The 230,686-nt window shown below is 50.1% G+C and carries 230 protein-coding genes, 3 tRNA genes and 2 pseudogenes (2 of these 235 only partly in view); 123 read left to right on the top strand and 112 right to left on the bottom strand.

What is annotated here, in order from left to right; translation table 11 throughout:
* Nucleotides 1-1,514, bottom strand: the 5' portion of a protein-coding gene (gene cdhA, locus tca_RS08200) for a CO dehydrogenase/acetyl-CoA synthase complex subunit alpha (RefSeq protein ID WP_394339333.1). The gene continues 829 nt to the left of window position 1, outside the view; the window shows 1,514 of its 2,343 coding nt (coding positions 1-1,514); it begins with the start codon at nt 1,512-1,514; the stop codon falls past the left edge of the window.
* Nucleotides 1,515-1,839: 325 nt separating this feature from the next.
* Here cdhA and cbiM point away from each other — a divergent pair, with 325 nt between their 5' ends.
* The 4 genes from cbiM to tca_RS08180 are packed head-to-tail and all read left to right on the top strand — an operon-like array spanning nt 1,840 to nt 4,566.
* Complete coding sequence (gene cbiM, locus tca_RS08195) at nt 1,840-2,493, top strand: cobalt transporter CbiM (protein ID WP_286708820.1); 654 nt, start codon at nt 1,840-1,842, stop codon at nt 2,491-2,493.
* A complete protein-coding gene (locus tca_RS08190; protein ID WP_286708819.1) occupies nt 2,490-2,807 on the top strand; it encodes a PDGLE domain-containing protein in 318 nt (105 codons plus the stop codon). The genes cbiM and tca_RS08190 overlap by 4 nt, the downstream gene beginning before the upstream one ends.
* A gap of 33 nt (nt 2,808-2,840) precedes the next feature.
* Nucleotides 2,841-3,626, top strand: a complete 786-nt coding sequence (cbiQ, locus tag tca_RS08185; protein ID WP_286708818.1) for a cobalt ECF transporter T component CbiQ — start codon at nt 2,841-2,843, stop codon at nt 3,624-3,626.
* Between the two features lie 4 nt (nt 3,627-3,630).
* Complete coding sequence (locus tca_RS08180) at nt 3,631-4,566, top strand: ATP-binding cassette domain-containing protein (RefSeq protein WP_286708817.1); 936 nt, start codon at nt 3,631-3,633, stop codon at nt 4,564-4,566.
* Between the two features lie 68 nt (nt 4,567-4,634).
* On the opposite strand, the gene tca_RS08175 is transcribed toward tca_RS08180, so the two are convergent.
* A complete protein-coding gene (locus tag tca_RS08175) occupies nt 4,635-5,792 on the bottom strand; it encodes a type II secretion system F family protein (RefSeq protein ID WP_286708816.1) in 1,158 nt (385 codons plus the stop codon).
* Nucleotides 5,725-7,296 (bottom strand): CpaF family protein, encoded by a 1,572-nt coding sequence (locus tag tca_RS08170; RefSeq protein WP_286708815.1) that lies wholly within the window; start codon nt 7,294-7,296, stop codon nt 5,725-5,727. Before tca_RS08170 ends, tca_RS08175 begins: the two co-directional genes overlap by 68 nt.
* Nucleotides 7,297-7,337: 41 nt before the next feature.
* On the opposite strand from tca_RS08170, the gene tca_RS08165 reads away from it, so the two are divergent.
* Nucleotides 7,338-8,252: a class I SAM-dependent methyltransferase gene (locus tca_RS08165; RefSeq protein WP_231855288.1), complete on the top strand. Its 915-nt coding sequence runs from the start codon at nt 7,338-7,340 to the stop codon at nt 8,250-8,252.
* A 17-nt stretch (nt 8,253-8,269) separates the two neighbouring features.
* Here tca_RS08165 and tca_RS08160 read toward each other — a convergent pair whose 3' ends face one another.
* Genes tca_RS08160 through pth2 form a run of 5 tightly spaced genes read right to left on the bottom strand, consistent with a single transcriptional unit; the run spans nt 8,270 to nt 11,068 of the window.
* A complete protein-coding gene (locus tca_RS08160; RefSeq protein ID WP_286708814.1) occupies nt 8,270-9,517 on the bottom strand; it encodes a tripartite tricarboxylate transporter permease in 1,248 nt (415 codons plus the stop codon).
* Between the two features lie 40 nt (nt 9,518-9,557).
* Complete coding sequence (locus tca_RS08155; RefSeq protein ID WP_010877307.1) at nt 9,558-9,827, bottom strand: elongation factor 1-beta; 270 nt, start codon at nt 9,825-9,827, stop codon at nt 9,558-9,560.
* A gap of 51 nt (nt 9,828-9,878) precedes the next feature.
* Entirely contained in the window at nt 9,879-10,040 is a 162-nt protein-coding gene (locus tca_RS08150) for a zinc finger domain-containing protein (RefSeq protein WP_010877306.1), read from the bottom strand.
* On the bottom strand, nt 10,041-10,691 hold the full coding sequence (locus tca_RS08145) for a delta 1-pyrroline-5-carboxylate synthetase (RefSeq protein WP_048176233.1): 651 nt from the start codon (nt 10,689-10,691) through the stop codon (nt 10,041-10,043). It abuts the gene before it with no gap.
* A 38-nt stretch (nt 10,692-10,729) separates the two neighbouring features.
* Nucleotides 10,730-11,068 (bottom strand): aminoacyl-tRNA hydrolase, encoded by a 339-nt coding sequence (gene pth2 / locus tca_RS08140; protein WP_048176232.1) that lies wholly within the window; start codon nt 11,066-11,068, stop codon nt 10,730-10,732.
* Nucleotides 11,069-11,320: 252 nt separating this feature from the next.
* On the opposite strand from pth2, the gene hmtA2 reads away from it, so the two are divergent.
* Both hmtA2 and tca_RS08130 read left to right on the top strand, forming a co-directional pair.
* Nucleotides 11,321-11,527, top strand: a complete 207-nt coding sequence (gene hmtA2 / locus tca_RS08135; protein WP_048176230.1) for a histone HmtA2 — start codon at nt 11,321-11,323, stop codon at nt 11,525-11,527.
* 151 nt (nt 11,528-11,678) lie between these two features.
* Nucleotides 11,679-13,454, top strand: coding sequence for a ribosome biogenesis/translation initiation ATPase RLI (locus tca_RS08130; protein ID WP_286708813.1), 1,776 nt, complete (start codon nt 11,679-11,681; stop codon nt 13,452-13,454).
* Nucleotides 13,455-13,676: 222 nt separating this feature from the next.
* On the opposite strand, the gene tca_RS08125 is transcribed toward tca_RS08130, so the two are convergent.
* The 3 genes from tca_RS08125 to tca_RS08115 all read right to left on the bottom strand — a co-directional run bounded on the left by tca_RS08125 (nt 13,677) and on the right by tca_RS08115 (nt 16,365).
* Nucleotides 13,677-14,834, bottom strand: a complete 1,158-nt coding sequence (locus tag tca_RS08125; RefSeq protein ID WP_048176227.1) for a pyridoxal phosphate-dependent aminotransferase — start codon at nt 14,832-14,834, stop codon at nt 13,677-13,679.
* Nucleotides 14,835-15,040: 206 nt separating this feature from the next.
* Nucleotides 15,041-15,745: a DNA repair and recombination protein RadB gene (gene radB, locus tca_RS08120; RefSeq protein ID WP_286708812.1), complete on the bottom strand. Its 705-nt coding sequence runs from the start codon at nt 15,743-15,745 to the stop codon at nt 15,041-15,043.
* Complete coding sequence (locus tca_RS08115) at nt 15,742-16,365, bottom strand: L-threonylcarbamoyladenylate synthase (RefSeq protein ID WP_286708811.1); 624 nt, start codon at nt 16,363-16,365, stop codon at nt 15,742-15,744. Before tca_RS08115 ends, radB begins: the two co-directional genes overlap by 4 nt.
* Nucleotides 16,366-16,499: 134 nt before the next feature.
* On the opposite strand from tca_RS08115, the gene pgsA reads away from it, so the two are divergent.
* From pgsA to tca_RS08095, 4 genes are read left to right on the top strand one after another with little or no spacing between them, the layout of a single operon-like run.
* Nucleotides 16,500-17,066 (top strand): archaetidylinositol phosphate synthase, encoded by a 567-nt coding sequence (pgsA, locus tag tca_RS08110; RefSeq protein ID WP_286708810.1) that lies wholly within the window; start codon nt 16,500-16,502, stop codon nt 17,064-17,066.
* Between the two features lie 15 nt (nt 17,067-17,081).
* Nucleotides 17,082-17,315: a DUF357 domain-containing protein gene (locus tag tca_RS08105; protein ID WP_286708809.1), complete on the top strand. Its 234-nt coding sequence runs from the start codon at nt 17,082-17,084 to the stop codon at nt 17,313-17,315.
* 9 nt (nt 17,316-17,324) lie between these two features.
* Nucleotides 17,325-17,978 (top strand): TIGR00153 family protein, encoded by a 654-nt coding sequence (locus tca_RS08100; protein WP_286708808.1) that lies wholly within the window; start codon nt 17,325-17,327, stop codon nt 17,976-17,978.
* Complete coding sequence (locus tca_RS08095) at nt 17,978-18,607, top strand: DUF434 domain-containing protein (protein ID WP_286708807.1); 630 nt, start codon at nt 17,978-17,980, stop codon at nt 18,605-18,607. The genes tca_RS08100 and tca_RS08095 overlap by 1 nt, the downstream gene beginning before the upstream one ends.
* Nucleotides 18,608-18,656: 49 nt before the next feature.
* Here tca_RS08095 and fbp read toward each other — a convergent pair whose 3' ends face one another.
* The 12 genes from fbp to tca_RS08035 form a co-directional block, all read right to left on the bottom strand.
* Nucleotides 18,657-19,754, bottom strand: a complete 1,098-nt coding sequence (gene fbp, locus tca_RS08090) for a fructose-1,6-bisphosphate aldolase/phosphatase (protein ID WP_010877293.1) — start codon at nt 19,752-19,754, stop codon at nt 18,657-18,659.
* Between the two features lie 100 nt (nt 19,755-19,854).
* On the bottom strand, nt 19,855-21,024 hold the full coding sequence (gene thiI, locus tca_RS08085) for a tRNA uracil 4-sulfurtransferase ThiI (protein ID WP_286708806.1): 1,170 nt from the start codon (nt 21,022-21,024) through the stop codon (nt 19,855-19,857).
* A gap of 39 nt (nt 21,025-21,063) precedes the next feature.
* Nucleotides 21,064-22,359 carry a methanogenesis marker 16 metalloprotein gene (locus tca_RS08080; protein WP_084126303.1) on the bottom strand — a complete coding sequence of 432 codons (1,296 nt, stop codon included), beginning with the start codon at nt 22,357-22,359 and terminating at the stop codon, nt 21,064-21,066.
* A complete protein-coding gene (gene alaS, locus tca_RS08075; protein ID WP_048176215.1) occupies nt 22,359-25,055 on the bottom strand; it encodes an alanine--tRNA ligase in 2,697 nt (898 codons plus the stop codon). The genes tca_RS08080 and alaS overlap by 1 nt, the downstream gene beginning before the upstream one ends.
* Nucleotides 25,056-25,144: 89 nt before the next feature.
* Nucleotides 25,145-25,453, bottom strand: a complete 309-nt coding sequence (gene rpl12p, locus tca_RS08070; RefSeq protein WP_048176214.1) for a 50S ribosomal protein P1 — start codon at nt 25,451-25,453, stop codon at nt 25,145-25,147.
* A gap of 52 nt (nt 25,454-25,505) precedes the next feature.
* Complete coding sequence (locus tca_RS08065) at nt 25,506-26,516, bottom strand: 50S ribosomal protein L10 (protein WP_010877288.1); 1,011 nt, start codon at nt 26,514-26,516, stop codon at nt 25,506-25,508.
* A complete protein-coding gene (locus tag tca_RS08060) occupies nt 26,517-27,155 on the bottom strand; it encodes a 50S ribosomal protein L1 (RefSeq protein ID WP_048061119.1) in 639 nt (212 codons plus the stop codon). It abuts the gene before it with no gap.
* A gap of 77 nt (nt 27,156-27,232) precedes the next feature.
* Nucleotides 27,233-27,715, bottom strand: a complete 483-nt coding sequence (locus tag tca_RS08055; protein WP_010877286.1) for a 50S ribosomal protein L11 — start codon at nt 27,713-27,715, stop codon at nt 27,233-27,235.
* Complete coding sequence (locus tca_RS08050) at nt 27,715-28,194, bottom strand: transcription elongation factor Spt5 (protein WP_048061118.1); 480 nt, start codon at nt 28,192-28,194, stop codon at nt 27,715-27,717. Before tca_RS08050 ends, tca_RS08055 begins: the two co-directional genes overlap by 1 nt.
* Nucleotides 28,195-28,250: 56 nt before the next feature.
* Entirely contained in the window at nt 28,251-28,430 is a 180-nt protein-coding gene (locus tca_RS08045; RefSeq protein ID WP_010877284.1) for a protein translocase SEC61 complex subunit gamma, read from the bottom strand.
* 120 nt (nt 28,431-28,550) lie between these two features.
* Nucleotides 28,551-29,696 carry a cell division protein FtsZ gene (gene ftsZ, locus tca_RS08040; protein ID WP_048176210.1) on the bottom strand — a complete coding sequence of 382 codons (1,146 nt, stop codon included), beginning with the start codon at nt 29,694-29,696 and terminating at the stop codon, nt 28,551-28,553.
* 235 nt (nt 29,697-29,931) lie between these two features.
* Complete coding sequence (locus tca_RS08035; protein ID WP_048176208.1) at nt 29,932-30,492, bottom strand: pyruvate kinase alpha/beta domain-containing protein; 561 nt, start codon at nt 30,490-30,492, stop codon at nt 29,932-29,934.
* Between the two features lie 152 nt (nt 30,493-30,644).
* On the opposite strand from tca_RS08035, the gene comA reads away from it, so the two are divergent.
* The 12 genes from comA to tca_RS07975 all read left to right on the top strand — a co-directional run bounded on the left by comA (nt 30,645) and on the right by tca_RS07975 (nt 39,546).
* Nucleotides 30,645-31,421 (top strand): phosphosulfolactate synthase, encoded by a 777-nt coding sequence (gene comA, locus tca_RS08030; RefSeq protein WP_048176206.1) that lies wholly within the window; start codon nt 30,645-30,647, stop codon nt 31,419-31,421.
* Nucleotides 31,421-32,206 carry an ATP-binding cassette domain-containing protein gene (locus tag tca_RS08025; protein ID WP_010877280.1) on the top strand — a complete coding sequence of 262 codons (786 nt, stop codon included), beginning with the start codon at nt 31,421-31,423 and terminating at the stop codon, nt 32,204-32,206. Before comA ends, tca_RS08025 begins: the two co-directional genes overlap by 1 nt.
* Nucleotides 32,207-32,256: 50 nt before the next feature.
* A complete protein-coding gene (locus tca_RS08020; protein ID WP_173402640.1) occupies nt 32,257-32,958 on the top strand; it encodes a GTP-binding protein in 702 nt (233 codons plus the stop codon).
* A 16-nt stretch (nt 32,959-32,974) separates the two neighbouring features.
* Complete coding sequence (locus tca_RS08015) at nt 32,975-33,652, top strand: (Fe-S)-binding protein (protein WP_010877278.1); 678 nt, start codon at nt 32,975-32,977, stop codon at nt 33,650-33,652.
* A 2-nt stretch (nt 33,653-33,654) separates the two neighbouring features.
* The gene (locus tca_RS08010; RefSeq protein ID WP_084126341.1) at nt 33,655-34,488 is read left to right on the top strand and encodes a coenzyme F420-0:L-glutamate ligase; all 834 of its coding nucleotides are present in this window, start codon (nt 33,655-33,657) and stop codon (nt 34,486-34,488) included.
* A 151-nt stretch (nt 34,489-34,639) separates the two neighbouring features.
* Nucleotides 34,640-35,152, top strand: a complete 513-nt coding sequence (gene tfe / locus tca_RS08005) for a transcription factor E (RefSeq protein ID WP_286708805.1) — start codon at nt 34,640-34,642, stop codon at nt 35,150-35,152.
* 107 nt (nt 35,153-35,259) lie between these two features.
* Nucleotides 35,260-35,742: a TIGR00295 family protein gene (locus tca_RS08000; RefSeq protein ID WP_048176202.1), complete on the top strand. Its 483-nt coding sequence runs from the start codon at nt 35,260-35,262 to the stop codon at nt 35,740-35,742.
* 168 nt (nt 35,743-35,910) lie between these two features.
* Nucleotides 35,911-37,353, top strand: coding sequence for a glutamate synthase-related protein (locus tag tca_RS07995; protein WP_286709249.1), 1,443 nt, complete (start codon nt 35,911-35,913; stop codon nt 37,351-37,353).
* 115 nt (nt 37,354-37,468) lie between these two features.
* On the top strand, nt 37,469-38,380 hold the full coding sequence (locus tca_RS07990) for a DUF5591 domain-containing protein (protein ID WP_048176199.1): 912 nt from the start codon (nt 37,469-37,471) through the stop codon (nt 38,378-38,380).
* Nucleotides 38,381-38,515: 135 nt separating this feature from the next.
* On the top strand, nt 38,516-38,809 hold the full coding sequence (locus tca_RS07985) for a metal-sulfur cluster assembly factor (protein ID WP_048176688.1): 294 nt from the start codon (nt 38,516-38,518) through the stop codon (nt 38,807-38,809).
* A 12-nt stretch (nt 38,810-38,821) separates the two neighbouring features.
* On the top strand, nt 38,822-39,391 hold the full coding sequence (locus tag tca_RS07980; RefSeq protein ID WP_048176198.1) for an adenylate kinase: 570 nt from the start codon (nt 38,822-38,824) through the stop codon (nt 39,389-39,391).
* 81 nt (nt 39,392-39,472) lie between these two features.
* Nucleotides 39,473-39,546, top strand: a tRNA-Ile gene (locus tca_RS07975).
* 30 nt (nt 39,547-39,576) lie between these two features.
* Here tca_RS07975 and trpD read toward each other — a convergent pair.
* The 7 genes from trpD to trpE all read right to left on the bottom strand — a co-directional run bounded on the left by trpD (nt 39,577) and on the right by trpE (nt 46,184).
* Nucleotides 39,577-40,635, bottom strand: coding sequence for an anthranilate phosphoribosyltransferase (gene trpD / locus tca_RS07970; protein ID WP_048176196.1), 1,059 nt, complete (start codon nt 40,633-40,635; stop codon nt 39,577-39,579).
* On the bottom strand, nt 40,632-41,426 hold the full coding sequence (gene trpA / locus tca_RS07965) for a tryptophan synthase subunit alpha (RefSeq protein ID WP_084126339.1): 795 nt from the start codon (nt 41,424-41,426) through the stop codon (nt 40,632-40,634). The genes trpD and trpA overlap by 4 nt, the downstream gene beginning before the upstream one ends.
* A gap of 64 nt (nt 41,427-41,490) precedes the next feature.
* Nucleotides 41,491-42,669: a tryptophan synthase subunit beta gene (gene trpB, locus tca_RS07960; protein ID WP_048176194.1), complete on the bottom strand. Its 1,179-nt coding sequence runs from the start codon at nt 42,667-42,669 to the stop codon at nt 41,491-41,493.
* Entirely contained in the window at nt 42,666-43,400 is a 735-nt protein-coding gene (locus tag tca_RS07955; protein WP_231855286.1) for a phosphoribosylanthranilate isomerase, read from the bottom strand. The genes trpB and tca_RS07955 overlap by 4 nt, the downstream gene beginning before the upstream one ends.
* Nucleotides 43,375-44,193 (bottom strand): indole-3-glycerol-phosphate synthase, encoded by an 819-nt coding sequence (locus tca_RS07950; protein WP_048176190.1) that lies wholly within the window; start codon nt 44,191-44,193, stop codon nt 43,375-43,377. Before tca_RS07950 ends, tca_RS07955 begins: the two co-directional genes overlap by 26 nt.
* A 4-nt stretch (nt 44,194-44,197) precedes the next feature.
* The gene (locus tca_RS07945; RefSeq protein WP_048176188.1) at nt 44,198-44,788 is read right to left on the bottom strand and encodes an aminodeoxychorismate/anthranilate synthase component II; all 591 of its coding nucleotides are present in this window, start codon (nt 44,786-44,788) and stop codon (nt 44,198-44,200) included.
* Nucleotides 44,766-46,184, bottom strand: coding sequence for an anthranilate synthase component I (trpE, locus tag tca_RS07940; protein WP_048176186.1), 1,419 nt, complete (start codon nt 46,182-46,184; stop codon nt 44,766-44,768). The genes tca_RS07945 and trpE overlap by 23 nt, the downstream gene beginning before the upstream one ends.
* Before the next feature lie 102 nt (nt 46,185-46,286).
* Between trpE and tca_RS07935 the strand changes: the two genes are divergently transcribed.
* The 6 genes from tca_RS07935 (at nt 46,287) to tca_RS07910 (ending at nt 49,749) form a co-directional block, all read left to right on the top strand.
* Nucleotides 46,287-46,790, top strand: coding sequence for an ACT domain-containing protein (locus tca_RS07935; protein ID WP_048176185.1), 504 nt, complete (start codon nt 46,287-46,289; stop codon nt 46,788-46,790).
* Nucleotides 46,791-47,079: 289 nt separating this feature from the next.
* The gene (locus tca_RS07930) at nt 47,080-47,715 is read left to right on the top strand and encodes a C39 family peptidase (RefSeq protein WP_231855285.1); all 636 of its coding nucleotides are present in this window, start codon (nt 47,080-47,082) and stop codon (nt 47,713-47,715) included.
* A gap of 263 nt (nt 47,716-47,978) precedes the next feature.
* Nucleotides 47,979-48,365 (top strand): hypothetical protein, encoded by a 387-nt coding sequence (locus tca_RS07925; protein WP_048176182.1) that lies wholly within the window; start codon nt 47,979-47,981, stop codon nt 48,363-48,365.
* A gap of 32 nt (nt 48,366-48,397) precedes the next feature.
* Nucleotides 48,398-48,727, top strand: a complete 330-nt coding sequence (locus tag tca_RS07920) for a hypothetical protein (protein WP_231855383.1) — start codon at nt 48,398-48,400, stop codon at nt 48,725-48,727.
* Nucleotides 48,724-48,915, top strand: a complete 192-nt coding sequence (locus tca_RS07915; RefSeq protein ID WP_231855284.1) for a cysteine peptidase family C39 domain-containing protein — start codon at nt 48,724-48,726, stop codon at nt 48,913-48,915. The genes tca_RS07920 and tca_RS07915 overlap by 4 nt, the downstream gene beginning before the upstream one ends.
* A gap of 414 nt (nt 48,916-49,329) precedes the next feature.
* A complete protein-coding gene (locus tca_RS07910; RefSeq protein ID WP_048176174.1) occupies nt 49,330-49,749 on the top strand; it encodes a hypothetical protein in 420 nt (139 codons plus the stop codon).
* Between the two features lie 329 nt (nt 49,750-50,078).
* Here tca_RS07910 and tca_RS07905 read toward each other — a convergent pair whose 3' ends face one another.
* Nucleotides 50,079-50,327 (bottom strand): HypC/HybG/HupF family hydrogenase formation chaperone, encoded by a 249-nt coding sequence (locus tag tca_RS07905; protein WP_269899307.1) that lies wholly within the window; start codon nt 50,325-50,327, stop codon nt 50,079-50,081.
* A 122-nt stretch (nt 50,328-50,449) separates the two neighbouring features.
* Between tca_RS07905 and tca_RS07900 the strand changes: the two genes are divergently transcribed.
* Entirely contained in the window at nt 50,450-51,733 is a 1,284-nt protein-coding gene (locus tca_RS07900; protein WP_048176172.1) for an NAD(P)/FAD-dependent oxidoreductase, read from the top strand.
* Nucleotides 51,734-51,756: 23 nt separating this feature from the next.
* On the opposite strand, the gene tca_RS07895 is transcribed toward tca_RS07900, so the two are convergent.
* Nucleotides 51,757-52,803 (bottom strand): glycosyltransferase, encoded by a 1,047-nt coding sequence (locus tag tca_RS07895; protein WP_048176170.1) that lies wholly within the window; start codon nt 52,801-52,803, stop codon nt 51,757-51,759.
* Between the two features lie 101 nt (nt 52,804-52,904).
* Between tca_RS07895 and tca_RS07890 the strand changes: the two genes are divergently transcribed.
* On the top strand, nt 52,905-54,581 hold the full coding sequence (locus tag tca_RS07890; protein ID WP_048176168.1) for an AarF/ABC1/UbiB kinase family protein: 1,677 nt from the start codon (nt 52,905-52,907) through the stop codon (nt 54,579-54,581).
* Between the two features lie 8 nt (nt 54,582-54,589).
* On the opposite strand, the gene tca_RS07885 is transcribed toward tca_RS07890, so the two are convergent.
* Genes tca_RS07885 through tca_RS07875 form a run of 3 tightly spaced genes read right to left on the bottom strand, consistent with a single transcriptional unit; the run spans nt 54,590 to nt 57,738 of the window.
* Entirely contained in the window at nt 54,590-55,501 is a 912-nt protein-coding gene (locus tca_RS07885) for a hypothetical protein (protein WP_231855283.1), read from the bottom strand.
* Between the two features lie 6 nt (nt 55,502-55,507).
* A complete protein-coding gene (locus tca_RS07880) occupies nt 55,508-56,659 on the bottom strand; it encodes a radical SAM protein (RefSeq protein WP_048176166.1) in 1,152 nt (383 codons plus the stop codon).
* A 17-nt stretch (nt 56,660-56,676) separates the two neighbouring features.
* Nucleotides 56,677-57,738: an mRNA surveillance protein pelota gene (locus tca_RS07875; protein ID WP_048176164.1), complete on the bottom strand. Its 1,062-nt coding sequence runs from the start codon at nt 57,736-57,738 to the stop codon at nt 56,677-56,679.
* Between the two features lie 101 nt (nt 57,739-57,839).
* Between tca_RS07875 and tca_RS07870 the strand changes: the two genes are divergently transcribed.
* From tca_RS07870 to tca_RS07845, 6 genes are all read left to right on the top strand, one after another.
* On the top strand, nt 57,840-58,205 hold the full coding sequence (locus tag tca_RS07870; protein WP_231855282.1) for a hypothetical protein: 366 nt from the start codon (nt 57,840-57,842) through the stop codon (nt 58,203-58,205).
* Nucleotides 58,206-58,217: 12 nt separating this feature from the next.
* Complete coding sequence (locus tca_RS07865) at nt 58,218-59,546, top strand: prephenate dehydrogenase (RefSeq protein ID WP_048176160.1); 1,329 nt, start codon at nt 58,218-58,220, stop codon at nt 59,544-59,546.
* 191 nt (nt 59,547-59,737) lie between these two features.
* Nucleotides 59,738-61,927 (top strand): CDC48 family AAA ATPase, encoded by a 2,190-nt coding sequence (locus tca_RS07860; RefSeq protein ID WP_286708804.1) that lies wholly within the window; start codon nt 59,738-59,740, stop codon nt 61,925-61,927.
* A 544-nt stretch (nt 61,928-62,471) separates the two neighbouring features.
* A complete protein-coding gene (ahcY, locus tag tca_RS07855) occupies nt 62,472-63,725 on the top strand; it encodes an adenosylhomocysteinase (protein WP_048176158.1) in 1,254 nt (417 codons plus the stop codon).
* A gap of 11 nt (nt 63,726-63,736) precedes the next feature.
* Nucleotides 63,737-64,360 (top strand): DUF2119 domain-containing protein, encoded by a 624-nt coding sequence (locus tca_RS07850; protein WP_333473161.1) that lies wholly within the window; start codon nt 63,737-63,739, stop codon nt 64,358-64,360.
* A gap of 150 nt (nt 64,361-64,510) precedes the next feature.
* Complete coding sequence (locus tca_RS07845) at nt 64,511-66,439, top strand: IGHMBP2 family helicase (RefSeq protein ID WP_048176155.1); 1,929 nt, start codon at nt 64,511-64,513, stop codon at nt 66,437-66,439.
* A gap of 12 nt (nt 66,440-66,451) precedes the next feature.
* Here tca_RS07845 and fen read toward each other — a convergent pair whose 3' ends face one another.
* From fen to tca_RS07815, 6 genes are all read right to left on the bottom strand, one after another.
* Nucleotides 66,452-67,438: a flap endonuclease-1 gene (gene fen / locus tca_RS07840; protein ID WP_048176154.1), complete on the bottom strand. Its 987-nt coding sequence runs from the start codon at nt 67,436-67,438 to the stop codon at nt 66,452-66,454.
* Between the two features lie 19 nt (nt 67,439-67,457).
* Nucleotides 67,458-67,997 (bottom strand): chorismate pyruvate-lyase family protein, encoded by a 540-nt coding sequence (locus tag tca_RS07835; protein ID WP_048176153.1) that lies wholly within the window; start codon nt 67,995-67,997, stop codon nt 67,458-67,460.
* The gene (hacA, locus tag tca_RS07830; RefSeq protein ID WP_048176151.1) at nt 67,987-69,264 is read right to left on the bottom strand and encodes a homoaconitase large subunit; all 1,278 of its coding nucleotides are present in this window, start codon (nt 69,262-69,264) and stop codon (nt 67,987-67,989) included. Before hacA ends, tca_RS07835 begins: the two co-directional genes overlap by 11 nt.
* Nucleotides 69,265-69,273: 9 nt before the next feature.
* Nucleotides 69,274-70,449: a homocitrate synthase family protein gene (locus tca_RS07825; RefSeq protein ID WP_010877238.1), complete on the bottom strand. Its 1,176-nt coding sequence runs from the start codon at nt 70,447-70,449 to the stop codon at nt 69,274-69,276.
* 190 nt (nt 70,450-70,639) lie between these two features.
* Entirely contained in the window at nt 70,640-71,173 is a 534-nt protein-coding gene (cyaB, locus tag tca_RS07820) for a class IV adenylate cyclase (RefSeq protein ID WP_048176149.1), read from the bottom strand.
* 90 nt (nt 71,174-71,263) lie between these two features.
* Nucleotides 71,264-71,647 (bottom strand): hypothetical protein, encoded by a 384-nt coding sequence (locus tca_RS07815; protein ID WP_286708803.1) that lies wholly within the window; start codon nt 71,645-71,647, stop codon nt 71,264-71,266.
* Nucleotides 71,648-71,867: 220 nt separating this feature from the next.
* Here tca_RS07815 and tca_RS07810 point away from each other — a divergent pair, with 220 nt between their 5' ends.
* The 5 genes from tca_RS07810 to tca_RS07790 all read left to right on the top strand — a co-directional run bounded on the left by tca_RS07810 (nt 71,868) and on the right by tca_RS07790 (nt 79,103).
* A complete protein-coding gene (locus tca_RS07810; protein WP_010877235.1) occupies nt 71,868-72,413 on the top strand; it encodes a TATA-box-binding protein in 546 nt (181 codons plus the stop codon).
* An 11-nt stretch (nt 72,414-72,424) separates the two neighbouring features.
* A complete protein-coding gene (gene serB, locus tca_RS07805; RefSeq protein ID WP_048176146.1) occupies nt 72,425-73,900 on the top strand; it encodes a phosphoserine phosphatase SerB in 1,476 nt (491 codons plus the stop codon).
* Nucleotides 73,901-73,941: 41 nt separating this feature from the next.
* On the top strand, nt 73,942-74,169 hold the full coding sequence (locus tag tca_RS07800; RefSeq protein WP_286708802.1) for a hypothetical protein: 228 nt from the start codon (nt 73,942-73,944) through the stop codon (nt 74,167-74,169).
* Nucleotides 74,170-74,186: 17 nt separating this feature from the next.
* A complete protein-coding gene (topA, locus tag tca_RS07795) occupies nt 74,187-76,322 on the top strand; it encodes a DNA topoisomerase I (RefSeq protein WP_286708801.1) in 2,136 nt (711 codons plus the stop codon).
* Nucleotides 76,323-76,565: 243 nt separating this feature from the next.
* Nucleotides 76,566-79,103: a dolichyl-diphosphooligosaccharide--protein glycosyltransferase subunit STT3 gene (locus tag tca_RS07790; protein WP_048176143.1), complete on the top strand. Its 2,538-nt coding sequence runs from the start codon at nt 76,566-76,568 to the stop codon at nt 79,101-79,103.
* A 129-nt stretch (nt 79,104-79,232) separates the two neighbouring features.
* On the opposite strand, the gene tca_RS07785 is transcribed toward tca_RS07790, so the two are convergent.
* Nucleotides 79,233-79,610: a CBS domain-containing protein gene (locus tca_RS07785; RefSeq protein ID WP_048176142.1), complete on the bottom strand. Its 378-nt coding sequence runs from the start codon at nt 79,608-79,610 to the stop codon at nt 79,233-79,235.
* Between the two features lie 131 nt (nt 79,611-79,741).
* On the opposite strand from tca_RS07785, the gene tca_RS07780 reads away from it, so the two are divergent.
* The 15 genes from tca_RS07780 to tca_RS07710 all read left to right on the top strand — a co-directional run bounded on the left by tca_RS07780 (nt 79,742) and on the right by tca_RS07710 (nt 88,613).
* A complete protein-coding gene (locus tca_RS07780) occupies nt 79,742-80,836 on the top strand; it encodes a GTP-binding protein (RefSeq protein ID WP_048061317.1) in 1,095 nt (364 codons plus the stop codon).
* A gap of 33 nt (nt 80,837-80,869) precedes the next feature.
* Nucleotides 80,870-81,646: a sulfide-dependent adenosine diphosphate thiazole synthase gene (locus tca_RS07775; RefSeq protein WP_048061316.1), complete on the top strand. Its 777-nt coding sequence runs from the start codon at nt 80,870-80,872 to the stop codon at nt 81,644-81,646.
* Nucleotides 81,647-81,753: 107 nt separating this feature from the next.
* On the top strand, nt 81,754-82,269 hold the full coding sequence (locus tca_RS07770) for an adenylate kinase family protein (protein ID WP_286708800.1): 516 nt from the start codon (nt 81,754-81,756) through the stop codon (nt 82,267-82,269).
* Nucleotides 82,270-82,387: 118 nt separating this feature from the next.
* A complete protein-coding gene (gene rnp4 / locus tca_RS07765) occupies nt 82,388-82,810 on the top strand; it encodes a ribonuclease P protein component 4 (protein ID WP_115892623.1) in 423 nt (140 codons plus the stop codon).
* On the top strand, nt 82,752-82,985 hold the full coding sequence (locus tca_RS07760) for a YhbY family RNA-binding protein (RefSeq protein ID WP_286708799.1): 234 nt from the start codon (nt 82,752-82,754) through the stop codon (nt 82,983-82,985). Before rnp4 ends, tca_RS07760 begins: the two co-directional genes overlap by 59 nt.
* A gap of 10 nt (nt 82,986-82,995) precedes the next feature.
* Entirely contained in the window at nt 82,996-83,433 is a 438-nt protein-coding gene (locus tca_RS07755; RefSeq protein ID WP_010877224.1) for a 30S ribosomal protein S19e, read from the top strand.
* 34 nt (nt 83,434-83,467) lie between these two features.
* Complete coding sequence (locus tag tca_RS07750; RefSeq protein ID WP_010877223.1) at nt 83,468-83,803, top strand: DNA-binding protein; 336 nt, start codon at nt 83,468-83,470, stop codon at nt 83,801-83,803.
* A 9-nt stretch (nt 83,804-83,812) separates the two neighbouring features.
* The gene (locus tca_RS07745; protein ID WP_048176135.1) at nt 83,813-84,418 is read left to right on the top strand and encodes a hypothetical protein; all 606 of its coding nucleotides are present in this window, start codon (nt 83,813-83,815) and stop codon (nt 84,416-84,418) included.
* Nucleotides 84,415-84,570, top strand: coding sequence for a 50S ribosomal protein L39e (locus tca_RS07740; RefSeq protein WP_010877221.1), 156 nt, complete (start codon nt 84,415-84,417; stop codon nt 84,568-84,570). Before tca_RS07745 ends, tca_RS07740 begins: the two co-directional genes overlap by 4 nt.
* Before the next feature lie 11 nt (nt 84,571-84,581).
* Nucleotides 84,582-84,827, top strand: coding sequence for a 50S ribosomal protein L31e (locus tca_RS07735; RefSeq protein ID WP_010877220.1), 246 nt, complete (start codon nt 84,582-84,584; stop codon nt 84,825-84,827).
* Between the two features lie 14 nt (nt 84,828-84,841).
* A complete protein-coding gene (locus tag tca_RS07730; RefSeq protein ID WP_010877219.1) occupies nt 84,842-85,510 on the top strand; it encodes a translation initiation factor IF-6 in 669 nt (222 codons plus the stop codon).
* 2 nt (nt 85,511-85,512) lie between these two features.
* Nucleotides 85,513-85,743 (top strand): 50S ribosomal protein L18Ae, encoded by a 231-nt coding sequence (gene rpl18a, locus tca_RS07725; protein ID WP_048176133.1) that lies wholly within the window; start codon nt 85,513-85,515, stop codon nt 85,741-85,743.
* A 4-nt stretch (nt 85,744-85,747) separates the two neighbouring features.
* Nucleotides 85,748-86,173: a prefoldin subunit alpha gene (pfdA, locus tag tca_RS07720; RefSeq protein ID WP_286708798.1), complete on the top strand. Its 426-nt coding sequence runs from the start codon at nt 85,748-85,750 to the stop codon at nt 86,171-86,173.
* Nucleotides 86,174-87,250: a signal recognition particle-docking protein FtsY gene (gene ftsY / locus tca_RS07715; RefSeq protein WP_286708797.1), complete on the top strand. Its 1,077-nt coding sequence runs from the start codon at nt 86,174-86,176 to the stop codon at nt 87,248-87,250.
* An 88-nt stretch (nt 87,251-87,338) separates the two neighbouring features.
* Complete coding sequence (locus tag tca_RS07710; protein WP_286708796.1) at nt 87,339-88,613, top strand: GAF domain-containing protein; 1,275 nt, start codon at nt 87,339-87,341, stop codon at nt 88,611-88,613.
* Nucleotides 88,614-88,760: 147 nt separating this feature from the next.
* On the opposite strand, the gene dmpI is transcribed toward tca_RS07710, so the two are convergent.
* Nucleotides 88,761-88,946, bottom strand: coding sequence for a 4-oxalocrotonate tautomerase DmpI (dmpI, locus tag tca_RS07705; protein WP_048176126.1), 186 nt, complete (start codon nt 88,944-88,946; stop codon nt 88,761-88,763).
* A gap of 90 nt (nt 88,947-89,036) precedes the next feature.
* Between dmpI and tca_RS07700 the strand changes: the two genes are divergently transcribed.
* Nucleotides 89,037-89,486, top strand: a complete 450-nt coding sequence (locus tag tca_RS07700) for a deoxyuridine 5'-triphosphate nucleotidohydrolase (RefSeq protein WP_048061315.1) — start codon at nt 89,037-89,039, stop codon at nt 89,484-89,486.
* 519 nt (nt 89,487-90,005) lie between these two features.
* On the opposite strand, the gene acs is transcribed toward tca_RS07700, so the two are convergent.
* Nucleotides 90,006-91,967, bottom strand: a complete 1,962-nt coding sequence (acs, locus tag tca_RS07695) for an acetate--CoA ligase (protein ID WP_048176124.1) — start codon at nt 91,965-91,967, stop codon at nt 90,006-90,008.
* Nucleotides 91,968-92,036: 69 nt separating this feature from the next.
* Between acs and tca_RS07690 the strand changes: the two genes are divergently transcribed.
* Nucleotides 92,037-93,611 (top strand): thiamine pyrophosphate-binding protein, encoded by a 1,575-nt coding sequence (locus tca_RS07690; protein WP_286708795.1) that lies wholly within the window; start codon nt 92,037-92,039, stop codon nt 93,609-93,611.
* Between the two features lie 215 nt (nt 93,612-93,826).
* On the opposite strand, the gene tca_RS07685 is transcribed toward tca_RS07690, so the two are convergent.
* Complete coding sequence (locus tca_RS07685; protein WP_048176684.1) at nt 93,827-94,984, bottom strand: alanine--glyoxylate aminotransferase family protein; 1,158 nt, start codon at nt 94,982-94,984, stop codon at nt 93,827-93,829.
* A gap of 252 nt (nt 94,985-95,236) precedes the next feature.
* Between tca_RS07685 and tca_RS07680 the strand changes: the two genes are divergently transcribed.
* Both tca_RS07680 and cdc6-2 read left to right on the top strand, forming a co-directional pair.
* A complete protein-coding gene (locus tag tca_RS07680) occupies nt 95,237-95,935 on the top strand; it encodes a 6-hydroxymethylpterin diphosphokinase MptE-like protein (RefSeq protein WP_048176120.1) in 699 nt (232 codons plus the stop codon).
* A gap of 26 nt (nt 95,936-95,961) precedes the next feature.
* Nucleotides 95,962-97,101, top strand: coding sequence for an ORC1-type DNA replication protein Cdc6-2 (gene cdc6-2, locus tca_RS07675; RefSeq protein ID WP_048176118.1), 1,140 nt, complete (start codon nt 95,962-95,964; stop codon nt 97,099-97,101).
* 1 nt (nt 97,102) lies between these two features.
* Here cdc6-2 and tca_RS07670 read toward each other — a convergent pair whose 3' ends face one another.
* Nucleotides 97,103-97,270 carry a hypothetical protein gene (locus tag tca_RS07670; RefSeq protein ID WP_158296338.1) on the bottom strand — a complete coding sequence of 56 codons (168 nt, stop codon included), beginning with the start codon at nt 97,268-97,270 and terminating at the stop codon, nt 97,103-97,105.
* 176 nt (nt 97,271-97,446) lie between these two features.
* On the opposite strand from tca_RS07670, the gene tca_RS07665 reads away from it, so the two are divergent.
* The 14 genes from tca_RS07665 (at nt 97,447) to tca_RS07600 (ending at nt 109,935) form a co-directional block, all read left to right on the top strand.
* Nucleotides 97,447-97,869: an archease gene (locus tca_RS07665; protein ID WP_048176116.1), complete on the top strand. Its 423-nt coding sequence runs from the start codon at nt 97,447-97,449 to the stop codon at nt 97,867-97,869.
* A gap of 32 nt (nt 97,870-97,901) precedes the next feature.
* Nucleotides 97,902-99,350 carry an RNA-splicing ligase RtcB gene (locus tca_RS07660; RefSeq protein WP_048176115.1) on the top strand — a complete coding sequence of 483 codons (1,449 nt, stop codon included), beginning with the start codon at nt 97,902-97,904 and terminating at the stop codon, nt 99,348-99,350.
* Nucleotides 99,351-99,363: 13 nt separating this feature from the next.
* The gene (gene mtnP / locus tca_RS07655; RefSeq protein WP_048176112.1) at nt 99,364-100,206 is read left to right on the top strand and encodes an S-methyl-5'-thioadenosine phosphorylase; all 843 of its coding nucleotides are present in this window, start codon (nt 99,364-99,366) and stop codon (nt 100,204-100,206) included.
* Nucleotides 100,145-100,717: a flavodoxin family protein gene (locus tca_RS07650; protein WP_197538709.1), complete on the top strand. Its 573-nt coding sequence runs from the start codon at nt 100,145-100,147 to the stop codon at nt 100,715-100,717. Before mtnP ends, tca_RS07650 begins: the two co-directional genes overlap by 62 nt.
* Nucleotide 100,718: 1 nt before the next feature.
* Nucleotides 100,719-101,045 carry a NifB/NifX family molybdenum-iron cluster-binding protein gene (locus tca_RS07645; RefSeq protein ID WP_048176682.1) on the top strand — a complete coding sequence of 109 codons (327 nt, stop codon included), beginning with the start codon at nt 100,719-100,721 and terminating at the stop codon, nt 101,043-101,045.
* A gap of 229 nt (nt 101,046-101,274) precedes the next feature.
* The gene (locus tag tca_RS07640; RefSeq protein ID WP_010877201.1) at nt 101,275-101,862 is read left to right on the top strand and encodes a 30S ribosomal protein S3ae; all 588 of its coding nucleotides are present in this window, start codon (nt 101,275-101,277) and stop codon (nt 101,860-101,862) included.
* A 21-nt stretch (nt 101,863-101,883) separates the two neighbouring features.
* Nucleotides 101,884-102,567 carry a TIGR00297 family protein gene (locus tca_RS07635; protein WP_048176111.1) on the top strand — a complete coding sequence of 228 codons (684 nt, stop codon included), beginning with the start codon at nt 101,884-101,886 and terminating at the stop codon, nt 102,565-102,567.
* Between the two features lie 30 nt (nt 102,568-102,597).
* Nucleotides 102,598-103,827: a 2,3-bisphosphoglycerate-independent phosphoglycerate mutase gene (locus tca_RS07630; protein ID WP_048176109.1), complete on the top strand. Its 1,230-nt coding sequence runs from the start codon at nt 102,598-102,600 to the stop codon at nt 103,825-103,827.
* Nucleotide 103,828: 1 nt separating this feature from the next.
* Nucleotides 103,829-105,178, top strand: coding sequence for a phosphoglucosamine mutase (gene glmM / locus tca_RS07625; RefSeq protein WP_048176106.1), 1,350 nt, complete (start codon nt 103,829-103,831; stop codon nt 105,176-105,178).
* 4 nt (nt 105,179-105,182) lie between these two features.
* The gene (gene glmU, locus tca_RS07620; protein ID WP_048176105.1) at nt 105,183-106,454 is read left to right on the top strand and encodes a bifunctional sugar-1-phosphate nucleotidylyltransferase/acetyltransferase; all 1,272 of its coding nucleotides are present in this window, start codon (nt 105,183-105,185) and stop codon (nt 106,452-106,454) included.
* 4 nt (nt 106,455-106,458) lie between these two features.
* The gene (locus tag tca_RS07615; RefSeq protein ID WP_048176104.1) at nt 106,459-106,914 is read left to right on the top strand and encodes a gamma carbonic anhydrase family protein; all 456 of its coding nucleotides are present in this window, start codon (nt 106,459-106,461) and stop codon (nt 106,912-106,914) included.
* 52 nt (nt 106,915-106,966) lie between these two features.
* The gene (gene hisC / locus tca_RS07610; RefSeq protein WP_286708794.1) at nt 106,967-108,067 is read left to right on the top strand and encodes a histidinol-phosphate transaminase; all 1,101 of its coding nucleotides are present in this window, start codon (nt 106,967-106,969) and stop codon (nt 108,065-108,067) included.
* A gap of 5 nt (nt 108,068-108,072) precedes the next feature.
* Complete coding sequence (locus tag tca_RS07605; RefSeq protein ID WP_286708793.1) at nt 108,073-108,765, top strand: anaerobic ribonucleoside-triphosphate reductase activating protein; 693 nt, start codon at nt 108,073-108,075, stop codon at nt 108,763-108,765.
* 39 nt (nt 108,766-108,804) lie between these two features.
* On the top strand, nt 108,805-109,935 hold the full coding sequence (locus tag tca_RS07600) for a tetratricopeptide repeat protein (protein ID WP_084126287.1): 1,131 nt from the start codon (nt 108,805-108,807) through the stop codon (nt 109,933-109,935).
* A 4-nt stretch (nt 109,936-109,939) separates the two neighbouring features.
* Here tca_RS07600 and glmM (tca_RS07595) read toward each other — a convergent pair whose 3' ends face one another.
* Both glmM (tca_RS07595) and tca_RS07590 read right to left on the bottom strand, forming a co-directional pair.
* The gene (gene glmM / locus tca_RS07595) at nt 109,940-111,307 is read right to left on the bottom strand and encodes a phosphoglucosamine mutase (protein ID WP_048176099.1); all 1,368 of its coding nucleotides are present in this window, start codon (nt 111,305-111,307) and stop codon (nt 109,940-109,942) included.
* Between the two features lie 111 nt (nt 111,308-111,418).
* Entirely contained in the window at nt 111,419-112,816 is a 1,398-nt protein-coding gene (locus tca_RS07590) for a hypothetical protein (protein ID WP_286708792.1), read from the bottom strand.
* Between the two features lie 60 nt (nt 112,817-112,876).
* On the opposite strand from tca_RS07590, the gene tca_RS07585 reads away from it, so the two are divergent.
* On the top strand, nt 112,877-113,392 hold the full coding sequence (locus tca_RS07585) for a carbonic anhydrase (protein ID WP_286708791.1): 516 nt from the start codon (nt 112,877-112,879) through the stop codon (nt 113,390-113,392).
* Here tca_RS07585 and tca_RS07580 read toward each other — a convergent pair.
* From tca_RS07580 to thiC (tca_RS07555), 6 genes are all read right to left on the bottom strand, one after another.
* Nucleotides 113,389-113,802, bottom strand: coding sequence for an exodeoxyribonuclease VII large subunit (locus tag tca_RS07580; RefSeq protein ID WP_286708790.1), 414 nt, complete (start codon nt 113,800-113,802; stop codon nt 113,389-113,391). The two genes, tca_RS07585 and tca_RS07580, sit on opposite strands and share 4 nt — an antisense overlap.
* 32 nt (nt 113,803-113,834) lie before the next feature.
* Complete coding sequence (locus tca_RS07575; protein WP_286709248.1) at nt 113,835-115,514, bottom strand: ATP-dependent DNA ligase; 1,680 nt, start codon at nt 115,512-115,514, stop codon at nt 113,835-113,837.
* A 66-nt stretch (nt 115,515-115,580) separates the two neighbouring features.
* Nucleotides 115,581-116,363 carry a winged helix-turn-helix domain-containing protein gene (locus tag tca_RS07570; protein ID WP_286708789.1) on the bottom strand — a complete coding sequence of 261 codons (783 nt, stop codon included), beginning with the start codon at nt 116,361-116,363 and terminating at the stop codon, nt 115,581-115,583.
* Between the two features lie 14 nt (nt 116,364-116,377).
* A complete protein-coding gene (locus tca_RS07565) occupies nt 116,378-116,833 on the bottom strand; it encodes a ferredoxin-thioredoxin reductase catalytic domain-containing protein (RefSeq protein ID WP_286708788.1) in 456 nt (151 codons plus the stop codon).
* 8 nt (nt 116,834-116,841) lie between these two features.
* A complete protein-coding gene (locus tag tca_RS07560) occupies nt 116,842-117,120 on the bottom strand; it encodes a glutaredoxin family protein (protein ID WP_286708787.1) in 279 nt (92 codons plus the stop codon).
* 72 nt (nt 117,121-117,192) lie between these two features.
* Nucleotides 117,193-118,467, bottom strand: a complete 1,275-nt coding sequence (gene thiC / locus tca_RS07555) for a phosphomethylpyrimidine synthase (RefSeq protein WP_286708786.1) — start codon at nt 118,465-118,467, stop codon at nt 117,193-117,195.
* A 47-nt stretch (nt 118,468-118,514) separates the two neighbouring features.
* Between thiC (tca_RS07555) and tca_RS07550 the strand changes: the two genes are divergently transcribed.
* Nucleotides 118,515-118,892 (top strand): CBS domain-containing protein, encoded by a 378-nt coding sequence (locus tag tca_RS07550; protein ID WP_286708785.1) that lies wholly within the window; start codon nt 118,515-118,517, stop codon nt 118,890-118,892.
* 2 nt (nt 118,893-118,894) lie between these two features.
* Here tca_RS07550 and tca_RS07545 read toward each other — a convergent pair whose 3' ends face one another.
* Entirely contained in the window at nt 118,895-119,716 is an 822-nt protein-coding gene (locus tag tca_RS07545; RefSeq protein WP_286708784.1) for a methanogenesis marker 8 protein, read from the bottom strand.
* 18 nt (nt 119,717-119,734) lie between these two features.
* Nucleotides 119,735-120,724 (bottom strand): hypothetical protein, encoded by a 990-nt coding sequence (locus tca_RS07540; protein WP_286708783.1) that lies wholly within the window; start codon nt 120,722-120,724, stop codon nt 119,735-119,737.
* Nucleotides 120,725-120,837: 113 nt separating this feature from the next.
* Here tca_RS07540 and tca_RS07535 point away from each other — a divergent pair.
* From tca_RS07535 to tca_RS07515, 5 genes are all read left to right on the top strand, one after another.
* Nucleotides 120,838-120,946: transfer RNA gene (locus tag tca_RS07535), tRNA-Met, on the top strand.
* 355 nt (nt 120,947-121,301) lie between these two features.
* Entirely contained in the window at nt 121,302-122,057 is a 756-nt protein-coding gene (locus tca_RS07530) for a HesA/MoeB/ThiF family protein (RefSeq protein ID WP_286708782.1), read from the top strand.
* A 74-nt stretch (nt 122,058-122,131) separates the two neighbouring features.
* Nucleotides 122,132-123,460, top strand: a complete 1,329-nt coding sequence (gene glnA, locus tca_RS07525; protein WP_286708781.1) for a type I glutamate--ammonia ligase — start codon at nt 122,132-122,134, stop codon at nt 123,458-123,460.
* A 73-nt stretch (nt 123,461-123,533) separates the two neighbouring features.
* Nucleotides 123,534-125,216 (top strand): DUF128 domain-containing protein, encoded by a 1,683-nt coding sequence (locus tca_RS07520; RefSeq protein WP_286708780.1) that lies wholly within the window; start codon nt 123,534-123,536, stop codon nt 125,214-125,216.
* Between the two features lie 45 nt (nt 125,217-125,261).
* Nucleotides 125,262-125,546 carry a DUF2097 domain-containing protein gene (locus tca_RS07515; RefSeq protein WP_286709247.1) on the top strand — a complete coding sequence of 95 codons (285 nt, stop codon included), beginning with the start codon at nt 125,262-125,264 and terminating at the stop codon, nt 125,544-125,546.
* Between the two features lie 33 nt (nt 125,547-125,579).
* On the opposite strand, the gene tca_RS07510 is transcribed toward tca_RS07515, so the two are convergent.
* The 16 genes from tca_RS07510 to fdhF form a co-directional block, all read right to left on the bottom strand.
* Nucleotides 125,580-127,580, bottom strand: coding sequence for a molybdopterin-dependent oxidoreductase (locus tca_RS07510; RefSeq protein WP_286708779.1), 2,001 nt, complete (start codon nt 127,578-127,580; stop codon nt 125,580-125,582).
* Nucleotides 127,581-127,814: 234 nt separating this feature from the next.
* Entirely contained in the window at nt 127,815-129,161 is a 1,347-nt protein-coding gene (locus tag tca_RS07505; RefSeq protein WP_286708778.1) for a nitrogenase component 1, read from the bottom strand.
* Complete coding sequence (gene nifE / locus tca_RS07500) at nt 129,154-130,590, bottom strand: nitrogenase iron-molybdenum cofactor biosynthesis protein NifE (protein ID WP_286708777.1); 1,437 nt, start codon at nt 130,588-130,590, stop codon at nt 129,154-129,156. The genes tca_RS07505 and nifE overlap by 8 nt, the downstream gene beginning before the upstream one ends.
* The gene (locus tca_RS07495; protein ID WP_286708776.1) at nt 130,559-131,938 is read right to left on the bottom strand and encodes a nitrogenase component 1; all 1,380 of its coding nucleotides are present in this window, start codon (nt 131,936-131,938) and stop codon (nt 130,559-130,561) included. Before tca_RS07495 ends, nifE begins: the two co-directional genes overlap by 32 nt.
* Nucleotides 131,939-133,348, bottom strand: a complete 1,410-nt coding sequence (locus tca_RS07490) for a nitrogenase subunit alpha (RefSeq protein ID WP_286708775.1) — start codon at nt 133,346-133,348, stop codon at nt 131,939-131,941.
* A 36-nt stretch (nt 133,349-133,384) separates the two neighbouring features.
* A complete protein-coding gene (locus tag tca_RS07485; RefSeq protein WP_010877171.1) occupies nt 133,385-133,753 on the bottom strand; it encodes a P-II family nitrogen regulator in 369 nt (122 codons plus the stop codon).
* An 8-nt stretch (nt 133,754-133,761) separates the two neighbouring features.
* Nucleotides 133,762-134,079, bottom strand: a complete 318-nt coding sequence (locus tca_RS07480; protein WP_048061089.1) for a P-II family nitrogen regulator — start codon at nt 134,077-134,079, stop codon at nt 133,762-133,764.
* Between the two features lie 9 nt (nt 134,080-134,088).
* Complete coding sequence (gene nifH / locus tca_RS07475) at nt 134,089-134,916, bottom strand: nitrogenase iron protein (protein WP_048061088.1); 828 nt, start codon at nt 134,914-134,916, stop codon at nt 134,089-134,091.
* A gap of 193 nt (nt 134,917-135,109) precedes the next feature.
* Nucleotides 135,110-136,411, bottom strand: coding sequence for a formylmethanofuran dehydrogenase subunit B (locus tag tca_RS07470; RefSeq protein ID WP_286709246.1), 1,302 nt, complete (start codon nt 136,409-136,411; stop codon nt 135,110-135,112).
* Nucleotides 136,412-136,429: 18 nt separating this feature from the next.
* Entirely contained in the window at nt 136,430-137,242 is an 813-nt protein-coding gene (gene fwdC / locus tca_RS07465) for a tungsten-dependent formylmethanofuran dehydrogenase subunit FwdC (RefSeq protein ID WP_269899285.1), read from the bottom strand.
* Complete coding sequence (gene fwdA / locus tca_RS07460; RefSeq protein WP_269899284.1) at nt 137,239-138,948, bottom strand: tungsten-dependent formylmethanofuran dehydrogenase subunit FwdA; 1,710 nt, start codon at nt 138,946-138,948, stop codon at nt 137,239-137,241. The genes fwdC and fwdA overlap by 4 nt, the downstream gene beginning before the upstream one ends.
* 20 nt (nt 138,949-138,968) lie before the next feature.
* The gene (gene fwdD, locus tca_RS07455) at nt 138,969-139,361 is read right to left on the bottom strand and encodes a tungsten-dependent formylmethanofuran dehydrogenase subunit FwdD (protein WP_010877165.1); all 393 of its coding nucleotides are present in this window, start codon (nt 139,359-139,361) and stop codon (nt 138,969-138,971) included.
* Nucleotides 139,358-139,606 carry a 4Fe-4S binding protein gene (locus tag tca_RS07450; protein WP_010877164.1) on the bottom strand — a complete coding sequence of 83 codons (249 nt, stop codon included), beginning with the start codon at nt 139,604-139,606 and terminating at the stop codon, nt 139,358-139,360. The genes fwdD and tca_RS07450 overlap by 4 nt, the downstream gene beginning before the upstream one ends.
* A 14-nt stretch (nt 139,607-139,620) precedes the next feature.
* Nucleotides 139,621-140,670, bottom strand: a complete 1,050-nt coding sequence (gene fwdF / locus tca_RS07445; RefSeq protein ID WP_269899283.1) for a tungsten-dependent formylmethanofuran dehydrogenase subunit FwdF — start codon at nt 140,668-140,670, stop codon at nt 139,621-139,623.
* Nucleotides 140,648-141,124 (bottom strand): 4Fe-4S binding protein, encoded by a 477-nt coding sequence (locus tca_RS07440; protein ID WP_269899282.1) that lies wholly within the window; start codon nt 141,122-141,124, stop codon nt 140,648-140,650. The genes fwdF and tca_RS07440 overlap by 23 nt, the downstream gene beginning before the upstream one ends.
* Before the next feature lie 97 nt (nt 141,125-141,221).
* Complete coding sequence (gene fdhF, locus tca_RS07435) at nt 141,222-143,876, bottom strand: formate dehydrogenase subunit alpha (RefSeq protein ID WP_286708774.1); 2,655 nt, start codon at nt 143,874-143,876, stop codon at nt 141,222-141,224.
* Between the two features lie 82 nt (nt 143,877-143,958).
* Here fdhF and mobB point away from each other — a divergent pair, with 82 nt between their 5' ends.
* Together mobB and moaA are read left to right on the top strand one after the other, a co-directional pair.
* The gene (gene mobB, locus tca_RS07430; RefSeq protein WP_286708773.1) at nt 143,959-144,633 is read left to right on the top strand and encodes a molybdopterin-guanine dinucleotide biosynthesis protein B; all 675 of its coding nucleotides are present in this window, start codon (nt 143,959-143,961) and stop codon (nt 144,631-144,633) included.
* A gap of 74 nt (nt 144,634-144,707) precedes the next feature.
* A complete protein-coding gene (gene moaA, locus tca_RS07425; protein WP_286708772.1) occupies nt 144,708-145,625 on the top strand; it encodes a GTP 3',8-cyclase MoaA in 918 nt (305 codons plus the stop codon).
* Nucleotides 145,626-145,731: 106 nt separating this feature from the next.
* Here moaA and tca_RS07420 read toward each other — a convergent pair whose 3' ends face one another.
* Together tca_RS07420 and nuoE are read right to left on the bottom strand one after the other, a co-directional pair.
* Nucleotides 145,732-147,609, bottom strand: coding sequence for an NADH-quinone oxidoreductase subunit NuoF (locus tag tca_RS07420; protein WP_286708771.1), 1,878 nt, complete (start codon nt 147,607-147,609; stop codon nt 145,732-145,734).
* Between the two features lie 10 nt (nt 147,610-147,619).
* Nucleotides 147,620-148,069 (bottom strand): NADH-quinone oxidoreductase subunit NuoE, encoded by a 450-nt coding sequence (gene nuoE / locus tca_RS07415; RefSeq protein ID WP_269899279.1) that lies wholly within the window; start codon nt 148,067-148,069, stop codon nt 147,620-147,622.
* 117 nt (nt 148,070-148,186) lie between these two features.
* On the opposite strand from nuoE, the gene fdhD reads away from it, so the two are divergent.
* Entirely contained in the window at nt 148,187-148,933 is a 747-nt protein-coding gene (gene fdhD, locus tca_RS07410; protein ID WP_286708770.1) for a formate dehydrogenase accessory sulfurtransferase FdhD, read from the top strand.
* Between the two features lie 169 nt (nt 148,934-149,102).
* Here the strand turns inward: fdhD and hxlB are convergent, their stop codons facing one another.
* Complete coding sequence (hxlB, locus tag tca_RS07405; protein ID WP_269899277.1) at nt 149,103-149,687, bottom strand: 6-phospho-3-hexuloisomerase; 585 nt, start codon at nt 149,685-149,687, stop codon at nt 149,103-149,105.
* A 264-nt stretch (nt 149,688-149,951) separates the two neighbouring features.
* Between hxlB and tca_RS07400 the strand changes: the two genes are divergently transcribed.
* The 6 genes from tca_RS07400 (at nt 149,952) to tca_RS07375 (ending at nt 156,777) form a co-directional block, all read left to right on the top strand.
* Nucleotides 149,952-150,806: a LysR family transcriptional regulator gene (locus tag tca_RS07400; RefSeq protein WP_269899276.1), complete on the top strand. Its 855-nt coding sequence runs from the start codon at nt 149,952-149,954 to the stop codon at nt 150,804-150,806.
* A gap of 219 nt (nt 150,807-151,025) precedes the next feature.
* Complete coding sequence (locus tca_RS07395; RefSeq protein WP_269899275.1) at nt 151,026-151,955, top strand: carbohydrate kinase family protein; 930 nt, start codon at nt 151,026-151,028, stop codon at nt 151,953-151,955.
* A gap of 229 nt (nt 151,956-152,184) precedes the next feature.
* Complete coding sequence (thiC, locus tag tca_RS07390) at nt 152,185-153,486, top strand: phosphomethylpyrimidine synthase (protein ID WP_010877152.1); 1,302 nt, start codon at nt 152,185-152,187, stop codon at nt 153,484-153,486.
* A 97-nt stretch (nt 153,487-153,583) separates the two neighbouring features.
* Nucleotides 153,584-155,158, top strand: coding sequence for a lysine--tRNA ligase (gene lysS / locus tca_RS07385; protein WP_269899274.1), 1,575 nt, complete (start codon nt 153,584-153,586; stop codon nt 155,156-155,158).
* 1 nt (nt 155,159) lies between these two features.
* Nucleotides 155,160-155,669: a UGSC family (seleno)protein gene (locus tca_RS07380; protein WP_269899273.1), complete on the top strand. Its 510-nt coding sequence runs from the start codon at nt 155,160-155,162 to the stop codon at nt 155,667-155,669.
* Nucleotides 155,670-155,673: 4 nt separating this feature from the next.
* Nucleotides 155,674-156,777 (top strand): hypothetical protein, encoded by a 1,104-nt coding sequence (locus tca_RS07375; protein WP_286708769.1) that lies wholly within the window; start codon nt 155,674-155,676, stop codon nt 156,775-156,777.
* A 176-nt stretch (nt 156,778-156,953) separates the two neighbouring features.
* Here tca_RS07375 and nrdD read toward each other — a convergent pair whose 3' ends face one another.
* From nrdD to tca_RS07355, 4 genes are all read right to left on the bottom strand, one after another.
* On the bottom strand, nt 156,954-159,239 hold the full coding sequence (gene nrdD, locus tca_RS07370) for an anaerobic ribonucleoside-triphosphate reductase (protein WP_286709245.1): 2,286 nt from the start codon (nt 159,237-159,239) through the stop codon (nt 156,954-156,956).
* Between the two features lie 280 nt (nt 159,240-159,519).
* Entirely contained in the window at nt 159,520-160,422 is a 903-nt protein-coding gene (locus tca_RS07365; protein ID WP_048176054.1) for a hypothetical protein, read from the bottom strand.
* A gap of 94 nt (nt 160,423-160,516) precedes the next feature.
* Nucleotides 160,517-161,866, bottom strand: coding sequence for an adenylosuccinate lyase (gene purB, locus tca_RS07360; protein ID WP_048176052.1), 1,350 nt, complete (start codon nt 161,864-161,866; stop codon nt 160,517-160,519).
* Nucleotides 161,867-161,881: 15 nt separating this feature from the next.
* On the bottom strand, nt 161,882-162,040 hold the full coding sequence (locus tag tca_RS07355; RefSeq protein WP_013294958.1) for a preprotein translocase subunit Sec61beta: 159 nt from the start codon (nt 162,038-162,040) through the stop codon (nt 161,882-161,884).
* 148 nt (nt 162,041-162,188) lie between these two features.
* On the opposite strand from tca_RS07355, the gene polC reads away from it, so the two are divergent.
* Nucleotides 162,189-165,464 carry a DNA polymerase II large subunit gene (polC, locus tag tca_RS07350; protein WP_048176670.1) on the top strand — a complete coding sequence of 1,092 codons (3,276 nt, stop codon included), beginning with the start codon at nt 162,189-162,191 and terminating at the stop codon, nt 165,462-165,464.
* A 24-nt stretch (nt 165,465-165,488) separates the two neighbouring features.
* On the opposite strand, the gene tca_RS07345 is transcribed toward polC, so the two are convergent.
* Together tca_RS07345 and tca_RS07340 are read right to left on the bottom strand one after the other, a co-directional pair.
* Nucleotides 165,489-167,861 carry a heavy metal translocating P-type ATPase gene (locus tca_RS07345; protein WP_115892648.1) on the bottom strand — a complete coding sequence of 791 codons (2,373 nt, stop codon included), beginning with the start codon at nt 167,859-167,861 and terminating at the stop codon, nt 165,489-165,491.
* Nucleotides 167,862-167,904: 43 nt separating this feature from the next.
* Nucleotides 167,905-169,116 carry an amidohydrolase family protein gene (locus tag tca_RS07340; RefSeq protein WP_231855280.1) on the bottom strand — a complete coding sequence of 404 codons (1,212 nt, stop codon included), beginning with the start codon at nt 169,114-169,116 and terminating at the stop codon, nt 167,905-167,907.
* A 95-nt stretch (nt 169,117-169,211) separates the two neighbouring features.
* On the opposite strand from tca_RS07340, the pseudogene tca_RS07335 reads away from it, so the two are divergent.
* A pseudogene (locus tca_RS07335) lies at nt 169,212-169,376 on the top strand (class III signal peptide-containing protein); the annotation flags it as partial.
* 204 nt (nt 169,377-169,580) lie between these two features.
* Here tca_RS07335 and tca_RS07330 read toward each other — a convergent pair.
* Nucleotides 169,581-170,033 (bottom strand): hypothetical protein, encoded by a 453-nt coding sequence (locus tag tca_RS07330; protein WP_147299769.1) that lies wholly within the window; start codon nt 170,031-170,033, stop codon nt 169,581-169,583.
* 260 nt (nt 170,034-170,293) lie between these two features.
* Between tca_RS07330 and tca_RS07325 the strand changes: the two genes are divergently transcribed.
* Nucleotides 170,294-170,641: a DUF5518 domain-containing protein gene (locus tag tca_RS07325; RefSeq protein WP_115892650.1), complete on the top strand. Its 348-nt coding sequence runs from the start codon at nt 170,294-170,296 to the stop codon at nt 170,639-170,641.
* Here tca_RS07325 and tca_RS07320 read toward each other — a convergent pair.
* The 9 genes from tca_RS07320 to cfbD form a co-directional block, all read right to left on the bottom strand.
* Nucleotides 170,638-171,033 carry a DUF126 domain-containing protein gene (locus tag tca_RS07320; protein WP_048176049.1) on the bottom strand — a complete coding sequence of 132 codons (396 nt, stop codon included), beginning with the start codon at nt 171,031-171,033 and terminating at the stop codon, nt 170,638-170,640. The genes tca_RS07325 and tca_RS07320 overlap by 4 nt on opposite strands.
* An 85-nt stretch (nt 171,034-171,118) precedes the next feature.
* Nucleotides 171,119-172,366, bottom strand: coding sequence for a tRNA pseudouridine(13) synthase TruD (truD, locus tag tca_RS07315; protein ID WP_048176048.1), 1,248 nt, complete (start codon nt 172,364-172,366; stop codon nt 171,119-171,121).
* Between the two features lie 153 nt (nt 172,367-172,519).
* The gene (ftsA, locus tag tca_RS07310; RefSeq protein WP_084126285.1) at nt 172,520-173,881 is read right to left on the bottom strand and encodes a coenzyme F390 synthetase; all 1,362 of its coding nucleotides are present in this window, start codon (nt 173,879-173,881) and stop codon (nt 172,520-172,522) included.
* Between the two features lie 215 nt (nt 173,882-174,096).
* A tRNA-Arg gene (locus tca_RS07305) sits at nt 174,097-174,168 on the bottom strand.
* Between the two features lie 71 nt (nt 174,169-174,239).
* Nucleotides 174,240-174,623, bottom strand: coding sequence for a hypothetical protein (locus tag tca_RS07300; RefSeq protein ID WP_048176045.1), 384 nt, complete (start codon nt 174,621-174,623; stop codon nt 174,240-174,242).
* Between the two features lie 34 nt (nt 174,624-174,657).
* Entirely contained in the window at nt 174,658-176,016 is a 1,359-nt protein-coding gene (locus tca_RS07295) for an AIR synthase-related protein (RefSeq protein ID WP_048176043.1), read from the bottom strand.
* Between the two features lie 22 nt (nt 176,017-176,038).
* Nucleotides 176,039-176,635, bottom strand: a complete 597-nt coding sequence (gene hisH, locus tca_RS07290; protein ID WP_048176042.1) for an imidazole glycerol phosphate synthase subunit HisH — start codon at nt 176,633-176,635, stop codon at nt 176,039-176,041.
* Nucleotides 176,636-176,641: 6 nt separating this feature from the next.
* Complete coding sequence (locus tca_RS07285) at nt 176,642-177,646, bottom strand: sugar phosphate nucleotidyltransferase (RefSeq protein ID WP_048176040.1); 1,005 nt, start codon at nt 177,644-177,646, stop codon at nt 176,642-176,644.
* Nucleotides 177,646-178,725, bottom strand: coding sequence for a Ni-sirohydrochlorin a,c-diamide reductive cyclase catalytic subunit (gene cfbD, locus tca_RS07280; protein WP_269899270.1), 1,080 nt, complete (start codon nt 178,723-178,725; stop codon nt 177,646-177,648). Before cfbD ends, tca_RS07285 begins: the two co-directional genes overlap by 1 nt.
* A 181-nt stretch (nt 178,726-178,906) precedes the next feature.
* Here cfbD and sfsA point away from each other — a divergent pair, with 181 nt between their 5' ends.
* Complete coding sequence (gene sfsA / locus tca_RS07275) at nt 178,907-179,629, top strand: DNA/RNA nuclease SfsA (RefSeq protein ID WP_048176037.1); 723 nt, start codon at nt 178,907-178,909, stop codon at nt 179,627-179,629.
* 13 nt (nt 179,630-179,642) lie between these two features.
* Here sfsA and mthK read toward each other — a convergent pair whose 3' ends face one another.
* On the bottom strand, nt 179,643-180,653 hold the full coding sequence (gene mthK / locus tca_RS07270) for a calcium-gated potassium channel MthK (RefSeq protein ID WP_048176036.1): 1,011 nt from the start codon (nt 180,651-180,653) through the stop codon (nt 179,643-179,645).
* Nucleotides 180,654-180,755: 102 nt separating this feature from the next.
* The gene (locus tag tca_RS07265) at nt 180,756-181,031 is read right to left on the bottom strand and encodes a hypothetical protein (RefSeq protein ID WP_144245656.1); all 276 of its coding nucleotides are present in this window, start codon (nt 181,029-181,031) and stop codon (nt 180,756-180,758) included.
* Between the two features lie 125 nt (nt 181,032-181,156).
* Between tca_RS07265 and tca_RS07260 the strand changes: the two genes are divergently transcribed.
* The gene (locus tca_RS07260) at nt 181,157-181,543 is read left to right on the top strand and encodes a hypothetical protein (RefSeq protein ID WP_048176032.1); all 387 of its coding nucleotides are present in this window, start codon (nt 181,157-181,159) and stop codon (nt 181,541-181,543) included.
* Here tca_RS07260 and tca_RS07255 read toward each other — a convergent pair.
* From tca_RS07255 to tca_RS07240, 4 genes are all read right to left on the bottom strand, one after another.
* Nucleotides 181,516-181,818: a hypothetical protein gene (locus tca_RS07255; protein ID WP_048176031.1), complete on the bottom strand. Its 303-nt coding sequence runs from the start codon at nt 181,816-181,818 to the stop codon at nt 181,516-181,518. The two genes, tca_RS07260 and tca_RS07255, sit on opposite strands and share 28 nt — an antisense overlap.
* A 5-nt stretch (nt 181,819-181,823) precedes the next feature.
* Nucleotides 181,824-184,292: a cation-transporting P-type ATPase gene (locus tca_RS07250; protein WP_269899269.1), complete on the bottom strand. Its 2,469-nt coding sequence runs from the start codon at nt 184,290-184,292 to the stop codon at nt 181,824-181,826.
* A complete protein-coding gene (locus tag tca_RS07245; RefSeq protein ID WP_144245654.1) occupies nt 184,292-184,543 on the bottom strand; it encodes a cation-transporting P-type ATPase in 252 nt (83 codons plus the stop codon). The genes tca_RS07250 and tca_RS07245 overlap by 1 nt, the downstream gene beginning before the upstream one ends.
* Before the next feature lie 161 nt (nt 184,544-184,704).
* Nucleotides 184,705-185,895: a redox-regulated ATPase YchF gene (locus tca_RS07240; RefSeq protein WP_269899268.1), complete on the bottom strand. Its 1,191-nt coding sequence runs from the start codon at nt 185,893-185,895 to the stop codon at nt 184,705-184,707.
* Between the two features lie 137 nt (nt 185,896-186,032).
* Between tca_RS07240 and tca_RS07235 the strand changes: the two genes are divergently transcribed.
* Nucleotides 186,033-186,656: a cobalt-precorrin-7 (C(5))-methyltransferase gene (locus tca_RS07235; RefSeq protein WP_269899267.1), complete on the top strand. Its 624-nt coding sequence runs from the start codon at nt 186,033-186,035 to the stop codon at nt 186,654-186,656.
* A gap of 311 nt (nt 186,657-186,967) precedes the next feature.
* A complete protein-coding gene (locus tag tca_RS07230; RefSeq protein WP_286708768.1) occupies nt 186,968-191,194 on the top strand; it encodes an SBBP repeat-containing protein in 4,227 nt (1,408 codons plus the stop codon).
* Between the two features lie 141 nt (nt 191,195-191,335).
* Here the strand turns inward: tca_RS07230 and tca_RS07225 are convergent, their stop codons facing one another.
* Both tca_RS07225 and tca_RS07220 read right to left on the bottom strand, forming a co-directional pair.
* A complete protein-coding gene (locus tca_RS07225; protein ID WP_048061073.1) occupies nt 191,336-192,361 on the bottom strand; it encodes a H(2)-dependent methylenetetrahydromethanopterin dehydrogenase-related protein in 1,026 nt (341 codons plus the stop codon).
* Between the two features lie 325 nt (nt 192,362-192,686).
* Complete coding sequence (locus tca_RS07220) at nt 192,687-193,661, bottom strand: TRC40/GET3/ArsA family transport-energizing ATPase (RefSeq protein WP_010877121.1); 975 nt, start codon at nt 193,659-193,661, stop codon at nt 192,687-192,689.
* 133 nt (nt 193,662-193,794) lie between these two features.
* Between tca_RS07220 and tca_RS07215 the strand changes: the two genes are divergently transcribed.
* The 3 genes from tca_RS07215 to leuS are packed head-to-tail and all read left to right on the top strand — an operon-like array spanning nt 193,795 to nt 197,727.
* Nucleotides 193,795-194,595 carry an NAD+ synthase gene (locus tca_RS07215; RefSeq protein ID WP_048061072.1) on the top strand — a complete coding sequence of 267 codons (801 nt, stop codon included), beginning with the start codon at nt 193,795-193,797 and terminating at the stop codon, nt 194,593-194,595.
* Nucleotides 194,583-194,900, top strand: coding sequence for a divalent-cation tolerance protein CutA (cutA, locus tag tca_RS07210; protein ID WP_010877119.1), 318 nt, complete (start codon nt 194,583-194,585; stop codon nt 194,898-194,900). Before tca_RS07215 ends, cutA begins: the two co-directional genes overlap by 13 nt.
* Nucleotides 194,881-197,727, top strand: a complete 2,847-nt coding sequence (gene leuS, locus tca_RS07205) for a leucine--tRNA ligase (protein WP_048061305.1) — start codon at nt 194,881-194,883, stop codon at nt 197,725-197,727. Before cutA ends, leuS begins: the two co-directional genes overlap by 20 nt.
* 166 nt (nt 197,728-197,893) lie before the next feature.
* Here leuS and tca_RS07200 read toward each other — a convergent pair whose 3' ends face one another.
* Nucleotides 197,894-198,667, bottom strand: coding sequence for a fumarylacetoacetate hydrolase family protein (locus tag tca_RS07200; protein ID WP_048176023.1), 774 nt, complete (start codon nt 198,665-198,667; stop codon nt 197,894-197,896).
* Between the two features lie 11 nt (nt 198,668-198,678).
* A complete protein-coding gene (gene hisG, locus tca_RS07195; protein ID WP_048176022.1) occupies nt 198,679-199,542 on the bottom strand; it encodes an ATP phosphoribosyltransferase in 864 nt (287 codons plus the stop codon).
* Between the two features lie 190 nt (nt 199,543-199,732).
* Between hisG and tca_RS07190 the strand changes: the two genes are divergently transcribed.
* The 3 genes from tca_RS07190 to tca_RS07180 are packed head-to-tail and all read left to right on the top strand — an operon-like array spanning nt 199,733 to nt 201,707.
* Nucleotides 199,733-201,016: an amidohydrolase family protein gene (locus tca_RS07190; RefSeq protein WP_286708767.1), complete on the top strand. Its 1,284-nt coding sequence runs from the start codon at nt 199,733-199,735 to the stop codon at nt 201,014-201,016.
* Entirely contained in the window at nt 201,013-201,357 is a 345-nt protein-coding gene (locus tca_RS07185) for an HAD hydrolase-like protein (RefSeq protein ID WP_010877114.1), read from the top strand. The genes tca_RS07190 and tca_RS07185 overlap by 4 nt, the downstream gene beginning before the upstream one ends.
* Before the next feature lie 14 nt (nt 201,358-201,371).
* Entirely contained in the window at nt 201,372-201,707 is a 336-nt protein-coding gene (locus tca_RS07180) for a hypothetical protein (RefSeq protein WP_010877113.1), read from the top strand.
* Nucleotides 201,708-201,730: 23 nt separating this feature from the next.
* Here the strand turns inward: tca_RS07180 and tfrA are convergent, their stop codons facing one another.
* Nucleotides 201,731-203,389 (bottom strand): fumarate reductase (CoM/CoB) subunit TfrA, encoded by a 1,659-nt coding sequence (gene tfrA, locus tca_RS07175; RefSeq protein WP_048061070.1) that lies wholly within the window; start codon nt 203,387-203,389, stop codon nt 201,731-201,733.
* Between the two features lie 207 nt (nt 203,390-203,596).
* Here tfrA and sepS point away from each other — a divergent pair, with 207 nt between their 5' ends.
* The 4 genes from sepS to tca_RS07155 all read left to right on the top strand — a co-directional run bounded on the left by sepS (nt 203,597) and on the right by tca_RS07155 (nt 207,100).
* Nucleotides 203,597-205,195 carry an O-phosphoserine--tRNA ligase gene (sepS, locus tag tca_RS07170; RefSeq protein ID WP_010877111.1) on the top strand — a complete coding sequence of 533 codons (1,599 nt, stop codon included), beginning with the start codon at nt 203,597-203,599 and terminating at the stop codon, nt 205,193-205,195.
* A gap of 22 nt (nt 205,196-205,217) precedes the next feature.
* Nucleotides 205,218-205,586 (top strand): DUF120 domain-containing protein, encoded by a 369-nt coding sequence (locus tca_RS07165; RefSeq protein WP_010877110.1) that lies wholly within the window; start codon nt 205,218-205,220, stop codon nt 205,584-205,586.
* Between the two features lie 84 nt (nt 205,587-205,670).
* On the top strand, nt 205,671-206,360 hold the full coding sequence (ribB, locus tag tca_RS07160; RefSeq protein ID WP_010877109.1) for a 3,4-dihydroxy-2-butanone-4-phosphate synthase: 690 nt from the start codon (nt 205,671-205,673) through the stop codon (nt 206,358-206,360).
* An 11-nt stretch (nt 206,361-206,371) separates the two neighbouring features.
* A complete protein-coding gene (locus tca_RS07155; RefSeq protein WP_269899259.1) occupies nt 206,372-207,100 on the top strand; it encodes an ATPase domain-containing protein in 729 nt (242 codons plus the stop codon).
* Between the two features lie 74 nt (nt 207,101-207,174).
* Here tca_RS07155 and tca_RS07150 read toward each other — a convergent pair whose 3' ends face one another.
* Nucleotides 207,175-208,638, bottom strand: coding sequence for an AAA family ATPase (locus tag tca_RS07150; RefSeq protein WP_048061066.1), 1,464 nt, complete (start codon nt 208,636-208,638; stop codon nt 207,175-207,177).
* 13 nt (nt 208,639-208,651) lie between these two features.
* On the bottom strand, nt 208,652-210,007 hold the full coding sequence (gatA, locus tag tca_RS07145) for an Asp-tRNA(Asn)/Glu-tRNA(Gln) amidotransferase subunit GatA (protein ID WP_269889668.1): 1,356 nt from the start codon (nt 210,005-210,007) through the stop codon (nt 208,652-208,654).
* Nucleotides 210,008-210,237: 230 nt separating this feature from the next.
* Here gatA and ala point away from each other — a divergent pair, with 230 nt between their 5' ends.
* From ala to tca_RS07115, 6 genes are all read left to right on the top strand, one after another.
* Entirely contained in the window at nt 210,238-211,230 is a 993-nt protein-coding gene (gene ala, locus tca_RS07140) for an alanine dehydrogenase (protein WP_048061064.1), read from the top strand.
* An 89-nt stretch (nt 211,231-211,319) separates the two neighbouring features.
* Complete coding sequence (locus tca_RS07135) at nt 211,320-211,484, top strand: hypothetical protein (RefSeq protein WP_162828725.1); 165 nt, start codon at nt 211,320-211,322, stop codon at nt 211,482-211,484.
* Nucleotides 211,485-211,496: 12 nt separating this feature from the next.
* The gene (locus tca_RS07130) at nt 211,497-212,123 is read left to right on the top strand and encodes a LysE family translocator (protein ID WP_010877104.1); all 627 of its coding nucleotides are present in this window, start codon (nt 211,497-211,499) and stop codon (nt 212,121-212,123) included.
* A 78-nt stretch (nt 212,124-212,201) separates the two neighbouring features.
* Complete coding sequence (locus tag tca_RS07125; RefSeq protein ID WP_010877103.1) at nt 212,202-212,993, top strand: HAD family hydrolase; 792 nt, start codon at nt 212,202-212,204, stop codon at nt 212,991-212,993.
* Between the two features lie 27 nt (nt 212,994-213,020).
* Nucleotides 213,021-214,445: a bifunctional UDP-sugar hydrolase/5'-nucleotidase gene (locus tca_RS07120; RefSeq protein WP_286708766.1), complete on the top strand. Its 1,425-nt coding sequence runs from the start codon at nt 213,021-213,023 to the stop codon at nt 214,443-214,445.
* A 13-nt stretch (nt 214,446-214,458) separates the two neighbouring features.
* On the top strand, nt 214,459-214,800 hold the full coding sequence (locus tca_RS07115) for a DsrE family protein (protein ID WP_010877101.1): 342 nt from the start codon (nt 214,459-214,461) through the stop codon (nt 214,798-214,800).
* Between the two features lie 52 nt (nt 214,801-214,852).
* Here tca_RS07115 and tca_RS07110 read toward each other — a convergent pair whose 3' ends face one another.
* Both tca_RS07110 and tca_RS07105 read right to left on the bottom strand, forming a co-directional pair.
* A complete protein-coding gene (locus tca_RS07110; RefSeq protein ID WP_143485785.1) occupies nt 214,853-215,410 on the bottom strand; it encodes a TMEM175 family protein in 558 nt (185 codons plus the stop codon).
* Between the two features lie 10 nt (nt 215,411-215,420).
* Nucleotides 215,421-216,170 carry a sugar phosphate isomerase/epimerase gene (locus tag tca_RS07105; RefSeq protein ID WP_048176008.1) on the bottom strand — a complete coding sequence of 250 codons (750 nt, stop codon included), beginning with the start codon at nt 216,168-216,170 and terminating at the stop codon, nt 215,421-215,423.
* 250 nt (nt 216,171-216,420) lie between these two features.
* Between tca_RS07105 and tca_RS07100 the strand changes: the two genes are divergently transcribed.
* The 5 genes from tca_RS07100 to tca_RS07080 are packed head-to-tail and all read left to right on the top strand — an operon-like array spanning nt 216,421 to nt 221,268.
* Nucleotides 216,421-216,846: a PadR family transcriptional regulator gene (locus tca_RS07100; protein ID WP_143485784.1), complete on the top strand. Its 426-nt coding sequence runs from the start codon at nt 216,421-216,423 to the stop codon at nt 216,844-216,846.
* Nucleotides 216,843-217,895 (top strand): DrrA-related ABC transporter ATP-binding protein, encoded by a 1,053-nt coding sequence (locus tca_RS07095; protein WP_286708765.1) that lies wholly within the window; start codon nt 216,843-216,845, stop codon nt 217,893-217,895. The genes tca_RS07100 and tca_RS07095 overlap by 4 nt, the downstream gene beginning before the upstream one ends.
* Before the next feature lie 5 nt (nt 217,896-217,900).
* Nucleotides 217,901-219,052, top strand: coding sequence for an ABC transporter permease (locus tca_RS07090; protein ID WP_010877096.1), 1,152 nt, complete (start codon nt 217,901-217,903; stop codon nt 219,050-219,052).
* A gap of 27 nt (nt 219,053-219,079) precedes the next feature.
* A complete protein-coding gene (locus tca_RS07085) occupies nt 219,080-220,291 on the top strand; it encodes a PQQ-binding-like beta-propeller repeat protein (RefSeq protein WP_231855279.1) in 1,212 nt (403 codons plus the stop codon).
* Nucleotides 220,292-220,326: 35 nt separating this feature from the next.
* The gene (locus tag tca_RS07080) at nt 220,327-221,268 is read left to right on the top strand and encodes a pyridoxamine 5'-phosphate oxidase family protein (RefSeq protein ID WP_010877094.1); all 942 of its coding nucleotides are present in this window, start codon (nt 220,327-220,329) and stop codon (nt 221,266-221,268) included.
* A 109-nt stretch (nt 221,269-221,377) separates the two neighbouring features.
* On the opposite strand, the gene albA is transcribed toward tca_RS07080, so the two are convergent.
* The 6 genes from albA to tca_RS07050 all read right to left on the bottom strand — a co-directional run bounded on the left by albA (nt 221,378) and on the right by tca_RS07050 (nt 227,268).
* Nucleotides 221,378-221,653: a DNA-binding protein Alba gene (albA, locus tag tca_RS07075; RefSeq protein ID WP_013294904.1), complete on the bottom strand. Its 276-nt coding sequence runs from the start codon at nt 221,651-221,653 to the stop codon at nt 221,378-221,380.
* A 79-nt stretch (nt 221,654-221,732) separates the two neighbouring features.
* Complete coding sequence (locus tca_RS07070) at nt 221,733-222,941, bottom strand: nitrogenase component 1 (protein WP_010877092.1); 1,209 nt, start codon at nt 222,939-222,941, stop codon at nt 221,733-221,735.
* A gap of 8 nt (nt 222,942-222,949) precedes the next feature.
* On the bottom strand, nt 222,950-224,467 hold the full coding sequence (locus tag tca_RS07065) for a 2-isopropylmalate synthase (RefSeq protein ID WP_010877091.1): 1,518 nt from the start codon (nt 224,465-224,467) through the stop codon (nt 222,950-222,952).
* 142 nt (nt 224,468-224,609) lie between these two features.
* On the bottom strand, nt 224,610-225,401 hold the full coding sequence (locus tag tca_RS07060; protein ID WP_010877090.1) for a DUF63 family protein: 792 nt from the start codon (nt 225,399-225,401) through the stop codon (nt 224,610-224,612).
* 144 nt (nt 225,402-225,545) lie between these two features.
* Complete coding sequence (locus tca_RS07055; RefSeq protein ID WP_173402637.1) at nt 225,546-226,208, bottom strand: PHP domain-containing protein; 663 nt, start codon at nt 226,206-226,208, stop codon at nt 225,546-225,548.
* 43 nt (nt 226,209-226,251) lie between these two features.
* Nucleotides 226,252-227,268 carry a DUF1786 domain-containing protein gene (locus tag tca_RS07050; RefSeq protein WP_048176007.1) on the bottom strand — a complete coding sequence of 339 codons (1,017 nt, stop codon included), beginning with the start codon at nt 227,266-227,268 and terminating at the stop codon, nt 226,252-226,254.
* Between the two features lie 148 nt (nt 227,269-227,416).
* Here tca_RS07050 and tca_RS07045 point away from each other — a divergent pair.
* From tca_RS07045 to tca_RS07030, 4 genes and pseudogenes are all read left to right on the top strand, one after another.
* A pseudogene (locus tca_RS07045) lies at nt 227,417-228,705 on the top strand (TrpB-like pyridoxal phosphate-dependent enzyme).
* A 137-nt stretch (nt 228,706-228,842) separates the two neighbouring features.
* The gene (locus tca_RS07040; RefSeq protein WP_048176004.1) at nt 228,843-229,127 is read left to right on the top strand and encodes a hypothetical protein; all 285 of its coding nucleotides are present in this window, start codon (nt 228,843-228,845) and stop codon (nt 229,125-229,127) included.
* Nucleotides 229,128-229,137: 10 nt separating this feature from the next.
* Nucleotides 229,138-230,358 (top strand): bifunctional 5,6,7,8-tetrahydromethanopterin hydro-lyase/3-hexulose-6-phosphate synthase, encoded by a 1,221-nt coding sequence (locus tag tca_RS07035; RefSeq protein ID WP_010877084.1) that lies wholly within the window; start codon nt 229,138-229,140, stop codon nt 230,356-230,358.
* A 16-nt stretch (nt 230,359-230,374) separates the two neighbouring features.
* A protein-coding gene (locus tca_RS07030) for a flavodoxin family protein (RefSeq protein WP_048176002.1) crosses the window boundary here: on the top strand, nt 230,375-230,686 show its 5' portion. Its footprint extends 273 nt past the window's final position; only the first 312 of its 585 coding nucleotides appear in the window; its start codon is at nt 230,375-230,377; its stop codon lies beyond the right edge, outside the window.

The raw sequence follows: 230,686 nt of genomic DNA, 5'->3' as shown, positions 1-230,686 counted from the left end.
AGGACGATGGGTGCTCCGACCCTCCTTATCTCAACGTCCTGAGCCGGTCCCCTTCCAGCCCTTATCCTGTATTTTTCGTCCTTGACCCGTCTCTCACCTGCCTTTGTAACCATGGATACTATGGGTATGTTCCTTTCACATTCCTGTTCGCAGCGTCCGCAGGTGTAGCAGAGCTCCTCGATGGCCATCTCCTCAAGTTTGCTGAGGTCACCCTCAGCTGCCTTCTTCACGGCGTCCATGACCGGGAGACTGTTGGGGCAGACCCTCTGGCACCATCCACAGTCTGTGCACTCTGATGCCAGCTCGATTATCTCATCAATATCTGGCAGCTTTTTGAGGGATTTTCTGATGGGTGCAAGTTTCATCGCAGTCTTAACAGCCACCTCACCCACCTTTTCAGGGTCCAGTATCAGGGCACCCTCTATGTTACCGTTTATCAGATCATTCACGACTTTATCCGGGTCCTCATCGGTCATGTCAGGGAGTCCAAGGCACATCTTATCTGTTGTGGCGATGACCGCTGACCTGTTCTTGAGGGCCTCCTCCAGTACATCTGTCCTGACGCACTGTTCGTCAACCACTATCACATCTGCAACGCCACTTCTTATGAAGCGTAGCTGTTTTGATAGTGGACCTACAACCTTTGCTGCCTCATTGTACCTGGTCACATCTATTGCTGCACAGCAGATTCCGCAGACCTCAACCTGGTCCTCCATCTCATTCTCATCAAGGTAGTCAACTATGTCTGCGCCTGGCAGCACGTTGTGGCCTATGCAGAGAACAACCGGTTTCTCTGTATCTATGGTCCCGAATCCAAGTTCAACTAGGGGTGCGTCTTCGTCACCCTTTGGAAGGTCCAGGGCCACTATCTGGGCCAGGTCTGCAACTTCCCTTGTAAGGTCATCCATGAGGCCCGCATGGAATGCCTTTGATTCAAAGTCCTTGCTGTCCCCCTCCTGTCCCGTGTGACAGGCTGAAAGGAGGTGGGACATTTGTTCCTCAGCGTATTCCATCACCTCCCTCAGGTCTCCGAGTGTGGCGGGTCTCTTACCCATCACCGTCCGTGTTATTGGTGCCTCTATATCCACGTTGCTGCCGAGGTCTATCTTATAATCCTCTCCAAGCCTCTCTATGAGGTGGTCCACCAGGTGCCTTGCGTGTCCTGCATGGGCGGCTGTTCCTATCAGGCAGGCCAGCAGCACCGTCCTTGCCTGCTGTGTGGCTGCGTCTATACCACATGCTCCCTTCTTCCCGAGAAGTTCACATTTACCGTAGGTGCAGAGACAGCACATGTCACAGAATGGTGCATAGAATGGTTCGTACCTTTCAAGCAGTTTCATGTCCCATGATCTCAGGTCAGTCACGTGGGGACGGGGTTTCGGGCCCTTAACCTCTTCCTCAGGAGGCTTTTCCTCAGTTATTATTTCTCCTATAGATATCTGGATGTTCCTGGCATCCCAGAAATCCCCTTTAAGGTCTTTGGCTTTTTTTGATTCAGGTGCCACATCTATCACCAGTATTACTAAATCCCAATTGACAATTATTAATGATTTATAATGATGTTTTTCATTTTATGAAATCTATATATAAACTTTGTGCATTGTCGCTGAACACATAAAGAGAGAGGCCTTTTTAATAAATTGGGGGGATGTGCCAGGTGGAAGGATGATTATTACTTTATACACCCTGAGATCCCGACAATGATCATCCCTCCGCTCAGGGTGTGATATTACCACAATATAAGGGAAACCTAAGGTTAGTAATAATCACTTCAACCTTTATATTATATAAGTAGTTGATATAATGATTGAAATTAAAAAAGACTAAGGAGGCGATAGCTTGCATATTCCAGATGGTTTCATACCATTCCCACAGTACCTTGTGTACTGGCTTATTGCCCTTGTAGCCCTCTACTTCAGCATGCAATGGGCTAGAAGGGATCTCAAAGAAAGGCAGATACCACTGTTTGCTGTTCTTGCAGCGGGGATATTTGCAATACAGGCGATGAACATACCGATACCATGGGGTACCAGCGGTCACATGGTTGGAGCGGCCCTTGTTGCAATAATATTTGCAAGTCCATGGGCGGCTGTCCTGCTTCTCTCAATTGTACTGATACTTCAGGGACTCATCTTCGGTGACGGAGGAATAACGGCACTGGGTGCGAACATCTTCAACATGGGTATAATTGGAGGTTTCACCGGTTACTACCTCTTCCGGGCACTGAGATCAGCAGGTGAAATACCTGCAGTGATTGTGGCATCATGGGCATCAATATTCTTTGCAGCCATTGCCTGTGCAGTGGAGATGGGGATAGCAGGAACATTCCCCCTCATAGAGGGACTGTGGATGATGGGACTCTACCACGCAGTCATAGGCCTCATAGAGGCTGCAATAACCGTCGTGGTGGTTCTTGCAATTCAGAGCAGCCGCCCTGATCTTTTCTCCCTGAGGGACTGGGGGAAGAAAAGTGCTGAGGTGTTATCCAAATGAATGCCCGAGACAAAAAATTCATGACTGCCGGCATAATAATTGCCCTCATAATAGCTGTGCTGGCGCCGTTCCTTGCCTCACCAAACCCGGACGGTCTTGAGAGCACCGCCGAGAAGGTGATGCCAAACCCTGAAACAGAACCCGTCCTGGAGTCACCGCTACCAGACTACACCCTCCCGGCGCTGGGGGACAGTCCCTTTGGCGGTGCCGTTTCAATGGTAATCGGTACGATCCTGGTACTGGCCATAGCCTACGGTGTTGGCGCAGTTTTCAGGGGCAGGGAAGTTGCAGGTGAAGAGGGAGGAGATGAGTGATCCTCCCAATTAATTTTTTTCTGGTGAAGCCGAATGGAAGACCTCATAAACATCGAAAGGGAGAGCCTCAAGGAGAGTTCAATCCATAGGCTTGATGGGCGTATCAAACTCATAATAACCTTCATAATTATAGCCTCCGCTGTTTCAGCCAGCAGCGTGGTTACACTGATCTTAATGGAGGCGTATCTCCTCCTGCTTATACTCCTATCAAATGTATCACCATCCTACGCCATTAAGCGCATAATCCTCATACTCCCCTTCGGAGGTTTCATTGCACTCTTCCAGCCCTTCATACGGCCAGGGACTGTTATCTGGACCGGGCCCCTGGGTATGGATGTGACATTGGAGGGGCTGATCTTCGGTGCCCTGCTCCTCGGGAAGGTAACCGTGAGCGTGACGGCGGTAATCCTCCTATCCTCAACAACGTCAATGCAGGAGCTCGTTGGATCAGCAAGGAGAATCGGTGTCCCATCAGACTTCGCAATGCTTCTCAACCTCACAGTAAGGTACCTGTTCTTCTTCTATGATGAACTGGAGAGGATAAGGAACGCCCAGAAGACCCGCTGCTTTGACATATGGAACAAGAGGACAACATACAGCTGGAGGCTCAGGAAGGTGGGTGAGACCATTGCGATGATGTTCCTGAGGGCATATGAGCAGGGGGAAAGGGTATACCTCAGCATGCTGAGCCGTGGGTACAGCCAGGACAGTCAGATGTACACTGCAAGAAGCACTCTTGGCAGGTGGGATGTCCTCTTTGCAGCCGCAAACATCTTTATACTCGCGCTGCTCCATATACTCCAGCTCGGCTACTGGTGATTGGATGATCGAGCTTAAGGGTTTAAGCTACAGCTACCCGAACGGCACACCAGCCCTCAGAGGTATCAACATGAAGGTGGAGAGGGGTGAAAGGGTTGCCGTTATAGGTCCCAACGGGGCAGGCAAATCAACACTTTTTCTGCACCTAAACGGTATACTGAAACCAGCTGCCGGTGAGGTCATAATTAATGGTGAAAGGGTAGAGTACAGCAAGGATGAACTGATTAAGATTCGGCAGAAGGTCGGAATAGTCTTTCAGAACCCTGATGACCAGCTATTCTCACCAACAGTCAGGGAGGATGTTGCCTTTGGACCCATGAATCTCGGCCTTCCTGAGGATGAGATTGAGGAGAGGGTGGCTGAATCACTGGAGAAGGTTGGTATGAGCGGCTATGAGAACCGGGCGCCACACCACCTGAGCGGCGGGGAAAAGAAGAGGGTGGCCATTGCAGGTATACTTGCAATGAAACCTGAGATCATGGTACTTGACGAGCCAACAACCGGTCTGGACCCCGGGACAGCCGATGGTATAATCAGGATACTCCTTGAACTGAGCAGGGAGGGCATAACAGTCATGATATCCTCCCACGACGTTGAAATAATAAGCCAGTTTGCAGAGAGGGTTTTTGTCCTTAACAATGGTGAACTCATTGCAGAGGGCACCCCCCTGGAGATATTCATGGATGCTGAACTAATCAGGAGGGCCAGTTTAAGGCTTCCAAGGACGGCTGATCTGTTGAACCGTCTCAGGATGGCTGGTTTCGAAGTTGATGTGAAGCTGACTGTGGAGGAAACCTACCATGAACTCCTCCACCTCCTGGGTGGAGATGCGTACCACAGACTGCTCCATTTTCTGGGTGAAGAGAAACAGCACAGACTCATCCACCTCCTTGGTGAGAAGAAATACCATGAACTCCTCCACACCCTGAAGGAACAGTGAAAGTTCTTGATGCAGAGCAGATATCTATCAAAGCAGTCAAAAAATTAATTTTGGCTGTCGACCAGATGCTAGAGCTTTGGCTCAAGTCTTTTGATCATGAAGGCCATGAAACCCACGAGCATGGGGAAGAGGAACAGGTATATCATTATTATGGCTATGGGTGGTAGAACTGAACCCATGACCGTGGCGGCTGCAAGAAGCATGACAAGGAATATCACAGGACCGAGAATCGCCAGGAACATGTAGATCATTGTGAATGAATTAAGCTTCTGTGAATAGTCCTTGAGCTTCATCCTCATTTCATAGGCAATATCATCGGCTATAACATTCAGGGTCTTTGATAGGTCCCCACCACTGTTGAGGGTCCTTGTGATCTGGTAAACAGCCCTCTTAAGGCCATCAGATTCTATGCGGTTACTCATCTCAATTAGTGCATTCTCTGTTGTCTCACCATACTTGATCTCCTCAAGGGTCCTTGCAAACTCCTCAGAGAGTGCCCCGTAGCCTGACATTGCGACTGATCTCATACTGTCATGGAGCCCGAGGCCGGATTTGAGCTCGGTTGCCATCTGACGGAGGGCGAAGGGAAGTTCCCTTGAAGCCTCACTTGAACGTTTACCCTTCTGGAGGTTCGGGAGGAAGATTATAATTATCGCCATGAAGAGGACAGCAAGCATCATTGCAAGGCCTATCTCAATTCCAAATCCAAGGAGGACCATCACCACCAGGAGGACCGCTCCTGATCCACCTCCAAGGATCATTATGAGTTTAGGGTCAAGCTTTTCCTTCTCCTCCTCCTTCAGGAGTTCCTCAAGGGACGCCCTCTCAAAGCTGGCACGAGTCGCACTGTCCTCACCCCTCTCCTCCAGCCTCTTATCTGCTTCTATGAGTCCCTTGAAGACCTCTATCTCCTCAGGAGTCATTTTCATGCGACTTATAACGCGGGCAGAGCCTCTCTTTGAGAGAAATCCTGGCTTTGGTTTCTCTGAACTCCTCTTCAGAAGTCCTCCCGGCCTTCCAATGTGGGGTGTCTTCGGCTTTATTTCACCCATCTTCTGAACTGGCTTCTGGACACCCTCACCCACCTTCTTTGTGGATGTGAGTGTTATGCCGCCAAGTTTGTCAAATATATCCCTGATGGAGACCATTATATACGCCTCAGAGTATGCTGTCCAGGACACCGTCCGGGTCCCTGTAGTATTCATGGATGTAACGTCCCACCTCATCTATGCTCCTTATATTCTCATCGGCCATGTATTCAAGGACGAGCCTCCTCCTTTCAATTTCCTCCTCGATTTCATTTATGCTTATGGCCCTCAGTTCCGCTATATCCCGGAGGGTCTGGCTGGCTATACCAACATATTCAACCTTATCAGCCACGCTGTTCCACTCAAAGACCCTGTTGAGCTGGACGTTACCCTCCTCCATACCCACGACCTCGGCGACCTCCGTTATCCTCCTTATGGAGCCGCCCTCCGGCCTGTACATCCTGTTCTGCATTATTATGAAGTCAAGGGCCGGTATCATGATCCTGGGGACATTCATGGGCGGGTTTATGAGACGGGTTATGGTTTCCCTTGCTGTGTTGGCGTGGAGTGTCCCGAATCCACTGTGACCTGTGTTGAGGGCTGTGAATAGGGTTATGGCCTCACTGCCCCTCACCTCCCCCACAATGACCCTGTCGGGCCTCTGACGGATGGAGTTCTTTACGAGGGTGTCCATGTCAAGTTCCCCCTTACCCTCTATGTTGGGCGGCCTTGTCTCCATCCTGAGTACATGGGTGTGGGGTAGCTGAAGCTCCAGGGTATCCTCGATGGTTATTATACGCTCGGTCGGAGGCACGAATGCAGATACTGTGTTCAGGGTTGTTGTTTTACCAGAACCGGTACCCCCCGCCACTATGGCGTTGCATGGTTTCACACCCAGCCCATCTGTGCATACCCAGAGGAAGGCTGCAAGGTGGGATGACATGGTCTTGAAGTTTATGAGGTCAACAACAGTGAAGGGATCCTTCCTGAATTTTCGGATGGTGAGGGTGGAACCATCTGGAGAAACCGGGGGTATTGTTGCATTGACCCTTGAACCATCGGGGAGCCTCGCATCAAGTATTGGGGTCTGCTGGTCTATACGCCTGTTGACCTGCCTTGCGATGAGGTCGACGATGGCCTTTATGTCGTCATCGTTGTTGAAGACGACATTGGTAATCATCATACCAAGCTTCCTGTGGTAGACGAATACCGGTTTTTTGACACCTATTACCATTATCTCCTCAAGGTCATCGTCCTTTATTAGGGGGTCCAGTTCACCGTACCCCAGCATCTCCTGGGATATCTGCTTTGCCAGTTTGTCAACATTACGAACTCCCTTCATCCTGAGGAACTCCTTAACCTCAGACATGAAGGTGGATTCATCTATTCTGAACTCTTCACCCTTGGAGACTGCGACCTCAACCAGTTTTTCCCGGATCTCATTGAGGAGCTCCCTCTCCTTCTCAGAGAACTTGGGAAGGGAAACCTTGTACTGGGGTATGAGGTCTCCCTCAATTATCTCAACGTCCTTTAAATCAACCCGTGGAGAGGCTGGTTTTGGCTTGGGCTTCTCAAGTACCTTTTCGACCTTGAATTCCGATTCCGCCTGCCTCTCCTTCCTTTCCTCACGGGGTGGTTCTTCCTCATCCGCTGCAAATTCCCCGAGGATCTCCTTCAGAATTTCCTTCCGCTTATCCCTCATAGTACTCAACCTTTAATATGTGGAGGATAATATTTAAGTGTATGTCAGCAAGGTGTCCCGTCTGTGGGGAGGACCTCCCTGCCTACAGGGGCGGTGTTGATATCTACAGCCCCTGCGATGGGTGCATTGACCCCCACCTGAGTAAGTTCAGACCCGTTAAGGGCGTATCCGGTTCAGTTCTCAGGATCTGTGAATGCGGCCGGAGGCATCTTGACGCTGTCATGGCCCATGTCGCAGGGATTATGATAAGGGAGGGATGTGTACCTGAAGATGCCAGACTCAGGGATGTCGGGGCTCCCCTGATAACTCCAGCTTTACCCCTTGAATCTGCACCATTCCTTCCAGAGCGCTCTCTTGTTATTTTATCACCCCATCTTGATAAAGGAACCGCTGAAACAATCATGGAAGACGTTCCAGAGGTCAAGGGTGTTTTAAGGGGTGATATGCGCACTGTTCCAGGGATGATGGACTCCGGCACCAGACCCCATGTATATGAGCTCCTTGCGGGTTGCGATATGAGGTGTGACATCATTGAAACACCTTCCGGAGCTCTATCAATATACAGGAGGCAGAGCAGACTCCACATAGAGTTTTCATCCGGAAAGAACCTTAAGATTCAGACTGCTGCGCGTGAGATACTCTCACTACGCCCTGAGAATGTGCTGGATGCAACATGCGGCCCGGGGACCCTGGGGATATTCTCCCTTAAGGCCGGTGCCCGGAACGTTGTATTCAATGACATCTGGAGGGAAGCCTGTGAGATGACCCGCCTGAACCTGAGGGTCAATGGATTCCATGAAGGGTTCAGGGTCTACAACAGGGATATAAGGGAACTGCCAGATCTCATTGATGAGAGGTTTGATCTCTGCATCGTGGACCCCTTCCCTGGTGTTGATCCTCGCGAATTTATTGATGCTGCAAAGAGACTTGCAGAAAACACCCTGCTGATAAGATAAATCTGGCTGAATACACTCTAGATACCCATGTAGACCGCCACTGCCGGGATAACAAGTACACCCATGAGATGGGATTTACTTGTACCGGTACAGTGGGGTATGAGTCCAAAGGACGTTGATGTTATAAGTGCCAGGGCAATGAAGGGTATGCTGGCCCCCTCCATGGCTGCAAAAATGAATATGGATGCTGTCATGAAGAGCATGACCAGCAGTGAAATTTTTCCGTAATTGATTCCTGAGAGATTGGTGCAGAGATAATCAGCAGCCCTGATGGCTATCACAGCCGCCAGGGATACCGCCAGGAGGGAGGCTGATATGAAAAGGAAGATGTGACCGGCGTCGATATCCCGCATGATCCGGGATATGTAGACAGCAATGCCGCTCCTCGGGTTTCCAATTATGTAGAGCGTCAGGAGGGAGAAGAGGGCATCCGAGGTGTTAAGGCATGAAAGTGCAGTGATGAAGTCCCCTGGTGAATCCTCTCCTCCCGAACCCATGAGGGAACATGCTATCATCCCGCCCTGGGCGGGTCCAAATCCTGGTAAGAATCCCAGAAGGACGGATGCAAGTCCACCTGCAAGAACAGACCTGGCGGTGCCACCATCAAACTCTGTGAATGGCTCTATTTCCTGCTCAGGTAGATATGATCCCGAACTGAAACTGTAGGTCATGGTGCTGAGACCGAAGAAACCTGTGAACAGGGTCATCAGACCAAGTCCCGGGGATATTGGTGCCTGGAAAATAATCCACCCCATCGCCCCTGAGAAAAGAAAGAGTATAACTGCCCAGAGCAGTGTTTCAAAATTCCTGCTGAGCTTAAGCATCATGTAACCCGAAACAAGTATGAGGATTAACCAGATGTGCGGTCTGATAAATCCATAGAGGGGTGGTAACGCCAGGAGGAGAAATGGTAAAAGGATTATGGTCAGCAGGATTCCGCCAACACCACCAATCGTTGCAGCCCTTATTGCCTCACCAGCCCTCCCCTCAAGCACCATACGGTGCCCCGGCAGAACAGACAGGGCTGTTGCCTCATCTGGAACCCCCAGCAGGGTTGAGGGTATGAACTCAATGAGGGCGTGGGTTACAGAGAGGGATAATAAAAAAACAGCCAGGACCTCCTTCGGGAGGAAACTTAGAATCTGGCCTGATGCTGCAAAAATGAACGCCCCGACGGTATTAACATGGATACCCGGGATCAGACCCGTCAGTGCACCGGTTATGACTCCAAGAAGACAGGCAAAAAGGATTTCAATTATCCCCATCACCTGAGATGATCTGAAGTGTGTAAGAAAGGCGTTAAGATCACATCAGCCTTCTTACATCAGTAACCTCTATATTGCTGACACCCTCAATCCCGGAAAGGCTCTCCTCAGCAGCCTCTGTTCCGCCCTCGGCGTCACCAACAACAACCATAACATTGAGGGCCACGAGACCAAATGCTATGGGTTCCTCGTCTATTTTGTGAAGTTCTGTACCCTCAGGTATTCTTTCCTGGATCTCCTTTTTAAGGGCCTCAAGATCAACATCAGGGCTCTCAGGCATCACCTTTATGGTGGCTACTACATCTCCCATAATAATACCTCCCTAGAAAGTATTAAATTAATACTGATTTATATATTTTTCCTATGGTCCCTCGAATCCACACTTGCACCTGTAGGTATGGCCGAAGGTCCTGCACTTCTGGCACCTGTAGATCATCTCACCGCACATTGGGCATTCAAATTTCACATAGGTCTCAACCAGAGGTATCTCCTGTTTACAGGATGTGCATTCCATCTTGGTCATCTAATCACCTCTTATAACTGTACATACACATTCCGAAGCACCTGCCCTTAAAATGGACAGCACCCTGGAGGGATATTTCCCATTTACAACATAACAATCAGATTTCAGTTCAATCAGAAGTTCAGGTAGTGCTTCATCCACTGATGTCTCACCAAAAGATAGTAAGTCTTTAGCACTTATATCATTTATAAGTTTAGCATCACTGGCAGGTGGCCTCTCAGTGTATATACCATCTACATCTGTTGCTATTAAAAGTTTCGCTTTCAGCATATGGGCGATCATGAGTGAGAGGGAATCAGAGGTAACCCTCCATGAGTGTTCAGCAGGGTCAGTGTAACGCAGAAGCCCCGAAGGAAGTATAACGGGGGTTAAACCCCTCTTGATAGCTTCTCTGCAATCTGTAACAGTCCTCACAGGGACTGCGGATTCCACAAGATCTGAAATGAGCCTTCCAGTTATGTCCATACACATTATGGCTGCCTCATGATTTGCAGTATCAGAAAAACCGAATTTCCTATCATGGTATCGCACCATATCTGCAAAGGCACCCCCACCACAGACCACAGCCGCACCGGTACCCCCAAGGCTCTCAAGGAGGGCTGCGGCATGTTCTGGAAAAAGGCTTCCACCTATCTTAACAACCCACTCCATGGTAAACACCTGATTAATCTGCTGGAAGGACCTCACAGCTAAAGCAGCTTCAGATCACCTGTTATTTTATCTATCTTCTCATCATCATCGGGGCCTACCCCAAGGCAGGTTATGGTGCCGGCGGGTATCTGGGTGTGTCCCGCATCCCTCACCAGGTAGTTTGAGATTCCCGCCTCCTTAACAGCCCTGTATATCTCAAGCAGTTCATCAAGACTATTCACAGAAACAATGACCTTCTTTGAGCCTTCAAGTTCCCATTTTCTTATTTTATCCTCTTCAGTCCTTTTAAATGATCCTATGGAAGCATGACAGGCCTGGGCTGCTATTTTACCCTTCCCCATCTTCAGATCGGATCTCACTATTATGACCTGTTTCATTTTCCCACCACTGGGTTCTATCTTCCTTACCGCTAATAATGATTTCCAAGCTGAGGAAACGGGAAGCTACCAGCAACCATCTGATGCACATGTTAACCATCATGATCCTTACACAGCAACCGGTGTGTGTTAGTGTTACAGTGAAATTCTCCGAGGCTGAGTGATATAGAATCATGATATGGATGCAAAAAAGAGCTGAAAAAACGATAAATTTAAATACTATTGAGTTAAATATAGAACTGAGGTGATATTATGGCCGAATTACCCATAGCACCAGTTGGGAGAATCATAAAAAATGCCGGTGCCCAGAGAATAAGCGACGACGCAAGGGAAGCACTTGCAAAGATTCTGGAAGAAAAAGGCGAAGAAATAGCAAAAGAAGCTGTTAAACTTGCAAAGCACGCCGGCAGAAAAACTGTTAAATCATCAGACATAGAACTGGCCGCTAAAAAGTTATAGACGGTCATATATTTCTTATTTTTAATTTTTTCACATCTTTTTTCCTTCAGAGGAGATGCGTTTCCCTCATGGTTTAAGTAACCTTATTAACCGGAGAAACCATAATCATTCCAGGACTGATTTTTTTATCCCGGTATCCATGGTGATAGAATTGACCAGAATCTCAATACTCGATCATGATAGGTGTCAGCCAAAGAAATGCAACTACGTCTGCATAGAATACTGTCCAGGCGTGAGGATGGATGAGGACACAATAACAATCGACGAAAAGACAAAGAAGCCCATAATATCCGAGGAGCTGTGCTCGGGATGCGGTATATGTACAAAGAGATGTCCTTTCAATGCAATAAGTGTTATCAACCTCCCTGAGGCACTTGAAAACCCTGTGCACCGTTACGGGCAGAACCAGTTTGAACTCTTTGGGATTCCAGCAGTCACCTCCGGAGACGTTGTTGGACTAATAGGGCCCAACGGTATCGGTAAATCCACCATCGTAAGGATACTGTCCGGGGAACTGCGGCCGAACCTGGGTGACTTCCAGGACCCCCCTGGCTGGGACGAAATAATAAACCATTTCAGGGGTTCCCAGCTCCAGAATTACTTCCAGAGACTGAGTAAAGGAGAAATAAGTGTTGTCCATAAGCCCCAGATGGTAGACAGGATCCCCCGCTATGTTAAGGGGAAGGTTGAGGATCTTCTAACAGGTATAGACTCGGACAGGACCGATGAGGTCATTGAAGCCCTCGAGATACAGGAAATAATGGGCAGGGAGATTTCAAACCTCAGTGGAGGGGAGCTCCAGAGTGTGGCCATTGCAGCCGCGGCACTGAGGGAGGCAGACTTCTACTACTTCGACGAACCAACATCCTGGCTTGACGTTAGGCAGAGGCTCAATGCAGTGAAGGTAATAAGGTCCCTTGCAGAGGCAGGTAAGTCTGTCATGGTGATAGAGCATGACATGGCCGCCCTCGATGCAATGTCAGACTACGTCCACATCCTCTACGGTAAACCCGGTGCCTACGGGGTTGTATCCAACAGGAGGGGTGTGCGTGTCGGTATCAACACATACATAAGGGGCTTCCTAAGGGAGGAGAATGTCAGATTCCGTAAACATGAGATAGAATTCAAGGTGAAACCCCCAAGGGTCGGGGAGGAGGGTGACGTACTTGCAGAGTACACAGCCCTCAGCAGGGCATACCCTGAATTTAAACTTGATGTGGATGAGGGCACCATTTACCTCAATGAGGTGATCACGGCCTTCGGACCCAACGGTATAGGTAAAACAACCTTCGCCAAGATCCTTGCAGGTGTTGAAAAACCAGACGAGGGGAAGGTTAAAAAGAAGATAAAGATATCCTACAAGCCACAGTACCTCTCATCAGACTACACAGGAACCGTTGAGGAATTTCTCTATGCCAACGCCCCATCATATGGTTCAAATCTCTTCAAAAGTGAGATCATGAGGCCCTTCAACCTGGAGGAGATACTTGATAAACCCGTGAGTGGGCTGAGTGGTGGTGAGCTGCAGCGCCTTGCTGTTGCAGTTGCACTCTCCAGAGAAGCTGATCTCTATGTTCTTGACGAGCCGACAGCCTTCCTTGACGTTGAACAGCGCCTGATGGCTGCCAAGGCCATAAGGAGGATCATTGAGGGGAGTAATTCCTCTGCAATGATCATAGACCATGATATAATATTCATTGACTATGTATCAGACAGGGCCATGGTCTTCAGTGGAATGCCAGGAGTGGAGGGACATGCGTCAGCTCCCACAGAGCTCAGGGAGGCCATGAACACCTTCCTCGGGGAGGTGGGCATAACCTTCCGGAGGGACAAGGAGACGAGAAGGCCAAGGGTCAACAAGCCTGGAAGTTTCCTTGACAGGGAGCAGAAGGAACTTGGTGAGTATTACTATCTGAAAACAGAATAAATGGGGGCCCTGGAGCGGTCCCTCACAACTTCTTTTTTAAAACCTGTCTGAAAACAGGATATTTTAGAGGGTTTCAGATAGTTTAACCACGTGACCCCTGAATGCCAGCGATCTGGATATCCCTGTGAATAGCTGTTGAAGAGAATATTCCGAAGATCACCGGATGCACATTATCAAAGACATCTGTCTTTATTAAATTCTAAAGGCCTGAAAAAAGGGTTATCAGGATGGCCTCAAGAATTCCATGACATCCACAAAGTTCTCAGCGAATATCTCGACCTGCTCTCTTGGTATTGAGAAGCTGAGGCGTATGTACCTATCACCAAATATCTTGCTGGTGTAGGCGCCCTGCCTCACGAAGATCTTCCGCTTAAGCAGGTAGTCTGTAAGGTCAACGGGGTTAACCCCTGTTTCATATATGTCGATGGCCATCATGTTACCATTTGATGGATAAACCGGGAGGAAGGCTCCTTCCACCTCATCGACGGCAGCCTTAATGATCTTCTGATTACCGAGGGTCTCATTACGTATCCTTTCAACCCATTTAGCCTTTGATTTGAGGGCTGCAATTGCACCTGCCTGTGAGACAACATTTGTACCGAGATCATTTATGACTATACCCTTGACGGATTCAACGATATCGGATGTTGCAACAATTGCACCTATCCTCAGACCTGCCATTCCACATATCTTGGAGAAGCTGTAGACAGTAACCGTGTGCTCGGGTGCATATTCTGCTGCGAGGTGGTGCTCCCTTGCAAAGTCCCTGTAGGTTATATCGTGGAGTAGATAAACGTCATGGTCCACAGCTATGTCAGCGAATGCCTTTATCTCATCCCTTGTATATGATGAACCCAGCGGGTTCAGGGGATCTATGAGTGATATGAGACGGGTGTCGCGGTCCATGTTTTCAAGTACAAGGTCTGGTGTTAACTTGTAGTCACATTCACTGCTGTATATGGGGACCGATTTTACGCTGCATGCAAATCTGCTTGCGAAATTGTCAATTATCAGGTAGCCCGGGTCACAGGTTATGGCATTATCCTCGGGTTCAAGTATATCGTTCATGCACAGGTAGAGTGACTCAGTACCCCCTGCAGTTATCAGAGCCTCAAAGTCATCACCAAGGCCCAGATCCTTCAGTACAAGTTCCTTAAGCTCAGGAAAGCCTTCAGGTGGTGGATACTTGCAGTAGCTGCCCTCATTTATGCATTCAATCATGGCTTCCGCTATTTCAGAGTGATCATGAAGATGGTTGGTGTTCTGACCCATCCATATCATTTCTTTGTCCTTAAAGACGTAGTTAAAAAACTCATTTGAAGTTTTAAAGCCATTTGGTGGCACTTTTGCAGCTTTAGCATATTTTTTAGGAGAAATCATTTTATCACATCAGCACAGGAGTATCCATGCGAAAGAGAAGAAGGCTTCTCTTACCTACCCGAGGCTGAACCTCAATTAAACTCCACTTTAGGGTTTCTTATACCATATTAAACAAACCTCTTAATAAACTTTGTTTACCAGAGGAGCCCCTGTAATAAAATCCAGCCACATTGTCCTACAGATTGCTGAAATAGTCCCGTCATGGTTCATAGAATGCCATCACCAACAATCCTGAACCCCACACGGGAACCCTCCAGACGATTCCTGTGCCTCCTGAGAACAGCGAACCTCTCACCAGGCCTTTCACCCATCTCAAGCTCAACCATGACCTTGGACCAGTAACGGAGGATGGTGCCGCCAACAGGACTCACATATTCCCTTCCATCGTCCCCTGTAATGGAATATATCTGATTGGTTATGACAGCTGCAAGGTCAAACCTTCTGGCCATCTGTAGAAGGAGGAACATCTGCCTTCCAAGGTCAAGGTTAAAGCTGGATGCATTGCCCTCCTTCAATCTGTAGAGAGCGACCGCAGAGTCAAGGACCACCAGGTCAGTTGAGTCCCCATGTGTTTTGAGGAATGAAAATGTCCTCTGAAGTGCCTCACCCTGCTCTGTAAAGCTTGAGGGTTCAAATACTATTATGCTATCTGCAACCCCGTCGAATATATTACCTGAGACCTGTCTTATTCTCTCAACAGAAAGACCGCCCTCTGTATCAATGAAAACCGTGTTTTTACCCCTCCTCGCAGTTTCAACCGCGAGTTTGATGGCTATGTTGGTCTTACCTGAGCCGGGGGGCCCATAGAACTGCGTTATGGTCCTTCTTTCCACCCCCCCTCCCAGTATCCTGTCGATGGAGGACTCTGTGGGTATCCTCCGGTTTTCACCCATATCCCTTAATTTCTTCATGCATCAGCCCCTCTCAGGAGTACAGGGTCAAGAGGACCCTTACCCCTCCTCAGAACCCTTGGAGGGTTTACTGTGAGGTCAATCACAGTGGATGGCTCCATCTCCGGGCAGTCCCCTGCATCAAGCACCAGGTCCACAGCATCCAGGTCCCTGACAATCTCCTCAAGCCTTGGTGAGGGCGGTTTACCTGATATATTTGCACTGGTGGCTGTCACCGGGAACCTTGCTGCGATACGTCTGCATATCTCATCGTCCGGGACCCTTATCCCCACCCTCGACGATCCCCCTGTTATCACATCGGGGACGAGCTCATTCCTCTCAAGGACCACCGTATAGGGACCCGGGAGTATCCTCTCCATTAACTCCATTGCATCCCCTGATGGCCTTGAAAATCTGGGAATCTCATCAACACGGGATACACATATTGATACTGGTTTATGGGGTGACCTCCCCTTGACTCTGAAGAGTTTTCTTACAGCACCCTCATCCAGTGCATTAACTCCGAGGCCATATATTGTATCTGTGGGGTATATAACGATCCCTCCACCCTCCATCACAGATATTGCCTCCTCCAGAACGTCAGGGGAAGGGTTCTTCCTCGTAATTTTTCTGATAAGCATCGGAACACCTTTACGTCAACCACTCCAACCACGAAAACCGGCAGGGTGATCATTGCAAACCTTTATGTCAATCACAACACCACGAAAACCGGCATACCTAATCATATATATCTGTGCCAGATATAAATGAGTCCATGTTAAACCAGTTCAGACCGGTGATCCGGAGATTCATTGACCCCATTGCAGATAGAATTGCCCTGCCAGCAGATTACATAACACTGACGGGTTTCCTGGTTGCATGTGCTGCCAGCGCAGGATATGCATCTGGAAGCCTGATCACTGGAGCGGCCCTTCTCGCAGCAAGTGGATTCATAGATGTGCTCGACGGGGCCGTGGCAAGGAGAAGATTCAGGCCCACAGCCTTCGGTGGTTTCCTTGACTCTACCCTTGACAGACTCTCCGATGGTATAATCATCATTGGGATAACCGCGGGGGGATTCACAGGACTGCTAACCGGGCTTCTCGCACTCCATTCCGGACTCATGGTGAGCTATGTGAGGGCCCGTGCAGAATCTCTGGGCATTGAATGCGCTGTTGGAATCGCTGAGAGGGCTGAGAGAATCATTATAATCCTTGCAGGGTCCCTTGCAGGGTACCTTATCCATCCGTGGTTCATGGACGCTGCGATTATTGTACTCGCAGCTCTCGGTTACTTTACCATGACCCAGAGGATGATCTACGTGTGGCAAAGGCTGAAATAATGGAGGGGTGTTTCAATGGACTGCAGGGAACGTATAGAAAAGGATCTTGAACTTCTTGAGAAAAATTTAATGGAAATGAAATCCATAAAATTGAGTGATGATGAGGAGGCTGTCGTTGAGAGAGCTCTGAACTACAGGGATGACTCAGTCTACTACCTTGAGAAGGGGGACCAAATCACATCATTCGGCTGCATAACCTATGCCCATGGCCTTCTCGACAGCCTCAGGATGCTTCACAGGATAATATGATGGGATAAAATGAAATTTTTCCTGAAGGAAAGTAAAGTGGAAAAGCATGGGCGTCAGCACCTTGAAAAGGTCATGGAATGCTACCGGAAGTTCGAGGAACTGATGGAGGCATTCTACAGGGGGGACTGCAGGCTGGTCTCCGAACTCACAAAGGAGATAGCCATAAAGGAACATGAGGCGGATGAGATAAGGAGAAAGATGGAACTTGAATTCTATGAGGGTGCCTTCCTCCCATTTGACAGGGAGGACCGTATAATGCTCGTTGAAAGCATAGACAAGGTTGCGGATGTTATCGAATCAGCGGCCTTCACGGTGTCTCTCGGTAAGGTCGCATTCCCTGCTGAGTTCAGGGATGACTTCAGGGCTATGATGAAGGTTACCGGAAGGACCATGAGGGCCCTCCATGAGTGTGTTGAATCCCTTGAGACGGATCTGGGGGAGGCCATGAAGAAGGTTCATGAAATCGAAAGGTTTGAGGATGAGGCCGATATAATTGAGAGGAAGATCATAACTGGCCTGTATTCCGCCTACCGCGAGGACAGGATAGGTGTTGTCAAGTTCCTGGACATGAAGGAGATAACCCGTAAGGTTGCAAACATTTCAGACAGGGCTGAGGATGCCTCCGACCGTGCCCTCATAATAATCGCCAAGAGAAGAGGTTAATGTCTCTTGAAATGGCTGCCGAGGATCTGCGCTACCTCCTTAACAGGGGCTACCGTAAGCGTGTGGCCCTGAACTTTGTTGCAAACCACTATCTTCTTGGAAGGGAGGAGCGAAATTACCTTGCCAGGTGCGTCTTCTCAGATGAAACCGCGGCAAGGAGAAGATCCCGGAGGGTGAACCGAAACTCCCTCCGTGGCTCCTCTGTTTTTATTGATGGGTACAATGTTCTCATAGGTACAGAAAGCCTTCTCACAGATCAGTTTTTCCTGGCTCAGGATGGTTTCCTGAGGGATACAAGGGGCGTCTCCGGTAGTTACAGAATGAGTGACAGCACCCTGAGGGCACTGGATCTTATAATTGACTTCCTTGCTGATTCAGGAGTGGGGAGGGCCATATTCTATTTTGACAGGAATGTGAGTCACAGCGGGAGGCTGAGGAGTTTGGTTGAGGACCTGATGAAGTCCAGGGGGATTGAAGGCTGCGCCGTGCTCTCAAACTGTGTGGACAGGAGGCTCAGGGAATCTGATGGCATTGTTGCAACAGCGGATGGTGCTGTGGTTGATTCTGTTGAGAGAGTTGTTGACATACCCCAGGAGATAATGAAGGAGAGAAAAAGAATTAAAGGTTAGGAGATCCTGAATTCCTGAAAATGGAATGATATGAGATCTTAGGGAAAGATCATTCCATATCCTCAAACCTGTCGCCGAGTTTTTCAAGCACACCTGGTAGTGATGTGTATTCCATCTCATCTGATGGGAGCCTGTGTGGCTCAAATGGACCGTGCCTCCTCATATACTCCGCAACCTCAGAGGCGAGCTGCCTTGAGCGGTCAAAGGATGGATCATCAAACATGTCAACGGGTCCGACAAGCTTGCAATCAGCTACCTGGAATCCTAGGGCTATGACCCTTGGTGGTCCATCGAATCTCACGGGTGTTGCATCCCTCTGGGCTACAGGCATCAGTGGTCCGTTGTGGGATCCCCTCATCCATCCGCCGACGAGGTGGGGGAATGCGAAGGGCTCAACGACCTCACCTGCTGCAGGGAATCCGGACTGTGCCCTGACTATTGCGACCGGGTCGTCCTTACCTATGTATTTACCTGCCATGAGGTTCAGCCTCTCTGTACTCACTGATGCCGCAATTTCACCATCGTCCCTTCTGTGTATCCGCTTAATGACGTAGCGGCTGATTGAACCGAGAAGTGCCAGGAGGTCGTACATCTCATCAGGACATGCCATTGTAACCTTTTTGTGTTCGACGACGTCAAAGACCTCAAATTCGTATCCATTATGGAGTGATGGGTCGATCACAAGACCTGCTGTGTTGAATGGATCAGCGAACATTCTGAATAGTGGGAGGTTAAAGGCACCCGGTTCGGTTTTGTCGCAGCAGAAGATTATAACAGGGTCGCTTGGCCTCTCCTTGAACTCCATCTCGGCACAGCCGGGACCCATACCCTTTATGTTACCTGAGAATGTATCTGAAAGGAGATCCTGTCCAGCCCCATACAATTTTAAACCTCTTGCAACATCTGTCGCTTCCCTGAAAGCATTCCACGCTGTCTGATGGACCTCCTCGTTTTCTTCACCGTTTCTGTGGGTCATGATGAGGTCTATGTCGTCCCCACAGTTGGTTATATAGTAATCCTCAAGGATTCCTGTCTCCTTTGCGCCGGCCAGTATCTCGTCGCATTTCTTCTTTAAAGCTTCATGGGCAACTGCATGACCGGCTACACTTCCAACGTCTGCTTTAATTACACTAATGGTTGTTTTCATGTATTACACCTCCAGAAGATAGTGAGTTGATGAAATGAATCTTATATAAAATGTGAATCTGATTATTTAAAAAGTTATCCACCCTCCCCTACTACGTGGATCAGCTGAATATCCTCGTCTTTGAGCCCTTCCTGAAGATCTCTGCAACTTCTTCCTTAACATTGACCTTCTCTGATGCCTCCATGACTGCCTCTGGACGTGAGGCTGTTGATGGGTGGGCCGGCACGGCGCTACAGCCCCCATCTGGTATCACGGAGATATCGTAGGTGCCTATCCTCTTTGCAAGGTTCTCTATCTCCACCTTATCCATGCCTATCAGGGGGCTCAGAATGGGAATATTCACACCCATCCTCGTGGCAAGGATGTTCGGAAGGGTCTGGGATGCCACCTGGCCAAGGCTGCTCCCATCGACTATTGCAAGGGCCCCCTCCTCCTCTGCAACCATCTCTGCAAGATGGTACATCCCGAATTTGCAGAGCACGCAGGTCATCTTCTCGGGTGCCCCTCCACGACACCTTTCAAGATATCTTCCATAACTGAAGGTCCTCAGTTTGAATTCAACACCTGCAGAGTATTCTGCGAGTTTTGCAGCGATCTTTTCAACCTTCTCCTCTACTTCCTCACCTGTGAAGGGCGCATTGTCCATATGGACCGCCACCACCTGGCATCCCCTCTTCATCATCAGGTAGGTGGCCACCGGGGAGTCAATGCCCCCTGATAGGAGTGCCACAACCTTTCCCTGAGTCCCTGCAGGAAGACCCCCTGGTCCTGGTATTACCCTGTGGTAGATGTAGGTCTCATCCTCCCTTATCTCGAGGTGAATCTCCAGGTCAGGGTTTCCAAGGTCAACCGGAGCACCGATCTCCCCCACAACAACTGAACCAGCAAATGCCGCCATCTCCTGGCTCGTGAAATCATGCTCACCAACCCTCCGGCACCTTATGGCGAAGGGTGTTCTGCTGGTGAGGAGACCCTCAGATCTCAGCTCATGGATGTATTCCCTCAGTGCATCCTCTATGCTATCAAAACCCGTCTCAGCTGTTACAGCCGGAGAAAATGACACAATACCAAATATCTTTGAGAGTCTATCAAGGGCTTCATCCATGTCTTCAGGAAAAATGAATATCCTTCCATGTCTGAGCTCTGCTCTGCAGCTGAAGGCCGACTTTATGTTATGGAGAAGTTTTCCTTCGAATCTTCTCCTCACTGAGGGGCCCTTGATGGCGACCTCACCGTAGCGTGCAAGTATAACATCATAATCAAGAATCATAACACCCCCATCATCTGTACCTCATCCAAAACCATCCGCTCATCCCATGAGGAAATCCCCGTTTTCTATGAGCTTTTTGAGTTCCAGGGATAGTTCGCGGGCCCTTAACCTGTCGGACTGTCTGCATATGATGGGCACTGCCATTTCACCGATCCTGACTGTCCCGGTATCCATCTCATATGCTCCTGAAGGACAGGACCATGCGCATACTCCACAGCCAAAACACCTGTCAAGGTCCAAGCCGTTATCGATGGCATGTGTGGGGCACCTCCTGGCTGCAAGGCAGACCGCGCAGTCTGTGCACCTCTCCGGGTGGTGGACAGGTCTCACGTCACCACTCCAAACATCCTCATAGGTTATCTCAGTTATAACCCTTGAACGATCCCTTACATCAGCAACAGGAAGTTTTATATCTGAATTAAGTACCATGAGGTTCTCAAGAACCCTTTCTGATGTTACCGGTACTGGAACCGCCACTGTGTTAAATATCTCTGGACCTGCTGCTGTCCGGAATCCTCCGATGTAACGGGGTTTCATGTCGTGGAGGTCGCCGCTGATCATGAGGTTCGGCTTTATGGGGCTACTCCTTGTACCCTCTCCCAGTACTATGGCCCTGGCCCCGTTCAGAAGCACCCCGGTACCCTGATGGACGGTCTCCATTGATGGATCGTTTTCAAGGGGGTTGATGTCACCGCAGCCAGAGAAGGAAAGACCGCCGCAATTTTCTGGCATTTCAAATGCATTGAATATGGATTTCACTGGTGTTTCTCCTGGATTAACAAGGGCTGTGTAATTCCTGAAGGCCATGCGTGTACCAACTATCCTGGCTGTTTCAATATCATCCATGGTGACCGTTGACTCAACCACCCTGCCCTCCACAGACGTGACCCTGACCTCGACCTCAGATCCCAGGAGTAGGTCCCTGAACAGAAAACCTCCCCCATAGTCAGGGTCCTCCCTGCTGTGACCGGTCCCGTAAATGAAGAGGTCGACCGACCCGAGGTTCTCATTTGGGCATGGGCCAGGATAGGCAGGTATTCCGTTCAGCTCAACACTGGCTGCCTTGCGGAAGGAGCCCGGCTCTGACACTCTAAGGTGCATGACCGCTGCTGTGCCTGACATGACACCACAGGTGGCGGTGGTTACCACGTCAACCTCATCAGCTGATGGGACGTCACCATCACGGACCATGTCCTTTATCTCATCTGCTGTGAAGACAGCTGCATCCCCTTCAAGTATTCTCTCGTTTATCTCAGAGACGTGCCTGTCCAAATTAAACCCCCTACAGTCACAGTGAACCCGCCAGTTCCTCGGACGGTCCGGCCACAATGACATCAGTTCCTCACAGTACTGAGTGCAGCTCTCGCCTCCTCAAGGGCCTCATCCACTTTATCGGTCGCGGGCCCTGCTCCCTGTGCAAGGTGAGGTCTGCCTCCACCTCCACCTCCAAGCACGGCTGCAGCCTGTGATATGACCTCGTTGATCCTCAAACCTGCCTTTACAGCATCTTCAGATGCTGCTCCGACGATTTTGCCTTCAGGGTTCGCCAGGACAACGGCGTCGACTGTGGCTGATAGTTCAAGGGCCATGTTCTTCATCTCATCCATATCTGCATCGACGGTGTCGATTATCACCGTTAGGTCATTGATCCTCTCAGCCCTATCCTTCATCTCAAGGATCTTCAGTGACGCGACCTTCTCCTTGAGGCGTGAGACCTCATTTCTGAGGGCCTTCCACTCTGTGAAGAACCTTTCACAGGTCCCTGGAAGCTGTGATGGTGTGACCTTGAATATGTCTGAGCTCTCCCTCAGGATGTCCCCTGTCTTCTGCATGAGCTCAATGGCTGCTGATCCGGCAGAGAACTCTATCCTCTCAACTCCATCCTGTATGCGTTCTGTTCTGTTTATCCTGATGAGTCCGATGTCCCCTGTCCTGTGGACATGGGTACCTGCACAGGCCTGGACATCCACACCTGGAATCTCAACCACCCTTATCCTGGAGCCGGGTACAACTCCGCCCTGGTACAGTATGAATCCATACTTCCTCTCTGCAAGGTCCCTGTCCATCCACCTGACCTTCAGGGGTACGTTCATCATGACATACTCATTTGCAAGTCTCTCTATCTCCTGGAGCTCTTCCAGTGTTATTCTTCTGTAGTGGGACAGGTCTAGGCGTGAACTTTTAACTCCCTTCTGGGCCCCTGCCTGCCATATGTGGTCTCCCAGGACCTTTCTTGCCGCTGAAACTATGAGGTGGGTTGCTGTATGGTTTCTTGTGAGCTGAAGCCTTCTATCTGAATCAATAAATCCCCTGATGGTTGTTCCAGGTTCTATGCAGATTTCATCGTCTGTTCTGTGAACAACAACGGCACCTATCTTCTCTGCATGTTTTATTCTGAGTCTGCAGCCTTCAGCTGTAATGTATCCCGTATCTGAGGGCTGACCACCTCCCTCAGGGTAGAAGAGTGTTCTGTCGAGTATCAGACCATTCTCATGTATGCCTATGACCTCTGCCTGGAATTCCAGGCCATCAGGTTCATCATAGAATAGAAGCTCTGTTGCCGGGTAGTCCAGGTGTACATCCTCCTCCGGCATCTCGGTTTCTGTTTCATTCCTCTCTGCTACGAGGGTGTAGAAGTTGTCTGGAATTTTAACCTGAAAACCGGATTCCTCTGCTATCTCACCGATGGTCTCAGGGGGGATTCCATGGGAGTCATATAGTTTTATGAGGATTTCCAGGGGCATCTCTGCTTTTCCATCCCTTTTAAGGTATTTTATTGTCTTCTCAACAATCCTGCGGCCCCTCTTCACTGTCCTTGCATAGCGGTGTTCCTCGAGGTCGATGATGTTCAGTATGTGCTCATGATGACTCCTTATCTCAGGGTAGTGGCCCTCAAGGAACTCCACCTGGATGTTCATTATATCCTTAAGTGACTCCTTCATACCAAGGTCCTTCATGAGCCTCAGGGTCCTCCTGATTATGAGCCTTGCAAGGTATCCCTCCTTCACGTTTGAGGGTATGACCCCGTCTGCAAGCATGAATGCGAGGCACCTTGTATGGTCGGCTATGGCGTAAACTGATTCCATTGGGGCGGCTGCACGTTCCAGTTCCTCCACTGAGATGCCAAGTTTATCCGCTACCCTCTTCCTGAGTTCCCTTAAATCGGCGTAGGTCTCTATGTCCATCATTCCGGCCACTTGGGCGTTCTCTGCAAGTATCTCCTCATCGATCTTCACGCCTGTCAGTTCGACCAGTTTCTCGATTACCGGGCCAAGGCAGGCATCGTAGGCTGTTGGTGTCCCCTGTGATATCCAGGCGAACCTTTCAAGGCCATAGCCTGTGTCAACTATCTTGAGGGGGATCTCCTCCCTGCCACCATCAGGGAGGGTGCGGTACTGTATGAAGACGAGGGTTGCAAGTTCAACGCCCCTGACGCATACCTCATAGCAGGGCCCCTCGTTTCCACCTCCCTGCCACCAGGACTCTATGAATGTTATCTCAGATGGATCAATACCTATATGTGTTAAAAAGTCATGACAGTACTTTATGGTTTCTTCTTCCCAGTAGACAGTGTTATCCTCAGAATTGAATGCATGATGACCCCCCATTGTGAAGCATGTGAGATGTCTTCCTGTTCTTCCAACATTATCAACGTCATTGAGTCTTATTGATGGCTGCGCAACCACGAGGGGGTTTGCAGGGGGTTTCACCAGGCCAGATGTGACCCATGGTTGAAAGTTGTATATTGATGCCCCGACAAGGAATACGTCGTCCCGCCAGCGTTTTGCAAGTACCGGGTACCTCCTGATGGGTTCATGGCCCCTTTCGGCGAAGAACTCCATGAATTTATCCTGTATCTCATAGAGGTCATAGCTCCTGTCTGTGGCAGGGTTACCGATGAACCCGTATTCATCACAGGGGGCGTCTCCACATGTTGCACGTTCCTTCATAGACCAGAAGGTGTTTCCACAGGACCTGCATTCATACTTTCTGTATCCAAGTTTTTCAAGCTGATGGGACATGGTAATCATTGAAAACAGTTTTTATAAATAGAATCAGAATTAAGAAAAATAAATTTTTTGCCATTACAGAGTGGCAGAGGAAAAAAATAAAGGGGGATTTAACCGAAGAGTGCGCCGAGACCGGCTGCTGCTTCCTCTTCAGCTTCCTCTTCTTCTTCCTCTTCTTCCTCAGCTTCTTCTTCAGCCTCTTCGGCTGCTGCTGGTGCTGCAGCTGCTGCTGGTGCTGCTGCTACAGCTGTTGTTTCCATTGCCTCTTCGATATCAACGTCTTCAAGGGCTGCTATGAGAGCCTTGACCCTTGCATCGTCCACTTCAGCGCCTGCTGCTTCAAGGACGCTTTTAACGTTTTCTTCGTTGATTTCCTTACCTGTTGTGTGCAATAACATTGCTGCGTATATGTATTCCATATGATCACCTCAAATTTTATTTTTTATGGGTTAACTATTGCCAGTAAAGTGTTCATCCGAAGAGTGCGCCGAGACCGGCTGCTGCATCCTCTTCTTCCTCTTCTTCTTCCTCTTCAGCTTCTTCTTCAACCTCTTCCTCTTTTTCTTCAGGGGCTGGTGCTGCTGCCCTTGAAGACAGCTTCTCCTTCAGTTCATCATCAACTGCCTCATCATTAATCTCCGCAGCTGCAGCGGCCAGTGCAAGCATCTGTGCATAGGCCTTTGCAAGCAGGAGGTCTGTTGTTTCTGATGTGAGTATTGATGCATTGTATGCAAGGTTGAATGACTTTGAAGCTGCCTTCTGGATGATGGCAGGCATTGTCTCCCTGGTGTATATAACAGCGTTGACTGAGAGGTTGAATGCCTGTGAAAATGCCTTCTGGATATCAGACAGGGTCTTCTCTTCATCGATGGTCAGTACGTCTGCAGTGTAGACGGTCTGATTTTCATAGGCTGCTCTGAGATCTATTCCCACCTCAAGTGGCTGTATGTCAAGTCTGGTTAATATCCCGGCCACCTTGGGGGGGATCTCCTCCCCTGCCTTCACAACGACGTGGTCATTTGAAACCACAATCTTGCCCTTCTCGATCTTGGCAGGGATACCTATCTGCTGCAGTTCACCCAGTATCGGGCCCGGTGCAAATCCGGTATCCCCCTTGGGGACAACTATGTCATCCGGGGCTATGGCCCCTGGTTTGGCTGGAGCAGGAGTTTTACTGTCCTCAAGGATCTTGAAGAGCTTGAAGGGATTCATGTCTGTGAATATGAGTGCAGGCTGCCCCTCCATGTAATCGGAGAGTGAATCAACATTTTCAAGTTCTCTGCCAGCTTTCTCAAGGGCAAGGCTGATCAGGGTCTTCTTGGACATTCTGATGAGTGCACTGTCACGGAGTGTCTGGCGCATCTTCTGGAGCTGCCTTGCAGGTATGTCTGCAAGGTTGGCTATGCCAACCACTTCATAACCTTTAATGAGGTCATGGAGCTCCTGAACCTCTTTCTTCTTCCATTCAGCCACGTGAGCCATTTAAATCACCCTCACTACCGGGCCCATGGTTGTCTTAACGTACATGGACTTTAACTGGTTTCTTCCCTTCTCAAGTTTACGGTCGATTGTCTGAAGAACCGCCTCTATGTTCTCGGCAAGCTTCTCATCGTCCATGTCCTCGGTACCAACCACTGTATGAACCACTGGCTGGTCCTTGATTCTAACCTTAACCGTGTCCCTGAGTTTATTCAGGATGGGCTCCGGGTTTATTGTTGCTGGCACCGGTTTGGGCATCTTCTTTCTGGGTCCGAGAACGGGCCCCATGAATCGACCCACCAGGGGCATCATATCTGCCTGAGCCACAAAGAATTCATACTGGTTGGCAAGTTTCTTTGCTTCCTTACGGTTTTTGCCAAGTTCTTCAAGTTCATCCTTGGTTATCACAAGGTCGGCCCCTGCATTTTTAGCCTGGAGGGCCAGTTCCCCATCGGCGATCACGGCAATCTTCACATCCTTACCGCGGCCGTTGGGTAGAGAAACTTCCTCGTCAAACCTGTTCTCTGGTTTATTGACGTCAAGGTCCTTGATGTTAAGAATAACATCCATGGACTGTGTGAAGTTTCTCGGCCTTGAAAGTTCCTTGGCCTTCTTCACCGCTTCCATTATCTCTTGTTGCATTCTGAATCCTCCATGAACTTCAAAAAATAAGTTCATATGATGGGGTTAGTTATGTGGTTTTCAAGATTTATAAATTTTTATGATGTGAGGAGGTCATCATAGACTCCCTGGTCAACCTCTCTCTGAACCTCACGGGGGTCCTTACCGTTCACTGTTATACCCATGCTGACACAGGTACCCATTATCTCCTTGACTGCACGTTTGTAGTCATTTGAGAGGAGCGCATCGAATTTCATCCTCGCGATCTTCAGCACCTGTTCCATTGAAATGTCTGCTATCTTATCCATCCCTGGATCCTGGGACCCCTTCTCCAGCTTGAGTTCATCCATGATGAGGGCAGTTGTTGGAGGTGTACCCACTTCAACCTCAAAGTCCCTTGTATCAGTGTCCACTATGATCTTTACAGGGACCTTCATCCCCTCAAAGTCAGCTGTCTTGCGGTTTATCTCCTCAACTACCTGCATCATGTTAATTCCAAGCGGACCAATCGCAGGACCCAGAGGTGGTCCTGGAGTGGCTTTTCCACCATCAATAAGAATTTCAACGGTTTCTTTAGCCATTAATCAGCCTCCTTTTGTATTATTCTAATCTGATCACCTTTAACAGTTACTGGAATGGGCACGGCCGCCTCTATGAGTTCAAGCACAACTTCCTCCCTTGACTCATCTATGCGGATAACCTTTGCCCTTTCACCCTTAAAGGGTCCGGATATGAGTTCAACAATGCTTCCCTTCTTAATGGATGATATTATGGGCTCTGGCTTGAGGAACCTTTTAACCTCTTCAAAGTCGATCTCGGCCTCACCCTCTGTTTTACTTTCAACTACACCCCTGAGGTGGGGTACCCTTATTGCAGGGTTTCTCATGTCAATCTTTGATGAGGACTCCACCAGGATGTATCCCCTCAGTGATTCAGGGACGAGAATAGCGTTTATCTCTATACCACTATCCCTCACCTTTCTTGCAAGCATCCTGGCCACATTTTTCTCCTGACCCACAGAGGTCTTAAGGGCATAGATGGAATTTTTACTATCTTCCATTAAGAACACAACCTCATATATATAATTCACTCTACAGACCTTAACCCATCCGGATGCTAGCCCCCGAGGAGCTGGGCAATTATACTTATTATGAATCCAATGACGCCTATTATTATTATACCTATACCGGTTACCTTTGACACGTTGAGGTATTCCTCACGGCTCGGTTTCTTTGAAACCCTCAATACCCTCTTTGACTGTTTTATAAAATTTAAAATAGACTCCCTGTATTTCATGGTTTATCCCCGCTATTTATATAGTTAAAAAACAAGGGCTAGAATTGGGATGAGTGATGGAGTAATCTATCCTTCAAGATTTATAAAGGTTTTCCTTGAGTGGGGGTGTGTGGAAGAATATCAGAATACTCCATCTATAAATTCTTCCAGGACGGACTCATCGACTGAGTCCTTTTCACGCTGTTTTTCCTCCAGGAACTCCTTCTCTGCAGAGCCATGGGCCCCATAGATGTAGGGTGACCTTACACCCGCAACAACGATGGTCGTTCTTATGACGTTCTGCAGTTCATCCTGAATCTGGGCACCCCATATTATGTTTGCATCGGGATCAAGTTCCTCGGCAACAACCTCCACGATCCTTTCGGCCTCCTGGAGGGTCAGGTCTGAACTACCAGATATGTTTATAAGGGCTCCCCTTGCATTGGATATGTCAAGATCCAGCAGCGGACTGTTAAGGGCCTCATAAACTGATTCTAGGGCCCTGTCACCGGATTCGGCCTCGCCCATTCCAATCATGGCCATTCCTGAACCCTTCATTATGCTCCTCACATCCGCAAAGTCGAGGCTCACCAGTCCGGGTTTGGTTATGAGTTCAGTTATGCCCTTAACCGCCCTTCCAAGGATCTCGTCTGCAACCATGAAGGCCTTGTTGAGGGGCAGGTTGGGTGCAACCTCCAGTAGCTTGTCATTGGGTATGACAATGACTGTATCTGCAGCGTTCTGGAGTTTCTCAAGACCCCTCTCGGCGTTCTCCCTCCTCTTAAGGCCCTCTGCACTGAAAGGCATGGTTGCAACGGCTATAGTGAGGGCACCCGCCTTTTTGGCAAGTTTTGATATCACGGGTGCGGACCCTGTTCCCGTGCCACCCCCAAGGCCACAGGTTACAAAGACCATGTCAGCCCCTTCGAGTTCCCTGCGAATATCATCCTCACTTTCCTCTGCGCATTCCTCTCCCACTTCAGGGACGCCGCCAGCCCCAAGACCACCACAGACATTCTTACCTATGAGAAGCTTCCGGTTAGCCACGGAGTAGAAGAGGTCCTGGGCATCCGTGTTAACGGCTATGGTCTCAGCGCCCTCGACTCCAATCTCACTGAGCCTTGTTACGGTGTTGTTGCCCGCCCCGCCGGTCCCAACAACGTATATCTTGGCTCTGCTATTTTCAATTATTTCCCGGAGCTCCCTGTCAATTTCTGAATTCATTGAGCTGGAAGATGGCTTTTCCCTTTTCTCAGATTCCTTTATGGCATCGTTAATGAATTTCAATTACTACCCCCACACTTATCTATGAAATATGTTATTGTGATAAGACATATTTAAAAGCAACGGTTAATCTGGCACCGATGGAGCCATGGCTCACATTCAAAATTAAAAATCAATTTCTGTGACCTCAGAAAATACCGGCTCAAGGTTGGGGCAAAATAAAATTATTGATGGTCCACGTGGCCATGAATATCATGAATCTGGGCGGGACCCCCCATCATGACATGTTATGAAAAAGTTATGGCCTGGGCATGGCAATTATCTCATGGATCCTGAGGTCGAATACACTGTTCATATGGGCGGGTGTGAGTACAAGGGCGGTGTCAGCACCCCATGCTGTCCCACCTATGGCTATAACCTCTTCATCAACGGGGATGAGGCCAGCATCTGCAGCCATTATGGCTATCTCAACACATACCTTGAAGCCCTGGGAGACCATCCTCAGGGTTTCAGCCATTATCTCCACGGGTGTGACACCACCAAACCTGTTTGATATCCCTCTTCCAACGCCACTGAGGGCATGTGAACCCGCATAAACATTCACACCCCTCTCAAGGAGCGCATCCCTTGCCTCGTCCTCCAGTTCAAGTTGACCCTTCTCCCTGAAACCTGCATGATGGGTTACTGATACAATGTTACCTTCAACCATTTCAGATAATCTCAGGGCTGTCTCACCTGAAACAGATGCCACAACAAAATCCCTGATTCCGAGCTGGTCAGCCCTCTCCCTTACAAGTTCAAGGACCCTCTCTGTATTTTCCTTACCTGGTTCCTCAAAGTAGCATATCTTCTTCTCCATGAAAAACACCACCTACTTATATATACCTGATCTCAAATTATATTTGGATATATTTATGGCAGGTATAGGAAAAATTTTTATAAAGGTAGTAAACATATGAATCCTAATTAATATGGATCCCGTTATTTCTGACTCAAACAGAAGGTGATGCTATGAACGCCTTTGATTTTCTCACCCCCCCAAGGAGTGGGAAACCTCGAAAAAATGGAATAACCATGGTTCTTGATAAGGGAATGGGTCCCGCGAGCGCCCGTGACCTCATGGAGATATCATCAGATTACGTTGACTTCATAAAGTTTGGATGGGGAACACTCCCCCTCCACAGACGCGACACTGTAAAGGAAAAGGTAGATATGTACAGGTCATTCGATGTGGAACCCTATCCAGGGGGCACGCTATTCGAGATAGCCCACCTCAACGATAAAGTGGAGGAATACTTCCAGGAGGCCCGTAGCCTTGGCTTTGAAACACTTGAGATATCCAACGGGACTGTGGAAATTGAAACTGAAGAAAAATGTCGGCTCATTGAAATGGCTGTCGATGAGGGATTCATGGTCATATCAGAGGTCGGTAAAAAGGACCCTGAAAGGGACAGGCTCCTCGAACCCGATGATAGGGTCAGACTTGTGAGGGCTGACCTCAGGGCAGGCGCATCAATGGTTCTCATGGAGGCCCGTGAGAGCGGACAGAACATAGGTATATACGATGAGAGGGGAAACATAAGGGAGGACGAATTCAACCACCTCACTGACAGACTCCCCATGGACAGGATAATATGGGAGGCGCCTCAGAAAAGTCAGCAGGTTTACTTCATTTTAAAGATTGGACCAGATGTTAACCTTGGAAACATACCCCCTGAAGAGATAACAGCCCTTGAAACAATACGCAGAGGCTTGAGGGGAGACACTCTCGGAAAGGTGAATCTTTAATGATAGAGAAAATTACTGTAATCGGCGGTTATGATAAGTTCGGAGAAAAGGAGCCCGTAGAGCGGGTTGAAATAAAGAAGGGTGAAATATTTGGAGTTGTTGGTCCCACAGGCAGTGGTAAAAGTTCACTTATAGGAGATATTGAACAGCTGGCCCAGATGGACACCTTCTCAAAGAGGAAGATCCTTGTGAACGATGAAGAGCCAAGCTATGAGGACCGAACAAATCCCCGGAAAAAGATGGTCGCCCAGCTATCACAGAACATGAACTTCCTGGCCGATATGACTGTAGGAGATTTCCTGAGCCTTCATGCCAAGTGCAGGGGCGCCAGTGAGAAGTGTGTGGACCGCGTCATTGAACTTGCAAACACCCTCACAGGAGAGCCCATCAAAAAGGAGCATGACCTCACAATACTCAGCGGGGGTCAGTCACGGGCATTGATGGTTGCAGACGTGGCGATAATAAGTGACTCCCCCATTGTACTCATAGACGAAATTGAGAATGCGGGTATAAGGAAACACGACGCCCTCAATGTGCTGGCAGGTCATGGAAAGATCGTCCTTGTTGTAACCCATGACCCTGTACTTGCACTCATGACCGATAAGAGGATCGTCATGAAGCACGGTGGTATGCAGAAGATAGTCACCACCACCCCCCAGGAGAAGAGAATATCCCGGGAACTGAACAAAATAGATGAACTAATGCTCAGCCTCCGTGAAAAGGTCAGGAGGGGGGAGCTGGTTGAGGACATAGACCTGAGCGAAATAATAAATGAGTCCCAGTAAGATATGGATCTGAAGGATAAGGCCTAATTCAGGAGAGAGAAGTGAAACCTATGAGAATGGTAATTGTTGCCGGAACACCTGGATCTGGAAAAACAGCGGTGCTGATGCACACCCTCAGGAGCCTCAAATCAAGGGGATTGAAGTCATCCGTTGTAAAGATAGACTGCCTCTACACCGACGACGATAAGAAATTTGAGAAGGTCGGGGTGCCAACACTGGTTGGCCTGTCAATGGACATGTGCCCGGACCACTACGCCATCTACAACATAGACGACATGATAAAGTGGGCTGAGAAGAACGAGTCAGACTTCCTGATCGTCGAAACAGCCGGGCTATGTCACCGCTGCGCCCCCTACACAAAGAACTGTCTGGGAGTATGTGTCATAGACGCCACCAGCGGGCCAAACACTCCCCTTAAGGTTGGTCCTTTCCTCTCAACCGCCGATATCGCGGTGGTGACCAAGGGAGACATGATATCCCAGGCAGAGAGGGAGATATTCAGGGAGCGCATACTGGAGGTTAACCCCTCAGCAAAGATAATAGAGGCCAATGGCCTCAGCGGGCAGGGATGCATGGAACTTGCAGAGGAGATGATCGAGAGCAGGGAGGTTTCCCTTGAAAACGAGGAGCTCCGGCACTCAGCACCCCTGGCAGTGTGCACACTCTGTGTCGGTGAGACAAGGGTTAACAAGAAGCACCACAGGGGAATACTCAGGAGAATAGACGGCTTCCAGACCTACGAAGGAGAATGAGGAGAGGATCTTTCAGATGTCCCAGGATAAATCCCTTAAAGAAGAGGTAACTGCTCTGCTCCCAGGATACAACTGCGGGATCTGTGGCTATGCAAGGTGTGATGAGTATGCGGCCGCTCTGCTCAAGGGAAGGGCTGAGATCGACAGATGCCACTTCATGTACCAGGAACTCTTTGCAGATAACCTGAAAAGACTCCAGGACATCCTTAAGGAGGAGAAACTCCTTGAGGAGGAGAAGAAGATCTTCGGTGTCCTTGACGGATACGAGGCCGACTTCATACTGAAACCGCTGCCCGATGAGGGCTCCTGCCGGGAGATCCTCTTCCCATTCACGTCCACTGAACTGAGGAAGGGGGATATAATTAGATACAGACCCCTTGGATGTCCAATAACCCACTTTGCAGAGATACTGGATGAGAACCATGGCCTCATAACCGTGCACATCGTTGGACCATGTCACCGCCTCGGCATGGATGACTTTGAATACAGGGACATCGGAGTCTGCATGGTTGGTGGCTTTGAGGGTGTGATCGAGGGTGAGCTGCCAAATATCGGTGAAACCGTGCGTTTCCTGCCAGCCCACTGCATGATGCAGAAGGTCCACTCAGGGGTGGTTGTCCAGCTGGAGGGTAGAAGGGCTGTCATAGAGGGAATAGACCTCAAGGTATGGGCACCACCAGTGAAGGCCAGATGAAAATGTCCCCTGAGTACAGGACAGTGCCCGTGGTGACGGGTTACATAGAACCAGGCGCAGGTTTCTCAGAGATCATAGAGAGGTCCGGTGAGCTTGCCCGGGATGGAGATTTTCTTGTCATCTCAGAGACACCGGTCTCGGTTGCCCAGGGAAACCTGGTCGATGAATCCCGCTTCGAACCATCCATAACTGCAGTGCTGCTGGCAGATATCTGGTCAAAGTACATCTGGGGCTACCTCCTGGGCCCGATCCTCGGCATGAAGAGGAGGACCATAATGAACCTCAGAAGACTGCCACCCGAGGCAAGGGCCCATAAGGAGGTTGTCCTGAGATACTATGGACTTAAACACGCCCTTAAGCCGGCTTCCGAGGCCGGTATTGATCTGAGTAATGTGCCGGGGACCCTTGTTTCACTTCTACCTGAAAACCCATCTGGGGTGGCAAATTTTATTGCTGGTGAGATCCTGCGGAGGTTCGGTGCAGATGTTACCACGGTTATAATCGATACCGATGCAACCTACAGTATACTTGGAAGATACTTCACCTCCCTCCCCCTTGCAGTGCCCGGCATAAGGTCAGATACAGGATTCCTGGGTTACCTTGCAGGGCGGTTCTCTGGAAGAACCTGGCCCACACCCCTTGCATCCTCAAGGCCCGTGAAACTGGAGGTGCTCCTTGAGGTTGCATCAGCTGCAGAGGAATACCACCGCAGGAATACAGAGAGGGCAACGGTCTATGATATGGCCAGGGAATTCAGGGACAGACCAGGGAATATCACAGTGGAGATGCTATCCTCGGTTGAACACACACCGGCGGTTATTGTAAGACCTCCATGATAACAGTCATATCATGAACAATTTTCGTATTAAACTGGCCCCTTTATAAAATTTTAAATAAGATTAAGCACATAAATTGGAGTGCACTCAAAAAAAATTTGATGATCAGCATACCCGGTATGCAGTTATTTCTCAAGCTGGAGGATTTCAATTGATTGATGAGCAGGTGTTACAAGAGTTGATCCATGAAGTTATCACTGAAGAAGAAGAGGAAGAGGCCATACCAGTTCTGGAGTGCCTCATGAAGGGCAAGGTAACAGATGAGGAGATATCAGAGAAAACACAGCTTAAACTCAACATAGTCAGGAGGATACTCTACAGGCTCTATGATGCAGGTGTGGCAAGTTACAAGAGGAGCAAGGACCCCGAAACACAGTGGTACACCTACACCTGGAAATTTGAGCCTGAGAAGGTTACAGAGATGATAAAAAGGAAGCACAGCGAGATAGTAAGAAAGCTGAGGGAAGCCCTTGAGTTTGAGGAAAACAACATGTTCTTTGTATGTGTAAATGGGCACTACAGATTCACCTTTGATGAGGCCACAGAAGAAAACTTCACATGCCCTGAATGTGGTTCAAAAATGGAGTTCATGGATAACTCTGAAATAATACAGGAGATAAAGGACGAACTCAGTCTCATGAGAATAACGGATTCGACTCCATAAAAACCACAACAATAAACTCCTAGAACAGCGGATTCGACTCCATAAAAACCTCAACAATAAACTTCCCGTACATACTCCTGATTCTGATCAATCATAGTGGTGTCTCCTTGAGCATCCGTTTACTCCGGGTTGTTGGATGTCCAGAGTGGGTGATAAACCACTCCCTAGCCGTCAGAAAAAAGGCCCTCGAGTTATCACGTGACCTCCCGGTTGACATGAAGCTGGTGGAGGAGGGAGCCATTCTTCATGATATAGGCCGCTGCAGGACCAGCGGTGTTGAACACGCCGTGGAGGGTGCGCGCATCCTTGAAGGATTTGGTTACCCCCCCGAAGTTGTGAGGATAGTTGAAAGACACGTGGGGGCAGGTATACCCCCTGAGGAGGCAAAGGCCCTGGGACTTCCCCCTGGAGATTACATGCCAAGAACCCTCGAGGAGAAGATTGTTGCCCATGCAGATAACCTCATAAATGGCTCTGATGAAGTTGGTATTGATTTTGTAATAAAAAAATGGTCTGATCGCCTTGGAGCAGACCACCCTTCAATAGAAAGGCTTAAAAGGCTTCATGAAGAGCTTCTGGGACACCTATAAGTCCTGGAGACTTAAAGGGCTCCATAATAGCCATCAGAATGTCCCCTGGAACTGGGGATGTCACAGGAATCTCCTGGAAATATAAGCTCCTTCTAACTCTGTGAAAAAAGGAAACCACTTTAACCAGTATCCACATATTAGGTTACAGTACCAGCGGGAGGGGGTTATATAAACAGAAAAACGGAATGTCTGTGTCCCGATTGTCCCAGCTATCCTGATCATGGGGATGGTGAACTTTTCTTCTGTGAAGGCAGGAGCAGCAGGTATGAGGTTGAGGAGAGGGGTTGCCTCTGTGCATCATGCCCCATATACCGGGAGTATGGTCTCAGGGAGCTTTACTTCTGTAACACAGAATCACTGAATGGCATAAGGATGAGAAGACAGAGAAGATCCGAGGATGACCGTGAATATCTCAAAATAGTCCAGATAAAAAGGATAGCCCATAGTGGGGAGGTCCCTGTTGAGTCCATGGGATCCGAGAAGAGGCTGCCCCTGGGACTTGATGATCTACACTTCCTTCCAGCACAGGTTTCAAAAATCCCCCTAAATGCAGAGGACCTGGTTAAAACTGATGTAATCATCGGAATTGAATCAAAAAGACCTATGCAGCTCAGATCCCCCATAATAATAAGTGGTATGAGCTACGGGGCGGTTTCAGAGAAGACCCGCATGGCCATTGCATCCGTTGCAGACCGACTTAAGATTGGATTCAACTCGGGTGAAGGTGGAGTACTGCAGAGGGAACTTGAAAAGGCAGGCGATTACCTCATAATCCAGTATTCCACCGGAAGGTTCGGTATCACCGAGGATGTGCTCAGGGGTGCTGCTGCAATAGAGATAAGATTTGGTCAGGGTGCATATCCGGGTAAAGGAAGTTATCTCCCTCCAGACAAGATAAGCCCGGATGTGGCAAGGGTCCGTGGGCTGGCCCCCGGTGAGGGGTCATATTCGCCTGCACACCACCATGATATACGTGATCAGATGGAACTCGAAGAGAAGGTCAACGAGCTCAGAAAAATGAGTGGAGGGGCACCCATAGGTGCCAAGATAGGGTGTGGCAACGTGGAGGATGACGTTAAGGCCCTGCTTGATGCTGGAGTAGATTTTATAAGTCTTGACGGTTTTGGTGGGGGTACTGGAGCTGTTAACCCACATATAAGGGACAACACAGGCATCCCCCTCATCGCAGCCATACCGCGGGCCGTTAAGACCGTCATCAATGAGGGTCATGGCGATAGGGTGTCCCTCATTGCGGGTGGGGGTCTCAGGACAGCCGCCGACATGGCAAAGTGCCTCGCCCTGGGTGCTGATGCTGTCTACACAGGTACAGCGGCACTCATAGCCCTCAACTGTCAGCAGCACAGGTTATGCCACACCGGCAAGTGTCCGACAGGGATAACAACCCATGATCCTGACCTGCTGAAACACATGGACCTGAAGAGGGCCATTGAAGGACTTGAAAACTTCATAAAGGTTTCAACGGCTGAGATTGCCGACTTTGCCAGGATCACCGGAAAGGATGATGTGAAGAAACTGAACACCGAGGACCTCGTCGCCCTTAAAAAGGATGTCGCCGAATTAACAGGCGTAAAATGGTTGAAAGGCACTTAATATGCACTTAAAAAGGATTCTACCGGTGAAAATGTATAACGTTGTCGAAAGCTTATTGTACTGTCTGAACTGCGGATAGGCGCTGCATGAATATGATGTGATAAAGGTTGATAGAATGAAGGTCATATGTTCAATTGAGGAATCCCTCCACCGTCCCGAGGCTGTCAGGTGGCGGGAGAGAATGAGGTTAATGAGGCCCCTGGGAGATGTTGTTGTGGTGCTTCCCTGCAGCATGAAGAAGCCCTACTCAACCTCAAGGTCCCACAGAAAATTCACAGGAGTCACTAGAGGCTTCCAGGAGCTTATACTGACATCACCCTTCGGCATATGCCCCCGGGAACTCGAAAACACCTACCCCATCTCATCCTATGACGTTTCAACCATTGGAGAGTGGTCCCATGAGGAAAAGAAACTGGTGGGAGATGTCCTAAGGGAATATGTGGGTGACCTTGATGTCATAGCCCACGTGGATGGAGGTTACCTTGAGGTATGCATGGAGTACCTTGACTCCTTCACAGCAACCAGCATGAAATCACGGCCCACCTCGCCTGAGGCCCTGGAGAGACTTAAGAGGGAACTTAAGAGTTATGAAAAGATCCCACCAAGGGAGAGGCTGCTGCACATGCTTCGTTCGGTTGCAGTGTACCAGTTCGGACCTGGCGGAGAAAGGATTATACCTGAGGACTGCCGGGTCACCGGAAGATACCATAGAAAGATCCTCAAATCCGACGGCACCCAGATAGGCACCTTCATGATGGACCGTGGGCTCATCTCACTCTCACCCGAGGGTGGAAGGTCCCTTTACATGCTGGGAGTGAAGTGGGTTGAGATAGACTTCAACCTTGAAAGCAACACACTCTTTGCCCCTGGTGTTTCCGACGCCGACACGGGAATCATACCCGGTGATGAGGTGGTCATAGTACATGGAGGAGAAGTTGCAGGTGTAGGGAGGGCTGTGCTCAGCGGAGATGAAATGGTGAGGGCTGAAAGGGGTGTGGCTGTCAGAGTTAGGCGAAGGACTGGTTAATATCGCCTTGATATCCTATTTAATGGCTTTGCTTCCCTATTTAGATTGCGGGGAAAGGAACACTTTTAAATAGGGTTAGCTTAAAAATAGAGAATCACTACAGTGATTATCAAAATAGCATCTGAGGTAATAATAATGTCAGAAGAACTCCTGGAAAAGGTTAAGGAAGCTCTCAAGAAGGTTGCAGACCCACACATGGGCATAAGTATCGTGGAGATGGGTCTTGTTGAGAACATTGAAATCGAAGAGAAGGGTGAAACCATAGCAAAGATAACCATCCGGCCCACAAACCCTGGATGTATGAGTGCTGCGAGGATGGCGATGGACGCAAGGAACGTCGCCGAACAGGTTGAGGGAATTGACCGGGCCGAGATCACAGTTGAAGGCCACATGATGGCCGATGCCATAAGTGAAATGGTGAATAAATAGAGCCTCAAACTCATGAAAGGGGTCCCCAGGACCGTTGCGGTTGTTGGAGTGCCGGGTACCGGTAAAACAACCGTATGCAGGATCCTATCAGGGATGGTGAGACACACCTACATAAACTATGGGGAACTGATGCTCCGGGTCGCAGGTGAGTGGAACCTTGCAGAAACCCTGGAGGACCTCTTCAAACTCCCCATGAACCAGCAACACCTTATCTGGCTTGAAGCAGCCCACAGGATAAGGAGACTGGATTACGTGCTGATGGATCTCCATGGACTCGACCGCTCACCCCTGGGTTACCTTATTTCTCTCCCTGTTGACATCATATCCCCCGACATAATTGTAATCCTTGAATCGGATCCTCAGAGCATACTTGGGAGGAGAATGGCCGACTCAAAGATGAGGGTCAGAGAGAGCCCGGAGAGCCTCAGGGAGCATATGGAAATGCTCAGGACGTCCATGTTCGTGTGTTCAGCAGTCCTGGGCTCAGTGGTCAGCATAGTGGAAAACCATGACCCCGAAGAGGCCGCCCTTGATATCCTCGGGATAATTGAAGCCGCATGGGCTGGTGACACCACTCCATGAAGGGGTGTGTCTCCAGAACCACAGAAAAGCATATATAGGAGTAACTCCAAAAGTTGGAATCACCCCACTGATTCTTAATATGGGCCCGTGGCTCAGGTGGTTAGAGCGCACGGCTGATAACCGTGAGGCCCTGGGTTCGAATCCCAGCGGGCCCATCCACCTTTTTATATCGGATATCTGAGAATTCAAGACTGCAGGTTCCTTGTGTATGATACAAATTCTTCCAGGAGCTCCAGGGCAGCTCCAGATTTAACTGTTCTTTTTGCAGTCTCTGTTCCATCAGGCAGTGTATCAGCCAGGCCTGCAAGGTAGATAAGGGCCCCGGCATTTGCAAGGGCTATATCGAGTCTTGATTTCTGTTCAGGCGTATCATCACGTCCCCTGAGGACATCCATGAACAGCTCCAGGTTCTCAGCGGTGGTTGACCCTGCCCTCAGATGTTCAAGTTCTCCCACCTCAACTCCAAAGTCAGGGGGCATCAGTCTATCAATCCTGATCTCATCATCCTCAAGGAACGCCACCAGGGTGGGGCCAGCGGTTGATATCTCATCCAGGGCAGGGTTGAGGTTAGCATCGAATCCATGAACAACCATTGCACGGCGTGTTCCGAGGTTCCTGAGCACCTCAGCAACCGGACCCACAAGATGAGGGTCAAATACCCCCAGAAGCTGTATTCCCGCTGCAGCAGGGGATGTTAAGGGTCCCAGTATGTTGAACACCGTCTTGAAGCCCAGGGACCTCCTCACTGCCGTCACCCTGGCAGTTGCCCTGTGGAATAGGGGTGCGAACATGAATGAGATGCCCACATCATTGAGGGACCTCGCAGCTGCAGCTGCATCCAGTTCTATGTTCACACCTGCAGCCTCGAGTATATCTGCACCCCCACATGACCCGGTGACCGCCCTGTTACCATGCTTTGCAACCCTTACACCTGCAGCAGCTGCTATAATGGCGGCTGCTGTGCTTATATTGTATGACCTGAAACTGTCGCCTCCGGTCCCGCAGGAATCAACTACCTCATGGGACCCTGAAACCCTGACCCTGGGGGATTTATCCCGCATGGCCCTGGCAAAGCCTGTTATCTCATCCACAGTTTCCCCCTTCATTGCAAGGGCCGTTAGAATTGCGGCTATCTTAATATCATCAAGTTCACCGGCCATTATCATCTCCATCAGACTGTAGGCCTCATCCTCACTGAGGTTCCTGAAGTCCATTATTTCAGAGATCATCCTCCTGAATTTCATCCTGATCCTCCTGCGGCTTTCAGAGTGCCCACCATTTCATGGATCCTCTGGAGCATAAGCTCCCTGTCGCCGAGGTTCCCGGATATCACGTCTATGATGGCGCTTCCAACGATAACTCCATCGGCTCCTGCATCCCTCAGCATCCTCACATGTTCGGGTCTTGATACGCCGAATCCAACCATTACCGGCAGACTTCCCTCAGCCTTCACCCTTTTTATGAGTTCGATGGTTGCATCCTCAACCCTTGATCTTGCGCCGGTGACCCCCATCACCGAGACGAGGTAGTGAAATCCTGATGAGACCTCAGAGATCCTTTTGAGGCGTTCACTACCGGTTGTTGGTGCAACTATGAATATCTGATCTATATCATATTTTTCAGCGGCCCTGAGGGCATCTGAGGCCTCCTCAGGGGGGAGATCCGCTGCAAGTATCCCTGTGACCCCTGCTTCTGCAGCCCTCCGGTAGAACTCATCAACACCCATCCTGTAGATCAGGTTGTAGTATACCAGCAGGCCTATGGGTATGGAAGTGAATTCCCTGACCCTCTCTATAAGCTGGAAGCACTTCTCTGTTGTCATGCCTGCCCTGAGGGCCCGCAGATCAGCGCCCTGAACGCTTGTACCATCTGCTATTGGGTCAGAGAATGGGAAGCCTACCTCAAGGGCATCGGCCCCTGCATCCACAAGTGTCCTTATGATCTCAATGGATGTCTCCATATCAGGGTCACCTGCAACCACGAAGGGGACGAAGGCGCAGCCATCCGCCCGTCTGAACATCTCAGCATAACTCATTGATTTAGCTCCTGACATTACAATCACACTCCCAGCAAACCAGCAACCATGAACACATCAGCAATCACACACCCACCCCCAGCAAACCAGCAACCATGAACATGTCCTTATCTCCCCTTCCTGAGAGATTGACGATGACCGTTTTTCCCCGGTTCTCAGGTTTCTCAGCGTACCTTTCAAGGCAGGCTATTGCATGGGCACTCTCAAGGGCTGGCATTATACCCTCATATCTTGAGAGGAGCCTGAAGCCCCTGAGTGCCTCGGTGTCTGTTACCGGCTCATACCTTGCCCTGCCTGTATCCATGAGATGGGCGTGTTCTGGTCCAACACCCGGATAATCCAGACCAGCTGAGACAGAATGTGCCTCATTTATCTGACCATCCCCATCCTGAAGGACGTATGATAATGAGCCATGAAGGATTCCCTCTGAGCCCGCAGAGAGTGTGGCTCCATGGTTTCCTGACTCTATACCTTCTCCACCCCCCTCTGCACCTATGAGTTCAACATCATCATCCATGAAGGCAGAGAATATGCCTATGGCATTGCTTCCGCCTCCAACGCAGGCTATAACCGTGTCTGGAAGTTCACCCTCGACTTCGAGTATCTGTTCCCTGGCCTCCCTCCCTATGACGCTCTGGAAATGCTTCACCATGGTCGGGTAGGGGTGGGGGCCCATGGTGGAACCTATGAGGTAGTGGGTGTCATCCACGTTGCTAATCCAGTCCCTCATGGCCTCGTTTATGGCATCCTTAAGGGTCCTTGAACCTGAGTCGACCGGTATGACCTCCGCACCTGATACCTCCATTCTGAATACATTGAGCTTCTGCCTCTCAACATCCTCTGTGCCCATGTAGATATCAACGTCCATTCCAAACAGGGCCCCAGCGGCGGCGGTGGCTATCCCGTGCTGCCCTGCCCCTGTCTCGGCTATGATCCTGGTCTTGCCCATGTACCTTGCGAGCAGAGCCTGGCCTATGGTGTTGTTTATCTTGTGGGCCCCTGTGTGCAGCATGTCCTCCCTCTTGAGGTACACCCTGCATCCGAGTTTCTCTGACAGGTTCCGGGCATAGTAAAGGCCCGTGGGCCTTCCAGCGTACTCCCGTAGATGGTACTCGAGTTCAGCCATGAACTTCCTGTCATCCCTGTAATGGAGGAAGGCCCTCTCAAGTTCCTCAAGTGCCGGTATAAGAAGCTCCGGCACGAATATGCCTCCATATTTACCGAATTTTCCATCCATTATCATGATAACTCACCTCTCTGTAACCTGGACGGTTTCTGAAGTCCTCCCATCCTCCCCATGCACTCCATGAGTTCAAACATCATTGCATGATCCTTTATCCCCGGTGCAGCCTCAATGCCAGAGTTGAAGTCCAGACAATCGAATTCCAGTAAGTATTCAGGGTTAAGCCTCACAGTGGATGGTCCAAGGCCCCCTGCAAGGGCCACCTCAGGTGCGCTCCCATGACTTCTTATGAGGCGGAGCATCCCGAGGGCCAGTTCGGGTGGAATCATCCTCCCCGTCCCCCCTGTTCTACCACCGGAGCTGGAATCAAGCAGGACACATGAACATGGGATGTGGTCAAGAACATCCAGTGCACCGGGCTCCGGTGGGACTGCGACTGTTATCCCTGGATTAAACCCGTTTTCAGTGAGTACCCTCTTTATGCCCCTGGCATCTTCACATGAGATGGAGTGGAGCTGGATTCTCTCCACACCTGTTCTCTCAATGACCTCAGCCACCTCCACTGGATCGGAGGGTTCAAGGACGATCACGGCCTTCTCAGGAGGTATGAGTGATAGGATGTCCTCCAGTTCACCTCCTGTGAGGTGTCTGGGAGATCTTTCTATGTGTATGAGGCCCAGGAGGTCAGCACCAAGTTTATCTGCCAGTATTGCGTCCTCTGGCCTTTTTATACCGCAGATCTTTACGAGTAAATCTGCCAGGGACTCATGCGAACTGTTCAAAGAATTCATCCCCCGTGTACCTTCTTCTCCTGTCCCTGCACTGGCTCACCGCATCTATTATCTCCTCAAGGAGTTCCCGTGGGTTCTGGGCTGACATGGGTGCTGTGCCGATGAGCAGAGCATCTGCACCGTAACCTGCCAGTATCTCAGCATCCTCGGGGCCCCTGACACCACTCTCTGATACGAGTATGAGTTCATCGGGTACGAGGGGTGCCAGTGCATGGGTTCTTTCAAGGTCCACCTCGAAGGTTTCAAGGTCCCTGTTGTTCACACCTATTAGCTCTGCACCTGCTTCAAGGGCCCTGAAGATGTCAAGTGATGTGTGACACTCAACCAGTGGCTCCATTGAGAGCTCCCTGCATTTTTGAATCCCTGCCTCAAGGTCAGGGAATACTCCTGTGATTAGGAGAACCGAGGATGCCCCTGATGCCCTTGCATGGTAGATCTGGTACTCATCGACCAGAAAGTCCTTCATGAGCAGGGCTTTACCGTAATCTGTGGCCCTGGTCAGTAGATCCAGGGAGCCGTTGAAGTATTTGCCGTCGGTTACTATGGATACTGCATCGGCGAGGTCCCGGTATACCTCCATCATCTCTTCAAGGCCCCTCCCTGATATTCTGCCCAGTGATGGTGATGCCCTCTTGTATTCGCATATGAGAGATACTTTGCCTCCTCCCACTGCAGCTGGAAAGCTCACTGGCTCGTCCATGACTGTTATATCATCCCTTAGGATGCTGAGGGGTGTTTTTTTCATGAGTTCCTTAACTTCGAGTTTCTTTGACCTTATAATATCCCTGAGCATGTGTTCACATCCTGAGGAAATTTCTAATGACGGTTCTTCCGCTTGGGGTTCCGGCTGACTCCGGGTGAAACTGCAGCCCGTAGACTGGATATTCTCTGTGCTTTATGGCCATTATAATTTCATCTGATGTCACAGCAGTTACCTCTATATCGGCGGGTGTGTCTTCGGGTCTGCATATGAGTGAATGGTACCTGGTTGCCCTGAAAGGATTTGGAACGTCCCTGAAGAGTTCTGATCCGTCATGGAATACCTCAACTATCTTTCCATGGACCGGTTCCCCCTGGTCAACCCTTCCGCCAAAGGCGTGAAATATGCCCTGGTGTCCAAGGCATACCCCCAGGAGGGGCCTGTCCCTGAATTCCCCTATCACATCCATGCAAACACCGAAGTCACTCCTCCTTGAAGGATTGCCAGGACCCGGGGATATGATTATCTTTTCTGGATCCAGGGCCCTAAGATCTGATATCCTGGCCTCATCGTTCCTGAGGACCATTATCTCCTCATCCATCCCATCATCCCTGAGGATCTCCCCTGCAAGCTGGTAGAGGTTATGGGTGAATGAGTCATAGTTATCAATTATCAGGATCACGACCATTACCTCCTGGCGATAAATGAGGTTCATCAGAATCAAAGCCCTCACCTGCCAGTTCCATTGATTTAAGGACCGCCATGGCCTTGTTCTGGCACTCCACGTATTCCCTCTCAGGTACGGAGTCATGTACTATACCTGCCCCTGCCTGTATTCTTCCATATGACCCCTCAGCGACCATGGATCTTATGGTTATTGCGAAGTCTGCGTTACCGTTCAGTGAGAGATAGCCCAGGGCACCGGCGTAGGCATTCCTCGGCACCCCCTCAAGTGACTCTATTATCTCCATTGCCCTTATTTTTGGCGCCCCGCTCACTGTACCCGCCGGGAAGACCGCGCCAAGGGCATCAAGGGCATCCATACCCTTCCTGAGTCTGCCGGTTACATGGGAGAGGATGTGCTGAACATGGGAGAACCTCCTTATGGTCATGTACTCCGGTACCTGGACCGTGCCAAACTCAGATATTCTCCCGAGGTCGTTCCTTGCAAGGTCAACGAGCATGAGGTGCTCTGCAAGTTCCTTCTCATCTGACAGCAGTTCCGCCGCTATTCTCTCATCCTCATGGGTTGTTTTCCCCCTTGGCCTGGTTCCTGCGATTGGGAAGGTTTCAATCTGTTTATCCTCCACACGGACGAGCATTTCAGGACTTGAACCTGTTATCTCCCTGCTGCCAAGTTTCAGGTGGTACATGTAGGGGGATGGGTTAACCCTCCTGAGGGCCTCGTAGAGGGCAAGCCTGTCACCACGGAGCCTGTAGTCAGTGGCATTTGAGAGGACTGCCTGGAATATTTCGCCCTCAGCTATCCTCTCCCTTGCCTCCTCCACCATTCCAAGGTATCTCCTCCTTGAGAACAGGGTCCCCATGCTCCTGTATTTAAGGTGCCCTGTTGGGGTTTCCTCACGCAGCAGTTCTGATATTTCCGGGAGTCTGTTATCCTTGAGGCTGATGTAACTGCATTCTCCTGTGAGGTGGTTGAACATGATACCGTCAAGGAAGAGTCCGAATTCAAAGTCCGGGAAGTTTCCGGGGCTGAGGTTGATCCTGTCAAAGAACCTTGCAGCCTGATAGGATATGTAGCCAACAAGGCCCCCGCAGAAGCCCCTGGATTTTCCAGTGGGTCTTGTGAACTGCCTCAGGAATTCAAAGGGGTTTTCTGTATCAAACTCCTCCCTTGATCCCTCGTGTTCAACTTCTATAAAACCTGAACGGGCCCTTATTATCATTCGAGGCTCGAATCCGATGAATGAGTATCTTGCAAGGCCCGTGTCGCTTTCCATTGACTCCAGAAGGAATGATGAGTCGTATTCAGAATAAATACTTTTGAATAGTTCAAAGGGTTCTTTAAATTCTATCTTTTCCTTTACCGGGTTTTTCAGTTCTGTAATGCCAAAAACATTCACTCCTGTACATGCATATCACCTCTGTATCCACAAAGTACATATACACGGAGGTACTATTTAAATCTTGTCTGTATAATAATGTACATCAATGTGGTGAAGTGTATGTGGAAGCAGATAAAGCACAGATTTGAGGGATACCCCTCCCGCATGTATGTGGCCAGGAAGATCATAGACCTCGGGTTCAGAATAGACAGAAACGGCAAAATATACTGTGACGACGTTGAGATAAGCGATGTTGCCCTTGCAAGGGCTGTGGGGGTTGACCGGAGGACCGTGAGGGCGACAGCAAATACCATACTGGAGGACGAGAAACTGAGGGGCATCTTTGAGAGCATGATGCCGGCAGGAGCCCTTCTGCGGGACGCTGCAGGTGAACTTGACTTCGGTGTGGTGGAGATAGAGGCCGACGCCCGGAACCCCGGGATACTTGCGGCGGCAGCGAGACTGATCGCAGATAAGGGTATAAGTATAAGGCAGGCCCATGCAGGGGACCCTGAACTCGATGAAACACCCAGGCTCACAATAATAACCGAAACCCCCATACCGGGAGGCTTGCTCAAGGATTTCCTTAAAATAGAAGGCGTTAAGAGGGTTTCAATATACTGAGATCATTGATGGTGGAGAAAAAACAGGGCCTAGCTTAAAATCCATGAGAAATCTGGTTAAATGGCGGAATATCATTATCTGAAGTATTTCATGGATTAACATGATCCCTGATCAGCTCACTGCTTTGAAGCGTGACACTCTCAGACATTTTATCCATTTTTAAAGTATGCGTGATTTTTTAATCCCAGCACCCTACTGCCTTCAACCAACGTAATAAGTCATTGCTGATCCGTAATATATATATGAGTTTTTTGTATAGAATTATTATAAGTTAATGGAGGTGTCCAGGGTGAGAGGTTTTTATGTCCTGTTGCTGGCTGTGCTCCTCCTCGCGGTGTCTGTTAACTCTTCAGCCGCTGCAGAAAACTCCACACTGGACGACACGGCCTGCGCAGACAACTTTACAGTCCTTGAAGCACAGGGGGATGATGTAACGGGTGCACTGACCCATAATGTTACAGTGGATTCTGAGGGTGTGGTCCTCCAGACAAGGAACTACACCTGCGGACCCGCAGCACTCGCCACCGTCCTCCAGAGACTCGGAGTGAACACCACAGAGGATGAACTCGCAGGCCTTGCCGGGACAACCGAGGACGGGACCACCATGCAGGGCCTCCTGGAAGCCGCCAGGGCCAAGGGAGTGAACGCAACCGGCATGAAACTAAACATATCTGAACTCAAAGAAAACATGATCGCCTATACCATCAATGACGGCACGGGACACTACACCGTAATAAACGAAATCACCAATGACACCATCAAACTCGCAGATCCAAGCCTCGGGAACATCGAAATGAATATAGAAGAGTTCGCTGAGATTTATAGCGGATATACACTGGTTATAAAGGATCCCAATAACCAACACAAGTTAACAAAACTACAGATCAAACAAATAATCAAACAGATCAAAGCAATGATGGTATAACCACAACAGCACCTGTAGGTAATGTTACAGAAGTAAATTCAACCAACGTACGATCAAAAAGTAAAACTTTGACCAACGAAGAGATGCAAAACATCAAGGGTAAGTTCTTGCAGTTCATCTGGAGTGGTATCCAAGCGTATATGACAGTTTACGGGCTGAGTGGTATGGTGATAAAGTTAATCCTGGATTTAAGAGGGCATATATTAGGTCTTACAGGTGGGTTCACAGGTATCGTCTTGACAGATGAACTTTGAGGTGTTTTAATGGTCGTAGAGAGATTTTATGTCCGTTCAATTGCTCTGGGGGTTGTTTTTCTCTCAACCATTATCTTTTTATTTTCAGGAAATCTACCCCTCAGTGATCTTTTTTATAGAGTCTATGGTCCTGGACAGTTTCAATTTCTAATTTATCTCCTCCTTAATGGTGTGATCCTGGGGGGTCTGTTAGAATTATGTGAGGGAAACAAGTTAACTGCTGCCATTTCTCTTGTCATAATCAACATCATAGGCATTCTTTATTCAAGATACATGGACGTCACTCTAATTAAAAGCACGTCAGAAAGCTTATGGGCTACCTTACCCTCCCTGATAGTGCTTAACTACGCAGTTCTATTATCTAAACACATCTATTCGGAGGTATGTGAAAAATGAAACGGGCATATGTCCTGCTAATTGGTTTGTCAATGCTTCTCATCTCCTTGATAGTGGCATTCCCTCTAGCATTGTCCTTTGTTATCCTGGCAGGATTCTTTATCGCACATTTCAGTAAGATGGAAGAAAAAGAGGTTAACATGATTATAACAGCCATAGTATCTTTATTCATAGGATTACTGGGAGGATTACTGAGATCGATGATTCACCACAATATTTCATCAACCTGGACACTACTATCTGCTCATGGTGGACTCTTTTTCATAGCCTTAATTGGATACTTTTTCATGGTCCTAATACTGATGACAGTAGGATCCATGATAGACAATGTTATATCGAAAGCTAGATCAAAATCCCTTTGAGTTTCCGCAGACCCCACCACAACATCAATGACACCAGAAGATACCATCAAGACGGCACGGGACACTACACCGTAATAAATGAAATCACCAATGACACGATCAAACTCGCAGATCCAAGCCTCGGGAACATCGAAATGAATATAGAAGAGTTCGCTGAGATTTATAGCAGATATACACTGGTTATATGATCTAATAATCCAACACAAGTTAACGGAACTACAGATCAAACAAATAATCAACAGATCAAAGCAACGAGAACACCTCATCAGAACCCGTAAATAACCTGACAGATACCGCCTCTGATGTGCAGACAGACAACAGAACTCTGACTGATGAGGAAATGAAGAACATTAAAGGTAAGTGCTGGCAATTCCTAGCGCCTGTTACAATAGGTACAATAATCATTTCAGTTAGGAATAAATACGTGCCAAAAAAGTACTGGTGTTACATTGCTTATCATCCTCCGTTCAAAAAAGTGAGAGCTTATATCGGGAAAGACCACAGGATCCATTATATAGAATACGATGCCTAGACAAATACACATGTAAAAAGACGTCTATTGCATTTTATTTTTTTAAAATTAAATAACGGGAGGGTACTAAATGGAAAATAAGCCAATTATAATCAGCTTACTGATAGCATTCATAATAACTACCATTATCTCTCTTACAAGATATATGGAAGGTACTGGACTGATGCCGCCAAAAAGTGCCATAAGTTCGTGGATAATATTACTAGATATATTTGTTGTAGGTATGACACTAGGTTTAATAGAGGCTATTTTGGGTTGGATGAAAGGAAAAGGAACTTACGTTCATATTAATATTAGAAAATCGCCCGAAAAACTTTTAATTAGTGTTTTAGTTACAGTGGGGTTCAATTTTTTGGGTTTGTTAATTTCTTTAACCTCAAAGGTTCCTCTTGAAGAAAGTATATTTACAACTACAATGATTGGTTTCATGGTGGTTGCTCTAATGTGTCTTCTGTATAGCACTATGATAATAAGGCAAGCGCCTGCGTGAAACATGAAAATCAAAGCTTAAAACCGTATAAATGATGAGAGGTGGACTATCCCAAACAACATAGTCTTCATAAGAGTGAGTGGAGCCAGTGGGATCCCAGGCCTTTAAGCTATAGAGGATAGCATCATGAGGACATACAATGGATACTGGGGATATTATCCCCCTATAATATTCATGATAGACATACCCACATCAGAAATCACAGATAGGAATCCGCAGAAATCATGGTATACCACGTGAAAAATGAAAAAACCCTATTTTTCTTAAATTCTTTATTTTCGGCTTTTCCGAAACCAATCAAAGAAAAATAAATGGAATGGCTCTGTTGATCACAGCTCCAGGTTGTCCTCCTCTTCGAGGGCCTTCAGAAGTTCATCCCAAGCTTCAAGGGACTCCCTTGCCGCCTCATCAGACATCACCTCAATGGCGTAGCCTGAGTGAACAAGAACATACTTGCCCTCCTCAACATCATCCACAAGGTCAAGTTTGACCTGTTGCCTCACACCACCGAAGTCAACGGTGGCAATGTTATCCTCACTATCAATTTCAATAATCTGAGCAGGTGCTGCAATACACATTCAATAACCCTCTCCAAATTAATAGGATTAAAGTCAGAATACACTAATGTTTAGATAAAGATCCGTCACATATAAAGATTTGTGGGAAACAATGCCATTGAATTAATACCATGGTGTCTGATATGCGATGTGTTGTGATAGGGGGAGGGCCAGCTGGAAGGGCCGCTGCAATGGAGCTCGCAGCCCTCGACATGGACGTAATGCTTGTTGAAAAGAAACTGATTGGTGGGACATGCCTGAACGAGGGCTGTATGGTTGTATGTGGCCTCAATGACGTTGCAAGGTTCCTTGAGGAGGCCCGGCAACTCAGTGATCTTGGGGTGCTGGATGTTGAATGCTCAGCAGACTACCGCCGCATAGCAGGGGGTGTGAAGAGGACCCTTGAACGTATAAGGCATGTCACCGAGAGGGAGACCCTGGATGCCGGTATTGAAATACTTTACGGGGTGGCGGAGTTTGAGGATGATAGGCTCCTCGTTGAGGGGGAGGAGCTGGACTATGACAGACTCATAATCGCAACCGGAGCATCTCCCCTCATACCCCCCATTGAAGGCGCCAGCAAAGCCATAACATACCGGGACATCCTCGACCTCGACGGAATCCCTGATAAGCTCGTTATAATCGGTGGTGGGGTTATAGCAGCTGAATTTGCAGGCATATTCTCTTCCTTCGGATCAGAGGTCACGGTAGTATCAAGAAGCGGTTTTCTCAGTAAACTGGACCCCCTGATAAGGGACTATGTTTCAGAAAAGGTCCTCAGCGATGTCAGAATACTGGAGGATACATCAACCACAGAAATAGATGGATCCGGTGTTCAGACTTCTGGAGGCTACATAGAGGGCCTCCCAATGCTTGCAACGGGCCTCAGACCAAATTCGGATTTCCTGAAGGGTTTCCTTGAACTGGGACCCCGTGGAGGAGTTAAGGTGAATGACCGTATGGAGACCTCACGTGAGAATGTATATGCCGCCGGTGATGTTACAGGGGGCCATGGAACAACACCCGTTGCAAGGATGGAGGGTGTGGTGGCGGGGCTCAACGCCGCAGGTATTGAGAGGCGGGTTGATTACCGTTACCTCCCCTACTCAATCTCCCTCAGATACGATGTCGGATTCGTGGATATTCCTGGTGAGGATGGGAGAGAAGCCGTCATACCCGGCCTTGCAGGACCGGGGTCATTCTGGGGTGTTAATGATGGTAAAACAGGGATCAGCAAGGTCAGACTCCTTGATGATGGCAGCCCTTCAGGCATATACTCGGTTGCGCCCGGTGCAAGGCTCATCATGCCCTACCTCTCCCTCCTGATGAGGCTCGGTGTGTCCATGTATGAGTTTGAGGGCTTCGTTGAGACCCACCCCTCCACGGATTCCATATATAAGCTCATGAGGTTCCTTTCAAGGTACTGAAGCAGTCAATGGCACCCTGAAGGTTACTGTCTGCGGCATGCCTCCTCCTCTATGATCTCCGCAATTCTATCTGCAGCCCCCATCACGTCCCCACTGTACTTTCTGGCAGCCCTCCGGAGCTCATCTGACCTCTCAAGTGCTGCTGAAACAGCCTCCACGATATCCTCAGGGTCAGCCTCAAGGACCGCGCCCCTGAATACAGCCCCCATATTGTGGTACCTTCCATACTTGACACCCCTCAGTGCCACAACAGGGACCCCCAGTGCGATGGCCTCATGGACCATCACACCATCATCCGAGAGTACAGCAAGGTCAGCGATGCTGTAGAGGTCCTTCACCCAGTCAATGTAGCCCAGGTTTATTATTCCCTCATGGTCGATTATCTTGAGATACTCTTCCCTCAGGGGGTGGCCCAGCACCGTAATGTTCGCCTCCATGCCTGAATCTGCCAGCCTCGCTGCGGCCTCAGCCATCGCCTTAAAGAGGGATGATCCCGATGAAAGGACTATGGTCGGTCTGTCAGGGTCAAACTGTGGGGGCATCCTCCTGCAGGCAATTTCGGGGTCGCCAAGGGTTATATCATGACTTATTGGTGAGTATACACTTTCAACACCCTCAATGTCCCTGCCGAAGAGGTTTGACTCGGGCAGGGCCACGTTCCTGTTAAGCCTTGTGCAGACCTTTGCATCGGTGGGTGTTATCAGGATCCCGACTGCAGGGACGCCTGCAATCTTTGCTGCCAGGCACCCCACAACGGCTCCTCCCCCTATTACACCTACAACCACGTCTGGCCTGATGCGTCTTATGAGCCTCCAGGTCTCATAGATTGCCCTGGTGGTCCTGAGTGCTGCAGAGAGGAGTTTAGTTTTGCTTGCTGCATGGCCACCTGCCTGGGGTATCCTCACGCGGTGCCATTCAATGCCCCTCTTCCTGAAGAGTATCCCCGGTGCGCTGTGGTCAAGTGCGAATTCGCATTCAAATCCTCTCCTTTCAAGTGCGCCTGCTATATTAAGGGCTGTTATGGCGTCTCCTCCCATTCCGCGACCTGTTACCGTGAAAAGCGCCTTCATTATCATCACCAGCTCCATAAACATGATCTGTGAAAAAATTTCAGTGCAAAAACATCGTCTTAAAGTAGATTTAAATATTATACATTAAATAAGTGATTAATATGAACATAGGCCCCTATAATAACAGGCCGGACATGGGTCGCCTCAGGGAGATCATAAGGGTCATGACCAAGTACCACTTCGGGAATATCCTTGAGGCGGTTGGCCTTAAAAACAGGCTCTTCGAGACCCTTAAACTATATATAAAGAGCCCTGAGGAGGTACATGAACCCGCCCATGTACGTCTCAGGCTGGTTCTTGAGGAACTTGGAACAACCTTCATAAAACTGGGGCAGGTCCTGAGCACAAGGGCAGACCTTGTGGGTAGGGAGGTGGCTGAGGAGCTGGCCAAGCTTCAGGACGAGGCTCCACCGTTCCCCTTTGAGGATGTGAAGAGGGTCCTGGAATCTGAACTCGGAGTTCCCATGGAGGAAGTTTTCGCTGAATTTCAGGAGGAACCGGTTGCATCGGCATCAATAGGACAGGTCCACAGGGCTCGTCTAAGGAATGGTGATGCTGTTGCTGTGAAGGTCCAGCGCCCGGGCATAGCCGACACCGTGAAGAGCGACATAATGCTGATGAAGTACCTTGCAAAGCTTGCCAATGACAGGGTCCCCGGTTTGAGGTACTACAACCTGCCAGGGATAGTGGCTGAATTCGAAAGGGCCATCAGAAAGGAACTGGACTACCACCAGGAAGCCAACAATGTGGAGAGATTCCGTGCAATGTTCATGGATGATGAGACCGTTTACGCGCCCTACGTTTACAGGGAGTACTCAACAGGCAAGGTACTCACCATGGAGTATGTGGACGGTGTTAAGCTCACAGACATTTTAAAGTCAGATATAAAATTCAATGCACGGGTGATAGCCGAGAGGGGTGCCAGGTGTTACTTTAAACAGATATTCATACACGGGTTCTTCCATGCGGACCCCCACCCCGGCAATATTCTCGTCCAGAAGGGAAATGTCCTCTGTTTCCTCGATTTCGGGATGATGGGACATCTTGATCGTTCATTCAGGGACAGACTGGCAGAGCTTTTCATACTCCTTATGAACTATGATGTTAACGGTATAGTTAACCAGCTGAGGTACATGAACATCCTGACAGAGGAGACAGACCTTGAGGAGGTCAAGTATGACATAATAGACCTCCTTGACCGCTACTATGGTGCCGATGTCAGGAAGGTGGGGGAGATACTCACAGAGTTCACAATGCCTGGTATGATAAGGAGGCACAGGATAAGGATACCCCGTGACTTCGTGCTGCTTGCAAGGGTCATGAGCATGGCGGAGGACCTGGGTGAGAGGCTTGATCCAAGGTTCAATGGCCTTGAGGTTGCATGGGAGATGACCCATAAACTGATAAGAAACCGGCTCAACCCCCTGAGGAACCTTGATGAGGTGCCGGCGGCCATCATTGAACTGGAGCACATAATGAATGATCTCCCCCGTGGCCTGATAAGCGCCCTCCAGAAGCTGGAGGAGGGTAAATTGAAGATGGAACTGGAACACCGAAACCTTGACGAGATATCGGTGCGGATTGAACGGTCAACCAACAGGATATCACTTGCCATGCTCGTATCGGCACTCATAATAGGTTCATCGCTGGTCACGATCCCCCGGGAGGCCCTCATACTCGAGAGGTTCCCCTTCCTCGGGATATTCGGTTTTGCTGTGAGTTTTCTGATAGCCCTCGCACTTATAGTATCCATAATAAAGTCAAGGCGACTTAGCTGATGGTTAAATCACCGATTTTCTGATCCATGAGATGCATACGGATTGAAGAGAAGCCTCCTCACACCCACTGCGATTAAAACCGGGTTATCAACCCTGAAACTTCTTCTTCCAAGTAAAATTCTCCTCAGAAGATCCCCCAGGCCTCCGCCAGTCATTACATCCATGTAGAGGTCGCCGAAGGTTGGGTTTTCAATTCCGATTTTCTCCTCAAGGAACCCTGTGAGGTTCCCCCTCCTGAGGATGGCTGTGACGAGGGGGGCTGTGAGAAAGAGCATGAGAACTGACCATGGGCCTCCGGCGACGTAGAATGCAAGTCCCAGGGCCACTGCAAAGCTGTGGTTTCCGACCTCACCCATCATTATCCTTCCCAGGTAATCCAGGGGGGAGTAGGCAGCGCATACAGCCAGTACCAGGAGGGGTAGGTAGATGTCTGAACCAGCCGCGAATGCGATGGCTGCTGCCAGGAGGGACATGATTACTGTCAGGCTGCATGCAACACCAGGCTGCATATCTGCAATGTTAAGGGGCTGTATCATGAGGGCCACCAGGAGGGCGGCCGGTCCCATGATGGGGTATGTGAGGATGGTGACCGCTATGATACCAAGGCCCCTTGAGAGCTGACCCCACTCAACTGGAAGGTCACGGATCCTTCTCCTTCCTGAGAGGTCATCGATGAAGGCCAGGAGGCCCATGATGACAACAGGTGACCTCAGGGGCTCTGGCATGAAGACAGAGAGTACAATCCAGGGCACCAGACCCGTGCCCCGTGGTGTTCCTCCCCTCACATCAGTGTAGAGGTTCGAATCCCTCATACGTGATATGAGAGCCGCCATGAGAGGTGTCAGTGCAGCTACAGTGAATGCAGCCGCCATTATGGACCCGGGATCCTGTGAAGCATGCATTATGAATAGCGCATCCATTCCAGATCACCTGAAACCCGCTGATGTCTGGACCACAACGTTCCTTAGGCCCTCATCAATCATCACATCCTTCACCCTCATCATCTCATCCTCAGATGGTCTCTCAATATCCCTGCGCCTGAATTCGGGTCTGTAATCCAGGACGGTTACCTGAACGTCCCTGTTTATGGATGATATCCTTGAGGCCATGGCTGAGAGCTCATCTATGGATATGAGTGACCTGCTGTAGGGCACCCCCAGACCCATGAAGATGTCCCGGTGGTTCTCTGAAAGGTACCTGAATGCATTCCATGAATTATCAAGGTAAACCCTGGCGGTTTTCTCATCATGCAGTCCTGATATCTCCATGAAGGTCTCAGGCCTGAGGCCCTTGAGGTCAATCCCTATACGGTTCATTCCTGAATCCAGGAGTTCATCCAGATATTCAGGGGTAAGAATGGTTCCGTTGGTGTCAACATGGACGTTAACATCCCCTTTAAGTTCTCTGATTGCCCTGATGGTTGTGGAGAGCCATGTCCTGTTGAGGGTGCATTCACCGCCAGATATGGTGACAGTGCCGGTCCTGTAGATGGATTCAAGGCCCATGAGGATCCCTGCTGTTTCATGGGGGTCAAGCAGGTTTCCCTCTGATGTGAATGCAACCTGACTGTTCTGACACTGGGGACATCTCAGGTTGCAGCCATGGGTGAAGCACACCACCTCAACGGGAGCCCCTGTCTTCTCAGAAAATGGAGTTCCAACTCCACCGGCTGTGTGGGGACCAAAGCTGCTCACATACCTGAGTGGAGGTTCCGGTGCCGTCTCTATGACCATGCCCTCAGAGAGGGGTGTTACACAGGATGGTGCGATGCAGCCATCAATGGATACACTGCAGGCAAGGCAGGCCCCGGACCCGCAGGGTGAGAATACATCCCCCTCAGCCGGAATCATAGTCCTTCTAAGGCCCGCCCCCTCCAGGGCATCTCCAACTGTGCCTCCTGATCTGACCTCCCTCCCATTCACTGCTACCGTATATTCTTTAGGTTCAGGCTCCCCTGGCAGGATCGCGTCCTCAGGACATACAAGGAGGCATGCCCTGCAGCCAGTGCAGTTTTCACTGCATTTCAGTTCGCGGCAGTTTCCACATCCCCTGCATCGATCCTCAAGTCTCCTGAACATTCTGAATCCCCATGAAGTCACTGGATCTTGAATCTTAGAATCCCTGCCAGGCCTCCCAGTGATTCCAGCTGCTTTCCGCCCTCGTGTTCACTGCTTATGAGTACCACGGAACCGCCCATGCTCTCAACCATGTCGAGGTAGCCCTCAATGTCCTCCCTGCTAACAACCCTGTCCAGTACCAGGAGCTTCTCAACGGCCCCCATGTTAATGGCATCCATAACCTCAACCTTACCATAGACAACGGAGTCAGGGTCCCTGGCCAGCTTCTCAAGGAACTCGTTAACGTTCCTTATCTCAGAGGCTATCCTCTTCTCTGATGATACCCTTTCAACCGTCCCCTTCCTAAGGACCTCGGATATGCCTGCGCGCCCCCCGGTTCCGGTGTTCTCAAGTACCGCCTTCTTTGCGATTTCAGGATACCTCTCCATGAGGTAGTCATAGAAATCTGACTTGTAAAAGCCTGGTCCCGCTATTATGATTGTCTCAAGGTCTCCATGCTTCTGGAGTGACTCCACGATGCTCTCATAGAATTCCCGCCTCAGTTTACCCCGGTCCCTCTGCTGTATTCTCTTACCAGGAATGTGGCCTGTTATGGGGCCCCTGTACTCCACCCCGTACTGTCTTATGAGGCCCAGTTCAGCGACATCATCCTCCATTACAAGTATGATTGCCTTCAGATTCTTTGATGCCCTTACAGCCATCCTGAGCCTCTTAAGTGTCCATCTGCTCCAGTGCTCCTTCTGGATCCTCAGGGGTGTGTTGAGTTTTACCTCAAGGGTGTGGTGGGAGCCCATGGGTACAAGGTCCTCAGGGCCTCTCTCTATAACGCCGGTGGCCCTCAGTCTACCGGTGTAGATGTGGAAGCTGACAGTTTCCACCCTTATCCCAAGGTAAAATGTCTTTTTAACTCCCCTGTCACTTCTTATCTTCTCTCCACTGGTATCCTGTATCCTCCTCGTGGTCCTGGCTGATAGGAGGTCTCCCTCCTCTATTATGTGTGAGAGGTGCCAGAGATCATCAAGGGTTTCGGGTACGAGTTCAATGACACCGTTCTTCTCATCCTCTTCAACTATCCTCATGGATTCACCCTGAAAAATCATTGGCGGAGTTAATGATAATATATAAGAATGCTATTATAAAACTAGGAGTATTCTCATGGAAGGCTTCGGAGTGTAATGTGATGGGTGACTATGGATCTGGAACTGCAATCTTCCTCAGTATAATCGCCGGGTTTGTGATGCTCTTCTTCATCGATGGACTGTTTGTTTACACCTTCACCGGCTTTCTGGCAACCTACCTCACAAGGCCAGATAGGAGAAGCGCAGGGGAGGGGGGTACCGCATCCCTCCTACTTGCTGTTCTCAGCTTTGCCTCCGGGATGATATTCGGGCCAGAGATGCCTGGAAGAATCGCTGGACTTGTTGGACCTGATGTGTTCAGTCTGTCAGTGGGATTCTTGATTGTATGTGCCATCAGCCTCCTCCTTGGAAGTATCGGAGGTTACATAGCTGTTAAGGCCTTCAGAAATGATGTGGATAGGCTGTGAGTACTTGATGTCATGGATAATGAAACGGTAGGTAAGATGATTATCAGCATCATAGGGGGTACCCGTGGACTTGGATACTGGATAGCCAGGTTCCTGAGGAAGGAGGGCCTCAGGGTCATAATCACCGGGAGGGACCCTGATACTGGCAGATCAGCCGCCGGAAGGATAGGTGCGGAGTACTGCCGTGACAATGTGAGGGCTGCCTCACTGGCCGATGTTGTGGTTGTATCCGTCCCGATAGAGGTGACCTCGGATGTCCTCAGGGAGGTTGCGCCCCATGTAAGGGAGGGTGGACTCCTCATGGATGTGACCTCAGTCAAGGAGGAGCCGGCCAGGGTCATGGAGAGGTTCATAGCCAGGGGCGCCCACTACATCCCGGCCCATCCAATGTTTGGACCCCGTGTATCATCCCTTGAGGGGCAGGTCGTCGTCCTAACACCCTCCGGGGATAACCCCTGGCTTGATGATGTGATCCGGTTCCTTGAGGAGAGAAAGGCCCGTGTGATAGTCACCGACCCATCCACCCATGACCGTATGATGAGTGTTGTTCAGGTCCTCACACACTTCGCCTACATAAGCATAGCAGCCACACTGGAGGCTGAGGGTGTTGACATAAGGGAGTCCCGTAAGTTTGCAAGCCCAATCTACAACCTTATGATAGATACGATAGCCAGGATAGTGGCCCAGAACCCCTACCTTGCCTATTCGATCCAGACCCACAACACCTACGGGCAGGAGATGCGTGATTGTTTCCTGAGAACTGCTACCAGGCTAAACGAGATGCTGAGGGATGGGCGGATGGATGACTTTGTGGCAGGGATGGGCCTTGCAGCCAAGAACATAGATGATGTGGAGGCATCACTTGGAAGATCAGATAAGGCCATAGAGGCACTTAATCAGGAACTGATTGTGCTGAGGAACTCTGTTGGTCAGGAGATTGGCATCAAGCACATCTATTCAGGCAGGGTGCATGTTGGTGTACTTGAGTCTGTTACACCTGACTATGCCATGCTGAGGTCCGGTAAGAGGGTCATGAAGTTCAAGATCTCCAATATCAGGGTGCTGTCAGAGGAGGAACTCCGCCGCTGGAAGGTTGAAAACCTTGATCTGAGGGTCTATGATGTATCTGCTGTTTTTTCTGATTCCGTGGATCCAGAGGTCATAGCACACCTGATTGGTCTGCTTGAGTGTGTGGTTGATGTGAAAATTGTTGACCTTTACCGTGGGCCCCAGATACCCCCTGATCATTTCAGCTTAACCCTCAGAGTGAGGGTGTTTGACAGGGAGTGTTATGAGGAGATTCTGGGTGTTCTGAGGGGTATCGGTGCCTCAATAAGGTGATCCTGACCCTTTCTGTGTAACTCTGTTTAATACCACATCGCACAAAATCCATCTAATAGTATATAAACTTTACCGAAACATTTATATATGATTACCCGTACATGTATTATAGTAACCTAAATTTACTAAAATATTCCGTTAAATTAAATATCAACCGAAATCATAATAATAATCATAAAGAGGTGGGTTGTATGACAAAAAAAGAGATAAAATTAAAGGTTGCAGAGGCCCTGGCCCAGCAGGACGTCGGGAGGGGAATAGCCCGTGTGGACCCTGCATGCATGGAAAAACTGGGTCTTTCAGATGGAGACATAATTGAAATAGAGGGCAAAAAACTGACAGCTGCAACTGTAGTATCATCACAGTCCGACATAGGACTCGGAATAATAAGGATAGATGGATACCTCCGTAAAAACGCCGGCGCATCCATAGGCGAAGAGGTGACAGTCAGAAGGGCCGACGTTAAGGACGCCCAGAAGGTCGTTCTGGCCCCAGTGGACCAGGAGGTCATAATAAGGGGGGACATAAGATCAGCATTCCTCAACAGGGTACTTGTTAAGGGAGACATAATAGTATCAGGTATCAGACAGCATATATCCGGCGGCGGACTCTTCGACGAGTTCTTCAGGGACTTCATGGACATATCACCCCTCGGAGAGATCAAACTGGCCGTCGTATCAACAAGTCCCGCAGGTGTTGTGCGTGTAACACCCTCAACACAGGTCGAGATGCAGCAAAAACCCGTGGACGTCAGCAAACTCGAGGGCGTCAAGAACCTCGTTGACGTCACCTACGAGGACATCGGGGGCCTCAAGGAGGAGGTCAAAAAGGTCCGGGAAATGATAGAGATCCCCCTCAAGAGACCGGAACTCTTCGAAAGGCTTGGAATAACACCACCAAAGGGTGTCCTCATGCACGGACCACCGGGGACGGGTAAAACGCTACTGGCGAAGGCCGTTGCCAACGAGAGCGACGCCCACTTCATAGCCATCAACGGACCCGAGATAATGAGCAAATACGTCGGGGGATCCGAGGAGAGGCTCAGGGAATTCTTCGAGGAAGCAGAAGAGAACGCTCCATCAATCATATTCATCGATGAGATAGACGCCATAGCACCCAAAAGGGAAGACGTGAGTGGAGAGGTTGAAAGGAGGATCGTTGCCCAGCTCCTCACCCTGATGGACGGCCTCAAGAGCAGGGGCCAGGTTGTTGTCATAGGTGCAACCAACAGACCCGACGCCCTTGACCCTGCACTCAGAAGGCCGGGCCGGTTTGACAGGGAAATCGAGATAGGAGTCCCTGACAGGGAGGAAAGGAAGGAAATACTCCAGATACACACCAGGGGGATGCCCCTTGCAGATGACGTTGACCTCGATGAACTGGCAGAGATAACCCATGGATTTGTGGGTGCAGACCTTGAGTCACTCTGTAAGGAATCCGCCATGAGGGTCCTGAGGAGGGTGCTCCCTGAGATAAAGGCTGATGAGGAGATACCCAAGGAGGTCCTCAAGAAGATGGTGGTAACAAGGGCCGACTTCAAGGACGCCCTCAAGGAGATACAGCCATCAGCCCTCAGGGAGGTCCTGGTACAGGTCCCCAATGTTTCATGGGAAGACATAGGAGGCCTGGAGGGCGCAAAGCAGGAGCTGAGGGAGGCTGTTGAGTGGCCCCTCAAGTACCCCGACAGATTCAAGAAGTTCGGAATAAGACCACCTAAGGGTATTCTCCTGCACGGATCACCGGGTACCGGTAAAACACTCCTGGCGAAGGCCGTTGCCAATGAGAGCCAGGCAAACTTCATAGCGGTTAAGGGTCCGGAGCTCCTGTCAAAGTGGGTCGGTGAATCAGAGAAGGGTGTGCGTGAAGTTTTCAGAAAAGCACGTCAGACAGCTCCCACAGTGATATTCTTCGATGAGATAGACTCAATAGCCTCAGTGAGGAGTGGAAGCACCGCCGACTCCGGCGTAACCCAGAGGGTGGTCAACCAGCTGCTCACAGAGATCGATGGACTTGAAGAGCTGCAGGATGTGGCGGTTATAGCCGCGACAAACAGGCCCGACATCCTCGACCCCGCACTCCTCAGGCCTGGAAGATTCGACAGGCACGTCAAGGTTGAGGATCCAGATAAGGAGGCAAGGCTCGCAATATTCAGGGTCCACACAAAGGACATGCCCCTTGCAGATGACGTTGATCTTGAAAAACTTGCAGCCAAGAGTGAGGGATACGTCGGTGCAGACATTGAGGCTGTATGCAGAGAAGCCGCCATGCTGACCCTCAGGGATAACATGGACGCCGAGGAGGTCTCAATGAAGTACTTCCTTGAGGCCATGGAGAAAGTAAAACCAAAGGGCGGCGTAGAGGAGCAGGTCCAGTACCACTAACTCCTCAATAAATTTTTTTATTTCTGTAGAAATCTCATTTGGCTGGTCTGGAACTGTAATCAGAAGAAGCAGTGGGATTCCACGTTATAGGATTTTTCTATTTTTTCCCGTTAACTGTTATTACACGTGTTAGTGCATAGAGTGGGATTGGTCAGATTGGGGTGGATGATGCTTTGCCTCGATGACGAGATGGTTCTTATCATCAAAATCATGATATGGGTATCCACTGTCTAGATTTTTCTCGATTTCATTATAATCAGATGGGAATCATGCTCCGGCGACCAATAACTATACCAACCCAGAGGCCCTAATGCTTATAATAGTCCTGAACATCCGAATCCATGAAAACAATGGCAAAATATGGTAATGAAGCTAAAACTCTCCTAAATTTACCAACATTAATGGTCTCTGAGGGTGGTCAACAGGATGTGCTGTGATGGTCTGACATTAGCATCCCAGAAAAGTCCATTAACTATTTTTAAGTGATGACCCACAACCTATTATCTACAGACAAGGAACTCCAAGATGTTAACCGGGTGATGCAATGCCATATAAAGTTAAAGATATTTCACTAGCCCCTCAGGGCGAAAAAAAGATCAGATGGGTTCAGGAACACATGCCTGTACTTGAAAGGATAAAAAGTGACTTCTCAGAGGAGAAACCATTCAAAGGAGTTACCATAGGATCATGCCTTCACCTCGAACCAAAGACCATAAACCTTGGTCTCACACTCCAGGCAGGCGGTGCAGAGGTCGCCATGACCGGATGCAACCCCCTATCAACCCAGGACGACGCCACAGCCGCGGGGGCGAAGATGGGACTCAACATTTACGGGTGGCGTGGGGAGACAAACGAGGAATACTATGAGAACATACACCGCGTCCTGGACCATGAACCTGAAATCCTCATAGACGATGGTGCAGACATGATATTCCTTGTCCACCGGGAGAGGCCGGAGCTCCTTGATGGGATAATAGGTGCCTGTGAAGAGACAACCACTGGTATAAACCGGTTGAGGGCAATGGCAGCCGACGGAGCCCTCAAATTCCCTGTGATGGCGGTGAACGACGCCTACACCAAGTACCTCTTTGACAACCGCTACGGTACCGGACAGTCAACCTTTGACTCCATAATGGGGACCACCAACATGCTGATAGCCGGGAAGACCGTCGTGGTCTGCGGATACGGGTGGTGCGGTCGCGGTATAGCCATGAGGGCTGAGGGACTTGGAGCCAGTGTAATAGTGACCGAAGTGGATCCCATAAGAGCTCTTGAAGCACGTATGGATGGTTTCAGGGTTATGAAGGTTTCAGATGCTGTTAAGGAGGCCGATATACTCATAACAGCCACCGGGAACACAGACGTGGTTTCTGAATCCGAATTCATGAACATGAAGGATGGCTGTGTCATGGCGAACTCCGGCCACTTCAACGTTGAGATAAACCGGGAGGCCCTTGAAGAGCTCTCAAGGGAGACAGGAAAGGTTAAGGAGGACATCGAAGTGTTCATAATGCCTGATGGACGTAAAATATACCTTCTGGCTGAGGGCAGGCTTGTGAACCTTGCATCCGAGCGTGGCCAGGGTCATCCTGCAGAGATAATGGATATGAGCTTTGCAATGCAGGCACTATCAGCAAGACACCTCCTCCAGGAGAAACCAGACCCTGGAGTCTACCGGGCACCCGATGAGATAGACCTGATGGTTGCCCGGATGAAACTCGATGCCATGGGCATTGAGATCGATGAACTCACAGAAAAACAGAGACTCTACCTTGAAAACTGGGAAGAAGGAACCTGATCTATCTGCAGGTGACCATATTGGGATTTTTCAGGTTGATAGATAAGGGGGATGGCCCTGTAAGGTTATTTGTGGGTGGTGTGCATGGAAGGGAGGGTCTCACCACCATAAGGGCCCTCAGAAGACTGGGTTTCAATGACATAGATAATGGCAGGCTGATAATATACAGCTGCAACCCCACTCCCTACATCAGCACCCTCAACCCTGACTACTACAGGAGCCCCCAGGGGAGGGAGATACTCAGACTCATAGAGAAGTACCGGCCATCAACCTACCTTGAGGCCCACTGCTACCGCAGGGAAAACTATGATAAGCTCACAGATCCGTCAAGGAAGTCATCTGAGGGTGTTCCTCCACTCATAGAACTTGAAGAGGGTGTGCTTATAGGATCGGTGTCTCCACATATACGTAAGAAGCTCTTCAAACGTGATGATATCTGTCTCACAGTTGAGATGCCATGTCTGGATGGTGGATCAGACAGGAGTCTTGATGTCTATGTGGAATTCCTCAGGACGGTTGCATCCTCGGAAACCAGGGAAGAACTTGAACTTCGCCTTGAAGGCAGGTATCCTGTGCAGGTTGAAACCGCGAGAAGATATGCCCGGGAGTTCTTCGGGGAGTACCCGCCATTCTGATAGAGGATCCTGGACTAAAATCCCTGAAATCCAGAATGGACATGGTACCCCTTCAGCATATGATCTTCTGAGAGTCTATAAAGATCCGGAGAGGGTGAGAGAATCAGCAGGCTGAAATCATATATAAAGAGGCTCATAAGACTTGTTGAAATGGAGAGGGAAGCCGAAATAAGCGCCATGATGAATGAGATAAGGAGGCTTTCCCCCCGACAGCGCGAGAGGGCTGGAAGGGCTGTGAATGGATTGAACGGTAAGATAACCGGGAGGGAGCTGGGATTTCACCTTGTCAAGTACGGAAGACGTGACCCCATAGACACCCAGATATCCGTGGGTGACCTCGTCCTTATAAGTAGGGGAAACCCCCTCAGGAGCGACCTGACAGGTACCGTTGCAATGAAGGGTAAGAGATTCCTGGTTGTTGCCCTTGAACATGTTCCTGGATGGGCCCTCAAAAATGTGAGGATAGACCTCTATGCCAATGATGTGACCTTTCAGAGAATGATTGACAACCTCAAATCCCCAACCAGAAACGTTCTCAGGGTCCTGGGTTTCCTCTGTGGTACAGAAAAACCTTCAGATGGGGTTGATGGGCTTGATTTCCAGGCTGTGGACCCGGAACTCAACGAATCACAGAGGGATGCCATCAGGATGGCCCTTGGATCAGAGGATTTTTTTCTCATACACGGCCCCTTTGGAACCGGTAAAACCCGCACCCTCCATGAGCTAATAAGGCAGGAGGTCATGAGGGGCAGCCGGGTCCTTGTAACCGCCGAGAGCAACGCAGCAGTTGATAACCTCCTTGAGGGAATTGCAGGTCATGTTAAATGCGTCCGCCTGGGACACCCCCAGAGGGTTTCAAGGGAAAACCTGATGGAGACCCTTGCCTATAAAATTGAAAACCACCCTGAATACAGGAAAGTCCAGGAATACCAGGAGAAGATCGATGAACTCATAGAGGAACGTGAGAGGCACCAGAAACCCACCCCACAGATCAGGAGGGGCCTCAGTGACACCCAGATACTCATCAACGCCACAAAGAGGAGGGGTGCAAGGGGCATCTCACCCAACGTCATGATCTCAATGGCCCGCTGGATAGAGACAAACCAGAGGATAGATGACCTCCACAGTAAGCTTCAGGAGGCAGAGATGAGAATCGCTGACAGGATACTCCGGGAGAGCCAGGTTGTCCTTTCAACCAACTCATCTGCAGCCCTCGAGTACATAGATGGCTTAAGGTTCGATGTCGCCATCGTCGATGAAGCATCCCAGGCCACAATACCAAGCATACTCATACCCCTTGCAAGGGCACCAAGATTCATACTGGCAGGGGATCACAGGCAGCTTCCACCCACAATACTCAGCAGAGATGCATCCGAACTTGAGAGGACACTCTTTGAAGAACTTATCGAACGCCACCCGGGCAGGTCCAGGATGCTGAAGTGCCAGTACCGCATGCACCCGGCCATAATGGAGTTCCCCAACCGTGAATTCTATGATGGGAGGATAAGGGCCCATCCATCCCTTGAGGGTATATCCATCAGGGATATCATCGAGGATGTCCCTGACTCAGATATCTGCCAGAAACTCGCAGATCCCGACCCCGTCCTCTTCATTGACACTTCAGGACTGGATGGCTGTGAGCGCAGGCTAAAGGGTTCAACCTCAATACAGAACCCCCTTGAAGCGGACCTTGCAGTTATAATCTCCCGTTCACTCATGAGGATGGGTGTTAAACCTGAGGAGATCGGTATAATAACCCCCTACGATGACCAGGTGGACCTCATCTCATCCATGATAGATGTCGAGGTGAACAGTGTTGACGGATTCCAGGGACGTGAGAAGGATGTTATAATAATCTCAATGGTCAGAAGCAATAGGAATGGCAGTATAGGGTTTCTGAAGGATTTAAGGCGTCTAAACGTTTCACTCACCCGTGCCCGACGCAAGCTCATAATAATAGGGGATAGCCGGACACTCTCAGCCCACCCCTCCTACAGGCGGCTCACTGAATTCTGCAGAAAAAGGGGATTCCTTGATGAACCAGGCCTCGATGAGGTCATGAAGTGGGGTGCTTCATAAAAATTAATGCTTTCAGAACCAGTCCTCCAGGCTCTTCTGGGTGGAGGATGCACCCTCAAATTTTTTAAGCGCCGCCCTCACACGGTCCTCTGAAAAGCCGTGTTCAGTGCAAAGGAACTCGATAACACCTTCCACGTCAGGTTTTCTCCACCTGATCTCATAGTCCTCTGAAACCTCTGGCTCCAGAAATATCCCCCTGAGGACCTGGGGGTCGCCACCTATGTCAGCTTCAAGGTCCCTGATGACGTTGAAAATGTCGCCCTTCTCCCTGATGAGTTTGAGTCCCCTCCTTGCGCCTATCCCCTTTACACCCTCATTGAAGTCAGTCCCGACGAGTAGTGCCATATCCACGAGCTGTGTGTGGCTGATTGAGAGTTCCCTGAGGGTGGACTCCAGTTCAATGATCTCGGGGTCCTCAAGTTTTCCGCTGAGGGTGAGGTTCCTTACAACCCTTGGGGCGCCGAAAAGGAGACAGTCATAGTCCTGGGATGCCACGGCCCATGCATCGCCCATCTTAACCATGTATGATGCCTGAGCCTCCCCCTCACCGGGTGCCTGTACATAGGGTATTCCCAGAAGTTCCAGGAGCCTCTTTGAACTCTCCAGTATTTCTGAGGACATCCTTGCGGACCTTACAGCATATTTTCTCGCCCTGTCAATGTCCCCCTCCTCAAGGGCCCTCTTCCACTCAACCTCAGATTTCTTCCGGATATCAGCCCTCCTGCTCACGGTCTCGCCCTTGAGGTGATGGGACCTTCCATCGAAGACATATATGACCCTTATCTCCATCTCCATGACCGCGGCCGTCCTGTAGAGTATGCCGCTGAGGTGTGATGTTACTCTACCCCTGGAATCCATGAGGGGTGTTCCATCCCTCTGCCTTATGCTTGATAGGAACTGGTAGAGTGTGTTGGCTGCATCGACTGCAACTGTTCTTCCCCTAAGGTCCTCAAGGCGTATCCTGCGGGGTGATACAACATCCCTGAGTTTAACTCCCATATGAACACCCGGTGAATCTCTAAAACTCCTCCCTGAACCATTCGAAGGGGAAGGTCTCCTTTATCCTTATGAGAACCTCACCTTCATGGATGATATTGTAGGTCCTTGTGAGCATCGGGGAGTCTGTCCCGAAGATCTCCCTCAGCTGGGGGTTCGGGTTCTCAATGTCAAGGACCTCTATCTCCCTCCTTGACTCTATGTTATGCTTCTTCAGGATCCTCCCTATGGGTACATCGGCCCTTATGAGATCCTCCCTGAACCCATCGTCGAGCCTTGAGAGGGGGATGTATGATACTGCATGTATGAGGGGCTCCCTGTTTCCTATGACAACAACCCTGTAGTTCACAGGGTCTCCCATGGAGATGTTGAGCTTATCTGCTATTTCCTGGTTGCAGGGTATGAATTCCTGTTTGAGGGTCCTTATGGTCACTGTTCCCCGCAGAACGTCAAGTATCCTTGTTACCGAGCCGTCTGTTGAGAGCAGTATCTTCTGGGTGTTTGAGAGTTTCCCTATGAGCCTCTCAATACGTTCAATCTCCTCCATGACATTAACATCCATTTCCTGCCTCCTGTTGAGGGGCGCTTATTACCCCTTCAATGGCGGATTCTGCAACGACTGCCGGGTTGGCCAGGTAGACGCTGGATGCAGGGTCACCCATCCTTCCCCTGAAGTTTCTGTTGGTTGTTGCTATGCTGACCTCCCCTGGGGCAAGGACTCCCATATGGGCCCCCAGGCACGGGCCGCAGCCAGGGTTGCAGACTATCGCCCCTGCCCTGATGAAGGTCTCTATTATACCATCCTCCAGTGCCTTAAGGTAGATCTCCCTTGATGCCGGCGAGACTATGAACCTCACATCCTCATGGACCCTCCTGTCGCCTATAACCTCTGCGGCGATTTTCAGGTCCTCGTACCGGCCGTTGGTGCATGAACCCAGGAAGGCCTCGTCTATGTGGGTTCCCTCAACCCTGTGGACAGGGTAGACGTTGTCAACATCATCTGGACAGGCCACCTGGGGTTCAAGGTCTGAGACATCGAAGTGGTGATCCTCCAGGTACTGGCTGTCCTCATCTGAACTGTAAACCCTGAATTCACTGCCTGTCCTTGACCTCACATAGTCAAGGGTCTGCCGGTTGGGCTCCATTATACCGTTCTTTGCACCCATCTCCACGGCCATGTTGCAGATGGTCATCCTCCCGGAGACATCCATGCTCTCTATGGTGTCTCCTGTGAATTCCACGGAACGGTAGGTTGCACCATCAACACCGATCTCGCCTATAATGTGGAGTATGACGTCCTTTGCATACACGTGGCCCTCAGGTTCACCTGTAACCTCGATTCTCATTGCCTCAGGTACCATGAACCAGGTTTTGCCTGTTGCAAAGACCATGGCCATGTCAGTCGCCCCCATGCCTGTTGCGAAGGCTCCGAAGGCTCCATAGGTGCAGGTGTGGGAGTCCGCCCCAACAATGACCATTCCAGGTCTTACAAATCCCCTCTCAGGCAGAACCTGGTGGCATATACCTGCTGCGTTCTGGAATATGTTCACTATACCCTGTTCCCTGGCGAATTCCCTTGTGACCCTCTGGAACTCCGCGGCACCTATTGTGTTGGCTGGTACGTTGTGATCAAATACCATGACTATCCTCTCGGGGTCCCAGACCCTAGCGGGGCCTCCCCTTGAGGCTATATCCCTGAAGGTCCTGATGGTGGGGGGTGAGGTGCCGTCATGGGTCATGGCGAGGTCAACCCTTGCCTCTATTATCTCGCCGGGTGTGACCTCCCTGAGTCCTGCTGCCTCTGCGAGGATCTTCTCTGTCATGTTCATTTTAACCACCTAGAAGTCTACAGGTCCCCTTACGGACTTCACAATCCTGTAGAAGAGTTCATCGTTGATGTACTTACCCTTCTCCCTGTTTTTCTTTACCTCCTCCACTATCCTGCAGAGTTCATCCCTCGTAACATCGATGCCGTACTCCTCAAGTTTGGCCTTGACCGCACGGCACCCGGAGTGTTTCCCCAGCACTATCTTGCGCTGGTGGCCTATCATCTCTGGGAGGAATGGCTCATAGGTTAGGGGCTCCTCTATGACCGCGTCGACGTGTATACCTGATTCGTGTCTGAATACGTTCCTGCCGACTATCGGCTTGTTCTCAGGTACCTTCATTCTTGTGTGTTTCTCCACAAGCCTTGAAAGTTCATAGAGGACGCCTATGTTGAATCCGAGGTCAACCTCATAGATTATCCTCAGGGCCATGATCAGCTCCTCAAGGGATGTGTTGCCCGCCCTTTCACCTATACCGTTAACTGTGGTTGAGACTGCAGTCCCACCTGCAAGTAGCCCTGCTATTGAGTTCGATAGGGCCATTCCAAAGTCGTTGTGGCAGTGGAGTGCTATGTCAACCTTGATGTCCCTGCGCAGTTCCCTGACAAGGTAGTCCATACCCTGGGGGCTTATGGCGCCCACGGTATCTGCAATGTGGACCCTGTCTGCACCATAGTTCTCGGCCTTCCGGTAGATCTGCTTGAGGAAGTCGAGGTCCGTCCTTGTTGCATCCTCTGCTGAAAATGCCAGGAAAAGCCCGTGATCCTTGGCATACTCTATGGAGTTCATGCAGACGTTGAGGGCCTCCTCCCTTGTGAGTTTGAGTTTGTGTTTCAGGTGGAGATCTGATGTTGCCATGAAGGTTATGACTCCATCCACATCACAGTCTATTGCTGCGTCGATGTCATCCTTCTTTGTCCTGCAGAGTGCCAGTATCTCTGCATTGAGGCCCTCATTCGCAATGGACTTCACTGAAACTCTTTCCTGTTCTGATACAACCGGAAATCCGCTCTCTATCTGATGTATGCCGAGCTCATCAAGTTTTCTGGCTATTTCAAGTTTTTCTTCTGTTCCAAGGCATACACCGGGGGTCTGCTCCCCGTCACGCAGTGTTGTATCGTAAATCGTGATTCTGTCAGGAAATTTTAATTCAGCTTCTTTATTGAAGGGGCTAACAAAGTATCTCAAGGGATTACCACCTTAATGCTTTATTAAAATGAATACTTGGCATTTATTTAAAATTAGATATATTAGTATAAAAGGTTTGAGAGTGCATCCATATTCCGGTGGCTGAAATATGGTGGGTCATGACGTGTTATGGTATGATAATGATCAGAGACCGCATCAGTGAATTTGAAATATCTGAGGACCATCAGCCTTACTCCTCGCCCAGTTCAAGGAGCTCGAGGTATGACCTCCTCTCAAATCCGTCCTCGATGCCAAGTTTTCTGTAGAGCTCAAATATCTCCCGGAGGGCCCCGGCATAGTCACTTCCGTCAGGTAGATCCCTCTCAATTTCAAGGTAGGTCCCCAGGCCCATTACGGTGTCAATGGAAACTGTGAACTCCCCCACACTGTAGATCCTGCGTTCCTTTACAACCTCCCTCACCATCCTGAAGCCGAGGGATTCCAGTATCTCTGCGGCCGTCCCCGGGTCAGCGACCTCCGTCTCGAGTTCCTTTCTTGTCTTGCTCTCTTCATCTATCTTGGGGCCCTTATAGGTGATGAAGGTCCTCCCACCGGATCTTCTTATCCTCAGGGCCTCGTCTGTCCTTGCGAAGTCCCTGTGGGGGGCGTTGAAATACAGGTCATGCTGCTCCTCGTCAGAGACATGAACGCCTCCAACTGAGAGTATCTGATCAACCATCTCATCTCTATCATGAATTTTTGCCTTAACCTCAACCTCAATCAAATGCTACCACCCTTCAGTGCTCTAACACAGACATAATCATAAAGTAGAGTGCACATACCTGGATGCTCTAAAACAGTTTCAGAAACTCCATTACCACTCTTCAGTGCTGGCGATCTCAAGACCGGCGTATTCCCTCAGGAATATGCTCGCCTCTTCCAGCTGTTCAAGGAGCGTGTTGATTATCCTGTCCACTCCCTCATAGGGGTCCAGGAGATTATCCCTCTCATCCATAAGAGCCCTTCTCCTTTTGACATCACCCCTGACGTCAGGGTCCCTCATTTTCTCAAGGTACTCCCTCCTTATTAATCTCATGTCCATATGGAGGTTGTACCTTATCCTCTTCAGATTCCTTATAGCGTCTTCAACCTCCCTCAGAATCTTGAGGGCCTCCTCTTCAGAGGAGGGGTCTATTTCAATGCCCTCAATCCCAAGTTCCTCAACCTGTTCTTTGTAAAACCTTGGATCAATAACCACTTCATCCCCCTCTATTCATTAAGTATGTTAAATTATTTAAGGATGGTGCTTAAAATATGAAAAGAGTTTGATGATAGGCCGCAATAATTTTTCAATTGAGGAATGATAAACACTGAATATTAACCGCATTATTATTCATAATAACTAGTTTTTTACGTCAATATTAATATAGGTGCATTTAAATTTATATGTAGGTTTAACTTCACCGGGAGGTATCTAGTTGACAGATGTGGATATCAAAATAGAAAATATTGTTGCTTCAGCAACCCTTGGAAAATCCATTGATCTTCAGACAGTTGCAGAAGCCCTTGAGAATGTTGATTTTAACAGGGAACAGTTTCCGGGGCTTGTGTACAAATTAAAGGAGCCGAAGACGGCTGCACTGATCTTTGGGTCAGGCAAACTCGTATGTACAGGAGCCAAATCAATAGAGGACTCCAAGAGGGCCATAAAACTGACAGTTGACATGATGAGGACCATGGATCCTGACATACCAGAGGAATTTGAAATAAAGATCCAGAACATTGTGGCCTCGGCGAACCTTGGAAAACCACTCAACCTTGAGGCTGTTGCCCTTGGACTTGAAAATACAGAGTACGAACCTGAACAGTTCCCTGGACTCGTTTACAGACTGGATGATCCCAAGGTGGTGCTCCTGTTATTCGGTTCAGGTAAGGTTGTATGTACAGGAGCCAAGAGTGCAGAGGATGCTAAACTTGGAGTTGAAAAGACTAAGGCAAGGCTTGCCGAGTTAGATCTGATTTAATGGTGATATTTTTGATTAAACTTGTAGTTTTCGATCTTGACAATGTCATTATTGATGGTGAAGCCATAGACGAGATAGGAAAAATCGCTGGCGTTGAAAAGGAAGTAATGGAGATCACCGAGAAGGCCATGCAGGGTGATGTTGACTTTGAATCCTCAATAAGGGAGAGGGTTAAACTCCTCAAGGGAACAGCGGTGGAAGACATAAAGAAGGTTGCAGATGAACTGCCCCTAATGGAGGGCGCCGAGGAGACAGTAAAGACCCTCAAGGAGAAGGGGTACCTGGTTGCAGTTATAAGTGGAAGCTTTGACCTTGTGGCTGAACCCGTAAAGGAGAAACTCGGCATAGATTACCTCTTCTGCAACAGGCTCCATGAGGAAGATGGCATACTTACCGGTGAAGTGAGCGGGCCCCTTGTGGAAAAATCAAAGTATGATGTCCTCTGCGGGATCCTTGAGAAGGAGGGTATAAGTCCCAGGGAGTGCGTTGCAGTTGGTGACGGGGCCAACGATATATCCATGATAGAGGCCGCACGTCTGGGCATAGCCTTCAATGCCAAGCCAGCCCTCAGGAAGAAGGCCGATGCAGTTGTTGAAGATAAGGATCTGCGCAAGATACTCCCCATCATTGAAAAAGTTGCAGAGGCTGATGATAAATTGAACAAGATGAGTTACGACGAAGTTATGGAACTCAAAAATGAATACGAAGACAAACTCTCAGCAATAGCCTCTGAAAGGGATGAACTGAACAAAAAAGCACGTGAAATGAAGGAACTGAGGGACAATCTCAACAGTGAACTTCGTGAAACACTCAACAGGGCTGTTGAACTGAGAGATAAACGTAATGAAATAAACTCCCAGGTCGAGGAGAACAAGAAGCTCAGGGACCAGATAAACAAGGAGATACGCAAACTCGAATGGTCCTCAGGAGGAAGGGACCGTATAAAGATTGAAAATGAGATCAAGCGAATAGACAAGATCATTGAAACAAGGGTCCTTGACATTAACAAGGAGAATGAACTTGTCAAGACAGCGAACGAGCTTCGAAAGAAACTCATGAAGATTCAGGAGGACGATGAAACCCGTGAAAAGGCCCTTGAACTCAGGAAAAAGTCAGAGGAGTACCATGAGAAGGTTGTGGCCCTCTCTGAGGAGGCCCAGGGTTACCATGAGAAGATGCTGGAGTACTTCAGAAAAACAGATGAGATACGCAAGAAGGCTGACGAGGCCCATGAGAAGTTCCTCGAATTCAGGAGGATGGCCTCAGAGAAGCATGAGGAATTCAAATCAACCCTCGGTGAGATACGCCAGATAAACGAGAGAATAAACGCCCTGAGATCAGAGAACAGAAGTGCCAGGAGAAGAGAAAGCAGGGAAAAAGATATTGAAGAAAAGGAAAGGGCCCGTGAAATATATGAGAAGTTCAAAGAGGGCAAAAAACTTACAAAGGATGAGATTCTTCTTCTCCAGAAGCACAGGATAGTTTAGGGGATCCTATGGGTGGAGAAAAATCCTCAGACAGAGAGAATATGGAACCAGAAAATGGGAATCCATGCGGTGTTGGCACATCAGACAGCGAAACGGTTTACAGCAGAGATAATCCCGGCAGTGAAGAAACTTCAGATGATGAGAAGATAGAAGAGTGCTTCATATGCCATAAGAAGTTCAACATAAACGCCGATGATTCAAGCCATTATCATTACGGTAAGTACCCCATGTGCAGTTACTGCAGTGACTTCTACGGATTCTACAGGTGAGATCCCTGAGTGGTAAGATGCATGAAGTTATAATCTGTGAGAAGCCCAAATCATCTGAAAAGATTGCCGGGGCCCTCTTTCCAGACGCCATGAAGAAAAAACATGGAAAGGTGTCATACTGGGAACATGTGGAGGGTGATAAGAGGGTCACCATAGTATCAGCGGTGGGACACCTCTACTCACTCCGCCCCAGGCAGTCCAACGAAGAACACTTTTTTGACCTTGAATGGGCACCCATACACGAGATCGATAAGAAGAAGGGTTACGTTAAGGATTACCTCAACGTTATAAGGAAATTTGCAGCCGGCGCTGACCGCTACATCCATGCCTGCGATTATGACATTGAGGGGACCCTCATTGGTTTCAACGCCCTCAAATACGGTTGCGGTGAGGAGGCCCTCAGGAAGACCTCCAGGATGAAGTTCTCAACCCTCACCAGGGAGGAAATACAGAGGGCCTACCAGAACCCCATTGAAGTCGACTATGGGCAGGTCGACAGCGGCGCTGCAAGGCACATACTTGATTTTATTTTCGGAGTAAACATATCCCGCTCCCTCATGAAGTCTGTTAAGGCGGCCACAAATCGTTTCATAAAATTATCCGCCGGGAGGGTTCAGACCCCTACCCTCGCGATACTGGTTGAACGGGAGAAGGAGATAAGGGACTTTAAACCCGTCCCCTACTGGATAATACGCGCTGAACTCGGGGAAGGGATCATCGCCGAGAGCAAGAGGGGCAAGATCTTCAAGCGGGAGCTGGTCGACAGCATCCTCAAGAAGTGCCAGGGAAGTGACGCTGAGGTTAAGGATGTTAGGGTAAGGGACACCATCAGAAAGCCCCCGGTACCCTTCGACCTGGGGACCCTCCAGTCAGAGGCCTACCGTGTATTCGGATTCAGCCCCAAGAAGACACAGACAATTGCACAGAACCTCTACACCGAGGGTTACACCTCATATCCCAGGACATCATCCCAGAAGCTCCCGGAAAGTATAGGGTACGAAAAGATCCTCAAAAACCTTGCAAAGAACCCCCGCTTCGGAGTCCACATTGAAAGGCTCAGAGGCCCCCTCAAACCCCATGAGGGAAAAAAGGAGGATGATGCCCACCCGGCCATACATCCCACAGGTCTTCTTCCATCGGAACTCTCAAAGGATGAGAAAAAGGTTTATGACCTCATAGTCCACCGGTTCATAAGTGTATTCGGTGAGGATGCCATCCTCCAGACCATGAAGGTAGAACTTGAAATTGGAGAAGAGGAGTTCAGCTTCTCCAGGAAGAGGGTCAGTAAGGGGGGCTGGATGGAGAGCTACCCCTACACGAAGATGGAGGATGAAGAATTCCCTGAGATATCCGGCGGAGACTCTCTGGCTGTCAGGAGTGTAAGCGCAGATGAAAGGGAGACAAAACCTCCGGCAAGATACAACGAGGCTTCCCTCATCAGGGAACTCGAGAGGAGGGGTCTTGGAACCAAGTCAACACGTGCAGATATAATAGCCAAACTCTATGACAGGAAGTACATTGAGGGGAAAAAGATAAGGGTCAGTCCCCTGGGTGAGAACATAATTGACACCCTCACAAGGTACTGTGAGAAGATCACCAGCGAGGAACTCACAAGGCAGTTCGAGAGGGAACTAGAGGATATCATGAGGGGGAAGATAAGCAAGGACCAGGTTATAGATGAGGCCATCACAGAGGTAAGATCCATACTCAGTGACATAGAGGAGAACCTCAGGGACATCGGGAAGGAACTCTACAGGGCCTACCAGGACAGCAGGGTTGTGGGTGAATGCCCCGCCTGTGGTGGGAAACTCGTCATAAAATACTCTCCCAGAAACAGGAGCACCTTTGTGGGGTGTTCAAGCTACCCTGACTGCAGGACCGTTTACTCACTTCCAAAGGGCGCCAGTGTGCTTAAAAGTCTCTGTGAAAAGTGCGGTCTCCCCATGATATCCTATGGAAGGCCGCGGCAGAGGGCCTGTCTTGACCCAAAATGTGGTAAAAAGAAATCAGAGGTTGAAGAGGTTGTCGGTAAATGCCCTGAATGTGGTTCAGACCTCATAAAGCGCTCCGGACGTTACGGGGAATTCGTCGGTTGTAAGGGATTCCCGAAGTGCCGCTTCACATGTTCCGTTGATGAGGTCCCCGAGGGCTGAACTGAATGTCAGTGATGCAGGAAATTGCTGGTAATATTTCTTCAAGTATGAAAGTCTGAGGGTTGAACCGAATGTCAGTGATGCCTTTTGAGTTGTTCTGACCCTCATGAAACCCATAACCCCCAGAATTCAGAGGAACCAGAAAGACCCGCGAAAATATGAAAACTTATAAGTCACCGGATCAAAAACCTTATTAACATCATTAAGGTCCTGAATTTATTACCAGATGAAAGAGGCGGTGAAATGGATATCCAAGGTTTGCTTGAAAGATTGAAGCCATTCCTAATCATTGTCCTGCTCTTCTCGGTTGTCTTTTACATAAGAGCAGAGGCCAGTAACATTGGCGGAGTCCCTGCCGATGCCAAGAAATTCTATGAAGATGCAGATGGACTCCCCTATTTCAGCGAAATGGACTCCTACTATAACTACAGGTTAACAATGAACTACCTGACGAAAGGTATAATGGGTGATACCCTGGTGGATGGTAAACCCTATGACCTCCACTCATACTATCCCCCTGGCAGACCCGTTGACTACCCGCCCCTGATCGTATACGTTACCTCGGCTGCCTACAGGGTACTGAACTTCTTCGGGGACTTCAGCCTCAAGGAGGTCGCATTCTGGATGGGGGCCTTCATAGGTTCCCTCTGCGTGATCCCCGCCTACCTCTTCGTGAGGAGGATAACAAATGATTACGGGGGTTTTGCAGCTGCCCTCATAGTGGGGCTTGTCCCAACCTACGTCGCCCACACCTATGCAGGTTTCTTTGACACGGACATGTTCAACTTCGTCCTCCCGCTCTTCGTGTTCTGGTTCTTCACAGAGGGGATGCTGGCTTCCAGCATGAGGGGCAAGGTTGGATATGCCCTTGCAGCGGCAGTTTCAATACTTGTATTTTCAGCTGCATGGGTGGGTTACATATTCTACCTGGCGGTTCTCATCGTATTCGTTGCAGCGTACCTTGTCATTTCAAGGTACATCCTGGGAGAAAAACCGGAAGGCGAATTCGAGGGCAAACTTGACTGGCTGATTCATCAGAGAGAACTTTTCCCCCTCCTGATCCTCCTCATAGCTGGGGGAGTCCTCATAGGAGTGTTTGGAGGATTTTCAAGCCTTGCGGGTGCTGTAGGCGGACTCATAGGTGCCACCCAGATACAGGCAACCGCCCAGACCACGGCCTACCCCAACGTCTATGTCTCAGTCTCAGAACTACAGGTGCCTGAATTCATAACAACCGGTGCCGGGAACATCTTCCTCCCGGGTCAGAACACAATCGTTGGTGGGGTGGGCGGCCTGCTGGTATTCATAATTGGTGTTCTGGGTGTCGGAGCCCTGGTGTGGAAATACCGCCAGCCAGAGGTTGTCGTTGAGGAGTCAGAGAACAGGCCGCGGGCCGGTAAGAAAAGCAAGTTCATGAGGAAGAAGAGGGCGGCTGTTGCCAGTGAGGAGATGAGACACCGCTACCTGCTCTACGCTGTCCTCATGGCTGTATGGCTCATAATGAGTGGATATGCTGTTACCAAGGGTTCAAGGTTCATACCCACATTTGCAATGCCCCTGGGACTCTCAGCAGGGATATTCACAGGATTCCTTGTTGAGTACTTGAGGGTGAGGTTCACGACAACATCATCACTGGCACTGATCGTATTCGTGGCGGCGGTTGCCATGGTAATGCCCTTCGGGGTCTCAGTTGCGGTTAAGCTCCTTGCAGGGGTGCTTGCGGCTGGATTCATATACTCCGTGAAGAAGCCTGAGATAAGGGCGCCATTCATGATGGTTCTGGTGGTCCTTGCAGCTGTGGCCCCCTCTGTGAGTGGAGCCCACTCAATCACAACGTCGGTAGCCCCCGGTACAGATGATGGTATGTGGAACTCCATGCAGTGGGTAAAGAAGAACACCAGCAGGGACACGGTGGTCATGTCATGGTGGGACTTCGGACACCTCTTTGCGGTTGCAGCAGACAGGCCAGTCACCTTTGACGGTGGTAGCCAGAACACCCCGAGGGCCTACTGGATAGGTAAGGCCCTCACAACGAGTAACGAGACACTTTCAAGGGGTATACTCACCATGCTCTCAACCAGCGGTGATCTCGCCTATGAGACCCTTGACAACTACACAGATGACAGCGGAAAGACCGCCGAGATACTGACCGCGACCCTCGGACTTCCAAGAGAGGAAGCCAGGGCCGTCATGACCGGGCGCTACGGTCTCAGTGATACGGAGGCTGACAGTGTACTCAGGTACTCCCACCCGGCAAAGCCAAAGCCCTTTGTACTTGTCCTGAGCTCAGATATGCTCGGTAAGGCGCCATGGTGGACGTACTTTGGAACATGGGATTTCAAGAAGAAGACAGGGTCAAGGTATGGTTACTATCCATCCCTGGCAAGCTCAAAGCCCCAGGTGGTTAACAACACAACCGTTATCCAGACCGTGAACACCATGGTGGACCAGAATAACGTCCTGGGCACCATAATAGAGAAGAAGGCAAACACCACCAATGCAACGATAGCAGTGGGCAACAACATGACGGTTCAGAAGATAAACCCCCACAAGCTCACCATAATCGAGGGCGACCTCCTTGTTAAGAATGAGGTTGTTGACAGTGACGCCCAGCTGAGCCTCATAGTCATTGGAAGCGGGAACCAGTACACGACAATAATAATGAACAGGGAACTGGAGGACTCGGTCTTCACAAAGCTCTTCCTCCTGGGAGGATTCAACCAGACATCCTTCAAGTTCCTCCACCAGGAACCCGGTGTGCTGCTGTGGACAGCAGCATAACCCATATTTTTCATTTTACACGGCCATGATCTCTCTAAGAGATTAAGCCACTCAAAAACTCTTAATGAAAAAATAAATTTCAGTACCTCATTATAAAAACAGGCAATAAAAGAAGTTTCTGGCAGAACTTCAGTATCGCTTGGCCATCTTGGCCCTCAATATATCAGTGGCGCTTATCACGCCTATGATCTCATCGTCCTTCTCGACAAGGAGGCGCCAGACAACGTTCTTCACCATCTTCTCTGCTGCTTCCTTGATGGTTGCCCTGGGAGATATGGTAACAAGATCCCGCTCCATCACCTCCCATACCTTGACCTCTGCAAGATCATCCCCCTCTGCAATGGCCTCAAGCACATCCCATGTGGTTACAATTCCGACCCTGACACCTTCCTTCACAACCACCGAGCTTCCCTTGGCGTTCTCAACATAGTTCCTTAGAACATCCTCGAGGCTGGCAGTTATGTCGATGGTGTCAACATCCGTAACCATAACATCCTCAACCCTCATAAAATCACCTGCATATAATATGAAGGTTATGGGATATAAAATATAAGGGAAAATATTTAATAATGGATAATAGAGAACACTGAATGATTACACTGATTTTTCCCGGCTTCAACAATGTTCATGTGAGTGGTATGGATATCGAAGAGAAGATCAGAAAGATAGAAGAGGAGATTCAGAAGACACCATACAACAAGGCCACAGCCCACCATATAGGTAAACTGAAGGCAAAGATATCCCGCCTCAAGGAGGAGGCCCTCCAGAGGAAGACCTCATCTGGAAAGGGGAGAGGATTCCATATCAAAAAGTCTGGAGACTCCACCGTGGTCCTCATCGGTTTTCCATCTGTTGGGAAATCAACACTCCTCAACGAGTTAACCAGTGCAGAGTCAAAGGTGGGTGACTATCAGTTCACAACCCTTGAAATCGTCCCGGGCGTCATGGAGTACCGGGGGGCCCAGATACAGATATTTGACATACCCGGGATAATAACCGGGGCCTCCCGTGGGAGGGGCCGTGGAAGGGAGATACTCTCAGTTGCCAGGAGCGCCGACCTCATAGTGATAGTCCTTGATGTCTTCAACACAGACCACATGGACATAATCCTCAGGGAGCTGAGGGATGTTGGTATAAGACCCAACGAGACGCCCCCTGATGTGATTGTTAAGAGGAGAAAACTGGGTGGTGTGAAGCTCTCAGCAACGGTCGAACTCACACACCTTGATGAGAAGATCATAAGGTCAGTCCTCAATGAGTACGGAATCCACAATGCCGACGTCCTCATAAGGGATGACATAACCGTTGACCAGTTCATAGACGTCATGGAGGCCAACCGCGCCTACATACCGGCCATCACCGTTATAAACAAGATAGACCTTGTGGATGAATCCTATCTTGAGGGTCTCAGGGAGAAATTCCCGGAAGCCCTCTTCATCTCCGCAGACAGGGACATCAACATCGATGAGCTCAGGGAGGAAATATTTAACAGACTGGGCCTCATAAGGATATACCTGAAGCCCCAGGGTAAAAAGGCTGATTACGACGAACCCCTCATCATCAGGGAAGGGTCAACCGTTGGCGATGTGTGCCAGAAGCTCCACAGGGACTTTGTGCGTAAATTCAGACATGCAAGGGTCTGGGGGAGCTCTGTTAAATTCGACGGCCAGAAGGTGGGCCTTGAACATGTCCTCAATGATGAGGACGTCCTGAGGATCATAATAAAGAAGTGACCGCTTCTTATGGAAATACATGCAGGTGTGAAGATGAAGCTTGATGATATAAAAATTTCAAGAGCAATTGTTGAAGGATACATGGAGGATCTCCTGGACTACATGGAGATGGATGTTGCTATCGGCGGAGGGGGCCCCTCCGGTCTAACAGCAGGCTACTACCTTGCAAGGGCTGGTCTGAAGGTCGCGCTCTTTGAGCGCAAGCTCTCCATTGGTGGTGGAATGTGGGGCGGCGGTATGATGTTCAACAAGATCGTCGTCCAGGATGAGGGCCGTGAGATCCTCGATGAATTCGGAATAAGGTCAGAACCCTATGATGAGGGATACCATGTGGCTGATTCGGTGGAGGCGACCTCCACCCTGTGTTCCAGGGCCTGCCAGGCCGGACTGAAGATATTCAACCTCATGAGCATAGAGGACGTTATGATCCGCGACGAGGGGATAACCGGTCTTGTGCTCAACTGGAGCTCAGTTGAAATGGCGGGCCTCCACGTTGATCCCCTCACAGTCAGGGCCAGAGCAGTCATCGATGCAACGGGTCATGACTGTGAGATAGTGAAGGTGGTGGAGAGGAAGATCGGACCGGAACTCAACACCCCCGATGGCAGGATACAGGGCGAGAGGTCCATGTGGGCCGACGTGGGGGAGGCTGCCCTCATTGAAAACACGAGGGAGGTCTACCCCAACCTCTATGTGGCTGGAATGGCGAGCAACGCCGTATACGGCGCCCCCAGGATGGGGCCCATATTTGGTGGTATGCTGGTCTCAGGTCGACGTGTTGCAGAGATGATAATCGAGAAGCTGAAATGAATGTCTGCGTAACTTACCGCCCCAGAAACAGCCACCAAAGAACAGAGAGGCGATGAAAAAGGAGAAATGGGCCACGGTTCCAGTCAGCAAGGCGAGACTGTGAAATTATGATCTGCATAACCGGAACACCCGGCGTCGGGAAGACAACCGTGGCGGGTATATTGAGGGAGAGGGGACTGGAGGTCATATCCCTTGGGGAACTCATAAGGCAGAAGGGATTCGTCCTTGGACGCGACCCCATCAGGGGATACCTTGAAGCCGACATTGAGGCCGCATGCAGCCACCTCCAGGAAATGGAGGGTCTGGATGTGGTGGAGGGTCACCTCTCCCACCTCTGCAGATCCTGCAGCATGGTGATCGTCCTCAGACTCCACCCGGAGGTACTCAGGGGCAGGCTTGAGGGGAGGGGCTACCCTGAAGGTAAGGTTCTTGAAAACCTCGAGGCCGAGGCACTGGATGTGTGCACCGTTGAGGCCTTCGAAATACATGGGGATCGTGTTCATGAGGTCGATACAACAGGAAGATCCCCCCATGAGGTTGCCGATATCATCACCGATATCATGAATGGTTCAAGGGTATGCCCCCCGGGGGGAGTGGACTTCTCAGGGTGGCTTCTTGGATGATGGAAAAGCTTTTTAAATATGGAAACACAAATCACTTATAATATTCTTCTTGTGCAGTCAGTACACCATCTCAATGTGCAAGATGTGGATGTTCTATTCCGTTATGAGAGGTTAAACCTTGAGGAGAGGAAAGAGACCACGATGGATGTTAAAAATTGCTGAAGAGAGAATAGACATCCTTTTCAGAATGGCTGACCGTGAATTTTCAGCTAATCCCCATAGATCGCACAGGTACACCGAACTTGCAAGAAACATCGCAATGAAGTACAGGGTTAGAATCCCCAGGGAATGGAGGAGGAGGTTCTGCAGGAAATGTTACAGTTTCCTTAAACCCGGGGCAAACTGCACCGTCAGGATAGCTGATGGGAAGGTTAATTTTAGGTGCCACGAGTGCGGTCACATCATGAGATTCCCGTATATCAGGGAAAAAAAGGATAGAAGGAGAAATAAGATTGAGTCTCACACCACCAAAGAAGGAACTGATGAACAGGTCACTGTCGGCGCTCACAATAAATGTGGGGAAAGCCGGAGTGACAGGTAGCCTCATTGAAGAGGTGAAGAGGCAGCTCAAGGCAAATGAACTGATAAAGATAAGATTTGCCAGGACGGTGGCCTCTGAAAAAGAAAGTTATATTACAGAGATAGTTGAAAAAACAAATTCTAAGCTCATAGATTTAAGAGGAAATGTGGCAATAATTTTCAAAAAAAGATCTTAGGAGGATAAATATGACTACAGTTTATGACGTGCCAGCAGATCTGCTCATAAACAGGGTTGCTGAGGAACTGAAAAATGACAGTAAGGTTAAATCCCCTGAATGGGTTAACTTTGTTAAAACAGGTGTCCACAAGGAAAGAAGACCTGAGAATCCTGACTGGTGGTATGTAAGGGCCGCAGCCCTCCTCAGAAGAGTTTACATTGATGGTCCTGTGGGTGTTAACAGCCTCAGGACACATTACGGCGGTAAGAAGGACCGGGGCTCACGCCCTGAAAAGTTCAGAAGAGGTAGCGGTGCCATAATCAGAAGGGCCCTGCAGCAGCTGGAGGAATCAGGTCTAATAAAGAGGGAAGAAAATGGAAGGGTTATAACACCCGAAGGCAGATCATTCCTTGACAAGGCCGCTGCAGAGGTAAAGAAAGAAGTTGAAGGACTTGAAAGGTACTGAAACTATCCCAGAGGGGCCTCAGGAGGTTTCATAGTTGACAGACCTCGAAGAGATACGTCGCAAGAAGATGCTGGAGCTCCAGCAGAAGGCTCAGCAGCAGGCGATGGAAGCTGAAGCACAGGAACAGATGCGTCAGCAGCTGGAAATGCAGAAAAAACAGATAATGATGCAGATACTCACCCCTGAAGCCCGTAGCCGTCTGGCCAACCTCCGTCTGACAAGGCCGGACTTCGTTGAGCAGATAGAACTGCAGCTCATACAGCTGGCCCAGATGGGGCGTGTAAGGTCAAAGATCACCGATGAACAGCTGAAGGAGCTGCTTAAAAGGGTTGCGGGTAAAAAGAGGGAGATAAAGATCAGCCGCAAATAGTCTGGTAAAATGAATGCATGCGTACTCTACAGTGGCGGTAAGGACAGTTCACTGGCGGCTGTGATGCTCCAGCGGCTGGGGATACAGCCAGAGCTGGTGACTGTGAACTTCGGGATCCATGATTCATGGAAGCCAGCATCTGAGGCAGCTGCATCCCTTGGATTTCCACACCGTGTTCTTAAACTCGGCGATGAAATCCTGATGGACGCTGCTGAGACGATAATCAATGACGGGTTTCCGAATAATGGTATAAAGCACATACACAGGATGGCAGTTGAAGCCGCAGCCACCGAGTACGACATGGTTGCCGATGGAACGCGACGTGACGACAGGACCCCTAAACTAACAAGGGACGAGATACAGAGCCTCGAAGACCGCCTGAACATTGAATATGTGAACTTGGATGGTCTCGGTCACAGGACCGTTAACAGACTTGCATCGATGCTCTTCAGCCTGAGGAGGGAGAGAAGCAGTATCGATAACAGCTCCGACTACGAGGTTGAGGTCCGCCTCCTCCTTGAGGAGATGGGCCACAGTTCAGAATCATTCTTCCCTGTTCACTTCCAGACCAGGGTCACTGGCTGGAACACCAAAATGAAGGAGGATGCTAAATGAGTAGAAATAAACATGTTGCCAGGAAACTCAGAATGGCAAAGGCTAACAGACAGAACAGAAGGGTGCCCGCATGGGTTATGGTTAAGACAAACTACAGGGTTCGAAGCCATCCAAAGATGAGGCACTGGAGAAGGACCAAACTCAAGGTATAGGAGGACTGGATATGGAAAGGATTTATGTCATACCTCTCAGAAAGGCCAAGAACGTGCCAAGGACCATAAGAGCGCCGAAGGCTGTTAAGATTGTCAGGGAATTTCTCATGAAACATATGAAGGCAGACACCGTTAAACTCGACGAGTCAATCAACGAAAAACTCTGGGAGAGAGGTATCCAGAAGATACCCCCAAGAATAAAGGTCAAGGCCGTTAAGGATGAAGACGGTGTTGTTGAAGCCACACTCGAAGAATGAAATGATGGTGAATTATGATTAGAAGGATCAACCTCAGTGGAAACCCGAACCTGGGAGTTTACATCTCTGTAACCGACAGTGTGGCCCTGATACCACAGAACACCCCTGAAAAGTTTGAGGGTGTTCTCAGGGAAGCCCTTGAAGTTGAGGTCCTGAAGGTGTCCATCAGTGGCAGCAGCCTAAACGGTGCCCTTGCCGTGGGCAACTCAAATGGATTCGTGGTCTCAAATCAGGCCATGGACCGTGAAATCGATGCCCTTGCAGCTGCCGGTGTGGAGGCTGTCAGGATCCCTGAAAGGTTTACTGCAGTCGGTAACCTTGTGCTGGCCAATGACAACGGTGCCGTTGCAAGTCCACTGCTGTCAGATGATGCGCTGCAGGTTATAGGGGATGTGCTTGAGGTTGACGTTAAAGTATCCACACTTGCAGGCCTCAACATCGTAGGCTCCATGGGTGCAGCTACCAACCGTGGTGCCCTGCTGAATCCCCAGGCATCATCTGAGGAAATAGGTATCATAGAGGATACCCTGGGCGTGGAGGCCGACGTTGGCACAGTCAACCATGGAGTCACACTTATAGGTGCCTGTTCAGTGGCCAACTCAAACGGTGTCCTTGTGGGTGAGGAAACCACAGGGCCAGAACTTGCGAGGATAGAAGAAGCTTTAGGTTTTCTTGAGGGATGAAAATGAAGACAAAGATATTTAGGGTTAAAGGAAAGTTCCTGATGGGTGATAAGCTTCAGCCATTCACAAAGGAGCTCAAGGCAATAAGGGAAGAGGAAATCTATGAGAGGCTCTACTCTGAATTCGGGAGCAAACACAGGGTTCCAAGGAGCAAAGTTAAAATAGAGGAGATAGAGGAGATATCACCTGAGGAGGTTCAGGACCCGGTGGTCAAGGCGCTGGTCCAGAGGTGATCACATGGAAGACCAGCAGAGGCTCGAGGAGATAGTGAACCAGCTGAACATCTACCAGAGCCAGGTCGAGCTCATCCAGCAGCAGATGGAGGCCGTGAGGGCCACCATCAGTGAACTTGAAATCCTTGAGAAGACCATCAAGGATATACAGGGAAAGGATGGATCCGAGACCCTGGTACCCGTGGGCGCCGGCTCCTTCATAAAGGCAGAACTCAAGGATACCAGTGAAGTTATAATGAGTGTCGGTGCAGGTGTGGCCATAAAGAAGAACTTTGAGGATGCAATGGAGAGCATTGAGTCCCAGAAGAACGAACTGGAGGCAACACTTCAGAAGATGGGTGAAAACCTGCGTAAGATAACAGACATCATGATGAAACTATCTCCTCAGGCAGAGGAACTCCTCAAAAAGGTAAGGGGAAGTGGAGAGTAAGTGTTTGAATCTCTGAAGAAAAAATTCAGTGAGACCGTTGGTAAAATCACCGAGAAGGTCTCATCAAGCCAGGAACCCCTGCCCGAAGGGGATAAACCTGAGGATAGGGCCCTCGAACCCATTACAGAAGATAAACCTGAAGAAGAGGTCAGAACTGAAGAACCTGATGATATGAGTTCAGAGGAACCCGCCCCCAGTGAAGGGGAAGGGGGTTCAGGTTTCCTCTCATTCTTCCGTGAAAAAAAGATAACAGAAAAGGACGTTGACGATGTCCTCTGGGACCTTGAAATGGCCCTCCTGGAAAGTGACGTGGCCCTTGAAGTGGCTGAAAAAATTACCACAGAGCTAAAGGAAGAACTTGTTGGCAGGAAGGTTAAGAGGAGCACCGAAATATCAGAATACACAATGGAAGCCCTTAAAAAGGCCGTTGAGGATGTTCTCAGAGTTGACAGTGTGGACCTGCCGCAACTCGTGGAGAAGAAGAAACCCCTTGTCATAATGTTTGTTGGCATAAACGGGACCGGCAAGACAACCACCATAGCAAAGGTGGCCAGATACTTCATTAAAAAGGGTCTTGAGCCCGTGATAGCAGCTGCAGACACCTTCCGTGCCGGTGCAATAGAGCAGATAGGTCAGCACGCAGATAAACTCGGAGTCAAGCTAATAAGCCACCGCAAGGGAGCCGACCCCGCCGCCGTTGCCTTTGACGCGGTATCCCATGCAAAGGCCCAGGGAAAGGATGTCGTCCTCATAGACACCGCAGGGAGGATGCAGACCAACGTGAACCTCATGGACGAGATGGCCAAGATAAAGAGGGTCGTCAGGCCAGACCTCATAGTGTTTGTCGGTGATGCGCTGACAGGAAACGATGCCATTGAACAGGCAGCCCGATTTGATGAAGCCGTTGGCATAGACGCAGTTATACTGACAAAGGCTGATGCAGATGCGCGCGGAGGTGCAGCATTGTCCATAGGCTACATGATCAAAAGGCCCATAATATTCATGGGGATCGGGCAGGGCTACGATGACATAATGGAATTCAAACCAGAATGGATGATTGAACAGCTATTCGCATGAACTGATTAATGGACATCCATGCAGATAAAATACAGAATACAAAAATTTTTATACAGCCATGTCACATTACCCATGTGGAGACTTTCATATGGGTGTAAGGATACTCCTTGTAGAGGATGAGGCAATAACGGCGATGGATCTCCAGAGAAAGCTGGAGTTCTGGGGATATGATGTTGTGGGGGTTGCATACAGTGGTGAGACTGCAGTTGAACTTGCACAGAAGCACCACCCTGATCTAATTTTAATGGACATAGTCCTCAAGGGCCCCCTGAACGGTGTTGATGCTGCAAAAGAAATTCGTAGCCTTGACATACCTGTGGTTTTTCTATCAGCCCACTCAGAGGGCTCCACCATGGAGAGGGCCAGGGAAGTGGAACCCTACGGATACCTGATAAAGCCCTTTGATGAGAAGGAGCTCCTATTCAGCATTGAACTGGCGGTTCAGAGGCACCGGAGCCAGTTACAGATAAAAAAACTTAACAGAAGCCTGAGAATGCTCAGCGACTGTAACCAGGCCATTGTAAGGATAAATGACCCTGAAAAACTTCTGAGAGAGGTATGCCGGATCATCGTCGAGGTCGGTGGTTACAGGATGGCCTGGATAGGCCTTGCAGAGAATGATGAGGAGAGGTCTGTGAGGCCCGCTGCAGAGTACGGATTCCATGAAGGCTACCTTGACTCAGTAACCATCAGGTGGGATGACAGCATATACGGGGAGGGCCCGACAGGAAGGTCAATAAGGGAAGGGGAACCCGTCATAATAAGGGACACCGGAGAGGATCCCAGATTCACCCCCTGGAGGGATAGGGCCGTTGAGAGGGGATTCATGTCAGTCATTGGTCTTCCCCTCACTGTTAAGGGTGAGACCATAGGAGCCCTCACGGTTTACTCGGGGGAGAGGGATGCCTTCGATGAGGAGGAAGTGAAACTTCTCATGGAACTTGCAGGGGATGTGTCATTCTACATTGAATCCCGTGAAATCCTGAAGGAGATGGAGGAGAGGGTAGCCAGAACAGCTCAGAGGGAGAGAATTCTTAAGAGGATCTTTGAATTATCCCCCGTTGCAATACTGAATTTTCAGGTGGACCATGGGGAACCAGCGCTCCTGGAACTCAACAGGGAGGCCTCAATAATAACAGGGGTGAAGGAATGCTCTGGATCCCCGGGAGTCCATGACGTCCTCAGGGGTCTTGATGAGGAAGATCTGAAGAAGATCAAAGGGGCCATCATGGGGGATGTTGAACTGGAAGAAATGATAAGCTATCCCCACCAGGGAAGGACGAAATTGTTCAGGTTAAAGATTGTGAGGCCCTCCCCGGAAATTGCCTCGGTATTCCTTATCGATGTAACATCTGAAAGATAGTATCTGAACTTAAAAAAATAAACTGGGCCACATAAGAATAGCTCAGTCTCTGAATTCTGATTTCTCAGCCATGTCGGAGAACATTCACTCCCCCTCACAGGGGAATGCTGGAAGTGTCAGCAGGGCGACACTCCCATGAGGAACCATTCACTCCCTGTCACAGAGGAGTGAACCTCCAACCCCCACATCCTCCGGTGGGAACTCCCTTATAAGAACCGTTATTGTTGACTCCGGGAGGCCCATAATTTCGCTTGAGACCTCTGTGATACGCTTTACGAGTTCCCTTTTCTTTTCCCTTGTCAGTTCATTGCAGTTTATCTGGATAACAGGCAACTATATCACCACCCATAGGTATTATACTCATATAATAAATCCTTTAATAGATTCAGAGACCAGAAAATAGCAATTGCAGAGGAATCATAGATGATTGGAGAACAGCTCTTAAAGAAACTTTTTCCGGACTTTGAGGAACTTGTCCAGCCAGCTGGAATTGACCTGAGGGTTGATAAGGTTTACAGACAGATGGGACCCGGGTCACTGATTGATGATGAGAAGAACCTTCCACCCCTCGAAATGCTTGAGCCGCCCATCTACAGACTTGAACCCGGCAAAGCTTACCTTGCAAGTGTTGACAGGATGATAGAGATACCTGAGGGATATGCAATGCTCTACCTGCCAAGGTCAACCCTCCTGAGGTCCTTTGTATCCGTTCAAACCGCCGTGGGAGATCCTGGTTTCAGGGGTACCCTCCAGTTCCTTTTACATAATCATGGGGAATATGAGTATACACTAAAGAGGGGTGAAAGGATAGTACAGGCCGTGGTATTCCCGGTGGAGGGATCAGGAAAGTACAGTGGAAGCTACCAAGAATGAATTTCAATCCCATTTTGGTCTGATTTTAACACCTTCCGGGTCTTGGGCTCGTCCAGCTTCCCCGCGATTTCAATCCCATTTTGGTCTGATTTTAACTGGTCTCTTTGGGCTCCGATTGAGCATATAAATTATTTAATCAATTTAAATTTAATTTTAAGATTTTTTAACGTGCTATGAATTTAATAATTAGTATATGAGTTCCATTGTGGTTTAATGAGGATTCTGATTGTACGCTAAAACCAGATAGGCTCTGAGGCCAGTTTTTACTGAGTGGTCAGAGTGAAAGTTCATGGACAGCCCACTCAGTCAGCAATGCCACAAAAAACTTCCAGGATGACATCATAAGCTCTCCAAAAAATACAGGCCTCTGATGAACTGAAAGCGGCGCGGATGAAAAATAAAACCCGCATGAAAACCAGTACTGATTCTCCCATCGGCAAATGGCATACTGGCAACGGTGTGCCTAGCATGAAAACCAGTACTGATTCTCCGATAAAAAAGAATTGTCTGATGACATCATCAGAATGTACGGACCCTGTCCTCCAGCATACTCACTGATTCCGGGTTTGAGAGGGTGCTGACATCACCCACATCCTCACCCCTCACAATGGCCTTTATCACCCTCCTCATTATCTTACCTGACCTTGTCTTTGGAAGGTCCTCAACGAACTCTATGTAACTGGGACTTGCAATGGGACCTATCTCCCTCCGCACATGTTCACGCAGAACACCCTTGAGGCGGGGTGTGGGCTCCACTTTATCCCTCAGAGTAACGAAGGCCGCTATCTCCTCTCCCCTGAGGATGTCAGGTTTTCCAACCACCGCAGCCTCAACAACATCAGGATGGCTCACAAGGGCTGATTCAACCTCTGCAGTGCTTATCCTGTGCCCTGCAACGTTGAGGACATCGTCCTCCCTGCCCTGGATCCAGAAGTAACCATCCTCATCTATCCTTGCAACATCACCGCTGAGGTAGATGCCCGGAAATGTGCTCCAGTAGGCATCCACATACCTCTCAGGCTCCCTGAAGAGGGTCCTGAACATTGCAGGCCACGGTGTTTTTATCACAAGGTGGCCTCCGCTTCCACGCAGACTCCTCCCCTCATCATCCACAACGTCGGCTATTACCGTGGGGAATGGTTTTCCTGCGGAACCCGGCTTCAGGGGTGTCACAGGGAGGGGTGTTATTATGTGCATCCCGGTCTCTGTCTGCCACCAGGTATCCATGATGGGGCATCTGCCACCACCAACGGTCCGGTAGTACCACATCCAGGCCTCAGGGTTTATGGGTTCCCCAACGGACCCCAGTATTCTGAGTGTTCTGAGGTCATACTTCTCAGGCCACTTGTCCCCATATTTCATGAAGAGCCTCACCGTCGTGGGTGCTGTGTAGAGGATGCTTACACCGTACCTCTCAACCATGCTCCATATCCTTCCAGGATCCGGGTGGTCAGGTGCACCCTCATAGATGACCGAGGTTGCACCCTCAATGAGGGGGGCGTAGACTATGTAGCTGTGACCCGTTATCCATCCTATGTCAGCCAGACACCACCATATGTCCTGGTCCTTAACATCGAAGACGAACCTGTAGGTGGAGCTCACACCCACGGCGTAGCCCCCATGGGTGTGCACAACACCCTTTGGTTTACCCGTCGTGCCGGAGGTGTAGAGTATGAAGAGGGGATCCTCAGGGTCAAGCTCCTGGCAGGGACATTCATCGTCCATGCCCTCAACAGCCTCGCTCCAGTAGATATCCCTCCCATCCACCATGCTGACATCATCCCCCATGCGGTCCGCCACTATGACCCTCTCAAGGGAGGGGATCTCATCTGCGACCATATCAAGGGTTTCCTTGAGTCTTATTACCTTACCCCTGCGGTAGAATGCGTCTGCAGTGATCGCAACCTTTGCCCCGGCATCTGCAGCCCTCTCCCTGAAGGCCTTGGCCCAGAAGCCGCTGAACACTACACTGTGGACTGCACCTATACGTGCACAGGCGAGCATGGCTATGGGGAGTTCCGGTATCATGGGGAGGTATATGCTGACGCGGTCCCCCCTTGAGACACCCATATCCTTAAGGGCATTGGCCAGGCGGTTAACCTCCCTGTAGAGGTCATAGTAGGTGAGCTTCCGGACGCTACCATCCTCACCCTCCCATATATATGCCACCCTGTTTCTCTCAGGACCCATAACATGCCTGTCAAGGGCACTGTATGTGATGTTGAATTTTCCGCCTGTGAACCAGCTGGCATGGGGTGGTTCCCATTCAAGGACCCTGGTGTAGGGTCTGAACCATTCAAGTTCAGATGCCATCTCATCCCAGAACCACTCAGGGTCAGAGCTGGCCCTCTCAAGGAGCTCATCATAACCCCCAATACCCCTGGCGTCCATCCAGGCCCTTATATTGCTGTTTTCTGCAAGTTCCTCGTCTGGATTAAAAACCCTTTCCTCCCTGAGCAGAGCATCAAGCTGTCCTCTCATAAACAACCCCCTTCTGTTAATATTTTTTTAATTCATGATTTAAATAGTTGGCAGAATATAGATGGGTGCATGAAGATGTGTGCGGAGGTCCTTGCAGGGATCCTGGAGGAAGCTGGTTTCACCCATATCTTCGGGCACCCGGGTGAACAGATACTGCCACTCTATGAGGCCCTCAGAAAATCCGGGCTTGAACATGTTCTCATGAGACACGAACAGGGCGCCGTCCACGCCGCAGATGGCTACGCCCGGGCCTCTGGAGGACCGGGGGTCTGTGTTGCCACCGGAGGACCTGGCGCCCTTAATCTTGTGATGGGTGTGGCTGCAGCCAGCACAGATTCCGTACCCCTCATTGCCATGACCGGTGACCTGCCACGGGGTGGGGGCCCCGGCAGGTTCCAGGAGGTTGACCTTGAGGCGGTTTTCAGGCCCCTTACAAGGATGAGCATGACCCCGGGGAGTGGTGATGAGGCCTCCATGATGCTGGCTGACTCCATAAGCTCCCTCAGGAGGGGGCTTACCGGTGTCATACACATAAACCTGCCAAGGGACGTCCTTGAAGAGGATGCATGCCCCCCTGTGGGGCCATCTGAAGTGTTTAGGGAGCTTTCAGACATGAGCAGAGCGCTGGAACTTCTGGGATCCGCGAGAAGGCCCCTTATACTTGCAGGTGGTGGTGTAATCTGGGGGAACGCCGTTGGGGAGTTCAGGGAATTCATAGAGAATGCCAGGATCCCGGTGGTGACCACCTACAGTGCAAGGGGTGTTATACCCGAGGACCATCCACTCTGTCTGGGAATGACCGGTACCCGGGGGACCCCGGCAGCTAACCATGCTGCAGGGAACTGCGACGTTCTCCTGGTCCTCGGGGCGAGGCTCTCAGAGAGGACCCTGGCAGCCACAGGAAATCCCCGAGTAATACACGTCAACACTGACCCCTCTGTACTGAGGGGCGATGTTGTGCTTCAGATGGATGTGGGGGATTTCCTGAGGGAACTGCCTGAATTAAAAGGACCGGAGGGGTGGTTTAAGGAACTTGCAGCCTATCGGAGGGATAACCCGCCCATCAGTGAGTTACCGCCCCCCGGTGGGGGTGCATTTGTAACATCAGCTGCTGTGAGGGGTATTCTTGATGCAGCCCCCGATGCCACCATAGTCAACGATGCCGGTAGCCACACCACCTGGGTGACCCTCCACCGGCGGGTTCTCCGTGAGAGGTCCCTCATATTCTCCGGTGGCTTCGGGCCCATGGGTTACGGTCTCCCGGCGGCCATCGGTGCAAAGCTTGCAGACCCATCCAGGGATGTCATCATGATAGCGGGTGACGGCGGATTTCAGATGACTATCCAGGAACTTGGCACCGTTGCTGAGCTGGAGCTGCCCATCACCATGTGCATCCTGAATAACAAGAAGCTCGATGTTATAAGGCAGTGGCAGGAGATGAACTACGGCACCAGTTACTCTGTTGAACTGAAGAACCCTGATTTCATTAGACTTGCAGATGCCTACGGTATAGGTGCGGAGAGGATCCTCAGGGTGGAAGATGTCTCAGGTGCCGTGGAGAGGGCCCTTGAGTCAGGTGAACCCCGCCTCCTGGAGTTCATGGTTGAAGGGGAGGACATACCACTTCCCGGGGTCAGGCCCTGATCCCCTTGCATGGTGAGGGCCTGGGGATATGTGCTAAAGAATTCTAATCCTCTTAAGTGTCTGAAAATGATCTTCGGAGGTCCCTCACTGCATTAGGCTCCCGGAGGACCCCTGAACACGGAGAGCTCTTCGTCAACGAAGGGGACAGGGTGATTCCGGGTGGAGAATGTTTTAGGGTCCGCCAGAAAAAGGAGAAATCCGCAAAAAAATAGTATTTAGAGGTCCTCAGGGAGGTAGGTGTCTGCGACTGCTGCAACAGCCTCTCCCATTTCAACCTCAAATCCGAGCTCCCTGAGGGTCATCTCAAGGGCTGAAAATGTTGTTATAAGTTCCCTGTGGGTTATGTTACCCATGTGACCGATACGGAATATCCTTCCCTTGAGGTGGTCCTGTCCCCCTGCAAGCTCAACATGGTACTTGTTCCTCATTGTCCCCCTCAGTTCACCATCTGTAACTCCCTCAGGGAGATTAACAGCCGTGACCGTTGTTGATGAAACTGCTTCATCAGGGAACAGTTCAAGGTCGAGGGCCTTCACCGCATTCCTTGTGGCCTCTGCAGCTATCTTGTGCCTCTTTATCCTGTTGCTGAGTCCCTCCTCCATTATAACCTTGAGGGCCTCATGCATTGCGTATATGAGTGAAACTGCAGGGGTGTATGGTGTCTCAGGTGGCTCCGCGTCACCGCTCTTCCTGTACTTCTTGAGGTTCAGGTAGTATGTTCGGGGATTATCCACAGCTTCAATGACCCTCCAGGCGTCGTTGCTGAGGGTTATGGCTGCCATACCTGGGGGTGCTGCAAGGCACTTCTGGGAACCTGTAACACAGATGTCTATGCCGTAGGCATCAACATCGACCTCATCCCCTCCCAGGGATGAAACCGTGTCAACTATGTAGAGGGCGTCGTAGTCGTCCATTATCTTCCCTATCTCCCTGATGGGGTTAGCAACACCTGTTGATGTCTCATTGTGGACTACTGTGACTGCCTTTATATCATCATTCTCCTCTAGGGTGTATCCAATGTCATCGGGGTTAACGGCCTTACCCCACTCCACGTCTATGGTGATGGATTCGCCTCCAAAGGCCTCCACTATCTGGGCGAACCTCTGACCAAATTTACCCCCAACAACATTCAGGATCTTATCGCCGGGTTCTATAATGTTTGCAACTGCGGCTTCCATTGCAGCTGTCCCTGAACCCGTCAGAAGGTAAGACTTATTGCTGGTCCTGAAAACATCGGACATCATCTCAGTCGTTTCAGTCAGGATCCTGCCAAAGAGGGCGCTCCTGTGGTTAACAATGTTCTCTGACATTGCCTTAAGGACTCTCTGGGCCACCCTCGTCGGCCCGGGGATCATAAGCAGTGTTTCATCCATTTCCAAAAAACCTCCAGATTAAAGTGGATTTCATAACCTGTATCTATTTTTAATCTGTCCATTTAAAAAGATTTACATGAGTCTCGGCCAGCCATCAGTAGATTCGACCTGAAAATTCAGCCAGTCATTGGGCCTTGAAGAGGTGATTAACTGATGGATCGCGGCTTCAGGGCCTGAATCAGGCTCCTGAGCTCCAGCTCCCACCAGGAGAAAACCCAAAGAATGATATATAAATGTGGATAAAGTTATCCCATGGAAGTCCAGGTATGGCTCAGATGGTACACACGTATACTTGATGACTTTGGATTTGACAGGAGGGCTGATGAGGAGTCAGCATCATACCTCGACGCCTTCCTCAGGGAACACGGATGCCTGCGGGTTGATGACATTGATGTCCCATCCAGTGACTTCATTGTATTCGGGGCTGGACCATCACTCAGATCCCACCTCAAAAGGTTCAGGGCCCTTGATGAGCCCATGACAGTCATCTCGGCAGATGGTGCCACCACTGCACTCCTCGAGGAGGATGTGCTGCCTGACATAATAGTAACCGACCTCGATGGTAAGATGGAGGATATAATCGAGGCAAACCGGCAGGGGGCGGTGGTGGTGGTCCACGCCCATGGAAACAACCTCCCTGCCCTCAGGAGGTACCTCCCACTCCTCCAGAACATCATCGGGACAACCCAGAGCATCCCCCATGGCTGTCTCCACAATTTTGGTGGATTCACAGATGGTGACCGCGCTGTTTTCCTTGCCGCAGCCCTCGGCGCCGGTCGTATAGTGCTGGCAGGCATGGACTTCGGTGAGGTTGTGACAAGGTACTCAAGGCCTGATATGGACTCTGAGCTTGGACCGGCCGATCCCGTTAAAAGGCTCAAACTTGAGTACGCCAGCAGACTAATAGACTGGCTTGAGAGGAACGGGGATGTCATGATAGAGAAATGGTGAATTCAATAAAATGAACGTGAAGGACCATGAAAGGCGATAAGAGGCGCGATATAAGGGATATACTCCTGCATGATGAGACTCTCTTCAGGAACATGAACGCCTTTGACCCCGACTATGTTCCTGAGAACTACAGGTACAGGGAGTCCCAGATGGAGGCCCTTGCAGTGTGTATAAGGCCCGCCCTGAGGAATGGGAGGCCCGTCAATGCGGTTATACTGGGGTCCTGTGCAACAGGTAAGACAACCGCCATCAAGAAGATATTTGAAATGGTTGAATCAACATCAGAGGGCGTTGTATGCTGCTACATAAACTGTCAGCTCCACACCACAAGATTCGGGATCTTTTCACAGATCTACAGCAAGATATTCGGGCACCAGCCCCCTGAAACCGGAGTACCATTCTCAAGGATATATCAGACCATAATGCAGCACCTTGCCACCGAGAAGAGGGCCCTGGTGGTTGCCCTTGATGACATCAACCACCTCTTCTACAGTAAAAATGCGAACAAGGTACTCTACGATATACTTAGGGCCCATGAAGTATTTGAGGGTGTGAGGACCGGGGTATTCGCTGTTCTCTCAGACATCGAGTTCAGGTACGCCCTTGATAAAAATGTTGACTCCATATTCATACCCCAGGAGATCGTATTCCCTCCCTACACCCGTGAGGAGGTGTTCAACATACTCAGGGATCGTGTCAGGGTCGGATTCTACCCGGGTGTCATTTCCGATGAGCTCCTTGAGAGGATAACTGACCATACAATGGATACCGGGGATCTCCGCTACGGTATAGACCTCCTCAGGGTCTGTGGAAACCTTGCAGAGGCGGATGCATCGCCGGTGATAGGAGAGGAGCACCTTGAAAGGGCCCTGAAGAGCACAGGACCCGTGAATCTCATACACACGGTGCGAACCCTGAACGAAAATGAGAGGGAGTTTCTGAGGATACTTGCAGACGCCGGCGAGGATATGACAGCCGGGGCCCTCTACGAGCTCTTCAGGGAGAGCACAGGTTCAAGCTACTCATCCTTCAACAGGATCATTGAGAAACTGGAATTTTTAAGGTTGATTGACACAAGGCTCACCGGTAAGGGTGTTCGTGGTAACTCCCGGATTTTGATTCCACGTTTCAGCAGGGAGGACCTCCGAAGGTGCCCTGGCTTCTAATTCAGATACCCGCAGGATAATTTGAGTTTCCTCCCGCTGCGACGCTGATAACGCCCCACAGGAGGGCCATGAGAACCATTGAGATGATTAAACATGACCTCACATCCACCACAACAGCAAGGTGCCCGAGACGTCTCCATATACTGTTTGATTTCCTCAGACTGTGCATAATAATCCACTCCACTACCATGTTCATGTGGAGATTATTTAAGAAAAGAGATAGAGAGCACCTGAAAAGTAAAGAGTAAAGCACATACCGGGGATAGAGAACCCCCTCAATAACTCAGTGTATGTGCATCTTAAGTTCATGATCAATGTCACCTGCTGCACACCGGGAGGGAGACCATGAAAGGGTTTGAATTCTTTGATGTCACTGCAGATGCTGGATTCTGGGCCTATGGACATGACCTCGAGGAGGTCTTTGAGAACGCAGCCCTTGCAATGTTCGAGGTTATGACCGACACCTCACTGGTTGAGGCTGCTGAGGAGAGGAGAGTTGAAATCACATCAGAGGATAGGGTTTCGCTTCTCTATGACTGGCTGGATGAACTGCTCTTCATACATGACACTGAATTTATTTTATTCAGTAAATTCAAAGTTAAGATAGATGAGAAAGATGATGGCCTCCACCTCACCGGCACCGCCATGGGTGAAGAGATAAAGGAAAGCCATGAGCGGCGTGACGAGGTGAAGGCCGTGACATTCCATATGATGGAAATCCTGGATGAAGATGGGCTGATAAAGGCTAGGGTAATTCTGGACCTCTAATTGATGAGAAGAAATGATGGAGGATGGTTTGCATGAGTATACATGAAGAACTGGTTAAGGTGAGAGAATCCGTATGGGAAGTTCCAACATCATACAAGAAGGGGATGAGGGTGCCCGGGAGGATCTTCCTGAGGGAGGAGGCCCTCAGGGACCTTGAGAAGGGGGCCATCGATCAGGTGGCCAACGTTGCCTGTCTCCCGGGTATCCAGAAGTTCTCCATTGGACTGCCAGATATTCACTTCGGTTACGGCTTCAGCATTGGAGGTGTGGGTGCCTTCAGCGCCCGAACAGGAGTTATAAGCCCTGGAGGTGTTGGATTCGATATAAACTGTGGTGTGAGGATGGTCAGGACAAACCTTGACCATGAGGATGTCAGGCCAAAGATAAAGGAGCTCATAAACACGCTCTTCACCAATGTCCCCTCCGGTGTTGGGAGTAAGGGGAAGATACGCCTGAAACCCGGGGAGATCGATGAGGTGCTTGAAAACGGGGCTGAATGGGCCGTTGAAAACGGATACGGCTGGGACCAGGACCTCAGGCGCCTTGAAGAAAACGGTAAAATGGAGGAGGCCAGCTCAGAAAAGGTCAGTGAAAAGGCCAAGAAGAGGGGCATACCCCAGCTCGGATCCCTTGGCTCAGGTAACCACTTCCTTGAGGTCCAGATGGTTGATGAGATCTTCGATGAGGAAGCAGCCAGGGTCTACGGTGTGAGCCCCGGAAAGGTCGCCGTCATGATACACTCAGGTTCACGTGGCTGCGGCCACCAGGTCTGCTCAGATTACCTCAGGCTCATGGACAAGGCATACAGGAGGTACAAGATAAACATACCTGACAGGCAGCTTGCATGCGCCCCTGTGGACTCGGATGAGGCCCTGGATTACTTCCAGGCCATGGCAGCAGCTGCAAATTATGCCTGGGCCAACCGTCAGATGATAGTCCACTGGGTCAGGGAATCCTTTGAGGCCGTCTTCGGTATGACTGCAGAGGACATGGAGATGGAAATCGTCTATGACGTGGCCCACAACATAGCCAAGAAGGAGGTCCACACCATAAAGGGTCGTGAAACAGAGGTATTCGTCCACAGGAAGGGGGCTACAAGGGCCTTTGGACCGGGAAGGGATGAGATACCTCAGGAGTACCGGAAAATCGGTCAACCGGTGATAATACCAGGGACAATGGGAACATCATCCTACCTTCTCCACGGAACAGAGGTTGCCATGGAGGAGACCTTCGGTTCAACCGCCCACGGCGCCGGGCGTAAGATGAGCCGTGCAGGTGCCAAGAAGACCTACCGCGGCGAGGAGGTCCAGAGGAAACTTGAAAGTGAGGGCATCTATGTCAGGGCCACCTCCATGCCTGTGGTTGCAGAGGAGGCCCCGGGGGCCTACAAGGACGTGGACGTCGTTGTGAGAACCGCCCATGAAACAGGAATATCCCGCCTTGTGGCGAGGATGCTCCCCCTCGGCGTTGCCAAGGGATAGCCGGGGTGAAGCAATGATAGGGATCATTGGAGGTACCGGCATATATGAGATGGCTGAATACGGGAGGCTGGAGAGAAGGGAGTCCCTCATCACCCCCTACGGCAAAACACCTGAAATATCCGTATTCAAACTCCACGGGCGGAGGGTCGCCTTCATACCAAGGCACTCACCGGGCCATGATAAACCCCCGCACATGGTAAACTACCGGGCGAACATATGGGCCCTCAAAGAGCTGGGGGTCAGACAGATAATAGCAACAAATGCTGTGGGGTCTCTTAAAAGGTCCATAGGACCCGGGGACTTTGTTGTGCCCCATGACTTCCTCGACTTCACAAGGTCCCGTCCATCAACCTTCTATGATGAGAAAACAGTGCATGTAGACATGACAGAGCCCTACTGCAGGAATATACGTTCCGCCCTCAGCGGATCATCAGGTGTGGTTGATGGGGGGGTGTACGTGTGCACTGAGGGCCCCAGGTTTGAAACACCCTCAGAGATAAGGATGTTCCAGACCCTTGGGGGCACCGTGGTTGGCATGACAGGACTGCCAGAGGCCGTCCTTGCAAGGGAGCTTGAGATGTGCTATGCAAGCATATGCCTCGTATCCAACTATGCGGCGTCCATTTCACCCAGCAAGCTCACCATAGATGAGGTCTTCGAGATTATGGATGAGAAGAAGAATGATCTCATAGACATCATTGATGCTGCAATCAGGGACCTCAAAACAGAGCAATCATGTCCATGTCAGCATGCACTCAGAGGTGCCGACGTTAATAATCATGAGGAGGAATTATATGAAGGTTTTAATGATATCTGCAAGCCCGAGAAAGAAGAGCAACACCATGATGGTCCTTGAGCACTGCAGGGATGCTATAGAGAGCCATGGTGTTGAAACAGATATAATATCACTCCGTGGGATGAAAATCGAATCCTGCAGGGCCTGTCTGAGCTGTGCGAAGAAGCACCGCTGCAGGATAGATGACGGCCTCAACGATATAATCGACAGGATACGTGACTCCGAGGGCTTCATAGTTGCAACCCCTGTCTACTTTGGAACCGCCAGGGGCGACCTGATGGCGGCGCTGCAGCGGATCGGGATGGTTTCAAGGGCCTCAGACGGATTCCTGAGCTGGAAGGTCGGTGGCCCCATTGCGGTTGCAAGGCGCGGAGGCCACACCGCGACCATACAGGAGCTCCTGATGTTCTACTTCATAAACGACATGATAGTACCGGGTTCAACCTACTGGAACATGGTATTTGGATGGGCCCCCGGCGAGGTTGAAGATGACAGTGAGGGAATTGAGACCATAAGACGTTTCGGAGAAAACGTGGCTGAGCTTATAAAAAGGATAAATGGCGGTTCTTAAGATGAGGATAGCACTGGCCTCCTCCAGTGGGGAGGAGGTTGACCTCCATTTCGGGAGGGCCTCCCAGTTCCTTGTGTATGAATACAGTGGGGGTAAACCAAGATTTCTTGAGAAGCGGACCGTTGAAATCTCTGAAACCGGGAAACATCAGTGGATGAAAGCCCTTGATGCCATCAGAGACTGTGATGTTGTAATAGCTGTCCAGGCCGGCCTCAGGGGTAAGGTCGGGATTGAGGATGCCGGTATAAAATTCGTGGCCGATGAGGGCCCGGTTGAGGAAGTGCTTGAAAGGTGGATCAGGCACACCGAATTCATGAAGTCAGTGTAACCCGCATAACCCCATTTTCATGGTACTGTATGTATGGCTGTTCATATTCATGACCACACAGCACCCCAAACCACCATGTCAAGATTTAAATACTCCCTTATCCTATTATAGAGTATTCCATACTGGCGGTGTATGTAACTCTAAATCATGGTTAACCAGTTAAATATGAATTTTTTGAATTTATGTTAAATCCAGCTGTTTTTACGGTGTTAAAGATTAAGGTGATATAATGGCAAAGGCTCGAAGAAGGAGAGTACGTGATACATGGAAAGAAAAGAAATGGTATGTGATAAAAAGTCCTAAACTGTTTGGAGAAAACGAGATAGGAACAACACCCTCAAGGGACCCTGACTTCCTCCTCAAGAGGAGGGTTGAAGCCACCATGAGGGAACTGACCGGAGACTTCTCAAAGCAGTACGTTAAGCTGAAGTTCCAGATAGACAGCGTCGCCGGCAGTGAGGCCACAACCAGGTTCATAGGCCACCAGGTCACGACGGACTACGTCAGGAGCATGATAAGGAGGGGTACGAGCAGGGTCGATGCCCCGGTTATAGTTGAAACAAAGGATGGTTACAAACTTAAGGTCCATCCCCTGGCCATAACAATCCGGAGGGCGAAGTCCTCACAGCAGAAGTACATGAGGCAGAGCATAGAGGAACACCTCAGGGAAATCGCCTCAGAGAAGACCTTTGAGGAACTCGTGGAGGGTATTGTAACAGGAAAAATAGCCTCAGAAATATACCACCAGGCCAAGAAGATCTACCCCCTCAAGAGGGTTGAAATAATAAAGAGCAGGGTTCTGGAGGAACCAGCCTAATCAAATGGATCGGGACCCCTCATGATAGACCTCAACATTGGATACGTACTCCTGTGCGTATTCATTGGATTCTTAACCTACTATAGAGGTGCCCTCGATGTATGGGGGTCCCTTTTCATGATCCTTATGGGTCTTCTCATAATATTATCCGCCGGTTTTAACTGGCTCCTTCTTATTTTTATTTTCCTCGTTCTTGGCCTCCTATCAACAAAGTACAGACATGAATACAAGAAGGAGCTTGGTGTCTTTGAGGGAACCAGAAGCGCCAAGAACGTTATATCGAATGGGATAGTGCCCTTCATAATGGCTGCCTTTGGATACTATGACGGTTTTGTTGGGGGCTTCATAGGATCCGTTGCAACCGCCACCGCCGATACCATGGCGAGTGAGATCGGAGTTCTGCAGACACCGCGACTCATAACAACACTTAAGAGGGTGGAACCCGGGACCGATGGAGGCATATCATCCCTTGGAACCGCTGCCGGTATAGCGGGAGCCGGTATAATTGGTTTATCAGCATTTTTACTTGGTGTATGCCCTGATCCCATCAAATCAATGAAGGTGGCTGTGATTGCAGGGACTGTGGGTTGCTTCATGGACAGTCTTCTGGGTGCAGTCCTTGAAAGAAGGAAGTACCTCACCAATGAACATGTGAACCTCCTTGCAACAGTTACAGGGGCAGTTATAGGAATTATTTTAGGATAGAGATCATAAATCTAGGAAGGTGGGTTAATCATGAAAGGGGTAATAATGATAATAGACGGGATGGCTGACCGCCCGCTTGAGAAACTCTCAGGCAGAACACCTCTCGAGGCCGCCAGCACCCCCAATATGGACAGGATAGCAGAGTCAGGTATTAACGGTATAATGGACCCCATAAAACCCGGTGTGAGGGCAGGGAGCGACACATCGCACCTTTCAATCCTCGGATATGATCCATACAGGGTTTACACCGGAAGGGGACCCTTTGAGGCCGCTGGTGTTGGTCTTGACGTGAAACCAGGGGACATCGCATTCAGGTGCAACTTCGCGACTGCAGACGAGGATATGATAATAACAGACAGGAGGGCCGGACGTATAAGGTCAGGGACCTCAAGTATAGCCCGGACGATAAATTCAATGACCATTGAGGGCTTTGAGGATGTTGAAATAATATTCAGGGAATCAACAGGTCACAGGGCAGTCCTTGTACTGAGGGGACCCGGACTCGGGGATAAGGTCTCAGATGCAGACCCCAAGGTGGAGGGAAAACCTCCGAAGAAGATAAAGGCACTTGATGGATCCCCTGAATCCCTGAAGACAGCTGAGGTTCTCAACAGGATCGTTAAGGAATCCTATGAAATCCTGAGGGACCACCCGGTCAACACCGGGAGGATCGAAAGGGGTGAGGCCCCTGCAAACATAATACTCCCACGGGGGGCGGGTGCCGTTCCACGTGTTGAGAAATTCCAGGAACGCTACGGTCTGAAGGCGGCGTGCATAGCCGAAACAGGACTAATAAAGGGCATAGGGCACCTCACAGGCATGGATGTGATAGACGTTGAGGGGGCCACCGGGGGAATAGACACAGACCTTGAGAGCATAAAGAACGCCATATACAGTGCAATTGCCGCTGATTACGAGTTCCTCCTCATAAACATCGATGGTGCTGATGAGGCTGGACACGACGGCGACCTCGAGGGGAAGGTCCGTTTCATTGAGAGGGTCGACTCCATCCTCGGGGACCTGATGGGGGATGATATCTACTTCATACTAACGGCGGACCACTCAACACCTGTATCTGTCATGGACCACACAGGTGACCCTGTGCCCATCGCCATAACCGGGCCGGAGGTCCGTGTTGATGATGTCACATCCTTCAGTGAGAGGGCTGCCGCGGCTGGTGGTCTCTGCCGGATAAGGGGATCCGATGTCATGGACATACTCCTTGACCTCATGAACAAAAAGGAAAAATTCGGGGCTTAAGATGAAGGAGAAAAAACCGCGACTCTTCGGTACATCAGGTATAAGGGGCCGCTTCGGAGAGAAGGTCACACTGGAACTTGCAGCTGACACCGGAAGGGCCCTGGCAACCCACCTCGGTGGTGATGGGGAGGTTGTTGTGGGCTACGATACAAGGACATCCAGCCAGCTTCTGGAGAATGCCCTGATCGCCGGGATAGTAGAATGTGGCTGTGATGTTACACGCCTTGGAATGGTCCCCACACCCCTTGTGGGTTACGCAGCATCCCGTCTGGGTGCAGCTGCTGGTGTGATGATAACCGCATCCCATAACCCCGCCCCCTACAACGGGATAAAGCTCTGGAACCCTGACGGGATGGCCTACAGACCATCACAGGAGAGGGTCATAGAGGCCATAATACACAGCAGAGACTTCAAAAGGAAGGCCTGGGATGAACTGGGGTCCATGACCACAGTTGATATGAGGGATGACTATGTCAGGGCGGTACTCGAAACCGTGGAGATTAAAAAACCCCTCAAGGTCGTCATTGACTCCGGGTGCGGCGCAGCATCCCACCTGTCTCCCCTCATATTCAGGAAGGCCGGCTGCAGGGTCATAACCCTTAACTCTCAGCCTGATGGTTTCTTCCCGGGGCGTGACCCTGAACCGGTCCCTGAGAACCTCTCGGAGCTGATGGAGACTGTGAGGTCAACCGGGGCTGATCTGGGCATAGCCCACGATGGTGACGCAGACCGGATGGTTGCAATCGACGACCAGGGACGATTCGCAAGCTTCGATAAGCTCCTGGCCCTCATGGCAAGGGAGATTGGAGGTAAGATAATAACAACCGTTGATGCGTCCCTCTGTGTTGATGAATGCCTGGGGGACCGGGGCGAGGTCATAAGGACCCGTGTGGGTGATGTGCATGTGGCCAACACCATTGCAGAGGAGGGGGCCAGGTTCGGAGGTGAGCCCTCAGGTACCTGGCTGCACCCTGATTTCTGCATGTGCCCCGACGGGATACTCTCAGCCCTCAGGGTGGCGGAACTTGTATCAGCAAGGGGGCCCCTCTCAGAGCTGCTTGAGGAGGTGCCATCCTACCCCAACATAAGGGACAAGGTCCCGTGCCCCGACGAGAAGAAGGATATCATAATGGAGAGGGTGGCTGCTGAGCTCAGTGGCAAGTTCAGCGAGACATCAGACATTAACACCATCGACGGCGTCAGGATATCCCTGGATGATGGGAGCTGGGTTCTTGTGAGGCCATCAGGGACAGAGCCCTACATCAGGATCACCCTGGAGGGAAAGACAGAGGAGAAGGCCAGGTATATACATGAAAGGACCCGTGATTACCTTGAAAATGTGATAGGGTGATGGAATGCAGGCAGTTATTCTAACAGCAGGTGAGGGGACCAGGATGCGACCCCTCACCCTTACAAGGCCCAAGACAATGCTGCCAGTTGCAGGTAAACCCATACTGAAGTACAGTGTGGATGCCCTCAGGGACAACGGTGTCCATGATATCGTGATGATAACAGGCTATCATGAGGAGGCCGTCAGGTCCCACTTCGGCGACGGATCCGGATCAGGAGTCAATATAACCTACGTAAGGCAGGAGGAACGCCTTGGAACGGCTCATGCCATAGGTCAGGCCTCAGAGCTCATAGACGATGAATTCATTGTACTTAACGGGGACATCATCACGGATCCGGGGCTCATGGGCGACCTGATTGGGTCATACCATGAGAGGAAACCCGAAACACTGATGGTCCTCAGGGAGGTCCCGGACCCCACCTCCTTCGGGGTCGTTAAGGTTGAGGGGGACCGTGTAAGGGAGATCATAGAGAAACCAGGCCCCGATGCAGGGGCAGGGAACCTCATAAACACAGGCATATACGTGTTCAGCCCGGCCGTCTTTGATTATATAGAGAGAACCCCCCTATCCAGCAGGGGAGAATACGAGATAACAGACACCATAATGATGCAGGTGAGGGATGACCTCCCTGTGAGGGCCATAATATCAGACAGGGACTGGATAGATGTTGGCAGGCCATGGGAACTCCTTGAGGCAAGTGAAAGGCTCATGAAGGACCTTGAGGATTCCGTGGAGGGTGATGTGGAGGATGGTGTGACCATACATGGACCGGTTGCCATTGGCGAGGGCACCATTATAAGGTCAGGCACCTACATCCAGGGACCGGTCTACATAGGCAGAAACTGCGATATAGGCCCCAACTCCTACCTCAGGGCCCATACCTGTATAGGGGACGGTGTAAGTATAGGGAACGCCGTCGAAGTCAAGAATTCAATCATAATGGACGGTACAAACATCAACCACCTCAGCTATGTGGGGGATTCCGTTATAGGGATGAACTGTAACATAGCTGCAGGTACCAACATAGCCAATCTGCGATTTGATGATGGCCCCGTCAGGATGGTGGTAAAGGATGATGTCGTGGAAACCGGCCGGAGGAAACTGGGGGCTGTGTTCGGTGATGGTGTCAAGACAGGTATAAACTCAAGTTTCAACCCCGGTGTCAAGGTGGGGAAGGATTCCTGCATAGGTGCCGGCTGTGTGATATCGAGGGATGTGCCCTCAGACAGACTGGTGATACTCAGGCAGGAACACACTACAATTGAGTACAGGTGATAGGATGGGCTTCAGAGTCCTTGAGGGTGCCAGGATAGTGGGGGATGTGAGGATAGGTGATGGTTCCTCTGTATGGTACAATGCCGTCCTGCGGGGCGACCTTGAACCCATCGAGATAGGGCGCTGCTCAAACATCCAGGACAACTGCGTCGTCCATACAAGTCGCGGATACCCTGTCAGGGTTGGTGACTGCGTATCTGTGGGGCACGCCGCGGTCCTCCATGGGTGCATTGTGGCAGATAATGTCCTCATAGGTATGAACTCCACCATCCTCAACGGTGCAGTTATAGGGGAGAACTCCATCGTCGGGGCCGGGGCGGTGGTAACCTCAGGTAAGGAATTTCCCCCTGGAAGCCTGATAATCGGGACTCCTGCAAGGGCTGTGAGAGAACTCAGTGATGAGGAGATAGAGTCAATAAGGGATAATGCCCGGAGGTATGCTCTGCTGGCACGTGAATAACTCTCCAATGACCTGAGTTAACCGAGATTGTATGAAACTTAAGAGTGGTTCTATGGTAAAGATTCGGAATAAGATCAATGATATTGAACCCTATGTACCTGGAAGATCCATAAAGGAAATTGCAGATGCCTATGGTCTGAAAGAGGATGAGATAATTAAACTTGGATCCAATGAGAACCCCCTGGGCCCATCACCCGCCGCGGTGGAGGCCATGGAGCGTGAACTTGAATCGGTTCACAGATACCCCGAGTCAGCCCTGACCGACCTCAGGGAAGCCATAGCAGACTACGCAGGGGTTGGGATGGATCAGGTTATAGTGGGTGGTGATGGTGCCGATGAGATAATCGATGTCCTGGGGAGGACCTTCCTTGAACCGGGGGAGTCCTTCGTCGTGCCCATGCCATCCTACATGTACTATGAGTACACGCTCCAGGCCCATGATGCAAGGGCTGTCCATGCACGGTGGGACGTCAATGAGAACCGCCTCGACCTTGAATCGGTCCTGGATGCTGTTGATGAATCAACCCGCCTCGTCTTTCTCTGCACACCCAACAATCCCACCGGGGGCCTCATAGATAAGAAGGAGATCCGGGCTGTTCTGGAGTCAACAGATGCCCTGGTGGTTGTTGATGAGGCCTACACCGAATTCGCAGGTGTGGACAACACTGACCTCCTCCCTGACCATGAAAACCTCTTTATACTGAGGACATTCTCAAAGGTGATGGGACTTGCAGGTATGAGGATAGGTTATGGTCTCGGGGACCCCCGGATAATAGAGTACATGCACCGTGTAAAGCCGGTTTTCAGCCTCACGAGGCTATCCCATGCAGCTGCCCTTGCAACCATCAGGGACAGGGATTACATAAAAAAATCCACCGAGTACTCAATAAAAAGCAGGGAGTACCTCTACTCCGGGTTGAAGAAATTGCCGGAACTGAGGGTTTTCAGATCATATGCAAACTACATACTGATTGACGTGAGGGGGACAGGTAGGACCGCTGCTGAACTCTCAGAAGAACTCTTAAGGAAGGGTATAATCGTGAGGGACTGCACTTCCTTCGCAGGACTTGATGAATACTGGATACGTGTCAGTGTCGGCACCCTTGAAGAGGATAGAAAGTTCCTTGAGGTCCTGGGTGAACTGGTTCAGTGATTCCAATGAAGATTGGTTCAATGGCAGTTTCAACCCTCGACTATCCCGGAAAAACCTCACTCGTTATATTCACTGCCGGCTGCAACTTCAGGTGCCCCTACTGCCACAACCCTGAACTCATAGATGGGGGTGATGAAGTTGACCTCGAAACTGTCCTTGATGATGTGGAGAGGTACTCAGAATTCGTTGAAGCCCTGGTGGTGAGTGGGGGTGAACCCCTCCTCCAGGTCAATGCCCTCGAAACTGTCCTTGAACATGCACGTTCCCTGGGACTTGCAACGAAACTGGATACCAATGGCTCATATCCTGAAGCCCTTGAAAGGCTACTACCCCACCTTGACTATGTTGCAATTGATGTGAAGGCCCCCCTCCACAGGTACCCTGAACTTGCCGGTGCCGGTGCCGGGGGTGTGATGAGGAGCCTTGAGATCCTCAGGGATTCGGGTGTCACAGTGGAGTGCCGCACAACCTTCGTGCCGGGTCTAATGTGGGAAGAGGACGTAGAGATGATTGCAGATTCAATCGAGTGTGATGTCTATGTCCTGCAGCAGTTCAGGAACAGGGCCGTCCTTGATGAGTCACTCAGAGAAACAGAGCCTCCATCACCCCGGAGACTCAGGGAGATTGCAATGAGGGTCAGAGACAGGTTCAGAATGGTTAAAATACGTACAGAGGAATTCGGGGAAGAAGAGATCTAGATGATAACCCTCTAAGAGAATCCAGGAGGTGGAGACCCGTTGCCCATACTCTCATTCAGCAGCAGGGACATTGACCTTGTAACAGGCAAAAGGACCATGACTATAAGGCGCAAGTGGAAGAGACCCCTCAGGGTCGGCGACCGGCTCCACTGCTACTGGAACCTCGTCTCAAAGGACCGTGAAAAGGTCTTCGAAGCGGTGGTGACAGACGTTGAAACCGTGAGTTTCAGGGAACTCAGAGAGAACGATGAGCTGGCCAGGGAGGATGGTTTCAGGGACGCCAGACAGCTCGAAGAGGAATTCCAGAGGATGTACCAGGGTGAACTCACGGATGATACCGAGTTCCAGGTGATAAGGTTCAGAAAACTCCCTGTGGATGAATGGGAAGGTAAAAGAATCGATGAGAAGGCCATGATAACAAGAAGGGCGGACATACTCTTTGATTCAGGTAAATTCAGTAAATCAGAGCTATGTTACACCGCAGCCCTCAGGATAGACCCCAACGACGTCTACATACTCAACAGACTCGGTGACAACCTCACAAGGCTTGGGAGATTCGATGAGGCCCTTGAATGCTACAGGAGGGCCATAATGATAGAACCTGAGAACCCCTACATATGGAATAACATGGCCATAACCCTTCTGAACGCCGGGAGGGTGGATGAGGCCCTTGAGGCTAGTAAAAGGGCTCTGAAAATAAAACACGACCCGGACCTCCTCTACTGGAGGGGTGTGATGCTTGAGGTTGCAGGAAACCCCCTGGAGGCCCTTGAATCCTATGAGCAGTCCCTTGAAATTGACCCCCGGAACGCCGAGGTCTGGACAGCCAGGGGAAACCTGCTATCTGACCTCGGGCGGATGGAAGAAGCCATAGAATCATACAACAGTGCCCTTGAGCTTGCCCTTGAGGATGAACAGGACCCCAATGTCTGGAACCGTAAGGGTAACGCCCTCCTTGAGCTTGAAAGATTCGATGAGGCCCTTGAATGCTACAGGAGAGCCATTGAAATGGAACCAGAGAACGATGTCTACTGGACCAACATGGGGGTTGCCCTCCTTGAGCTTGAAAGATTCGATGATGCCCTTGAGGCCTTCAACAGGGCCCTGATGATAAACCCGAAAAATGAGGATGCCGGGATACTCCGTGAGGAGTGCCTTGAGAACCTCTAAACAGCTATTTTAGTTTTTCCATGGCCCTCTCGACCAGGGATATGCCCCAGCGGGCCATTTCATCCGCCTGCTCCTGTGTCTCTGACTCTGCGAAGCATCTGAATATTGGCTCGGTCCCTGAGGGTCTTATTATGACCCATCCGGCTTCACTGAATATTTTAACACCGTCTGTAGTATCTATGTCCCTTACACCCTCCTCATCTGCCAGCATCTTACTTACCAGGTCCATCACATCCCCTTTAATTTCATCGGGACATTCTATTTTCCTCTTACTGGAGTAATATGCGGGTAGTTCCGATACAAGCTCTGATAGTGGCCTGTCCTCATGGGCCATTATCTCGAGTATCGTGGCGGCTGTGAGGGCTGCGTCCCTCCCGTATACAAAGTCGGGGAATATTAATCCACCGTTTTCCTCGCCTCCAAATAGTCCGCCTGTCTCTTTAAGTTTTCTTGCCACCAGGAGGTCCCCTACAGCTGTTGTTATTACCTCTCCGTTGTTCTCTGATGCTATATCGTATATTGCTGAGGATGTTGCGACGGTGGTGACTATTATGCCTCCACCCTTCTCCTGGAGCATCCTCTTCTCAACAAGGGCGAAGGTCTTATCGCCGAGGACAAATTCTCCCCTCTCATCGATACATATTGTCCTGTCTGCGTCACCATCGTGGGCTATGCCCAGATCAGCCCCGGTTGACCTCACAGTCTCCATCAGCTCCGAGAGGTTCTCAGGGACAGGTTCAGGGTCACGCCCCGGGAAGAAACCATCAGGCTGAGAGTTAAGTGCTATCACCTGACATCCGAGTCTCCTGAGGATGTAGGGCATGGTGTAGGATGCTGCTCCACAGCCACAGTCAACCACCACCCTGAATTTCCTTCTGCGGATGGCCTCTGCATCGACCCTCGCTATGACACCGTCCTGGTACTCCCTGATTATGGAGGAGTTTGATGTGAGGTTCCCGATTTTATCCCAGGAGGCCCTCCTGAAATCTTCGCTGAAGAATATCCTTTCTATTTCCTCCTCCAGGTCATCAGGGATGCCTATGCCGTCTGAGTCAACGAATTTTATACCGTTGTACTGTGGGGGGTTGTGGGACGCCGTTACGATAACCCCTCCATCATAATATTTTCTGACCGCATACTGAACGGCTGGCGTTGGGAGTATTCCCAGGTCAACAACATCACATCCGCTTGAAAGAAGGCCGGATATGACAGCATTCTTTATCATTACAGTGGATGTCCTTGTATCTCCTCCAACAGCTATTTTACCTTCTACAGTTGAACCGTATGCTGCCGCAAGCTTTGATGCGAATTCAGGTGTTAAAACCTCATTTGCAAGTCTTCTAACTCCGAATGTGCCAAATAGTTTCTTCATCTTTTAACAGCCCCATTCACTGGATATTTGAATTGTTAATCACCAGTATGAATAAAGTCAGACATTCACTCCGTATGAATTTTTAATCACATTTACCTATTTATGATAAAGTCAGACATTCACTCTGTAAACAGAAAAGTCCCGGTTCCTGTAAACAAGTCTGGAGTAGGGGGGAGTCCTCTCCTCATTATCCAGGATTATGTATCCCACACGATCCCTCATTATATCATGCTTCGTATAGTTAAAGCTGCTGATATATTTTTCCACGTTGATTGAACGGATGGTTCCTGGCGCATAGCCGCCCGCCGATACCGGTTGCCCTGAAATCGCAACTATGGCGGGTTGGATGTGGTAGTCAGACACAACAACAGTTGCATGGTCTCCGTTATACCTGAACCACTCTGCAATATCGAGTTCAGAATCTGAAACCTCGAGTTTTATGGAGCTTGCAAGGGAGTAACCATCATAGATGCAGTAAAGGGATATAAGCAAAATAATGGCGTAAAAGGACCATTTGCCATTATTTATTCGTATTGAATTGAAAAGATCTGCACTCAGTGTTGCCATCGGGAAGAGGGCGAAGTACAGTATCCTGTCCGAGAGGACCTTCAAACCCAGAAGGTAGGCAGCTGTAAGTGCCAGGACGAATACAGTCCAGACAGCCATTATAACATCTTTTTTCTCCCTCCGCCCAGCCGCATGAACAATTCCTGCCAGTGAAAGGATGGTGAGCAGAACCCCCAGATGGGTGATGTATCCCTTTAAAGGCAGGGAACTGGTCGGCGGTGACCTGAATACAAAACCATATTTAACTATAAGGGGTGCATACCAGACCGATGCAAGTAAAAGACCGGACCCGAGGATTATTAGTAGATTCCATGGTCTGATATCATATTTTCCAATGTAAAGGACAATGGTTGAGAGAGTAACCACTGCTAAAATTATGGAGGCAGAAAGGATATGGGTCATTAACATTAACCCCAGGAGCAAGCCGGTTAAAACCGGATAAAGCCTTGAGCAACCTTCCATGGACCTGTAGTATCCATAAACAAAGAGGGGGATGGATATCATCGCAAGTGACTCAGGGATCGGGAAAATCATCCTCATGAAGAATAGACTTGAAAATAGGAAAATTCCCGTTAAGAATCCTCCCAGAGGTCCGTAGAGTTTTCCTGAGACATATGAAAATGACAGAACAATGAGAAATGCAAACACTGGCTGCATGAATCTGGAGACTGTGAAAAACCCCAGGCCGGTTATTTTACTGAGAAAAAGCATCATTATGTGAAAGAGGGGTGGATAATATATGGGTCTCCCATGGGGGGCGGAGGTTAGAGGATCCCAGAACACGATGCCCTTACCCATGTAAAGGGCGGCATTATGTATATGGTAATAGATATCCCATGTCAGTGGAACAGTGTACTTGAAGGTGGGTATTAAAGCCAGGGCAAATGCACATAGTGCCGGTAAAATGATTAAGAATACATCCCTCTTCCTCCCGATATCCATGTTCTCCCCTCCATAAATTAATTAGGTAATAGATAACTAATGTAGATGAGGTTTGTTAGCATGATTATTAAAGATATCCTCAGAGAAAATCAGGACTTCAGGTTCCAGGATCTCTCAGATCTAAAACATTCCCCGAAGCTGTGTATCATCACATGCATGGACTCGAGACTTATAGATCTCCTTGAGAGGGCCCTTGGGATCGGGAGGGGTGATGCGAAGGTAATAAAGAATGCGGGTAACATTGTGGATGAGGGGGTTATAAGATCCGCTGCAGTTGCCATATACGCCCTTGGTGTGAATGAGATCATCATAGTCGGGCACACCGATTGTGGGATGGCACGCCTTGATGAGGATCTCATAGTCTCAAGGATGAGGGAACTCGGGGTTGAGGAGGAGGTCATCGAGAATTTCAGTATAGATGTGCTGAATCCAGTTGGTGATGAGGAAGAGAATGTGATTGAGGGTGTTAAGAGGCTGAAGTCATCCCCCCTCATACCAGAATCCATAGGGGTCCACGGACTGATAATAGACATAAAAACAGGGAGATTAAAGCCACTTTACCTTGATGAAGATTAACCATAACCAGGGAGAGGCCTCAAACCTGAAGGTTCCTCTACGGCCACCTCAAGTAATCCCCTGTACTCCTTCACCCTCCCGGTTACCTGTACCCTCATCCCCTTCAGCAGTATGGGGGCAGGGCCATTCCTCTTTATTGTCTCTGCTGTTGATTCGAATATAACAGCCGTTATTGTGCCGGTGCCATCATTTATTTTCAGGAATATGATTCCCGAGTGTTCTGATTCGCAGACATCAACCACTGAGCCCTCGACCATAACCTTCCTGTCAATCATGCCCCTGTCAATCTGAGCTATTTTAATAGGGTCCGGTGTGAGGGTCGCCGAAGAGATTATCATTCCTGTGAACCCGGCGAGTCCCAGCATGGCTGATATTATGAGCAGTTTCCTGTCATCCAGAAGGGTTCCCATAAAAGTAATTAATACTTTGTACTATTTAAATATTACTGACCTGGTTGATCTGGCTGTCCGGACTGGAAGAGGGACTCTATACGTCCAACTGTATCAACATCGTCCAGGCACAGATCGTCCCTTATACGTTTCACCACTGGAAAACGCAGGGAGTAACCGCTTTCATACTCAGGACTCTTCACTATCTCACTGTAGGCGACCTCAAGTATTATCTCTGGCCTGACCCAGAGTTTCCGTCCCTTCCTCTCAATGGCAAGTTTTTCCATCCTCTCTGAGAGTTGCTGGAGCGTCTCATCGTCAAGCCCCGTTGCAACATGTGCAACCGTAACAAGGTCCCCGCTGTCCTCATCCCTGGCAGCCAGGAGATAGGATCCCACCAGATGTGCCCTTTTACCCCTGCCATAGGTGCCACCGACCACAATGAGGTCCAGGGTCTCTGGTTCTGCCTTAAACTTAAGCATCTTTTTACCCCTTATACCAGGTATATACGGCGCTTCGGTGTCCTTTATCATTATACCCTCATGTCCCTCTCTTATTGACTCCTCGAAGAGCCATAGAGCATCATCCAGGTTATCCGGGCCCACATCAACCATGCGACTCGCCTCAACCCTCCCAGGTATTTCTGATAGTATTGACTCAAGGACCTCCCTTCTGTGCCGGAGGGGCTCATCGATGAGGGGTTCTCTGTGGTAGAGGACATCAAAGAGGAATAGTGAGAGGGGAACCTCCCTTGTAAGCCTCTCCACATCATATTTTCTTCTGACACGCTGGAGTATGTACTGGAAGGAGGCTGGCCTCCCATCCATGGTGACTATTATTTCCCCCTCAACTATGTAGTCATCAGCTGGAAGGGCCTCCTCAACACCCTCAAGTATCTCGGGGACCGCCGCGGTGATGTTCTCAAGTCTCCTGGTGAAGATGGATATCTCATCGCCGCATCTGTGTATCTGAACACGTATACCATCATATTTGGTTTCACAGAAGGCCCTTCCAAGCTCCGTTATGGCAGATTCTATGCTGCTGGCAAGCTGTGCCAGCATTGGTTTCACGGGTCTTCCCGGTTCAAGGTTGAGTCTTCCAAGTCCAGGCTCGCCCTCCTCCCTTGCAACTGCGGCCACCATTCCCAGGTCATTTGTGAGCATGTGGGCCCTTTCAACGAGTGCCGGGTCAACCTCAAAGGCCCTGGCAATGGCGTCCCGTATGATTCCCTCTGCAACACCAACCCTCAGTTCCTCAAGGACCGTCCTTGTTATATAGCGTGCCTCCAGTGGCTTTGCCTGGGACAGGACCTCAACAAGTATGTTTATCTTCTTTGACTGTGCCCTATCACCAGAAGCTGATGCCAGGGCCTTCAGTCTGCTGTAAACAAATTCCACTGTCAGGGGTTGTGAAAAAAAGGTTGTTTGAGTTTTTCTGGAGAAGAGTTTTTCACTTGCAAGGCCTATATCACCCTGTTCCCTTATTTCGTCCTCGATTTCATCCATCGAAACCCCCACAACCAGGGATATTGCCTTCATGAGCAGCTTTATGCCAACCCCAAGTTCCTCCTCACTCCAGATTGGAAACACCCTGCCAAGCATCAGTATTGTTACATCGGGCAGAAGTTCCTTATCAACACTCCTCAGGAGTTCCGCAAGTATTTCAGTCTTTTCAAGGCGTTTTGTGGTTGATTCAAGTCTGTGGTATACCTCTGCAAGTTCCATATAGAGCAATTCCTTCATCCCCTAGGTAATCTGAACCGTTAAACTCCCATCGACCTTAAAACCATTCTTCAGTACCTACACTTCACAGTCATCCTTGTCTGCTGGCGCTTCCACCATGTCCCTGAAGTGTTTGAAGAGTTTCCAGGCCCATCCAACTGCCTCTTCATCCCTTGAAAAGAGGAATCTCGCAGGATCATAGAGGCCATCAGACATGAAGAGGGAAAGGGCCATTGCCGTCTCCGTTATTATGAGGCTGAACCTCAGTTCAGAATCGATGGTGCTGATCTTCACATTTTCCGTATCTTCAACAGGTTCAATTGCATCCACAACATTCTCTGAGAGGATCATCTCGGTCTTTATCCCCGCTTTCAGGAGGTCCCCGTAGAAGGGGTGGTGAACGCCTGAAAGGATCCAGACCCTCCCGGAGTTCATTACATTCTTTGTAACTACCTCATAGGGCTCTGTGAGGTTCTCGGGTTTTGCCTCGAGGAGTGATACTCCTTCAAGGGATTCTATGCTGTAGAGGAGTGATTCGGGTATGGATCCAAGGTCATGGTCAAGCAGAAAATCCGAGAGTTCCCTGATCACCGAGATTGTCCTTATAATCCCCTGAACCTTCAGGGATATTATCCTGCCGGTTGATGACAGTTCATACTTACGGTTGACCCTGCAGACCAGCCCCTTGTCCTCGAGCTGGTATATGGCATGGAGAATAGTTGATGAACTTGATTTTATGATGGACCTCATCTTAGAGAGTTCCATTGGACCGTCAATGAGGGCCATTAAAACCCTGAGCCTTATCTCGGATGAAAAAAGAAATTTGATATCTTTTCTGACTTCAGTGAAGGCTTCCAGCAAGGTAATGCACTCCTCTATTCAATGAAAACATGGAATTTTCCTGCCACGCCACAGATGGGGCAGGGTTCCGGAGGGATCTTCCTTGCGCAGAGATAGCCACAGATGCGACACCTCAGCACAGGTATATCAAGGCCGGCTGGTGCCCTGCCAGGGCCTCTACTCTTTCCCCGCCTCTCGGGTATGGATCTGAACTCAACGTCCTCATCCCTGACATAGAGTCCACAGTAGCATGTCCCGTATTCCTCAATATCAGCATCCCTGTAATCACAGGGGCACACTATATCCCTGTCCTCCTCGGGGTTGCCTGATGCGAGTCTGCAGGGGCAGGAATCATAGCCATATCTTTTCCTGTTAACCAGCATCCCCCTGAGCAGTTCCATGACGAATTCCCTGTCAGGATTAAGTTTATAACCTGATTTCTCTGCTGATTCCCTAACCTCTCTGTATAGTTCCTGGAGTTCATCCTTCATGATGATCCCTACCTGAGGGATGATTTTATTGAGAGTGGATCGAATCCCACCACCACTTCCTCATCGTTTATTACAAGTGTGGGGAATGAGAGGGATAGGTTCCACCTCTTAAGCTCCTCAATTACATTCTCACGTTCCTCACCCTCGAGGAGGTCGACGTATATATAATCGTAGGCCACCCCAAGTTCCTCCAGCAGCTCCCGTGTCCTTTTGCACCATCCACATGTGCTGAGTGCAAATAGCCTTACACTGCCCCTTTCAGTACCTTCAACATGCTCGAATCCCATAGGACCACCACTTTAATTATGGTTCTGATCTCTATTAACCCTTACCGGCATGTTAAGGATCGAGGCTGTGATTCATCTGTCTTCACGCAGTATCCTGAGGGCGCAGTATTCGCCACACATTGAGCACATCTCTGAATCCTCAATTGGGCACTGCATCCTGTATTCATATGGTTTTTTTGAGTCAAATGCCAGTTTGAACTGTTTATCCCAGTCAAAGGACCTTCTTGCATCAGCCATCTCAAGTTCAGATTCCCATGCGCCCGGTAATTTTCTGGCGGCGTCTGCAGCCTGGGCAGCTATCCTTGATGCAATTACACCCTCAATAACATCCTGAACCCCCGGTATCGCCAGGTGCTCTGCCGGTGTGACGTAACAGAGGAAGTCCGCCCCGTTCATTGCAGCGACGGCCCCGCCTATGGCTGCGCTTATATGGTCATAACCCGGTGCCATGTCTGTGACTATGGGTCCAAGGACATAGAAGGGTGCGCCGTCGCAGACCTCCTTCTGTATCTTCATGTTGGCGGCTATCTGGTCAAGGGGCATGTGCCCGGGCCCCTCAACCATGCACTGAACATCTGCATCACGTGCCCTCTCAACGAGTTCTGCAAGTGTGAGGAGCTCACTGATCTGGGGTATATCAGAAGCGTCTGCCAGGCACCCCGGCCTGAGGCCATCCCCGAGGCTGAGTGTGACATCATACTCGTAGGCCACTTCAAGGAGGTACTCGTAGTTGCTGTAGAGAGGATTCTCCTCCTGATTCTGCATTATCCAGGCTGCAAGGAATGCTCCTCCCCGGCTAACTATTCCCATTATCCTCCCTGATCTCTGAGCCCTTTCAACGGTTTCCAGGGTGATTCCTGAGTGCACGGTCATGAAGTCAACCCCATCCCGTGCCTGGTTCTCTATGGCCCTGAACATGTCATCCTCATCCATGTCCACCACGGCTCCATCTGACATGAAGGCCTCGACACCGGCCTCGTAGATGGGTACCGTGCCCACAGGAACGTCAACAGCCTCCAGGACCGCGGTCCTGACATCCCTCAGCATGGGGCCTGTGCTGAGGTCCATGACAGCATCTGCACCGTATTCGACAGCTGCAAGTGCCTTATCAACCTCCAGTTCAATGTCCTCCATTTTTGAGGATGAACCGATATTTGCATTGATCTTTGTTGAAAGATTTTCCCCTATGCCGCAGGGTGATGATTCCCGATTAATATTGGAGGGTATCACAATTCGACCATTTGCAATACCCCTAATGAGCATCTGAATGTCCAGATTTTCTTTCCGGGCAACCTCCTCCATCTCAGGGGTTATATTGCCCTTTCTTGCTTCTTCCATCTGAGTCACTTTGGATCCCTCAATCTTAATATATGAATATCCATAAAAATAATTTCATGATCAGGAAGCTCCGTGCAAGGGATATAATGCTCCGTGATGTTATTGTTTCCCACCCCGATGACCTTGTCGCAGCCGCCAACCTTAAGATGGTCCGTGCGAACGTGGGTGGTGTCCCTGTTGTGGAGGGTGATAAACTTGTTGGGCTCATAACCCACAGGGACATTCTGCTTGCCGGTGGCGAGGCCCTGAAGCTTCGGGTGAAGGACATAATGAGCCGGGACCTTGTTGTGATTGATGAGGAAACTCCTATAAGCAGGATAAGCCGTATAATGGCAGATACCGGATATCAGAGGATACCTGTTGTCAGGGATGGTAGACTGGTTGGACTGATAACCCAGAGCTGCATAATAAAGGCCCTTGCAGATTATCTCTAGTTTCATACCAGTGGCTGCGGGGAGCCTGAACTTTTCCCTGAATCCTTTATACCACCCATCCTTTTAATTCTGAGTTCAATGAATCTTTTACCATTCTTTGTGCATGCATATACAGGTATGGCTGATCCTACCTTCAGCAGCGCCCTTCTATCAGCTATTCTCCTTATGTATTTTGATGCGCATGATGTTACAACATCGGCTGTGTTAATCACTTTCTCGGCGCCCCTGTAGTCTATCCCGGTCAGGTGGACGGCGAATATGTAGATTTCGCCTCCATCCATTTCCCTCAGCCTCTCTGCCTCTGCCGGGTCAGCCACGGTGACAGCAACCCTATCATAGCCCATCTCAAAGGCCCTTTCAACCCCCTTAACCTGGTCTATCGTGGCTTTTTCGGGGTCAAGGACCTTTTCTGGTCCTATGGATCCTATAACCTCATCCTCGGGTGATGTTTCCACCACTCCTGATATCCTGCCCCCGATTCCCTGTGCAAGTTCGGGTTCGGTGACTATGACTGTGCCTGCACCATCACATACCATGACTGCTGCGTCCACCTCGCCCTCCTCGATGAGTGTTGAGATTATCTCAGAAATGCCAAATGATAGAAAATCCCTCATTCTTAATTCACGATTACCTGTACACATGCCAAAATCTTTAATGCGAAACTCAATATTTTGACGGATAGCCTCAGATGTGATTTTTTCAATGCCCCGGTACTTATGAAAGAGGGGACAGTAATCGATAAGTGGTTCGGATACATCAACCACCCTTCCATTCCTCACGGTGACACGACTTTTTCCCAGGGCCTCTATTACATGTTCACCCACAGCGAACACCTCAACAGCTTAGGGGTACGGAAACCCATCGGCAGGGTCCGGTTTCAGGATGAGGGAAGCATCGGATCTCAGGAGTGCATTGACGGTTGCACTGAATGAGCAGAGCGTTCCTATACCACATCCAACCCTCCTATCACCAGATAGGATATCCACAGTTATATAATCTTCCATCCTTACATGTTCCCTCACACCGACCCTGGTCATCCTCTGAAGTATCCTGTTTCCAAGGGCGCCCATGGATTTCCCGAGCCAGAAATGTTTCAGGGGACAGAGGTCACAGTAATTCTTAAAGATACGGTTCCACTTGCTGCTTCCAAATCCAGCATCTATCTCCGCCCTCACCGTTGCATAGGCTATGCAGCACCCCCAGTTCCTGCCGATGACCTCCCCATTCTCAAGGAGGGATACATGGATCCTGTTCCTCCTCCAGGTGACCCTGCCGGTCACCCCCCTCTCATACTTTTCCATTCCCGTGTTTCTGGATTTCCTGGATGCCATCCTCCTCCTGATTGATGGCACCCTCGAAGCTGCGATGTTTACTGCACAGACCGGGCAGAACCCTGATGCTGCAGATACAATTTCATCACCTTCTGCAGAGTATAGTATGACCTCTATGCCAGGGCCGTCCCTTCTGACCTCAACTGAACCCCCAGCCGACCAGATATCAGATATTATCATGGAGGCTGTGTTAACAACCCTCCCGTAGCCAGACATCTCTGCAACCTGTATCTGGTCTCTTCTGCCTGTCAGGAAGGGCGAGAGTTTATCTGCAGCTTCGTCATCCAGAAATCCTGCATTGATCTCGGCCTCGAGTATCGCCGGGGCCCAGGTTATATCTGAACCCTCCCCCACAGAATCCCCTGAAGGGTCAGTTATCCGGGCCCTGACACCCTCAGGGTACTCTGCTGTTTCAACCATGAAGCCGGTCCTGGAGATATCTGCGAGAATTGTATGGCATATCCCACAGGCCCCCTCTGAAAAATCAAGATCATCAGACACATTAAACCCCCGCAAAGAAAATTCATATATAATTAGGGTGGCATTCCATAATAATGATTGCACCCCTGACAGAAAAGTTTAAATTTGATGAAAACTGATCTTGTATAAGTCATGCCGGGGTGGCTCAGCTGGTTAGAGCGCACGGCTCATAGGGTATTAAGCAGTGCTCTGACTTTTTCCTGGGATACCGTGAGGCCGCGGGTTCGAATCCCGCCCCCGGCACTTTAACCCCCCATTTTTGCATTCAAAAAAACTTTTTTTTATCCTTAAATCAGGAAAAATATGAAAACTAAAAATGACGTTTCATTTAGATCGGGAGATAATCAAACATCTTCTTAAACGAACTGTTTTTGATTTCAGAGTGAGTCCAATGAGCATCCCAGACATCTGCTTTTCACTGATCTGAAGAATCTTCCCCACATGATCTCCAGTGATAGGCTCATGCTGCAAGCCGATATAGCTGTGGTCCTACAGGATGACCCCCTCATGACTTCAGCTACCAGCCACCTCTCAAACCCCAACATGATTTATATCAACACACACATAGTATTATGCAAGAACGTGAAAGAGGGTTTGAATGCCTGAGAGATATGAGGGTATGGCTTACTGGGAGATGGTCAGCCGGCAGATGGGTTTACTTTCAAGGGCAGACCAGTTAAAGCTCAAGGATTCCACTGTCTCTGTGATCGGCTGCGGGGGTATAGGTGGCGCTGCAGTTGAGATGCTTGCACGGATGGGTGTGGGCAGTCTCAGAATAATTGACAGTGACGTCTTTGACGTCTCGAACCTCAACAGGCAGCTCATGAGCAGCTTCAGGGACCTCAGGATCCCCAAGGTTGATGTTGCAGCGGAGCGTATTCGCACCGTAAACCCCTTCAGCAGGGTTGAGGTTTATCATGAAATCTTCGATGAAGAAAATGCAGCTGAAATAATAACCGGCAGCGATGCCGTGGTTGATGCCCTTGATAACATAACATCAAGGGTGATTGCATCAAGGAGGTGCGCATCAGAGGGAATACCCTTCATTCACGGCGCCATACATGGCTCCATGGGTCAGGTAACTGTATTCAGGGAGGGATCACCATCCTATGAGGAACTCTTCCGTTTGCCATCTGTGGGCCTTGAGCTCACAGCTGATGTGAAGGCCAGGTTAAAGGAGCTCTCATCAAAAACACCTCCGGTGATAGGTCCCGTGGCAAATATCACCGGCTGCCTCCAGGCAGCGGAGGTTCTCAAGTTGATCACAGGGAGGGGTGATGTGATAGCCGCCCCCCGAATGTTAAAGTTTGATCTCTTTCAGGGCGAACCATTTAAAATTGTTGAACTATCCTGAACAAAAAATATATAAACCAGTAGAAGGAAAGTTACTTCCGGTGAAGTTAAGCTCATGCCATGGAGGCATAACCCATGTCAGATAAGATTGGAAGAATAATAGCTAAAATGGATGAATGCGGCGTTAAATTCGTCCGCCTTCAGTTTGTGGACATACACGGAAAACCAAAGAATATGGCAATACCCCTGGTAAGGCCAGACCAGATAGAGGACATAATAAAGGACGGTCTCCTCTTTGACGGGTCATCAGTTGAGGGGTTCGTGGATATAAACGAGAGCGACCTCATCCTGAAACCTGACCCCGACACCTTCTCAACACTCCCATGGAGGCCAGAGGAAAAGGGTGTGTGCAGATTCATCTGTGACATCTACTGGCCAGACGGAAAACCCTTCGAGGGGGACCCGAGGTACGTCCTCAAGAGGGCCCTCGACAAGTACGCCCACCTTGGATATGAATACAATGTCGGACCGGAACCAGAGTTCTTCATCCTCGACCAGGACGAGGATGGCAACATAATACCCCACGACTGCGGTGCATACTTCGATGTTGAACCGGTGGACCAGGGAACCGACTTCAGGAGAAAACTCGTCATGGACCTTGAGGCCCTTAACTTCGACGTTGAGGTCAGCCACCACGAGGTTGCTCCTGGACAGCACGAGATAGACTTCAAATTCGACAAGGCCCTGAAGACAGCAGACGCAGTTATAACCTTCAAACAGGCCATAAAGGCCATAGTCGACAAGATGGGGTACATGGTAACATTCATGCCAAAGCCATTCTTTGGTGAAAACGGTAGCGGTATGCACTGCCACCAGTCCCTCTTCAAGGATGGTGAAAACGTCTTCTATGACCCTGACACAGAGACACAGCTCTCAGAGGAGGCCCTGTACTTCATAGGGGGACTTCTGAAACACGCCCCTGCGCTCACAGCTGTCTGTGCTCCAACAGTCAACTCCTACAAGAGACTTGTCCCTGGCTATGAAGCACCGGTCTACATTGCCTACGGCCTTAAAAACAGGTCAACCCTCATCAGGATACCTGCATCACGTGGAAAGGGTACACGTGTCGAGTTAAGGATGCCTGACCCATCATGCAACCCCTACCTTGCATTTGCAGCCATGCTGGAGGCAGGTATGAACGGTATACAGAACAAGATCGACCCCGGTGAACCAACCGAGATCGACGTTTATGAAAAATCAATGAGTGAGCTCAGGGAGATGGGCATCGAGACACTCCCATCAAGCCTCTGGGAGGCATACCATGCCCTCGAGGAGGATGATGTCATCAAGGGCGCCCTTGGTGGTCACGTCTACGAGAAGTTCATGGAGATCAAACACAGGGAATGGGACGACTACCGTGTGAGGGTCTTCAAGTACGAACTTGAAAGGTACCTTGACATCTAAGCCTCAAAATTTACTTCCTTTTTTTCTTAACCTTTAAATAAACCCTCCCCCTACTTTTTATATGGTGTTTCTGATGGCTGATGAGACCAACCAGAAGATGATGGAGATTTTAAGGATCCTTGCAGAGCATGATGATGTCCTCGGGGCAAAGATAATAGCATCCGAACTCAGGAAGAAAGGGTACAACCTCGGGGAACGGGCCGTCAGATACCACATGCGTATACTTGACGAAAAGGGCTTCACAGAAAGGGTTGGTTATGCTGGAAGGAAAATAACAGAGAAGGGGCTGCAGGAGATAAACCGTGGCCTCGTCTATGACCAGGTCGATTTCATATTCTCAAAGTTTGAGAGCATGATATACAATACAAGCTTCAACCCTGACACCCTCGAGGGGAAGGTTGTCGTTAACACGTCAAGGATATCCCCCCGGTCCATTGAGACCCTCAAACATGTTATGAGAAATGGGCTCTGCCTCAGCCCAAGGGTTAAGCTTGAAAGGGATGGTGATGGGTGCATAATAAGCACCATATGCGGGACAACCGTCGACGGTATCCTGCTCGCCAGTGGCATACCTGTCATACCCCAGTTCGGGGGCCTTGTGAGATTTGAGGACCATCAGCCAGTGAACTTCACAGAGCTCATAGCCTACAAGAAAACATCGATGACACCCCTGGAGGCCTTCACCTCAGAGAACATGACCTCGGTTCTCAGTGTCATTGAGGAGGGGGATGGGCTGGTACCGGCAAATCTCCGCCTCGTGCCAGGGACCGGAAGGGAGGACGCCGTGAAAATTCTGAGGAAACTTGAGGGAATCGGGATATCAGGGGTGCTCAAGGTTGGAGAACCCGGAGAGGACGTCCTGGGTGTCCCGGTTGCAGATGGAATGGTGGGTGTTGCAATCATAGGAGGTATAACTCCCCTCTGCGCCATCCAGGAGGCCGGCTACCGTGCAGAAATTAAACTGGCAGAGAACCTCATAGAATTCCAGAGCCTGAAGCCCCTTGTAAAGCCTGAGAGAAAGTTAATGATCTCTGCACCGGAAAGGGGTGTCAAGGTCCGCTTCCTCCTGTCAAAGGCCTGGAACCTCATAAACAGAGTGGATTTAAATCCAGAGGACCTTTCAGGAAAGGTTATAGCCAACATATCCCTCATAAGCAGGGATGATCTGGATTATGCCCTTGAGGTCATAGGTCAGGTCCTCAGTGAGAGGCCAGAATTCTCCACCCTCCCCATGATAGGAGTCACTGATGAGGGGGGCATGGCTGGAATTGCAACTGTATGCAGTCTCACACTGGATGGTGTACTGATAAAGAGCGGTATCATGTCCACACCAAAGTACGGGGGTCTGCTTGAGGCCGGCGGCAGGGAGCCCCGCTTTGTTGAGCTCACAGCCTACAGTGGTTCCTCCCTTGACCCCCATGAGATCTACGTATCAAAGAATATGACTGCGGTCCTTGAAGCCCTCAATGGACAGGGCAGGGTCCTTGCGAGTCTGAAGGAGGTCCCGTACCTTGCAAGGGACCATGCTGAGGGCCTGATTGAAGAACTCTCTGAAGCAGGGTTCAGTGTGCTCAAAATCGGCGCCCCCGGTGAGATACTGTACAATGCCCGCGTGGAGAAGTATCATGCAGGTATAGTCACACCCGGCGGCCTGAACCCCCTTGCAGCTGTCAGAGAGGCTGGTGTTGAGATAAGGATGAAGGCCATCGAGAGACTCATGGATCTCAGGGAATTCAGATATGTGGATGAAGTGTAAACCTTATTTTTATAAGCACCATAGGTGCATATAATCCAGTGGAAGGTGATCTCTTTGAAAAAGGAAAATAGAATAGCAACCTGTGACGAACTCTGCAGGTACATAAAGGAGGAGGTGAAGCCCGGGGATACCGTGAGACTATCCCTCGGCCGTGTGTATATACCTGGAAAGGTCGTCACCAACAACGCAGGGGTTCTGCAGATAAAGATCGACAGTGATATGATAAAGGGCCTTACAACAATTGATGTTGAGAAGCTGAAGGAGTACCTCATCGAACTTGAACATGAATGTGAAGGTGGGGTATGCCTGATCGAGGCAGTTGATGAATGAGGTGATACTGTGAATGCAGCCATTCAGATAGTTTCACTCATAGTGGCGGGATTTATACTTGTGAGTCTCATGGCACATTTCATGAACAGAAACGCCGCCTGAAACTTTTTTTAATTTTATTCTGGTTTCGTTGTAAGCTGTTCCATGACCCATAATTGTCTCTCTATCCTCAATGACAGTATTTATACAGCCTCCCTTTGATAACCATGTCCCCCTGAATGAAAGGGCGCATAGTGGATGGACATCCTCGCTGGAACGTACAATCACACAACTCTTTCCTGCATTTGATTCCGCGACTGAAATCTCTCCATCCTTAAAACCAAGTTGTGAAAGCGTTCCAGGGTTTAGGTAAATTTCTACAAGACCTTTATGAAAGGTAGGCTCAACGGAACCTACCCACTGTGGTGACATGACGGTTAAAAGCCTTATGGAATTTTCAGGGTGTGCCCCATCATGTTGCTCCATCTCGTAAGGCCTGTCCGATGGTAAATTGAACCTTCCATTTTCTGTATAGAATAAAGGCCCCTCAAATGGGACCGCAGGGAATCCCGGTGATCTGTATGGTTTTTCCAGTAGATCACAAATTTCTATTCCATGATAATCAAGAACCTTTGAAGCTATAATTTCAAGCCACTCCATCCTTGTTCCTTCCATATCAGCAAAACCCATGATCTCTGATAATCTCTGTAAAATCCAGAACTCGGAATGAGATTCACCCAATGGCTTGACTGCAGCGTTTACAGGAGACACGTAGGGGTGACCATAGCTTCCAACAAGGTCTGTTTCCTCCAGAAATGTTGTTGCGGGTAAAAATAGGTCGGCTGTATGTGCTGTATCATTCAAGAAGTGATCCACCATGACAACAAAATCAACTTCTCTTAGCGCATTTAGGGTCTGAATGGAGTTGGGTCCAAGGGTCACGGGATTACCTGCAGTTATAAATACACAGTTAACGGTTGGTGAATTCATATTCACTATTTCCCTTCCAAAAAGGGGCATTGACACCTTTCTACCATTTCCTGCCCCTTCAAGTGTAACAGATTCATCAAAGGCCCCATATTCATCAAAACCGCTGCTCACACCACCTCCACTCACACCTATATACCCTGATATGGCTGCAAGGGCATCTATGAATCTGCAGGCCATATATGAGTTGAAGTACCGCTGCAGACCCCAGCCAAGTATTATGCTGCTTGGCCCATCAGAGTATAGGTGTGCAAGCTTAGAGATTATTTTCAATGGAACCCCACTCAGCTCTGATAATTGATTTAAATTGAATTCATCAAGAATTGCTATATATGAATCAAAATTTTCCGCATGTTTCTCTATGAATCCAGAGTCATGAAGCTCTTCAGCCATGATAATCTTTGCCATTGCTATTGCAAGGTATAGGTCCTTCCCGGCTTCAATCTGACAGTGAATATCTGATTTCACTGCTGTTTGAGTCCTTATGGGATCGATTGTGATAACCCGTGTTCCATGTTTCTGGGCCCTCTTTATTATCCTCCAGAGATTAATGTCTGTGACGGCAGGGTTACGTCCCCATATGAATATGTTCCTGCTGTTAAGGTGATCTGACGGATCATGGGACAGTCTCCTCCCAAAGTCTTTTGATTGAGCTGCTATGGCTGCACCCCCGCATAGAGTTCCCCTGAGAGTTGTTGCTCCTATGAGATTGAAAAACCTCCTGTTGAGGAGTCTCAACGCTGTTCGTGCTCCAAAACCCTGATAATACACTATAGACTCAGCTCCGTGTTCATCCATGCACTCATTCAATTTATCAGAAATCACATGAAGTGCCTCATCCCAGGATATCGTTTTCCACTGCCTCCCATCCCTCTTCAACGGTTTTAATACCCTTCTATCAGAATAGAGCCTCCTTATATGATACCTCGCTGTATTTTTACATATAAATCCCCTTGTGTGTGGGTGAATACTGCTTCCTTCTATGGAATTGACCTTACCCCTGCTCACATTAACTGTAAGACCACATGAACCAGGGCAATCCCTTGTACATGTTGTCAGGACCTTCATTGATTTACATCCAGGTATTTAGTTAAATAATTGAACTATCTTCAGATCGGTTAAAGATTTCAGTACAGTACCTTGCCACATATACAGTCAGATTCATCTAATTTTATGAGTTGCACCACATTATCATTTTTTTTCAGCCTTATCTCATCGAATTTCCTTATTTAAGGAATATACTTATTAAATTCAATTTTTATAAGATTATCCACATCTACAGGTATTTTAACGTATTTCAAATCATCTGATGCAACAGCTCTCATCAGCGTCACTCACATCGGATATTTCATAACCCTCATCATAGTATCTTTCAATTATCAGGTTGGTGAGGGAATCAACAAATTCTATACCTCCACTGTAACCTGCAATTCTTATCCTCTGGGAACCAAGTCTATCATAAACCGGGAAGCCGACCCTCATGAGGGGTATTCCATTTTCTTCTGCCGCTCTACCGCAGTAAGAGTTCCCTATGAGAACATCAATGGGTTTTTCTGAAATATATGACTGTAAATCAAATATATCGGCGCCACTCATCGCCATACACTTGAAACCGTATTCCTTTTGAAGTTGGCTAATTTTCTCATTGAAATATATGCTCTCTGAACCTGTAAAAACGGCTGAAGGTGTCATTCCCATCTCAAGGACCATGGAAGTGATTGCCACTGCATATCCAGGGTCTGTAAAGATTGCAACATTCCTTCCATAGGTATACTGATGTGCATCAATCATGGCATCAATCAGGCGTCCCCTGTCCCTCATGAGGGACGGTGAAATACTTGCATCAAAGAGCTCCATTAACTTACCTATGAAACGATCGGTGTTTTCAAGACCTGCTGGGATCTCAAGACCGATATTTTTAATCCCATATCTACCTTCAAGTACCCGGCCGCCTTTACATCCTCCAAGACTTAGTGTTGCCATGGAGTTAGAGGCCCCCTCTATTTTACTTATGGGTGTTCCGTGCCGCGTTATGAAGTAGGGGTCTCCATTGAATGGTTCATCAAGGGATTCTGAGGTATCAGTTATCATGAGGAATTCCGTTCCCATACTCCTAAGAATACTCTTTAACTCATATGTGTCGGCTGGGCTCATGATGCCATTTATAACGTTAACCCTCTCTATCTGATCTGAGGGATCCCCTGCGATGGATCTGAGGATGGATGTGACTGCCATGTCATAGCCATCCACATGGGACCCTTTGAAGCCAGGTGTTGAAACCGGAATTATTCGGGATTCCGATCCCGCATCCCTGTAGATCCTCACAATCCTGTTGATGTCGTCCCCTATGGTCTCTGAAAGGCAACCTGAGATAACACCTATGACCTCCGGTTTGTAATTTTCCTCAACCGTTCTTATAGCCTTCAGAAGGTTTTTTTCTCCACCGTATACAACCGTTGCCTCGTTCAATGAGCTTGATGCAATATTAACTGGTTCCCTGAAATGCCTCGTTATCTGAAACCTCATATATGTACTGCATCCCTGCGAACCATGTATTAGTGGCATCGCTCCCCTGACTCCAAGGAAAGCCATGACGGCGCCAAGTGGCTGGCAGATCCTTCCGGGGTTTATTGTTATGTTTCTATTCATAACCGTACTCAACTCCGCAATTTAGAAAAGTTCTTGGTGCTGTCAGTTTCCATACTCTGCTGTTTACAGCCTTATCAACTTCCTCTGCAAAATTCAAAAATCCCCTGAAACATGAAAAGGGCTTTATCCTGTCATGATTAAATTCACAGAAAGGTATGCCAAGTTTGTATGAGAGGTATTTCTCTTTAGCTCCTGAGACAAAAAGATCTGGTCGATATTTATTCAACAACCTTGAAAGTTCAACTGGATTGGCGTCATCGAATAGTATGAGCTCTCTGCCAGATTTCTCCATTATTCGAAGGTAATCGTTGGGCAGACCATTCTGGGTTCCGCTCATGATAACCTCCATTCCCAGATCTTCAAATGCCCTTATGAGTGACCACGCCTTGTTACCTCCTACGTATATGGCCACCTTCTTTCCCTCAAGGGTATTCCTGTATCTGGCAACCTTCCTCTTTGTTTCCTCAACCATTCCAAGTACCCATTTCTCTGCTAATTCCAGTCCAAAGAACTCTGAAATTGAAATGAGGGAATCCATGGTTTCCCTCATACCAAAAAAATTGACGTTGATGTGTGGTGTTCCATACCTTTTTTCCATCTCCTCTGCGATGTATCCAGATGATTTGCTGCACTGTACAAGGTTAAGCTGGGCTTTGTGGGCGGCTGAAATCTCAGCCACGGTTGAATCACCGGTTATGGATGCAACAACCTTAACGCCCATTTTCTCAAGGAGCCTCTTTATCTCCCATAAATCCCCCGCCACATTGAATTCGCCCACAAGATTAACTGACCTTTCCCCTACTTCGGCATCTCCACGACCTATAACGTGATCAAGAAGGACATCACAGGCAAGCTGATGGCCTAAGGATTTATTGAAACTCCTAAAACCCTCAGACTGTACGGGTATTACCCATTTTCCCGTTTTATATTCTGCATTTCTGCATACGGCGGTGATATCATCGCCTATGACACCTGAAACACATGTGGAGTACACGAATATTGCTGATGGAGAGTAAATTTCGTCCACTTCAAGTATGCATTTGAGAAGTCTGTCCTCACCGCCAAAGACCACATCCTTCTCCTCAAGGTTCGTGGAGAATCCCGTCTTGTACAGATCTGACTTTGAACTTCTGCTGCCCCTTATATCCCATGTACATGCCGCGCATCCAACAGGTCCATGGACTATGTGAGCTGCATCTGTTATCGGCATAAGAACAACCCTTGCGCCTCCGTATACACATGATCTCTGAGTAACCATACCCGGTACTGATGCCTTATTGCAGCATGGACCTCCCCCTCCACTCCTTTTGAAGTGTCCTCTCCTTGAGGGGATGGTGTCGATTACCCTATCAACATGCCCCACCTGGAATTCAAGGTTACTTCCAGGAAATTCTTTATTATTGCTGGAGTTTCCAGTGCTGTGGTTCATAGTATTCTCTCAGTACTGTGTTTGTTATTCTGTTTAGAAGATTGACAGATCCACGGTAACCCACAACAGGAATCCTGTGATACCCAACTCTATCATATACAGGAAAGCCCATCCTTACAAGGGGTATTCCAAGATCCCTTGCTATAAGCCTTCCATCCGAATTCCCTATCATAAAGTCCACAGGTTCCTCTGTAAGTTCTCTTTCAAGTGCCCTCAGATCTGAGTTTATCATGACGTTTATCCTTTCATCTGCCTCAGATGCCACTCTTTTCATTCCCTCCCTGAAGACTTCATTATCGACACCGACACATGCATAGAGTGGTGTGATTCCAAGTTCACAGAGGAACCTTGACACACCCATTACCATGTCGGGATCCCCGTAAACAGCTGCTGTCCTTCCAAAGAGATATCTTGAGCTAATATCTGCCATTGAATCAATGAGGATGCCTCTTTCATCCAGAAGCTCTTCGCTCACATCTACTTCTGCTATTCTCACCAATGAACGGACGAAATCGTCTGTATTCCTGACACCAATGGGTATGTGGTGCTCCTTGGGAATATTGAAACGCTTTTTAAGTGTTTCTGATGCTTCATTTCCATACATTGACATTGAAAGTGTTCCTATACTGTTTGAGGATTCCTCTATATCAGAAACCACTGTTCCACCCTTAGGATAGAATGGCATTTTCTCTGTCTTTGATGGTCGTAGTGGTGAATCGAATGGATCCGAAGTGTCTGTGAGTATAATGGGGTCGACGTCCATCAACTCAAAGATGTGCCTTATCTCCCGTATATCACCCGGGTTAACAATACCTGGTATCAGGTTGATCCTCTCATTGCAGTCCCCCTCATCAACTGCAAGAGTATCTATAAACGATTTTATGGCATTTCCATATCCTCTTAAGTGATGTTCAACAAAGCTTGGTGTTGATATGCTAACCATCCTTGTTCTGAATCTTTCTCCAAGTTCTTCTCTTAATTCAGCCTCCGCAACCCTCAGGAATCCATCCACATCGTCACCAATTATCTCACTTGAACAGGTCGTTACAATTCCTACGAGTTCTGGCCTGAATCTCTTCACAAGATTTTTAACACCATCTATGAGGTTGCTCCTGCCTCCAAAAACCGCAGCATCCTCATGAAGCGATGTGACAGCTATTTCAGCAGGTTCACGGAAGTGCCTATTAAGACCATACCTCACAAAGGTGCTGCAACCCTGCGAACCATGGACTATCGGTAGACCCCTCCGTATGCCAAGGGTTGCGAACATTGCCCCGAATGGCTGACAGGTCACAAGAGGGTTTACCACAAGTTCCCTTGTTCTTTCCATCACATTTATTTCTGACATTCAATCACCTGCCTCAAATTCAAGGAGATCCCAGACAGGACTGTATATTGATGCATACATGTCCCTTGCGAGATTCAGGAACCCCTCAAAACCTATGTAAGGTCCGTTTTCGTAGGAATGGATGAGAACGCATGGTACACCAAGTTTATGGGCAAGATACTTCTCCTTTATACCTGAAAGGATGATATCTGGCCTGTATTTTTCAATGATTTCCTCAAGTTCCAGTGAGTTTGGATCATCAACTATCACCGTATTTTCTCTGACCCTTTTCTTGATTTTTTCATAGCCGTCTTCGTGTTCGAACATTGTTGAAACTGCAACTACCTCCATTCCAAGTTCATCCTCAAGGGGGCGTGGAAGGTGCCAGTTCTTAGGACCCCCTGAAAATACCCAGACCTTCTTACCAGCCAGTTTATTACGAAGATATTCAATTTCGGGGCCTATCTTCTCCATCCTATCCTTTATGACCTCCTCTGCCCTTTCAGGAATCCCAAAGTATTCCCCTATAGCCATGAGATTCCTCTTGCAGTATTCTATTCCAAAGAAATCAACCTTCATGTATGGAACATTGTAACGTTCCTCCAGAAGCCTTGCAATATATGTGGCTGAACGCTGACACCGGACCAGGCTAAGCTTAGCTCTGTGCATCCATTTTATTTCATCATGGCAGCAGTCTCCAGTGAATGTGCTGAGGACATTTATTCCCATCTCCTCGAAGTATCTCTTGAGAACCCAGAGGTCACCATCGATGTTGTACTCTCCTATGAGGTTTACATCATAGTCTGTTACTACCGGAGGCTCTGCAGTTCCCACAAGGTTCTCAAACAGTGTGTAGTTTGCAACCTGATGCCCCTTTGACTGTGTTGGACCCGCAAACCCGGGGGCATTTATTGCAACCACGTCCTTCCCTATTTCTTCTGAAACCTCCCTTGAAACGGCTTCAATATCATCTCCTATGAGACCGGTTGTGCATGTTGCATATGTGTAAACAGCATTTGCCTCTGGGAATTCTTTAGCAGCCTCGATGATGCATCTTTTGAGTTTATCCATACCCCCAAACACAACATCTGTCTCTGTGAGATTTGTGCCCGTTATATACTTCAAGTTGAAGTTTTCAATGGGAAAAAGGCTGCCATCAGGCATTTCCTGTGATGTGGGATACCTCTTTGTACCGTAGCCATATGCTGTGCATCCAACAGGGGAATGGATAACATGCAGAGCATCCTTTATTGCACCGGTTATGACACCCTTTGCACCCGCAAAGGCGCAGCCCCTCTCAGTCATGCAACCAGGGATTGTCTTTGTGTTACATGAGGGCAGATCCTCTTCGGGATCTTCCTTCCTCTTTATATAGACATGTTTTTTTCTCTCAGGTATTTCAGCGTCAACATCAAACAGTTTAAATGGCATTTAAATCATCCTTCAAGTAAGTCCATTCAATTCACTCTATTGAAGTGCCACATCCCCATTCTCGCCGGTTCTTATCCTTACAGCATCATCCACTGGGCATACAAAGATTTTACCATCCCCAATATTGCCTGTGTGGTTTACCTTCATTATGGCCTCCACAACCAGCTCCACGTCCCTGTCTTCAACCATGATGCTGATCATCCTCTTAGGAATATACCTCATTGTACCTCTCGACTCTTCAATACCCTCTGGAGGAAAGGGGATGTTAACATCGTCAATTATGGCCCTCTGATGCCCCCTTCCCAGGACTCTTCTGGCGTTCATGGCGGGAAACCCGAGAACTTCAAGGACATCCCTGGTCTTTTTCATTTTGTTTGACCTTATTATGGCTATTATCTCCTTCATTAAAACACCTAAAGACCCTCTTCCCTTGTCCTGATGGTATATGCACTTTCCACAGGACTTACAAAGATTTTACCATCCCCAATGTTACCTGTGAATGCTGTTTCATGGACAGTGTTTATGACCTTCTCTGCATCACTGTCATCCACAACTATGAGGAGCATGGTCTTTGGTAACTCCTCATAGTAGATCTCATCAAGGCGTATCCCCCTCTGTTTACCTCTCCCTGCAACATCCATTTTTGTTAGGGCTGGAAATCCAGCTTTATCGAGGGCATCAATCACCTCTTCAGACTTCTCTGGTCTTATTATGGCCCTTATCATCTTCATCTTTAACACCTAATCCATAACTCCGTATTTTACAACGAGTTCCTCCATTTCATCCATTGTCATTGGTTCAGGTATCACGAAGTCCTTGTTTTCAATTATTTTCCTTGCGAGTTCCCTGTACTCCTGGGACTGGTTACACTCTGGATCGAATTCTATGACCGATTTTTTGTTGAATTCAGCCTTCTGTACTATGTTGTCCCTTGGAACAAAGTGTATCATCTGTGTACCTATTCTTTCACAGAATTCTTCAAGAAGCTCTTTCTCCCCATCAACGTTTCTGCTGTTGCATATTATGCCCCCGAGACGCACTCCACTCTGCCTGGCATATTTAACCATCCCTTTACAGATGTTATTGGCTGCATAGAGTGCCATCATCTCCCCAGATGCCACTATGTATATCTCTTCCGCTTTCCCATCCCTAACAGGCATTGCAAAGCCCCCACATACAACATCACCCAGTACATCAAAAAATACAAAGTCCAGGTCCTTCTCATAGACTCCATGTCTTTCCATGAGGGTTATTGCAGTTATGACCCCTCTGCCAGCGCATCCTACGCCGGGTTCAGGACCTCCTGATTCAACACATTTTATTCCCCCAAAGCCTGTTTCAATAACCTTATCCGGTGTACATGCGACCTCTCCAAGTTCACGGAGGGTATCCATCATTGTTGTCTGCATTTTACCTCCAAGTATCAGGCGTGTGCTATCTGCCTTTGGGTCACATCCATGGATCATCACATTTTTACCATGGAAGTAGCTCATTGCAGCTGCAGTGTTTTGCTGTGTTGTGGATTTTCCGATTCCACCCTTTCCATATATCGCGATTTTTCTTACCATGCACCATTCACCATCTTCAACATTGCCGGAAGTATGCTTCTGCCTTCCGACAATTTCCAATTGTTGAAACATCTATTTAAATTTTTTGGTAAATGGTTAAAATAAAGAACAAAAAAGCAAAAACTGAACAGTTTTCATGAGAAGAAAATGGAAAAAAGAAAATGGAAAAAATAGAATTTATTTAGGATCGGACCTACTTAGAGGCCTTATACTCCCTTACCTTCTCAAGAAGTTTCTCGAGGATCTCCCTGTCTGAGAGGAGGTCTGTGTCAACGACCTTCTTCATCCTTATGGGGACACCCTCCATACGGTAGGCGGTACCCTCTGCCTCCATACCCACGATGGCCGGTGGAATTATGATATCAGCCATCTCGGTTGTTGGGGTCCTGTGGGGTTCAATGGCAATCACAGGGATTTCAGCCATCCTCTGAAGGGCCCTCTGCGGGAAGTGGGCTCCCGGGTCAGAGGCTATCACCATCATTGCATCGGCTTCCCTGTTCTGGAGAAGGTCGTTTGCACCTGTCTCACCAGGGTTGTACCTGGGTTCGCCCTCTGAGAAGTCAACACAGAAGGGGTATCCGCTCTCCCAGGTGCAGACCTGGTTGAACCCTGTAACGTTGTAGTGACCCCTCATGGGTATGAGTGTCCACTTGGCGTAGTCGTTGAGGTCCTGCACCATCATAATGGCTGTGTCGATGTTCCTGTGCTTACCCCTGCTGTGGGTTATACCCATACCGAAGAAGAGTATACCGAACTGTGCGTTTTTGAGTACCTCAACTGCCTCCTCGATCTGTTCCCTTGGAACACCTGCCACCTCATCGTAGAGTATCTCATGGCCAAGCAGGCATGCCCTCATTGCATCGAGGAGTTCATAGTCATGGTCAAAGTCGAGCTGCAGGTGTATGTCTGCAAGCTTTGCACTGTCAGTTTTCCTTGGATCCACCACTATGAGTGTCCTGTCTGATCTTCCCCTTTCCCTGAAGAATCCGCGGGCGAAGACGTTCCTTGACATGTGCCTGGGGTGGGCGTGCATCGGGTTGCATCCCCAGTATACCACAACATCTGCCCTGTTTTTAACCTCACCGAAGGTACAGATTGGGTAACCCACGTCCTGGAGGGCGAGGACTGATGGTCCATGACATACTGATGCTGTGTTGTCGATTACTGCACCGGCCTCCTCTGCAAGTTCAACCCCGACGGCCTGTGCCTCGCACTCGGTACAGCTCCATCCATACATCAATGGCCTTTTTGATTCTGCAAGAATCTTTGCTGCCTTGTCTATGGCCTCGTCGTAGCTAACCTCGACGAATTCTCCGTTCTTTCTTATGAGTGGTTTGGTGTACCTCATTGCACCCTCTGCATGCACGAACTTACTGTGACCTATCCTGCATGCGTTGATGGTTCCAACGATCTCGTTGCCCTCAACCTTACATATGATGTCGTCACAGAGGGTTCCGCAGAAGGGGCAGACCACATTTTTCACATATTCCATGATAATTACCTCCAAGAAAGTTTAGGGTTCTATGTGGCCGTTACATCCGACAGCCGCATAGACCATACCCTTAGCTCCTTTAATTGCGTGATCTCCTTCAAACTTGTAGTATGCTCCAGGGAAGGTTTCCCCGTTAACCTCTATGTCCTTTTCAACACCGAGGTACTTGAATCCTGGGAGGAATTCCTCTATCATTCCCTTGACGACTATTGTCCCGCCTGCCATTTCACCGCCGACCCTTGCAACGGCGTTGCCCTCGATTATTATGAGGCCGTTGTTCATGTGTATTCCAGGCATTATGTTAACATCACCCTTGATGATGATTTTGCCGCCGTTCATGTACTCTCCGATCTCGTTTCCAGCGTTTCCATGTACGGTTATGACTCCACCGCTCATACCTCTCCAGTCACCACGGTAGGAGGATCCGACGTAGTCGCCCGCATCTCCGAGGATTTCGAGTTCTCCTCCTCTCATGTCCTGTCCTGCCCAGGATTTTGCGTTGCCTTCCACTGTGATCTTACCGCCCTTCATACCTGCGCCGACGTACATGTTCACGTTACCCTTCACCAGGATTTCACCGGCGGTCATATCCTGGCCTATCCTCTTGGTGTTGTAGACATCGCCGTCGATTATGATTTTTATGTCGGCTGCTGAGTCTGCTGGTTCACCGCTGACCTCGAAGAAGTCTCCAAGCTTAACTACCTCGTTACCGTGCATTATCTGGATGTTCCTGATCTCATCTATTGACTTTCCTGCGAAGACATCAGGTTTGATGTTTGGTGCCTCCAGTGGCACTTCGGGCTGTTCCTTTGGAGTTAGTATTATTTCACTCATAACATCACCCCTTTAACTGGAGCAGATTTTGGCAGGTACTCGTCCTGCACAGGGTAGTTTGCAAAGTTGACAGAGTAGTACTGTTTGAATTTGCTCTCAACACTGGCGAGAACCTCGTTGTAGAGGGACTCATCCACCTGGGTGTCAATCCAGTAGGTCCTTCCGTGTGGTGAGGCCACAACTTCTCCGTCCTTAACAACTATTTCTCCGTCCTTGAGGACGTATGCTGCCCTTGAGAATCCTTCCTCAATGGCCATGTAATCTGCTGATGGATCGACTGTTTCAGGGTTGATGTTGTAGACTGCTATATCTGCATCTGCACCTGCTCCGAGGTGTCCCTTGGTTTCGCTGAGACCCAGGACCTTTGCAGATGTTACCCTTGTGATCTGTGCTATCTCTGAGAATGTGTACTCCCTGTCGATTGTTGCTATTGTACTCTTCCTCTGGGCCCACTTGTGCAGTTCTCCCTCAATGAGGTTCATCCTGTACTTGTTGCTCATGAGCCATGCGATGACCCGGGGGTACCGTGTGAATGGCCCTGCATTTGGACTGTCTGTTGTGAGGCACACCTTGGCGGGGTCGTCTATGAGGAGGAAGAGTTCCATTCCGATTGCCCACTGGACCGCTGGGACCGGTGCCCTTGCAGAGTATATGAATGGTACGACACCTGAACCTGTTTCGAGTTCCACGTCACAGTTTGCCCATTTGAGGCCGTTGAGTGAGTGGAGGTCGTATTCCATTGGACCGTCTGCGGTCATGGTGGTTGTCTCATCCAGGGTTATCTGACCAACGTCTATCACAACATGGTCGTTCCTGTTTACATAGTCAGCAACCTTTGGTGCCTCTGACACGAAGTCCCTCCAGGTTGTTCCACCGTAGCTGTGGAACTGGACATGGGTTGCATAGAGTACTGTGTCCCTTTCACCGGTTGCAGGGTCTGGTTTTATGTTCTTTGGCACGTCAAAGGATGCCAGGGTTGTCTCGTAGTTTCCAGGGTGTCCAAGGTCGTTACAGTGGAGGTGTATTGAGTGTGGTAGCTGGAGTTTCTCGTTGACCTCTGCGAGTCCCTTTATGATCTCTGCGGGTGTTATGTCAAAGTAGGGTGCGGGGTCATAGATTCCGTGGACGTTTCCACCCCATCCCCATGCTTCTGTACCGGCAGGGTTAACTATCTTTATTGCGTAACCTTTGGTGGCCCTGAGGAGCCATGATGCGTAGGCTGCACAGGCATCCACGTCGCCATCCTTCAGGTACTCCATCACGAACCAGTTGTTACCGAACAGTGGGTATGCTGCGTGGTCTATTATCGGTGTGTCGTGGAATTCCTCATGGGTGTGCCTTGCAAGCAGTGGTGGCATGGCTGCCTCCATTGCTGTGGTGTAACCCATCTGGGCGTACCTGTAACCTGTCATGAAGGTTGATGGTACTGAGAAACCGCTTCCGGCCCTTCCGGCCCTGAATTTTTCAGCGTCCCTGCGGCTGTCCTCTGGCCTGTACATCCTTCCCACGTTGACCTTTGCACCGGCTATGTGGGAGTGAGGGTCGACACCTCCGGGCATCACCATTTTTCCAGATGCATCAATGACCTTTGCGCTGTCACTGACGCTTTCAACTATTTTACCATCCTTGACGCAGATGTCCATCTTTTCTCCATCGACGTTGTTAAGAGGACAGTAAACAAATCCGTTTTTGATTATGTATTCCATTTGAATCCTCCCGCTGAGCTTTAGATCTGACCTACCTTACCGTAGACCTTCATGAGGGTTGGCATGTCAGGAACCTCTTCATCGGTGGGTATGATCTCCACCGGTATGTTCTTAAAGCTGGGTGTTGCTGTTGAATCAGTATCTGGCCTTATAACCCTGTTGGCCCAGGGCCCCATTGGTATGTAAACCATTCCCTCTGGGAGTGGCTCCTTAGCTTCAACAGCCTTTACAACGACATCCCCATATTCTGAGATGACCTTCACGTTGTCTCCTTCGCTTATTCCGAGCTGCTTCATCATGTCAGGGTTCATCTGAATTATGGCAGCTGCATCGACGTACATCTTAAGGTCCTTACCGGACTCTATAGCCTGTCCCTGCCAGATGGTCCTTCCTGTGTTTAGTATGACTCTCATTCTAATTCCTCCAGCCTGATTGCATCAACAGGGCAGCTTTCAACACATGTGCCGCACTTTCCACAGAGATCAGGGTTCTTTATGTTAACAACCCCGTCCTCAACTATCATGATGATCTCCACATCATCTGTTGGCCCCTTTCCACCTGCAACCTCGGGGCTTCTGAGGGCGTTCACTGGACATGCGATCACGCAGTTTCCACATCCATGGCAGAGTTCAGGGTATGCCTTAAGTCCTATTGCCATCTGATTACCTCCATTTATTTGAGTAGTGATTCAAAGGCGTTCTTCCAGGCCTTTGATTTGATTGGAGTGGTATTTATCCTGCTCCTCTTAACCTCTATTGCGTCAACGGGACATGACCTCTCACATGCGCCGCAGTATATGCAGAACCTTTCGTCCTTGTAGAGCTTGACTGGTTTTTCACCTGGTTTTTCTGGTTTAGGGAATGATAAAACGTTGCATGGGCATGCCATCACACAGGTTTCACAGGCCTGGCAGGTGTCCTCGTCGATTATGAGTTCTCCCTCGAAGGGCTTTGTCACCGTTGCAGCGTCAACAGGGCATATCTCCTGGCACCATCCACAGTTCACACAGAGTTCAGGGTCGATGTAGGAGGTTCCTGTGATCTCCGGGACCTTGATCTCGTATTCACCGTATGGGCATATCCTGCAGACCTGAGTTATGGCGTCAACAGGGCATATCCTCTTACATATACCGCAGTGGACACATTTATCCTCATCGACTCGTATGTCAGTCGCGACTGCTGGACTTGAGGAGGTCGGCACCTGGTGGTCTATCTCTATCGCATCAACCGGACACATCTCCTCACACATTCCACAGTAGATACAGGTTTCCTTGTCTATCTCGATCTCACCTGTTATGAGGTCCTTCCTTTCGGGCAGGTCCCTTGTTATGGTTATGGCATCCTGTGGACATGCTGTTTCACAGGCCTTGCACTGTATACATGTTTCATCATCTATCTCAGCTGATTTGATGATTTTTGGGTATTCTGCAAGTTCCTTTATTGATGTTCCGTCAATCTGAAGGTCCAGTGCCTGGAATGGGCAGATTGAGCTGCACATACCGCAGAGGACGCATTTGTTCTCATCGATGCATATCTTTGACTCGTCCTGTTCGGTTCTCACCATTGCGCCTGTCGGGTTGACTTCAATGGCGTTCACAGGACAGATTTCACCGCAGAGTCCGCAAACAGCGCAGAGGCAATCCTGGAAGATTAACTTTCTGTCTTCTTCACCGGTTCGCTCCACGGTAATGTTCTTACCTTCAATTACTTCGGTTGTTTCCATCAAGTTCTACCTCCTTTATTTCTATAGAATCAGTTGGACACATATCAACACAGATGAGACACCCGCAGCACCATTCGGATTCTATATGTGCCTTGAGGTCTCTTAAAGTTATGGCCTTCATAAGGCATGTGTCCACACATAGCCCGCACCCAATACATGAGTTCCTGACCTTTCCCTGAAATTTCTGCTTCTGGCACGTTTTTATGATGGTCCTTGTCATCTCTGTGTTCTGTGTAAGGGAGTGGGTGAGAAGAAGGAAGTCCCTTGGACACATCTCTGTTATTACCTTTGCAACCTCTATTGACCTCCAGGAGAGGTTCCTGCCGTTGAGGTAGTGAGAAACAGTTGATCTGTTCATGTTGAGAGCCTTAGCTATCTCTCTCTGTGAATGGCCCTGCTTTGTCAGATTTACAGCTGCTATGTATTTGAGTCCAGAAACTATATGTTTCGGCATAGGGTCACCATGTGTGTTAATCACACATTTGACCGCCGCCCATATAATAATTTTCTACAAAAATCAAATAGAAAAATATATATATATAGGTGTGTGGCTACCCCACAGGTTTTATGGTGACGGGTGTGAATTTCAGTTCAGGCATCCCTGATGCCGGGTCACACCCTCCCCCGGTGAGGACATTTGCCGGGGTCTCTGCAAAGTGGAATGTCATGAATACAACACCCTCCATGACCTCCCCTGCAACCCTTGCCCTCACCTCCAGAGACCCCCTCTCTGATTTCACGAGGACCGTGTCACCATCCTCAACTCCGAGGTCTGCTGCATCCAGAGGGTTAATGAGAAGTTCCTCACTCTCAGAGAATGAATCAAGTTCCGGCACGCGCCCTGTCATGGATCTTGTATGGTACTGGTAGAGGTTGCGGCCGGTTACAAGGACAAATGGATACTCCTCTGAGACATCCCTTTCCTGATACTCTGGCAGGATAAATGACGCCCTGCCTGTGGGTGTTGAGAATCTCTCAGAATGCAGGTACTGTGTGCCCTCATGGTCATCAGATGTGCAGGGCCACTGTATGCCACCATCCTGAAGCCGCTCATGTGATATGCCGGCATATGCTGGCACAAGTGCTGCTATCTCATTGAATATCTCCGAGGATGATCCATAATCAAAGCCCTCAGCCCCCATCTTCTCTGCCAGCATACAGATTATCTCCCAGTCAGTCCTTGCTTCCCCGGGAGCATCAATGGCCTTCCTGAGCAGCTGAACCCTCCTCTCGGTGTTGGTGAATGTCCCATCCTTCTCTGCCCATGCACATGCCGGAAGAACGACATCAGCAAGCTCAGCAGTCTCTGTCAGGAATATGTCCTGGACAACAAGAAAATCAAGATTTTCAAGGGCCTTCCTGGTCTTCTCAGCATCAGGTTCACTGATCAGGGGATTCTCACCCATTATGTACATGGCCCTCAAACGTCCCTCCAGGGCGGCGTCAAACATCTCAGGTAGCGTCATCCCGGGTCCCGGTATGGGTGAACCCCATTTATCAGAGAACCCGGATGACCCATCCAGCCCCTGGTAGCCGGGGAGTAGATCCGGAAGTGCCCCCATATCACAGGCTCCCTGGACATTGTTCTGGCCCCTGAGCGGGTTTATGCCTGCAGATGGTTTACCGAGGTTACCTGTAAGGAGGGCGAGGTTGCTAAGTGCAATCACATTGGCGGTACCATCAACGTGCTGGGTGATGCCCATTGAGTATATGATGGAGGCCGGCTGGTTTGATGCGTAGGTGATTGCAGCCCTTCTTATATCCTCGGCTTCAACACCGGTGAGGTTTTCAACCTCCTCCAGGTCCAGGGCCATGACCGCATCCCTGAATTCATCAAAGCCTTCTGTCCTTGACTCCACGAATACCCTGTCATGGAGACCCTCCTCAATGATGAAACGACACATTGCCATGATCAATGGAATGTCAGACCCGGGCCTGTTCTGGAGGTGGATGTCTGCAAGCTCCGAGATCCTCGTCCTCCTTGGGTCAATGACCACCAGCTTTGCACCTGAGCTGATGGCCCTGATTACACTGTAGGCCGTTATGGGGTGTGTCTCGGTGGGGTTGGTCCCCACCGCCAGGATGCATGCTGAATCTTCAAGTTCAGCTATTGAGTTTGTCATTGCACCGCTACCCAGCGTCATGCTGAGGCCACTTATGGAGGGTGCATGGCAGAGCCTTGCACAGTGGTCGATGTTACCGGATAACATCACGGTCCTCGTAAACTTCTGGAGGATATAGTTCTCCTCATTGGTGCACTTTGCAGATGCAACTGCAGCAAACTCATCACCCCGGTACTCTGATAACCTCTCAGCCACTTTGGATAAGGCTTCCTCCCACTCCACCTCAATGAAGCTGTCACCGACCTTTATGAGTGGCTTTTTAAGTCTTTCAGGGCTGTTTACAAAATTCAATGCAAATCTACTCTTAACACATAGTTTACCTCTGTTAACCGGATTATCAGGGTCTCCCCTTGAACTCACAACCCGGTCCCCCCTCACACCAAGGTAGATGCCGCAGCCAGCACCACAGTAGGGGCATACCGTCTTCACCTCGGTGAAGGGTTTCTCTCCCCTTAAAACAAGGGCCCCTACAGGGCAGACCTCCACGCATTCCCCGCAGGACACGCAGCTTGATTCGATGATGGCCCTGTCCATGAAGGTGGATATCCTGGTGTCATGTCCCCTGTAGGCGAAATCTATGGCCTCTGCACCGGTAGCCTTGCAGACCCTTACGCATAAACCGCAAAGAATGCACTTATCATGGTTTCTAACGAAAAAGGGGTTTGATTCATCTGGTTCTGCTTCAGGTAAATCGGGTCTGAGTCTCGAAAGGTCATCCTCTGTCAGATTAAGATAGGATGAGACATCCTGGAGACGGCAGTCCCCTGATGAGGGGCATGAAAGGCACTCCCTGCTGTGCTCTGATATCAGAAGGGATAGCACGGTTCTCCTGATATTATTTATCCTCTCTGATTCAGATACGAAGTTCGCACCATCCTCTACAGGAGTTTCACAGGCCGTTACAAGACGTCCCTCATCGTTTTCCACCAGACACAGCCTGCATCCCCCAAAGGGTTCGATACCCTCCCTGAAGCAGAGGTGGGGGATGTATATGTCATTTGCAAGTGCCGCCTCAAGGACGGTCATTCCATGTTCAGCCTCAACTTCCCTTCCATCTATTCTAAATTTAACAGTCCCCTTCATGTTATCTTCAGTGTCCTTTTTATGGTGAAACTTTATCACGATGCACAGATAAAGGTTATGAGTAGAGAGCGAGGTGAAGAGGATGAAGATCATCGGCGTTACCGGTACAAAGGACACCGGAAAGACCACCCTTGTGGAGAAAATCGTGGAGAAACTCACCGGGAAGGGCTACAGGGTCGCTACACTTAAACATACCCATACCGGCTTTGATTTCCCTGGGAAGGATACTGATAAGCACAGGAGGGCCGGTGCAGAGATCGTCGCCGGGAGTGGGAGGGAAACCTTCTTCCTCCTTGAAAGGGAGATGGGCCTTGAGGAGATAGCTGGCACCCTTGAAATCCTTGATGACCTGGACTTCCTCATAGTTGAAGGCTTCAAGGAGATGGAGTATGCCAGCGTATCAACCTCCGCCCCCGGCGACTTCACAGTGAAGGTTGTTGATCCCTTCTCACTGGAGGATGTGGATGAGCTCATTGATCTCCTGAAAAGGAGGAGTTATGGTCTGTTGCAGGACCTCAACTGCAAGAAATGCGGGTTCAGCTCATGCAGAGAGTTCAGAGAGGCCAAGATCCGTGGAGAGGCTGATGATGTCGACTGCAGGAGTCAGCCCGAGAGGGTTCTCCTCAGGATCGATGAAAAACCTGTCCCGCTGAACCCCTTCGTCCAGGAGTTCATATCAAAGACTGTGAGGGGTATGATTGATGCCCTCGAAACAGAAAGCCTTAAGAATGGAAGGGTTGATCTCATCATAAAATAGTCCACATGGAGCTCAGTCATGGGGAGGTGACTGAAACCATATAATGGCATCCACCCAATTTCAGAGGTAAATCAATGCATGTCCAGGACAGACACGGAAGACCGGTTATGTCACTGCGGCTATCCATAACAGGTCGCTGCAACGTTAACTGTATCTACTGCCACAGGGACGGAATGACCTCATCCCGGGGAGAACTGTCGGCTGCAGATATAGAGAAGCTCTGCAGGGTTGCCTCCGACCTCGGTGTGGGGAAGATACGTCTCTCAGGTGGAGAGCCCCTCATACGGGATGATATAGTTGAAATAGTTGAGAGGATAAATAACATCGGATTCCGGGACATATCCATAACAACCAACGGCACCCTCCTTGAAGGGTACAGCACGGCTCTGAGCGAAGCTGGACTTGACAGGGTCAATGTGAGCTTTGACACCCTCAACCCTGAGACCTACCGCTTCATAACCCGGAAGGATTACCTTGAAAGGGTTAAGTCTGGTATAAGCAGTGCCGTTGATGTGGGACTTGATCCGGTCAAGATAAACATGGTGATCCTCAGGGGTGTGAACCACCACGAGGTATGGGACATGTTTGAATTCTGCCGGGAGAAGGGCGTGGTGCTCCAGATAATTGAACTCCTCAAAACAGAAAGCTGCCATGATGACGCCGTCGAAAGATACCACTGCGACATCACCCCCATCGAAGCGGAACTTGCAGAGAGGGCGGACCAAATCAGAACCAGAAAATTCATGCAGGACCGCAAGAAGTACTATATAGATGGGGGGGAAATCGAGGTTGTGAGGCCCATGGACAATACAAGGTTCTGTGCAAACTGTACAAGGCTCAGGGTAACCCCTGATGGGAAGCTGAAACCCTGCCTCCTCAGAAACGACAACCTCGTGGATACCAGGGACGCCCTGAGGGAAAACGACACTGACCTACTTCGTGAACTATTCTTTGAGGCCATAAGAAGGAGATCCCCCTACTACACTCCATGAACTGTTTCTGAGAAAAGGATATTCGTTTGAGGGATCATCTAAATAACTAACTTAGTTGTGGCCTGAAGGTTGCGGCTGAAGTGTGCCCTGCCACCCATCTTCCTTCTCAGTAATCCCTGCTGAATAGGTTCTCCTGGGGGTAGGCGCCGGGAACCCTCCTGACAGCATCCCTTTTACATATATCAAGACATGACCCGCACTTGAGGCACTCATCCTGGTCTATAACATGCACCTCGTCCCTTGAACCCTTTATGGCCTCCGCCGGGCATGTCTTGATGCAGGCCATGCATCCATCACATTTTTCAGGGTCTATGATGTAGTGCATCAGTTCACTGCATGCTGCGGCTGTGCACCTGCCGTTTATGTGGTCACGGTACTCGTCCTCAAAGTATCTGAGTGTCGTCAGAACCGGGTTTGGTGATGTCTGGCCGAGGCCGCATAGTGAGGCTGCCCTGACACCTTCAGCTACATCCCTGAGGATCTCCGGGTCTTCAGGTCTTCCTGAACCCTCCACGATATCATTGAGTATCATGAGCATCTGCCTTGTCCCCACGCGGCAGGGTACGCATTTTCCACAGGACTCCCTCTGCGTGAACTCAAGGAAGTACCTTGCAAGTTCAACCATGCATGTGCGGTCCGATAGAACAACAAGGCCGCCTGAACCCATTATTGCCCCTGCAGATGTGAGGGAGTCATAGTCTATACCTGTATCTATAAGTTCAGCAGGGAGGCATCCCCCTGAAGGGCCCCCGATCTGTACCGCTTTCAGCTCTCCATCCACAACTCCCCCTCCAATATCGAAGATGACCTCCCTCAGGGTTGTGCCCAGGGGGACCTCAATGAGGCCGGTTCTTCTGACATCGCCCACAAGGGAGAAGGTCTTGGTTCCCCTGCTTTCAGGGGTTCCCATGGAGTTGAAGTAGTCTGCACCGTGCTGCATTATCATTGAAACAGCTGCAAGGGTCTCAACATTGTTTATAACGGTGGGTTTGCCCCAGAGGCCCCTTGTTGTTGGGAATGGGGGTCTTGTCCTTGGCATTCCCCTCTTACCCTCAATTGAGGATATCAGGGCTGTTTCCTCTCCACAGACAAATGCCCCTGCCCCCTCCTTTATCTTTATATCCAGGTCGAAACCTGACCCGAGGATATCCTTACCGAGGAGTCCCAGATTTCTCAGATCGGATATTGCTCCCCTGAGTCTCTCAAGGGCAAGTGGGTACTCTGCCCTGCAGTAGATGTAGGCCTCCCTGGCACCCACTGCATAGGAGGCTATGAGTATCCCCTCAAGCAGGGCATGGGGATCCCCCTCTATGAGTGAACGGTTCATGAAGGCCCCCGGGTCTCCCTCATCGGCGTTGCAAATGAGGTACTTCACTTCTGAGGCCTCCTGGCGACAGAGACTCCATTTGAGCCATGTCGGGAATCCCGCGCCTCCGCGGCCCCTGAGGCCGGAGCCCTTAATCTCCTCAATTACCTCATCAGGTTCCATTTCAAGGGCCCTCATGAGGCCCCTGTAGCCTCCGGTTGCCAGGTAGTGTCCCAGGTTTTCAGGGTCTATAAGGCCGCATCTTCGGAGTATCCTCCTTGACTGTCCCTCCATGAATTCCAGGGTGTAAACAGGTTCAAATGAGTCGCCATTGAAGGCGATGTCCACAGAACCTATGGGTCCAGCCTCCCCCGCCTCCACCAGGTGCTCCTGGATTATCCTCTTTGCGAGTTTACGGTTCACCGGGCCGTAGATGTAACCACGGCTATCCCCGTTGAATATGACCACCATGGGCTCGGCGTAGCAGAGGCCCATGCAGCCTGTGTGTATGATCCTGCAATCAACTGAGAGTTCTGCTGCCCTCTGCCTCATTATCTCCTCTATCTTCTGGGCCCCTGCAGACCTTCCGCAGGTGGCTGAACCTATAAGTATGGTAGCTTCGCCCCTGAAGAGGGACATGTATTCCTTCAGGGAGTCCCCTGCAATTTTTTCTATCATTTAAGACACTCTAAGACTTTTTTGGGAATATTTTACCTACCCTTGATGGTTTTATGCGTGATACAACCTCATCGTTCACCATTGCACAGGGTGCGAGGGAGCAGCACCCTATACAGCCCACGGATTCGAGTGAGTATTCCATGTCATCTGTAACGTCCCCCTCCTCTATGCCGAGGTGCCTCTCAAGTGCATCGAGAACCTGTTCCGCTCCGCTGACATGACATGCCGTTCCTGTGCAGACCATTATGTGCTTTCTCCCCCTTGGTTTGAACCTGAACTGGGCATAGAAGGTGGCGACCCCGTATACATGGGTCCTGCTAACCCCTGTGAAGCGAGCTGCTTCTTCCAGGGCATCCTCTGGAAGATAACCGTATGCATCCTGTATATCCTGCAGTATGGGTATGATTTCAGATTTATGGCCAGTGTAACCCGCAAATATTCTGTTTAATTCCTCGTCCATTCAAAACCTCCAGGTTAGAGAGTCATGAACTCAAATCTATTATAGATTAAGGACAAAAGATTGTTTAACTGTTAAGCAAAGATGGATATATGTTTTTAGATGTGAGGTGGTGGGTGCATGTCACTGTACAGAGAGGTTGATGCTTTCCGTGTGGACGATGAAAGGAGAAGGGTCCTTGAAAAGGTCGTTAATGACATTGAGGTGCGTATACGGATAAATGGTGGTATGGAGCAGCGCTTCACAGCAAGCCCCCAGGCCCTTGAGGAGTTTGCAACAGGTTACCTCCTTGGTGAGGGTCTGGTGGACTCCGTCGATGATATATTATCCATTGAAATCAGTGATAACATAATCGATGCTGAGATAGAATCAGGAGATCTTGATATACGAAGGGAGCTTGTGATGGGATCCGACTGTTTCGGTGGCTGGAGGCAGAGGGTGGAAATGGTGGAACCCGTTGATTCAGAGTTCAGGGTCAGGGCTGATGACATATTCAGGGCATTCAAGCGTATGGTGAACTCTGCGGTTGTCTGGAGGATGACCGGGGGTACCCATGTGGCTGCACTTGTAACAGGTGATGAATTCAGGGTTTTTGAGGATGTCAGCAGGCATGTGGCTGTCGATAAGGTAATAGGCTCCGGTGCAATGGATGGTGTTAATTTCAGAGAGAGCTTCATTGTCTATAGTGGTAGAATGCCAGCGGATATGCTCATAAAGGTCGTCCGTGCAGGGGTACCGATTATAGCATCCAACGCCGCCCCAACATCCTCAGGCTATGATGCTGCCCAGCGGACGGGTCTTACAATGCTCGGTTTCGTCCGCGGGAAGAGATTCAATATATACAGCCACCCTGAGAGGATAATTTAGGGATCGGTTCTCAGAATAGAGAGATTGGACAGCTGAATTAATACCGGACCGAACGCTTAAACAGCTGATAAAAATTAACTGAACCGGAACATCTGAAAAACCTGAGTTTCTGAATCCGATGCCCCGTGGCCTGTTAATGATGCTCCAGTTCACTGTTCTGCCATGATGGCTAATCAAAGGAGCTGTGCCTGTGGTGCAGATCCTCCTCCCTCTTATCAAACCTCTCCATGAGTTCAGCTATGATGCCGTCCAGGAATACCAGGGCTGATATCTCAAAGAGTGTTCCAAGGGGTGTTCTTGAGTGATGGTTGCCCCTCATCTGCCTCTTCATGTAATCCTTCTCACCGTCAATCTTTGTCCTTCCTTTTATGGTCACAGTAAGATCTGCCAGCCCTGCGAGGTCAGATTCAGGGTATGATGTTACTGCCACGACCTTTGCACCCCTCTCCCGGGCGATGGAGGCTGCATTCACGATGTAACTTGTCCTGCCCGAACCTGATATTGCGATCAGGACATCACCCTCATTTATTGCAGGGGTTATGGTCTCGCCCACCACAAAGGCGTTTATCTCAAGGTGCATAAGTCTCATGGCAAAGGCCCTGGCAACGAGGCCCGACCTCCCAAGTCCCAGGACAAAGACGTTGGCTGCAGACGTCAGGATTTCTATGAAATTATCAAGGGTCCTCTCATCAATATCCCTCTCCATCTTCTCCAGATTATGGATTATGTCCCTGATAGCCTCTTTTATTATCATCGCAACACCTATACCAATATATACTCTGTATGATATAAAAACAGTGGGGAACGGACCATCAGACCTTATTCCAATCCAGATGAAATGTATTACTCTGATCATAAGATGTGCTGAACCCATAGGACCCCAGGCTACCCCTGAAACCCATGACTGAAGGAGGATCTGAGAAAACCTGGCCACGGTAAAGGGCCTGGAATATGGTCCGGGTGGTTATGAAACCCTGAAGCCACAGAAATATCATAGGTGCTCAAGAAAGGTGTCAATATGGATATGAAGCCCCTCCCTGGAATGGAAATCAATGGGCACAGATTTGATCACAGGTTCTTTGAGACCCTCAGGGTTATAGGAGAGACCTTCTCACAGAGAAGGGCCGCCAGGGTTCTCGGGGTATCACCACAGGTGCTCAACAGGAGGGTGCTCAGGGCCGAGTCCCTCCTTGGTGTGAAACTGGTGAGAAGCAGTGGGGCTGGATCAGAACTCACACCGGAGGCCATGGAGATCCTGGGAGCCTACCTGCGACAGATTAAAATACTGGAGGGTTCAGGGCCACTGATGATAGCTGCTGGTTACATATCCTCAAACCTTGTAGAGGCCGCCATTGAGGGTCTGGGTGTGTCAGCATCCCTGTTTTCATGCTGTGATGAGGATTCATTCCATCTTGCAGAGAGGAGCATGCTTGATGCCGTATTCCTGGATGATCCCCTCCAGGCATACCGGAGGGACCTGGATTTTGTTCCTGTCGCCTATGACCACCTGGTCCTTGTTGGCAGGGGTATCAGGGATATCAGGGACCTTGACGGCTCCTCCTTTGTGGGGGTTTCGGGTTCTGCCCAGAGGCTGGCATGGGAGGTCCTCTCAGAGGCTGGTGTGGAATTTGAGGTTGTCAGGGAGGTGAGATCCCCATATCATGCCCACAGAATTGTCATGAATGACCCGGAGCTGCTTACGTTCTTAAGTGCGAGTCAGTTCAGCGGCTCCGACATCCTGAGGGAGGAGACAAGGCACGTTATAAGTGCAGTGAGGTGCCGTGATAGAGAGTGGGTCGATGAACTGATTGAGTTCATCACCGGTGAGGGCCAGGCCCTGGTTGCTGAATCCGGCTTTGAGCCGCTTCACTGAGCATGAAAACCCGCTGAAAAACCATTTATGGGATCAGTTCCCTGCATGAAATTTGAGGACCACATTTTATAAAAATCACCTTAATCCGCCTCAAAGTATAAAGTCCCACCCAATAAAGGATGCTCAACAGAACCAGGCCCAATCCATCTATAACGAATAATCCAATCACATTATAAACCAACCCCAACAGAATTAACCCCATATTTTTCAGGTGATCATATGAGTGAAGACAGAGACCTTCTTGCTGTTGGACATACCGCCTTCGATTACATAATACATCTGGATGAATTTCCAGAACCAAACACATCAACAGCCATAAAACGCATGAGGAACCTTCATGGGGGAGCAGCCGCAAATGTCGCCCTGGTGGGATCAAGGCTTGGTCTTAGAACATCCCTTGTATCCGCGGTTGGAGGCGACTTTGAGGGTTCAGAGTACAGGGAGCTCCTGGAGTCAAGTGGTATAGATATTGAATCCATGATCCTGGTGGCGGACGAAAGCACCCCAACAGCCTTTGTGATGACCGATTCTGATCACAACCAGATAAGCTACTTCTACTGGGGCGCTGCAAGGTACTTCAAAGACGCCGAGACACCTGAGGATGCCATAAAATCTGCCCGTGCAGTGCACCTTGCAACCGGTGACCCATCCTTCAACTGCAGGTGCGGTGAATTTGCAAGGTCCCTCGGTAAGATAATAAGCTTTGACCCGGGGCAGGACCTCCACATGTACTCCCGCAGCCAGCTTGAAAGGGCCGTTGGTGTATGCGACATACTATTTGGGAACCACCATGAAATAGATCGCATATGCAGCAAACTGTCGGTGGATATCCATGGACTCCGGGAGATGGGACCTGGGGTGGTGGTTAAGACCTACGGGAAAGAGGGGAGTATCATATACTCCGATGATGTGATAAAGATAGACGCAATACCCCGGGAGGCGGTTGACCCCACAGGGGCCGGGGACTCCTACCGGGCAGGCTTCATGAGGGCCTACCTCCGGGGCGCGGACCTCAAAACCTGTGGGCGGTTCGCATCTGCAGTTGCATCATTCATAGTAGAGGATGAGGGTACCCAGACAAACATCCCTGACACAGGAGAAGCCGTGAAACGCTTCACTGCACAGTGGGGCTATGAACCCCCGATATGATGGGGCCCGCCCCGACTCTGACAAACATGATACACCAGGCGTAGCAGGCAGCAAGCCGTGGCCCCTCAACTAGGGGAGACATCAAAGACTCCTTAAGAGTATTAACGGGGACTGAAACAGTAGTTTTTATAACTGGATGGAACCAATCAATATGATATCCATATATCTCATTTCCGCTGATCCAGATCATACCCTCACGGGTTAAGGGTCAAACCAGAAGGGTGATTACATGACTCAAATGGATGAAGCTAAAAAAGGTGTTATAACAGATGAAATGAAAGCGGTGGCGGAGGCAGAGAACGTCACCCCAGAGTTTGTGAGAAGAGGAGTTGCCAGTGGTAAAATAGCCATCCCAAGCAACCTTAACCGTGAAGAGGTTGCAGCTGTCGGTATAGGCGCCGGTCTGAGGACCAAGGTCAACGCCACCATAGGAACATCCACAGACATCGTCGACTTTGATATGGAGGAGGAGAAGGCCCGCATTGCAATTGAAAACAGGGCAGACACCCTCATGGAACTCTCAGTTGGCGGGGACCTGGATGAGATAAGGAGAAGAATCCTTGACCTCTCACCCATACCCGTTGGAAGCGTACCTGTCTACCAGGCAGCCATTGAGACCATAAGGGAAAAGGGAGCCTCCATATACATGGACGAGGACGTTATGTTCAGGGCCATCGAGAAACAGGCAAAGGATGGTATAGACTTCATGGCCATCCACTGCAGTGTCAACAGGGAAACCCTGAGGAGGCTCAAAAGGCAGGGCCGTGAGGGTGGCCTTGTGAGCAGGGGAGGCGCATTTGTATCCGCCTGGATGGTTGAGAATGGACTGGAAAACCCCCTCTATGAGAACTTCGATTACATACTGGAGATTGCAAAGGAACATGACTTTGTGCTCTCCATGGCCAACGCCATGCGCGCCGGCGCCATCGCAGACTCAACCGACAGGGCCCAGGTACAGGAGCTCATAGTACTCGGTGAACTAATTGACAGGGCAAGGGAGGCCGGTGTCCAGACCATCGTTGAGGGCCCGGGCCACATACCCCTCAATGAGATAAAGGCCAATGTGATACTCCAGAAGAAACTCTGCAGGGGAGCCCCATTCTACATGCTGGGACCCATAGTCACGGATATAGGGGCCGGTTATGACCACATAGTGTCATCCATAGGGGCTGCCGCATCAGCTGCTGCAGGTGCAGACTTCATATGCTACGTCACACCGGCCGAGCACCTCGCCCTCCCATACCCGGATGATGTGAAGGAGGGTGTCATAGCAACAAGGATAGGTGCCTATGTGGGTGACATGGTCAAGGGTATCCACAACGGGGAGAAGGACCTCGAAATGGCCAACGCCCGTAAGAAGCTCAACTGGGAGGCCCAGTTCGATGCCGCGATGTGCCCTGCTGAAGCCAGGCGTATAAGGGATGAGAGGCCCCCTGAGGACCCTGATACCTGTACAATGTGTGGGGAGTACTGCGCGGTCAAGATCGTTAACGAGTGGCTTGACAGTGCAGATACAAGGATCTTCGACTGAACCACCCACTCCTTTTTTTAGAGAAGATTAATATATTTTGAAGTTCACACACTTTTTTGTTGCACTGATTCTATCACGTTTTTTACAGGTGATCTCTTTGAAGCACTGGATTGAAAGGATAGCTGATGAACTGAAGGAGAGAGATGTTGACGAGCACGTTGTTGCCAGCGGAACATCCATATCAGGCTCAATACACATAGGTAATTCCTGCGACGTTTTCATAGCAAGCTCCATAGCCAAATCCCTCAAAAAGGACGGGTTCAAATCAAGGACCGTCTGGATAGCCGACGACCACGACCCCCTCAGAAAGGTGCCATACCCCCTCCCTGAAAGCTACGAGAAGTACCTTGGAGTGCCCTACTCCATGATACCCTGCCCTGAGGGCTGCTGTGAGAGCTTCGTCGAACACTTCCAGAGGCCCTTCCTGGAGGCCCTTGAACGGTTCAGGATAGGCGTCGAACACTACTCCGGGGCCCGTATGTACACCGAGGGCCTCTACAATGACTACATAAGAACATCCCTTGAAAGGGCCCCTGAGATAAGGGAGATATTCAACAGGTTCAGGGACAGGCCCCTGCGGGATGACTGGCTACCCTACAACCCGATCTGTGAGAAGTGTGGCCGGGTGAACACGACGGAGGCCTATGACTTTAGTGGGGATACCGTCAGGTACCGGTGCGAATGCGGCTTCGATGGGGAGATGGATATAAAATCGGGGCTCGGTAAACTCACCTGGAGAGTTGAGTGGGCTGCCAGGTGGAAGATCCTCGGCGTCACCTGTGAACCCTTCGGTAAGGACCATGCAGCAAGTGGCGGTTCCTATGACGTCAGCAGCATCATATCCGAGGAGATATTTGACTATCCTGCACCCTACCCGGTTCCCTACGAGTGGATAACCCTCCGGGGTGAGGCCATGTCCAAGTCAAGGGGTGTCTTCTTCACACCGGGCCAGTGGCTTGAGATAGGACCCCCTGAGAGCCTCAACTACTTCATATTCAGGAGCAAACCCATGAAGCACAAGGATTTCAACCCGGACATGCCCTTCCTTGACCTGATGGACCAGTTCGACCGGACAGAGAGGATCTACTATGGGATGGAGGATGCTGCATCAGAGAAGGAAGAGCAGAAGCTCAGGAACATCTACAGGGTTTCAATGATAGAGGAATTCGATCTACCCCTCAGGCCCTCCTACCGCTTCATGACGGTTGCCTGCCAGATCGCGGGTGATGACCCTGAAAGGCTCTATGATATCCTCAGGAGAAACTCACAGCTTCCAGAGGAGTTAATGGATCTTGAACTGGATCATCTCACAGATAAACAGCTCGAACAGCTGAATGAGCGTATAGAGAACGTTAAAAACTGGTTGAGACTCTATGCTCCTGAATTCGTCAAGTTCCAGGTTCAGGAGGAGCTCCCGGATGTTGAATTATCAGAGCCGCAGCTGAAATTCCTTCAGGACGTTGCGGACCTCATGGAGTCCCGGGAGATGACCGCCGAGGAACTCCACGACGAGATGTACAGCATACTCCGAAGGCATGGACTTAAACCCCAGAAGGCATTCCAGGCAATATACAGGGTCCTCATAGGTAAGAAGATGGGGCCAAGGGCGGCTTCATTCCTCCTCTCACTTGAGAGGGACTTCGTGATAAGGAGGCTAAGACTGGAGGCCTGAAATGAAGGTCAGGATTGTTGAAAGGGATGTGATGGACCCTCTGGCAGATACATGCATGGATGAGATGCCTGTCAACCGGGTGGGTGATGTTAAGACAGTTTCACTCCTCGACAACACCAAACCCGGGGCCAGAACCATACTTGAGGCTGTTGAGTCCTCCCTTGAAGGTTTAAGGTTCCTCTGGTCTGAGAAACCTGCCGGTGCGCCTGCATCAGAGGACCAGATAAACAGGGCCGGGGAGGGGGACCTCTGCATACTCGCCCTGGGTGACTGCGGCTCCTGCACAACCTGGGTGATCCTTGACGCGATTCGTCTGGAGGGTATGGGGGTTCCAACAATCTCCATCTGTTCAGACACTTTCAGGGAATATGCAGAGAAACTTGCAGCCGCCCATGGGATGCCGGGCCTCCGGATAGTTGAGATAGAACATCCCGTGGCTGGACTGGAAACTGAGGAGATTCTCAGGAAGGCCAGGAAGATTATGCCCGCCATAGTGGACCATCTGAGGTGATAGTTTGGTTAAAATTGACAAATCCTGCGGATGCCTCATAGATGACCTTCTGGATGATAACAGGCTCTGCGGTTCATCAGAGGAGGATATGAAGGTCATGGTAGACCCCGACCCTGAGAGGGTCAGCCTTGAGTTCTATGAGAAGAGGATGACCGATGGTCTCCCCATCATACCCCCCACAAGGGGACGTGTGGAGAAATTCTACAGGTACACAGCCAGAAAACCCGGGGATGTCATAGCGGCGTTACCCCCCAGGATGGGGATTGCGACTGTGGAGAAGGTGGCTGTTAATGCTGTCATGGCTGGCTGCATACCCCAGATGATGCCGCTCCTTGAATCATGCATTGAGGGTATCGGAAGGGATGAATTCAACCTTGCAGGTATAAACGCCACAACCCATCCTGTATCAGTCGCGGTGGTGGTCAACGGACCAGTGGTCAGGGATCTGAACTTCAATTCCGGGGCAGGGTGCCTTGGACCTGGAAACCTTCCAGGTGCAAGCCTTGGGCGTGCACTGAGGCTCTGCCTCATGAACATAGCCGGGGCTGTGCCCGGTGTGGGGGACCATGCCACCATGGGTTCCCCTGCAAAGTACACCTACTGCCTTGCAGAGAATGAGGATGAGAGCCCCTGGGAACCTTTACATGTTGAGAGGGGTCTATCATGGGGGGATAGTGCGGTGACCCTCCTGGGGGTTGAGGCTCCCCATAACGTGAATGACCACCGTAGCCAGAGGCCCGAGGACCTCCTTGACACCATAATCCATACAGCTTCCACCGCCGGCTGTAACAACAGCCACGTCCCTGGGGAGCTCCTTGTGATTATGAGCCCGGAACATGCAGAGACCCTTGCATCCCATGGATGGACACGGGATGATGTTAAAAACTATATCCATGAGGGGGCCGTTGTACCTGCAGAGATGGCTGACCGTGGGGGGAGGAAGCTGGATGAGGGTCTCATTGTGGATGGCATGGTCCATATAACCAGGAGCCCCGCTGATGTTGTTCTCGTTGTGGCAGGCGGTGCAGGAAGGCACACCATGATAGCACATGGATTCGGTGGCTCATCAGAGTCCCAGACCGTTCCTGTGAGGTTCCCTGAAGATTGAATCCTCCCAGTGGTTCTCCAGGTTCTCTTCTATTTTTCATTCTGTCACGGCTGGCTACCTTCTAATATTGAAAATTGAGGCACTGGTTTGTTCTCTGTCATTCAACTGAGAAATTAGCTATCGGCATACCGGCAAAAATAAAAGAGATTCAGTTAGTGGCTGAAACCATATTAAAGTCAGAGGTCTATTCTTCGTCTATCAAGAAGTTCCTGCTGTTTACCCCTGTTCCAGCCACCGCTTGAGGACTTGGCACGGCCCACCTGCTGTACGTAACCTGTGATCCTCTCATACCACTCAACCTCATCCCTCTCGCCGCAGCGTGCACAGGAATCCTGCAGGCCCCTCATGAGGGTCTTGCACCTCAGGCAGAAGCTCAGGGCATTGCTGTACGCCCAGAATCCTATGTCACTCCTCCTGCAGATCCTCCTGGTGAGGCCCTCAAGGGCTGCTGGGTCAGGTTTCGCCTCACCCAGCCATGCATTGAATATGTGCCCGCCGGGTGTCAGCGGGTGGTACTTCTCCTCGATCCTTATCTTCTCAACAAGGTCCACCTCTGCATTCACGGGTGTGTGGCTGGAGTTGGTGTAGTAGTATGCCCCCTCGGTGCCCTGGAGCACAGCCTCCTCAGGGTAATGCTCATGGTCCAGCATTGCGAATCTGTGGGCTGTGGACTCTGCAGGTGTCTGGAGGACACTCCACCGCCATCCTGTCTCCTTTTTGAGTTCAGCTGCACGTTCATTTATGTGCTCTATGACCCTCAGGCCGAACCTGTTGGCTTCAGGGCTCTGTATACCTGCCCCGAGGTGGTACTCGAGCATCTCATTGAGTCCCGTGAATCCGAAGCTCATTGTCGCATTCTCTATACGGTAGTACCTCTCACCGTCTATCTCCTGGGAGAGGAATGGGAGCAGGTGGTAGTCGTCCAGGCATCTCTGAGCCTGGCTCCTCCTTATCCTGAGCACCTCAACCGCCATGTCAATGTACTCATCAAGGTACTCGAATAGTTCATCATCATCCCGTGACTGGTAGGCTATCCTGGGGAGGTTGAGGGTTATGTAGGCAAGGTTTCCTGTCCTGAGGCAGTCCTTCTCCCAGTCACCTGTCCAGTTATCTGCAAGGCTCGTACGGCAGCCCATGTAGTTTGCCATCTTGCCCCTGTAATCCGCCAGCATGTTTATGAAGTAGGCTGTCCCGTACTTGGATGCCAGTTCATGGACCAGGCTCAGTTCCTCATCGAATTCCCCCCTGAAGGTCTCCCTCCGGAGGGAGTATATGGTGTTGGGGAAGAGGTGGGGCTTCCCATCGGCATCACCCTCCAGGAGGACCTCAGTGAAGGCCCTTGTGAGCAGCCTTGCCTCCTCAGCGAAGTCACCGTATACACCAGCATACTCCCCGCGGGGCCCATAGGCTGGTTCGTCCTCAAGGAACTCAGGGACCCCGAACTCCAGGTTTATGCTTGTGAATGGTACCTGACTTCCCCTTGCAGCGTAGGCCATGTTGAGGTTGAATATGAACATCTGGACCGCCTGTTTGATCTTCTCATAGGGCAGCCCTGAGGCGAAGGGTGCCACGAAGACGTTCCAGAGGCTCATGGCCTGGCCGCCGGACATGTTCTGCTGGGATGCAAGCATTATCTCCCCTGCATGGTTCATTAGGGTCTCCAGGTGCTTTGGTGGTCCTGCAACTGATGTGTGATCCCCTGTACCATCAACCCGGAGCCCGTGCCTTATGAATAGCCGGAGATCGTGCTGCAGGCAGTTAAGTGGCCGTGCAGCGAAGAATTCGAGGTCATGGATGTGTATGTCGCCTGACATGTGGGCGTCTGCGAGCCTGGAGGGGAGTATGTGGAGCAGTGAGTACTGTTTGAGGGCCTCATCAGCCACGTACTTGTGGACGGTTTCAGGGTTATGGATCATGTTGGCGTTGTCCCTGGAGCCGTTCTCTATGAGGTTTGTGATGTTGTAGACCGGGATCCCGAGACGTGTGTACCTCTTCCTGAGGGTCTCAAGGCCGTGCTCTATGAGCTTTGTGTTAACAACCTCCCTTATCATGGGGGCTGTGAGGTATTCCACGTTCAGTTTCTTGAGCTCCCTCCAGACCTCGGTGGCGATTTCCCTTGCAACATCCTCTGAGGCGCCAGTCTCCCTTATGAGGTTGTCCTCTATCTTCTTCTGGTCAAAGGTCTCTATCTTATCCCTTGATGTCCTCACCCTGAGCCTGTTGGCTGCAAGGTAACGATCTGCCAGTTCCTCATCCACCTTCCTGAGGGAGTCGTAGACCAGGATCTTTATCTCCTTGGTGGTTATTCCATTGTAGACAGACCTTGCAACCTCTGAGGCCACATTCTCGGAGGTCCATAAACTGGCCCCCAGGTTCAGGAGGGATTTTACAAGCTTTTCATGGCTGAATTTTTCCCTTACACCATTATTTTTCAGTACACATGTTTCTGCCTTTGTTGGCATTGCAGCCAGAAGACGTGAATCATCAATCACAGGATCACCACATAACTCCTTATAAAATCTAATGTCTAAGTAATTTTATGTCCAGCATCCATATTAAATGTGACCCCTTGAAAAGCATCGGCTGCCTGGTAACACCTTTATAAGGGTTTAAATGTATGTTATATATTATTCATTTAATAAGGCATTCATATTGGGGACTGTTCGTATGGGGGAAATTAAGGGTCTCTGCATCACCCGGTCTGTTTTTGGCAGAAAGAAAAATTAATTGGGAATAAAACCTCTATTCGAGCCTTATCTGAACTGCACCTATCCTTGGTGCCAGTACATTGTAGAAGAGGGCTGTGACTGCATATGCTATGAATGCCCAGATGAATGCGCCGACTGTTAAAGCCACAAGTATGAGGATACCTGCAGTGTACTCTCCTGCAATGGCTAAAATGATCAGTGCTATTAGCCCCACTATTAAACCAAGGACCGCGGCGATTGACCCGGTTATGAGTCCAAGTGGTATGGCCTCTATCCCATCTATACTCACAAGGCCCTCACCGAACTCGCTGAGTTTCAGTTTTATGGGTGTTATCCGGGGTGCCAGGAAGTTGTAGAGGAGGAGGCCTATGGCAATTATCACGAAGGATGCTATGAATGTCATTACCGGTGTTAACACGATGTTTATGACAGTCCCGAGTGCCGTTGCAGATCCAACCGCAGCCATGCTTGATACAGCAGATGGTTCAACTGTCTTTGCAATGTTAGCCACGGTGTTGAAGAATATCCACTGGAGAGGGGCTGCTAAAAGCTGGTATATGAAGTTCAGAAGCGCTGCCACCGCGGAGAGTATCAGTGATGTGCTCACGATGTCAAAGGACTCCACCTTCTCCATAGCTATCAGAGCAAGCTTGATGCCTCCAAGGCGTGGTGTCAGTCCATTGTAAATGTATGCCCACAGAAAAGATTCCACGATGCTGAGCAGAAATACACCCACCGGCAGGACCACCAGTCCAACGACGGATATGCCAGTAATTATCCCCCCAAGAGACCTTACTTCAGCTGGAAGGGCAGATGAAATTGCCCCAGCGAATATAAGGATCAGGAGAGCGAATATGAATGCCCATATCGCCCCTATGGAGGAGTTCATTATTGTGTAGGGAACAACCCTCACAGACTTTATTTCTTTTAAATCCATCTTATCACCATATTAATTTATGGTGGCAGGACATATAAAAATTTATGAGAAGATTTTTTGAGGTATTAAGAAGAATATGTGTCTTCCAGACCGATCAGAGCCATTTTTCTGATTCCTCAAGGACCCTCTCAACCATCCTCCTGGCTGATCCGATGTAGGTCTCAGGGTTCATTATCTCCTCAAGGTCCTCCACTGTAAGGTAATCCATGATCTCGGATCTCTCAAGGACCACATCCCTGAGGCTTCTTCCTGTCCTGCTGGCCTCAATGGCACACTGGCGTACAGCTGCATATGCTGTCTGCCGACCCATGCCCCTCCTTGTTAGCTCAGCCATGAGCCTCTCCGCCATTATCAGGCCTCCTGTGAATTCAAGGTTCCTCTTAATATTCTCAGGGTAGAAGACGAGGTTGCAGAGGACATCCAGTGTCAGTTTAAGTATGTAGTCCGTGAGGATGCATGCCTCAGGAAGGATTATGCGTTCGGATGATGAATTTGTGAGGTCCCTCTCATGCCATAATGGGTTGTTCTCCAGGGCCGCGACAACATAGGACCTTATAACACGCGCAATACCACATATCCTCTCTGCAGTTATTGGGTTCATCTTATGAGGCATGGTACTGCTGCCCACCTGTTTCTCAGGGTCAAATTTCTCTCCAACCTCCATTATCTCTGTCCTCTGAAGGTTCCTGATCTCGAGGGCTATCTTATCAAGGGTTGTGGCTATGTTGGCAAGGACCATTATGAACTCTGCATGGTTATCCCTCTGGACGACCTGGTTGGATATCAGGACCGGTCTGAGTCCCAGTATCTCTGAGACCCTCTCATGGACCTCCAGGCCCTCCTCCCCCAGGGCCGCTGTGGTCCCGACGGCCCCTGTCATCATCCCGACACAGAGCCTTTCACTGCACGCATCAAGGCGCTCCAGCTGCCGGTGGATCTCATCTGCCCAGATGGCGAATTTCATGCCATAGGTGGTTGGGAGGGCGTGCTGTCCATGGGTCCTTCCGATGCAGACCCTGTCCCTGTTTTCATCCGCCAGATCAAGGAGAACCTCAAGTACCCTGGTGAGTTTATCCCTGAGAACCGAGATTGAGTCCCTGAGAAGCAGAGAATTGGATGTGTCAACAATGTCATTGGATGTTGCACCGAAGTGCACATATTCCCCTGCGTCACCCTCACACTGCTCTGCAAGGGCCTTTACAAGGGATGCTATATCATGCTTTGTGTCCCTCTCAATCTCATTAACCCTTTCAAGGGTTACAAATTCTGTGCTGGCCTTCCTGACTATCTCAGAGGCCGCTTCAGCAGGTATAATTCCAAGTTCGCCCTCTGCCTGTGCAAGGGCCGCCTCAACGTCGAGCATCTTCTGGAGCTTATTTTCAGCCTCCCAGATAACCCTCATTTCGGGTGTCCCGTACCTGAATTCAACTGGATGAATGGCCATCTTAACACTCCTTGATCATCCCGAAAATCTGAGTACAAGGCAGAACACTGCCAGTATTATGCTCATCACAACTACCTGTTCCGGTGTGAGTTTCGGTCCCTTTGTCTCCTCTTCAAAGTACCTTACAAGACCTGCACCGCTGGGTGGAAGTGTCTTCTTATCCTTCTTTGCCATGAAAAATCACCATAAGTTTGATGTATAAAACTTATTATATCTCTGCAGATACCATATAATATAAGTTTCACTAGCTGAAACTGAAGGACATCCACAGATTATTGAAAGACAATTCAATGGAGTTCAGGTTTACGTGTGATGTATCATGATGGACTACTTCAATGAGCTTGAAAGGGAGACAGAACGCCTCTATGAGATCGCAAGAAAGGCGAGGTCCAGGGGGCTTGATGTAAGCACCACCCCTGAGATACCGCTTGCCAAGGATCTTGCTGAACGTGTTGAGGGGCTTGTTGGTCCCGAGGGAATAGCCAGGAGAATAAAGGAACTTGAAGCTGACAGGGGACGTGAGGAGGTTGCATTCCAGATCGCGGCTGAGATAGCCTCCCAGGCTGTTCCCGACGATGACCCCGAGGAGAGGGAAAAACTGGCAGATCAGGCCCTGAGGACCGCCCTTGCAATACTCACTGAGGGCGTGGTTGCAGCGCCCCTTGAGGGTATAGCCAAAGTCAGGATAAAGGAAAACTTCGACAAATCCAGGTACCTGGCAGTGTACTTCGCAGGGCCCATCAGGAGCGCAGGGGGTACAGCCGCCGCCCTCTCAGTCCTCATAGCAGATTACATACGCCTGGCTGTGGGTCTGGACAGGTACAAACCAGTAGAGAGGGAGATTGAAAGGTACGTTGAGGAGGTTGAACTCTATGAATCAGAGGTCACGAACCTCCAGTACTCACCGAAGCCCGATGAGGTGCGCCTTGCAGCCAGCAAAATCCCTGTTGAGGTGACAGGGGAACCCACGGATAAGGTGGAGGTGTCCCACAGGGACCTTGAAAGGGTTGAAACAAACAACATCCGTGGGGGCGCCCTCCTGGCCATGGTTGAGGGGGTTATACAGAAGGCACCCAAGGTCCTCAAGTATGCCAAGCAGCTGAAACTTGAGGGCTGGGACTGGCTTGAAAAGTTCTCAAAGGCACCCAAGAAGGGTGAAGGAGAGGAAAAGGTTGTTGTGAAGGCAGACAGCAAATACGTTGAGGATATAATAGGTGGAAGACCCGTCCTTGCCTACCCCTCAGAGAAGGGTGCCTTCCGTTTGAGGTACGGGAGGGCCCGTAACACCGGCCTTGCAGCCATGGGGGTGCACCCTGCCACAATGGAGCTCCTCCAGTTTCTGGCCGTCGGGACCCAGATGAAAATCGAAAGGCCAGGTAAGGGTAACTGTGTGGTCCCGGTCGACACAATAGATGGACCCGTGGTCAAACTCAGGAACGGTGACGTTATACGGATTGAGGATGCTGAAACCGCGTCCCGGGTCAGGTCAGAGGTTGAGGAGATACTCTTCCTCGGTGATATGCTGGTGGCCTTCGGTGAATTTTTAAGGAACAACCACGTCCTGATGCCGGCGGGCTGGTGCGAGGAGTGGTGGATGCAGACCATCCTCTCATCCCCTAAATATCCCGGGGACGACCCCCTCAACCTATCATACTACAGGACCCGCTGGAATGAACTGGAGGTGAGTGCCGGGGATGCCTTCAGGATTTCAGAGGAATACGATGTACCCCTGCATCCACGCTACACCTACTTCTATCATGATGTGACCGTCAGGGAACTCAACATGCTCAGGGAGTGGCTTAACACCTCACAGCTGGAGGATGAACTAGTTCTTGAGCTCAGACCAGAGAAGAGGATACTGGAGATCCTTGGGGTCCCTCACAGGGTGAAGGATTCCAGGGTAGTTATAGGGTATGATGACGCCCATGCACTTATAAAGACCCTCAGGAAGCCCCTTGAGGATTCATCTGATACTGTGGAGGCACTGAACAGGGTCTCCCCGGTCAGAATAATGAAGAAGGCCCCCACCTACATCGGCACACGTGTCGGGCGGCCTGAAAAGACCAAGGAGAGAAAGATGAGACCAGCCCCCCATGTCCTCTTCCCCATCGGAAAGTATGGGGGTAGCCGGCGTAACATACCCGACGCTGCAAAGAAGGGTTCCATTACCGTTGAAATAGGACGTGCCACCTGTCCATCATGCAGGGTCAGCTCCATGCAGTCCATCTGCCCGAGCTGCGGCTCAAGGACCGTGATAGGAGAGCCAGGTAAGAGAAATATCAACCTGGCGGCCCTTCTGAAAAGGGCGGCTGAAAATGTTTCTGTGCGTAAGTTAGATGAAATAAAGGGGGTTGAGGGTATGATATCCAGCGAAAAATTCCCTGAACCCCTCGAAAAGGGTATACTGAGGGCCAAAAATGATGTTTACACCTTCAAGGATGCCACGATACGCCATGATTCCACAGACCTCCCCCTGACACACTTCACGCCCCGTGAGGTGGGTGTGAGTGTTGAAAGGCTCAGGGAGCTTGGCTACACCAGGGACTGCTATGGAGATGAACTTGAGGATGAGGACCAGATACTTGAACTGAGGGTCCAGGATGTTGTCATCTCCGAGGACTGTGCAGACTACCTGTTGAGGGTTGCAAACTTCGTCGATGACCTCCTCGAGAGGTTCTATGACCTTGAAAGGTTCTACAATGTTAAAACAAGGGAGGACCTTGTGGGTCACCTGATAGCCGGCCTAGCACCCCACACCTCTGCAGCTGTCCTTGGAAGAATCATAGGATTTACAGGTGCATCTGCATGCTACGCCCACCCCTACTTCCATTCAGCCAAGAGGAGGAACTGCGACAGTGATGAGGACTCGGTGATGCTCCTACTGGACGCCCTCCTCAACTTTTCAAAGTCCTATCTACCCAGTTCAAGGGGTGGCAGCATGGACGCCCCCCTTGTTTTATCCACCAGGATAGATCCAGAGGAAATCGATGATGAATCCCACAACATAGACGCCATGGACATGATACCCCTGGAGGTCTATGAAAGGAGTTTTGACCACCCGAGGCCATCGGAAGTGCTTGATGTTATAGACAACGTTGAGAAGCGCCTCGGGAAGCCTGAACAGTACACTGGCCTCATGTTCTCTCATAACACTTCCCGGATAGATGAGGGCCCGAAGGTGTGCCTCTACAAGCTGCTACCGACCATGAAGGAGAAGGTGGAATCACAGATAACCCTTGCAGAGAAGATAAGGGCCGTTGATCAGCGGAGTGTTGTTGAGGGAGTCCTCATGTCACACTTCCTCCCTGACATGATGGGTAACATAAGGGCCTTCTCACGCCAGAAGGTCCGGTGCACAAAGTGCAACCGGAAGTACCGTCGCATACCCCTCAGCGGGGAGTGCAGATGCGGGGGTAACCTTGTGCTCACCGTCTCCAAGGGTTCCGTCATAAAGTACCTTGAGATATCAAAGGAACTCGCATCAAGGTACCCCATAGATCCTTACCTGATGCAGCGCATCGAGATACTGGAGTACGGTGTCAACTCCCTCTTTGAAAGTGACCGCTCAAAACAGAGCTCACTCGACGTATTCCTCTAACGATTTACGCTCCAGCTCCTGAGATTAACCTTCTCCCTGCCTCTCCCTCAACCTTCTTGCAGGTGGGGTGTATCCCCTGAGGGTGAGTGAGAGGGATACCACTGTCACTGAACTGAGGGCCATTGCCAGACCCGCGTATTCTGGTCTGAATACGATTCCCAGGGGGTAAAGGGCTCCGGCAGCCAGTGGAATCAGCACAACGTTGTAGGCGAAGGCCCAGAAGATGTTCTGCCGGATCCTTGATATGACCTTCCCTGCCAGCTGGAGGGCCGCTGGAACATCAAGGGGGTCATCTCCCATGAGGACCACCTCACCGGCCTCCCTGGCTATGTCTGTTCCGCTACCAACCGCCACTCCGAGGTCGGCCTCTGCAAGTGCGGGGGCATCGTTTATACCGTCCCCGACAAAGGCGACTCCTTCACCCCTCTCTCGAAGCTCGGCCACCCTTGTTGCCTTATCCTGTGGGAGGACCTCTGCAATCACGGTCCCTATCCCCACCTCACGGGCCACAGCCTCCGCGGTTTTCCTGTTGTCCCCGGTTATCATTGCAGTGCCTATTCCCATCCTCTCCAGTTCCCTGACAGCCCGCGCTGAACCAGGCTTTATCTCATCTGAGACCGCTATGATCCCCTTCACCTCGCCATCCACTGCGACTATGACCACCGTCTTCCCATCTGATTCAAATTTTTCAGGGTCCCAGTGCTCCAGGGGGATGCCGTATTTCTCCATGAGGGCCCGGTTACCTGCAAGTACATGGTGTGAGTCCACCCTTCCCTCAAGTCCCATGCCGGGTATGGCCCGGAAGTCCTCGGCCTCCGGGACGTCAACCCCCTCCTCCTCGGCCCTCTCAGTTACTGCAGCTGCAATGGGGTGCCTGGATTTTCTCTCAAGAGCCGCTGCCAGGCCCAGCACATCACCAACCATGTCTGTGACCCTGGGCCTTCCCAGTGTCAGTGTGCCTGTTTTATCGAAGATCACGCACGATATCCTGTCGGATACCTCAAGGGCCTCACCCTTCTTTATGAGTATTCCAAGTTCAGCGCCCCTGCCTATACCCGCTGTGACAGCGGTTGGTGTTGCAAGGCCCAGTGCGCATGGACAGGCCACCACAAGTACGGATATGAGAACCGTGATGGACAGGAGTAACCCTGCACCCTCAACAAGGTACCAGAAGAGGAAGGCTGATGCTGCAACAAGCAGAACTGCGGGTATGAAATAGGATACTGCCCGGTCAGCAATCCTCTGTATGGGAGGCTTTGATGCCTGGGCCTCGTCAACGAGTTTTATTATACCTGAAAGGAAGGTTTCATCACCGGTGCGTTCAACCCTGAACCTCAGGATGCCGTCAGTGTTTATTGTACCTGCAACGACCTCTGATCCGGGTGTTTTAAGGGCCGGGAGGGGCTCACCTGTTATCATGGACTCATCCACATAGGAGGATCCCTCCACAACCTTTCCATCGGCGGGTACCCTGTCCCCTGGTCTCACAATTACCTCATCACCCACATCTATCTCGTGGATCCTCACCTCAACCTCCCTGCCGTCCCTGAGGACCGTGGCGGTGTCTGGCTGGAGTTCCATGAGCCTCCTCACAGCCTCTGACGTTTTACCCCGGGCACCTGCCTCCAGGTACCTTCCAAGGGTGAGGAAGGATGCCAGCATAAGTGCGGTGTCATAGAACATGAAATCGGATGGTAGAATCCCTGCGGTGCCCAGGATGCTTGACAGGAAGGCCACTCCTATACCCATTGAGTACATTACATCCATGTCAAGTGTCCCGGATCTCAGTGATCTGAGGGCCCCCCTGAATATCGGTCCTGAGACATAGATGAATGGTATGATTGACACCAGCAGCATGGATATACCCCCGCCGGGGGGCTGTAGACCGAGGTACATCATCGCCATCAGGGGGACTGACACTCCGAAACCCACTATTATTCTTCTAATTTTTGGTTTCAGGTCCTCACTGATCTCTTCACCCTCCAGACCGCTCACGGTGTACCCTAGATCCTCCACCGTCCTTTTGAGGTCCTCCACAGAGGTCAGGGATGGGTTATAGGAGATGTAGGCCTTTTCAGCTGCGAGGTTGACTGTGGCATTGCTTACGCCCTCAAGTCCCCTCAGGGCGGATTCTATTTTCTGTACACACATCGCACAGCTCATGCCACCCACAGCCATGGCTATGTTCTCATTGAGTACAGTGTAGCCGGCTTCCTCAATGGCGCCCTCCATATCGGAGAGATCAACCCTCCGGGGGTCATACTCAACTGAAACCTTTCCCTCAACCAGGTTGACCGCAGCATCGCGGATTCCATCCAGTTTTCTGAGGGCCTCCTCGATCTTCAGTGCGCATGCAGCGCACCCCATCCCGCCTATCCTTATCGTTATTCTTTTCATTTACATTCCACCAGATCCATGATTCAACCTGAACTTCAGCCAATCAAGAGACCAGCTCATCCCTGTAGATTATGCCATCCCTCACAACCAGGAGCACGTTCCCGGGCCTGGAGAGTTCGTCTATCTCCTCCACCGGATTCACCTCAGTTACAACAATATCTGCAATTTTACCCTTTTCTATTGAACCTATCCTGTCCTCCCACCCCATGCATTCGGCTGCATGTATGGTTCCAGCCCTTATGGCTTCCAGTGGTTCCATGCCGGTCTCTGTAAGGTAGGATAGTTCAAGCAGGTTCATTCCATGCTCAACAACACCTGAATCTGTGCCCATAACCATCCGCACGCCCTCATTGTAGGCCATCTCCATGTTCTCCCTGTGGACTTCTGCCACCTCAATGGCGTCCCTGCGGCTGTATTCCGCCAGTTCTCCCCTCAGGGCCTTATCGTTGTTGAGGCGGGTTACCAGGAATGTTGGTACCAGGTAGACGCCCCTTTCAGCCATCAACCTGGCGGTCCTTTTATCCAGGTATGTTCCATGTTCAACTGAATGAACACCCGCCTTTATGGAATTCTTTATCCCCTGGAGACCATGGGCATGGACCATAACATTTTTACCCCTGAATGATGCCTCCTCAACTATGGCTGCAAGTTCTGACGGTGTGAACTGGGTGTCCGATGGTCTGTCCGTGCTGCTCATGACTCCACCAGTCGCCATTACCTTAACAACATCCGCCCCTGCCCTCAGGACCTCCCTCGTCCTCTTCCTCACAGATGGGATCCCATCACAGATACCGGAGGGTAGCCCCCTGTATCTCCTTTCAATGTTGAGTCCGGATCTTGTGTGAAAGTCGAAGTGGCCTCCTGTGATTGATAGGGGCGTGACGCTTATCTGCATCCTGGGCGCCTGGATGATGTGGCTGTCGGAGGCCATCTTAACACCGAGGTCTGCAAGGCCAGCGTCCCTTACCGTTGTAACACCTGCCTGGAGGGTTGCCCTCATGTTCTCAAGGGCCCTGTAGAAGTAGAGTGAGAGTGGATCCTCAAGTTTGCTCTCTGTCCTGAACCCATCTTCCATTAGATGGGTGTGCAGGTCAATGAAGCCGGGGAGAATGAACTTATCAGAGGCATCAATAACCTCAACACCTGTGACACTACTCTCAATGGCGGTTATCCTCCCCCTATCAACAAGCACGTACCTCCTTTCATGCTCCCCTGAATGGATGTCCAGAACTTCACCCTTCACTGCAAATCTCATGGAAAAACCCCTGAAAATACCCTTATGGTCACCTTCAATTCTGTAAGGAAAATATATATACAACGGAACCTATATAGATTTAGGGGCTGATCTACATGTTTTCTGAATCATTTTTACTGGATGAATCCGGTCAGTCATCCTCAGAATACATACTCCTCTTCGGAGCCATGGTGGTCATTGCAATACTCGCACTGATAATCTACAGGTCCTACTTCCAGAGGAGCAGACTAAACTCTGCCCAGGACACCGGGGAGGTACGCTGCAGTACCGATAGTGGAAGTGCCTCTGAGAACCCCCCGACAAATAACACCTCCGGCCCTGGCCCGGAGCCAGAACCGATACCCCCATCGTTCCCGTGAGCAGCTTGAACTGCTGGCCCCATCCAGGAACATGAAAACCTATATTCTAGATTTTCTCAGTACTATCTGCTGTAACTCATCCATCGTTACCGAGAACATAAAAACCTATATTCTAGATTTTCCCTCATAGTCGGAGATGAGTGCAGCTACCATGACCGCGCCGGCCATGTTCATTGAGAGGTCCCTCATTGTGTCTGAGTACAGGGCAGCAGATGGCTCATAGTAGATTAAAAACCCTGTGATTTCATATAAGAGACAGAAGAGGACTGCAGCCGATACCGTGAACATGAACCTCTCCCACTGGCTCAGTTTTTTGAGTGCGCCATGGAGGAGTGTTGAAAGATAAATTGCCACCACAAGACCCGCAGTAAAGTGCTCGGCCATGTTCACTGCAAGGGGCCCTGAGGCAGCCAGTAGCTTCAGTGCAAATTCAGCGGGGGGATACATTATGACTGTTAAGATGAAGATCCTCCTTTTATGGCCATCAAGGAATCCCTCCGGTTTATAGACGATTATTATGGCGGAAAAGATCAGTCCCGCCAGGAGCTTAAAGTTCATGTCAGGATGGGAAAGGAGGAACACCGTTAACCAGACGATCAGAAAAACCGGTACCCATTTATCATCAAAAAATGAGAGCTTATAATCATTAAAATCATCAATAACCATGAAATGCAACTCCTTAGCACCCAAAAACCGTTCGAATTATCCCATGAATGAATCTCTGGTCCAGCAAGTTCTTACTTTTATCTGGGGCATCATTACCAATCCGACCATAACATTATATATCCATCATAAATTATTATTCATGGTGATCGATGATGGAAATTGAAGTTAACTGGAAGGCAGTTGTTTCTGGTATCATCCTTACAGTCATCCTTGGACCCCTCCTCAGATTACTGATCCCCTCATTGATGGGCGTGCTTTCAATTCTCCTGGCCTCTGTGGCCTGCGGTTACATCGCAGATAAGGATTATCTCAACGGTGCGGTGAATGGGGTTATCATGGGGGCCGCCGTTGGCATCATAAACATCCTCATGGTCTACATCAAAACTGGTATCATGAATATGCCGATCCTCTCAATACTTATATACGCCCTTGCAGGTGATATGAGCCTTGGATTCCTTGGTGGGAGCGCCGGCAGCATACTGGGGTCCTTCAGGGACTAGAACCTTATTTTTCCCTCCTCAGCATCCACCTCAACCTCCATTGAATCCTCCAGAAGACCGAGGAGGTCCTCCGAGGGTCTGTCCACCATGGGTATGCCGGCCATTATGGCCCCGGTTGCGATTATTGGCTCCGCGTTCAGGCATATTATGGCGGCCGGAGCTGTTTCGTTCTTTGCCATCTGAAATATGACATAGGACCCCACCGTGGAGCCCTTACCGCCGGGTATGAGGAGAACCTTCCCCTTCATGCTCCTGCCATGGAGGGGGTGTTTCTGGTCAATAACCCTCCCCGTGCCGGGATCAACTCCTCCGAGAAAGCTCAATGGTTCAGTTGATACCAGAACTGGACCTCTTCCCTTTCCACGTGATATAACTCTGCAGTCAACTTCCACCGGATCATCTCCATACCTTTAATCATTCAGTAAGTGGTCACGGATATTCAGTAAAATCCATGGACCCACCTGCATGTCTGAAGACCTAGACAACATCCTTTTTCATGATCTCCCTTAAAACAGAGGTTGCATAGCACCCCCTGGGTATTGAGAATTCAACTGTAAGGCCCTCCTGGCTCTCATGGGCATCCACGTCCCATATCCTGAAGCGTATCGCCCTCCTCATGCCATGGCTTCCCAGTTTGGGGACCTTTATTGAGTTGAAGTCCTCAAGGGACACTCCCTCATCCTCAAGTATCCTCCTCTCAATCTCACCGGGCCTTCCACTGGCAAGGGGGACCTTGCTGCCATATAATGGTGCTGTCGGATGGGCCTCGAAGTTGAGGATCAGCTCCTCCAGTTCATCTTGATCAGCGTCATGTATTATGTGCTGGTCATTATCAATGACTATATCGCCGGGGATGTGGGTGTTTATGCCGAGGGCCACCCTCTCACTTACTGCCCGGTTGAAGAGGTATGACTGGTAGGCGTGGACGAACATCCTCTTCAGGGGCTTCGGAAGTGCATGGATGGCCCTCACGTATGATTCGTCTGAGAACTCACCCCTACGTAGATCCCTGAGCATCGGTCTCAGCATCATCCTCTCATACCTCATTGATGATGGCATGAGCTCATATGCCTCCTCAAGGTCGCCCCTGTCATAGGCCCTCCTGGCCTCTGAAACAATCTCTGATTCCCCCTCAAGGGGGTTACCTATGTAGCTGTCAACCGCGCCCTTTACATCGCCATGGACAAGTGCCCGTCCAACAAGGTGCGTGTTTGCCCTTGGACTCCCAAAGCGCTGCCAGCCATAGTAATTCGGGACACCCTTAGCCTCAAGTTCCTGGAGGGTGGCCTTGGCTGTCTCCAGGGGTTCATCGATTTCGGTGTCCCTTATCCGGATCCTGAAACGGTTGCCCAGCAGCTGACCCATCCGGAGTTTCTTCTCATTTGCTGTGACCCTGAGGAATTTAACGTTTCTTATCCTTTCCTCTATGGCCTTAACCTCTGAGGGTGCTGTGTTGCTCACACATATCCACTGTCTGGTGACGGCCCTCTTATCCTTCATGCCAGCGAATCCCATCCTTCTCCTGTCAAGGTGGAGTTCCCTTGCAATGTCGAGGAGGACGTCTAGGGTTGTCCTGCCCTCCTTCTCTATCCATATCCATGTGTTGGGGCCGCTGCCACTGGGCTCTGTGAGGGGGATCTCCTCCACCTCAAAGTCCCTGTTATGCACCCTTATTCTTCCACCGGTCCCCTCTGTTGATGTGACATAGGTTTCTGCATTCAGCATCGTTTTACTCCAGAATTTATGTACTCAGTCGATAATGTTTCTGCATTCAGCACCATTTTAATTATATAATTCGCTATCCACTGAAGGAAGGCCCAGTTCCCTGAAACTATCCGTCCATGATGATGTCTGCCCTACATCCCAACCTTAGCTGGACTATCTCCTATCCACTATACGCTTGGGCCTGCCCTTAACCTTATAAAATTCGAGTTCGCCTGGCCCTACGAAGTTGAATATTATCTCAAATGTTCCCTCAAGGTAGGCATCATGCAGGTCCCTCTTATATTTGAAGAAGGCCCCTATAAAGTTCTCCTGGATTATCTCCTTGGCGCAGTTTCCTGGATCCTCACATTCAAGGGAGACCCTCATGGTCACTGTGCCCTCATCCTCGTCCCCGTAGAGGAAGGCCTCATATTCTCCTGTGAGGTAATCCATGTTCTCCCTCTGGAAAACCGCTGCCTCAACGTCAACACGGTTGAATGGATGACCGGAGATCCAGAAGGTCTCTGCCTCCCTTTCAGGGTTCATTATCCTCATGTGGGTCCTTCCACACCTGCACGTGTCCCTTGATATGACCACGGTTGTGTCCTCGGTGTCATAGTTGAGCAGGAGTGTGCCGGTCCTCTCACCAACGGGTAGCAGGGTTGTCAGGACTATCCTGCCGCATTCCCCATCATCAACGAAGTCCCTGAGGTTGGGGTCATAGACATCCAGGTGTACGAGGTCCTCGGGGACGTGGAGTCCCTCCTTGATGTGGCATTCCCCACACATGGTCCCCTCGGTGCTCCCATAGGTGTTGTAGACATCAACTCCCCACAGTTCCTCGACGTATGCCCTTGATTCCGGCGCAAAGCTTTCACCACCGACCACCAGCCTCTTTATGCTTGACTCCCTGGGATCAATTCCCTGCTCCTTCATTCGCCTTGCGAGCCTCAGCAGTTTGAATACGTTTGCAACTATCCCTGTTGGCTGGTAGTTCTCCATTATCCTCACAGGAAATGTGCATTTGCCCTCAGGTATTATTGTCATTCCTATCTTCTGTGCTGCCAGTGTCATCGTGTTGGCCCCGACATTCATGCCGTAGGATGCGCATACGACGACCCGGTCACCTGTTTCAAATCCCTGGGATACAAAGGACCTCGCATACTTCTCTGCGTACCTCTGCCAGTCCCCCCATGTGAGGAAGAAGGACTTTGGTCTTCCGCTGGTGCCGCTGGTCTCATGGATGGTGTAGATCTCCTCCCAGGGGGCGCATTTAAATTCAAATCTGTCCTTTTCAGGTGGCTGGTTTTTCCTTACTGTTTCACCGCTTATTATAGGGAGCTCCCTGAGGTCCTCATGACTCTTTATATCTGAGGGCCTGATATTGTTCTTCCTGAACCATTTGCTGTAGAATGGAGAGTTTTCATATGCATAGTTAACTGTGTACCTTATCCTCTCCTCTACAAGGGCGTCCAATTCGCCACGTTCCATGGTCTCTATTTCAGGATTGAAGTAGGTCCCCATAACAACCACCATCTCCAGACATTAGTTTGTCGTCCATGAAATAAAGATTTGCTGATGATCTCCATCCCGACATGATCAGAGCAAGAATGAGAAGAGATTTGCTGACGGTCCGCTTCAGGTTCCGCTTCCAGCGCTGATTCCAGATCAGACGGTACACTGGGACGGACGCAGTTACTTGATGGTTTCGCCCTTTAAATAGAATCAGTGGATTTTAATGTGAAGGTGAGTGCCCTGACCGGGACTTGAACCCGGGTAATAGGATCCGCAGTCCTACGTGATATCCGCTACACTATCAGGGCAAAATGAGAGTGAAGGGTAGTTTATACCATCCTATATTAATAATTTTCCATGCAGGTATTTAAGTCTTGCATCAGGGTTTCCATAGATAGAGTCTGAAGGTGACGTTTCCCCGCGACCTCACAGCCACGTCTATGTCTTCTGCATCCTCCATTGAACCACGGGATGCAACGGTAACCTCACCGGTCCCCCTGTCAGCTGTGAGATTGTAGTCCATCCCCTCAAGGGTCCTGTTGAGGAAATCCGATGCCATGGTTGGGTCAGGAGACTCTGCAAGGCCATCCAGTATGCTTTCACCTGATGGATAGGACGCCATGGCATCAAGGACATCCCCTGCTTTCGGAGATTCAGGGGTGACCAGCGGGGGGTCCGTGTTGATGACGGATGCCGTTACTATGAAGACCACTGTGAGTGCAAGAACCGCGTCGGTTGTGGATATGTAGCCCCCATCATCCATGATATCCCTTCAAGAAGGCTGTACTCTCTTAGATCTACTCCCTGGAGATCATCCGGACCACCATGTCCTTCTTCTCTATGGCACGCCTTGCAGCATCCTCAACCTTCCTCTTCATCTCCTCAAAGTCCTGGGGTGTTTTATCACCCACCATCTTCTTTATCTGGGTGTATGCTGCCTCACGGAAGAGTGGCCTGAGTTCCTCCTCTGAACCGTCCCTCAGGAGAACCGGGACCCCTGAGTCAGTTACCCTTCCTATTTCTGCAACATCAACGCCTGCACCCCTTATGGTGTCCATAACATCAGGGGCCACGTCCTCGGGGGCTATTATCATGAGCGAATCTATGGAGACGCCGAGGGGGTCAATTTCAAGGTCCTGCAGCATCGCCAGGACACTGGGGTTTATCATGGACATGACCGCATCGGCATCGAATTCCAGTCCAACCCCGGCTGTTGAGGATATCTCATGTGCATCTCCCCTCAGACCGCCATTTGTAACGTCTGTCATTGCATGGACATCGCCCAGGAGCCCTGAATCCATTATGGCCTCGGAGGCCCTTATGAAATTCACGTCAAGAGTCTCCCATACAACATCGAAGAGTCCATGGTATATGGCGGTTGTGGTTATTGTCCCGCCTCCTGACCCCTCTGTTAGGAGTATGACGTCTCCGGGCTCTGCACGCTTCCTGGCTGTTGGTGGTGTCTCTGAAAAGCCTATGGCCCCGACTGCGCTGACAAGCCTGTCACCAAGGACCATGTCACCCCCGACCCTCAGGGTGCTCCCGGCGACCACCGGGACGTCAACGAGTTCTGATACTGCTGCAACCCCTGCAGTGAAGTCAAATAGTTTACCGACGTCACCATCATCTGCAAGGTGGAGGTCGCTTATGAGGGCCACGGGCCTTGAACCCATCACACACACATCCCTCAGGGCTGCCCTGGTGACATGGAAGCCCCCGAGGAAGGGGTATTCGCTTAGGCGTGAGTGTATCCCATCCACTGCGGTTGTTATGTATACGTCCCCACTTCCTGTTTCAGTCCTTACGACGCCACCATCATCCTGTGCCTCAGGATTTATGAATGAACGTGTCCCTGTGCTTGAAACGATATCTGCGATCTTCCTGTGGACAAAAAAGTCGCCCTCACCCCGGGACCCGACCCCCATCTCACCCATTCCAACCCCTGCAGGGGGGTATGATATTATGGTCCTGAGGCCGTCGTCCAGTCCGCCGGTTTTAAGGGTATTCTTAACCTCATAGATAACCGCGTCCGCCATCCGGATGGATGTTTCCCTGTCTGTATCCTTGAATTCCAGTATAAGGTCAGCCAGTGCGTTCCTGAGTGACTCCTCATCCATGGAATCCATGTTTCGCCTTACAAATCCCTCTATATCCATTATCCAACCTCTCACTGATCTTTCATGCCCTGATTATCTCTACAAAGTTCCTTAGAACATCCAGTCCGGCTTCCCCGCTCTTTTCAGGGTGGAACTGGGTTGCATGGATGTTATCAGATTCGATGGCCGCTGTCATCTCAACCCCATAATCTGTCCTTGCAACGACCACATCGGTGGAGGGTTCAGCATAGTAGGAGTGGACGAAGTAGAAGTACTCATCCTCAGCACCCTCAAGGAGCTGTGAATCCTTCACAATTACCAGCTGGTTCCAGCCCATATGGGGCACCTTATTGCCAGGGGGTATCCTTATTACCCTTCCAGGTATAAGGTCAAGGCCCTGGACACCGGGAGATTCCTGGCTCTCTGAAAGAAGTACCTGAAGCCCTAGGCATATCCCCAGGAAGGGTTTCCCGTCCCTTATGTTCCCCAGAAGGGTTTCCCTCAGGTCCTCGAGTTTGGCCATCGCACTTCCGAAGGCACCGACACCCGGGAGTACGAGTGCGTCAGCGGCTGCAAGGATCTGTGGATCGGATGTCACACGGGCATCTGCCCCTATCCTCCTGAATGCATTGGCTATGCTCCTGAGGTTTCCGCTTCCATAGTCTATGATGGCTATCAAGACAGCTCACCTTGTATAGTAATCCTGGACCCTCACGGTGTCGTTGAGGTGTGGTGTTGACACCTCATGGAGTATGGTGTTCTCCATCGCCACTATGGAGTGCCTTTCTCCCGGCTCTATGCGGATGGTGTCGTTCTTGCTGAAGTACTCCTTCCGGTTATCGAATTCTATGTAACCTGAGCCTGAGATTATGTACATGGTCTCATCCTTCTCCTCATGGTAATGGAATGATGTGCGGTAGCCCTCCCTTATGAAGAGCTCCTTTGTGAGGTACTTCTCGGTGTTTATGAGGATCTTCTCATAGCCCCATGGCTTGTCCTCCCGGTTACGGTACTCCTTCCTTATCTCCTCAAGTTCTTTGGAGGTGTCGATGGCCATCCAGAAGAGACCATCCTCCCTGTAGTAGCCCAACTTGTTCTCCTTTGCCATGAGGGGGAAGAGTGTCTTTTCGATGTCGCCTGACTCAAAGTCGCCGAAGTCGAGGTTTCCCTTGGAGAAGTAGACCCCTGCGTTGATGTAATAGTCAAGGAGGGGTTTTTCCCTGAAGTTCACTATCTTATCACCGCTGGTTTCAACTATGCCGTAGGGTGACTGCATCCTGGTTATGAACATGGTTAGGGGGTAATCTGACATCTCACCCAGGTGTATCATCTTCTTTATATTGAGGTCAGCCACAACATCCCCATTCCTTATTATGCACTGTTTCTCTCCATCTATGGCCTCCATGCCAAGCCTTATTGCGTTAAGTGTTCCCAGTGGTTTCTCCTCCCTTACATACTCTATTCTGAGTCCCTTGTAGTTATCACCATACCTCTCCTCTATCTTTTCCCCGAGGAAGCCTGTGAGGAGGTAAGCCCTTTTTATGCCTGCATTTTTGAGGTCAAAGAGCTGCTTGTCAAGAATTGTGTAGCCATCCTTTATCTCAATGAGTGGTTTTGGTATTCTCTCGGTGAGGGGTCTCAGGCGTTTCCCGAATCCCCCGCAGAGTATCATTCCAACTGTTTCAGCCATCATATCACCTTTTCAATGTTTCTTCTAAGGGCATCTCCAAAATCAGATTCCACTATGCTGCTCTGTCCCAGTGTCCTTGCATGGGCATCCAGCTCGGCCACCACATGGGTGTAACCAAGTCCCCTCAGTGGCTCCACGAGTCTGGGTCCATCGGTAACTGCCACTGATTCAATATTCAGTTCCTCAACTGGAAGTGCATGGGGAACTCCGGATACCACTGCAAACTCTATTTTCTCATTCCTTAATATTTCTGCGGCCCTTGCACCGGTTATGGGGTACTCATCCAGGCCACCTGTTATGTGATCCACCCTGTTACCGCTCCTCTCTATCTCTGATAGTATGCTCTCTGCATGCCTCCGTATCCTTGGAAGACCAACATCCCTATCAAGATTCGCGATTATAATGGGGGGGTTATCAGGGTTCAGTGAACTGAAGGGCAGGGTCAGGATGTCAGCGAATAGATAGGATGTCTCCTTCTTGGCATTGAGGACAAATGCCACCCTTCTACCTTCCATTATGGCTTCAAGGACCCTCAGAGCCACCTCATCCTTATCATCACCGTAGGATGGGCGGATGTATTCCCCCTGAGCCATGCCCCTTGTCTTCTCAATTTCGGTTGCGAGTTTCAGCATCTTTATCTGGCGCTTTGCCTCCTCTTCCGGGATTATACCCTGCTCCGCAGCTGCCTCCAGGACTATTATGGCACCCTCGGTGTTATCACCCTCCCCGAAGCCGCCATGGGATTCCACGGCGAGGACCCTTGCAGGTATACTGGCCCTCTGGACAGCCTCCTTCAGGTCCTCGCCGATTATCATGCTGGCACAGGTGCCCACCACACCCACAAGCTGGGGGGAGAACATTTCATATGCCTTCCTGAGGGTCTCTGTGAGTTTGTCGGATGCCCCGAAGATGAAGTCCTGCTCTGACATCGCGGTTGTTAGAACACGGACTCCGTCAGTTTCAAGGAGTCTCCCTGTCCTGAAGCAGCAGCCGTGGGGGCCGTGGAGGATTATCACATCAGCGTCAAGGTCTCTGAGTGTGTAAAGTGATGCAGCTATTGGGCTGGGTCTTGGATGCAAATTCCTTCACCTCAAATGTCTGTAGTGATGCAAACATGGGCTCTCAGTCGTTCCCGGGATCCCTGCAAGAACGACCCTCAAGGGTCTGTAGTGGTGCATTGGGGGACCCCGGATGAGAAGTCCTTCCTCATGATTCATATCCATGGATTGATTAATATTCATTTAGAAGCTTACATATATAATGATGGTTGCTGTGATCATAGAGAACCCCATAAGGGGAAGCTACATTGAAAGGCCCAACAGGTTCACGGTCGCTGTTCATGTGGATGGTGAGAGGCGACTGGCCCACCTGAGGGATCCCGGGAGGCTCAGAGAACTTCTGATACCTGGAAACGATATTATACTGAGGAAGGCCCCCCCTGGAAACCGGAAAACAGAGTTTGATGTTATAGCCCTCAGGAGGGGTGATGAGTGGGTACTTGTGAATTCGGGCTTCCACAGTGACCTTGCCGCCATTGTAATGGAGTCCTCAGCCGTGGATGAGTTTCAGGGTTTCAGGATAGAAAAAAGAGAATACAGCTTCGGTAGAAGCAGAATCGATTTTCTGCTGGCATCTGAAGATGAAAGGATGCTCGTTGAGGTTAAGGGTTGCACCCTTGTCAGGAGAGACCTTGCACTTTTCCCTGACGCGCCCACAGAGAGGGGCAGGAGACACATTGAGGAACTGGAACATGCCCTCTCTGAGGAATACCGCAGCAGTGTACTCTTCCTTGTATTCGGTAAGGGGGCACGTTTTTTCTCCCCAAATCATGAGATGGATCCTGAATTTTCATCGGCACTGAGAAGGGCCCATGAAGCGGGTGTGAATGTAATAGCACACTCCATGGCCACTGATCTCAATGGGAACGTCCTTGTGTATCCCCTCAGAAGAATATCCGTACTCTGGCCTGATGAATCGCCCTGAAGGCTCTGAAAGTTCAGGTCCCGATGTAATCCTTCAACCTTTCAATCTCCTCTGGTTTTCCTATGCCCAGTATTATATCCCCTGCCCTGAAGGAGTAATCCCTGGGGGGATCTATTATGAGTTCATCTCCACGTCCCACTCCGATTACGATAACCCCCGTCACCTCATGGATGTCGGCATCAAGAACTGAGATTCCCTCAAGTTTGCTCCCCGCGGGGACCGGAACTTCCACCATCCTCCTTGTGGACTCCTCTGCGAGTACATCCTGTACAAACATTGCCTCATAGCCGTCATCGATGCTCCTCGACATCAGCCTCCCTGATATGACAAAGGGGGATATCACCTGATCAGCCCCTGCCATCCTCAACTGCTCAATGTTCTCGTATCTCTCAGCCTCGGCTACGATCCTCACTGATTCATCGATCTTCCTTATGCCAAGTATGCAGTGTATGGTCTCTGAATCAGATTCAAGGTCAACTATAACTGCCCTTGCACCCCTTACATTGGCCTTTTCAAGGTCAGAGATCCTCGTGGGATCCCCATGGACAAAGCTGGCCCCGCTCCTCAGGACCTTCTTCCTTACATTCTCATCCTCTGCAAGTACAAAAACCTCGCTCCCCCGGAGTTCCCTGAGGCACTCCAGTGTGCTCTCACTCCAGCCACATATAACCACGTGCCTTGATTTAGCCACATCTATCAGCCCCATTAATTTCATCTGCTCCCTGTTTATGAGGAACTCTAAAAGTCTTTCAACTGCAACCGCGAAGGTTCCTATGCCAAATACGATCAGGGTTACCGTGAAGTACATTCCAAGTGGCGTTGAGGGACTGTAGTCACCGTAACCAACGGTTGCTATTGTTACAAAGGTCCAGTAGAGGGAAACCGTCCATGACTCCCCCTCTATGAAATGGAACCCTGCTGTGCCGTAGATGATCACAGCAAGGACAAGGAGGAGGATGCGCGTGGCCGGGACCTTTAAGACCCTCGGAAGATGCTTTCTTATGATCTCAATTACAAGGACCATCCTATCCCCTCAGGACTCATCAATCACTGTCAAAGATTCCACCACCCATCAGCATCCAGTTACTGTCTGTAAACAGCGAATGCGCAACCAGCCATTCGTCTATCATCGCCTCAGATAGAGGAGAATCAGCACAGCTATCACAACAATTAGAATGATAAGGACAAGAAGCCATAGCCAGTCCCCACCTGCAGAATCATCAGCGCCACCAGAATCATCATCGTCGTCGAGGTCAATATGTTTTCCTGATGAACTCTTAAACCCCCCGCCAGCCTTACCCGTCATGGCTGGTTTCAGGGGATCCCCTGAGTGGGCCATGCAGGTCCCTATCGATGAACCCGCCACAAATATCATGAGCATGAGAAGAGCTAACCATCTCATACCAGCACCTCCATTTCTTTAATTAATCATAGTTCATTCCGGGCCCTATAAATTAGTATCCCTGTATGATCAACCATACAACTCCCCGTAAGGATTACATAATTCTTCAGACATAATACTCTACTATGAAGGTGAAATGTGAGGAATGCGGGGAAACCTACACCCTAAATGATGGGGAGGACCCTGATGATTACACCTGCGAATGCGGCGGAAAACTAACAAAGGAAACTGAGTTGAGGAAACTAGCCCTTGCGGTGGGATTGATTTCCCTCCCCTTCGCCCTCATAGGACATTCAGAACCCATATGGATCTCTTTTGGTTTAGCCGCGATACTATGGTTCAATGGGAAGGACACATCCTTCGATGATGCCCCCCGTAAGATTAAGGTCATTGCAGTCATCGCAGGGCTCTACTTTATAGGTATATTACTCATCTACTGCTATACATCGGCTGCTATTGTGGTCATCCCTCTAGCCATAATCTACTATGTCCTGAGCCGCACACTCTTGTAGTTGAGTTCTTTTAGCCTATCCAGTTCCGCTTCAACATCCCTCACTGCTGGCCCCTGCCGGGGTGGGTCCTGGAAGGATAGCAGGCACTCCGTGAAGGAGGAGTATGGCATCTCCAGTATGTACTCGAGGGGCCAGCCAGCCTCCACAGCTAACCTGTAGATTTGCCTTTTGAGGATGACCCACTCCTCCGCTGACCTCCTCCTTTCTTTTTTATTCTTCTCATCCTGGTCCCTTCCATACTCCTGGCCCTGATAAATTAGTATCCCAGAATCCATGATGTTCAGGCCAGCCTCCTCTGTATGAACTTCCTCATCTCATCGGTCAGAAAGACGATGGGTGTGAAGAATATCAGGATGAACCACTCCCGGATTCCGGGTGGGGATGTGCCGAAGATGGGCTGCAGTGGTGGCAGATAGATAACAAGGAGCATCACCGAGATTGCAAAGACCATACCTGCCGGTATCCACCTGTTCCTCAGGAGGCCCACCTCAAGTGCTGATGAACGGAGGGTCTGTGAGGAGAGAAGATTGCCCAGCTGTGCCATGACTATACCTGCAAAGACCGCCGTGGTGGCCCTCATGTAGAGGGGATCGCTGGCTGAAAGTTCCTGTCCTGGAAGCCATCCCCCTGAATAGAGAACCAGGAAGTATGCTGCCATGATGAGGGCTGCCTCAATTGTTCCTGTGAACAGGTAACCCCTCAGGATGACCTCCCTGTTAAGGAGCCTCTCTGAGGGGGGTCTCGGTGGCAGTTTCATCACATCAGACTCCGGTGGGGATCTTCCAAGGGCCAGGGCCGGTAGGGTGTCTGTTCCAAGGTCTATTGCGAGTATCTGCATTATGGTTATTGGGAGGGGTATGCTGAAGAGAACCATCATGATAAATGGGACTATCTCAGCTGTCTCATGAGAAAATATGTAGGTTATGAACTTCCTTATATTCTCATAGACCGTACGACCCTCCCTGACCGCGGTCACGATACTTGCAAAGTTGTCATCTGCAAGGACTATGTCTGCTGCCTCCTTTGCAACATCGGTGCCGCTCCCCATGGCAACACCTATATCTGCCTTCCTGAGGGCGGGTGCATCGTTAACACCGTCACCTGTCATGGCAACGATCTCATCTGAGTCCTCCAGGACAGATGCTATCCTCATCTTATGTTCAGGGACAGCCCTTGCGAATATAAGGTTCCTCTCCCTGGCCAGTATACCCCTGAGTTCGGTGTCTTTGAGCTTATCCAGCTCCTTTCCCTTGATTATTCTGCACTCACCCTCCACTATCCCGATCTCCCTGGCTATGGCCTCTGCTGTGAGACCATAGTCGCCTGTTATCATTATGATCCTTATACCTGCAGTCTTGCAGTGCTCCACAGCCTCCTTAACCCCCTCCCTTGGTGGATCATACATGGCTGCCATGCCCACCAGTATAAGGTCCCTCTCAACCTCACCGGGGTCCCTGACTTCAAGGTCCTCTGGGAGTTCCCGGTATGCGAAGGCAAGTACACGGAGACCCTTCGAGGCCATTTCATCATGTATGCCTATTATCCTTTCCTTCTCATCTTCATGTAGGGCTCTGACCCTCCCATCCACAGAAATGCGTTCCGATAATCCTATTATCTTCTTTGGCGCTCCCTTGACGTAGGCCACCCTCTTTCCTGATTTCTCATGGATTGAGGTCATTGATTTCCGCCTGGAGTCAAAGGGGAGCTCTGTTATCCTGGGCATCGCTTCGAGTTCTGCCTCAGCATCAAAGCCCAGTTTCTCGGCTGCAACAAGGAGGGCGCCCTCGGTTGAATCACCCAGCACACTCCATTCACCTTCCTCGTGTATGAGGGCCGAATCGTTGCAGAAGGTGGCTGCCCTCATGAGCAGCTTCAGCTCGGCCATGTCCCTGTGGCTCACTGGTTCCCCCCTGAAGAGGAACTGACCCTCTGGTCTGTAACCTGACCCTGTGACCTCGATGACCTTATGGGGGATCCATATTTTCCTGACCGTCATCTCACCCCTTGTGAGGGTCCCTGTCTTATCTGTGCATATGATTGTCGTTGATCCCAGTGTCTCCACACTGGAAAGTCTCTTCACAAGGGCGTTTTCCCGGGCCATCTTCCTTGCGGAGGCCGCAAGTGAGAGTGTGACGCTCGGGAGAAGGCCCTCCGGGACGTTTGCAACCATCAAACCAATTGCGAATATGAATGCTGTTTCAAGGGGGAGTCTGACTATGTAAAGGTTCACCAGGAAGAGGATGACACCCATGGCAACCGCCAGGGCCCCTATGATTCTTGCGGCCAGGGATATCTGTCGCTGGAGAGGGCTGGGCTCCTCACGCACCTCCTGTGTGAGTGCCGCTATCCTGCTGAACTCGGTGTCCCTGCCGGTTGCAAACACGGCGGCCCTTCCTGTACCTGAAGTCACCTGGGTGCCTGCAAAGAGAATGTTCTCTGTGTCTATGTAGTTATCAGCCTCCCTGACCGGGTGTGATACCTTTCTCACAGGTTTTGATTCTCCTGTCAGTGCTGATGCATCCACCCTCAGGTTGTGTGATTCAAGGATCCTTGCGTCGGCCGGGACGGTGTCCCCCTCCTCAAGGATTATGACGTCCCCGTGCACGACATCAGCCGCGGGTATCAGGACCTCCTTTGAGGCCCTTATGACCTTAACCATCACAGGCAGAATGTTTTTAAGGGCCTCTGCTGCCTTTTCAGCCTCATATTCCTGCCAGAAACTGAAGAGTGCGTTTATGATTATAACCATTACAATGGCGACTGCGAGCTGGTAATTGCCTGTATGAAGGACAGTATGGCTGCGATCCAGAGCAGCAGCGCAAGTACGTTGTAGAGGTTTGATAGAAAAAGCAGGATGAGTGGTCTTCTTTTGACCTCCTCAAGTTTGTTGGGGCCGTGAATCTTGAGGCGTTTTTCCGCCTCCTGGGGGTCAAGGCCTGATTCTGATGTTTCAAGCCTCTGCAGGACCTCCTCCACTTCAAGTTCATATATGGCTGTCATGGTTCACACCACATTTACACTTGAAACGCACCACCCTCATTATTAAATTAATGTAATACTATCATCCCATCCTGTGGTTGCACAGCCACCAGCTTCATCCAGGGGACTTACACTTGAAATGCACCACTCATGTTATTAAATTAATGTGCTATCCTATGAAACTATCTGCTGCAGATGATGCTTATTATGTCCCCATCCTCCAGTTCATGGTCGGATGCGACCCTCATACCCTTTCTGGCATCCACCGCATGGAGGAAGGAGTCACCTATCTCCGTGTGTATCAGGTAGGCAAGGTCCCTTGGACTGGAGCCCCGCGGTACAAGGATGGCGTCTGGGAGCACATTCCCCTTCTGGTCAGTGAATCTGTGCTCATCCTCAACCGGGAAGACAACTATCATGTCCAGAAGATCAAATACGGCCCTGTTGATGGCCTCCTGGACACCTGTGCTCCCGTAAACCTCCAGGACATTTTCACGTATGTACTCAAGGGCCGCCCTCTGTTTATCTGTGAGCTTTGCTTCATCGATTATCTCAAATTCACTGCCACCGGGGGTGTAACTGATTAAACCCGCCTCTGCTGCCCTTCTGAGGGCCAGTTCAGCCTCTGCAGATGCGGGTACCACGTGGGGGTAGGCATCCTTCAGGCGCTCAATATTCTCACTGGCTGATGGAAGGTCCGCCTTATTTGCAACTATGAGCATTGGCTTTGCTATTCTGAGGAGCTCATCAAGGAACTGCAGAAGCTCATCCTTCCCCCATGAATAAACATCGGCATCCACCTTCCGTGATGCCTCAATGATGTCCTCAGGTGTTATTCCGGTGCCTGAGAGCTGTTCATGTATGATTCGGTTCATGTCGAGCTTCTCTGAAGCAGCCTTTCTGAGGAGCCTCTCCCAGTTCCTCTCGAGGATCCCGTAGAGCCACATGGTTATCTCCTCCTCCAGGAACTCAACGTCCTCCAGGGGGTCGTGGCTTCCTGATTCAACGGGTCTCCCCTCCTCATCGGTGGAACCTGAGGCGTCTATGACGTGGAGAAATGCCCTCGCCTGTCTGAGGTCATCAAGGAACTTGTTCCCGAGGCCCCTCCCCTCATGGGCCCCTGGTACCAGGCCGGCGACGTCTATGAGCTCCACTGGTATTAGTCTGACACCATTGATGCACCGGGAGTTCCGGGGGTTGCATTCAACTCCAAGTTCCCTGCAGGGGCATCTGCAGGATGCATAGGCCACTGCATGGTTGGCATCGATTGTTGTGAAGGGATATGATGCAACCTCGGCCTCAGATAGGGTGGCTGCATTGAAGAATGATGATTTTCCAACGTTGGGTTTTCCTGTGACTGCAATCTGGATCATTGTTATCACATTAATAAGTAGTGCCGGGATATTATAATAAAATGTTGGTATGGGACACTCTCTTTAATGGAGAGATTGCTGAGACCCAGTGAATACCTGCTCCATTGGGCTGAATTTGATGGAATAGGGGTAATTTTATGACTCTGAACATAGTGGGAATAGGTCCAGGATCGCCGGATTACATCACACCCGCTGCAATGAATGCAGTTATGAACTCAGAAGTTGTATTTGGAAGTCGCAGGGCCCTTGAACTTTTTCCATCCGCCAGAAAAACCGTGGTCCTCGGTGCCAGGGATATGGATGAGAAGTTAGGAAGGGCTGCTGAACTTGCAATCTCCATGGAGGTCTCCGTGCTCTCCACAGGTGACCCTGGATTTTCAGGGGTCCTCAAACCACTGAAAAGGATAATATCCTCCCGTGGACTCCCGGTGAGGGTGAAGGTGGTGCCTGGAATCAGCTCAATCCAGCTATGTGCAGCGAGGCTGCTGATACCCTGGGACGATGCAGATGTCATCACCCTTCATGGACGTGGCGAGGAGGGAATCCTGGATGTAATTGATAATGGGAGGCCAACCATAATCCTGCCCTCAATGAATCCATCAAAGACAGCAGCATTCCTCATTGAATGCGGTCTTGACCCTGAAAGGAGGGTTGCTGTCTGTGAAAGGCTCAGCTATCCCGATGAGAGGGTCCTGAAATCAACACTGAGGGATGTGAGTGAATCTGAATTCAGTTACATGTCCATCCTCGTTGTCCTCTGAATCATTCATTTACCTCTAATTCCATCCCCTTCTCTGATATCCTGAAAACGACACGTCAGCTGAAATACTCTGCCACCGGAGCCGTGATTGTATATAACGAATTTTCAGCTGCTGATGCTCCGGATGTTTTCTGAGGCTGATTAATACTGAATACTTCTCTATTAATAAAAATCCCTTTTTAGATTGTCCCTCCCATTGTATAACTTCATGAAAACAGCTGGTTTATTTTTTTGAAGTGTAAACATAATTTCTTAATTTCAAGATCAAACCGTAAATTATATTCATTATAACTGTAATAACAAAGTTCACCTTTGGGAGGTGATAAAATAGACCTATATAAAAGGTTTTCTATTCTGTTTTGCACCATATTCCTCCTACTGATACTGCAGGGTACAGTAGCTGCAGAATCAAACTATACAGTGGACTATTCAACCTACCTTGGTGACAAAGTCGTTGACGAGGCACGTGACGTCTATGTGGACGACTCAGGGTACATCTATGTGACCGGATCTACACATGTAAATGGATCCAAGGATGTATTCGTCACCAAATTTAACGTGACAAGAGAAGTCATATACCATACAATATTAACTGACACATCAGGAGACGACTGGGGCCACAGAATAGTTGCAGATGGAGATGGATACGCCTACGTTGTGGGCGAGATAAACCATGACGGTCTGAAGGTTGCGGATGCCTTCATATCAAAAATAGACCCCTCAGGCAAAGAAGTTAAGAGGGTATACATTGGCGGCTCAGGCTATGACGTTGCAAAGGGCCTTGCCATCGATTATGAAGGCAACATTTACGTCAGTGGCTACACGATTTCAACCGTCCTCAATGTATCTGAGCTGGGTGGGGGTACAGTTATAGTGCCGGGGACCAACCCAAACGCAACTCCACTGACAGACTGGACCTATCATGGTGGATACGATGCATTTCTTGCCAGGTTCGACCAGGACCTCAATCCTGTCAATCTAAGATACTTTGGGGGATCATGGGACGACTACTGCCAGGGGATCGCCATTGACTATGCAGGTAACATATACATTACGGGATACACCTACTCAGATGACTTTCCACTGACATTTGACGCCATATCCGGTGATAAAAGGGGAACCACCGATATATTTCTATCAAGATTCACTCCAGACCTGAATTGTGATTATTCAACCTACCTTGGAGGTTCAGGACCGGATTTCTGTTATTCAATTATATCCAGGGACTCCCTGATTTACCTCGCAGGTAAAACCAATTCATCTGACTTCCCTCTGACACCAAACGCCTACCAGAAAATAAGGAACGGCTCCAGTGACGGTTTCATCATGGTATTCAATGACTACTCAGTGGAATACTCAACCTACCTCGGTGGGCGCGGAGACGACTCAATAAACGATATCACACAGGACATCCTTGGAAACCTCTACCTCACAGGTTGGACAGGATCAGATAACTTCCCCTTAACACCCGGAGCATACGACAGTTCCTTAAGTGGTGTGGATGCCTTCGTTATGAAATTCAGCATCCCGAAAGGCGTCCTCTACAGCTCCTACCTGGGGGGCATTGAGGCTGACCAGGGCTACGGTGTGGCGGTTGACAGGTACCAGAACATCTATGTTGCAGGGAAAACCTGGTCCTCAAATTTCACGGTAACTCCAGATGCCTGCAAAAAGAATCTCACAGGACTCTCAGATGGTTTCCTTACAAGATTCACACCATTCATAATAAGCAACATCAGCGTGACACCCCTCAACGGGACAGGACCCCTCACAGTAACCCTTACAGGTAACATAACCAACTACGGTGATTCCACAGGGTGGTACAGACTTGACCTCTACATAAACGGTTACAGGACCGCTGGAAAGTGGGTCGAGGTTGGTTCACTGGAAACAGAGCCCTTCGAGTTTGAATACACCCTGAGAAACAGCAGGGCATATTCTGTGGGTGTGAACAACTTCCCACCAGCAACTGTGAGGGTATTCCTCGGGCCCCTGATAATCCCTGAGAACCTCCGGGTGACACCATCAGGTGGCCAGGAGCCCCTGAAGGTGAATGTGACAGCTGACCTTGTAAACTACGGCGACCTTCCAGACAGCTACACAGCAGAACTTTACATTGACGGGGTGCTCGTTGACAGCAGGAATGTCACGGTGAACGCCAGCAGCAGGACCACCGTATCCTTCAACAGGACCCTTGCAGCAGGCCTATATGAGATCACCATAAACGACCTTGAACCCGAGCTGGTCTATGTCATGGAGGGGGAGAAGTTCTACATAGAAAACTTCACACTGACACCCCAGAGCGGAGCAGCACCACTGACGGTTACGGTCAGCGCCATGATCACCAATATCGATTCAAATCCAAGGAGTTACACAGCCACCATATACGTCAACGGTGTTCCCGATCACACGGAGGTCCTCAATATTCCAGGTGAAAGCACGGTACCCTTCAGCACCAGCATACTCCTTCCTGATAGAGGATTCTACACGATATCACTCAACAATAATGTCTCAGGAACCGTCAGGGTCCTCAGTGAGGCCAACTTCACACTATCCAATGTTACAGTTTCCCCGGTGGATGGCAAATCACCACTCAACGTGACTGTCACTGCAATAGTAATGAACAACGGTGACCTCGCAGGTGATTTCGCAGTGACGCTCTACCTTGATGATGTAGCCTGGGAAACCAGAACCGTCAGTGTCCCTGGTAAGAGTTCGGTGCTGGTTTCATTCAGAAAGGAGCTCACCTTTCCAGGCGAATACCGTCTGCGTTTGAACTCAGGCACTGATGTGACTATCAGGGTCCTTGAGCCTGATCCAACGATCACAGGGTTCAATGTCACGCCTGTGACAGGCCCGGCCCCATTAAGTGTAAGGGCGTCCCTGAACGTGACAAATCCCCACGACCTGGTTATAGGTTTCACTGCAAGGCTAATGGTTGATGGTGTGGTCGTGCAGGAGAACATTGTGAGTCTCAGTCCGGGCGAAACAAGGGAGATCGCCATGGGGACACTTCTAACCCCTGGAAACCATACTGTGGGAATCAATGAGTTCAGTAAAATCGTGCGTGTCCTTAGACCTGCCAGCATAACCCTCTCAGATCTGCGCGTGACACCATCTTCAGGTTTCAGCCCTCTTACCATAACAGCCACTGCCACTGCCAGGAACACCGGCGAGGTTGACGGGAATTACACTGCAGTCCTCTACATCAACGGTCTGGCTGTGGATGAGAAGAATGTTACAGTTGGGGCCGGTAGAAGCGTCCAGGTGGCATTTAATCACACCATAGACAATCCCGGAATATACCTGGCTGGAATAGGATCTCTAACCCCACTTGATGTGAGGGTACTCAGTGAACCTGCAATCTCAAACCTCAGTGCCACACCACTCACCGGTGTTTCACCACACAGGATAATAGTCACGGCCCTTGTAAGCACCACTGAGGAGGGGTCTGGAAACTACACTGCAGGGCTCTACATTGACGGTGTGAATGTCCAGAACAGGACCGTTAGGGTCACAGGTCCGGGTTCAGTGCTTGTTAGCTTCACAGCGGATATCAGTGAACCAGGTGAGCACCAGGTGACTGTCAATTCCCTTTCCCCGGTCACAGTGAGGGTTCTAAGACCCGCAACCTTCATTGTTGACAGTCTAACTGTTTCACCATCCACCGGAGTCATACCCCTCAGAGTCAATGCATCTGTAAGGGTGACAAACATCGGAGACATTGCCGGTAACTACACCGCAAGGCTCTACATTGACGGTGTGAATGTCCAGAACAGGACCGTTAACGTGCCTGCCGGTGGGGATGTCACAGTGTCATTCACATACAATATAACGCAGAGGGGCAACCACACGGTGTGGATAGATAATCCGCCAGGCATCAATGTGAACGCACTGAAACCAGCCACACTTGAGATAAGATCATTCAGTGTTACACCGGGAAGCGCTGTGGGGTCAGTGAACGCAAATGTCAGTGCAGAGATTGAAAACAGTGGTGACCTTGAAGGGGAATTCAGCATACCATTCTACCTAAACGGGTCACTCATAAGGAACGAAACCATCAGACTCGGACCCGGGGAGAGAGGAAACATAAACTTCCAGCAGTACCTATCCGGACCCGGTGTCTACACCTTCAGTCTGGGTAACCTCAGGAACAGCACAGTATACGTTAACCCGGCCAGAAGAAAATACTCCTTCACATTCAGAAATACAGGAAAGTACACCACCACAGTGACATACTATGTGACGGTTTATTCATCAACCGGTGCAAAACTTGGATACCGGACATTCAAGTTCACACTGAAACCCGGCAGAAGCTACTCAGCAACCATCGGATACTACCCATACGATGCAAGGATAGTGACAACGAGGAAGATCTACAACCCGAGCAGGTACACCAGGACCATAAAACTCTCAGAGACCTTCAGAGCCGACACACTATCAGCAACGCTCAACTACAGCAACACCATAAGGGGTTACAGGTACGTGTACATAAAAAAGACCTTCAGGGCGGTTAATATGAGAATAACCGTCACCTGATCTTTTTATTTTTTGGATTAAAACATCGATTCAGAGCTTCTACTAAAAACTTATTCTGGATAACATCAAATCATTGCAAAAATCAGCTGCCGAATTGGTCTCAAAAAAATTTGTTGCACAAAATAAGATAAGGAAAAATTATTATTCAAACATCTTCCTCATGCAGCGCCTTATTGTACCCTCGGCAGCCTTTCCACCCATGAGGTTCTTTATCTCCTTTGCAAGGGCCTGTGCAGCAACCAGATCCGTGTGCCTGATCTCACCCTTCTCTATCCATTTATTTACCTCATCATCAAGGTCTGATAGGGTGTTGAGTGCTGCATCCAGTTCCTCCTGCTCCTCAAGGAGGTGCATTGATTTAGCGCTCCTCACAAGGAGTTCAGGGTTCATGGCCTTGAGCATTCCATTAACACCTGAGGTTTCAACGAGTGAAGCTATGGTCTGGAGTGTCATGAGGATCTGCTTTTCAACCATCTCCTTGGGGGCCCTGATTATCTGTGTACCCACATAGTAGTAGTCAAGGACACCTGAAAGTGTGACCGCTGTAACAAGTGACCCCATATCTGCAACTGCACTTGATACGTCGGCTGGTACAACATAGGCTACCTTACCGCAGCTTTCAGCGAGTTCAACGCATCTTGATATCTGTTCATCTGTTGCTATGTCAAGTTCACTGCTTGAGTGACCCCCTATGACATAGTGGCCGTGCTGTGGTGTACCAGGGACGGCTGCAGGGTGCATTGATGCTATACCCAGGTCCTTACGATCCCTTCTAAGCTCCCTTTCAAGTACGTAGTAGAGTACCACAGGTGAGACCGTACAGGTGTTTGCTATGACAGCCCCCTCTGGCAGGTGATTTGTTATGTTCTTTGCTATCTCAAAGGTCTTCTTACCGAAGGGTGTGAAGAGTACTGCTATTTCAGCCTCACTGGCTGCCTCTGCATCGTTGTCTGTTACTGTGACCCCTGCATCCTCAACCACCTTCCAGTGTGCATCATCCAGCATATCCCTTGCTGGTTCTGCCAGTACAACGTCATGTCCGGCCTCTGCAAATTCAATTGCCATTCTGCTTCCACCGTAGGGTGCCTCACCCCCATATTTTTCAGGCAAGTTCAGCTGGTCCACATAAAGTTTCTGGTTACCCGCGCCATAAACTGCAACTTTCATAGTGCTCACCTAACATTAATATATTGTTAAGTAATTTGAATGAATATTATAAATTTTGGCATTTTTTTCTTTGAAAAAATTAGGAGCCCCCAGCATCCTAAAATACATTAAGAAGTCAAAAATTATTTTAAAATTTGATATACTCCCATTTAAATTCCATATTAAGATTTAAAGGTCTTAAATATGATATAAATTGAAATAATGACATCTGAGATGGAAAATTTTTTAATAAAAGATGGTGATTCTATAATACAGTGGCCTTAAAGGTGGTAAAAAGAGGAAAAATCAGGTGCTCAATGTACTGATCATAAAAAATTTAAGGGATCTATTCTGGCTCGGGTTCGCCGTAAAGCTGCTCTGCTATCTTCTCCAGGGTTTCAATACCCTTTGCCTCCTTCTTGAGAAGCGGGACCTCTGCAACCACCTTATCACTGAATTTCTCCCGGATCTGCTTAAGCCTCTCCTGCTGGAGTTTTCTGCGGGCATTACAGAACTCGCAGTCGCTCTCCTCCGGGAGGACCTGGTTCACTATTACGCCGTCGGCGTGGATACTGTACTTCTCGAGGGCCTTCATTGCCCTCTCTGACTCGTAGATGGACATCTCCTCAGGGATGACAACCATCTTGAAGGATGTCCTCTCAGGGTCTGACATGACCTCCCTTGCAGCGTTTATCTGCTTCTTGGTGGCCTCCATGTCCTGCAGCGCCCTGTCCTCCTCTTCCTCATCACCCATGAATGGGAGTATGTTCTTGAAGGCCTTGGCCATGCTTCCTATCTGCCTCCTTATCTTTATCATCTTCCCGACCCATGAGTCCATTATTTCAGGGAAGGATAGGAGGCGGAGGGTGTGACCGGTTGGTGCCGTGTCAAAGATAACGATGTCGTATTCATCGGTTGTCATGTACCTCAGGAACTGGTCGAAGGCCGCAGCCTCATCGATACCCGGGGACATTGATGCCATGTCCATCTGGTCCTGGAGCATATCCAGGCCCATGCCAGGGTTCATTGCAGCCTGTTCCTGAAGTTTTGCCTGGTACTCCTCCATTGCAACCTCAGGGTCTATCTCAACCGCATAGAGGTTCTCGGTTATCTTTGTGGGGGTGTGGCCTATCTCCCTCTCCAGTGAATCTGAAAGTGAGTGTGCAGGGTCAGTTGAGATCACCAGGGTCTTTTTACCTGACCTTGCCATCCAGAGGGCTGTTGCAGCCGATATGGTTGTCTTACCAACTCCTCCCTTTCCACCTATGAATACAAATGTTGTTTTGCCCTTATTGAACTTGAAGAGATCCTTAAATGCCATTATACTCCTCCTGTAAAATTAATCATCGATCCAAGATCAGCATCACTGATATAAGTTTTTCTACCTCTTTTGATAGTTATATAAAATATACCCTACTTACTTTTAACCATTGCTGTTTGATGAGAGTGGTTCCATGAAGTGTGTTCCCGGGCTTTGTTCTGAAGTGGTATCGGTAATAGAGGATTTCATAAGGCAGAAGGTGGCTGAGAGTGGAGCCAGCGGTGTGGTGCTGGGGCTCAGTGGTGGTGTGGACTCAAGCACAGTAGCATACCTTGCAGTTAATGCTCTGGGACCTGACAGGGTCCTCGGGCTAATCATGCCATCCAGTACTACCCCCAGGGATGATCTGAGACATGCCAGGACCGTTGCAGATGAACTTGGAATTGAGAGTGAAACCATAGACATTGACCCCATCATAGAATCCCTCACTGGGCTCTGCAGCCACAATGCGAATGAACTGGCACTGGCAAACCTTAAACCAAGGGCCCGCATGGTGATCCTCTACTACCATGCCAACTCCCTGAACCGGCTCGTGGCAGGTACCGGTAACCGGACCGAGCTACTTCTGGGTTACTTCACCAAGTACGGTGATGGTGGAGTTGATATGCTACCCATCGGAGGACTGTACAAGGGACAGGTCCGTGAACTTGCGGGGAGGCTGGGTGTTCCCCCTGAGATAATAAAAAAACCTCCCACAGCCGGCCTCTGGCACGGCCAGACCGATGAGGAGGAACTCGGCATGAAGTACGATCTACTGGATGAACTCCTCTGCCTCCTGGTTGACAGGAAGCTCCCGGTGGAGGAGGTCGCATCCACCCTATCACTGCCACCCTCAGAGGTTGAAAGGATTGCCAGTATGGTTAAGGGATCGGAGCATAAACTGAAACCCCCTGAGGTCCCGGATATCTGGGAGGTGATGGAGTGTTCACACTGATCTACATAACAGCATCCTCAGTGGATGAATCAGCATCCATCGGACGTAAACTTGTTGAGGAGAGACTCGCTGCCTGTGTTAATATAATCCCCTCCATAAGGTCCATCTATCACTGGGAGGGAAGCATGGAGGAGGATGAAGAGTCAGCCCTCATTGTTAAAACGTCCCATGAACTGACCCCGCAAATAATTAAAAGAGTCAGGGAACTACATAGTTATGATAATCCATGCATAATATCAATTCCCATAACCGGGGGATCTCGTGATTACCTTGAATGGTTAGATGATGAAGTTAAAAGGCCATGATGGCGGTGATTCAGTGGATATTGAAAGAAAATGGCGTGATAGATGGAGAGATGCTGGCATATTTCAGGCTGACCCTGATGACAGAGAAAAGATATTCCTCACAGTCGCTTACCCCTACCCCAGTGGTGCGATGCACATAGGACACGGGAGGACCTACACTGTCCCTGATGTCTATGCACGGTTCAAGAGGATGCAGGGCTACAACGTCCTGTTTCCCATGGCCTGGCATGTCACAGGGGCCCCTGTCATAGGGATAGCGCGGAGGATTCAGAGGAAGGATCCCTGGACCCTCAAAATCTACAGGGAGGTCCACAGGGTCCCCGAGGATGAGCTTGAACGTTTCAGTGACCCTGAGTACATAGTTGAATACTTCAGCAGGGAATACCGGTCTGTTATGGAGGATATGGGCTACTCCATCGACTGGAGGCGTGAATTCAAAACCACGGATCCCACCTACAGCAGGTTCATACAGTGGCAGATAAGGAAGCTGAGGGACCTTGGCCTCGTAAGGAAGGGCGCCCATCCTGTTAAGTACTGCCCTGAATGTGAAAACCCTGTGGGTGACCATGACCTCCTTGAGGGTGAGGGGGTTGCCATAAACCAGCTCACACTCCTCAAATTCAAACTTGGAGACTCATACCTGGTCGCAGCCACCTTCAGGCCCGAGACAATCTATGGGGCCACCAACCTCTGGCTGAACCCTGATGAGGATTATGTGAGGGTTGAAACAGGTGGTGAGGAGTGGATAATAAGCAGGGCTGCCGTGGATAATCTTTCACACCAGAAACTGGACCTCAAGGTTTCCGGTGACGTCAACCCCGGGGACCTGATAGGGATGTGCGTGGAGAATCCTGTGACGGGCCAGGAACACCCCATACTCCCGGCTTCCTTCGTTGACCCTGAATATGCCACAGGTGTTGTGTTCTCTGTCCCTGCACATGCCCCTGCAGACTTCATAGCCCTTGAGGACCTCAGGACAGACCATGAACTCCTTGAAAGGTACGGTCTTGAGGATGTGGTTGCTGATATTGAGCCCGTGAATGTCATAGCAGTGGATGGCTACGGTGAGTTCCCGGCGGCCGAGGTTATAGAGAAATTTGGTGTCAGAAACCAGGAGGACCCCCGCCTTGAGGATGCCACCGGGGAGCTATACAAGATCGAGCATGCGAGGGGTGTTATGAGCAGCCACATCCCTGTCTATGGTGGTATGAAGGTCTCTGAGGCCCGTGAGGTCATCGCTGATGAACTGAAGGACCAGGGCCTTGCAGATGAGATGTATGAATTCGCTGAGCGACCTGTTATATGCCGCTGCGGTGGCAGGTGCGTTGTGAGGGTCATGGAGGACCAGTGGTTCATGAAGTACTCTGATGACGCCTGGAAGGACCTCGCCCACAGGTGCCTCGATGGCATGAAGATAATACCCGAGGAGGTCCGGGCCAACTTTGAATACTACATCGACTGGCTCAATGACTGGGCATGTTCAAGGAGGATAGGCCTTGGAACAAGGCTGCCCTGGGATGAGAGGTGGATCATCGAACCCCTCACAGACTCAACAATCTACATGGCATATTACACCATCGCACACCGCCTCAGGGAGATGGATGCCGGGGAGATGGACGATGAGTTCTTTGATGCCATATTCCTAGATGATTCAGGAACCTTTGAGGATCTCAGGGAGGAATTCCGGTACTGGTACCCCCTTGACTGGAGGCTCTCTGCAAAGGACCTCATAGGCAATCACCTGACATTCCATATATTCCACCACTCAGCCATATTCCCTGAGTCAGGGTGGCCCCGGGGGGCTGTGGTCTTTGGTATGGGCCTTCTTGAGGGCAACAAGATGTCATCCTCCAAGGGCAACGTCATACTCCTGAGGGATGCCATCGAGAAGCACGGTGCAGACGTGGTGCGGCTCTTCCTCATGTCCTCAGCAGAGCCATGGCAGGACTTTGACTGGAGGGAGAGTGAGGTCATCGGGACCCGCAGGAGGATTGAATGGTTCAGGGAATTCGGAGAGAGGGTCTCAGGTATCCTGGATGGTAGGCCAGTCCTCAGTGAGGTTACTCCAGCTGAACCTGAAAGCTTCATTGGAAGGTGGATGATGGGTCAGCTGAACCAGAGGATACGTGAAGCCACAAGGGCCCTTGAATCATTCCAGACAAGAAAGGCAGTTCAGGAGGCACTCTATCTCCTTAAAAAGGATGTTGACCACTACCTTAAGCGTGTTGAGGGTAGAGTTGATGATGAGGTTAAATCTGTCCTTGCAAACGTTCTGCACGCCTGGATAAGGCTCATGGCTCCATTCATACCCTACACTGCTGAGGAGATGTGGGAGAGGTATGGTGGTGAGGGTTTTGTAGCAGAAGCTCCATGGCCTGACTTCTCAGATGATGCAGAGAGCAGGGATGTGCAGGTTGCAGAGGAGATGGTCCAGAATACCGTTAGAGACATTCAGGAAATCATGAAGATCCTTGGATCCACCCCGGAGAGGGTCCACATATACACCTCACCAAAATGGAAATGGGATGTGCTAAGGGTCGCAGCAGAGGTAGGAAAACTAGATATGGGCTCCATAATGGGAAGGGTTTCAGCTGAGGGCATCCATGATAACATGAAGGAGGTTGCTGAATTTGTAAGGAGGATCATCAGGGACCTTGGTAAATCAGAGGTTACGGTGATAGACGAGTACAGCGTACTCATGGATGCATCTGATTACATTGAATCAGAGGTTGGAGCCAGGGTTGTGATACACAGCAAACCAGACTATGACCCTGAAAACAAGGCTGTGAATGCCGTTCCCCTGAAGCCAGCCATATACCTTGAATGATCCTCAGACAGCTCTTTTCCTAGAGTATAAATCCAGACCCATTTTTTCTCTTTTCTCTGCAAACATATGAAAAAATGAGAATTCCTCAAAAGAATATCCAGACCCATCTCTCTTTTCTCTGAAAAATTATGAAAAAAGAATCCTTTCTCAATGGTCGATAAAATCCTCAATCCATCCACACAGACCTTTCAACCCGGTTCACAAGGGTCCCCACACCCTCAACGGTGGCCCTCACGGTGTCCCCCGGTACCATCTGGCCCACACCAGGGGGTGTGCCAGTTGCTATGACGTCCCCTGGCTCCAGTGTCATGACATGGGATATGAACTCAAGGAGCTCGTGGACCGTGAATATCATGTTGGACGTGTTTGAGGACTGTCTGACCTCCCCATTGAGTTTCAGGGATATATCAAGATTATCCGGAGTTACATCAGTCTCTATTACAGGTCCTATCGGGCAGAAGGTGTCAAAACTCTTTGCACGTGTCCACTGACCGTCCCTCCTCTGCAGGTCCCTTGCAGTTACATCATTGAGGACAGTGTAGCCTGCTATGAACTCAGATGCCGCCGAGGAGTCAACCCTCCGGGCCCTCTCTGATACGACGGCTGCAAGTTCAACCTCATAGTCAACCTCTGAGGACATCTCAGGATATATCACTGTGTCCCCATGACCTATCACGGTTGTCGGCGGTTTAAGGAAGATGATCGGTTCATCAGGGATGTCCATTCCAAGTTCAGCGGCATGGTCCCTGTAGTTGAGGCCCACACAGACTACCTTGGATGGGGATACCGGTGGTAGTATCCTCACATCATCCAGTGAATGTTCAGCAATGACCTCAGGGTTATCTGAGAGGTATTCCTCCTTCCGGATCTCCAATATTCTTCTGTTCTCTGTGAACCCGTGAAGGAGCCTTCCATCCTTCATGAACCTCAGGAATTTCAATTCACTCACCCTCAGGGTATTATCCTCTCAATGGGCACAACAAGTATATCCCTTGCCCCCACCGCCTTGAGCCTGTTTATGAGGTTGAAGACCTCCTTTTCATCCACCACTGCGTGTACTGCCACAACCCCGTTATCTGAGAGCACCTCTGAGACCGTGGGGCCTGTCATCCCGGGCATCAGGGCCCTGACCCTGTCAAGGTTTTTGCGGTCGATGTTAAGCATCACCAGTCTCTTCCCCTCGGCATCTATGACTCCGCGTATCCCTGTTCTGAGTTCCTCTATTATCCCTGATTTGGTGGCGTAGCTTTCCCTGTTTGCTATGAGCTTAACCGAACTTTCGAGGATGGTGTCGATTACCCGGAGGTGGTTCATCCTGAGGGTTGTCCCTGTGCTGCTGAGGTCTGTTATGAGGTCAGCGACTCCAATGAAGGGCGCTATCTCTGTTGATCCTGTGAGTTCAACAACCTCCGCATCTATACCGTGCTCCCTGAGATAGTTCTCTGTTATCCCCGGGAACTCTGTGGCTATAACTGCACCCTGAGGTATGTCCTCCGGGCCCCTGATGGTGGAGTCCTCAGGGGCTGCAAGAACCAGGCTGGCCCTCCCGTATTTGAGGTCCTCCAGGATTTCAACGTCACTTCCCCTTTCAACTATGAGGTCATAGCCGGTGATCCCCAGGTCAGCGGCACCGTCGGCAACGAATTCAGGTATGTCCGCTGCTCTGCTGAACATTACCTCAATCTGGGGGTGCTGTGTCTTTGAGAATAATTTCCTGTTAACAGTATCCTTAAGGCCGACACCCGCATTTTCAAGTAACCTTATTGCAGGCTCGCTTATCCTTCCCTTGGAGGGAACCGCTATTCTTATCTTCATTCAATCCCTCGATGACTGGTTAAATTTATTTTACATTAAGCTCCTGCAGGGTTTATTCATTCATCTGCAGGATCTATCATTCTTCACTGGAGATTAACTTATATCTCTTTCAGGAAACCTATATAATAGGTTTGGAGTCCGGTCCCTGACCGGATTATAAGTTAGAACTTATAAGTTATAAGGTGGTTCCATGGATAATGAAAGCATACTGATAACCGGTCCAGAGATCCTTGATGCGGGGGGAATCCGGCGGGGATCCGTCCTCATTGAGGATAACAGGATAGCTGATGTCTCGAACACCCTCAGCCCGGGGGATGCTGACACCGTTATTGACGGAACAGGCAAGCTCCTGATCCCTGGACTTGTGAACACACACACTCACCTCTCAATGACACTCTTCAGGGGGATTGCAGATGACCTACCCCTTGACAGGTGGCTGAACGATCACATATGGCCTGCCGAGACCCGGCTCAACGGGGATTACTGCTACGCCGGAGCCCTGCTGGGATGTATCGAGATGATAAGATCAGGTACAACCTCCTTCAACGACATGTACTTCTACATGGACCACGTTGCACGTGCCGTGGAGGAGGCAGGCCTCAGGTGCGTCATAAGCCACGGTATGATAGACCTGGGAGACACTGAAAAGATGACGGCCGAACTGAGGGAGAGCCGCAGGATAATAAAGGAATGCCATGGGATGGCAGATGACCGCATAAGGGTTGCGCTTGGCCCTCACAGCCCCTACACGTGCTCAGAGGAACTCCTTAAAGAGACAGCTGCCCTGGCCGATAAAAATGATCTCATGATACATATACATGTCTCAGAGACAGAGAATGAGGTCAGTGAAGTCTCCAGGTCCCATGGAATGACCCCTGTGGAGTACCTTGATGAGGTTGGGGTGCTGGGCCCACGGACCGTGGCTGCCCACTGCGTGTGGCTGAAGGACTGGGAGATTGATGTACTTGCAGAGAGAGATGTGAAGGTCTCACACAACCCCTCAAGTAACATGAAACTTGCATCGGGAGTATCCCCGGTCGCCCGGCTCCTCCAGAGGGGTGTTAACGTTTCACTGGGAACCGATGGCGCCGCATCAAACAACAACCTTGACATGTTCCAGGAGATGAAAACAGCCTCACTGCTCCAGAAGGTGAACCTTGAAGACCCTACAGCGCTTCCAGCCATGGATGTGTTCAGTATGGCCACACTCAACGGTGCCAGGGCCCTTGGAATCGACGCCGGTCTTATAGCGCCTGGTAAGCTCGCTGACATCGTCATACTTAATACCAGGAGGCCCCACCTGACTCCCTGGAGAAACCCTCCGTCACACACGGTATATTCTGCCTCAGGGGCCGATGTGGACACCGTCATATGTGATGGGAGGATTCTCCTGAGGGATGGAGAACTGGAGGTCCTGGAGGAGAAATACGTGATGGAACTCGCAGAAGCAGCTGCCGCGGAGCTAACAGGATGATGGCCCTCTTTGATGTTGATAAGACCCTGATACACCGCTCTTCCGCCCATGAGAATGCCTTCAGGCACGCCTTCAGGGAGGTCTATGGTGTTGATGCCGGCGTGGAGCTCATAGACTACCATGGAAAGACAGACCCTGTGATAGCAGAGGAGGTCCTCCTCCTCAGGGGCCTTGAAGGTGAAGAGATAGAGGGTCAGCTGCCCAGATTCCTCCGGGAACTCAGAGAATACGTGAAACATAACATAAATGAAGAGAATATAGAACTCATAGATGGCGTGGAGGAGTTCCTGAGTTTCCTTAAATCCATGGATGTACCTATGGGCCTTGTTACAGGCAACTGAGGGAAATAGCATTCATGAAGCTCGAAAGGGCAGGTATTGCAGGTTACTTTTCCTTCGGCGGGTTTGGTAGTGACAGTCCTGACAGGAATAAGCTAACAGAGATTGCGGTTAGAAGGGGTCTCAGGATCGGTGCAACCGGGAGTACCGTGCTCTTCGGAGACACTCCCCATGACATGAGGGCTGGTGACCATGTTGGGGCTGTTAACATCGGCATATCAGCAGGAAGGTACAGTGATCGGGCCCTGATGGCGGCAGGGGCCCGCCATGTATTCCCTGATTACAGAAAACCTGAACTCCGGGATACCGTGCTGAAGATCATGGCAGGTGATCATCGGCAGCAGATCATATGAGCTGACCTATGTTTAAGGTGGACCTAGGCTGATTTAAGGCCCCTCTCTATGAAGCCGGGTCTTCTGTTCCTGTTGAGGACTATGCTCTTAAGCCATTCAGGTCTGGTTTCAGGGAAATCCTTCCTGTAATGGGATCCCCTGCTCTCCTCCCTTATCAGGGCTGATTCCACCACCATTGATGAGGTTACAAGCATATTTTCAAGTTCGAGGGCCTCGATGAGGTAGGTGTTAAAGCCAGACGTCTCAGGGACATTCAGATCCCCCATCATCGTCGTGAGGTCCTGGATAACTGCTCTGGCTGATTCAAGGGATTCACGGCTCCTTACTATGGCAACACCGTTCCACATGGCCTCATGAAGCCTGTCCCTTATCTCGGATGGGCTGTGTGATCCTTCGGCCACCATTGACTTTATACGGTATTCCTCCTCCTCAACAGTAGACTTGATAGACGCCGGGGCTGATTTGATGGCGTTCCTTGCAGCTGCTATCCCGGCCCTCCTTCCGAATACCTGGGTATCCGCCAGTGCATTGCCGCCCAGTCTGTTGGCTCCATGGACACCACCGGTAACCTCACCGGCTGCAAAGAGGTTCCTGAGGTTTGTCCTGCCCCACTCATCTATCCTGACGCCTCCCATGAAGTGGTGTGCTGTGGGTGCCACCTCCATTGGCTCGGACCTTATATCAATACCAACATCCTGGAACTGGAGGAGCATGGTCTCAAGCTTCTCCTCTATGACCTCATCGGGCAGGTGGCTGACATCAAGGTAGACTCCACCATTCCCGGTGCCCCTCCCCTCCATGATCTCGGTGTAGATTGCCCTTGCAACAACATCCCTTGTTGCCAGTTCGCCGCGGGGGTCGTATCTCTTCATGAACCTCTCCCCCTCACTGTTGAGGAGTATTCCGCCCTCACCCCTCACGGCCTCCGTCACAAGGACCCCTCTCCTTGACTCGGGGTAGACCATGCCCGTGGGGTGGAACTGGACCTGTTCCATGTCTATGAGGTCAGCCCCTGCCTTCCATGCCACTGAAAATCCATCACCGCCCTTCTGGATGGTGTTGGAGGTAACGGGGTAGATGTGACCGGCCCCACCGGCTGCCAGGATGGTTGAAGACGCCCTGAAGGCCACAGTGCTTGAGTCCCTTATGGACACACCCATGGCTCCCAGTACACGGTCCTCCTCCACAAGGAGGGATGTTATCATGATCTCCTCAACTGTCTCTATATCCCGTCGTATGACCTCCTCCTTGAGGGCTGTTATCATCTCATGGCCGGTGCGGTCCCCCTGGTAGCATGTCCTCCTGTAGGTCTGCCCCCCAAAGGGCCTCTGGTCAAGCAGCCCGGATTCCTGTCTGTCAAAGAGGGCTCCATATGTTTCAAGGTCCCTCAACCTGTCGGGTGCCTCATCCACAAGTATGCGGACAAGCTGGGGGTCATTGAGGAATCCCCCACCCCTCATGGTGTCCTCGAAGTGCACATCCGGACTGTCCTCGGGGTCAACACATGCAAATGCAGCGTTGTATCCTCCTTCAGCCATTCCAGTGCACCCTGATTTAAATGATAATCCCTTTGAAACTATTAATGGCGTGAGATTGTGTTCAGAAACTTCTATGGCTGCCCTGCAGCCAGCTCCACCTGAGCCTATTATCAGAACATCACATTCATAGACCTGACTTTCCATGGACAATATTTTTAGCATTCATTATTATAAGGTTTGGCAGTCAATAGTTAAGGTGATGAACCATAACCGAGAATAAAGTCAAGCTCAGGTGATGAACCATCACCCGGTCCTCTACGGACGTTCTAATCTGAGGGTGATGTATGGATTTAAGCCTTCAATCAGGATCAGTCGCCTGATTTATTCGATAATGATCACTGGGGGTTCTGTTTGAAAAGAAAGGATATAGTGAAGCTTTCAAGGAGGGACTTTGAAAGGGCATGGCTTGAAAGTGGGAAGAGTCTAAGGAAACCCCACCATGACATGCAGTATCCACGCCTCCGATTCGAAACCGGAAAATCGCACGTACTCTATGATACCATCTGGATGATAAGGGAGGCCTACCTGCGCCTTGGATTCAGTGAAATGGTGAACCCTCTCCTCATAGACGAGGAGCACATATACCGCCAGTTCGGGCCCGAGGCCCCTGCAGTCCTGGACAGGTGCTTCTACCTCGGGGGTCTCCCAAGACCCGATATCGGACTCGGGACCGGGAGGATCCAGATGATAGAGGATATGGGCATAGATGTGTCTGATGAGAAGCTAGAAAACCTGAAGGAGGTCTTCAGGTCATACAAGAAGGGGGATCTTTCAGGGGACGACCTCGTCCTCGAGGTATCCAATGCCCTTGAAGTTGAGAGCCACGACGGTCTGAGGGTCCTTGAGAGGGTCTTCCCTGAGATAAGGGACCTCAAACCAGTCTCAGGGAGAACCACCCTCAGGTCCCACATGACATCAGGATGGTTCATATCACTCCAGAACATCCACGACAGGTACAGGATGCCACTAAAGCTTTTCTCCATCGACCGCTGCTTCCGGAGGGAGCAGAAGGAGGACTCCAGTCACCTGATGACCTATCACTCCGCCTCCTGTGTGGTGGTTGACCATGAGGTCCCCCTTGATGTGGGGAAGGCCGTTGCAGAGGGGCTCCTCGAGCACCTGGGATTTTCAAGGTTCAGGTTCCGCCCAGATGAGAAGAAGTCCAAGTACTACATACCCGGCACCCAGACAGAGGTCTACGCCTACCACCCTCTCCTTAAGGAGTGGGTTGAGGTGGCAACATTCGGCCTCTATTCACCGATAGCCCTTTCCATGTACGGGATAGACCAGGAGGTCATGAACCTTGGGGTGGGGGTTGAAAGGGTTGCCATGATCCTCAACCAGGCAAGCGACGTGCGTGAAATGGTCTACCCCCAGATATACGGTGAATGGCGACTGTCTGACAGGGACATCGCCGAGATGCTCAGGATAAACCTCCACCCTGTAACCTCAGATGGCCGTATGCTCATGGAGAAGATAGTCAAAACCTGGAGGGCCCATGCAGACGCCCCGTCCCCCTGCAGCTTCGAGGTCTACAGTGGGGAATTCCTTGGGCGGAGGATAGAGGTGAGTGCCCTTGAGGTGGAGGAGAACACACGGCTGCTGGGACCCGCAGTATGGAACACCGTTTACATACATGATGGGAACATCCTGGGTGTGCCACCTGGAACCGAGCTCGACAGCGAACTCATCACCAGGGCCAGGAAGGAGGGCCTGAACACCGGTATAACCTACATGGAGGCCCTTGCAGCCGAGGCAGCCTACCGCATAGAGGAGATGGTTGTAAGTGGCGCCGAGGAGGTTGAGGTGAGGAGCACAATAGCAAGATCCCTCTCTGACCTGAACCTCACCCTTGAGGACACCGCCATGAGGTACATAACCGGTAAAAACCGGGAGATCGACCTGAGGGGACCGCTGTTCTCAACAATAAGGTGCAGGTTAAGGGGGTGAACCTCTGATTATCAGAGGAAAGGTGAAATCAGGTTTCGGTGAGGGGGCCTACTTCATAACCCGTAGCGTATACCGGGACCAGTTCAGGGAAAAACTGGGCTTCGATCCCTTCCCCGGCACCCTCAACATAGAGGTCGGTGACCCTGAAATTGTGGAGAGGATAAGGGAGGGGGCCCCTGTGATACAGGGAGGCGGTGGCTTCGGTGATGTCCTCTACGTTAAGGCCCTGCTCAACGGGGTGGTTGAGGGGGCCATACTCTTCCCCCTTAAGACCCATCACCGGCAGGGGTGTCTTGAATTTGTGGCCCCTGTGAACCTCAGAAAAACCCTTAAATTAAGGGATGGAGATACCGTTAGCCTGGATATAGACACCAGTGAAATTCAGGAATAACAGACATCAGGCTGGAATGAATAGATAATAGCTCAGCATAGCCGCCGATTAAATCTCAGGATAAAATATACATCAGGATTATCAATGGAGATTGTGATCATGATTCAGGAAGCCCTTAAAGCACTTAGAAGGGGAGAAATAGTCCTTGTATTTGATGCAGATAACCGTGAAAGAGAAACAGACATGATCGTTGCTGCTGAGAAGATAAAACCGGAGCATATAAGGATCATGAGGAACGACGCCGGGGGACTCATATGTGTGCCTGTCTCCTGGGAAAACTCAGAGAAGCTTGGAATACCCTACATGACCGATATAATGGAGGAGGCGTCAGGGAGGTACCCGGTCCTGGGAAAACTATCCCCCCATGACATACCCTACGATGAGAAGTCCGCCTTCTCCATAACCGTGAATCACAGGAAGACCTTCACCGGTATAACCGACAATGACCGTGCCCTCACCATAGGTGAACTTGCAGGGATCTGCAGGGATGATAGACATGAGAGCTTCGGCGACCTCTTCAGGTCCCCCGGTCATGTCACCCTCCTCAGGGCCGCTGATGGCCATGTACTCAGGAGGGGGGGTCACACCGAGATGAGCATAGCCCTCATGGAAATGGCCGGACTTACCGGTGTTGCTGTCTGCTGTGAGATGATGGATGACAGGACAGGTAACTCTCTTTCAACAGAGGACGCCATGAAATACGCCAGGGAACATGACCTTATTTTCATGAGCGGTGCAGAACTTATTGAATCATACATGGAGTTCAGATCATAGAGGTGTTCATAATGGAGAGGCTGAAGATAGGGATCAATGGACTTGATGATACCATAGGCGGTTTCCCCATGGGGAGATCTGTTCTGATAACAGGGGAGCCCGGGTGTGGTAAGACCATCTTCGGGCTGCGGTTTGCCATAAGCAGCTGCATGGAGGGTTACAACACCGTCTACATAACAGCAGAGGAGGACGCCAATGACCTCCACATACAGGCAAACTCCTTCGGCTGGAACACCCAGGAGCTGGAGGAGAAGGGACTCCTCAACTTCATAGAACTTACAGGTATAAGGGCGAGGATAACCGAGGCAGAGCTAAGCATGGACATGGACCCCATGAAGGGCAACTTCACCAAGATAATACATGACATACCCCCCGAGGCCGAGGTGGTTGTCATAGACAGTCTGGGTGGCTACACAGCCAAACTCACAGCCTATGAATTCAGGAACCAGTTTGATCTCCTCGTATATGAGCTCAAACAGCGGGGTATAACATCCGTCATAATACTGGACAGTGCAACCTCCAAGGAGTTCAATGAACTTGCTCTCTTCTCGGTATACGGCGCCATAAAACTTGGTAGAAGGGAGAACCCCTACACCGGTCGCAGGGAGCGGATAATGGACATAGTCAAGATGAGAAGCACCAAAACACCCCTCCAGTTCCTCACATATGAGATCGGTGGCGAGGAGGGTATAACCATAACTGAGGGTGAGGAGATCCCTGAAGAGGATATGGGAATCTAAAACCTGACCTGATGGTTTAATTCCCGGAAATAGGGGATCCAGCCCCTGATGGCTGGGATCCCAAAGACGGGGATTCAGGGACTGAATACCTTTTTGATTTCTTCAGGGCCCATATAACCCCTGAATTCTGGTTTTTTTGCGAAGCTGATGAGGGTATCAACATCAAGGTGCTCCTCCACGGTCTCCATGGCCTTCAGGCAGAAGTCCTCAAGTTTTATCTCAACCTCGGGTGTGCCGCCCCTCTCACTCATCTCCACCCTCGGAATGGCAAGGTACCTTCCGCCTGATGCCCTCTCAAATATATCCATATCATAGACCCTGTTGAGTATTCCGCAGGAGACCTCAAGGCCCAGTCCCTCAAGTACCGATATGTGGGCGTCAAGATCAACCACCGCAGACTCTATACCCCCCTTGCTGCAACCTGCCACCATAATCAGGGGGATACCTGCTGCCAGGGCAATCTCAGCCCCGGAGTAGGGTGTTATATCGTTCAGGAGACCTGTGAGGATGCTCATAACGCCCTCGATGAGTATTATGTCGTATCTTCCCCTCACAGATTCAAGGACATCCCTGAGCTCCATCCAGCCCAGGCGCCCTATCCTTATGGATGAGTGCTCCTCCATGGGCTCCTTTATGAGGTAGAGGGCCGGGACTATGTCCCTGACATCGGGTCCCACCTTGATAACGCCCACCCTGAGGCCCCTCCTCCTCAGGGCGCCTGCAAGGCCCGTTAATATGAATGTTTTGCCGGAGTCTGAACCCGTGGATGCTATCATTATGGCTGGTGGGGTGCCCCTCGTCCCGCCCCTATCCATAACACGTATCCCCGTTGATATCCCGAGCTCAGATCTCAGAGCTTCCCGCAGTTTCCTGTTGGCTTCAAGTATCCTCTCCCTTGCAGTTTCATCCGCATCAAGGAATTTGAGGATGTTACTGACAAGGGTCTGGTTCTCATCGAGGCATCCGTGGACCATGGTCCCTGCCACGTTACCATCATCACTGCAGACCCCTGATAGGATCTCCCCTGGCCTTTCATGATAGTCTGCCCTGACTATGCGGGACTTCATTATCTCAGGTGCATCACCACGTATCTCACCGTAGGTATGGCAGTGGAAGCCAGTTATCCTCTCACCTGACATCCCTGAGGTCAGGAAGGACTCGCCGGTTATGGTGGCCTCCACCCTGTCGTTGCTTATCATGGGGTGGAATGTTACGTTGAGGAGCCCGAGACCCTCCCTGTAAACAGGGCATGGCGATTTTCTCCCTATATCGGTCCTCTCTGCCAGGGCCTGGAATCCTGAGCATATACCCAGGACAAATTTTCCGTCCGATGCCATCCTTCTTATCTCAAATGCAAGTTCAGGTGAAAGGCTTCCTGACTCAACGATACTTCCCCCTGGTATTATGATCCCGTCCAGGACCCTGTGGGCCCTTGAACCGTTTACAAGACCATTGCTTCCAACTATATCGGTGGGGAGAAATCCAAAGTTCTCAAAGGCAGGGACCGATCCCCTGATACAGACGAGTCCAATCCTCATGGGGGACACTCTCTTACAGTGAAGCAATCTCCCTCATGGCCGATACTATCATGCCATCATCTCCTGGCTTTGCCTGGAGCTGCAGGCCAACAGGGACTCCGCCCACATCCCCTGCAGGTATGCTTGCAGCGGGTATACCTGCAAGGTTAGCTATGACCGTGAGGACATCGTAGGCGTACATCTCCATTGGTTCAAGCTCCTCACCCAGTGTGTGGGGTAGCTTTGGAACCGTTGGCCCCGCTATTATGTCCACATGGCTGAGAAGCCCTGTTATCTCCCTCCTTATGAGGGATCTTGCCTGGAGGGCCCTCTTGTAGTATTTTCCAGATAGTTCCTTCTGACTGATGTAGGAACCCATATGTATCCTCCTGAGGACCTCCGGACCGCAGACATCCTCTATCCTGTGACCGTACTTTCTGCCGTCATACTTCCTGGTGGCTGAAAAGAATTCAACGTAGTTTATGAGGTAGTAGGTGGGGAGACAGAGGTCTATGTATCCAAAATCCAGTTCAACTATCTCGGCGCCCTCATCCTCCATGGCTCCGAGTTTCCCCTGAATAACCTCATCTATTGCCTCATCTGTGACCTCAAGGAACTCCCTCACAACACCGACCCTGAGGCCCTTCAGTTCCCTCTCCACCTCAAGGTCCGGTGAACTGTCCAGGGTTGTGGGGTCTGCCGGGTCATAACCTGAGATGACATCCAGTGCAAGTGAGATCCCGGATACATCTGCTGCCAGGGGTCCTATCTGGTCAAAGCTCATGGCAAGGTCCAGGAGGCCCTGCCTGGATACTGCCCCATAGGTTGGTTTGAAGCCCATTACACCGCAGTGCGATGCTGGATTCCTTATTGAACCCCCTGTATCTGATCCCAGTGCCAGGTCACACATACCAGCAGCCACTGCAGCAGCGCTCCCGCCGCTTGAACCTCCCGGGATCCTCCCGGGGGCTGCTGGATTGTCTGTTGGGCCAAAGAATGATGTCTCGGTTGAACTCCCGGCAGCGAATTCGTCCATGTTGGTCATGCCAATTATTATACCGTCTTCTTCCTTTATGCGCCTTATAACAGTTGCATCGTAGCTTCCAGTGTAATTTTCGAGGGTCTTTGAAGCTGCTGATACGTTGAAGTCCTCCACGTTGATGTTGCTTTTAACTCCTATCACCAGGCCCGCCAGTTTCCCTGTCTCCTTGCCGGAGGCTATCCTGGCGTCTATCTCCTCAGCCCTCTTAATCGCCTCTTCACCCCTAACCTCCAGGAAGGCGTTGATGTCATCGTTTTTTGCCTCAATCCTCTTAAGAAATTTTTCAAGATTTTCTGATGCGGTCAGGCCATGATTCTTAATCATATCAACCTTATCAACAGTTTCCATCTTTAACACCCTTATATTTCAAGTTGAAGTGAGATATAAGTCTGATCAACCTTAATAGCTGCCATGACTGCCTCGAGGGTGGAGTTTCCGGTCCATGGACCGCCGGGACAGCCATGACAGTACTCATCCGTGGTTTTAATTTCATTTCCAACACTAATAAATGTGAGATGTTCAATATTTAAAGATTGGTAGATTGACCCTGATTGTTATTAAATGGGGACGGTGGATGCATGGAAAAAACAGTTGTGCTAACCAGGAGTGATGTTGAAGGCCTTCTTAACATGGACGACTGCCTGAAGGCGGTTGAGGGTGCCTTTGTCCAGGAGGCCCTTGGGAGGGTTCAGATGCCCCCTAAGATGTACCTGTTCTTCAGGAGATACAATGGAGACCTCCGTGTCATGCCATCCTACCTTGAGGAGCTTGAGATGGCCGGTGTTAAGTGCGTCAATGTGCACCCCTCAAACCCTGATAGGCATTCCCTGCCAACGGTAATGGCTGTCATAGAGCTTGTGGACCCTGAAACAGGGTTCCCCATTGCACTCATGGATGGAACCCATATAACCGATATGAGAACGGGTGCCGCTGGCGGTGTATCGGTGAAGTACCTTGCATCCAGGGACGCGTCAAGGCTCGGGATAATCGGTGCCGGAAGGCAGGCCTGGACCCAGCTCATGGCAATCAGCAGGGTGGCGGATCTTGAGGAGGTCAGCGTCTACTGCAGGACACCGTCAACGCGTGAAAAATTTGCCTTAAGGGCTTCAAAGGAATATGAAGTCCCCGTGAGGGCCGCTACAGATCCAAGGGAGGCTGTTGAGGGTATGGACATCGTTGTAACCGTCACTCCATCAAGGAGTCCTGTGGTCATGGCAGACTGGGTGTCGCCGGGTACGCACATATGTGCCATGGGTGCAGACGCCCCAGGGAAGCAGGAACTGGACCCTCTGATACTCAAAAATGCCCGTGTATTCTATGACAGCCTGGAGCAGGCAACCCACAGCGGAGAAATAAACGTGCCCATCACCGAGGGGATCCTCAGGGTGGATGACCTCCAGGGAAGCCTGGGGGATGTTATGACAGGCAAGATTGAGGGTAGAACTTCACCCGCTGATGTGACCGTATTTGATTCGACTGGACTCTCCATTCAGGATATAACAACAGCATGGATGATCTATGAGAGGGCCGTTGCCGGTGAAGTGGGTCTGGAGGTGGATCTTCAGGGATGACTGGAGGCACCCTGCCGCCGATAATCATCACAGATGACTGGAAGGATCCTTATACTATGAGTGATAGAAATTGATATGGAGCTGATAGCATGTACCCCACCAGGACGTATATGAATGAACTCCTCACAAGGATGGACCATGTCTTCGAGAGGATGAGGATAGTTAGCCGGACAAGGTCCCTTAAAAGAGAAGAGATCGAAGAGATAGACCACCACCTCTCAGAGATAATGAGGATACTGAACAGATACAACTGAAGCCGTGGAATCATGATCAGTATCCTGCTATTCGCCCTGACATCATTTCTGATTGGACTATCCGGGGCCATGGCCCCCGGACCCCTCCTTACCGTAACTGTTTCAGATTCCATCAGGAGGGGATTCAGGGCCGGACCCCTCCTTGTGGCCGGCCATGTCCTCGGAGAGGCTCTCCTTGTTACTCTGATACTGATGGGCCTGGGTTATATCCTCAGATCAGGCCCTGCTCCAGCCATCCTTGGGACTGCAGGTGGAGCAGTCCTCATATGGATGGGAATCCTTGGTTTCAGGGATTCTGAAGACACTGAAAATATCCCTGAGGGTGGGTCAATCCTTCGGGGGGCCATCATAAGCTTTGCGAACCCATACTTCTTCCTGTGGTGGGGTGCGGTGGGCGCTGCCCTGATGTACAGGGGACTGGAGCTTGCAGGCGTCCTTGGGCTCCTGGCATTCCTCGCAGGTCACTGGTCATCTGACCTCACATGGTACAGTCTCGTATCATTCCTCTCATCAAGGAAATCCTTCAGAATGAATGGAAGACCTTACAAAATTGTTATGATGATTTTAAGTCTATTCCTGATTCTTTTTGGAGTCTACTTCTTAATTGAAAGTCTGAAGGCCATTTCAGGGTATTCCTAGGATGTTTATGGGTCTCGCTTACAGGTGCCACTGTATCCTCTCAAAATCTTAATACCATAAAAAACATATATTGGTCCGATGAAGGCCGTTGTTTTTGATAATTCAGGGACACTCATAAGGAGGTACAGGGCCCTCAAGGATCTTAAAACCGGTAAGATATGTGACAGCATGAACTCACTTGATGTTGTTGATTACCGGGACCGTAGAGCACTCGTGGTACTTCAGACGGACCCATCCACCTGTATAGTGAATGCCAGGCCCCACCAGACAATCTACGAATTCATAGAGAGGAACCATATAAGGTTCAATATAAGCTACGCCAACACCGCAGTTGATCCCGGTGAAATCCTTGAGGTCCTAAGGGATGACCCGGCCACCGTGGGGGACATACAGGATACCATAGATGCTGTTGCAGGGAAGAACTACAACATACAGATATGCAGCGGTTCAGGTTTCATCGTCAACATGGACCGGGGGAGGGTGGATTTCACCATAACAGCAGGAGGAAAGCTCTTCCCGGAGGTCCCCCATGTTATCGGTGAACTCATGGACAGGAAAATCGACATATACATTGCATCGGGGGACAGGAAGGGGTCCCTCATGGAACTTGCAAAGCTCCTGGGAATCCCCACTGAAAACGTATTTGACACTGCAGACACCGAGAGGAAGGCAAGGATAATACGTGAACTCCGGGGGAGGTACAGCAAGGTCGTTATGGTGGGTAATGGCATCAACGACATCCTTGCACTTAGGGAGGCCGATATAGGGGTTCTTACACTCCAGCAGAGGGAGCATGTCCCCCAGAGGCTTATAGAAGCCGCTGATTATGTAATAGAGAATATAGGAGAGCTGCTGGATATAGATATCTGAGGTTAAAACCTGTAAGGGGGGTGTTTTATGGCTGAACTGAGCATAATCCAGGTGAACGACACCCATGGATACATTAAAAGCCATCCCGAACTTTTCTGGGAGGGCCGTGAAATCGTATATGAGACCCTTGGTGGTTACCAGCACATAGCTGGACTCGTTGATAAAATACGCAAAGAGAGGCCCGCTCTACTTCTTGACTGCGGGGATACCATCCACGGCACATACCATGCCGTGAAGAGTCGGGGCGCTGCAATGATCCCCCTGCTGAATGAGATGGGATTCAAGGCCATGACAGCTCACTGGGAGTTTGCCTACGGACCTGAAAGGTTCATTGAACTCTCAAAGAAGCTCAATTACCCTGTACTTGCCATAAACTGCTACCGTGAGGGTACCGAACGGCTGGTATTCCAGCCCTATGAAATCCTTGATGTTGGGGAACTGCAGGTGGGTATCATAGGGATAGCATCAAACATCGTAGATAAGGTCATGCCACCCCACTTCAGTGAGGGCCTTGAATTCACCCTTGGCCTTGAGGAGCTCCCCGGATGGATCGATATCCTCAGGAATGAGGAGAGGGTGGATCTCACCGTTGTGATATCACACCTCGGCTTTCCACAGGAGGTTCAGCTGGCATCTGATGTTGAGGGCATCGATGTGCTGCTGAGCGCACACACCCACAACAGACTCGAGAGGCCCCACATCGTTGGAGATACCATAATCATACAGTCAGGCTGTCATGGCTCCTTCATCGGGCGCCTTGACCTGGAGGTGGATGATGGTGTCAGGGGATTCAGCCATGAACTCATGAAGGTGAGGGGTCCCTCAGATCCTGATGTTGAGGAGATGGTGCTCAGGATAACTGAGACCGACAGTGACCACCTCGAAACAGTCGTGGGCTCCACCAGGACCCACCTTAACAGGTACACCATACTGGAGTCAACCATGGATAACCTCCTCCTAAAGGCCGTGATGGATACAGGGGACTTTGACCTTGCATTCTCCAATGGGTGGCGTTACGGTGCCCCTGTGCCGCCAGGAGATATCAGAATTGAGGATCTCTGGAACATTATACCTGTAAATCCTCCTTTATCCCGGGTGAGGTTAACAGGCAGGGAAATATGGGATATGATGGAGGAAAACATTGAACTCGTATTCTCAAGGAACCCCTACAATCAGATGGGGGGCTACCTCAAGAGGTGCCTCGGACTTGAGATGTACTTCAAGATCGAGAACCCTCCAGGTGCAAGGATACAGAAGATATTTGTAAATGGCAGACCCCTTGACCCGTCAGGGACCTACAGTGCCGTCTACGTCACATCCCAGGGAGTCCCCTCCAGGTACGGTGAGGACCATGAGGAGACCGATCTGAGGGCCATTGATGTGCTTGAAGAATACATCGCGAGAAACAGCCCGGTGGACGCCGGCCTTGAGGGGAGGATAACACCCGTGTAGCGGAGGTGGTGTCATGGTGGATTACCGTGTGGTCTTCCACATAGATGAGGATGATGAGTCAAGGGTTCTGCTCCTCATCTCCAATGTCAGGAACCTAATGGCTGATCTCGAATCCGTCAGAATAGAGGTTGTGGCTTACTCCATGGGAGTTAATGTCCTCAGAAGGGATTCTGAGTACTCAGGGGACGTATCTGAACTCACAGGTCAGGGTGTCAGGTTCTGTGCATGCTCAAACACCCTCAGGGCATCTGGTATGGATGGGGATGACCTCCTGGAGGGAGTCGATGTTGTATCATCCGGTGTGGGTCATATTGTAAGAAGACAGACAGAGGGATGGGCCTATATAAGGCCCTGAATCATTGCATTTAAGTATATCAAGTGCAGAGTCCTGAAAAAGTGCCACGAAGCTAAAGGAGCCTCTTTAATATGAGAACTGCGTAGGCGGTGGAGCTGTACTCCGGTGCAATGGGTGTTAAGATGAGTGCAAGGATGGCTGCAAGAGGCATTAAAAGATTCTTCTTCAGGATTAAGCGGTATTCATTTTCTCCGATATCCATTAAACCATTCCTCTGGGTATAGATCCAGCTCATGGATAATAAAAGACCTATGGTGAGCATATTCAGGTGGAACAGGATATTGGGTGTTACAAGGTCTCCATAATTACCTGTCAGCTTTGTTGAGAATGGTACCAGGACAACGACCATGAGCCAGACGATGTTTATCCATATGAATCCCGTGTCAACCTTCTCCAGTTTCTCGAAGTGCATGTGGTTAACCCACCAGAAGACGCCGAGGAGGAGGAAACTGAGACAGTAGCTGTACAAATCAGATGCAAGGCCCATGATGTAGGCGTCCATTGCCGGAACACTCATGGTGCCGGTGGGCACATCTATGCCCAGAACAAGTATGGTCATGGCGATTGCAAATATGGCATCAACCAGACCCTCCAGTCTCTTCTTTTTCATGACAGCCACCTCAACGGACGACCTCCTCAAGGATTCTTCTGCTCCTGATTACACCATCATAGCTGTTCAGTTCTATCACACCCCTCTCTATGGATCCCAGGAGTTTAAGATCGACTGTGCCCTCCCCGAGGGGCAGGTGCTGGTCCCTCTTCCCGTTATTGTCACTGATGTGATAGTGGGCTGTTCTTTTGATCTCCAGGAAATCCTGGAGACGCCCTGTAGTGTTGGCATGTCCTATGTCAACCGTTGCGTAGGAGCCACATTTTTCAACAAATCTCTCATGTTCTGCAGGGTTATTGCAGAGGTAGGAGAATCTTCCGGGCATGTTTTCGACTGAGAATTTTATGGACAGATCCTCTGCGTATTCAACGCATTCACCAAGTGTTTCAAGTGCGAACTGGAGTGCAGCACTCCTTATCCTGTCCTCCCTCCGGTGGACCACTCCAGGGTGGGTTGTGACTGTTGTTGCACCTATCCTTGATGCAAGTTCAATTGTCTCGACCATCTGCCTCCCTGTCTCCTCCCTTATACCCCGGTTCATGCTTGCAGGGTTCAGGTCTATGGTGGGTGCGTGGATAAGGACCTCGAGGTCGAAGGACTCGAAGACTTCCAAGGAATCCCCGTCCTGAAGTAGCCTTCTTGGCCAGTAGGGTCCCTCACAGAGGAGCTCTACAAGTTCAAAACCGTCATCCTCTGCTTTCTGAAGGATGTTTTCCAGTGGCTCCATGAAAAGCGCCAGGGTTGAAAAACCAAGTCTCATATCAGATCCCGGTAGATCTTCTATTTATCGGGGCTTATGAGTCTTTCCATTTGATTGCAGTACCCACAAGTTACCCGCGCAGTTTCACGGGATACCGCCAGATTCCCTCCCCATCATCACCGGTTAAAGGACGCCTCATCAATATATCACAAACTTTATATATCATGAACATTTTATTATGGCAAATAGATATATCGTAAAACTGATATATTGTGTGTATGAAAACATCAGTTTCTCTGGAGATGACTCTATGTGCGCAGAAGAAGGTCCCCTCACCGGTGAGGGGGGTGAATTCGATGAAAAGATAATAAAAAGCTTCATGAGAGGATTTGGAAAGACAATGATCCTCTGGATGATAAGCAAGGAAAAAATACATGGCTACGAGATAATGCGACGCCTTGAAAGATTCTACTCATTCAAGGGCATGCACTGCAAGAACATAAAACCGCCCGGACCCAGCGTAATCTACCCGGTACTCCATGACCTCGAAAGGAAGGGACTGATAGAGGGCAGCTGGGAGATGCACGGTGAGAAAAGAGTGAAATACTATGAGATAACCCCTCTCGGTGAGAAGACGATAGAGAGGATCCGGCAGATAATGAGGGACCATGTATCAAAGATATGGGAAGACTTCTGGAATGACATGTTCCCCGCTGAAAGGGAGGATGAAACATGAAATATGCGATAGAAACCTTCGATCTCACAAAGGTCTACGGGGACTTCAAGGCGGTGGACAGCCTGAACATGAAGATAGAGAAGAACTCCATCTTTGGTTTCCTGGGGCCCAACGGGGCCGGGAAGACAACAACCATAAAGATGCTCACATGTCTCATCCCGCCAAGCTCAGGGACCGCCAGGGTTGCAGGTTATGATATACTCAAAAACCCCGATGAGGTCCGGCAGCAGATAGGCATGGTTCCCCAGAAGGTAAGCCTATACGAGGACCTCACAGCAAGGGAAAACGTGGAGATGTGCGCAGACTTCTATGGCATGCCCGAGGATCTGAAGGAATCAAGGATAGAGGAGCTCATGGAACTTGTGGACATAAAATACGCTGCAGACAAGCCAGTCGGGCAGATGTCAGGTGGCCAGCAGCAGAAGGTGTCACTGGTTGCAAGCCTCATACATCAACCAGACATCCTCTTCCTGGACGAACCAACAATCGGCCTGGACCCGACAACCAAGCGGGTGCTCTGGGACCTCATAGACGAACTGAACAGCAGCGGTCACACCATCATACTCTGCTCCCACGACATGTACGAGGTGGAACTCCTCTGTGACTACGTGGGGATAATAAATCAGGGCGTTCTTGCCGCCTTTGACACTCCACAGGGGCTCAAGGACACAGTGATAAAGGAGGAGGAATCCCTCAGAGCAAAGGAGATCGGTGGGATACTGGACAGGATCGACAAGGAGACGCCTGAATCCGAGAGAAGGGCCATCCAGGAGATCAAGAAATCAGAGAGGATATGTGCCAGTAAGGAGATAAGCATGCTCATTGTGAACCTCACAGATGATCTACTATCTGAACTGGAAGCCCTACCGGTTACACTGGACGTTAAGAAGCACCATACAGGAAGGATAATCCTTGAACTCGATGAAACATGCGAAACTGCCGTTAATGATGTTCTGGCGGCTGTTATAAGGAACAACGCCAGGATAACCTCAATTTCAACAAAGGACCCCTCACTCGAGGACGTATTTATGAAGGTTACAGGGAGGTAACCGTTATGGAAATGAAAAAGGTTATGTGGATGCTTAAGAAGGACCTGATAGTCCTCTGGAGGCACAAACCGCGCCTCATATCCATCATACTGTTCCCCATACTGATGATAACCCTCTTCGGTTATGGTATGGGCGGTACCCTTGAGAATATACCCGTGGTTATAGTGGAACAGAGCAGCGGTCCGGTGACAGACCAGACCGTTGATGCCATGAGGAACATGAGCCTCTATGATATAAAGGATATCCTGAAGGACCCGGAGATCGCCAGGGATATGGTGGACGCCGGGGAGGTCAAGGCAGCCATAATACTGCCACCTAACTATGATAACCTCACATCATCGGAGCCCACCGTGGTCATGTACCTTGACTCCTCGGATCAGCTGGCAAGCCAGGCCCTTGTACCGGCAACACAGGCCCTCTTCAGCAAGCTATCCGGGCAGCTTGCTGTGGAGAGGATGCAGGGCACATCCATGAATGCACAGAATTCAACTCCAAGTTCAGGTTTCCAGAGCATGGTCAGCACCATAAACCTCCAGATTGACAGAATCTACGGGGACGTCAAGTACATGGACTTCCTTGTGCCCGCCATACTGGCCATGACCATAATGTTCTCCTGCATGTTTGGAATGGGTCAGTCCATTGCGGGTGAACGGGAAAGGGGAGAGCTTGCAAGGCTCTTCATGACCCCCACAAGTGTAGCCACAGTTGTGGGAGGTAAGATAATCTCAAAGCTTGTGATAGAAAGTGGAAGGGCCCTTCTCCTGCTCTTCATTGCAATTCTTCTCTTCGGTATCAAGATAAATGGTAGCATGCTCCTGACGGTCCTGCTACTGATACTGACGGCCCTCTGCTTTGTCGGCTTTGGTATAATGATATCAGCCAGGGTGGGGACCCAGGAGGACTACATGCAGATGGTCATGCCCTTCGCCATGCCCATGATGTTCGTATCAGGGGTGTTCTACCCCATTGAGACCATGCCCTGGATATTCCAGAAGATAGCCTACGTAGTCCCCCTCACCTATGCCAACAATGCCCTCCGGGCAGTCATGCTAAAGGGCGCCGGTGCTGGGGACATAATGGTTAACCTCCTTGTGCTTGGTGGATTCACCCTCCTGTTCTTTGCGATGGGTGTTACCCGTTTCAACAGGGACATTTAATGTAATTAGTTTAATGTGGTGATAGAAATGATGAGAAAAGGTTTAATCGCGGCACTCATAATCCTTGGGATGATCCTCAGTCCTGTATCAGCAGCTGACTGGCCGGTATTCCATGGAGACGAACAGCACACAGGTTATGCAAAGGAGCCAAGCGACTTCTCTGCAAAGACATGGTACCTCTCCATTGGGGGTATAAAGTCATCCCCGGCCATATTCAACAAGGTGGCCTACATAGGATCCCTTGATGGGAGGCTCTATGCAGTGAACCTTGAGACCGGGTCCGTGGTCTGGAGCTACAAAACAGAGGGTGCCATCGTCTCATCGCCGGTGGTTGTAAATGGGACCGTATTTGTGGGTTCCTGGGATGGATACCTCTATGCAATAGACACAGACACCGGAGACCTTGAATGGAAATTCAAAACAGGTAACAGGATAGAATCATCACCTGCAGTGAGCGGGGACACCGTCTATATTGGATCTGATGACTGCAGGGTATACGCTGTGGACAGAGACGATGGCTCCAAGAAGTGGGAGTTCTACACCGGGGACGCCGTTAAATCATCACCCCTCCCTGTGAATGGCACCTTATATGTGGGTTCATTCAATGGTAAGGTATACGCCCTCTCAGAATCCGACGGGAACGAAGTATGGAGTTACACGTCAGGGGACGCCATAAGATCCTCACCAGCCTTCTGGAATGGGACAGTCTATGTGGGGTCAGATGACGGGAACATCTACGCCCTATCAGAGTCAGATGGGAATGTGATCTGGAAGTACAGCCTCGGCGACCGTGTATATTCCTCCCCATCAGTTGACACAGAGGAGAACAGTGTCTTCATTGGATGCGATGACGGGAACATCACATCCCTGGACACCAGGACCGGTGCCCTGAAATGGTCATTCCATACCGGTGCCCCTGTACGTTCAACACCGGCTCTCTTTGAGAACATGATAGCGGTGGGATCAGATGACGGGACACTCTACATCCTCAACAAGTACAGTGGCAGGGAGGAGTGGAGCTACTCCCCAGGCTACTACCTCTTCAGCTCACCTGTGAGTTCCTCTCCAGTGGTCTACGGCAAGACAGTCTACTTTGCAACCGAAAACGGATACATATACGCCCTTGACTCCAAGAAGAAGGAGGCTCCTACCTCAGTATTCGCCTACTACATCATTGCAGTGATCCTTGTAATCGCCGGAGCTGTTATCGGACTCAGGAAGGTTGCAGGAAGAAGATAAAATACCCATTTTAATTTTTAAAGGGGGATAATCCGATGTTCAGGACACTCATAATCTATGAGAGCACCTATGGGTCCACAGAGGAGGTTGCATCTAAAACCGGGATGATACTTGGACCATCGAGGTGCTGCAGGGTCCCTGAATTCCAGGAGCCCTTCAGGGACTTTGAATTCTTTGTAATTGGATCCGGTGTCTACCGGGGGAGAATGCACCCACGAATAACTGATTTTATAAGGGAAAACCCATGGCTCAGGGAGAAACCCGTGGCACTCTTCTCAGTTTCCCTGAGTAGAGAGGATGGTCTGAGAGCCATTAAGGAAGTTGAAGATCTTATCGGAGGTAGCATATATTCCCGGGCGCTTGGTGGACGTATGAAACTCGGCGAACTTTCAGAGGAGGACCTTGCTGATCTCCAGGCGTTCTCTGAGGTCACCGGTATTGAGTTGAGTGACGTTGATCTCCTGGATAAAGGGGAGGTCACTGAATTTGCACTTGAACTGAGGGACATCCGTGACTCCCTCATGACCTCCATTGATGAGGGTGAACTCCGTGGATTCATTGACGAATTCCTCAGATCACACAACACCTGCACCCTTGCAACCTGCCATGGAGGACAGCCACGGGCCACACCCCTTGAGTACATATATGATGGGGATTCCCTCCTCATAATCAGTGAGGGTGGTGAGAAATTTGCAGGTCTCCCCGAGAATGAACGGGTTTCAGTTGCAGTATACGAGGACTACACATCCATGAGCGACCTTGCAGGGATGCAGATAACGGGTGCTGCCAGCATACTCCATGGAAAGGATGCTGAACATGTTTATAAGCTGAGGGGTCTCAACCCGGATGCAGTGAAGGATCTGAACATTGATATGAATGTCATAAGGATTGATATCATGAAGGTTGAATTCCTCAACAGTAAATTCAGGGACCTCTCAGCATGCCCAAAGCAGGTCCTCTGGGTTAAAAAAGAGTAATTAAAATTGACTGCACGTAAAAACCCTTAAATGATTAATCAGAGGTCACTGCAACCTTTGATAATAAAATATAAAAAATGGAAACCTGTGGCTTCCATCTTTTATATTTTTAATCCTTTCGGAGCTGAATTTCTATTGCTGAAACATTGGTAGCGGTTCCCTCGTTACCAATGATCTCCTCTGTGCATATGTCGATGTTCTCTATCTGTATGTCTGGTATGAAGCGGTTCCTTACAATCTCTGCAACGTCAACAGCCCGGCTTATGGCTCTTCCACGGGCTTTAAGGATCACTTCACTGGTCCCACCGTTCATCTGAGTAACCACGGCCAGAACATAGTTCATTACAGGCTTGTTTCCGATGTATACTACATTCTCCTCTGACATCACTTAACCTCCAAGAGTGTCTGTAATAAAGATAGAAACCCAAGATTATATAAACTTTGTGATATGGTAACTGAAAAATTTAATAACAATCATGATCCCCATAAACAGCCCCGCACATTCTAGCACCAAGGTTAACAGCCCCCCTGAAACCTGCTGTGAGGCTGGATCCATGCATAACATCGATGAGGGGTGCCCCTGAAACCTCAGATATGCGGGTCTCTGCAAGGCCTCCCAGTATCAGTTCGGGTTCAGTCCTGATGATGGCCTCCTCAATATCAGAAACATCGACCCCGACAAGTATCTCTGACCTCAATCCAGGCACCCCTCTAAGGTTTTCCAGTGTGTAATCACCTATCATATCCATTGATACAAGAACTGGCTTCATCCGCAGTTCAGTTATGAATTCTGTGAGTGCAACGGCCCTTGTTGGTCCTGAAACTACCGCCACCCTCAGACCCTCAAGTTCAGCCCTTATTCGATCCCTCTCCTCGATAAAAGCTGAGAATTCCTCATTTATGGGATAATCGAGGTTGAGATACCCGAGAACCTCCCTGTAAAATCTGAGTGAATTTGAAAAACCTATGGGGATGGGGTGGTGGATGAAGGGTGTCCCGAAGTTCTCCTCAAGGAAGCGGCAGGGGGCGATACCCGAGACATCACAGAAGGAGCAGTTGAGGTGGCCCGCCGGGATCATGGTCATGTCCCTGATGCTGCATCCTGATGTCAGGACACAGTTCACATCCACCCCCATCAATGATAGGGACTCCCTGACCTCCCTGAGGTCGGCTCCGCCCCTGAATTCACCTATTATGTTGACTGAAGGCTTAGATGATGGCTCCATCCTCCAGCAGAATTTATGGATGAGTGCCATCATCACCTCCTCATATCCCTCACCCTGACTGGATTCAAATCCACCGGCACTGACGGTTATGAGCTCCGCGTCCACGAGTTCTGAGGTCTCATCTGCAACCCGCCCTATATCCTCTCCGATTATGCTGGTTGCACAGGAACTCATAATTACTATGATATCAGGTTTTCGTGTCCTGTCAACCTCTATTATCCTGTCCCTGAGTTTCTCTGATGCTCCGAAGACCACGTCTGATTCTGATAGTTCTGTTGATGCCACAGCTATCCTCCGCCCGCCCCTGGCTGTGAGTAGATAGCCTATATGGTATGCGCATCCCCTGGGGCCATGGATGAGGGGTACTGCATTTTTTATGCCTGTCACCGCCCTCACGGCACCGAAGAGCTTGCAGGTTGAAACTGGCCCCATATCATACCAGCTCAATCACTTTTCTATTTAAGGCTCAGAATCTTGTTTATGGCGTCCAGTACTGCCTCAACACTCGCCATGACTATGTCCTCCCTGGTGGACCTTCCTGTGGCCTTGTTACCCTCCCCGTCACTCATGACAACGAAGACCTCTGCAAGTGCGTTTGTACCACCAGTTATGGCCTCTATGTTGTATTCATCGAGTTCTATGTCTGCTGTTTCACTTACAAGGCTTTGTATGGCGTTTATTGCAGCATCTACAGGTCCAACCCCTGTCATGGATGTTGTCTTGACCTCGTCACCGATTCTGAGCTTAACTGTGGCTGTTGGCATCACACTCTCCCCTGTCATGACTGCTATGCCCTCCAGCTTCACTATTTCCCTGCTGGCCTTTCCAAGGATGGTGACGGCCATGGCCCTCAGATCAGCATCCGTGATCCTCTTACCCTTATCTCCAAGCCTCTTGACCTGTTCATAGAGTGTGCAGAACTGTTCCTCCTTCATCTCTATTCCGTATTCCTGGAGCTTTGATCTGAGGGCGTTGGCTCCTGTGTGTTTACCAAGGACTATCCTCCTCTTGTGGCCCACCATCTCAGGGGTTATTGGTTCATAGGTTTCAGCCTTTTCAAGGACTCCATGCACGTGTATGCCGGCTTCATGTGCAAAGGCGTTTTCACCGACTATGGCCTTGTTGGGGGGCATCCTGACACCGGTTATCTTTGAGACGAATTCTGAGATGTTGACGAGTTCCACGGTTCTTATATCCACCGGGAGGTCATACCTGGTTATGAGGGCCATTACAACCTCCTCAAGGGCAGCGTTTCCTGCCCTTTCACCGAGACCATTCACTGTTGCATGTACCTGTGATGCCCCGGCCTCCACCGCTGCAAGGGAGTTGGCGACTGCCAGGCCGAAGTCATTGTGACAGTGCACGCTTATGGGTACCCTGAGTTCCTCCTTAAGCCGGGATACCAGGTGGTTCATGGCCCGGGGTATCATGACCCCGACGGTATCCGGGACGTTTATGATCTCGGCACCGGCATCCTCGGCTGCACGGTATACCTCAACCAGGTAATCAAATTCAGTCCTTGTTGCATCCTCCGCAGAGAACTCAACCTTCAGGCCATGTTCAGCCGCATATTCCACTCCAAAGACCGCCCTGTCTATTATCTCATCAGGGGACATTTTGAGCTTGTATTCCCGGTGGAGTGGTGATGTCCCTATGAAGGTGTGTATGTAATCAACTCCACAGTCTATTGCCGCGTCTATGTCCTCACGGAGCACCCTTGCCAAACCACAGATATTTGCTTCAAGTCCGAGTTCAACTATTCTCCTTATGGAGTTCATTTCACCTGGAGATGCTGCAGGGAACCCTGCCTCGATTGTATCGACTCCAAGGGCGTCGAGCTTCCTTGCTATACCCGTCTTTTCCTCCACTGTGAGGGCCACTCCAGGTGTCTGTTCACCATCCCTCAGTGTTGTGTCAAATATCCTGACATTCTCCGGGAGATTCATTTCTCCTTTAACCTCTTCTATGTACATCTTGATTCCCCGTGGTCTGGCATTTTATCTGCTTAAATTTCTGTGGGCTACAATTAAAAGCTTTTACACACAGTATGTTATAAGTTATATCTTATAAGTTATAACCCGGGTTCCCGGGTGCCAGGTAATTTACAGAAAACCATTAAACCGCCATGCTCAGGCTCAGGAAATTTCTGAGACCCGGGGCAAGGCCCAGTATAAATATCACAAGCTTGAGGGCCTCTGAATCCATATCGGACTCAACGTATCTATCAATGGCATAGAGGGCCGTCAGTATAACCGCCATCTTCAGGGGAAACATGACCATGGCAGTGCCCGTGAGGCCTGTTAGGGCTGATGGCAGCACATGCTGCTCTATATAGCCGTACCAGTCAACGGCAACGTAGGTTGAGGATGCATCGAAGAGGTGTGCATATATAACAGGGAGGTTCATCCTGCCCCGGAGGAACTCCCACCTCAAGCTCAGGGCGTAAAATGCTGCTGAAAAAACTGAGAACACTCCGAGGACGGAGAGGAAGGGTACCGGATCTATGTGACGTATGCTGATGAGGTTGGGCGCAGCGAGGACAGAGCCCGTGGCAAATATAAGTTTCCTGTAATCCCAGCCACGGGTCTCCTCAAGTTTAACCGCGGCTATTAGTGTTGCTATGGTTGTAAGGCCCACAAGGATGTATATGCCCGGGGTTACCAGAAGGTGTGTTAGCGGGTATATCCCGTTATCAACAAGGGCCCTTGCACCGGAGCCCAGGAATATGAAGGGAAGCAGGGGCACAAGTAGCTCGCCTGGATCCTTTTTAAGCCATCTGAACATCCTGAGTATTATCAGAACAGCTATTCCGAGTACAATCCCGAATACGACCGTGTTCAGTGGTGTGTAACCAGGGTGCAGGTAAAAGAAGTTGCTCTCAAGGAACTCGATGATTTCAGATATCATGTCACTCCCCCATGTTGAGGAGGTATGTCTGTCGAGGGCTGCAATGCATCTGATGACCGTGCCATGCCCGCATACGCTATTGAAGAATAGATTCCACTGGGAGGGTCAAATATGAGGTGTGCTGCCCAATTAGAGTTATCAGGATCAGACATAATCCCTCATCCTTCCAAGTAATTTCTTGTTTATGACCTCCCTCACAATGAGTGGGAGTGGTGTCCTGCTTCCTGCTGGCTCTGTTTTTCCCTTAAGGATAGCCCTGACTATATCATCAGCCTCGCCCTCAGAGTCAACCAGGGTGAAGGAGCTTCCAACGGCCTCCAGAAAGTGGGCGTCACTTGCACCTATCTCTGGTATGCCTCTTTTCCTTGCAAACTTCCGGGCCCTCCAGTTCGAGTAGCCCACGATGTACCTGGAGTTCAGGGTCTCGATGGCGTCAACACGGATGTTACGCTCATTCACAAAGAGTCCCTGCCGGTACCTCACAAAGGGGTGGGGTATTATGGCGACTCCATCCTGGTCATGTATCTCATCCAGGGTCTCGACCGGAGTGAGTCCCCTCGAGATCTCCTCCTGGATGCCAAGGGCAACGATATGTCCAGCAGATGTGCTGAGCTCCATTGCGGGTACCACGGTTATGCCCATTCCCCGGGACTCCTTGAGGGCGATTATTGATCCCTTCATTGTGTTGTGGTCTGCAACTGCCACCGCATCAAGACCCACGGCTGAGGCCCTCCTGAGGATCTCCCTGGGGGTTCCCCTCGCATCACCAGAATATACGCTGTGTATGTGGGGGTCTATCCTGATCATCCCATCACCCTGTACTCAATACTCCAGCAAAACAACACAAACATCAACTCACCCTATACTCAATACTCCTTATGAGACCCACGGGTCCTGTCATCATAACATCCCCCGCCGGTGCTGCATGGTGGACATCAAGGTCTATACCGTCAAGTATGCCCCTCTGGGGACCGGTTGCAACCACCTTGACCGGTTCGCCAACAGCATCAATGACATGGGCACCGTGACCGCCATCTCCATGGATTTCACCGTGGGTCAGCTCACCCAGGCAGAGCCTTATAATGAAGTCCTCGAGTTTAGCCGGTGAGAGCATGCGGGTGTGGTGCTCCATGACACCATGTATCCTCCCTTCAAGGATGCTGGCTGCCAGGGTGTGTCCATTTCCCACGTCCACCACGACAATCGGCTCATCTGAACTGACTGCAGGATCCATGAGTGCCCCGGTCACTGAGGCGAACTTTGAATCCATGATGAGGGTGGGGTGTCTGATGGCCTTCTCAATGGACTTCATCCTTGTGAAGTACTCAGGGACGTCTCCCAGGTAGGAGAACTCCTCCGGGGGGATGGGTACGGATAATTTCTCCCTGATCTTCATGAATCTGAAGTTCCTATCACCCATATCACCCCCGGCCCCGTGGTCCTGTACAGCAACACCCAGCAAATCAAAGTCCAGATCAACGTCAAAGCATGCAAGTGCCCCTCTTATGGCCTCAAGGTCTACGTCCCTGAATTCAATGCTCTGAAGTCCCGGGTTTTCCTCTGATATCTCTATTCCCATGGCCATGACCCTTTCAGGATCATCCCTGACTGTCCTGGCTGCTTCAGGTGTCATGACCACCCGGTTTCCGGCTCCGATGTGTTCAAGTATTGCACGTGTAACCGGGCCCCCGCCCATTGTCTGTCCACTGATAAAGACATCGCCACTGATCCCCCGGATTCTCCCTGCAATTATCCTTGTTGGTGAGGGCATTACCATCTTCAGGGAGTTCTCTATCCTGTCGATCCCCGTGTCATGGTACATTATATCCTGGGTTCCGGCCCCCACATCAACTGCAAGTATTTTCATGTGGGAAACATATCTCATCACTGTTTATTAACCATTCCCTTTGATGTACATATATGTACAGTAAAGTTTTAAATAGTTCTTTAAAGATATCTTACTGCATGGAAATGATGATTTCATCAGTAGGGACCAGTTCCAGCCATGAGGTGATATGATGAATAAGATCGTTCTTGATGAAAATGAAATACCAAAGAAGTGGTACAACATTAACCCGGACTTCCCTCACCACTACCAGAACCAAAAAACCCTGAGGGTGGGAAGAACATTGAAAACCTGCCAAGGGTATTCTCAAGGGGAGTGCTTGAGCAGGAGATGTCCATGGAGAGATGGATAAAGATTCCCAGGGAGGTCATGGACGTCTATAAGATGATTGGAAGGCCCACACCACTATTCAGGGCAAAGGGCCTTGAGGAGATGCTGGACACTCCGGCAAGGATATACTACAAGAGGGAAGACTATTCCCCCACAGGGAGCCATAAACTGAACACCGCCATAGCCCAGGCATACTATGCCCGGAAGGATGGTGCAGAGAGATTAACAACAGAGACCGGTGCAGGGCAGTGGGGAACAGCCCTCTCCCTTGCCTGCTCACTGATGGACCTCCAGTGCAAGGTCTACATGGTCAGAGTATCCTTCAACCAGAAACCCTTCAGAAAAACCATAATGCAGCTATACGGTGGTGAGGTTGTACCATCCCCAAGCAATCACACAGAATTTGGTCGCAGGATGCTCAAGGAGGACCCCGAACATCCCGGATCCCTGGGTATAGCCATATCTGAGGCCATGGAGGAGGCTCTCCAGGAAGAAAACGTCTACTACTCCCTTGGAAGTGTACTTAACCATGTGCTCCTTCACCAGACCGTAATAGGTCTTGAGACAAAGAAACAGCTTGAAATCGCAGGTGAAACACCAGACATCATGATAGGGTGCGTTGGAGGGGGCAGCAACTTCGGGGGGGCCATCTTCCCCTTCGTGAAGGACAAGCTTGATGGTAAGCTGGACTGTGAATTCATTGCTGCAGAGCCAAAGTCATGCCCAACACTCACAGCCGGAGAGTACCGCTACGACTTCGGTGACACTGCAGGCATGACCCCGCTCCTCAAGATGTACACCCTCGGCCACGACTTTGTACCCCCATCCGTCCATGCCGGTGGCCTCAGGTACCATGGAATGTCACCCCAGGTCGCACTCCTCGTGAGGGAGGGTGTGATCAATGCCAGGGCCGTTCCCCAGCACACCATATTCGAGAGCGGCGTCAAGTTTGCAAAGGCAGAGGGTGTTGTGCCGGCCCCGGAAACATGCCATGCCATAAGTGTGGCAATCGATGAAGCACGCAAGTGCCGGGAAACCGGTGAAGAGAAGACCATAGTTATCAGTTTCTCAGGCCATGGCCTCCTCGACCTTAAGGGATACGGTGACTACCTGGAGGGTAAAATCTAAACCCCTCCACCACCTCACCCCTACTGATTTTTTTCTCCCGGAGCCATCCAGAAACGGTGATGGCCGCTTCAATAGATATAAATACCATCATCACCTACACTAAAATTAATTTATATCAATCTCATCAAGGTGATCTGATGGACTACAGGAACATAGTTATCGGTGCCATGGTTCTCATCATAGCACTGATGGTTGGTTTCAATGTTGCCCTGTACCTGGGGGCCCAGGACCAGAATGTAACCCAGCTGGATTGGTCAGATAATGCAACAACAGATATGAGTTTTGCAAATGAATCCCCGGCACCGGTCAGCACCGACAACACAAAAACCACCACCAAGAAGATAAAAACAAACACAAGCAGTGCTGAAAACAGCACAGAAACATCTGAACCTGAAGAACCAGCAGGAAACCAGACCACATAGGAGGATTTTAATGTACAGAATAGGTGAAGCACTCATAGGAAGCGGCAACGAAGTCGCGCATATAGATCTCATCATAGGGGATAAGGAGGGAAACGCAGGGGCCGCCTTCGCAAATGGTCTCACAAACCTTTCACTGGGTCACACCCCACTTCTATCAGTCGTAAGACCCAACCTCATGACCAAGCCCGCCACACTCATCGTGCCAAAGGTCACGGTGAGCTGCCTTGAGGATGCCGATAAGGTATTTGGTCCTGCCCAGACAGCAGTGGCACGTGCAGTTGCTGATTCCGTTGAGGAGGGCATAATCCCCGAGGAAAAGGCTGAAGACCTGGTTGTTATAGTCAGCGTATTCATACACCCTGAGGCAGAGGACTACAGGAAGATATACCAGTACAACTACGGAGCAACCAAGCTTGCCCTCAGAAGGGCCATGGAGGGCTACCCATCAGTCAGAAAGGTCCTCAGTGAAAAGGACCGCGGAAGCCATCCCATAATGGGCTTCAGGGCCGTGAGGCTCTGGAACCCCCCATACCTGCAGGTTGCCCTTGACCTCGATAGCATGGAGGAGATGGAGAGGATCATCAACACCCTTCCTGACAGGGAGCGTATACTGCTTGAAGCTGGAACACCCCTTGTCAAGAAATTCGGTGTGGGTGTTGTCAGGAGGATAAGGGAGCTTAGAAGGGATGCCTTCATAATAGCGGACCTCAAAACCCTGGATGTTGGAAGGATAGAGGTCAAAATGGCTGCAGATGAAACTGCGGACGCCGTTGCAATATCAGGCCTCGGGACAGTTGAGTCCATTGAAAAGGCCATCCACGAGGCCCAGAAACAGGGAATCTACTCCATACTTGACATGATGAACGTTGAAAACTTCGTCGATAAACTCAGGGGACTCAAATACAAACCCGACATTGTTCTCCTCCACAGAAACGTTGACCTTGAAACCCTCAGAGCTGAACGTGGAGAGGAACTTGGTGAAATGAGTGAATGGGGTAACATCAGGGAGATAAAGGAGATCCTTGGACCCAGGGGCCTTGTGGCAGTGGCAGGGGGAATAACACCCTCAAAGATGCAGGAGGCCCTTGACAGCGGCGCAGACATAATAGTCGTTGGCAGGTACATAATAGGATCAAGGGACGTCAGGAGGGCTGCAGAGGACTTCCTTGAGCACATGCCCCAGGACCCCGACACCATGAGACTGCCCCTCGACGAGGACGAAGCAATCTAGAACTGGAGGGGGTTGCATGATACTCGGTATATGTGGAAGCCCCAGGAAGCAGGCAACAGAACATGTCCTTGAAAGGGCCCTCTCAATGCTTGAGGATGATGGCCTTGAGACAGAGTTCTTCACGGTGAGGGGTAAGAACATCTCCCCCTGCAGACACTGTGATTACTGCCTGAGGAATAAGGAATGTGTGCTGAAGGATGACATGTTCCCCCTATATGAACTACTCCGGAGGGCCGCCGGGATCATAATTGCAACCCCCGTGTACAATGGAGGTGTCAGCGCCCAGATAAAGGCCATCATGGATCGTTGCCGGGCACTGGGTGCTGAA

The organism is Methanothermobacter sp. EMTCatA1 (genome assembly GCF_002356395.1).
Taxonomy (GTDB): Archaea; Methanobacteriota; Methanobacteria; order Methanobacteriales; family Methanothermobacteraceae; genus Methanothermobacter; species Methanothermobacter thermautotrophicus.
The sequence above is the reverse complement of the archived record's forward strand: the minus strand, read 5'-3'. Positions and strand labels throughout refer to the sequence as shown.

What these genes read in the sequence shown, in the direction of transcription:
- tca_RS07935 (WP_048176185.1), top strand. Translation starts at nt 46,287, where the DNA reads ATGTGGAAGCAGATAAAGCACAGATTTGAGGGATACCCCTCCCGCATG.
- tca_RS07340 (WP_231855280.1), bottom strand. Translation starts at nt 169,116, where the DNA reads ATGAGATTTGCAGTGAAGGGTGAAGTTCTGGACATCCATTCAGGGGAG.
- tca_RS07150 (WP_048061066.1), bottom strand. Translation starts at nt 208,638, where the DNA reads ATGAGGATTGGACTCGTCTGTATCAGGGGATCGGTCCCTGCCTTTGAG.
- tca_RS07485 (WP_010877171.1), bottom strand. Translation starts at nt 133,753, where the DNA reads ATGAAGGAGATAATAGCCATAATAAGGTCAAACAAAATGAAAAAGACC.
- pth2 (WP_048176232.1), bottom strand. Translation starts at nt 11,068, where the DNA reads ATGAAACAGGTCATAATAGTGAGATCCGATCTGAAGATGGGGAAGGGT.
- hacA (WP_048176151.1), bottom strand. Translation starts at nt 69,264, where the DNA reads ATGAACATGACAGAGAAGATCCTCGCAGAGGCAGCAGGACTCAGGGAG.
- tca_RS07770 (WP_286708800.1), top strand. Translation starts at nt 81,754, where the DNA reads ATGATCTGCATAACCGGAACACCCGGCGTCGGGAAGACAACCGTGGCG.
- tca_RS07265 (WP_144245656.1), bottom strand. Translation starts at nt 181,031, where the DNA reads ATGAGATGGTTAGCTCTTCTCATGCTCATGATATTTGTGGCGGGTTCA.
- tca_RS07760 (WP_286708799.1), top strand. Translation starts at nt 82,752, where the DNA reads ATGAACAGGTCACTGTCGGCGCTCACAATAAATGTGGGGAAAGCCGGA.
- tca_RS07245 (WP_144245654.1), bottom strand. Translation starts at nt 184,543, where the DNA reads ATGACAGCCATATATGAACTTGAAGTGGAGGAGGTCCTGCAGAGGCTT.
- fen (WP_048176154.1), bottom strand. Translation starts at nt 67,438, where the DNA reads ATGGGAGTTAAACTCAGGGATGTTGTATCACCCCGCAGGATACGCCTT.
- radB (WP_286708812.1), bottom strand. Translation starts at nt 15,745, where the DNA reads ATGAAGAAATTAAGGGATATGGGTGAAAACCGGAGGATACCCACAGAG.
- tca_RS07235 (WP_269899267.1), top strand. Translation starts at nt 186,033, where the DNA reads ATGACTCTGAACATAGTGGGAATAGGTCCAGGATCGCCGGATTACATC.
- tca_RS07135 (WP_162828725.1), top strand. Translation starts at nt 211,320, where the DNA reads ATGTACCCCACCAGGACGTATATGAATGAACTCCTCACAAGGATGGAC.
- tca_RS07095 (WP_286708765.1), top strand. Translation starts at nt 216,843, where the DNA reads ATGAAATATGCGATAGAAACCTTCGATCTCACAAAGGTCTACGGGGAC.
- purB (WP_048176052.1), bottom strand. Translation starts at nt 161,866, where the DNA reads ATGGCCATTCATCCAGTTGAATTCAGGTACGGGACACCCGAAATGAGG.
- tca_RS08170 (WP_286708815.1), bottom strand. Translation starts at nt 7,296, where the DNA reads ATGAGGGATAAGCGGAAGGAAATTCTGAAGGAGATCCTCGGGGAATTT.
- tca_RS07755 (WP_010877224.1), top strand. Translation starts at nt 82,996, where the DNA reads ATGACTACAGTTTATGACGTGCCAGCAGATCTGCTCATAAACAGGGTT.
- tca_RS07240 (WP_269899268.1), bottom strand. Translation starts at nt 185,895, where the DNA reads ATGATCCAGATTGCAGTCACAGGAAAACCCAACGTTGGAAAATCATCA.
- mtnP (WP_048176112.1), top strand. Translation starts at nt 99,364, where the DNA reads ATGATAGGGATCATTGGAGGTACCGGCATATATGAGATGGCTGAATAC.
- nifH (WP_048061088.1), bottom strand. Translation starts at nt 134,916, where the DNA reads ATGGTAAGAAAAATCGCGATATATGGAAAGGGTGGAATCGGAAAATCC.
- tca_RS07845 (WP_048176155.1), top strand. Translation starts at nt 64,511, where the DNA reads ATGGAGAGGGAAGCCGAAATAAGCGCCATGATGAATGAGATAAGGAGG.
- tca_RS07085 (WP_231855279.1), top strand. Translation starts at nt 219,080, where the DNA reads ATGATGAGAAAAGGTTTAATCGCGGCACTCATAATCCTTGGGATGATC.
- tca_RS07260 (WP_048176032.1), top strand. Translation starts at nt 181,157, where the DNA reads ATGAAGGTGAAATGTGAGGAATGCGGGGAAACCTACACCCTAAATGAT.
- fdhD (WP_286708770.1), top strand. Translation starts at nt 148,187, where the DNA reads ATGTCACTGTACAGAGAGGTTGATGCTTTCCGTGTGGACGATGAAAGG.
- tca_RS08105 (WP_286708809.1), top strand. Translation starts at nt 17,082, where the DNA reads ATGGACTGCAGGGAACGTATAGAAAAGGATCTTGAACTTCTTGAGAAA.
- ftsA (WP_084126285.1), bottom strand. Translation starts at nt 173,881, where the DNA reads ATGGTGGTTGTTATGGGGACCTACTTCAATCCTGAAATAGAGACCATG.
- trpB (WP_048176194.1), bottom strand. Translation starts at nt 42,669, where the DNA reads ATGATAATGGATGGAAAATTCGGTAAATATGGAGGCATATTCGTGCCG.
- tca_RS07450 (WP_010877164.1), bottom strand. Translation starts at nt 139,606, where the DNA reads ATGGCAATAGGACTTAAGGCATACCCTGAACTCTGCCATGGATGTGGA.
- tca_RS07115 (WP_010877101.1), top strand. Translation starts at nt 214,459, where the DNA reads ATGGTGGATTACCGTGTGGTCTTCCACATAGATGAGGATGATGAGTCA.
- trpA (WP_084126339.1), bottom strand. Translation starts at nt 41,426, where the DNA reads ATGAGTTATGCTGAGATGTTCAGACGGGCGGATGGCTGCGCCTTCGTC.
- tca_RS07800 (WP_286708802.1), top strand. Translation starts at nt 73,942, where the DNA reads ATGGAACCAGAAAATGGGAATCCATGCGGTGTTGGCACATCAGACAGC.
- tca_RS07255 (WP_048176031.1), bottom strand. Translation starts at nt 181,818, where the DNA reads ATGGATTCTGGGATACTAATTTATCAGGGCCAGGAGTATGGAAGGGAC.
- tca_RS08065 (WP_010877288.1), bottom strand. Translation starts at nt 26,516, where the DNA reads ATGGCTCACGTGGCTGAATGGAAGAAGAAAGAGGTTCAGGAGCTCCAT.
- tca_RS07585 (WP_286708791.1), top strand. Translation starts at nt 112,877, where the DNA reads ATGATTATTAAAGATATCCTCAGAGAAAATCAGGACTTCAGGTTCCAG.
- tca_RS07550 (WP_286708785.1), top strand. Translation starts at nt 118,515, where the DNA reads ATGATCAGGAAGCTCCGTGCAAGGGATATAATGCTCCGTGATGTTATT.
- tca_RS07685 (WP_048176684.1), bottom strand. Translation starts at nt 94,984, where the DNA reads ATGGATGAAACACTGCTTATGATCCCCGGGCCGACGAGGGTGGCCCAG.
- ala (WP_048061064.1), top strand. Translation starts at nt 210,238, where the DNA reads ATGGAAAAAACAGTTGTGCTAACCAGGAGTGATGTTGAAGGCCTTCTT.
- tca_RS07395 (WP_269899275.1), top strand. Translation starts at nt 151,026, where the DNA reads ATGAGTGAAGACAGAGACCTTCTTGCTGTTGGACATACCGCCTTCGAT.
- tca_RS07665 (WP_048176116.1), top strand. Translation starts at nt 97,447, where the DNA reads ATGAAAGGGTTTGAATTCTTTGATGTCACTGCAGATGCTGGATTCTGG.
- tca_RS07105 (WP_048176008.1), bottom strand. Translation starts at nt 216,170, where the DNA reads ATGAGACTTGGTTTTTCAACCCTGGCGCTTTTCATGGAGCCACTGGAA.
- tca_RS07780 (WP_048061317.1), top strand. Translation starts at nt 79,742, where the DNA reads ATGGATATCGAAGAGAAGATCAGAAAGATAGAAGAGGAGATTCAGAAG.
- fwdF (WP_269899283.1), bottom strand. Translation starts at nt 140,670, where the DNA reads ATGGAAACAACCGAAGTAATTGAAGGTAAGAACATTACCGTGGAGCGA.
- tca_RS07730 (WP_010877219.1), top strand. Translation starts at nt 84,842, where the DNA reads ATGATTAGAAGGATCAACCTCAGTGGAAACCCGAACCTGGGAGTTTAC.
- tca_RS08045 (WP_010877284.1), bottom strand. Translation starts at nt 28,430, where the DNA reads ATGAAATACAGGGAGTCTATTTTAAATTTTATAAAACAGTCAAAGAGG.
- tca_RS07955 (WP_231855286.1), bottom strand. Translation starts at nt 43,400, where the DNA reads ATGAATTCTTTGAACAGTTCGCATGAGTCCCTGGCAGATTTACTCGTA.
- glmM (WP_048176099.1), bottom strand. Translation starts at nt 111,307, where the DNA reads ATGAAGAAACTATTTGGCACATTCGGAGTTAGAAGACTTGCAAATGAG.
- tca_RS07420 (WP_286708771.1), bottom strand. Translation starts at nt 147,609, where the DNA reads ATGATAGAAAAAATTGCAGGGGACTCCCTGAAGGAATACATGTCCCTC.
- tca_RS07490 (WP_286708775.1), bottom strand. Translation starts at nt 133,348, where the DNA reads ATGCCATTTAAACTGTTTGATGTTGACGCTGAAATACCTGAGAGAAAA.
- tca_RS08055 (WP_010877286.1), bottom strand. Translation starts at nt 27,715, where the DNA reads ATGGCTAAAGAAACCGTTGAAATTCTTATTGATGGTGGAAAAGCCACT.
- tca_RS07520 (WP_286708780.1), top strand. Translation starts at nt 123,534, where the DNA reads ATGGCTGATGAGACCAACCAGAAGATGATGGAGATTTTAAGGATCCTT.
- fwdD (WP_010877165.1), bottom strand. Translation starts at nt 139,361, where the DNA reads ATGAGAGTCATACTAAACACAGGAAGGACCATCTGGCAGGGACAGGCT.
- tca_RS08180 (WP_286708817.1), top strand. Translation starts at nt 3,631, where the DNA reads ATGATCGAGCTTAAGGGTTTAAGCTACAGCTACCCGAACGGCACACCA.
- tca_RS08100 (WP_286708808.1), top strand. Translation starts at nt 17,325, where the DNA reads ATGAAATTTTTCCTGAAGGAAAGTAAAGTGGAAAAGCATGGGCGTCAG.
- tca_RS08060 (WP_048061119.1), bottom strand. Translation starts at nt 27,155, where the DNA reads ATGCAACAAGAGATAATGGAAGCGGTGAAGAAGGCCAAGGAACTTTCA.
- truD (WP_048176048.1), bottom strand. Translation starts at nt 172,366, where the DNA reads ATGCTGAATGCAGAAACCTATGTCACATCAACAGAGGGGACCGGTGGA.
- tca_RS07660 (WP_048176115.1), top strand. Translation starts at nt 97,902, where the DNA reads ATGAGTATACATGAAGAACTGGTTAAGGTGAGAGAATCCGTATGGGAA.
- hisG (WP_048176022.1), bottom strand. Translation starts at nt 199,542, where the DNA reads ATGAAGATAAGAATAGCGGTTCCCTCCAAGGGAAGGATAAGCGAGCCT.
- tca_RS07155 (WP_269899259.1), top strand. Translation starts at nt 206,372, where the DNA reads ATGGAGAGGCTGAAGATAGGGATCAATGGACTTGATGATACCATAGGC.
- tca_RS07895 (WP_048176170.1), bottom strand. Translation starts at nt 52,803, where the DNA reads ATGAAGGCGCTTTTCACGGTAACAGGTCGCGGAATGGGAGGAGACGCC.
- glmU (WP_048176105.1), top strand. Translation starts at nt 105,183, where the DNA reads ATGCAGGCAGTTATTCTAACAGCAGGTGAGGGGACCAGGATGCGACCC.
- fdhF (WP_286708774.1), bottom strand. Translation starts at nt 143,876, where the DNA reads ATGAAGGGGACTGTTAAATTTAGAATAGATGGAAGGGAAGTTGAGGCT.
- tca_RS07125 (WP_010877103.1), top strand. Translation starts at nt 212,202, where the DNA reads ATGAAGGCCGTTGTTTTTGATAATTCAGGGACACTCATAAGGAGGTAC.
- alaS (WP_048176215.1), bottom strand. Translation starts at nt 25,055, where the DNA reads ATGATTACCATGTCCCATCAGCTTGAAAAACTTGGATACAGAAAGTAT.
- tca_RS08115 (WP_286708811.1), bottom strand. Translation starts at nt 16,365, where the DNA reads ATGCTTATCAGAAAAATTACGAGGAAGAACCCTTCCCCTGACGTTCTG.
- tca_RS07510 (WP_286708779.1), bottom strand. Translation starts at nt 127,580, where the DNA reads ATGAAGGTCCTGACAACATGTACAAGGGATTGCCCTGGTTCATGTGGT.
- tca_RS08155 (WP_010877307.1), bottom strand. Translation starts at nt 9,827, where the DNA reads ATGGGAGATGTAGTAGCCACCATAAAGGTGATGCCTGAGAGCCCTGAT.
- tca_RS08145 (WP_048176233.1), bottom strand. Translation starts at nt 10,691, where the DNA reads ATGGAGTGGGTTGTTAAGATAGGTGGAAGCCTTTTTCCAGAACATGCC.
- acs (WP_048176124.1), bottom strand. Translation starts at nt 91,967, where the DNA reads ATGAGAGGACAGCTTGATGCTCTGCTCAGGGAGGAAAGGGTTTTTAAT.
- tca_RS07505 (WP_286708778.1), bottom strand. Translation starts at nt 129,161, where the DNA reads ATGAATAGAAACATAACAATAAACCCCGGAAGGATCTGCCAGCCACTT.
- sfsA (WP_048176037.1), top strand. Translation starts at nt 178,907, where the DNA reads ATGATGGTTGCTGTGATCATAGAGAACCCCATAAGGGGAAGCTACATT.
- tca_RS07050 (WP_048176007.1), bottom strand. Translation starts at nt 227,268, where the DNA reads ATGAAAATACTTGCAGTTGATGTGGGGGCCGGAACCCAGGATATAATG.
- hxlB (WP_269899277.1), bottom strand. Translation starts at nt 149,687, where the DNA reads ATGATAATAAAAGAGGCTATCAGGGACATAATCCATAATCTGGAGAAG.
- tca_RS07080 (WP_010877094.1), top strand. Translation starts at nt 220,327, where the DNA reads ATGTTCAGGACACTCATAATCTATGAGAGCACCTATGGGTCCACAGAG.
- tca_RS07690 (WP_286708795.1), top strand. Translation starts at nt 92,037, where the DNA reads ATGAAGATGTGTGCGGAGGTCCTTGCAGGGATCCTGGAGGAAGCTGGT.
- thiC (WP_010877152.1), top strand. Translation starts at nt 152,185, where the DNA reads ATGACTCAAATGGATGAAGCTAAAAAAGGTGTTATAACAGATGAAATG.
- tca_RS07580 (WP_286708790.1), bottom strand. Translation starts at nt 113,802, where the DNA reads ATGGGAACCCTTCTGGATGACAGGAAACTGCTCATAATATCAGCCATG.
- glnA (WP_286708781.1), top strand. Translation starts at nt 122,132, where the DNA reads ATGTCAGATAAGATTGGAAGAATAATAGCTAAAATGGATGAATGCGGC.
- tca_RS07090 (WP_010877096.1), top strand. Translation starts at nt 217,901, where the DNA reads ATGGAAATGAAAAAGGTTATGTGGATGCTTAAGAAGGACCTGATAGTC.
- tca_RS07870 (WP_231855282.1), top strand. Translation starts at nt 57,840, where the DNA reads ATGGGTGACTATGGATCTGGAACTGCAATCTTCCTCAGTATAATCGCC.
- trpD (WP_048176196.1), bottom strand. Translation starts at nt 40,635, where the DNA reads ATGAAATTCAGGAGGATGATCTCTGAAATAATGGACTTCAGGAACCTC.
- tca_RS07775 (WP_048061316.1), top strand. Translation starts at nt 80,870, where the DNA reads ATGAAGCTTGATGATATAAAAATTTCAAGAGCAATTGTTGAAGGATAC.
- tca_RS07640 (WP_010877201.1), top strand. Translation starts at nt 101,275, where the DNA reads ATGGCAAAGGCTCGAAGAAGGAGAGTACGTGATACATGGAAAGAAAAG.
- tca_RS08010 (WP_084126341.1), top strand. Translation starts at nt 33,655, where the DNA reads ATGTCCCCTGAGTACAGGACAGTGCCCGTGGTGACGGGTTACATAGAA.
- rpl18a (WP_048176133.1), top strand. Translation starts at nt 85,513, where the DNA reads ATGAAGACAAAGATATTTAGGGTTAAAGGAAAGTTCCTGATGGGTGAT.
- tca_RS07180 (WP_010877113.1), top strand. Translation starts at nt 201,372, where the DNA reads ATGAAGCTCGAAAGGGCAGGTATTGCAGGTTACTTTTCCTTCGGCGGG.
- tca_RS07250 (WP_269899269.1), bottom strand. Translation starts at nt 184,292, where the DNA reads ATGGTTATAATCATAAACGCACTCTTCAGTTTCTGGCAGGAATATGAG.
- tca_RS07035 (WP_010877084.1), top strand. Translation starts at nt 229,138, where the DNA reads ATGTACAGAATAGGTGAAGCACTCATAGGAAGCGGCAACGAAGTCGCG.
- tca_RS07190 (WP_286708767.1), top strand. Translation starts at nt 199,733, where the DNA reads ATGGATAATGAAAGCATACTGATAACCGGTCCAGAGATCCTTGATGCG.
- tca_RS07700 (WP_048061315.1), top strand. Translation starts at nt 89,037, where the DNA reads ATGATTGGAGAACAGCTCTTAAAGAAACTTTTTCCGGACTTTGAGGAA.
- hmtA2 (WP_048176230.1), top strand. Translation starts at nt 11,321, where the DNA reads ATGGCCGAATTACCCATAGCACCAGTTGGGAGAATCATAAAAAATGCC.
- tca_RS08150 (WP_010877306.1), bottom strand. Translation starts at nt 10,040, where the DNA reads ATGACCAAGATGGAATGCACATCCTGTAAACAGGAGATACCTCTGGTT.
- tca_RS07735 (WP_010877220.1), top strand. Translation starts at nt 84,582, where the DNA reads ATGGAAAGGATTTATGTCATACCTCTCAGAAAGGCCAAGAACGTGCCA.
- tca_RS07985 (WP_048176688.1), top strand. Translation starts at nt 38,516, where the DNA reads ATGTCAGAAGAACTCCTGGAAAAGGTTAAGGAAGCTCTCAAGAAGGTT.
- tca_RS07990 (WP_048176199.1), top strand. Translation starts at nt 37,469, where the DNA reads ATGAAGGTCATATGTTCAATTGAGGAATCCCTCCACCGTCCCGAGGCT.
- fwdC (WP_269899285.1), bottom strand. Translation starts at nt 137,242, where the DNA reads ATGAGTGAAATAATACTAACTCCAAAGGAACAGCCCGAAGTGCCACTG.
- nuoE (WP_269899279.1), bottom strand. Translation starts at nt 148,069, where the DNA reads ATGGACGAGGAATTAAACAGAATATTTGCGGGTTACACTGGCCATAAA.
- tca_RS07220 (WP_010877121.1), bottom strand. Translation starts at nt 193,661, where the DNA reads ATGGCATTTAAGGATCTCTTCAAGTTCAATAAGGGCAAAACAACATTT.
- tca_RS07060 (WP_010877090.1), bottom strand. Translation starts at nt 225,401, where the DNA reads ATGATATCTGAAATCATCGAGTTCCTTGAGAGCAACTTCTTTTACCTG.
- tca_RS07875 (WP_048176164.1), bottom strand. Translation starts at nt 57,738, where the DNA reads ATGAGGATAGTTGAAGAGGATGAGAAGAACGGTGTCATTGAACTCGTA.
- tca_RS08165 (WP_231855288.1), top strand. Translation starts at nt 7,338, where the DNA reads ATGTCAGCAAGGTGTCCCGTCTGTGGGGAGGACCTCCCTGCCTACAGG.
- tca_RS07905 (WP_269899307.1), bottom strand. Translation starts at nt 50,327, where the DNA reads ATGTGTATTGCAGCACCTGCTCAGATTATTGAAATTGATAGTGAGGAT.
- tca_RS07890 (WP_048176168.1), top strand. Translation starts at nt 52,905, where the DNA reads ATGAACATAGGCCCCTATAATAACAGGCCGGACATGGGTCGCCTCAGG.
- tca_RS07040 (WP_048176004.1), top strand. Translation starts at nt 228,843, where the DNA reads ATGGACTACAGGAACATAGTTATCGGTGCCATGGTTCTCATCATAGCA.
- comA (WP_048176206.1), top strand. Translation starts at nt 30,645, where the DNA reads ATGAACGCCTTTGATTTTCTCACCCCCCCAAGGAGTGGGAAACCTCGA.
- tca_RS08095 (WP_286708807.1), top strand. Translation starts at nt 17,978, where the DNA reads ATGTCTCTTGAAATGGCTGCCGAGGATCTGCGCTACCTCCTTAACAGG.
- tca_RS07110 (WP_143485785.1), bottom strand. Translation starts at nt 215,410, where the DNA reads ATGAAAAAGAAGAGACTGGAGGGTCTGGTTGATGCCATATTTGCAATC.
- tca_RS08125 (WP_048176227.1), bottom strand. Translation starts at nt 14,834, where the DNA reads ATGATTTCTCCTAAAAAATATGCTAAAGCTGCAAAAGTGCCACCAAAT.
- ribB (WP_010877109.1), top strand. Translation starts at nt 205,671, where the DNA reads ATGGAGATTGTGATCATGATTCAGGAAGCCCTTAAAGCACTTAGAAGG.
- tca_RS07130 (WP_010877104.1), top strand. Translation starts at nt 211,497, where the DNA reads ATGATCAGTATCCTGCTATTCGCCCTGACATCATTTCTGATTGGACTA.
- fbp (WP_010877293.1), bottom strand. Translation starts at nt 19,754, where the DNA reads ATGAAAACAACCATTAGTGTAATTAAAGCAGACGTTGGAAGTGTAGCC.
- tca_RS07055 (WP_173402637.1), bottom strand. Translation starts at nt 226,208, where the DNA reads ATGATCAGGATAGACCCCCACATACACAGCGTATATTCTGGTGATGCG.
- tca_RS07980 (WP_048176198.1), top strand. Translation starts at nt 38,822, where the DNA reads ATGAAAGGGGTCCCCAGGACCGTTGCGGTTGTTGGAGTGCCGGGTACC.
- tca_RS07650 (WP_197538709.1), top strand. Translation starts at nt 100,145, where the DNA reads ATGAAGGTTTTAATGATATCTGCAAGCCCGAGAAAGAAGAGCAACACC.
- tca_RS07380 (WP_269899273.1), top strand. Translation starts at nt 155,160, where the DNA reads ATGAAGGTCAGGATTGTTGAAAGGGATGTGATGGACCCTCTGGCAGAT.
- tca_RS07885 (WP_231855283.1), bottom strand. Translation starts at nt 55,501, where the DNA reads ATGGATGCGCTATTCATAATGCATGCTTCACAGGATCCCGGGTCCATA.
- mobB (WP_286708773.1), top strand. Translation starts at nt 143,959, where the DNA reads ATGAAGATCATCGGCGTTACCGGTACAAAGGACACCGGAAAGACCACC.
- tca_RS07100 (WP_143485784.1), top strand. Translation starts at nt 216,421, where the DNA reads ATGTGCGCAGAAGAAGGTCCCCTCACCGGTGAGGGGGGTGAATTCGAT.
- tca_RS08080 (WP_084126303.1), bottom strand. Translation starts at nt 22,359, where the DNA reads ATGTCATTGTGGCCGGACCGTCCGAGGAACTGGCGGGTTCACTGTGAC.
- tca_RS08160 (WP_286708814.1), bottom strand. Translation starts at nt 9,517, where the DNA reads ATGGGGATAATTGAAATCCTTTTTGCCTGTCTTCTTGGAGTCATAACC.
- tca_RS07710 (WP_286708796.1), top strand. Translation starts at nt 87,339, where the DNA reads ATGGGTGTAAGGATACTCCTTGTAGAGGATGAGGCAATAACGGCGATG.
- tca_RS07300 (WP_048176045.1), bottom strand. Translation starts at nt 174,623, where the DNA reads ATGGATGATGGGGGCTACATATCCACAACCGACGCGGTTCTTGCACTC.
- tca_RS07440 (WP_269899282.1), bottom strand. Translation starts at nt 141,124, where the DNA reads ATGCCGAAACATATAGTTTCTGGACTCAAATACATAGCAGCTGTAAAT.
- tca_RS07330 (WP_147299769.1), bottom strand. Translation starts at nt 170,033, where the DNA reads ATGAACTTTAAGCTCCTGGCGGGACTGATCTTTTCCGCCATAATAATC.
- tca_RS07630 (WP_048176109.1), top strand. Translation starts at nt 102,598, where the DNA reads ATGAAAGGGGTAATAATGATAATAGACGGGATGGCTGACCGCCCGCTT.
- tca_RS07480 (WP_048061089.1), bottom strand. Translation starts at nt 134,079, where the DNA reads ATGAAGATGATAAGGGCCATAATAAGACCAGAGAAGTCTGAAGAGGTG.
- tca_RS07215 (WP_048061072.1), top strand. Translation starts at nt 193,795, where the DNA reads ATGAAGTGTGTTCCCGGGCTTTGTTCTGAAGTGGTATCGGTAATAGAG.
- polC (WP_048176670.1), top strand. Translation starts at nt 162,189, where the DNA reads ATGGACTACTTCAATGAGCTTGAAAGGGAGACAGAACGCCTCTATGAG.
- tca_RS07365 (WP_048176054.1), bottom strand. Translation starts at nt 160,422, where the DNA reads ATGGATTTAAAAGAAATAAAGTCTGTGAGGGTTGTTCCCTACACAATA.
- albA (WP_013294904.1), bottom strand. Translation starts at nt 221,653, where the DNA reads ATGTCAGAGGAGAATGTAGTATACATCGGAAACAAGCCTGTAATGAAC.
- moaA (WP_286708772.1), top strand. Translation starts at nt 144,708, where the DNA reads ATGCATGTCCAGGACAGACACGGAAGACCGGTTATGTCACTGCGGCTA.
- mthK (WP_048176036.1), bottom strand. Translation starts at nt 180,653, where the DNA reads ATGGTCCTTGTAATTGAGATCATAAGAAAGCATCTTCCGAGGGTCTTA.
- nrdD (WP_286709245.1), bottom strand. Translation starts at nt 159,239, where the DNA reads ATGCCAACAAAGGCAGAAACATGTGTACTGAAAAATAATGGTGTAAGG.
- tca_RS08050 (WP_048061118.1), bottom strand. Translation starts at nt 28,194, where the DNA reads ATGGAAGATAGTAAAAATTCCATCTATGCCCTTAAGACCTCTGTGGGT.
- tca_RS07790 (WP_048176143.1), top strand. Translation starts at nt 76,566, where the DNA reads ATGGATATCCAAGGTTTGCTTGAAAGATTGAAGCCATTCCTAATCATT.
- ahcY (WP_048176158.1), top strand. Translation starts at nt 62,472, where the DNA reads ATGCCATATAAAGTTAAAGATATTTCACTAGCCCCTCAGGGCGAAAAA.
- tca_RS08015 (WP_010877278.1), top strand. Translation starts at nt 32,975, where the DNA reads ATGTCCCAGGATAAATCCCTTAAAGAAGAGGTAACTGCTCTGCTCCCA.
- tca_RS07860 (WP_286708804.1), top strand. Translation starts at nt 59,738, where the DNA reads ATGACAAAAAAAGAGATAAAATTAAAGGTTGCAGAGGCCCTGGCCCAG.
- tca_RS07920 (WP_231855383.1), top strand. Translation starts at nt 48,398, where the DNA reads ATGCTTCTCATCTCCTTGATAGTGGCATTCCCTCTAGCATTGTCCTTT.
- tca_RS07295 (WP_048176043.1), bottom strand. Translation starts at nt 176,016, where the DNA reads ATGGATATAGAGGGATTTGTAAGGCGAAACATGGATTCCATGGATGAG.
- tca_RS07785 (WP_048176142.1), bottom strand. Translation starts at nt 79,610, where the DNA reads ATGAGGGTTGAGGATGTTATGGTTACGGATGTTGACACCATCGACATA.
- tca_RS07185 (WP_010877114.1), top strand. Translation starts at nt 201,013, where the DNA reads ATGATGGCCCTCTTTGATGTTGATAAGACCCTGATACACCGCTCTTCC.
- tca_RS07285 (WP_048176040.1), bottom strand. Translation starts at nt 177,646, where the DNA reads ATGGCTGAAACAGTTGGAATGATACTCTGCGGGGGATTCGGGAAACGC.
- tca_RS07910 (WP_048176174.1), top strand. Translation starts at nt 49,330, where the DNA reads ATGGAAAATAAGCCAATTATAATCAGCTTACTGATAGCATTCATAATA.
- rpl12p (WP_048176214.1), bottom strand. Translation starts at nt 25,453, where the DNA reads ATGGAATACATATACGCAGCAATGTTATTGCACACAACAGGTAAGGAA.
- fwdA (WP_269899284.1), bottom strand. Translation starts at nt 138,948, where the DNA reads ATGGAATACATAATCAAAAACGGATTTGTTTACTGTCCTCTTAACAAC.
- tca_RS07065 (WP_010877091.1), bottom strand. Translation starts at nt 224,467, where the DNA reads ATGTACATAGAAGAGGTTAAAGGAGAAATGAATCTCCCGGAGAATGTC.
- thiI (WP_286708806.1), bottom strand. Translation starts at nt 21,024, where the DNA reads ATGATTCTTGATTATGATGTTATACTTGCACGCTACGGTGAGGTCGCC.
- tca_RS07565 (WP_286708788.1), bottom strand. Translation starts at nt 116,833, where the DNA reads ATGAAGGATGAACTCCAGGAACTATACAGAGAGGTTAGGGAATCAGCA.
- tca_RS08025 (WP_010877280.1), top strand. Translation starts at nt 31,421, where the DNA reads ATGATAGAGAAAATTACTGTAATCGGCGGTTATGATAAGTTCGGAGAA.
- tca_RS08175 (WP_286708816.1), bottom strand. Translation starts at nt 5,792, where the DNA reads ATGAGGTGGGACGTTACATCCATGAATACTACAGGGACCCGGACGGTG.
- tca_RS07680 (WP_048176120.1), top strand. Translation starts at nt 95,237, where the DNA reads ATGGAAGTCCAGGTATGGCTCAGATGGTACACACGTATACTTGATGAC.
- tca_RS07950 (WP_048176190.1), bottom strand. Translation starts at nt 44,193, where the DNA reads ATGCTCAGGGATATTATAAGGTCAAAGAAACTCGAAGTTAAGGAACTC.
- tca_RS07900 (WP_048176172.1), top strand. Translation starts at nt 50,450, where the DNA reads ATGCGATGTGTTGTGATAGGGGGAGGGCCAGCTGGAAGGGCCGCTGCA.
- tca_RS07560 (WP_286708787.1), bottom strand. Translation starts at nt 117,120, where the DNA reads ATGGGATTCGAGCATGTTGAAGGTACTGAAAGGGGCAGTGTAAGGCTA.
- cbiQ (WP_286708818.1), top strand. Translation starts at nt 2,841, where the DNA reads ATGGAAGACCTCATAAACATCGAAAGGGAGAGCCTCAAGGAGAGTTCA.
- tca_RS07495 (WP_286708776.1), bottom strand. Translation starts at nt 131,938, where the DNA reads ATGTCAGAAATAAATGTGATGGAAAGAACAAGGGAACTTGTGGTAAAC.
- topA (WP_286708801.1), top strand. Translation starts at nt 74,187, where the DNA reads ATGCATGAAGTTATAATCTGTGAGAAGCCCAAATCATCTGAAAAGATT.
- tca_RS07835 (WP_048176153.1), bottom strand. Translation starts at nt 67,997, where the DNA reads ATGGATGTTAATGTCATGGAGGAGATTGAACGTATTGAGAGGCTCATA.
- tca_RS07635 (WP_048176111.1), top strand. Translation starts at nt 101,884, where the DNA reads ATGATAGACCTCAACATTGGATACGTACTCCTGTGCGTATTCATTGGA.
- tfrA (WP_048061070.1), bottom strand. Translation starts at nt 203,389, where the DNA reads ATGGAAAGTCAGGTCTATGAATGTGATGTTCTGATAATAGGCTCAGGT.
- tca_RS07670 (WP_158296338.1), bottom strand. Translation starts at nt 97,270, where the DNA reads ATGCACAGTCTGAGGAAATCAAACAGTATATGGAGACGTCTCGGGCAC.
- hisC (WP_286708794.1), top strand. Translation starts at nt 106,967, where the DNA reads ATGGTAAAGATTCGGAATAAGATCAATGATATTGAACCCTATGTACCT.
- tca_RS07615 (WP_048176104.1), top strand. Translation starts at nt 106,459, where the DNA reads ATGGGCTTCAGAGTCCTTGAGGGTGCCAGGATAGTGGGGGATGTGAGG.
- tca_RS07325 (WP_115892650.1), top strand. Translation starts at nt 170,294, where the DNA reads ATGGAAATTGAAGTTAACTGGAAGGCAGTTGTTTCTGGTATCATCCTT.
- gatA (WP_269889668.1), bottom strand. Translation starts at nt 210,007, where the DNA reads ATGGAAACTGTTGATAAGGTTGATATGATTAAGAATCATGGCCTGACC.
- leuS (WP_048061305.1), top strand. Translation starts at nt 194,881, where the DNA reads ATGAAGTTAAAAGGCCATGATGGCGGTGATTCAGTGGATATTGAAAGA.
- cdc6-2 (WP_048176118.1), top strand. Translation starts at nt 95,962, where the DNA reads ATGAAAGGCGATAAGAGGCGCGATATAAGGGATATACTCCTGCATGAT.
- pgsA (WP_286708810.1), top strand. Translation starts at nt 16,500, where the DNA reads ATGTTAAACCAGTTCAGACCGGTGATCCGGAGATTCATTGACCCCATT.
- tca_RS08035 (WP_048176208.1), bottom strand. Translation starts at nt 30,492, where the DNA reads ATGGAGAAGAAGATATGCTACTTTGAGGAACCAGGTAAGGAAAATACA.
- tca_RS07945 (WP_048176188.1), bottom strand. Translation starts at nt 44,788, where the DNA reads ATGGTCGTGATCCTGATAATTGATAACTATGACTCATTCACCCATAAC.
- nifE (WP_286708777.1), bottom strand. Translation starts at nt 130,590, where the DNA reads ATGAACCACAGCACTGGAAACTCCAGCAATAATAAAGAATTTCCTGGA.
- tca_RS07355 (WP_013294958.1), bottom strand. Translation starts at nt 162,040, where the DNA reads ATGGCAAAGAAGGATAAGAAGACACTTCCACCCAGCGGTGCAGGTCTT.
- tca_RS07400 (WP_269899276.1), top strand. Translation starts at nt 149,952, where the DNA reads ATGGATATGAAGCCCCTCCCTGGAATGGAAATCAATGGGCACAGATTT.
- tca_RS07925 (WP_048176182.1), top strand. Translation starts at nt 47,979, where the DNA reads ATGGTCGTAGAGAGATTTTATGTCCGTTCAATTGCTCTGGGGGTTGTT.
- tca_RS07345 (WP_115892648.1), bottom strand. Translation starts at nt 167,861, where the DNA reads ATGAAAAGAATAACGATAAGGATAGGCGGGATGGGGTGCGCTGCATGC.
- tca_RS07120 (WP_286708766.1), top strand. Translation starts at nt 213,021, where the DNA reads ATGGCTGAACTGAGCATAATCCAGGTGAACGACACCCATGGATACATT.
- tca_RS08020 (WP_173402640.1), top strand. Translation starts at nt 32,257, where the DNA reads ATGAGAATGGTAATTGTTGCCGGAACACCTGGATCTGGAAAAACAGCG.
- pfdA (WP_286708798.1), top strand. Translation starts at nt 85,748, where the DNA reads ATGGAAGACCAGCAGAGGCTCGAGGAGATAGTGAACCAGCTGAACATC.
- tca_RS07530 (WP_286708782.1), top strand. Translation starts at nt 121,302, where the DNA reads ATGCCTGAGAGATATGAGGGTATGGCTTACTGGGAGATGGTCAGCCGG.
- tca_RS07865 (WP_048176160.1), top strand. Translation starts at nt 58,218, where the DNA reads ATGGATAATGAAACGGTAGGTAAGATGATTATCAGCATCATAGGGGGT.
- tca_RS07740 (WP_010877221.1), top strand. Translation starts at nt 84,415, where the DNA reads ATGAGTAGAAATAAACATGTTGCCAGGAAACTCAGAATGGCAAAGGCT.
- tca_RS07590 (WP_286708792.1), bottom strand. Translation starts at nt 112,816, where the DNA reads ATGGATATCGGGAGGAAGAGGGATGTATTCTTAATCATTTTACCGGCA.
- glmM (WP_048176106.1), top strand. Translation starts at nt 103,829, where the DNA reads ATGAAGGAGAAAAAACCGCGACTCTTCGGTACATCAGGTATAAGGGGC.
- tca_RS07225 (WP_048061073.1), bottom strand. Translation starts at nt 192,361, where the DNA reads ATGAAAGTTGCAGTTTATGGCGCGGGTAACCAGAAACTTTATGTGGAC.
- tca_RS07880 (WP_048176166.1), bottom strand. Translation starts at nt 56,659, where the DNA reads ATGTTCAGGAGACTTGAGGATCGATGCAGGGGATGTGGAAACTGCCGC.
- tca_RS07745 (WP_048176135.1), top strand. Translation starts at nt 83,813, where the DNA reads ATGAATGCATGCGTACTCTACAGTGGCGGTAAGGACAGTTCACTGGCG.
- tca_RS07645 (WP_048176682.1), top strand. Translation starts at nt 100,719, where the DNA reads ATGAGGATAGCACTGGCCTCCTCCAGTGGGGAGGAGGTTGACCTCCAT.
- tca_RS08190 (WP_286708819.1), top strand. Translation starts at nt 2,490, where the DNA reads ATGAATGCCCGAGACAAAAAATTCATGACTGCCGGCATAATAATTGCC.
- tca_RS07605 (WP_286708793.1), top strand. Translation starts at nt 108,073, where the DNA reads ATGAAGATTGGTTCAATGGCAGTTTCAACCCTCGACTATCCCGGAAAA.